Source organism: Shewanella sp. BF02_Schw (assembly GCF_014596695.2).
In the GTDB taxonomy this organism is placed as follows: Bacteria; Pseudomonadota; Gammaproteobacteria; order Enterobacterales; family Shewanellaceae; genus Shewanella.
In genome coordinates this window covers 173015-403700 of sequence record NZ_JABKAW020000002.1, presented here as the reverse complement: position 1 = coordinate 403700, position 230686 = coordinate 173015, and the positions used below count along the sequence as shown (strand labels likewise).

Annotated in this window: 189 protein-coding genes, 5 pseudogenes and 2 riboswitches (2 of these 196 cut by a window edge); of the genes and pseudogenes, 114 read left to right on the top strand and 80 right to left on the bottom strand. The window is 42.1% G+C overall.

Features of this window, described 5'->3' with window-relative positions; translation table 11 throughout:
- Positions 1–385, top strand: partial view of a DsbA family oxidoreductase gene (locus HNW13_RS10175; protein WP_123777318.1) — the 3' portion only. Its footprint begins 263 nt before the window's first position; 385 of the gene's 648 nt are visible here — the last part of the coding sequence; its start codon lies beyond the left edge, outside the window; the stop codon is at positions 383–385.
- 49 nt (positions 386–434) lie between these two features.
- Here HNW13_RS10175 and HNW13_RS10170 read toward each other — a convergent pair whose 3' ends face one another.
- Both HNW13_RS10170 and fdhD read right to left on the bottom strand, forming a co-directional pair.
- A complete protein-coding gene (locus HNW13_RS10170) occupies positions 435–2780 on the bottom strand; it encodes an FdhF/YdeP family oxidoreductase (RefSeq protein WP_192115581.1) in 2346 nt (781 codons plus the stop codon).
- Complete coding sequence (gene fdhD, locus HNW13_RS10165; RefSeq protein ID WP_192115582.1) at positions 2773–3588, bottom strand: formate dehydrogenase accessory sulfurtransferase FdhD; 816 nt, start codon at positions 3586–3588, stop codon at positions 2773–2775. The genes HNW13_RS10170 and fdhD overlap by 8 nt, the downstream gene beginning before the upstream one ends.
- Before the next feature lie 133 nt (positions 3589–3721).
- Between fdhD and HNW13_RS10160 the strand changes: the two genes are divergently transcribed.
- The 7 genes from HNW13_RS10160 to HNW13_RS10130 all read left to right on the top strand — a co-directional run bounded on the left by HNW13_RS10160 (position 3722) and on the right by HNW13_RS10130 (position 9854).
- On the top strand, positions 3722–4621 hold the full coding sequence (locus HNW13_RS10160; RefSeq protein ID WP_192115583.1) for a LysR family transcriptional regulator: 900 nt from the start codon (positions 3722–3724) through the stop codon (positions 4619–4621).
- 339 nt (positions 4622–4960) lie between these two features.
- Entirely contained in the window at positions 4961–5245 is a 285-nt protein-coding gene (locus HNW13_RS10155; RefSeq protein WP_059745623.1) for a J domain-containing protein, read from the top strand.
- 7 nt (positions 5246–5252) lie between these two features.
- Positions 5253–5780 (top strand): hypothetical protein, encoded by a 528-nt coding sequence (locus HNW13_RS10150; protein ID WP_011636233.1) that lies wholly within the window; start codon positions 5253–5255, stop codon positions 5778–5780.
- Complete coding sequence (locus HNW13_RS10145) at positions 5777–6532, top strand: hypothetical protein (RefSeq protein ID WP_101085994.1); 756 nt, start codon at positions 5777–5779, stop codon at positions 6530–6532. Before HNW13_RS10150 ends, HNW13_RS10145 begins: the two co-directional genes overlap by 4 nt.
- An 11-nt stretch (positions 6533–6543) precedes the next feature.
- Entirely contained in the window at positions 6544–7437 is an 894-nt protein-coding gene (locus tag HNW13_RS10140; protein ID WP_192115586.1) for a hypothetical protein, read from the top strand.
- Positions 7438–7941: 504 nt separating this feature from the next.
- Entirely contained in the window at positions 7942–8334 is a 393-nt protein-coding gene (locus HNW13_RS10135) for a VOC family protein (RefSeq protein WP_192115587.1), read from the top strand.
- A gap of 290 nt (positions 8335–8624) precedes the next feature.
- Positions 8625–9854: a dicarboxylate/amino acid:cation symporter gene (locus HNW13_RS10130; protein ID WP_192115589.1), complete on the top strand. Its 1230-nt coding sequence runs from the start codon at positions 8625–8627 to the stop codon at positions 9852–9854.
- Positions 9855–9887: 33 nt separating this feature from the next.
- Here HNW13_RS10130 and HNW13_RS10125 read toward each other — a convergent pair whose 3' ends face one another.
- Positions 9888–11081 carry a GGDEF domain-containing protein gene (locus HNW13_RS10125; RefSeq protein WP_243756237.1) on the bottom strand — a complete coding sequence of 398 codons (1194 nt, stop codon included), beginning with the start codon at positions 11079–11081 and terminating at the stop codon, positions 9888–9890.
- Positions 11082–11764: 683 nt separating this feature from the next.
- Between HNW13_RS10125 and HNW13_RS10120 the strand changes: the two genes are divergently transcribed.
- The gene (locus tag HNW13_RS10120) at positions 11765–12298 is read left to right on the top strand and encodes an NUDIX hydrolase (RefSeq protein ID WP_101085983.1); all 534 of its coding nucleotides are present in this window, start codon (positions 11765–11767) and stop codon (positions 12296–12298) included.
- Positions 12299–12389: 91 nt separating this feature from the next.
- Here the strand turns inward: HNW13_RS10120 and proC are convergent, their stop codons facing one another.
- The 4 genes from proC to putP all read right to left on the bottom strand — a co-directional run bounded on the left by proC (position 12390) and on the right by putP (position 17166).
- Positions 12390–13229: a pyrroline-5-carboxylate reductase gene (gene proC, locus HNW13_RS10115; protein WP_101085982.1), complete on the bottom strand. Its 840-nt coding sequence runs from the start codon at positions 13227–13229 to the stop codon at positions 12390–12392.
- A 75-nt stretch (positions 13230–13304) separates the two neighbouring features.
- Complete coding sequence (locus HNW13_RS10110) at positions 13305–14552, bottom strand: glutamate-5-semialdehyde dehydrogenase (RefSeq protein WP_192115594.1); 1248 nt, start codon at positions 14550–14552, stop codon at positions 13305–13307.
- The gene (gene proB / locus HNW13_RS10105) at positions 14549–15655 is read right to left on the bottom strand and encodes a glutamate 5-kinase (protein ID WP_101085980.1); all 1107 of its coding nucleotides are present in this window, start codon (positions 15653–15655) and stop codon (positions 14549–14551) included. The genes HNW13_RS10110 and proB overlap by 4 nt, the downstream gene beginning before the upstream one ends.
- A 14-nt stretch (positions 15656–15669) precedes the next feature.
- The gene (gene putP / locus HNW13_RS10100) at positions 15670–17166 is read right to left on the bottom strand and encodes a sodium/proline symporter PutP (protein WP_192115596.1); all 1497 of its coding nucleotides are present in this window, start codon (positions 17164–17166) and stop codon (positions 15670–15672) included.
- A gap of 1039 nt (positions 17167–18205) precedes the next feature.
- On the opposite strand from putP, the gene HNW13_RS10095 reads away from it, so the two are divergent.
- Together HNW13_RS10095 and HNW13_RS10090 are read left to right on the top strand one after the other, a co-directional pair.
- On the top strand, positions 18206–18850 hold the full coding sequence (locus HNW13_RS10095; RefSeq protein ID WP_243756236.1) for a TetR/AcrR family transcriptional regulator: 645 nt from the start codon (positions 18206–18208) through the stop codon (positions 18848–18850).
- 47 nt (positions 18851–18897) lie between these two features.
- A complete protein-coding gene (locus tag HNW13_RS10090; RefSeq protein WP_192115601.1) occupies positions 18898–19881 on the top strand; it encodes an MDR family oxidoreductase in 984 nt (327 codons plus the stop codon).
- A gap of 223 nt (positions 19882–20104) precedes the next feature.
- Here the strand turns inward: HNW13_RS10090 and HNW13_RS10085 are convergent, their stop codons facing one another.
- The 3 genes from HNW13_RS10085 to HNW13_RS10075 are packed head-to-tail and all read right to left on the bottom strand — an operon-like array spanning position 20105 to position 24757.
- Positions 20105–22150, bottom strand: coding sequence for an EAL domain-containing protein (locus tag HNW13_RS10085; RefSeq protein ID WP_192115603.1), 2046 nt, complete (start codon positions 22148–22150; stop codon positions 20105–20107).
- Positions 22151–22154: 4 nt separating this feature from the next.
- Positions 22155–22640: a YfiR family protein gene (locus HNW13_RS10080; RefSeq protein ID WP_243756235.1), complete on the bottom strand. Its 486-nt coding sequence runs from the start codon at positions 22638–22640 to the stop codon at positions 22155–22157.
- Positions 22641–22693: 53 nt separating this feature from the next.
- Positions 22694–24757, bottom strand: coding sequence for a TonB-dependent receptor (locus HNW13_RS10075; RefSeq protein WP_192115605.1), 2064 nt, complete (start codon positions 24755–24757; stop codon positions 22694–22696).
- 319 nt (positions 24758–25076) lie between these two features.
- Between HNW13_RS10075 and HNW13_RS10070 the strand changes: the two genes are divergently transcribed.
- The 3 genes from HNW13_RS10070 to HNW13_RS10060 all read left to right on the top strand — a co-directional run bounded on the left by HNW13_RS10070 (position 25077) and on the right by HNW13_RS10060 (position 30959).
- On the top strand, positions 25077–25592 hold the full coding sequence (locus tag HNW13_RS10070) for a VF530 family DNA-binding protein (protein WP_011636249.1): 516 nt from the start codon (positions 25077–25079) through the stop codon (positions 25590–25592).
- Positions 25593–26248: 656 nt separating this feature from the next.
- Positions 26249–28831: an acylase gene (locus HNW13_RS10065; protein ID WP_192115607.1), complete on the top strand. Its 2583-nt coding sequence runs from the start codon at positions 26249–26251 to the stop codon at positions 28829–28831.
- 658 nt (positions 28832–29489) lie between these two features.
- The gene (locus tag HNW13_RS10060) at positions 29490–30959 is read left to right on the top strand and encodes a carbon starvation protein A (protein ID WP_162022395.1); all 1470 of its coding nucleotides are present in this window, start codon (positions 29490–29492) and stop codon (positions 30957–30959) included.
- A gap of 79 nt (positions 30960–31038) precedes the next feature.
- Here HNW13_RS10060 and HNW13_RS10055 read toward each other — a convergent pair whose 3' ends face one another.
- On the bottom strand, positions 31039–32253 hold the full coding sequence (locus HNW13_RS10055; RefSeq protein WP_101085971.1) for a 4Fe-4S binding protein: 1215 nt from the start codon (positions 32251–32253) through the stop codon (positions 31039–31041).
- A gap of 245 nt (positions 32254–32498) precedes the next feature.
- Here HNW13_RS10055 and HNW13_RS10050 point away from each other — a divergent pair, with 245 nt between their 5' ends.
- Both HNW13_RS10050 and HNW13_RS10045 read left to right on the top strand, forming a co-directional pair.
- Positions 32499–33518 (top strand): DUF2817 domain-containing protein, encoded by a 1020-nt coding sequence (locus tag HNW13_RS10050; protein ID WP_192115609.1) that lies wholly within the window; start codon positions 32499–32501, stop codon positions 33516–33518.
- A 13-nt stretch (positions 33519–33531) separates the two neighbouring features.
- Positions 33532–34326, top strand: a complete 795-nt coding sequence (locus tag HNW13_RS10045; RefSeq protein ID WP_192115611.1) for an alpha/beta hydrolase — start codon at positions 33532–33534, stop codon at positions 34324–34326.
- Positions 34327–34501: 175 nt separating this feature from the next.
- On the opposite strand, the gene HNW13_RS10040 is transcribed toward HNW13_RS10045, so the two are convergent.
- From HNW13_RS10040 to HNW13_RS10025, 4 genes are read right to left on the bottom strand one after another with little or no spacing between them, the layout of a single operon-like run.
- On the bottom strand, positions 34502–35401 hold the full coding sequence (locus HNW13_RS10040) for a LysR family transcriptional regulator (protein WP_192115614.1): 900 nt from the start codon (positions 35399–35401) through the stop codon (positions 34502–34504).
- Positions 35402–35429: 28 nt separating this feature from the next.
- Positions 35430–37016: a cryptochrome/photolyase family protein gene (locus HNW13_RS10035; RefSeq protein ID WP_192115616.1), complete on the bottom strand. Its 1587-nt coding sequence runs from the start codon at positions 37014–37016 to the stop codon at positions 35430–35432.
- A gap of 11 nt (positions 37017–37027) precedes the next feature.
- Positions 37028–37168, bottom strand: coding sequence for a DUF2256 domain-containing protein (locus HNW13_RS10030; protein WP_192115618.1), 141 nt, complete (start codon positions 37166–37168; stop codon positions 37028–37030).
- Positions 37158–38672, bottom strand: a complete 1515-nt coding sequence (locus tag HNW13_RS10025) for a deoxyribodipyrimidine photo-lyase (RefSeq protein ID WP_192115620.1) — start codon at positions 38670–38672, stop codon at positions 37158–37160. The genes HNW13_RS10030 and HNW13_RS10025 overlap by 11 nt, the downstream gene beginning before the upstream one ends.
- 203 nt (positions 38673–38875) lie before the next feature.
- Here HNW13_RS10025 and HNW13_RS10020 point away from each other — a divergent pair, with 203 nt between their 5' ends.
- Both HNW13_RS10020 and HNW13_RS10015 read left to right on the top strand, forming a co-directional pair.
- Complete coding sequence (locus HNW13_RS10020; protein ID WP_192115622.1) at positions 38876–39514, top strand: NAD(P)-dependent oxidoreductase; 639 nt, start codon at positions 38876–38878, stop codon at positions 39512–39514.
- Between the two features lie 764 nt (positions 39515–40278).
- Positions 40279–41040 carry a DUF4238 domain-containing protein gene (locus HNW13_RS10015; RefSeq protein WP_192115625.1) on the top strand — a complete coding sequence of 254 codons (762 nt, stop codon included), beginning with the start codon at positions 40279–40281 and terminating at the stop codon, positions 41038–41040.
- A 597-nt stretch (positions 41041–41637) separates the two neighbouring features.
- Here HNW13_RS10015 and HNW13_RS10010 read toward each other — a convergent pair.
- Positions 41638–42540, bottom strand: a complete 903-nt coding sequence (locus tag HNW13_RS10010) for a LysR substrate-binding domain-containing protein (protein ID WP_192115627.1) — start codon at positions 42538–42540, stop codon at positions 41638–41640.
- Positions 42541–42750: 210 nt separating this feature from the next.
- On the opposite strand from HNW13_RS10010, the gene HNW13_RS10005 reads away from it, so the two are divergent.
- Together HNW13_RS10005 and ybaK are read left to right on the top strand one after the other, a co-directional pair.
- A complete protein-coding gene (locus tag HNW13_RS10005; RefSeq protein ID WP_192115629.1) occupies positions 42751–43719 on the top strand; it encodes a TDT family transporter in 969 nt (322 codons plus the stop codon).
- A 10-nt stretch (positions 43720–43729) separates the two neighbouring features.
- Complete coding sequence (ybaK, locus tag HNW13_RS10000; RefSeq protein ID WP_192115632.1) at positions 43730–44203, top strand: Cys-tRNA(Pro) deacylase; 474 nt, start codon at positions 43730–43732, stop codon at positions 44201–44203.
- A 381-nt stretch (positions 44204–44584) separates the two neighbouring features.
- Here ybaK and HNW13_RS09995 read toward each other — a convergent pair whose 3' ends face one another.
- Together HNW13_RS09995 and HNW13_RS09990 are read right to left on the bottom strand one after the other, a co-directional pair.
- Positions 44585–45316: a DUF2057 domain-containing protein gene (locus tag HNW13_RS09995; RefSeq protein ID WP_192115634.1), complete on the bottom strand. Its 732-nt coding sequence runs from the start codon at positions 45314–45316 to the stop codon at positions 44585–44587.
- 79 nt (positions 45317–45395) lie between these two features.
- Positions 45396–46241, bottom strand: coding sequence for an RluA family pseudouridine synthase (locus HNW13_RS09990; RefSeq protein ID WP_192115636.1), 846 nt, complete (start codon positions 46239–46241; stop codon positions 45396–45398).
- Positions 46242–46422: 181 nt separating this feature from the next.
- Between HNW13_RS09990 and lgt the strand changes: the two genes are divergently transcribed.
- Positions 46423–47199, top strand: a complete 777-nt coding sequence (lgt, locus tag HNW13_RS09985) for a prolipoprotein diacylglyceryl transferase (protein ID WP_101085954.1) — start codon at positions 46423–46425, stop codon at positions 47197–47199.
- Positions 47200–47308: 109 nt separating this feature from the next.
- On the opposite strand, the gene HNW13_RS09980 is transcribed toward lgt, so the two are convergent.
- The gene (locus tag HNW13_RS09980) at positions 47309–48151 is read right to left on the bottom strand and encodes a sulfotransferase domain-containing protein (RefSeq protein WP_192115638.1); all 843 of its coding nucleotides are present in this window, start codon (positions 48149–48151) and stop codon (positions 47309–47311) included.
- Positions 48152–48476: 325 nt separating this feature from the next.
- Between HNW13_RS09980 and HNW13_RS09975 the strand changes: the two genes are divergently transcribed.
- The 3 genes from HNW13_RS09975 to HNW13_RS09965 all read left to right on the top strand — a co-directional run bounded on the left by HNW13_RS09975 (position 48477) and on the right by HNW13_RS09965 (position 51757).
- A complete protein-coding gene (locus HNW13_RS09975) occupies positions 48477–48698 on the top strand; it encodes a hypothetical protein (RefSeq protein WP_192115640.1) in 222 nt (73 codons plus the stop codon).
- A gap of 681 nt (positions 48699–49379) precedes the next feature.
- The gene (locus HNW13_RS09970) at positions 49380–50870 is read left to right on the top strand and encodes a SulP family inorganic anion transporter (protein WP_101085950.1); all 1491 of its coding nucleotides are present in this window, start codon (positions 49380–49382) and stop codon (positions 50868–50870) included.
- 32 nt (positions 50871–50902) lie between these two features.
- Positions 50903–51757 carry a universal stress protein gene (locus HNW13_RS09965; RefSeq protein WP_192115801.1) on the top strand — a complete coding sequence of 285 codons (855 nt, stop codon included), beginning with the start codon at positions 50903–50905 and terminating at the stop codon, positions 51755–51757.
- Positions 51758–52074: 317 nt separating this feature from the next.
- On the opposite strand, the pseudogene fdhF reads toward HNW13_RS09965, so the two are convergent.
- From fdhF to HNW13_RS09950, 3 genes and pseudogenes are all read right to left on the bottom strand, one after another.
- Positions 52075–56318 (bottom strand): annotated as a pseudogene (gene fdhF, locus HNW13_RS09960) (formate dehydrogenase subunit alpha).
- Between the two features lie 486 nt (positions 56319–56804).
- Positions 56805–57521, bottom strand: coding sequence for an oxidative stress defense protein (locus HNW13_RS09955; protein ID WP_192115643.1), 717 nt, complete (start codon positions 57519–57521; stop codon positions 56805–56807).
- Between the two features lie 164 nt (positions 57522–57685).
- The gene (locus tag HNW13_RS09950) at positions 57686–58591 is read right to left on the bottom strand and encodes a LysR family transcriptional regulator (protein ID WP_192115645.1); all 906 of its coding nucleotides are present in this window, start codon (positions 58589–58591) and stop codon (positions 57686–57688) included.
- A gap of 91 nt (positions 58592–58682) precedes the next feature.
- On the opposite strand from HNW13_RS09950, the gene HNW13_RS09945 reads away from it, so the two are divergent.
- Positions 58683–59498, top strand: a complete 816-nt coding sequence (locus HNW13_RS09945) for a class II aldolase/adducin family protein (RefSeq protein ID WP_192115647.1) — start codon at positions 58683–58685, stop codon at positions 59496–59498.
- Between the two features lie 136 nt (positions 59499–59634).
- Positions 59635–60516 carry a bile acid:sodium symporter family protein gene (locus tag HNW13_RS09940; RefSeq protein ID WP_192115649.1) on the top strand — a complete coding sequence of 294 codons (882 nt, stop codon included), beginning with the start codon at positions 59635–59637 and terminating at the stop codon, positions 60514–60516.
- Positions 60517–60641: 125 nt separating this feature from the next.
- On the opposite strand, the gene HNW13_RS09935 is transcribed toward HNW13_RS09940, so the two are convergent.
- Positions 60642–61646 (bottom strand): AraC family transcriptional regulator, encoded by a 1005-nt coding sequence (locus HNW13_RS09935; protein WP_192115651.1) that lies wholly within the window; start codon positions 61644–61646, stop codon positions 60642–60644.
- A 141-nt stretch (positions 61647–61787) separates the two neighbouring features.
- On the opposite strand from HNW13_RS09935, the gene HNW13_RS09930 reads away from it, so the two are divergent.
- A complete protein-coding gene (locus tag HNW13_RS09930) occupies positions 61788–62117 on the top strand; it encodes a 2Fe-2S iron-sulfur cluster-binding protein (protein ID WP_192115653.1) in 330 nt (109 codons plus the stop codon).
- Between the two features lie 10 nt (positions 62118–62127).
- The gene (locus HNW13_RS09925; protein ID WP_192115655.1) at positions 62128–63285 is read left to right on the top strand and encodes an alkane 1-monooxygenase; all 1158 of its coding nucleotides are present in this window, start codon (positions 62128–62130) and stop codon (positions 63283–63285) included.
- A 37-nt stretch (positions 63286–63322) separates the two neighbouring features.
- Here HNW13_RS09925 and HNW13_RS09920 read toward each other — a convergent pair whose 3' ends face one another.
- From HNW13_RS09920 to HNW13_RS09905, 4 genes are all read right to left on the bottom strand, one after another.
- Positions 63323–64456 carry a sensor domain-containing diguanylate cyclase gene (locus tag HNW13_RS09920; RefSeq protein ID WP_192115657.1) on the bottom strand — a complete coding sequence of 378 codons (1134 nt, stop codon included), beginning with the start codon at positions 64454–64456 and terminating at the stop codon, positions 63323–63325.
- A 500-nt stretch (positions 64457–64956) separates the two neighbouring features.
- Positions 64957–65337 carry a DP-EP family protein gene (locus tag HNW13_RS09915; RefSeq protein ID WP_182741341.1) on the bottom strand — a complete coding sequence of 127 codons (381 nt, stop codon included), beginning with the start codon at positions 65335–65337 and terminating at the stop codon, positions 64957–64959.
- Between the two features lie 33 nt (positions 65338–65370).
- The gene (locus HNW13_RS09910; RefSeq protein ID WP_192115659.1) at positions 65371–68664 is read right to left on the bottom strand and encodes a winged helix-turn-helix domain-containing protein; all 3294 of its coding nucleotides are present in this window, start codon (positions 68662–68664) and stop codon (positions 65371–65373) included.
- A 204-nt stretch (positions 68665–68868) separates the two neighbouring features.
- Positions 68869–69834 (bottom strand): 2-dehydropantoate 2-reductase, encoded by a 966-nt coding sequence (locus tag HNW13_RS09905; RefSeq protein WP_192115662.1) that lies wholly within the window; start codon positions 69832–69834, stop codon positions 68869–68871.
- Between the two features lie 131 nt (positions 69835–69965).
- Here HNW13_RS09905 and HNW13_RS09900 point away from each other — a divergent pair, with 131 nt between their 5' ends.
- The gene (locus tag HNW13_RS09900) at positions 69966–71279 is read left to right on the top strand and encodes an amidohydrolase family protein (protein ID WP_101085937.1); all 1314 of its coding nucleotides are present in this window, start codon (positions 69966–69968) and stop codon (positions 71277–71279) included.
- Positions 71280–71664: 385 nt separating this feature from the next.
- On the top strand, positions 71665–72630 hold the full coding sequence (locus HNW13_RS09895; RefSeq protein WP_182744683.1) for a GGDEF domain-containing protein: 966 nt from the start codon (positions 71665–71667) through the stop codon (positions 72628–72630).
- 203 nt (positions 72631–72833) lie between these two features.
- Here HNW13_RS09895 and HNW13_RS09890 read toward each other — a convergent pair whose 3' ends face one another.
- On the bottom strand, positions 72834–73280 hold the full coding sequence (locus HNW13_RS09890; RefSeq protein WP_162022423.1) for a MarR family transcriptional regulator: 447 nt from the start codon (positions 73278–73280) through the stop codon (positions 72834–72836).
- A gap of 205 nt (positions 73281–73485) precedes the next feature.
- On the opposite strand from HNW13_RS09890, the gene HNW13_RS09885 reads away from it, so the two are divergent.
- From HNW13_RS09885 to HNW13_RS09870, 4 genes are all read left to right on the top strand, one after another.
- Positions 73486–74514 (top strand): NADP-dependent oxidoreductase, encoded by a 1029-nt coding sequence (locus HNW13_RS09885; protein WP_162022424.1) that lies wholly within the window; start codon positions 73486–73488, stop codon positions 74512–74514.
- Positions 74515–74557: 43 nt separating this feature from the next.
- A complete protein-coding gene (locus HNW13_RS09880; protein ID WP_194956143.1) occupies positions 74558–75235 on the top strand; it encodes a type 1 glutamine amidotransferase domain-containing protein in 678 nt (225 codons plus the stop codon).
- A 130-nt stretch (positions 75236–75365) separates the two neighbouring features.
- Positions 75366–75986, top strand: coding sequence for a glutathione S-transferase family protein (locus HNW13_RS09875; protein ID WP_182744684.1), 621 nt, complete (start codon positions 75366–75368; stop codon positions 75984–75986).
- Positions 75987–76209: 223 nt separating this feature from the next.
- Positions 76210–76809, top strand: a complete 600-nt coding sequence (locus tag HNW13_RS09870; protein ID WP_101085931.1) for a hypothetical protein — start codon at positions 76210–76212, stop codon at positions 76807–76809.
- On the opposite strand, the pseudogene HNW13_RS09865 reads toward HNW13_RS09870, so the two are convergent.
- Both HNW13_RS09865 and HNW13_RS09860 read right to left on the bottom strand, forming a co-directional pair.
- Positions 76799–77631: pseudogene (locus HNW13_RS09865) on the bottom strand (TIGR03899 family protein). The gene HNW13_RS09870 and the pseudogene HNW13_RS09865 sit on opposite strands and share 11 nt — an antisense overlap.
- A 66-nt stretch (positions 77632–77697) precedes the next feature.
- Entirely contained in the window at positions 77698–78921 is a 1224-nt protein-coding gene (locus HNW13_RS09860; RefSeq protein WP_192115664.1) for an MFS transporter, read from the bottom strand.
- A gap of 196 nt (positions 78922–79117) precedes the next feature.
- Here HNW13_RS09860 and HNW13_RS09855 point away from each other — a divergent pair, with 196 nt between their 5' ends.
- The 5 genes from HNW13_RS09855 to HNW13_RS09835 all read left to right on the top strand — a co-directional run bounded on the left by HNW13_RS09855 (position 79118) and on the right by HNW13_RS09835 (position 85019).
- A complete protein-coding gene (locus HNW13_RS09855; protein WP_192115667.1) occupies positions 79118–80521 on the top strand; it encodes a hypothetical protein in 1404 nt (467 codons plus the stop codon).
- 55 nt (positions 80522–80576) lie between these two features.
- Positions 80577–81740 carry an imelysin family protein gene (locus tag HNW13_RS09850; protein ID WP_192115669.1) on the top strand — a complete coding sequence of 388 codons (1164 nt, stop codon included), beginning with the start codon at positions 80577–80579 and terminating at the stop codon, positions 81738–81740.
- 142 nt (positions 81741–81882) lie between these two features.
- On the top strand, positions 81883–83511 hold the full coding sequence (locus HNW13_RS09845; RefSeq protein ID WP_162022429.1) for a di-heme oxidoredictase family protein: 1629 nt from the start codon (positions 81883–81885) through the stop codon (positions 83509–83511).
- 467 nt (positions 83512–83978) lie between these two features.
- Positions 83979–84500, top strand: coding sequence for a menaquinone-dependent protoporphyrinogen IX dehydrogenase (gene hemG / locus HNW13_RS09840; protein WP_192115671.1), 522 nt, complete (start codon positions 83979–83981; stop codon positions 84498–84500).
- A gap of 3 nt (positions 84501–84503) precedes the next feature.
- Positions 84504–85019 (top strand): cytochrome b/b6 domain-containing protein, encoded by a 516-nt coding sequence (locus HNW13_RS09835; protein WP_192115673.1) that lies wholly within the window; start codon positions 84504–84506, stop codon positions 85017–85019.
- 77 nt (positions 85020–85096) lie between these two features.
- Here the strand turns inward: HNW13_RS09835 and HNW13_RS09830 are convergent, their stop codons facing one another.
- Positions 85097–85984, bottom strand: a complete 888-nt coding sequence (locus HNW13_RS09830) for a LysR family transcriptional regulator (protein ID WP_192115675.1) — start codon at positions 85982–85984, stop codon at positions 85097–85099.
- A gap of 144 nt (positions 85985–86128) precedes the next feature.
- Here HNW13_RS09830 and HNW13_RS09825 point away from each other — a divergent pair, with 144 nt between their 5' ends.
- Complete coding sequence (locus HNW13_RS09825) at positions 86129–87100, top strand: aldo/keto reductase (protein WP_192115677.1); 972 nt, start codon at positions 86129–86131, stop codon at positions 87098–87100.
- 73 nt (positions 87101–87173) lie between these two features.
- Positions 87174–88973 (top strand): alpha-amylase family glycosyl hydrolase, encoded by a 1800-nt coding sequence (locus tag HNW13_RS09820; protein WP_192115679.1) that lies wholly within the window; start codon positions 87174–87176, stop codon positions 88971–88973.
- A 57-nt stretch (positions 88974–89030) separates the two neighbouring features.
- Here HNW13_RS09820 and HNW13_RS09815 read toward each other — a convergent pair whose 3' ends face one another.
- Both HNW13_RS09815 and HNW13_RS09810 read right to left on the bottom strand, forming a co-directional pair.
- Positions 89031–89687 (bottom strand): thiol:disulfide interchange protein DsbA/DsbL, encoded by a 657-nt coding sequence (locus HNW13_RS09815; protein WP_192115681.1) that lies wholly within the window; start codon positions 89685–89687, stop codon positions 89031–89033.
- A 596-nt stretch (positions 89688–90283) separates the two neighbouring features.
- The gene (locus HNW13_RS09810; protein ID WP_243756233.1) at positions 90284–90943 is read right to left on the bottom strand and encodes a DNA-J related domain-containing protein; all 660 of its coding nucleotides are present in this window, start codon (positions 90941–90943) and stop codon (positions 90284–90286) included.
- Between the two features lie 358 nt (positions 90944–91301).
- Here HNW13_RS09810 and HNW13_RS09805 point away from each other — a divergent pair, with 358 nt between their 5' ends.
- From HNW13_RS09805 to HNW13_RS09780, 6 genes are all read left to right on the top strand, one after another.
- The gene (locus tag HNW13_RS09805; protein WP_101085918.1) at positions 91302–91868 is read left to right on the top strand and encodes a phosphoribosyltransferase family protein; all 567 of its coding nucleotides are present in this window, start codon (positions 91302–91304) and stop codon (positions 91866–91868) included.
- Between the two features lie 175 nt (positions 91869–92043).
- On the top strand, positions 92044–93957 hold the full coding sequence (locus HNW13_RS09800; protein ID WP_192115803.1) for a U32 family peptidase: 1914 nt from the start codon (positions 92044–92046) through the stop codon (positions 93955–93957).
- A gap of 194 nt (positions 93958–94151) precedes the next feature.
- On the top strand, positions 94152–94469 hold the full coding sequence (locus HNW13_RS09795) for a DUF3622 domain-containing protein (RefSeq protein ID WP_192115684.1): 318 nt from the start codon (positions 94152–94154) through the stop codon (positions 94467–94469).
- A gap of 126 nt (positions 94470–94595) precedes the next feature.
- Positions 94596–95261, top strand: coding sequence for a hypothetical protein (locus HNW13_RS09790; RefSeq protein ID WP_101085916.1), 666 nt, complete (start codon positions 94596–94598; stop codon positions 95259–95261).
- Between the two features lie 312 nt (positions 95262–95573).
- Positions 95574–95788, top strand: a riboswitch (cobalamin riboswitch).
- A gap of 140 nt (positions 95789–95928) precedes the next feature.
- A complete protein-coding gene (locus HNW13_RS09785; RefSeq protein WP_182744695.1) occupies positions 95929–97908 on the top strand; it encodes a TonB-dependent receptor in 1980 nt (659 codons plus the stop codon).
- A gap of 120 nt (positions 97909–98028) precedes the next feature.
- A complete protein-coding gene (locus HNW13_RS09780) occupies positions 98029–98769 on the top strand; it encodes an HDOD domain-containing protein (protein ID WP_101086305.1) in 741 nt (246 codons plus the stop codon).
- Here HNW13_RS09780 and HNW13_RS09775 read toward each other — a convergent pair.
- Positions 98752–99654: a LysR family transcriptional regulator gene (locus tag HNW13_RS09775; protein WP_101085914.1), complete on the bottom strand. Its 903-nt coding sequence runs from the start codon at positions 99652–99654 to the stop codon at positions 98752–98754. The genes HNW13_RS09780 and HNW13_RS09775 overlap by 18 nt on opposite strands.
- Before the next feature lie 154 nt (positions 99655–99808).
- On the opposite strand from HNW13_RS09775, the gene metE reads away from it, so the two are divergent.
- Together metE and HNW13_RS09765 are read left to right on the top strand one after the other, a co-directional pair.
- Positions 99809–102100: a 5-methyltetrahydropteroyltriglutamate--homocysteine S-methyltransferase gene (gene metE, locus HNW13_RS09770; protein ID WP_192115686.1), complete on the top strand. Its 2292-nt coding sequence runs from the start codon at positions 99809–99811 to the stop codon at positions 102098–102100.
- A gap of 350 nt (positions 102101–102450) precedes the next feature.
- Positions 102451–102663 carry a dodecin gene (locus HNW13_RS09765; protein WP_192115804.1) on the top strand — a complete coding sequence of 71 codons (213 nt, stop codon included), beginning with the start codon at positions 102451–102453 and terminating at the stop codon, positions 102661–102663.
- A gap of 12 nt (positions 102664–102675) precedes the next feature.
- Here HNW13_RS09765 and queG read toward each other — a convergent pair whose 3' ends face one another.
- Together queG and HNW13_RS09755 are read right to left on the bottom strand one after the other, a co-directional pair.
- Positions 102676–103905: a tRNA epoxyqueuosine(34) reductase QueG gene (queG, locus tag HNW13_RS09760; RefSeq protein ID WP_192115688.1), complete on the bottom strand. Its 1230-nt coding sequence runs from the start codon at positions 103903–103905 to the stop codon at positions 102676–102678.
- A 40-nt stretch (positions 103906–103945) separates the two neighbouring features.
- Entirely contained in the window at positions 103946–105829 is a 1884-nt protein-coding gene (locus HNW13_RS09755; protein WP_192115691.1) for a GGDEF domain-containing protein, read from the bottom strand.
- 423 nt (positions 105830–106252) lie between these two features.
- On the opposite strand from HNW13_RS09755, the gene HNW13_RS09750 reads away from it, so the two are divergent.
- A complete protein-coding gene (locus HNW13_RS09750; protein WP_182744700.1) occupies positions 106253–106687 on the top strand; it encodes a DUF3069 domain-containing protein in 435 nt (144 codons plus the stop codon).
- Between the two features lie 156 nt (positions 106688–106843).
- Here the strand turns inward: HNW13_RS09750 and HNW13_RS09745 are convergent, their stop codons facing one another.
- The 4 genes from HNW13_RS09745 to HNW13_RS09730 form a co-directional block, all read right to left on the bottom strand.
- Positions 106844–108532: an NAD-dependent malic enzyme gene (locus tag HNW13_RS09745; RefSeq protein ID WP_101085910.1), complete on the bottom strand. Its 1689-nt coding sequence runs from the start codon at positions 108530–108532 to the stop codon at positions 106844–106846.
- Positions 108533–108816: 284 nt separating this feature from the next.
- Entirely contained in the window at positions 108817–109281 is a 465-nt protein-coding gene (locus HNW13_RS09740; protein WP_192115693.1) for a DUF1456 family protein, read from the bottom strand.
- A gap of 386 nt (positions 109282–109667) precedes the next feature.
- Entirely contained in the window at positions 109668–110933 is a 1266-nt protein-coding gene (locus HNW13_RS09735; protein ID WP_192115695.1) for a divalent metal cation transporter, read from the bottom strand.
- Between the two features lie 12 nt (positions 110934–110945).
- Positions 110946–111485, bottom strand: coding sequence for a PH domain-containing protein (locus HNW13_RS09730; RefSeq protein ID WP_192115698.1), 540 nt, complete (start codon positions 111483–111485; stop codon positions 110946–110948).
- Positions 111486–111708: 223 nt separating this feature from the next.
- Here HNW13_RS09730 and HNW13_RS09725 point away from each other — a divergent pair, with 223 nt between their 5' ends.
- Together HNW13_RS09725 and HNW13_RS09720 are read left to right on the top strand one after the other, a co-directional pair.
- Entirely contained in the window at positions 111709–114276 is a 2568-nt protein-coding gene (locus tag HNW13_RS09725) for a TonB-dependent receptor (protein WP_192115701.1), read from the top strand.
- Positions 114277–114371: 95 nt separating this feature from the next.
- Positions 114372–115004 carry a glutathione S-transferase family protein gene (locus tag HNW13_RS09720; RefSeq protein WP_192115703.1) on the top strand — a complete coding sequence of 211 codons (633 nt, stop codon included), beginning with the start codon at positions 114372–114374 and terminating at the stop codon, positions 115002–115004.
- A gap of 62 nt (positions 115005–115066) precedes the next feature.
- On the opposite strand, the gene HNW13_RS09715 is transcribed toward HNW13_RS09720, so the two are convergent.
- The 4 genes from HNW13_RS09715 to HNW13_RS09700 form a co-directional block, all read right to left on the bottom strand.
- On the bottom strand, positions 115067–115567 hold the full coding sequence (locus HNW13_RS09715) for a DUF4447 family protein (protein WP_192115705.1): 501 nt from the start codon (positions 115565–115567) through the stop codon (positions 115067–115069).
- Between the two features lie 91 nt (positions 115568–115658).
- On the bottom strand, positions 115659–116060 hold the full coding sequence (locus HNW13_RS09710) for an SMI1/KNR4 family protein (protein ID WP_011636316.1): 402 nt from the start codon (positions 116058–116060) through the stop codon (positions 115659–115661).
- Between the two features lie 175 nt (positions 116061–116235).
- Positions 116236–117015 (bottom strand): GTP pyrophosphokinase, encoded by a 780-nt coding sequence (locus tag HNW13_RS09705; RefSeq protein ID WP_192115707.1) that lies wholly within the window; start codon positions 117013–117015, stop codon positions 116236–116238.
- Positions 117016–117229: 214 nt separating this feature from the next.
- Positions 117230–119317: a M13-type metalloendopeptidase gene (locus HNW13_RS09700; protein ID WP_101085903.1), complete on the bottom strand. Its 2088-nt coding sequence runs from the start codon at positions 119315–119317 to the stop codon at positions 117230–117232.
- A 293-nt stretch (positions 119318–119610) separates the two neighbouring features.
- Between HNW13_RS09700 and rsuA the strand changes: the two genes are divergently transcribed.
- Entirely contained in the window at positions 119611–120300 is a 690-nt protein-coding gene (gene rsuA, locus HNW13_RS09695; RefSeq protein WP_347813083.1) for a 16S rRNA pseudouridine(516) synthase RsuA, read from the top strand.
- A gap of 183 nt (positions 120301–120483) precedes the next feature.
- On the opposite strand, the gene HNW13_RS09690 is transcribed toward rsuA, so the two are convergent.
- The 3 genes from HNW13_RS09690 to HNW13_RS09680 are packed head-to-tail and all read right to left on the bottom strand — an operon-like array spanning position 120484 to position 122554.
- On the bottom strand, positions 120484–121422 hold the full coding sequence (locus HNW13_RS09690; protein ID WP_192115709.1) for a DUF4097 family beta strand repeat-containing protein: 939 nt from the start codon (positions 121420–121422) through the stop codon (positions 120484–120486).
- Complete coding sequence (locus tag HNW13_RS09685; protein ID WP_192115711.1) at positions 121419–122060, bottom strand: hypothetical protein; 642 nt, start codon at positions 122058–122060, stop codon at positions 121419–121421. Before HNW13_RS09685 ends, HNW13_RS09690 begins: the two co-directional genes overlap by 4 nt.
- Entirely contained in the window at positions 122057–122554 is a 498-nt protein-coding gene (locus tag HNW13_RS09680) for an RNA polymerase sigma factor (RefSeq protein WP_101085899.1), read from the bottom strand. Before HNW13_RS09680 ends, HNW13_RS09685 begins: the two co-directional genes overlap by 4 nt.
- A gap of 317 nt (positions 122555–122871) precedes the next feature.
- Here HNW13_RS09680 and HNW13_RS09675 point away from each other — a divergent pair, with 317 nt between their 5' ends.
- From HNW13_RS09675 to HNW13_RS09665, 3 genes and pseudogenes are all read left to right on the top strand, one after another.
- The gene (locus tag HNW13_RS09675) at positions 122872–123177 is read left to right on the top strand and encodes a hypothetical protein (RefSeq protein WP_192115714.1); all 306 of its coding nucleotides are present in this window, start codon (positions 122872–122874) and stop codon (positions 123175–123177) included.
- 47 nt (positions 123178–123224) lie between these two features.
- A pseudogene (locus HNW13_RS09670) lies at positions 123225–124258 on the top strand (IS630 family transposase).
- 6 nt (positions 124259–124264) lie between these two features.
- Positions 124265–125839, top strand: a complete 1575-nt coding sequence (locus HNW13_RS09665; protein WP_243756232.1) for a methyl-accepting chemotaxis protein — start codon at positions 124265–124267, stop codon at positions 125837–125839.
- Between the two features lie 119 nt (positions 125840–125958).
- On the opposite strand, the gene rpiA is transcribed toward HNW13_RS09665, so the two are convergent.
- From rpiA to HNW13_RS09650, 3 genes are all read right to left on the bottom strand, one after another.
- Entirely contained in the window at positions 125959–126618 is a 660-nt protein-coding gene (gene rpiA / locus HNW13_RS09660) for a ribose-5-phosphate isomerase RpiA (RefSeq protein WP_011636324.1), read from the bottom strand.
- A 64-nt stretch (positions 126619–126682) separates the two neighbouring features.
- Positions 126683–127495 (bottom strand): mechanosensitive ion channel domain-containing protein, encoded by an 813-nt coding sequence (locus HNW13_RS09655; protein WP_101085897.1) that lies wholly within the window; start codon positions 127493–127495, stop codon positions 126683–126685.
- Between the two features lie 11 nt (positions 127496–127506).
- Entirely contained in the window at positions 127507–128859 is a 1353-nt protein-coding gene (locus tag HNW13_RS09650) for an ATP-binding protein (RefSeq protein WP_192115716.1), read from the bottom strand.
- A 345-nt stretch (positions 128860–129204) separates the two neighbouring features.
- On the opposite strand from HNW13_RS09650, the gene pbpG reads away from it, so the two are divergent.
- From pbpG to HNW13_RS09605, 9 genes are all read left to right on the top strand, one after another.
- Positions 129205–130113 carry a D-alanyl-D-alanine endopeptidase gene (gene pbpG / locus HNW13_RS09645; RefSeq protein WP_192115718.1) on the top strand — a complete coding sequence of 303 codons (909 nt, stop codon included), beginning with the start codon at positions 129205–129207 and terminating at the stop codon, positions 130111–130113.
- A gap of 171 nt (positions 130114–130284) precedes the next feature.
- Positions 130285–130929, top strand: coding sequence for a cupin domain-containing protein (locus HNW13_RS09640; RefSeq protein ID WP_192115720.1), 645 nt, complete (start codon positions 130285–130287; stop codon positions 130927–130929).
- A gap of 84 nt (positions 130930–131013) precedes the next feature.
- Positions 131014–131307, top strand: coding sequence for an FMN-binding negative transcriptional regulator (locus tag HNW13_RS09635; RefSeq protein WP_243756231.1), 294 nt, complete (start codon positions 131014–131016; stop codon positions 131305–131307).
- A 179-nt stretch (positions 131308–131486) separates the two neighbouring features.
- Positions 131487–131888 carry an FMN-binding negative transcriptional regulator gene (locus HNW13_RS09630; protein ID WP_243756259.1) on the top strand — a complete coding sequence of 134 codons (402 nt, stop codon included), beginning with the start codon at positions 131487–131489 and terminating at the stop codon, positions 131886–131888.
- A 30-nt stretch (positions 131889–131918) separates the two neighbouring features.
- The gene (locus HNW13_RS09625) at positions 131919–132950 is read left to right on the top strand and encodes an IS630 family transposase (protein WP_124013279.1); all 1032 of its coding nucleotides are present in this window, start codon (positions 131919–131921) and stop codon (positions 132948–132950) included.
- A 149-nt stretch (positions 132951–133099) separates the two neighbouring features.
- Positions 133100–134398: an MFS transporter gene (locus HNW13_RS09620; protein WP_192115722.1), complete on the top strand. Its 1299-nt coding sequence runs from the start codon at positions 133100–133102 to the stop codon at positions 134396–134398.
- Positions 134399–134639: 241 nt separating this feature from the next.
- The gene (locus HNW13_RS09615; protein ID WP_192115724.1) at positions 134640–134990 is read left to right on the top strand and encodes a HopJ type III effector protein; all 351 of its coding nucleotides are present in this window, start codon (positions 134640–134642) and stop codon (positions 134988–134990) included.
- Positions 134991–135340: 350 nt separating this feature from the next.
- Positions 135341–135889 carry a prepilin-type N-terminal cleavage/methylation domain-containing protein gene (locus tag HNW13_RS09610; RefSeq protein WP_192115726.1) on the top strand — a complete coding sequence of 183 codons (549 nt, stop codon included), beginning with the start codon at positions 135341–135343 and terminating at the stop codon, positions 135887–135889.
- Positions 135890–136270: 381 nt separating this feature from the next.
- Positions 136271–136759, top strand: a complete 489-nt coding sequence (locus HNW13_RS09605) for a hypothetical protein (RefSeq protein ID WP_162022454.1) — start codon at positions 136271–136273, stop codon at positions 136757–136759.
- 117 nt (positions 136760–136876) lie between these two features.
- Here HNW13_RS09605 and HNW13_RS09600 read toward each other — a convergent pair whose 3' ends face one another.
- Genes HNW13_RS09600 through HNW13_RS09590 form a run of 3 tightly spaced genes read right to left on the bottom strand, consistent with a single transcriptional unit; the run spans position 136877 to position 141569 of the window.
- Positions 136877–138166, bottom strand: coding sequence for a cytochrome c (locus HNW13_RS09600; protein WP_192115727.1), 1290 nt, complete (start codon positions 138164–138166; stop codon positions 136877–136879).
- The gene (locus tag HNW13_RS09595; protein WP_101085887.1) at positions 138163–138699 is read right to left on the bottom strand and encodes a 2Fe-2S iron-sulfur cluster-binding protein; all 537 of its coding nucleotides are present in this window, start codon (positions 138697–138699) and stop codon (positions 138163–138165) included. Before HNW13_RS09595 ends, HNW13_RS09600 begins: the two co-directional genes overlap by 4 nt.
- Positions 138696–141569, bottom strand: a complete 2874-nt coding sequence (locus tag HNW13_RS09590; protein ID WP_192115728.1) for a molybdopterin cofactor-binding domain-containing protein — start codon at positions 141567–141569, stop codon at positions 138696–138698. The genes HNW13_RS09595 and HNW13_RS09590 overlap by 4 nt, the downstream gene beginning before the upstream one ends.
- A 908-nt stretch (positions 141570–142477) precedes the next feature.
- Between HNW13_RS09590 and HNW13_RS09585 the strand changes: the two genes are divergently transcribed.
- From HNW13_RS09585 to HNW13_RS09570, 4 genes are all read left to right on the top strand, one after another.
- On the top strand, positions 142478–144106 hold the full coding sequence (locus tag HNW13_RS09585; RefSeq protein WP_192115729.1) for a methyl-accepting chemotaxis protein: 1629 nt from the start codon (positions 142478–142480) through the stop codon (positions 144104–144106).
- A gap of 360 nt (positions 144107–144466) precedes the next feature.
- Entirely contained in the window at positions 144467–145753 is a 1287-nt protein-coding gene (locus HNW13_RS09580; protein WP_192115730.1) for an acetyl-CoA hydrolase/transferase family protein, read from the top strand.
- 875 nt (positions 145754–146628) lie between these two features.
- Positions 146629–147741, top strand: coding sequence for an agmatine deiminase (aguA, locus tag HNW13_RS09575; protein ID WP_192115731.1), 1113 nt, complete (start codon positions 146629–146631; stop codon positions 147739–147741).
- Positions 147742–147836: 95 nt separating this feature from the next.
- Entirely contained in the window at positions 147837–149540 is a 1704-nt protein-coding gene (locus tag HNW13_RS09570) for an amidase (protein ID WP_192115733.1), read from the top strand.
- A 794-nt stretch (positions 149541–150334) separates the two neighbouring features.
- On the opposite strand, the gene HNW13_RS09565 is transcribed toward HNW13_RS09570, so the two are convergent.
- Positions 150335–151258, bottom strand: a complete 924-nt coding sequence (locus HNW13_RS09565; RefSeq protein ID WP_192115734.1) for a LysR family transcriptional regulator — start codon at positions 151256–151258, stop codon at positions 150335–150337.
- Between the two features lie 112 nt (positions 151259–151370).
- Here HNW13_RS09565 and HNW13_RS09560 point away from each other — a divergent pair, with 112 nt between their 5' ends.
- From HNW13_RS09560 to HNW13_RS09545, 4 genes are all read left to right on the top strand, one after another.
- Entirely contained in the window at positions 151371–152012 is a 642-nt protein-coding gene (locus HNW13_RS09560; RefSeq protein WP_192115735.1) for a LysE family transporter, read from the top strand.
- A gap of 595 nt (positions 152013–152607) precedes the next feature.
- The gene (gene trxC / locus HNW13_RS09555; RefSeq protein ID WP_192115736.1) at positions 152608–153030 is read left to right on the top strand and encodes a thioredoxin TrxC; all 423 of its coding nucleotides are present in this window, start codon (positions 152608–152610) and stop codon (positions 153028–153030) included.
- A gap of 328 nt (positions 153031–153358) precedes the next feature.
- The gene (locus HNW13_RS09550) at positions 153359–153607 is read left to right on the top strand and encodes a DUF6795 domain-containing protein (RefSeq protein ID WP_192115737.1); all 249 of its coding nucleotides are present in this window, start codon (positions 153359–153361) and stop codon (positions 153605–153607) included.
- Between the two features lie 635 nt (positions 153608–154242).
- Positions 154243–154782 carry a DUF6795 domain-containing protein gene (locus tag HNW13_RS09545; RefSeq protein ID WP_192115738.1) on the top strand — a complete coding sequence of 180 codons (540 nt, stop codon included), beginning with the start codon at positions 154243–154245 and terminating at the stop codon, positions 154780–154782.
- 302 nt (positions 154783–155084) lie between these two features.
- Here the strand turns inward: HNW13_RS09545 and HNW13_RS09540 are convergent, their stop codons facing one another.
- From HNW13_RS09540 to metH, 3 genes are all read right to left on the bottom strand, one after another.
- Positions 155085–156245: a lipase family protein gene (locus HNW13_RS09540; protein WP_123883820.1), complete on the bottom strand. Its 1161-nt coding sequence runs from the start codon at positions 156243–156245 to the stop codon at positions 155085–155087.
- A gap of 24 nt (positions 156246–156269) precedes the next feature.
- Positions 156270–156791 (bottom strand): DUF6795 domain-containing protein, encoded by a 522-nt coding sequence (locus tag HNW13_RS09535; RefSeq protein ID WP_192115739.1) that lies wholly within the window; start codon positions 156789–156791, stop codon positions 156270–156272.
- Between the two features lie 537 nt (positions 156792–157328).
- The gene (gene metH, locus HNW13_RS09530) at positions 157329–161045 is read right to left on the bottom strand and encodes a methionine synthase (RefSeq protein WP_192115740.1); all 3717 of its coding nucleotides are present in this window, start codon (positions 161043–161045) and stop codon (positions 157329–157331) included.
- Positions 161046–161328: 283 nt separating this feature from the next.
- Here metH and HNW13_RS09525 point away from each other — a divergent pair, with 283 nt between their 5' ends.
- The 12 genes and pseudogenes from HNW13_RS09525 to HNW13_RS09470 all read left to right on the top strand — a co-directional run bounded on the left by HNW13_RS09525 (position 161329) and on the right by HNW13_RS09470 (position 171843).
- Positions 161329–162072, top strand: coding sequence for a histidine phosphatase family protein (locus tag HNW13_RS09525; protein ID WP_192115741.1), 744 nt, complete (start codon positions 161329–161331; stop codon positions 162070–162072).
- A gap of 206 nt (positions 162073–162278) precedes the next feature.
- A riboswitch (cobalamin riboswitch) is annotated at positions 162279–162412 on the top strand.
- Between the two features lie 78 nt (positions 162413–162490).
- Positions 162491–163300, top strand: a complete 810-nt coding sequence (locus HNW13_RS09520) for an ABC transporter ATP-binding protein (protein WP_101085873.1) — start codon at positions 162491–162493, stop codon at positions 163298–163300.
- Positions 163293–164399, top strand: a complete 1107-nt coding sequence (locus HNW13_RS09515) for an iron ABC transporter permease (RefSeq protein ID WP_162022469.1) — start codon at positions 163293–163295, stop codon at positions 164397–164399. Before HNW13_RS09520 ends, HNW13_RS09515 begins: the two co-directional genes overlap by 8 nt.
- Positions 164400–164540: 141 nt before the next feature.
- Complete coding sequence (cobT, locus tag HNW13_RS09510) at positions 164541–165596, top strand: nicotinate-nucleotide--dimethylbenzimidazole phosphoribosyltransferase (RefSeq protein WP_192115743.1); 1056 nt, start codon at positions 164541–164543, stop codon at positions 165594–165596.
- Positions 165597–165605: 9 nt separating this feature from the next.
- Positions 165606–166391 carry an adenosylcobinamide-GDP ribazoletransferase gene (locus HNW13_RS09505; RefSeq protein ID WP_101085870.1) on the top strand — a complete coding sequence of 262 codons (786 nt, stop codon included), beginning with the start codon at positions 165606–165608 and terminating at the stop codon, positions 166389–166391.
- Entirely contained in the window at positions 166391–166921 is a 531-nt protein-coding gene (gene cobU / locus HNW13_RS09500) for a bifunctional adenosylcobinamide kinase/adenosylcobinamide-phosphate guanylyltransferase (RefSeq protein WP_101085869.1), read from the top strand. Before HNW13_RS09505 ends, cobU begins: the two co-directional genes overlap by 1 nt.
- A pseudogene (locus HNW13_RS09495) lies at positions 166921–167670 on the top strand (cobyric acid synthase); the annotation flags it as partial. The gene cobU and the pseudogene HNW13_RS09495, both read left to right, overlap by 1 nt.
- A 56-nt stretch (positions 167671–167726) precedes the next feature.
- Positions 167727–168758 carry an IS630 family transposase gene (locus tag HNW13_RS09490; protein WP_124013279.1) on the top strand — a complete coding sequence of 344 codons (1032 nt, stop codon included), beginning with the start codon at positions 167727–167729 and terminating at the stop codon, positions 168756–168758.
- A pseudogene (locus HNW13_RS09485) lies at positions 168759–169595 on the top strand (cobyric acid synthase CobQ); the annotation flags it as partial.
- Positions 169592–170230: a cob(I)yrinic acid a,c-diamide adenosyltransferase gene (gene cobO / locus HNW13_RS09480; protein WP_101085867.1), complete on the top strand. Its 639-nt coding sequence runs from the start codon at positions 169592–169594 to the stop codon at positions 170228–170230. The pseudogene HNW13_RS09485 and the gene cobO, both read left to right, overlap by 4 nt.
- A 662-nt stretch (positions 170231–170892) precedes the next feature.
- Positions 170893–171351: a hypothetical protein gene (locus tag HNW13_RS09475; RefSeq protein ID WP_182745239.1), complete on the top strand. Its 459-nt coding sequence runs from the start codon at positions 170893–170895 to the stop codon at positions 171349–171351.
- A gap of 174 nt (positions 171352–171525) precedes the next feature.
- On the top strand, positions 171526–171843 hold the full coding sequence (locus tag HNW13_RS09470; RefSeq protein WP_192115745.1) for a hypothetical protein: 318 nt from the start codon (positions 171526–171528) through the stop codon (positions 171841–171843).
- Positions 171844–171892: 49 nt separating this feature from the next.
- Here the strand turns inward: HNW13_RS09470 and HNW13_RS09465 are convergent, their stop codons facing one another.
- Positions 171893–172702: a transporter substrate-binding domain-containing protein gene (locus HNW13_RS09465; RefSeq protein ID WP_192115747.1), complete on the bottom strand. Its 810-nt coding sequence runs from the start codon at positions 172700–172702 to the stop codon at positions 171893–171895.
- 149 nt (positions 172703–172851) lie between these two features.
- Entirely contained in the window at positions 172852–173208 is a 357-nt protein-coding gene (locus HNW13_RS09460) for a helix-turn-helix domain-containing protein (protein WP_101085863.1), read from the bottom strand.
- A 110-nt stretch (positions 173209–173318) separates the two neighbouring features.
- On the opposite strand from HNW13_RS09460, the gene HNW13_RS09455 reads away from it, so the two are divergent.
- The 3 genes from HNW13_RS09455 (at position 173319) to HNW13_RS09445 (ending at position 176781) form a co-directional block, all read left to right on the top strand.
- Positions 173319–174686 (top strand): aldehyde dehydrogenase family protein, encoded by a 1368-nt coding sequence (locus HNW13_RS09455; protein WP_192115749.1) that lies wholly within the window; start codon positions 173319–173321, stop codon positions 174684–174686.
- A 137-nt stretch (positions 174687–174823) separates the two neighbouring features.
- Positions 174824–175618: a 2OG-Fe(II) oxygenase gene (locus HNW13_RS09450; protein WP_192115750.1), complete on the top strand. Its 795-nt coding sequence runs from the start codon at positions 174824–174826 to the stop codon at positions 175616–175618.
- 581 nt (positions 175619–176199) lie between these two features.
- A complete protein-coding gene (locus HNW13_RS09445; RefSeq protein ID WP_192115751.1) occupies positions 176200–176781 on the top strand; it encodes a hypothetical protein in 582 nt (193 codons plus the stop codon).
- A gap of 101 nt (positions 176782–176882) precedes the next feature.
- On the opposite strand, the gene HNW13_RS09440 is transcribed toward HNW13_RS09445, so the two are convergent.
- The 4 genes from HNW13_RS09440 to HNW13_RS09425 all read right to left on the bottom strand — a co-directional run bounded on the left by HNW13_RS09440 (position 176883) and on the right by HNW13_RS09425 (position 181550).
- Positions 176883–178607: a pseudouridine synthase gene (locus HNW13_RS09440; RefSeq protein WP_192115752.1), complete on the bottom strand. Its 1725-nt coding sequence runs from the start codon at positions 178605–178607 to the stop codon at positions 176883–176885.
- Positions 178608–178697: 90 nt separating this feature from the next.
- Positions 178698–179483, bottom strand: a complete 786-nt coding sequence (bla, locus tag HNW13_RS09435) for a subclass B1 metallo-beta-lactamase (RefSeq protein WP_192115753.1) — start codon at positions 179481–179483, stop codon at positions 178698–178700.
- Positions 179484–179778: 295 nt separating this feature from the next.
- Complete coding sequence (locus tag HNW13_RS09430; RefSeq protein ID WP_101085857.1) at positions 179779–180162, bottom strand: VOC family protein; 384 nt, start codon at positions 180160–180162, stop codon at positions 179779–179781.
- 65 nt (positions 180163–180227) lie between these two features.
- The gene (locus tag HNW13_RS09425) at positions 180228–181550 is read right to left on the bottom strand and encodes an AarF/ABC1/UbiB kinase family protein (protein ID WP_192115754.1); all 1323 of its coding nucleotides are present in this window, start codon (positions 181548–181550) and stop codon (positions 180228–180230) included.
- 180 nt (positions 181551–181730) lie between these two features.
- On the opposite strand from HNW13_RS09425, the gene HNW13_RS09420 reads away from it, so the two are divergent.
- Positions 181731–183305 carry a tetratricopeptide repeat-containing sulfotransferase family protein gene (locus HNW13_RS09420; protein ID WP_243756230.1) on the top strand — a complete coding sequence of 525 codons (1575 nt, stop codon included), beginning with the start codon at positions 181731–181733 and terminating at the stop codon, positions 183303–183305.
- A gap of 127 nt (positions 183306–183432) precedes the next feature.
- Here HNW13_RS09420 and HNW13_RS09415 read toward each other — a convergent pair whose 3' ends face one another.
- The 3 genes from HNW13_RS09415 to HNW13_RS09405 form a co-directional block, all read right to left on the bottom strand.
- A complete protein-coding gene (locus tag HNW13_RS09415; RefSeq protein WP_192115756.1) occupies positions 183433–184632 on the bottom strand; it encodes an aspartyl/asparaginyl beta-hydroxylase domain-containing protein in 1200 nt (399 codons plus the stop codon).
- A 98-nt stretch (positions 184633–184730) separates the two neighbouring features.
- Positions 184731–185759 (bottom strand): sulfotransferase, encoded by a 1029-nt coding sequence (locus tag HNW13_RS09410; protein ID WP_192115758.1) that lies wholly within the window; start codon positions 185757–185759, stop codon positions 184731–184733.
- Between the two features lie 58 nt (positions 185760–185817).
- Positions 185818–186360, bottom strand: a complete 543-nt coding sequence (locus HNW13_RS09405; protein ID WP_059746537.1) for a hydrolase — start codon at positions 186358–186360, stop codon at positions 185818–185820.
- 131 nt (positions 186361–186491) lie between these two features.
- Here HNW13_RS09405 and HNW13_RS09400 point away from each other — a divergent pair, with 131 nt between their 5' ends.
- The 16 genes from HNW13_RS09400 (at position 186492) to HNW13_RS09325 (ending at position 203476) form a co-directional block, all read left to right on the top strand.
- Positions 186492–187529, top strand: coding sequence for a DUF2235 domain-containing protein (locus HNW13_RS09400; RefSeq protein WP_192115760.1), 1038 nt, complete (start codon positions 186492–186494; stop codon positions 187527–187529).
- 259 nt (positions 187530–187788) lie between these two features.
- Positions 187789–188535: a cobalamin-binding protein gene (locus HNW13_RS09395; RefSeq protein ID WP_347813086.1), complete on the top strand. Its 747-nt coding sequence runs from the start codon at positions 187789–187791 to the stop codon at positions 188533–188535.
- 803 nt (positions 188536–189338) lie between these two features.
- A complete protein-coding gene (locus HNW13_RS09390) occupies positions 189339–190427 on the top strand; it encodes a hypothetical protein (protein ID WP_011636370.1) in 1089 nt (362 codons plus the stop codon).
- An 801-nt stretch (positions 190428–191228) separates the two neighbouring features.
- Positions 191229–192488 (top strand): HlyD family efflux transporter periplasmic adaptor subunit, encoded by a 1260-nt coding sequence (locus HNW13_RS09385; protein WP_192115762.1) that lies wholly within the window; start codon positions 191229–191231, stop codon positions 192486–192488.
- A 77-nt stretch (positions 192489–192565) separates the two neighbouring features.
- Positions 192566–192787, top strand: coding sequence for a hypothetical protein (locus HNW13_RS09380; protein WP_041412804.1), 222 nt, complete (start codon positions 192566–192568; stop codon positions 192785–192787).
- A gap of 140 nt (positions 192788–192927) precedes the next feature.
- The gene (locus HNW13_RS09375) at positions 192928–193626 is read left to right on the top strand and encodes an ABC transporter ATP-binding protein (RefSeq protein WP_192115763.1); all 699 of its coding nucleotides are present in this window, start codon (positions 192928–192930) and stop codon (positions 193624–193626) included.
- A gap of 10 nt (positions 193627–193636) precedes the next feature.
- A complete protein-coding gene (locus HNW13_RS09370; protein ID WP_192115764.1) occupies positions 193637–194950 on the top strand; it encodes an ABC transporter permease in 1314 nt (437 codons plus the stop codon).
- A gap of 30 nt (positions 194951–194980) precedes the next feature.
- Complete coding sequence (locus tag HNW13_RS09365; RefSeq protein WP_192115765.1) at positions 194981–196189, top strand: FtsX-like permease family protein; 1209 nt, start codon at positions 194981–194983, stop codon at positions 196187–196189.
- Between the two features lie 196 nt (positions 196190–196385).
- A complete protein-coding gene (locus HNW13_RS09360; protein WP_192115766.1) occupies positions 196386–197789 on the top strand; it encodes a sigma-54 dependent transcriptional regulator in 1404 nt (467 codons plus the stop codon).
- A gap of 2 nt (positions 197790–197791) precedes the next feature.
- Entirely contained in the window at positions 197792–199147 is a 1356-nt protein-coding gene (locus HNW13_RS09355; protein WP_192115806.1) for an ATP-binding protein, read from the top strand.
- A gap of 1242 nt (positions 199148–200389) precedes the next feature.
- Positions 200390–200764 (top strand): hypothetical protein, encoded by a 375-nt coding sequence (locus HNW13_RS09350; protein ID WP_102037532.1) that lies wholly within the window; start codon positions 200390–200392, stop codon positions 200762–200764.
- A gap of 80 nt (positions 200765–200844) precedes the next feature.
- Positions 200845–201195: a hypothetical protein gene (locus HNW13_RS09345; RefSeq protein ID WP_208062846.1), complete on the top strand. Its 351-nt coding sequence runs from the start codon at positions 200845–200847 to the stop codon at positions 201193–201195.
- Positions 201196–201313: 118 nt separating this feature from the next.
- On the top strand, positions 201314–201781 hold the full coding sequence (locus HNW13_RS09340; RefSeq protein WP_192115768.1) for a hypothetical protein: 468 nt from the start codon (positions 201314–201316) through the stop codon (positions 201779–201781).
- A 90-nt stretch (positions 201782–201871) separates the two neighbouring features.
- Positions 201872–202159, top strand: coding sequence for a hypothetical protein (locus HNW13_RS09335; protein ID WP_192115771.1), 288 nt, complete (start codon positions 201872–201874; stop codon positions 202157–202159).
- A gap of 155 nt (positions 202160–202314) precedes the next feature.
- Complete coding sequence (locus HNW13_RS09330; protein WP_243756229.1) at positions 202315–202686, top strand: DUF4844 domain-containing protein; 372 nt, start codon at positions 202315–202317, stop codon at positions 202684–202686.
- A 118-nt stretch (positions 202687–202804) separates the two neighbouring features.
- Entirely contained in the window at positions 202805–203476 is a 672-nt protein-coding gene (locus HNW13_RS09325; RefSeq protein ID WP_192115772.1) for a hypothetical protein, read from the top strand.
- 447 nt (positions 203477–203923) lie between these two features.
- On the opposite strand, the gene HNW13_RS09320 is transcribed toward HNW13_RS09325, so the two are convergent.
- The gene (locus tag HNW13_RS09320) at positions 203924–204967 is read right to left on the bottom strand and encodes an IS110-like element ISShfr7 family transposase (RefSeq protein WP_123884363.1); all 1044 of its coding nucleotides are present in this window, start codon (positions 204965–204967) and stop codon (positions 203924–203926) included.
- Between the two features lie 183 nt (positions 204968–205150).
- Here HNW13_RS09320 and HNW13_RS09315 point away from each other — a divergent pair, with 183 nt between their 5' ends.
- Positions 205151–205780, top strand: a complete 630-nt coding sequence (locus tag HNW13_RS09315) for a DUF5677 domain-containing protein (protein ID WP_102036073.1) — start codon at positions 205151–205153, stop codon at positions 205778–205780.
- A gap of 485 nt (positions 205781–206265) precedes the next feature.
- On the opposite strand, the gene HNW13_RS09310 is transcribed toward HNW13_RS09315, so the two are convergent.
- From HNW13_RS09310 to HNW13_RS09295, 4 genes are all read right to left on the bottom strand, one after another.
- Entirely contained in the window at positions 206266–207309 is a 1044-nt protein-coding gene (locus HNW13_RS09310) for an IS110-like element ISShfr7 family transposase (RefSeq protein WP_123884363.1), read from the bottom strand.
- A gap of 717 nt (positions 207310–208026) precedes the next feature.
- Positions 208027–208836, bottom strand: coding sequence for a DNA-binding domain-containing protein (locus HNW13_RS09305; protein ID WP_192115774.1), 810 nt, complete (start codon positions 208834–208836; stop codon positions 208027–208029).
- Between the two features lie 2 nt (positions 208837–208838).
- A complete protein-coding gene (locus HNW13_RS09300; RefSeq protein ID WP_101085838.1) occupies positions 208839–209777 on the bottom strand; it encodes a DUF692 domain-containing protein in 939 nt (312 codons plus the stop codon).
- Positions 209778–209901: 124 nt separating this feature from the next.
- Complete coding sequence (locus HNW13_RS09295) at positions 209902–210360, bottom strand: hypothetical protein (RefSeq protein ID WP_101085837.1); 459 nt, start codon at positions 210358–210360, stop codon at positions 209902–209904.
- 430 nt (positions 210361–210790) lie between these two features.
- On the opposite strand from HNW13_RS09295, the gene HNW13_RS09290 reads away from it, so the two are divergent.
- The gene (locus HNW13_RS09290; RefSeq protein WP_192115775.1) at positions 210791–211174 is read left to right on the top strand and encodes an MAPEG family protein; all 384 of its coding nucleotides are present in this window, start codon (positions 210791–210793) and stop codon (positions 211172–211174) included.
- A 113-nt stretch (positions 211175–211287) separates the two neighbouring features.
- Here HNW13_RS09290 and HNW13_RS09285 read toward each other — a convergent pair whose 3' ends face one another.
- Positions 211288–211542 carry a hypothetical protein gene (locus tag HNW13_RS09285; protein ID WP_182745074.1) on the bottom strand — a complete coding sequence of 85 codons (255 nt, stop codon included), beginning with the start codon at positions 211540–211542 and terminating at the stop codon, positions 211288–211290.
- 120 nt (positions 211543–211662) lie between these two features.
- Between HNW13_RS09285 and HNW13_RS09280 the strand changes: the two genes are divergently transcribed.
- Positions 211663–212250 carry a uracil-DNA glycosylase family protein gene (locus tag HNW13_RS09280; protein ID WP_242445096.1) on the top strand — a complete coding sequence of 196 codons (588 nt, stop codon included), beginning with the start codon at positions 211663–211665 and terminating at the stop codon, positions 212248–212250.
- Positions 212251–212315: 65 nt separating this feature from the next.
- Here HNW13_RS09280 and HNW13_RS09275 read toward each other — a convergent pair whose 3' ends face one another.
- The gene (locus HNW13_RS09275; RefSeq protein ID WP_192115776.1) at positions 212316–212819 is read right to left on the bottom strand and encodes a YcxB family protein; all 504 of its coding nucleotides are present in this window, start codon (positions 212817–212819) and stop codon (positions 212316–212318) included.
- Between the two features lie 147 nt (positions 212820–212966).
- Positions 212967–215615 (bottom strand): [protein-PII] uridylyltransferase, encoded by a 2649-nt coding sequence (glnD, locus tag HNW13_RS09270; protein WP_192115777.1) that lies wholly within the window; start codon positions 215613–215615, stop codon positions 212967–212969.
- An 81-nt stretch (positions 215616–215696) separates the two neighbouring features.
- Between glnD and HNW13_RS09265 the strand changes: the two genes are divergently transcribed.
- From HNW13_RS09265 to HNW13_RS09240, 6 genes are all read left to right on the top strand, one after another.
- Entirely contained in the window at positions 215697–216410 is a 714-nt protein-coding gene (locus HNW13_RS09265) for a 16S rRNA pseudouridine(516) synthase (RefSeq protein ID WP_192115778.1), read from the top strand.
- Positions 216411–216474: 64 nt separating this feature from the next.
- On the top strand, positions 216475–217431 hold the full coding sequence (locus tag HNW13_RS09260; protein ID WP_101085831.1) for a LysR family transcriptional regulator: 957 nt from the start codon (positions 216475–216477) through the stop codon (positions 217429–217431).
- Positions 217432–217766: 335 nt separating this feature from the next.
- A complete protein-coding gene (locus HNW13_RS09255) occupies positions 217767–220163 on the top strand; it encodes an OmcA/MtrC family decaheme c-type cytochrome (RefSeq protein WP_101085830.1) in 2397 nt (798 codons plus the stop codon).
- Between the two features lie 183 nt (positions 220164–220346).
- Positions 220347–220676, top strand: a complete 330-nt coding sequence (locus HNW13_RS09250; protein ID WP_208062787.1) for an IS66 family insertion sequence element accessory protein TnpB — start codon at positions 220347–220349, stop codon at positions 220674–220676.
- Positions 220670–221017 carry an IS66 family insertion sequence element accessory protein TnpB gene (gene tnpB, locus HNW13_RS09245; protein WP_208062789.1) on the top strand — a complete coding sequence of 116 codons (348 nt, stop codon included), beginning with the start codon at positions 220670–220672 and terminating at the stop codon, positions 221015–221017. Before HNW13_RS09250 ends, tnpB begins: the two co-directional genes overlap by 7 nt.
- A gap of 83 nt (positions 221018–221100) precedes the next feature.
- Positions 221101–222675 carry an IS66 family transposase gene (locus tag HNW13_RS09240; RefSeq protein WP_208062843.1) on the top strand — a complete coding sequence of 525 codons (1575 nt, stop codon included), beginning with the start codon at positions 221101–221103 and terminating at the stop codon, positions 222673–222675.
- Positions 222676–223332: 657 nt separating this feature from the next.
- Here HNW13_RS09240 and HNW13_RS09235 read toward each other — a convergent pair.
- The 6 genes from HNW13_RS09235 to HNW13_RS09210 form a co-directional block, all read right to left on the bottom strand.
- Positions 223333–224868 (bottom strand): MFS transporter, encoded by a 1536-nt coding sequence (locus HNW13_RS09235; RefSeq protein WP_162022493.1) that lies wholly within the window; start codon positions 224866–224868, stop codon positions 223333–223335.
- A 282-nt stretch (positions 224869–225150) separates the two neighbouring features.
- The gene (locus HNW13_RS09230) at positions 225151–225489 is read right to left on the bottom strand and encodes a PBPRA1643 family SWIM/SEC-C metal-binding motif protein (RefSeq protein WP_011636389.1); all 339 of its coding nucleotides are present in this window, start codon (positions 225487–225489) and stop codon (positions 225151–225153) included.
- A 219-nt stretch (positions 225490–225708) separates the two neighbouring features.
- Entirely contained in the window at positions 225709–228615 is a 2907-nt protein-coding gene (locus tag HNW13_RS09225; RefSeq protein ID WP_192115807.1) for a valine--tRNA ligase, read from the bottom strand.
- A gap of 33 nt (positions 228616–228648) precedes the next feature.
- Positions 228649–229098: a DNA polymerase III subunit chi gene (locus HNW13_RS09220; protein ID WP_011636391.1), complete on the bottom strand. Its 450-nt coding sequence runs from the start codon at positions 229096–229098 to the stop codon at positions 228649–228651.
- 466 nt (positions 229099–229564) lie between these two features.
- Positions 229565–230257, bottom strand: coding sequence for a hypothetical protein (locus tag HNW13_RS09215; RefSeq protein WP_182744838.1), 693 nt, complete (start codon positions 230255–230257; stop codon positions 229565–229567).
- Between the two features lie 234 nt (positions 230258–230491).
- Positions 230492–230686 carry the 3' end of a transporter substrate-binding domain-containing protein gene (locus HNW13_RS09210; RefSeq protein ID WP_192115808.1) on the bottom strand. 588 nt of this gene lie beyond the right edge of the window, so 195 of the gene's 783 nt are visible here — the last part of the coding sequence; its start codon lies beyond the right edge, outside the window; it ends in the stop codon at positions 230492–230494.

The following is a 230686-nucleotide window of genomic DNA, read 5'->3' as shown; positions in this document are numbered from 1 at the left end:
CTTTATTTTTGACTATTTTGAACAGATGAAAATGGTTAACACTTTAGACGCTCATGTGTTGTTGGAATACGCGAAAGAGGTCGGTAAGCAAACGGAGCTTAAATTGCGTTTATTCAGCGCCTTTTTTAGCGAACATAAAGATATTTCAAACCGTGAGGTGTTGACCGCTGAGCTCACCGCAGTGGGTATTAATGCCGCAGAAGCCATGAGTTTACTTGATAACGCTGCAGTGGCTGAACAGGTTCGCGCCAAAGAGGCTCATTGGCAGCAACTTGGTATTTCGGGTGTACCCACGGTCATTTTTAACCAATCGAGTGCATTAACTGGCGCGCATCCAGTTGAAGCATATAAACAAGTTTTGGCCGATTTAGTTGCCCAGCGCTAATGCGCTAGGGCTACATTGTTTGAGTATTGTTATCCCGAGTTTAGGTTACTTACACCTGAGCCACGCTAATCACCTGTTTGGTTGATGGAGTAATAACCACCGGGATTGATTTTGAGGTTGGGGTGTAAGAGCCAATTCCGACGCTGTTGATTGACACCAGTGGATTCGTCTCAGGATAATAAGCCGCAATGTTACCGCGTGGAATGTCGTAATAAACCACGCTAAAGCCACAGACTTTGCGGACGATATTGTCGTTGGCAATAGACTGTATATCAATAAGTTGGTCTTCAAGCAGATTAAGCTGAACAGCATCTTGTTGGTTCATAAACAATACATTCCGCTTACCTTTAATACCGCGATATCGGTCGTCCATTCCATAAATAGTGGTGTTGTATTGGTCGTGAGATCGCAAACTTTGCAGTAAAAAAATAGGGTGTTGTTCGGCGGATGACGCAGTTGTTTGTGCGTTGCTTGAACAATCTGCAATAACTGAATTTGGCAACTGACTAGGATTAAATTGAGCTAACTGGTTAGTGGTATTCCAAATAAGCTCAGCAGCGCTATTCCCCAGATAAAACCCGGCTGGTTGTTCGATACGTTGATTAAAGTCACTAAAGCCGTCGATGGTATTTTCGATAAGCTGACGGATTAGTGCATAGTCATCACGTAATGCCAGCCAATCTAGTTTATTTGTGGCATGGTTTGTTGAGTTGAGCTGAGTCGAGCCGGAATGGTTAAATGTTGCATGAGCCATTTGAGCGACAATATCAATTTCAGATAAACATTGTTCTGAGGCGGGTTCGGTCATGCCTGTTGAAGCATGAACCATGCTAAAGGTATCTTCAACGGTGATTTTTTGAATGCCGCTTTGCTGCTTGTCTAATTCAGTGCGGCCTAAACAAGGTAAAATTAAGGCGTCGTGTGTTACTTGTAAGTGGCTGCGATTAAGCTTAGTGCTGATTTGAACATTGAGTTCAGCATTGCGCATTGCTTGGTATGTAAAATCAGTATCGGGCGCCGCAGCCGCAAGGTTTCCACCTAAACAAATTAGCACCTTACTCTGTTTACTGTGCAGGGCTTTAAGGGCTTCGACCACATTGTGGCCCGCTTGCCGCGGTAAGCTGGTAGATAAATGCTGTTCTAAGCGGGTAATAAAAGCGGCAGACGGCTTTTCATTAATGCCCATAGTGCGGTTGCCTTGCACATTACTGTGGCCGCGAACTGGGCATAATCCGGCACCTTTTTTACCTAGTTGACCACATAGCAGATGCAGATTAACGACTTCACGAATAATGTCGACCGAATGCTTATGTTGAGTTAAGCCCATTGCCCAGCAACTGATCACGGTTTTGCTGTCACTGAACACGGTCGCAGCTTGAATAATCTCTGCTTTTGTCAGTCCAGATTGTTGTTCTATTTTATCCCAGCTAGTGTGTGTAACACTGTGTTGATAATCTTCAAAAAATGCACTGTGCTGCTGTATAAACTCATGGTCTATTTTATCTGGACGTTGTTCAATAATAAATTTAGCCATGCCTCGCGCAGCGGCCATATCGCCGCCTAATTTAGGGGTTAAATACAAATGGCTGATGGTAGTGGCTGCAGGAGTGAGCAATTCTATAGGACTTTGTGGACTGGCGAACTTTTCTAAGGCAACTTCTTTAAGATTATTGAAAGTGACAATTTTACCTCCTTGCTTGGCGGCCTTGCGCAGAGTATTCATCATTCTTGGGTGGTTGGTGCCAGGGTTTTGGCCAAACACAAAAATGGCTTCGGCGGCATCAAAATCTTCTAATACTACCGTGCCTTTGCCTATTCCAATGGCGTTAATTAATGCGACACCGCTAGCTTCGTGGCACATGTTAGAGCAATCGGGAAAGTTATTGGTGCCATAAAGCCGGCCAAACAGTTGGTAGAGATAGGAGGCTTCGTTACTGGCGCGTCCAGAAGTGTAAAATTCAACTTGGTCAGGGCTACTTAAACTGTTGAGCTTGGTGGCGATAATCGAAAATGCCTCAGACCAGGTTACTGGTTCATAGTGATCGGTTATCGCATTAAAGCGCATTGGTTCGGTTAAACGCCCCTGATATTCTAACCAGTAGTCGGTCTGTTTTGTTAGTTGGCGTACCGAATGTTGAGCAAAAAAATCGCGACCAACGCCTTTGCCTGTCGATTCCCATGCCACAGCTTTGGCGCCATTTTCGCAAAACTGAAATGCACCTTGCTTGTTATCACCCCATGCACAACCTGGGCAATCGAAGCCATCAGTTTGATTAACACGGAGTAAGTTTTTAAGGTTTTGCTTGGTGTGTTGGCTGCGAAGTACATGAGTAAATGTGGCTTGCAGTGAAGGAAATCCGCCGGCTTTAGTTGGTTTTTGGTGATGACTAGACATGAATTTCTCCGATAGGCCTCAGCGATAGACGGTTAACATTAAAATGACAATCGTAACTGGAATAATAAATAGGCGCTGAAAACTTGGGTATGTGAATAATATTGAGGTTGTATTTTAATGCTAGCTTTACTGCGAGTTGGCTTGGCGAAGCTAGACTAATAAGATTGTTAGCGCCAAAAAGAACCGCTTTATGGATCAATTCACTGCTACAACGACTGGTGATTAATAAGGTATTACATGATGTTTTTTGCGTCGCGGTTGTTTGCCTTATTAACATGCCGATAAGTTTATCGAGTGCATTATGACGGCCGATGTCTTCACGACAGGCGATAATGTCGCCTTGTGCTGTTAACGCTAAAGCCGCATGTATCGCACCACTTTGTTGAGCTTTTATTTGGCTGTCGGCAATACGTTGTTTTAAGGTTTCAAGGTTATTAATGTCAATGGGGCGTGTGACCGGAAGAATAGCTAATTGAGGCAGTGCATGTTCTATTGCTTCAACACCGCAGATACCGCAACCTGTTGCACCCACGAGCCGACGTTTTTTACTGTTTAAGGCCGACAGACAACGATTGGCGATAGTCACTTCAACCATAAAGCCGCTATCTGATGGCGTTATTTGAATGTCATGTATGTCATGATCGTGTTGGATAATGGCTTCGGCAAATAAAAAACCAATCGCAAAATCTTCAATATCATCAGGGGTGACCATCATCACAGCATAGTTAATCCCGTTAATATTAATGGCGGCAGCCGCTTCCTCTACCAGATGTTCAATGGGGGGCAACCATTTATATGAAGCATTCATGTGTATAGACTCAAAACCGGACGTGGATCACAGTTTAGGGGGCGCTAATACACAAAGCCAATCAAACAAATTTATGCGGTGATAGTTTTTATCTATTAATATAACGTAATTGATAGGCAGACTTTGAGGGTGTATGAACCTGAGGCAGTTACATTATTTTTATGAATTAGCGCAGTTTAAGCATTTTGCTAAAGCAGCCAAAGCTTGCCATATTACCCAGCCGACTTTGTCAGCCAGTATTACTGCGTTGGAAAAAAGCTTTGGTACCGAGCTAGTGGTGCGCGGCAGTCAGTTTGTTGCGTTAACCGATGCTGGACAGATTGTATTGCGCTATGCAGAAAAAATGCTGTTAGATCAAGCGGCGCTAAAACAAGAATTGAGTGTGTTTAGTGGGCCATTAATCGGCGCTTTGCGGATTGGCATTGTGCCGCAGTCGAGTGTCGATATTATGCCGATAATTAAAGCATTTAACGAGCTGCATCCTAATATTGCCGTAACGCTCTTGGTGACCACCAATGAAAAGCTGATTGAGCAACTGACTTTGCATCAAATTGATATCGGTTTAGGGTTTGATGAAAACCTTACTGAGGCGAATCGTCGCACGTTTCATTTTTATCCGCAGATTGATAATGATATGGCGGTATTATCAACCCAAGCACTTGTTAATCAACTCGACACTACTGCGCTAAGTGATAACCGATTAACCCTTAATAATTTGCAACGTTTACCATTGGTGTTGTTGAGCCAAAATATGCAGTTTAGGCAATACATTGATAATGCGATGGCAGAAACGGATTTACGCTTTAATGTGGTGTTAGAAACCGATTCGTTATTTCATCTAGTCAGCGCGGTAAAACACAATATTGGCTACGCGATTGTCAGCAGCGGTATTGCAAAATCAGCTCAGCAGTTATTCAATCTGCATTACCGACAACTGCAAGGTATCGAATCGGGTAATACGGTGTTTATTACCCGTAAATACAGTGTCTCACCAGCGATGCGCGAATTTGTGAGTCTGATTGAAATGGGGTAATTTTTGCAGGTGTTTTGCCGTTAAAGCATCATGCTAGCAAACTCAGATAGGCGTGGATATTGTTAATATCGCATCATTCAACTTGGCTGGTGGCATCTTAACGGCAGCAAAGATAACACCTGTTAATGACAACGCTGCTTTTTGGGTGTCATAGCTGTCCTAAAATTACTGTCCTAAAAATAGCTGTCCTAAAATTGATGTCTTAAATGATTGCAACTTAACTTGGGTTTATGTTTGCTGCAAGCCTGTGATTGTTGATATAATAGCGGGCTAAAAAATTTATCTATTTACAGACTTTTTTATCTCGCAATCACTGCCACATCGCCTGCAGGAATAACTATGATTAACCACTTTAGCGTACTGGGCGTCAGAGCCAATGCCAAAGAAGATGACATAAAAAAAGCCTATAAACGTTTATCGAATAAGTACCATCCTGACAAATTACTTGGGGCGTCTGATGATGAAAAGCAACAAGCATCTGTCCAGCTCCAACGAGTCAAAAAAGCTTACGAAGTGTTGTCAGATAAAAAGCAGAGAAATGCTTTTATCAATGATTTTAACAACGTAATTGTTACCGATCCCACAGCCGCTATGCGCGAGTTGTGGGACGAATATTATTCCTGAGTATCCCATGGCTAAACATCTTAATATCTCACGCATTAATGAGCTAAAAAATAATGCCAATGACAATATAGAATCTTACAACGACCCTGATACGCCAAATGCATTGGCAAAGTTTACCAGCCAAATCAGAGAGATATTGTTGGCCGATCCTGGGATGCTAGATTCAGTCCCTGAATATTTACCTGTTGCACTTTATGAAAGAGTTAAGTTCTCGCCTGAGTCAAAGCGCCAATGGGCACATTGGATTAGCTTGAATATTCACCCAAGCTGGGATGAATTTAAAACGACGATTGCGTTTAACAACGCCGATCTACCTCTGGCGCTTGCGGTACGTAAATATAACGAAGATTTGCTCATTGAAAGTTGTGCCGTGGTGTATTTGTTAGAGACTCAGGGAGATACAGCGCCCAAGCCTGAGGAAGATGATTCAGATGGTCTTCACGAGCATGAACGTGATGAAAACGATGATGACGACACGGACTATGATAGCGATGAAGAAGGTTATTATGACCAATATGACGAGGATATCGAATGAACAGTCTCATTGAAATAACCGCAGCTGAAATACAAGAGCTGGCTAATGTTGAGCCTAAACAGGCCAGCAAGAGATTTGAATTGATTGCATCGTCGATGTCAGATGATCAGTTGGTTGAAGTTATCGAGAAAATGGATATCGTTACGTTGACACAAATTAACAGTCAGCATGATATTTCGTGTCCATCGATTATGTCTGAGTTAATGACCCCAGAACAGATCCGCGACATTGTCTGCCAGCAGCCACTTTATTGGGAAGAAAAAATCAAGAGTAATGCAGAAGAGTTAATGCAGCATACTTTTGATTTTATGACTTATCTGATTCGAATCCAAGACAATGAAGAGAAACAAACTGCTATTTTAGAGTGTTTGGCTGAAGATCCTGCTGCGCTGTTTTATCTATCGATTCCGTTTATCGAGCTTATTTTAGGCGGTACCAGCAGTGATGACGATGAGATCAACGACACTTTTGATGATGAAGCGGATGAAGAAACCGTGGGTTACTCCGATTGGCAAGCCGATGAAGAGGCACATAGTCTTAGCATCGATGACCCGCGCAGTTTATTAGCATTGATCCGCGATCGAGCGCCTAATGTTGAAAAGGCGATTAAGAACATGCTGCGTAACACCGGCTCTGATTGGCAGTTAATTATTAGCCAGTTTGCCAGTGAGTTAGTGATACAGGCGAAAGAAAAGAACCAAGTCACCGACGAGTATGCTGAAGTTGATGACATGTTTAGCTTTCTTGATTAAGGGTTCTGCAAATGCAATTGGTATTACGTGACGAAAATCAGGGTCCCTATCTGAGTCGGGTGTTGGCTTATGGCCGAACCGAAGAATTGCTCAATAATGAGCAATTGGGACAGATCAAAGCGAAAGCCATTTTGATGAGCCTTAAGTTCGCTGATAAGTTTTATAACAAGTATAAAATGCATTTGCTTGAAGAAGCTGCGCAAGATGTTATCGGCATTGTTAGCATTGGCTTAATGGCATTATCGGACCAAAGTCAGGCTAATGCTATACGGTTGCTACTGACTGATGACGGCGTAGTTAAGTCGTTCCAGAAGGGCTGGGGAATGCTAACTAAAGTTAGCCAACACAGGCTTCATGGTAAATCTGTTTATGGTGACGTAGATAAAGTGTTGCTTGATCAAGTGTCGAGTCCACCTGATTGTGACGAATGGCAAGGCTGGGCTTACTACCAAGAAGCATTCGCTGAGCATAATCGCCAGCAATCTATTAATGCCTTATTGGCTCAGTTCTACATTGTCGGCACTTTTGATCCAATGGATTATATCAATCTAGAAAGTACTCTGGCAGAAGCCGTGTTATATCGGATATTTTTTGACGGTAAAAAAGTCCGTCAAGATCTTAAACGCCGCATGGCTCGTATAGAACTTAAAGATGAATGGTTTAACCTCGAATTTATCGAGCTACAAACTAAGGTGGCTTTGGCCGAGTTACCTAACGAGCTTGCTGATGCAATTCGTTTAGATTTAGGTAAGCATTTTAACGCAGCATTGTTGCGGACCCTGCATTTCTCTCGAAGTTATCAAGAGTTGGCCATTCAAAATGCCTCTCCTGAACGATTGGAGCGCCTGGAATACAAAGAAGGCTTAATTGGTCTACTTGGTTGGCCAATCTATATCGACATGTAGTTTAGCTTTAGGAAGCTTGCGAGTGAGCAAGCTTCCTAAACTCGCGAGTTATTACTGCCATTATTTACTTCCCTATTGCGCAGCAGCATAAAATCTCTCGTTACCGTGATGTTGTACATTATATTTATACTCTGCTTTGAGTTAACAACGTTTTAATCCTATCTAATACCTATTTAAAATTACTTTTTTCAACTCAATCATTTCATATTGCATTTGTTACAAATACTGTTGCTTCCCTATTCAACACTGACTTAATGATTAACTTATTCATATAGAACAATATATGTAGGTTGCATCTTCTGCTATCCAATCGATACAAAGGTGTGGATAGTGTGGTGTCAATGGTATTAATGTTTACTGAAGAATTGTCTCGCTAATTGATTACCAAATAATTTTTGATAATGTTTAGCTTTTGTGGTGGTTCATTGGTAGTCATAATCCCAGTAATATAAGGCTTTGCTGATAAAGATCGTTAAAGTCGGCTATATTCTAAAAGGGCGTGGTATGAATATTCGCTTTGATCATTTGTCACTAAGTGCTAGAAATCCGCAAAAAATGAGCGATTTTCTGGTGGCGTTATTAAATTTAACCGTTGGTAATCGGCCTAATCTTGAGTTTTCTGGTTATTTTTTATTTGCCGGTGATAAAGATGTGATACATATTTTTGCTAACCAGCAGCCAGAGGTAAGCAATCAACTGTCGCAAAATGAGCAGCCGCAAAATATTGTTCATCATGTGAGTTTTTTCAGTGATGACTATCAAGATGTCATGGCAAGAATTGCCAAACTGGGCCTGCGCTATTCTATGAGTGAAGTGCCGGGAACGTCGGTTAAACAAATTTTTGTTCGCGGCCCTGAAGGGCTCATTATTGAAATCCAAGCGTTGCCGAACGGCTAGTGCGGTTTGTAGTTGTGTATAGTATTGGTTTTGTGTCATATTTATCATTAAGTTATGTTGTTAGTACGTCATTGTAGAGAGTGATGATCTACAGTGAAAATTGATATTGATTGTTGATAATGATTGTCGATAGTGATTATTGATAATCATTGTCGATAGTGAAAATTGCTAGCATCTTGATAGGGTTTATTTTACATCTGCATTTTCTGTTAGTTGTTAACGCGTTAACTGTTCTTTGGGCCGAGTCTGCTGCCTATTCCATCTTTGTTTAATTGTTCTTAGGATCCAATATGCTGAGTAGCTTACGTGCTTATCGTTCGTCCATTATTTTACTGAGTGCCTTACTGCTGGGCGGATTGTTTGGTGGGTTATTTCCTGAATGGGCTATCAAGCTTAAGCCTATTGGACAAATATTTCTCAATCTACTGTTTATGATCATCGTACCTTTGGTTGCTGTGAGTGTGATGTCATCTATTGCTCACATGACCGATTTAAAGAAATTAGGCGCGATACTGGTGTCTATTATGGCTGTGTCGATTGTCATGGCGATTATTCCGTCAGTGGGCGTGGTGTTGTTGGCATTAGCATATGACCCCGCACAAGGGGTGACATTAGACTTAGCCAATACCGTTGATTCTGCCTCGGGTAGCATGGACTTTGTCAGCTTACTCACAACTAACGATTTTGTCGGACTACTCTCTAAATCAAACATATTAGCATTGATTATTATGTCGGTGATTGGCGGTGTGGCCATTGGTCAATCCGGTGAAGATGGCGAGAGAGTGGGGCGCATGCTCGACAGTTTAAATACCGTGATCATGAAAGTGATTTCGATATTAATGTATGTGGCTCCAATTGGGCTAGGTGCTTATTTTGCCGCGACTATGGCTAGTCAAGATACTGAATTAATGGGGACATTTGCTCGAGCGGTGGGGTTGTTTTTTGTGGCGATGGCTATTTACCTAACGTTAGGTTCGACGTTATATGCGTGGATTGGCGGTGGTGCACAAGGTGTGAAACGTTTTTGGCAACATATGCTTGAACCTGCTGTGACGGCATTAGGCACTAGCTCGTCGTTAGCAACGTTACCTGTGACTATTCGCAGTGCGGCTAAAATGGGCCTAAATGAGCAAATTGCCGAGATTAGCTTACCGTTACTAGTGAATCTCAATAAAGGTGGTGCAGCGGCTATTACCGCACTAAAAATCGTGTTTATTTATTCGTTATTAGGTCTCGATTTTACGACCGATGTATTTATGCTGACGATTTTGATTTCGGTATTATCGGCATTTATCATTGGCGGAGTACCGGGCGGGGCATTTTTAGGTGAAATCTTTATTGTGACCACCTTAGGTTTACCGATGGAAGTGATCCCTATTTTAGTGGTCATAGGGGCCATTACCGATGCGGCTTCAACGGTGGTTAATGTAGTACATGATTTAACCGCAACGCAAATTATTGAGCGCATTAATGGTAAGCATTATATTGTGGCTGCGCCAGCGAGTCGCTTACAAGAGTAAGATTCAATATTCTGTTAATTGTTCTTTATCCTACTAAGCCGCTGCTACACAGTTTCGGCCGCCAGATTTTGCTGAATATAAGGCTTTGTCTGCGCGGTCAAGCAAGCTGTGAGCCGTGTCTTCTACTCTATACTGGGCGACACCTAAGCTAATTGTCAGTTCCATTGCTTGAATATTTTGCATGGCAATATACAGCCTTAACCTTTCGGTTAACTCAACAGCATCTGCTAATGTCGTGTTGGGTAAAACTACCACAAATTCTTCGCCGCCCCAGCGTGCTAATAAATCGTCGCTACGCATTTGGTTTTGTAATAATTGCGCGAGTTGGCATAGCACTTTGTCTCCGAATAAATGGCCGTGATTATCATTAATTTGTTTAAAATGATCGATGTCGATAATTGCTACCGAAATAGGGTATTGAGTGGCAGCTTGTTTACTGAGTAAATCTTGAGTTGTTTGATGGTTTTTCAGCGGATGCTCATCCGCATAAGGTTGGTAAATAATCGGTGCTTCGTCTGTTCGTTTTGTCGCGTTAGCGCTTTCTGTTGCCATGGGCGCATTAGCTGCTGGTGTGGTCAGTAGAGTATCAAGCGCAAAATCGAGTTTTTCACGGTTATACAGTCCGGTGAGTTTATCTGTTTCAGCCATTTTTTGGATTTCTAAATTACGCAGTGCCAGTTTTTGATAAGCTGAAAAACGGGTTTTCTCATAAAATCTAAACAGTAAAATTTGTGCAATACACACTTCAATAACGTTGAATAATGAGCCGGTGCTAAAGGCCACTGGCTGAGGGTCTTGCGTTTGCAGGTAAACAATAAAAGCACACACACTAAAGCAGATGCATGAAATAAATGTGCCCCATGTTCGACCGATAAGAAAAAATGAAAAAGGCGGAATAAGCGTCGCCCAAAACAGTGAATGAGAATACCCTTTGGCTGATATCACAAATAGCATAATCAAACTGGCTACCATGAGAGTGACAGCCCATGCGGTTATCTTTACATGACCCGTGCGACGAAAACGACAGTAAATACCCAATGAGATAACTAAGCCTGAACCGTCGAGCAAGGCATATTGATAACCTTCAAAATAGAATAGGTTGATCAGGGTAAGAATGAGAAAGTAACTCGTGGTAATGAGTAATGAATGTTCGATTAAGCGAATACGCCAATAATCAGGGTGATCAGGCGGATACTGAGGGAATTGTTTGTACCAAAATTTAATCATAAGCAACTTCCGAGGTGACATTCAGTGAACGTTAATCTTTGTATCTTGATAACCGTATCATTCAATCCTTGATAAGTGATAATTAAGCATAGGTAAAATTTAAAAAATAACCGTCTATTTAGGCGGTTATTTTAAGATATTGGTATGAAAGGACGATTAAAATTTATGGTTTTGTTTCAATTAGCTCAAGAATGTCAAAACAGGCGCCCATGGTGTGAAAATCGGTTTTGCCGAGCGGACTTTTTAGGTTATCTATCTTTTGGTTGTCTTGAGTTCACATGCTAAACCCAGCACCGTATCGATGAGCGACCATGTGTTGCCACGTGCCGTGCCCAATTTGGTCAAATGGGTATTTAACTGTGGCTTTTAAAATGTGGTTTTCTAACGTTGGTTATTTAACTGAAAGTACCTAGCAAAGAGTATTTGACTGGAAGCATTGAGCTAGCAGTATTGAATGAGACGTTTTGCGCTATAAGTATTGCGCTATAAGTATTGAGGTAAGAGTACCAAAGTCGCTTGTTGTGAATAATCAGCTTCATAATTGATTGTTATTATTTGCACTCAAGTTGTCATTACAAGCACTGATATGCTGCCCTGCAAGTAGTTTTAACTTATACGCCAAACTTGAAGCATATAGTTTGGCAACGTATCATGCGCTTTTTATTGCGATGAGCCCTTCTATAATGCGCCACTTAACCACTCGTTATCATTCCGACACTCCAGCAGATTTTATTGCTGCGAATCACCAAACAATGCTAACGCGGCTTGCTGCTCGCGCAATTGTCATGCGTAATAATCAAATATTAATGCTTTACACCCAACGTTATCATGACTATTCATTGCCTGGTGGTGGCGTTGATGCTGGCGAGGAGATAGAGCAAGGGCTTATCCGTGAGTTACAAGAAGAAACTGGCGCCCAACAAATTCGCAATATTAATCCATTTGGCTTATATGAAGAATATCGTCCTTGGCAACGAGATGGTTATACGTCGGTTAATATGCTGTCTTATTGTTTCACTTGTGATATTGACAGTCAGCTGGGGGAAACCCAATTTGAAGCTCACGAAATTAATAACGGCATGATACCAGTATGGATTGATATCGATGAGGCTATTAGGCATAACCTTGACACTATCGCCAACAGCAGCAAAAAAGGCTTATCGATTGAACGAGAAACCTTTCTACTGAAATTGATTAAACAAGAGTTACTGCGCTAAGCTTAAGCCATTGTGGCTTAAGCTTAGCGCTATATGGCTATCACATAGCCAAGCGGATGGTATTAACCGTCAGCTCAGGTTCATAGCCCCGTTAGCCTATAGACAGTTCTTTTGCTCTTGTCGCTGCACACGCCATTGCGCTGGCAACTAGCTCGTCAAGATCACCATCCTGAAACGCCAATATTGCCTGTTCCGTTGTGCCTTTAGGTGAGGTCACCTGGTGACGTAGACTCGCCAAGTTATGCTGACTATTCATCGCCATTGATATGGCTCCCATAGCACTCTGCAACACAGCTTTAGTGGCTGTTTCTTGCGGCAGCCCTTGTTCAATGGCAGCTTTCTCCATGGCTTCTAAAAATAAGAATAAATACGCCGGCGAGCTGCCTGCTGCAGCCACGATGGTCGACATTTGGCTTTCTTCTTTTAGCCATACTGTTTCACCCACAGCACGCATGAGTCTTTCTGCTAGCGCAATGTCATTAGCGTGAGTGTCTGGTCCCGCATATAAACCCGTTAACCCTTCACCAATGGCGGTAGGCAAGTTTGGCATGGCGCAAATGACTTTGGGTGAGAAATGTAGTTTTTGGCGGAGTGTGGCATGTTTGACTCCCGCGGCAATCGAGATAACGAGTTTTCGGTTATCGTACTGCATAACTTCACTCAACTGCTCACACACTACAGGTACTACAAAAGGCTTAACGGCAACAATGATGACATCAGCAAACGCAACGGCGGCGGTATTGTCTTGATGTACTTTAACATTGAACTTGTCGATTAAGTCGTGTCGAGTAGTTTGGCTGGGGGTGCACACTAGAATATTGGCACTGTTATGACCTTGTTTAAGTAGGCCGCTGATTATGGCTCTTGCCATGTTGCCACCACCAATAAAGGCGATACAGGTATTGGGGTCTAATGATTCATGTTGAGAGATGACAACCTCCGAAAATGTCGCTAAAAAGAAAAGGCCACGCTTTCGCTTGGCCTTTGAATTGTGGAGCCTATTTGATTATGCGCGAACTTGACCTACACCGCTGACTAAGTATTTCTCAGTGGTAAGTGACTCAAGGCCCATAGGTCCGTAGGCATGCAATTTACTGGTGGCAATACCAATTTCAGCACCTAGACCGAGCTCGCTACCATCAGAAAAACGTGACGACGCATTAACCATCACTACCGAGGCATCCACGGTGCGTTGAAAACGCGTAGCCGTTAATTCATTTTGGGTACAAATCACTTCAGTATGATGGCTACCAAAGCGGCGAATATGATTAATAGCATGATCAAAATCAGTGACTTGGCGAATGGCAATTTCTAAATCCAAATATTCTTGGCCGAAATCATCATCGCTAATAACGTTGGCATGCTCAAAGTATTGTTGGGCATTTTTGCTGACATTTATACGTACTTTATGTGCAGCAAGTTGGGCTGCCACTTTAGGTAAAAAGGCTGCCGCTACGTCTTGATGTACCAGTAATCCCTCTAGAGCATTACATACTCCAGTGCGTTGGGTTTTACCATTGAGCAATAAAGACATCGCAATATCAAGATCGGCATCTTTATCAACATACAAATGACAAACACCTTTAAAGTGTTGAATAACAGGTATTTTACTGTTATCTGTAACAAAATTGATTAAGCCTTCGCCACCGCGTGGAATAATGACATCAATAAAGTCACGTTGCTGCATAAGCTCTAGTAATAAAGCGCGATCTGGATCGGGTATTACGGTGATCAGTGCTGGTGGTAATTGATATGCTTGCAATACATTTTGTAAAATAGAAGCAATGATTTTGCTTGAATGTATTGCTTCTTTACCGCCACGCAATATCACTGCATTACCTGATTTAAAGCACAATGCACCTGCATCAGCGGTAACATTAGGGCGTGCTTCATAAATCATACAAACAACGCCTAAAGGTACGCGCATTTTTTGAATGTTTAGACCATTTGGTCGCTCACATATTTCACGTACCATGCCGACAGGATCGGGTAATGATGCAACGGTTTCAATGCCCGCAGCCATAGATTCAATACGTTCAGGTGTCAGTGTCAATCGATCTATCATTGCCGCGCCTAAATCTGCTTTTTCGGCATGGTCAAGATCCAATAAATTCGCTTTAATAATATCGTCGCTGTGTGCTCTAAGTGCACGGGCCATATCAAGTAAAATAGTGTTTTTAACTTTCTCATCTAATAGGGCTAGAGTTTGTGCCGCTGTGGCTGCTGCTTGCGATAAATCTTTAATTAAACTCATAGTTGCTCCAAAATGGCGATGTTTTTGTCAGAGATCAGTGGGCCCGTTTTTTGCTGGGCATTGTTGGCAAATTCACGATCTTCTTGGTCTGCAATAAAATGTAATAAACAACTACTGTAGTTTGATTTGGCTTTTGCCAATTTAGTGCCATCGCCTTTGCGCACTAAAACAGTATCGCCGACGGAAAAGTTGCCTCTTACGGCCACTACATCGTCAGTGGTTAGTTGGGTATCATGCTCTTCAAGGTCAGCGCTAAAGTCATTTTCGACAATTAACTCACCCTGAACTTGTGAGGTATGCATCATCCAATGCAAGTGTTCTTGCATCGGTACATCATACGGGGTGAATAAAGTGCCTGGATTTTGGCCCTTTAAAAGTTGATTGAATGTGTCCGCGTCAAAACCATCGACAATCATGGTTTCAATTCCGTGTGAAATTGCTTTCTCAGCGGCTTCAATCTTGGTTAACATGCCGCCAGTACCTACGCTGCTCGTAGCACCGCCAGCCATAGCATAAATCTCAGCATTGATTTCACTGACTTGCTTAATTAGCGTGGCATCTTCATGTAAATTAGGGTTTTTAGTATAAAGCCCTTTTACGTCAGAGCAGATAATTAACGCATCTGCATCCGCTGCTGCGGCAACCATAGCTGATAAATTGTCATTATCCCCAACACGTAACTTGGCTGCGGTAACAGCATCGTTTTCGTTGATAATGGGGAGTAAGCCATTGTCTAACAGGGTAAAAATAGTATTTTTAATACTGATATAACGGTCACGGTCGCGTAAATCACCATGGGTAAGTAATAGCTGCGCCGATGGGAAATCGAACAATTTATCCCAAGTGGCCATCATATCGGCCTGGCCTGCAGCTGCCATGGCTTTTTTAAGCGAAATACTTGGCTCTGCCGTATCTGGGAATCTATGTTTACCCGCGGCGACTGACCCTGAAGATACCAATACAACTTGGCATCCTTGAGCGCGACAGGTAGCGATAAACTGTGCAATACCTAATAAATAATGGCTGCTACAACCTTGTTGATGGGGCGCAATTAATGCGCTTCCCACTTTAACGACAATCCGTTTCCAATGTGAAGTTGACATAGTTTTGTTCTCCATTACTGTTGCTCGGTTAAAACACGATTCGCTTCATGGAAGGTATCAACTGTTTTATTACAAGGATCCGAGTCAAGAGCGCTGGTAATCCAAATCACTACACTACTAACAATAAAGCCGGGGATCATTTCGTACATTACGGTGGTTAACGCTTTTCCATCTGCCAGAACTGGCGCGTAAATCCAAAATAATACGGTCACTGCACCCGAAATAATACCCGCAACAGCGGCTTTATGGGTCAGGTTCTTTTTATATAGGCAACACAGCACCAGTGGACCAAAGGCCGCACCAAATCCAGCCCATGCATTGCTGACTATCGATAAGATGCTATTTGAGCGATCGAGCGCCAGTAAGCTGGCGACAATACCGACACCGGCTACACCATAACGTCCCATTCTGACCATTTCTTTCTCAGTTGACTCTTTTTTCGAAATGACTCGATAAATGTCTTCGGTCAATGAACTTGACGACACTAATAACTGTGAAGAAATCGTGCTCATAATAGCGGCTAAAATGGCTGCTAAGAGGAAACCACTGATCAGTGGATGGAACAACAATTCAGAAAATACAATAAAGATGGTTTCAGGATCGCTTATTGTCATATCGAATTTATTGGCGTAGGCAATACCCACTAGACCTGTTGCCAGCGCACCAGTAATGGTGACCGTCATCCAACTCATGCCAATTCTTCGTGCCGCTTTGATATCAGAAACCGAGCGGATAGCCATAAAGCGCACAATAATATGTGGCTGACCAAAATAACCTAATCCCCAAGAAAGACTGGAAATTAACCCGAGTATAGTGACATTTTGCATCGCATCAGAAAAATGTGGGATCGACTCATAAGCAAAGCCCATCATTTTATCAGCACTGCTAAACTCTTGATATGCCACAACGGGTACCAGAATCAAGGCAACAAACATGATACAGCCTTGTACAAAGTCAGTCATACTGACGGCTAAAAAGCCACCGAGTAGGGTATAAGACACTACTACACCTAGGGTGATCACGAGCCCGAGTTCATAATTTAAATCAAATGCAGAGACAAATAATTTCCCGCCAGCGACTAATCCTGCCGAAGTATATAAGGTAAAGAAGATCACAATGATCACTGCCGCGATAATCCGCACATTACTGTTAGGTGCGTGGAAGCGTTTAGCAAAAAACTCAGGGATCGTTAGGGAGTCACCCGCGACTTCAGTATAAACCCGTAATTTAGGTGCCACGATCAGATAATTAATCAATGCCCCAGCTAATAGGCCGATCGCAATGTAGATGGTTTCGAAGCCTACTAAGAACATGGCGCCAGGTAAGCCCATTAGCATCCAGCCACTCATATCGGAGGCTCCAGCTGACAGTGCGGTAACTTGCGGGCTGACTTTACGGCCACCCAAAATGTAACCAGATACATCGCTTGTTGATTGTTTATACGCGAACAATCCAATGCCTAGCATTACCAGGAAATATATTGCTAATGAGACATAGGTTAAGTAATGCATGAATTATTTTCCTCCTAACGCTTTGTGATTTTGAATCCCGCTAGGTTTCAACATAACAAAGAGATAGGTACTTAAAAGGGCACATAAACAAAATAATTGTGAAGCCTCTTTCAGCTTTAATTTAGCGGTGTTCAACATAGTGGTAGTGAGATTTTCTTCGTTTGACGTGTCCGTTGACATAATGTCCTCCTGGGTGCGGGCTAATCGGATTATTGTTAATTCATTTTTCATTCAACAATAAAAAACCACCAAACTAGTTAGTGGTCTAACTATATTAACATCATTTTAGGTAAAATTTCCAATCCAATCTCAGTTACGGCAGTAATAAATGTTTTTTAACAACTATTTAACTTTATATCGATACGCTGTCAGCGGCATGAAATATAACGATGTCACACTGGCTGATTAAGTTGTGAGTACTTTTTAGCTATGTGCTGTTCATCTTTTTAATTTTCGACGGCGGTTAGCTTAAGTTGCTGTATTTAAAGTTTTATATATTTCAAGTTGAGTGTGAACGTCATCGGTTTTACTGGGTATTTGCCTAATGTTGATGCTATAGATTGTTTATTATGCAGTATAAACGTTACAGATATGATGCTATTCGCAAGTGGATTTGGTGCACTTTTTAGCTATTAATAAGGTGTTTTTAAATAAGTGGTTACAGCTCGAATGATTTGAATTCAAATGGTTTTGACTCGAGTCGCTATGTCAAAAGATTTGGTTTTATCGCGTGATATGTGTTGAATGGCCACTGCGTTTTCTGCCATTCCTAAGTTAACTATTTCAAATTACTTATACATAAATCCATGGATGTAGTGGGTTATCTATTGCCAGTTTCAGTAATAGCAGTGGATTAAGTCGGCATGTTATTCGGTGGCAACATTGCTGTGAGATAGAGCTTTACTAGCTCATGTTAATGTTGTCGCGACCTTGATATTACTGGGTAACTAGGCTTCAAGTAGGATTTGATATAATGTTATTGCATTTAATTAGACGCTCGGTCTAATATAGGGGTATGAATAATTTAAGTGTAGATATAATGACAAGTCCGCATACTAAGCCAAGCCCTAAACCTCGTAGAGGCAGACCTCCCAAAGTATCGCGAGATAATCCAGATACTCGGGCAGAGCTTATTCGTAGTGGTCTTGAGCAACTGACAGAGCAAGGTTTTGCCTCATCGGGTATTGAACCCATTTTGAAAAAGGTGGGCGTTCCGAAAGGCTCTTTTTATCATTATTTTGCGAGTAAAGAAGTCTTTGGCCAAGCGGTATTGCAGAACTACGCTGAATACTTCTTACATAAACTTGAAATTCATTTGCTTGATGAAGCTTATTTACCATTAACGCGGATTAGACACTTCGTTGATGATGCTAAGGCCGGAATGATTCGATACCAATTTAAACGCGGTTGTTTAGTGGGTAATTTGGGTCAAGAAATTGGCGTTTTGCCAGACAGCTTTAGACCGCAAATTATTGCGATTTTTCTGAGTTGGCAAGCTTGTTTAGCTCGTTGCCTCAAAGCTGCGCAATCACTCGGACAAATAGCTGCAACGGCAGATTGTGATGCTCTAGCTGAAAATTTTTGGGTTGGCTGGGAAGGAGCGGTAAGCCGTGCAAAGTTAGTTCAAGATGAACGCCCACTTGATAACTACTATGATCATTTTATGGCAGCGTTAGCAAAATAAAATTTTTTAACCATTAATAGACGATCAGTCTAAATTAGGAGAGCAAAATGTTTAATGGCATGTTGATCGAAAAAGACGACCAAGGTTACCGCACCACAGTAAAAAGTATCGATGAAAACGTGTTACCTGAAGGTGATGTAACGGTAAAAGTGCTCTATAGCACGCTTAATTACAAAGATGCGCTCGCGATTACCGGTAAAGCACCTGTAGTGAGAACTTTCCCTATGGTGCCAGGCATTGACTTAGTAGGCATTGTGGAACATAGCGATAATGATAAATTTGCCACAGGTGATACAGTATTATTGAATGGTTTTGGGGTGGGTGAAACCCATTGTGGTGGCTTGGCTGCAAAAGCGCGTTTAAAAAGTGAATGGCTTATTCCATTACCAAAAGCATTTTCACCGCAACAAGCTATGGCGATTGGCACTGCAGGTTATACCGCAATGTTATGTGTGATGGCTCTTGAGAAAAATGGCGTAACGCCAGACAAAGGTGAGGTGCTAGTTACTGGTGCTAATGGCGGAGTCGGCAGTTTTGCTATCGCTATTTTAGCCAAGTTAGGCTATCACGTCGTCGCCTCGACTGGCCGAATGGATGAAAGTGACTACCTAAGAAAGTTAGGTGCCAAAGACATTATCGATCGCGCAACATTGTCAGAAGCTGGTCGTCCATTGGCTAAAGAGCGTTGGGCTGGTGCTGTTGATTCTGTCGGCAGCCATACCTTAGCCAATGTGTGTGCTAGTACCAAGTATGGCGGAACGGTTGCTGCTTGTGGTTTGGCACAGGGAATGGATTTTCCTGCCAGCGTAGCGCCATTTATTTTACGTTGCGTGACCCTAGCGGGCGTCGACAGTGTAATGCGACCTTTAGCTGACCGTATTGAGGCATGGCAACGTCTAGGCGAAATCTTGGATGTTGGTGTGTTCGATGACATTGTTCATGAAATCAGCTTGACTGAAGCGATTGATGTGGCAAGTGATTTGTTAGCTGGTAAGGTTCGTGGCCGTGTGGTTGTTGATGTAAATCGTTAATGAATTAATTTGGATAGTTTTTAGTTGGATAATGTTGTCGGCCTGTGTAGCAGGTCGATGAATTTGTTAGCTTTTTTACCGCTCCCTCTTACTTTCATGACAGCAAACTGTTATGAAAATATTCTACCGCTACAAGTGTTTGTGAATGCCTTAATTCGAAGGTTTAACGCCAATATCAAAGACTCAACATACTATTTTTACATGACGATGTATGAGTTTTTTATTACTCTGCGGCAAGTGGGAACGGTAAGATATAACGGTCAATAAAATGTTGTGTTGGCATAGGTCTGGCAAATAAATAACCTTGTAAGTAATCGCATGACAGTTGTTGAAGTAACTGGTGTTGTCCTTCAGTTTCAACACCCTCGGCTACGACTTTAACTTTCAAATGATGTGCCATGGTGATAATAGCTCGTACCAACGCAATGCTACTTTCATTGGTTTCCATGTGCTGAATAAACGATCGGTCAATTTTTAGAATATCAATATCGAGTCGTTGCAAATAGGCTAATGATGAATACCCGACTCCAAAATCATCAATGGCGATATCAATACCATAATTATTGAGTCGTAGCATTTGCTGTTGAATGGGAGAGTCTGGGTCCATCAAGGTGTTTTCTGTCACTTCGATAATCATGGTATCGCGAGGTAAATTGAATTTATTACACGCTAATATCCATTCATCGACCCACAAACCCTCCTGATCAATTTGCAACGGTGAGGTGTTGACGCTCACTTGCATTTTGTTGCCCGACAATTGATAAAAATGAGCAGCATCTTCAATCGCTTGGTCTCTTACCCAGTTACCAATGTCTTCTATTAAACCATTTTGTTCAGCCACCGGAATAAATTCATTTGGACCAATAAGGCCGCGCTGTGGATGATTCCAACGGATGAGCGCTTCTGCCTTGGTAGCATTAACGCCAGATTGGTCAAAAATGGGTTGGTAAAACAATACAAATTGACCGAGTTTAAGTGCTATGCGAATTTCTTCGATAAGACGACGTTTCTCAATTGCTTGTTCTTCGATAGCATGAGAGAAAAATTCATATCGATTACGCCCTTTGCTTTTAGACAAGTACATGGCTTGATCAGCATGTTTGACTAACGCTTCAACATTTTGACCATCGGCAGGGTAGAAAGTAAGCCCGATGCTACCTGTCACGTTGACTTGCACTTCTTTAATGCTAATACATTGCATCAGGCTATTTTTCACTTTTTCAGCAATTGTTGCAGCGTGTTCTAAGTCACTCACATCTTCAAGAATTAAGGTGAACTCGTCTCCGCCTAGACGCGCAACCGTATCATGATCTCGAACACATCCACGTAAACGTTTAGCCACTTGATGCAGTAACAGATCACCATATTCATGGCCTAAGGAATCGTTGATCTCTTTAAAGCCATCGAGATCGATAAAAATTAACGCAAAAAACATGTCATCTGTATCAATAAGCGACTGCAGTTTTTCATAGAAAAAACGTCGATTGGGTAGCAGGGTTAAGCCATCTTGATAAGCATATTCGTGCAATTGAATATTGGCATTCTCTAGTTCTCTAGTACGCAGTTGTACTTCACTTTCAAGCGAGCTTTCACGCTGTTCAATATTATCTAACATACTATTAAAACAGGTGGTTAACTGACCGATTTCATCTTCAGACTGTACTTGAGCACGCAAGCTGTAATCTTGTGACACGGTGATTTTTTGCGAAATTTTAGCGAGATATAACATTGGACTTAAAAATTTACGACGTAAGAATAATGAGAGAAAAAAACTGGCACAAAGAGATGATAATAGTAATAGCACAATAAATTGGCCGTAAAATGTAATTCTATCAGTGATAATGCTGTCATCTACTGATATGTGTAAATCACCATATTGTTGGTTGTCGAGTGTCAATGGTGTCATCACTTGAGTGATGTCATTAAGGTCGTCATCAATCTGGGTCATAGAAGGGCGCTTTGATAATGCCTGAGCTAACACAACACCTTCAACATTAGTGACGCTGACAGATAATACATCTGATCTTAACAAGATAGGATTAATCAGTTCTTGAATGGCGTCTTGATCATCAAATAATAAGGCCGCAGTGATATTGGGCGACAACATTTGCGACAAGCTGTGTAGGCTTTCAACTTGTTCTCTTTTAGCGGAAGACAGCTCGAAGGCGCTGAATATTGATGTCACAGTGAGTGTCGAAATGAGGGCAACGCTCATTAAAATGAATTGCAATTTTTTACTGATAGTATTTAGCACGAAAAATTGTTTCATAGCATTAATTATTCACTACTCGACCTAGGCGTAATACTTTTGAACTCATTGTTATCCCCGATAATTTTAATTTTTCGGGTGAGACTTCAAAACGAATTTTACCACCGGATAAAAAGAAACGAATATGCCCACCTTGCTCTATAAAGTTGTCTGTTTCACCAACGATCATGACATCAGCAAGATGTTTATTATCCAATTGTTGCCAAGATTCAAGGGTGTCGGTTGTGATAAACAAGATATTACATTGTTCTAAGTTTTTTTCTGTGAGACTCACTTCGACATTTTCTATTGGTAAATTATTGACTTTACGACCATTGAGGATTGAGCGCGAGACACTAATAAAGCTAGTATCAGGGCTGCACAGTGTAAAAGAGCTGGCTGTATTTGTGTGATGACTCCATTCGCCGTAACGGGCAAAGTTAAATAAAAAACCAGCTTTAAGTGCATACTCTTTTTCGTCAGCAATCGCGCCTTGGCTTATAGTAAGCAAAAGCGTTATAAATGATCCAAACAGAATACGTTTAATAGTTAACATTAAGTCAGTTAGAATTTCGCCGTAATTTTAAAAGTGACACTTTCGTCTATATAATTTGATCGTGTATACGTTTCACTATCATTGCCATACTCAAGATGTGAACCTGCAAACAGGTTTTTACCCATAATGGCGAATGCCCAGTTAGGGTGAAAAGCCCAATTCCAAGTTAAATCGAGTGCGGTATAATTTTCTGTTTGGTAGGCATCACTATTTTCAACTCTGAGTGAGGCAAAAATATTATGCTGTTCAAAAAAATGTATATCAGCTTTAGTAAACAGTTGACGACTGGTTGAGTCAAAGCCAATCGCTGGGAACGTGTTGTCTGCTAAGTCGTAATTAAAGGTGTTATAGCTGTAACCTACCTCGGCAGTAAAGTTGTCAGACGGTTGCCATGACAACACCACATCACCACCTTCAGTGGTCAGCCCTGCATTAGAGACTAAGTCAAAATTAATCGATGTTGTCGTCAATGCTTGTACTGCGGCATCAATCTGTCCAGCCTGTAACAATGCAAACACGGGGAGGAACTGATCGATATTCGGATCGATTTGGATCACAGCTACATCATCGGTATCAGTATGATAAACCGATAGGTCAAGTGCCCATGTGGTATCAGATAAACGATAGCCCATTTCATAAGATACAGATTTTTCTGACTTTACGTTGTCATTACCATTGAGGTAAGTGCGGATATAATAACGATCAATCTCGGGTATTCCGGTGGTGATAGGCGATACTTCTTCGACTCTTTGTCCATCGATAAGAAAGTTGTCGTTAAATTCAAGTAAAGAGGGAACCCGAACACTTTTTGATACAGAGGCCCACAAGACTTGATTATTTAGTGGTTTCCATACCAGCCTTGCTAGTGGTTGGTTTTCCCAACCAGTCAAATCGTTATGATCAACTTTGACACCCACAATTAAGTCTAATGTGTCCGCAATCACGTTATATTGAGCCTGCGCTAATCCACCATATTGATGTAGGCTTTCAAAACCTCCATCGCTTTGCACAAAGGTACTGTCTGCAAAAGAAATAGAATTGTAACGGTAGTTTAGCCCCCAATCGAACTGTAAGTCTTGGTGCAGGAAATTCATCTGATAATCAACATCAAAAGATTCAAAATTTTCTTGTAAATGGGTTTGGCTACCACTTTGTTTTAACCAAGATGTTTGCAGCATTTGGTTAGCTTTGGGTGAAATACGATTTTCCAACCTCGCCATGACTCGAACATCGGTACGATCTAAGCTGTCAGTAAATGAGATATTACGGTTGCTTTCATCCACGACGCCGCGAAAATTTTGGCCTAATGTAGATTGAGTCATGTCACCTTGAATAAGTCCTGACCATTGATCGTTTGGGGTAAAGTCAAACCGGGTGCCTACAGATTGTTGCTCTGAAAAGTCAGCCGGCTCCATTTCAATCCCTTTGTCAGACTTCTGGCCATCTTTAACGTGGCTATATATTCTGAAACTGCCATTATTACCAATATCGCCACCATAACGAAGGTTGGTATCGACATTAAGCTGGCTACCACTGCTGACATCAGCATATAGGCCCCGAGTATCAATGCTGTTTTTAGTAATGATATTAATGACGCCATTAGTGGCATTGCTGCCCCACAGTAACCCACCTTGACCGCGGATAATTTCGATACGTTCTATATCGTATAACGGTACGTTTAGGGTTTCCCAATACACGGCGGCAAATTTAGGGGTATACAAACTTTGACCGTCTACCATAACGAGTAATTTGCTTGAAAATCGCGATGCAACACCACGAGAAGAAATTGCCCATTGATTATTATCAAGTTGTCTAACGGCTAATCCAGGTACCATTTTCAGGGCTTCTGGAACAGAAGTCACGCCTGAACGAGTGATTTGTTCTTTGGTTAATACGTATATAGATGAAGCGGTTTCAAAGGCTGATTGGGTTCTTTTCATCGCCGAAGTCACTTGTACATCCATCGCCATCAGCGAGTCTAAATCTAAATCGAGATTGTTTAAGATTTCTTCTGCTATGACATGAGGCGAAATTAAAATAAATAAGTACAAGCATTTTGGTGATAACTTCAAACCAATGTCCTCGATAATCTTTGATGATGGTCAACTATAATGGAACTATTTTAACACACGCTATTAACTAAATATCAGTGCATCCCTTTCAATATACGGATTAATTTACCTTCTGTTAACGACTAAGTCGTTATTTTTTGGTTCACATCTGTGAGTATCGTCATAAATAAATCAGAAAACGATGTTAACCGCCATACTAGAGGTAATGAGTTTTAGTTAACTCATTACCTCTCGTGTGAAATATGCATAAAGACGATGGGGCATTTTAACGGTAAACTATACACATTATAGAGACAGCTTTTTGAGGTCATGAGATAGCATGGTAGAACTGCAGCAAAATAATCCACTTCACGGTTTAAAATCAGAAACGATGATATCTGAGTTAGTGGCATTTTATGATTGGAAAATTCTCTACGCAGCTTTGCGTTTAGAGTGCTTCAATACCAACCCTAATATGGACGCTTGTGTTAAGTTCCTAAAAAAGACGGAATGGGCGAGAGAGCGTGTTGAAAATTTTTATTTGTACCGTTTCAAGCGTATGCCAAAAGGTAACTCTGCACAATTTGAATTAAAACCTCGTGAACGTGGTTTTGCTGACGGTATTTTACCGCGTAAGCCGCAGCCTTTAACGGTTGAGTTAGTTGCCGAAATGAAAGCCAAAGCAACGGCTGATTATGAACAAATGAAACATAATCAAAGTCGTTCATATGCTTCTTCGTCATCACCTTCATATTCCTCATCGAGTCGTTCAAATGACAGCGATGCAGCGACACAGCGTAGTAATCAAAATAAGCCGCAGCCTACATTTGATCCAAACAATCCGTGGAATAAATAACCACTAGACTGATCTCATGTCAAAGGACGCTATAAAAGGGAAAAGCCTAGATGCTAGGACGCTGCGCTGCTAGATGCTATACAGGCCAAAAGCCTAGATGCTAGGACGCTACGCTGCTAGATGCTATACAATCTTAGCAGCGAAGCGATACTCGCAGGACGCAGTCCGCCCTAGCAGCGAAGCGATACTCGCAGGACGCAGTCCGCCCTAGCAGCGAAGCGATACTCGCAGGACGCAGTCCGCCTTAGCAGCGAAGCGATACTCGTAGGACGCAGTCCGCCTTAGCAGCGAAGCGATACTCGCAGGACGCAGTTCGCCCTAGCAGCGAAGCGATACTCGAAGGACGCAGTCCGCCCTAACAAATATCTAAAGACGTCGCTATTTTATAATCGTTTATTATTCAGGACTGAGGTTAGCTGAATAAGGTTAATTGTTTTTGTTAAGCACGTTTTGGCTATTTTTATCAAGATGTAGACACACGAGAGAATGATTGCTTAAATAGTAATGCATGTCTTTGTTGTATTTAACAACAGCGCATTCGTTTCAAGGTAACTGGGATTACTTTGGCGGTGCTGTTAGCTTAAATTGAGGCATAAAGGATTAAGTACCTCATCCATTTTGCTGCTTAGCATTGGGATACAACAAGGATAATAATAATGAAACTGAATAAAATTTTGCTCGCTATCGGCATGGCTTCTAGCGTTGCGATAGTAGGTTGCGGTGATGACACCCAATACGGTAAAACCCCTCAACCAGATCCAGAACCCGAAGTCGTTACTCCTCTATTACAAGCCTTTGCCCCTAATGGCAGCTTAAAAGTCCAAATTCGCCGAACTCAATATGGTGTACCACACATTACCGCCGACAATTTAGAGAGTCTTGGTTTCGGTAATGGTTATGCCCAAGCACAAGATAATTTATGTGTAATTGCAGATGGCTTTATTAAAGCCAATTCTGAACGGTCGATGTATTTTGGTCCCCATGCTTCGATTGACTTTACTACCGGCCTTCCAACCAGTGAAGATAACGGGAACTTAATTTCTGACTTTGCCTACAAAGCATTGAAAATCAGGCAGCTTGCTGAAAACCAATACCCACAGTTTAGTTATAATTCGCGTGCATTAATGGAGGGTTTCAGTGCGGGTTATAATCAATATCTTGCCGATGTAGAAGCTGGAACTCAAACAGGCGAGCCATTTTGTGCTGGTCAACCGTGGGTTAAACCTATTAGCGGTGTCGATGTAGCAAGCTATCTATTTTCCATCGCGCTATTACCTGGGGCGGCAAACTTTTTAGATTTAATTTTTTACGCCAACCCTGGCGATGCTCAAGAGTATTTACCGCGAATTATTGGGCCTGCACCATCCACTGCACAAACCGCGTTTGTGCAGGATATGAACAACAAATTAATAGCACGGTCTGCAACCATTACCACACCGGAAACTAATCCGCGAAATTTGGGTTCTAATGGTTGGGGTTTAGGTAAGGATAAAACTGAAAATGGTAAAGGTATGGTATTGGGTAATCCACATTTTCCGCATACCGGTAATTTACGCTTTTGGCAGTCGCATTTGACCATACCAGGACAAATGGATGTGATGGGCGGCTCGTTGGTTGGTATGCCTGGATTGGTTAACATTGGTTTTAACAAAGATGTTGCTTGGACGCATACCTTTTCAACCGCAGAACATTTTGTAATGTATAACCTTGAGTTAGTTGCCGGTGATAGATTGCAATATATGTACGATAATTCGCCGATGCCAATCACCAAAGAAACGGTTTCGGTATTAGTTAATGCAGGCCCCGCTGGCATGTTGGTGGCGGAGAAGGATATTTACACTACAGCCAAAGGTCCGATGGTTGAAGCACCACCGGCATTAGCACCATTTGGATGGGACGATGGCCAGGCTTTCTTTATTCAAGATGCCAACATGGCCAATAAAGATCCGCTCGATCATTGGTTAGCCATGAATCTTGCATCCAATAAAGATGAGTTTCAACAAGCGTTTAAAAATTATGATGGGGTTATTTTTAATAACACCATGTATGCGGATAAAGAAGGTAATGCGTTTTATATTGACGACTCAACCGTACCGGGATTTTCTGACTTAGTGGTCGATATTATTAAGACGACCCCAGCGATACAAGCGGCGAGAGCTCAAGCTGGATTTACTATTTTACCCGGTAATACCTCGGTATTTAGTTATGACTCGCCAATGCCTTACGACCGTGCACCTAAGCTTGAACGTACTGACTTTGTGCAAAACTCCAACAACTCCTTTTGGTCAACTAACTTAGCGGCACCGCTCGAAAACTACTCTCCTTTATACGGTCCAGAGCGAGGCCAATTATCGTTACGTACTCGTATGGGCTTAACCTTAATGGATGACGCCGCGGGTGATGACGGTAAATTTACTATTGAGGAGCTAGAGGCGGCTTTATTATCCAATCGGGCTTATCTTGCTGAATTGGTGTTACCCGACTTAATCAGCCAGTGCGAGCAACAAGGGTCTACGCCGGTGATGGTTAGCGCAACATTGTCTAAAGATGTCTCGGCATCATGTGCCGCGCTAAAATCGTGGAACGGTAAACAAGATAACGACAGTAAAGGTGGGGCGTTACTTCGTGAGTTTGCCCATCAGTTCAATCAAAACACCATGCTAACCGAAGCATTTGATTATATGAGTGCAGCAACTACGCCCAATAAGCTCAATACTGACGGCAGTGCATTAGTGGCTTTAGCTCATGCAGCTTTGAATCTTGAAGCGGCAGGTTTTGCGGTTGATGTTGCGTTGGGGGATGTGCAGTTTGTTGAAAAGTCACTTGATGATGGCTCTGCATCTGGGGTGAAGTTACCTTGGCCTGGTAGTCATAATGCGGAAGGTGGCTTTAACGTATTCTCGACCAGTTTATCGGGCGATGACACCTTAATACCTCAACATAAATATAGCCCTGTTATGGATGTTGTTTCTGGTAATGCTACAGCATCAGGATTAACTTCTGAAGGTTACCAAGTGCGTTATGGTTCAAGTTGGATGATGACCGTGAGCTTTACTGATGACGGTCCTAAGGCAAAGGGTATTTTGACTTATTCAGAATCTAGCAATGTGTTGAGTCCAAGTTTTTCCGATCAAAGTGAATTGTATTCCTCGGCAAAACAATTACGTCCATTGCTATTTACTGAGGCAGAAATCCAAGCATCAGTTGAATCTAGCATCGAGCTAACGCTGCAAAAATAGACTAACGGTTTATTCTGTATGAGTGAATAAAACTAAAACCTCACTGATATTTATCGGTGAGGTTTTATCATTTTATAGACGAATAGACGAATAGACGAATAGACGAATAGACGAATAGACGAATAGACGAATAGACGAATAGACGAATAGACGAATAGACGAATAGACGAATAGACGAATAGACGAATAGACGAATAGACGAATAAACAGATGAACCAGTAAGCGGATGTTTGGGTTGTTCACATGATGATTCAATCGTGTTTGTTACCTCAATTTCAGGCTACTTAACTTCCCACCTATAAAGATGTGTTTGAGGTGATATATTGGTGATGGTGTAATTATCTTAGGTGTTACAAAGGGTAATTAACCATTTTTAGTATATAGGGATGTGTAAGTTTACAAGCCACAGGTGAGTTAAAAGTGATTATGTTTGAATTTTTTTGATGTGTGGATATGGGTAATTAAATAGCTAATTATAAGGAAGTTGGGGTAAGCCATTAACAGGGTTATAGTTTATCGCTAAAGTGAGTATATGTGCACGGAAAGTAACTGGTAGCAATCCCTACTTTGGTATAACACCCGGTTGCTTGACCTAGAAAGCTAACTGAAACAAACTCGACATTGAATATATTCCTATAAATAATTGGATGACAATAATATGCTGATTTTCCTCATTTGTATCGGGCTACTATTGCTCGGGTACAAGTTTTACAGCCCGTTCGTTGAGCGACAAGCAGGTATTGACCCTAAAGTTAAAACCCCTCAAGAACGATTTAATGATGGCGTTGACTATGTACCCGTTCATCCGGTTAAAGCGTTCTTAATTCAATTTCTTAATATCGCCGGTGTCGGACCGATATTTGGGCCAATTTTAGGTGCATTATATGGCCCGATAGCACTGGTTTGGATTGTGATTGGTAATGTACTCGGTGGCGCAGTTCACGATTACTTCTCTGGTGTAATGAGTATAAAAGAAGACGGTAAAAGTTTACCTGAAATTGCTGGCCATTATTTCAATGTGTACTTTAAAGGTGCCATGTTGATATTTACTGCCATGCTACTCTTCTTCGTTGGTGTAGTATTTATCATGAGCCCAGCAGGGTTGTTAAGTAACTTAGATTATTTTAAAGACACTTTTTTGAGTAATAATACCTTTTGGGTATTACTGATTTTGGGTTATTACTTTCTCGCGACGTTGTTACCAATCGATAAAATCATTACCAAACTGTATCCAGCATTTGGTTTATTAATGATTGTGATGACAACCTCTATTGCTGTTGCATTGCTAATCCATGCGCCGCAACTACCGACTATTGACAGTATCTTTGCTTATTTTGATCATAGCCATTATAACAATGACTTATTAGAGCCGAACCCAAGTGGGCTACCTGTATGGCCATTATTGTTTGTCACTATTACCTGTGGCGCAATCAGTGGATTCCATTCAACTCAAGCACCGATTATGGCGCGTTGTTTAACTAACGAAAAATACATTCGTCCAGTTTACTATGGTGCCATGGTAGCAGAAGGTGTAGTGGCATGTGTGTGGGCTACTGCAGGTATCGCAGCTTTCCCTGGTGGTTATATCGAACTTAAGAGTGTTCTCGATATAGGCGGTCCTGGTATGGTTGTTAACCAAGTGGCGACCACTTACCTAGGTGTAGCAGGTGGTGTTATGGCGATTATCGCGGTTGCGGTTTTCCCTATTACCTCTGGTGACACTGCGTTTAGAGCATTACGTTTAACTATTATCGATGCGTTTAAAATTCCGCAAAGTGTCAGAAACCGTTTACTGGTTGCCATTCCGATTCTGATTATTGCTTATTTTATGACTAAGATTGACTTCACCCTAATCTGGCGTTATTTCGCATTCTCAAATATGTTACTGTCAACTAGCGTATTGTGGCTTGCGACTAAGTATTTGTTTGATCGTGGTACCTTCCATTGGATTGTCAGCATTCCAGCGATTATTGGTACTTGTGTGACTGTGTCGTACATCATGACCGCAGGTATTGGTTTTGGTTTGCCGCAACAGCTGAGCCAGCCAGTGGGTATTGTTGTAGGTGTAATATGTCTTATTGCGCTGATTATTGCGCACAATAAACGCAAAGTGATTACTACTCAGTAAGTTAATGATTGTGGTAATTGTTAATTAATAGAAGGGCTGCATTGTGCAGCCCTTTTTGTTGCCCATTTGAAAATGTAAATTAATGACCAATGCGGTCCAGTTTCTGAATCAGTTCTATTTTTATATCGTTAGGTGTTTGACTGTGCCAGTAGCCACTTACGTAAGCAAACAGCGGTAACATAAACATTATAGTCAGTAACACAATGAGTAACCCTCTGGCAGAAAGCGGAATGCCATTACGAGTGCTAAATTGCAACGCCTGTTTTTTAGGGCAAGCAGATACACAACGCATGCAAGCTTGGCATTCGTCTGAGTGGATATTTTTTTGAGTATGCACCGATATATTGGCAGGACAAGCACGGGTGCACTTATCACAACTCATGCCTTTAGTTTCAATTAAACAATGCTGAGTATTACGGCGAATTTTAAACGGACTTAGAAAACTTACAATACCTAGCAATGCGCCATAAGGGCAAATGTAACGGCAAAAACCTTGGCGACGCCATGCTGCTAAGGCAAAGATCATTCCAAAACCGATTAAGGCAACCATTGACGGCATCATAAAAAATACTGCCATTTTTAAGTCAGCCACTTTGTGGTAATTACCTGATAGGTAGTGTGGAATGCTTGCCGATGGCATAGAAATAACCAAATAAAGCAGTGCCGCTAATAATAGGTATTTAACCATTCTGAGTGGCCAGTCTACCCACGCAGGCGGTAATAACTCTGCGTGAATAACACGTTTTCTCAGTTTATAAAGATACTCACCGGCTAATCCTAACGGACAAGCCCAACCACAAAATGCTCGTTTACACACTACACCAGTGATCAATACGACACATAACATCACTACCGCAGCAGGGTGGTTTTGATCCCACAGTCCGAGAGTTAAAATAGCTTTGAGCTCTATGCCGCCCGCAATAGGCAAAAATGCATCACCGACATCCGGTCTCATTAACCAGGGGGTTTCTCCGGCATACAATAATCCTGCATTGATGGCATATTGCACGCCAACCAATAACATCGAAAGGGCAAAGAAATGTTGGCAAATCTCACGTACAGCATTGGGTCTGCCTTCTGCATTGGCAAACGCAGGTTGATATTGCCCTATTGCGGTAACAACTAATACCGCGCCCAACAATATAAGTAAAAGTGGCCAGAAAAAGCTAGCAAGAGTCGCGCCGAGCAATAATGCCCCGCTGACCAATGCGCCCCATTTTTTGCCACCCCAATACAGTAAGCTGGTGCTATATACCAAGGCTAGCATTAAAGTGATTGATTCAATTGTACTCATAGAGGATGCCTACAGTGTTTTATTTTCTATCAATAATGATAAAAGTTCTGCTTAAGGGCTAATGTGAGAGGAGTCACCAAAGCCAATAATTGATTTCTAAATATATGATCTACATTGATTTGTTTACTTTATGTAAACATTGTTAATCAGTGTGTGAACTAAGTGTTTTCACTCTGTTGTCATGAACTTGTCTTAATTACTGGTTACCTTATTAAGATCATTTTTGTGACCGTAAAAAGTGGCTAATGGCTAAGTTTTCTTTTGAGCATTCTTTCGAGATCGACACCTTAAAGCGCTTAATTGCCCAGCATCAGCATCAATTTAGGCATAAGTCCCTGGCGAATTTATATTATCGTGGTGAAAAATTATCGGTAACCGCCATTGAGCTTGGGCAACAACAGCAACCTTGCCCTACGGTGTTATTTGTAGGTGGGGTGCATGGTGTGGAGCGTATTGGTGCACAAGTGGTGTTGGCCTTTTTAGACAGCTTACTCAATCGACTACCTTGGGATACTCATTTACAGCAATTACTCAAACACGTGCGTCTAGCTTTTGTACCTGTGGTGAATCCTGTAGGCTTTTTGCGTGGCAGCCGAGGCAATGGCAACAATGTTGATTTAATGCGTAATGCACCGATTGATTCAGACGAAGACGTGACCTTTCTTGTTGGTGGTCAGCGACTCTCGCCGCGCTTGCCTTGGTACCGTGGTCAAAATGGTATGGAGCTAGAAACCCAAGCATTAGTAAACTATGTGCAACAATTACAGCAACAAAGTAGCAGTGTTATTGCCTTAGATGCTCATTCTGGTTTTGGTTTGCTAGACCATCTGTGGTTTCCTCATGCGCATACTCGGCAACCGTTTGCAGGCATAGGTTATATTTATCATTTAATGCAATTATTCGAAAAAGGTTACCCTCACCACGGCCATTATCGGTTAGCGCCACAAAGTCATTTTTATCGGACTCATGGCGATATTTGGGATTACTTAGTGGCTAGTAATATCAGCGAAAAACCGTTTATTCCATTAACGTTAGAAATGGGCTCGTGGGCCTGGGTGCGTAAAAATCCACGTCAACTATTTAATTTCCCCGGCTATTTTAATCCGCAGAAAACACATCGACATCAACGTATTTTAAGGCGTCACGTGGTATTAATGCAGTTCATTATCGATGCAGCTTATGCACAAATTATTGAACAAATAAAGCCTAAACAGCTGACGCAGTTGACTCAACAAGCGAATCGCTTCTGGACTAAAAAAAGCTAAGTGAGGATAAACGATGACCACCTTGGTTTTGCTTAGAGGATTAATGCGCGATAGCCGCCATTGGTATGGTTTTGATCAGCGTTTAGCTCAACAAGCGGTGAATGTTATTAGCGTCGATTTACCGGGTAACGGCCTGTTAGTTAATCAGTCTAGCCCTGGTGAAATGCAGGATTATTGTGATGCGGTGTGGCAACAAATCGATGACGCCTTGCTAAAACAGGGCATGCTACCAAGCCAAGTTAAGTTAGTATTGGTTGGGTTGTCTATGGGAGGAATGTTGGCCTTAACGATGGCGGCGCAGTGTCGCTCGCGAGTTCAGCATGTGGTGTTAATTAACAGCAGTGCGGCCAACTTGTCACCTTGGTATAAACGATTCCAATGCTTGGAGTTAATGAGGTCATTGGGGGCTGTGTTCACTCGGGCTTTACGCGCCAGCTTGTCGAACAGTATTGATACAGACAAAAGTCATTGGCTAGAGGCAACGGTATTAGATTTTACCAGCAGGCATTTTGGCCAGAGTATTGACGTGATTAATGCTTGGAGCATACTGAGATTGCAATGCCATACATCATTTATTAATGGGCTACGCCAATTGTACGCCTCAGCCCGTTTTCACTGTCCAGTATTGAATGACATACCGGTTAGCGTGATTGTCGCTAATCAAGACAAACTTGCCCATCCAAAATGTAGCGAACAGTTAGCGGTATTTTATCAAACACAATTACACAAAATAGACGACTGTGGTCACGATGCCAGCCTTGATCAACCACAACAATTACAACAATTATTACTGGATATTATTCGTTAGGGCCTATTCATTAGGGCCTATTCGTTAGAGCTTATTCAGTAGGACTTATCCATTAGGGCTTATAGAGTAGTGCTTCTTAAATAGAAAGTACTGAATCGAGAGTATTAAACAGAGAGTACTAAATTGAAAGTGCTAAATAGTGGCGATTAGTCATTCAATCACATAATCATTCACTTTAGCTTGCTTGCCATTTTTTAATGTCTTGCTGCCAAGCATTGGCGGTAAAGTCGATAAAGGCTCTGACGACGGTTTGCTGGTAGCTGCGCGACAAATAAACCGCCCACAACGTCTTACCCGGCGCAGTGGTGTTGGGCAGCACTTCAAGCAATTCACCTTGTTCAAGATAGTGATTAGCTAAATCGGTCGGCAAGCACACAATACCATTGCCGCGTAATGCCGCATTGATTAATACACCCATGTCATTGGCCTGTAAATTACCGCTCACATCAAGTAAACAGGTTCGAGACTCATCGATTATCTCCCAACTTGGTTGGCTCGAGTGGCGTAAACAGTTGTGTTGTAATAAGTCATTAGCTGACAATATGGTCGAATGTTTGGCGAGATAGTCAGGGGATGCGCAAACCACATTGTCGATATGCATTAAGCGTCTGGCGATTAAGCTTTCATCAGGCTGGTGGGTATAACGCAGCGCAATATCGACTCTGTCATTCACCAATTGCGAGACATTATCCGACAGTAACAGCTGAATATTAACCTGAGGATGTTGCTGGCAAAAAGCCTCAACTACGTCATACAGTTTGTGTTGCCCAAGTCCAATGGGCGAGGCGATACGAATACTGCCAACCAGTTCATTATTGTGGCTGTTGGCGCGACTTTCCATCGCCGTCACTTCACTTAAAATCCGTTGGCAGTAATTAAGCGCTTCTTCGCCCTGTAGGGTGAGGCTAACTCGGCGAGTCGTGCGATGTAATAATCGCAACGCTAACCATTGTTCAACTTCTTTGATATGGCGCGACACTTGTAAACGGCTTAAGCCAAGTTGCTCGGCCGCTTGGGTAAAGCTGCCACAACTGGCCACTTCAACAAAGCTGCGTATAGCAGATATTTTGTCCATAAAATCATCCTGTCGCGACAGCTAAAGGTTATAAGTTTTCTATATTTTCCAATAGGCTATCGGCTTTGTTAATAATGGCCTGTTGCGTGTGCACATCCATTTTTTGCCAGTTTTTATATACCATTGCCATGCGAGGGTTACGTTTAAATTGGTCTTGATGCCGCTGAATAAAATGCCAATATAAACTGTTGAATGGGCAGGCGTTATGTTCTGTCTTGAGTTTGACATTGTAATGGCAGCTTTTGCAATAGTCGCTCATTTTGTTCAAATAGTTACCGCTGGCGGCATAAGGTTTTGTGGCCACAATTCCGCCGTCAGCAAATTGAGTCATCCCGCGCGTATTGGGCATTTCGACCCATTCGATGGCATCAATGTAAATGCCTAAATACCAGTGGTCGACTTCATCTGGATTGATACCCGCGAGTAAACTAAAGCAGCCAGTCACCATCAATCTTTGAATATGGTGGGCATAGGCATAATCGAGCGACTGTTTTATGGCGTGGTGCATGCAATTCATCTTGGTGTTGGCGGTCCAAAAATACCCTGGCAGCGGCCGCTGTGCTTGTAAGGCATTTTTAGTGGCGTAGTTGGGCATATTGCACCAATAAATACCGCGGACATATTCACGCCAGCCAAGTATTTGCCTAACAAAACCTTCAACTTGAGCCAGTGAAATATCATGTTGATGCGCTTGCCAATGCGCGATGACTTTATTAATCACTTCACTGGGGGAAATAATTTTAGCGTTAAGCGCAAACGATAGCCTTGAATGATATAAGCTCCAATCCGCACGGCTATTTTCGGTCATCGCATCTTGGAAATGACCAAAGCGGATCAATAAGTGCTGGCAAAAATAGTCGAGTAACTCACGCGATTGGCGTCGATTCACTGGCCATAACAATTGGCTTTCTGCCTTGCCTATGGTGTTGATGTTATGGCGCTTAAGGCGGGCTAAAATATCACTGACATCGTTAGCAAATACCAAGGGCGCAGGAACATCAGCAAGGTCATTCTTTTTAAAGCTCGCACGGTTTTGCTGGTCAAAATTCCACTGGTCACCTAATGGTTCACCCTCTTGCATTAATACATTAAAGCGTTTGCGCATGCGTCGATAAAAAAACTCCATTTTCACATGTTTATTCGGTGTGAATTCGCGCTGAATATCGTCAAATGGCAGTAAGAAATGTTCTGTGTCATAGCTGTTTTTAGTCACCTTTGGCAGTGCGAGTTCACTCAATTGTTGCGCTAAGCGATATTCATCAGGCTGTTGATATTCAAATATCGTCAGTTGCTGGGTTGTGGTGATATTTTCAAGTAATGCAGGGAGATCTGCATAGTGCTGGGTGTCATCTAATGTTAGGTACATCACTTGATGACCACTCTTGGCTAAGGCCTGTGCAAATTGCGCCATAGAGGCAAAAAAGGCGCAGACCTTTTGCACATGATGAGTGACGTAGCTTGCTTCTTGTCCCAACTCGGCAATCAAATACACCACATTAGGATCGACTTGTTTAAACCAGGAGTGTGACGCATTAAGTTGATCGCCCAAGATGAGTCTCAATGTGCTGGTTTGCGGCAATAATGTTGGTGAAACATGGGTGTAAAGCGTCGTCATGGTGATTACCTTTATTCAGATTTATGTCGGCGACAGTGTTCAGAACAATATTTAACGTTGTCCCAATCTTTGGCCCATTTTTTACGCCATGCAAAAGGGCGTTGGCATACCAAACAGATTTTATGGGTTAAATGCGGTTTTTTATGTGTCATGGCGAGCCTTCTTCTGTTTGGGCTTTGGGCGTACATGACGGATTAATACCGCAGAAATATGCTGTTTAACTTGAGGTTGTTCGCGATACGACCATAAACGATCGCGGGCAGTTTGTGATGCTTGAGTTAAATCAATCATTGGCTCTGGATAGTCTCGACCTAAGATAATGTCGTTAAAAATCGCTTCCATAGGCGGTTGTTGCCAAGGTTGATGAATATACTCATTGGGTAAATTGGTGAGCTCTGGGCACCACAATCGAATAAACTCACCGCGTGGGTCTTGGTCCTGTGACTGCTTTACGGGGTTATATAACCTTATGGTGTTAATACCTGTGACCGAGGCTTGCATTTGCAGTTGCGGATAATGGATCCCGGGTTCGAAATCGAGAAAATAATTGGCTAGCGGTAAGCTGGCATGCTGCCAGGCAATATTGAGATGGTGAGTCACAAAGCTGACTAGCATGGCGCGCATTCTAAAGTTGATATAGCCGGTTTTTTTTAAACAACGCATACAGGCATCGATAATAGGGATCCCCGTTTGGCCGTCAGCCCAGCGTTGAATATCTTGCTGCACTTTGTCGTCGGTACGGTAGGGATAATCAACATACCCAGGGTTAACCGGGGTAAATTCCATGCTGCATTGGCTTTCAAATTTTTGCATAAAATGGCAATGCCAATGTAAACGAGACATCATCGCCAATAACGGTTTTCTCCACGCTTTATTGCTGGTTTGCACCTGGTTATAACGTGTTAATGTCGCTTGATATACCTGCTTTAGACTGATGTTTCCCCATGCTAAATAAGGCGATAAGCGTGAACAATGAGTCCGACTTAAGCTCGGGCTTGAAATGCTGCGTTGATAGTCTTTACCCCGAAGGGTTAAAAAACTGCTCAGTATTGTTCTGGCTGCTTTGGGGCCACCTATTTGAAACTGACCATGGTGTGTAATGATGGCATGATCAAGAGTCGGCTCTTGATAGTTATCGAGTTTTTGTAACTGACATTGTTGCCAGTTGGGGATGGCAATAGGGCTGTTCATTACTTGTTGCCAGTGCTGATCCCATGCCTGACGATTTTTTCGGCCGCGAACTACAGCTCCAGTAGGCGACTGCTGCCAATTAACTTGCTGTTGATTACACCAGCGAGCAACCGTTTTATCGCGTTCAAAGCTGTTGTGTAAACCTATCTCTTGATGACTATAAATATTCTTAATTTCAAATGTTTGGGATATCTCATCTAGTAAGTCAATCATCGGCATACTGAACATATACACCTGTCCGTTAAATCGGAGCAGTTGTTGATTCATATCTTGCAGCGACTGCCACACAAAGCGCCAATGGCGTTCATTATAATGCGAGTCAGCCAGCATAAATGGCTCAAAGGTGTAAATGAGCAAGCAGGGTAAATTGTGGTTAAACGCATCGACGAGCGGTTGATGATCAGACAAGCGCAAGTCGCGTTTAAACCAGACAATATTAATAGCTTGTTTGATTGTGTCGGGCATGGCGCCAAAATCTCATGATGAATGAGCCATTAGATACGCACTAGCCTGCGGTTTAGATTGCTTTTAAGGACACAATTACGTAATGATTTTACATCTTACTTTGTATCTTTAAATGAAACAATTAAGCGCAATTATCGATATTTATCTCTAAAAGATTACCCACTAAACTAGCTCCATTGATAATTAATAGAGCGAGACACAAAATGAAATTAGCAGTATTAGGCGCAACAGGTTGGATTGGTGGCACTATCATGCAACAAGCGATAAGCCGAGGCCATGAAGTGATTGCCGTAGTGCGCGACGCCAGCAAAGTCACTCAAGATGTGGCCGTACGTACGCTTGATTTAACCACGATGACAAGCGATGCCATCGCTAGCGCATTTGCCGATGTTGATGTTGTTATAGCGTCAATCGGTGGCCGCACCGCACAAAACCATCAAGTAGTTTCTCAAACCGCTAAGCAATTATTGCAACACTTGCCTAAAGCTGGCACGCCGCGTTTGTTATGGGTTGGCGGTGCAGGTAGCTTAGAAGTCGCACCAGGCGTGACGTTAGTGTCAACACCAGAGTTCCCTGAAGATTATAAAGCTGAAGCCATCGCCCAAGGTGAGGCACTAGCCGTGTTCCGTGATACAGATTCTGCTATCGAGTGGACTTATGTTAGCCCCGCAGCGATTATTTTCCCTGGTGAGTCAGAAGGCCCATACCGTATAGGCGGCAACGAATTTTTTACCGATGCACTAGGCCAAAGCCGAGTATCAGTAGTGGATTATGCCAAAGCCATGCTCGATGAAGCCGAAAATGCTCAGCATATTAATCAACGTATTAGCGTTGCTTACTAAGTGATATTGGGTGGGTGATTAATCGAAACAGGCCAAAATGGCCTGTTTTTTTTATGCTTTATCCGGTGCATAGTTGGTTATATCGATTAGGCAAACAATGGTTGAATTTGTATTAGGTCATAGCCGTTACTCGGTAAGATTTGAGTCTGTTTTAAAACGTTTTTGGCTAAAAGTGTATTTAAGATATGGCCTGCGGCCACTAACGTCGTGGCGCTTCGCCCACACCAGAGCAAATGGGTAAAGCGCTTGTACCCCTTTGCAAACCCTCAGCGTTCCGGCAACATGTTCTGAACAGCGAAAAGGTCGCGACGGAAATTAATCTAGCTTTTGGCCTCGTTTGAATCCTTCTTCGGTCCATCTTATAATAAGGAGTGAAAATGCTAACGTTTCCGATGGTACATCCTGTACCGCGAAAGCTAAGCTCACATCTGATAGGCAGGATGCCTGAATGCCTTGTAGCACATGGATGTGCGAGAAAGGCCATGTGAGCTTCACGCTATTTTCTTCAACGTCCTCAAGTTCAGAGTTGAATTTGTACATTTTTAAGTCAAAAATCAACTCGTTTTTTCACCAAAGTGTATCAGCTAGAGTTTAAGCCTGTTTTTGAACTCGCTAATTTGACTTACTTTTCCTCATACATATAACATCTAACGATGTGGGCAAATACGCTAATCCTCTACTCTGCCACTACAGAGCAACATCGAGTTGAAAAATACCGATGTAGCGATGATCTATAACAAAGCTTTATATGAATGAGGTAAGTTGTGAGTTCAATCAATCATCATTATGTCCCACAGTTGTATTTGCGAGGCTTTGCTACAGAATTAGGACGCATCCAAGTGTTTGATAAAAAACTAAATTCGTTCAAAAAAGATAAACAAACACCTCGCACAGTATTATTTGAAAAGCATAGAAATACGATCAACCTAAACGGTGTGCGTACTGATGCTTTGGAAAAAGCATATGGCACAATAGAAGCTCCACTCGGACAATTTTTTAACTTAGTCCGCAGAGGAATATCGGCTGATGAGTTGATCTCAGAAGAGGGAATATATTTACTTAAGGTCTTCATTGCATTTCAATTCTGGAGAATGCCTGTTTTAGATCCTATAGCTGAAAGCTATATCAAGAATTTGGACCTAACTAAATTTGAAAATCGAATTACATTCAATGGGGTTAATCTTGGCGAAGTTGAAGAAATAAAGTCAGCAATTCAAACAGATTCAGGTTTCAGACATTACTTTCGTAGTTTTATGCTACCACTCCTGACGTTTGATCTCAGAGTTCACGATAGCGATTATGAGTCATGGAAAGTTCATCATGTTTCGCCAGAGGATGGGGGATGGAATAACTTTTTAACGGGAGATAACCCGTTAATCTTTGAAGAAACGAGTGAAATGTTTGCTTTTAAATCTAAGTTTATTATGCCTTTGTCAAATAATCAGTTAATAACCTTTTCACCAACTATTAATCAGACAATGGATCTTGAACCACTCTTTACAACTTACTTGGCAATGGCTACATAAAAGCAGTGCCATCGGTATTTAGTAGGTACTAACAAAGATTATATCGAGCAAATAATATCGTTTATGGGCTCTAGTGTAGAGTCTACTGATTTGAGAGCGAAGCTATTTGAATACATATAACATAGGTTTGATGTTCCAAGATACTTTTTCTAATTTAGCACAAGTCGTTTAGAGCAATACCACTAAACGATCTCTGTCCACAAACGAGTTAGTAACGCTTGCAAAAGTCTAAATTTAACTCTGAACTTGAGGACGTTGAAGAAAATAGCGTGAGCCTGACAGGACGTCAGGCTAGCTTTCGCGGTACAGGATGTACCATCGGAAGCGTTAGCATTTTCGAATAAGGCTGAAGAACACTAAGACGAAGTTAAAAGCTGGATCAATTTCCGTCGCAATTTTTTCGCTGCTGTTGTTTGGTTAAAAAGCGAAAATGTTGCCGGAACGGCAGGGGTGATCCAAGAGGGGATTGCTGTTGATCCCCTTTTGGCCCGTGCAGGGTGGAACCTTGCGGTCTTAATTCAAACGAAGTTTGAAAAATAGGTATGGCGAAGCGTCACGACGTTAGTGGCCGAAGGCCATATTCAACCAAGAATCGCTTTATGAATTATCCCATTGATGACAAAACTCAATAAAGCTTTTCAACAGCGGGCTGTGATATTTATCTTTGTGGACCACCAACCAAAACGGTCGCTGCATATTGATATGATTCCCCTTAATTGGAGAATCAAGCTGAGTCACACGTCCATCGTTAATCGCATATTGTGCCGCCAAAGCAGATAAACACCCTAAGCCAAGTCCGGCGGCGACACTGTTAATTAATGCTTCAGTGGTATTCAGTTCAAACACTTCATGCCACGACTCTATTTGCGGCGCGATAGTGCGCAAAAAAAACTCTCTCGAGCCAGAACCTGCCTCACGTAATATCCATTCACTTTGTTCTAAATCATTAAACGTCCATTGTGCCTGCAGACTTATGGGTAAATGAGGCGCAGCGATAATACACATTTCATCATGGCTAAACTGACTGGCGATGAGTTCTGGGTGATGACTTTTACCCTCAATCAAGCCAATGTCTAACTCGTAATCCAGTAGTTTTTGGCAGATTAGACGTGAATTGGAAATCACCACGCTTTGTGAAAAATGTTGATGTTGCTGACGAAAATGGCTCAATAACCCGGGTACAACATGATTACCTAAGGTGTCACTGGCACCTATTTTCAATTGACCCGTAAAAGCGTGGTCTGCATCAAACAATTGACTGATATTATTTGCTCTACTAAGCAGCTCGTCGGCCAGTGGTAATAGCTTGTGTCCTTCTTGATTAAGCACCAAGCGATTATTGACCCGATCAAATAGCGGGTGACCCAGTTGTTTTTCGAGTTCAGCCAGTGCCATGCTCACCGCGGCTTTAGACAAATACAGCGCCTCGGCTGCAGCTGTTAAGGTTTTATGTTGGGTAACACTGGTAAACACGTTGAGCTGCTTTAATGAAATGTGCATAGCGCCGCTTAGTTTGATATAGAGTGAGTTTGAAATAGCATTAGTTTGATGGTTATAAAGTTAATGTGAACGGTTTTATCTTCATCGTTATTGTTATGATCGATATTTCGTTCATATTTTCTGAACGTATGTTTCATATAATTGGATATATATAAACAAAGTGCAAGCGTAATATAAGCTTATTCTCTGATGGGTTGTTTTGAGGTTGTAATGATTCGAGCAGTAAAACAAACACTAACGACTGTTCCAACCCCTATGGCTGGATTAGCGTTGGGTATTGCAAGTTTAGGTTGGAGTTGGGAACTCCTAGTTGATTTCCATCATTATAGTCAGTGGGCAGGGGCTGTAATCGCAAGTGTATTATTACTGATTTTAAGTGCTAAATTTTTATTACATTCACATTTATTACGTCAAGATCTCGCTCATCCAGTCGTTGGTAGCGTGGTACCTACTTTTGCAATGGCGTTAATGGTGGTGTCGAATTCGCTGGGTTATGCCTCGGCACTCGCAGGTGATTTATTATGGTCATTTGCCGTTTTGCTACACATCGGTTTTTTGGTCGGGTTTATTTATCATCGCAGTAAGCAATTTTCTCTGCATCATATGGTGCCGAGTTGGTTTATTCCTCCTATTGGTATTGTGGTGGCAGATGTGTCGTTTTCAGGCAATATTCATCTCGCGTGGGTTGCTCATGCCGCGCTGATTTTTGGCATGTTAAGTTATGCCATAATGTTACCGATGATGATTTATCGTCTTATATTTACAGAACAAATCCCTGATGCAGCCAAACCAACCTTAGCGATTTTAGCGGCGCCAGCCAGTTTATCTTTGGCGGGTTATTTAACCGTAATTGAACAACCATCGCCGGTCATTGTTGGATTATTATTTGGTATTGGAGTGTTAATGACTGCAATTATCTATTTGTGTTTTTTCAAACTGATGCGTTTACCTTTTAGTCCTGGTTATGCCGCGTTTACGTTTCCGATGGTGATTGGGGCAACGGCATTATTTAAGATGTCTGTTTGGATGGAAAGTGTTGGCATGGCTGCGGAATATGTACAGCAAATTAATGCATTAGCTGAGTTTGAATTGCTTGTCGCTACCGTGGTTGTCAGTTATGTTTGTCTGCGATATCTGCATTTTTATCAACCGAGTAGAGTCTTGGTGGCTAATCCATAAATGAGCGTATATGACCCCAGCAATTGAGATAGCAAAAAAGCATAAAATAGATTTTGAAGTACATGAATACCACCATGATACTAATAGTGAATCTTATGGTTTAGAAGCAGCGCAAAAACTGGGCGTGCCAACGGAACAAGTGTTTAAAACCTTGGTGGTGAGTTTAGATAATCAAGCACTGGTGGTTGGGGTTGTGCCAGTGTCGTCGATGTTGAGTATGAAGTTAATCGCGAAAGCCGCAGGCGCAAAAAAAGCCCGCATGGCAGAGGCATTAGTCGTTGAGCGTTCTAGCGGTTATGTACTGGGTGGAGTGAGCCCATTAGGGCAAAAAAAACCTTTGCCGACAGTCATCGATATTTCTGCACAGCAGCATCAACGTATCTACATTAGCGCCGGCAAAAGAGGCGTAGATATCTCGCTAAGCCCTACTGATTTACAACGGTTATTGAAAGCCACCTTTGCTGATATTTGTGCCCAACGCTAACGTCTATTTGCCATTAACTGGCCGATGAGATTGTTAGCTTAATGACCATTGTCAGCAAGCAATACGCAGCAAGCATTTCGCAGCAAACATTTCGCAGCCAACATTTCGAAATAAGCATTTCACAGCCAATAATTTTCTACAAAGAGTTTGCTATAAAAGGTTAGCTATAAAGAGATCGCCGTAAACATTTGCCGCAAACAATTCACCTCAAACAATTCACCTCAAACAATTCATCTCAAACATTTAATCGTAAAATATCTGCTCTTGAACGAGTTCGTCTCAAAAGAGTGAGTCTCAAATCATTAGTTTCAAAAGAATGAGTATCGAACTATTCAAGTTCAAACTCTAGGTTTTACCTTCGTTCAATAACACCCTTCATTATCAATTTATTTTGGCTTTAAACTCTGCTTGGGTATTGGGATTAGCTTTTTGATACCAATAATCGAGCATTCTACTGATTTCTGCTTGGGTGATATTTTCAGTTTTATTAACCTGAGTGTCGGCGGTATTGTTACTTGCGGTAACCTCTGCCGTTTTTGCGACTGGTACTATGGCTACTGGCGCTACTGGCGCTACTGGCGCTACTGGTACTACTGGTGCAATTGGCGCTGCAGTAGCTGTTTTTTTGTTGATAGGTTTAGCTGATGCAATTGCAGCTATGGCGCCAGATTCATTATATTGTGCGATCTCTTGAGCAAAATCACGGCCAATTTGTAAGCCTGATTTCATCAGTTTATCTTGAGTAAATACAATGCTTTTACCCGTATTGTCGGTTAACGTTATAGTGGGTTGATCATTAAATTGATTGGCGCGTGAGGCAGAGTTAATGGTCGGCAATGTGAGTTGGTAGTTTTGCTCGCTGGCCTGAAAACGTAAGATAACAACATCAGAAACAAAATTATTTTGGCTGCCATTATCGCGATAACGGGCTTGATAGCGAAAAGCGATTTGTTGCATGTTATCGGGCATGCTTAAGTCCAGTTTTACACTAGATTGCTGTTGTGATGCTTTACCGTTAACTAATACCGTTTCGACTCTGTCTGGCAGTTGTAAACTGGCGGCGATGCCCATAGGGCTAAGAGTAAGACAAAGTAACGCGATGATATGACGCATAGTGTGTGGTTCCATTGATGTTGATGAACAATATTGTGTGTTATGTGTAAGCACAATAATTGCTTATTTACTTCATTGCTTAAGTGGTAATAAATGCTGGTCGGTAATGCTCTGGCAGTTCAAAGGTTTTTAGTGTGTTGCTTAATGGGCAAACAAAACGGAAAAAACACGATGTCAGTGCAAGGTCGGGCGAGTGCTCGTCGCCATTGCCATGCAAACGGTCGCCTACAACCGGGTGGCCTAAGCTAGCCATATGAATCCTAATTTGATGTTTACGGCCGGTGTCTATTTTCACCTGTACTTTGGATTGATTCAACTCTGAGTTGTAGGTCAGTAAGGTGGCGTGGGATAGTGCTGGCTTATTATCGACTGGAGTATTAATGGTAACGGGATTGCTCGGAAACTCACCTTCAACAATCACTTGATAGTACTTTTCTAATTCGCGAGTTTCAAACAGCTTAGCAATAGCGGCAGCGGCTTTTTTACTGTGTCCCAATACTAATAAACCGGTAGCAGCACGATCTAGACGATGAATAATAAAGGCATTGCGCTGCGGCTGCATATTTAATTCAGCGTAGCGATTAATGGTGGTGTGATCGCTCCACTTTGAGCCCTGGCAACGCATACCATAGGGCTTGTACCAAATGCTGTAGTCGCCTTCATCAAACAATAACTCTGCCGGTGTGACTTGTTCGTCTAAAATGTATTGATTGTAATAGAGATGCAGTTTGTCACCAGGTTGCAAAGGCTTTTTTGCACGGCGAATACGATTAGTTTGTTTACCATGGCTGTGCCAGATAGCACCTTTTTGCATAGCATCTTTCAATACTTGCTTGCTCAGGCTACTGGCTTGCGCCAAAAGCTCAATAGCGTCAGTACTGTGCTCGGTAATATCAATATGGTATTCGGTTTTATCGGCCATCATTTGGTTAACTCTAACAATGCAGTTTATCAGCAGTAAATAACGCTAAATGTTACCTTATTTAGCGCTTCAATGTTGATTAGTTAATGAAACTTTCTCTTCGCTTAAGTATCTATGTATCATCTGTCGTAAAGTTGTTTTAGCATAACGCGACAAAACACCATATCAATCTGGAGTAGGTAACTTGGAACACATCGTTTGGGATTTTGATCCTATATTAGTCTCGTTTATGGGATTAACCGTACATTGGTACGGCGCGCTTTTTGCGTTGGCTATAGCCACTGGTTTTCAGGTGATGAAGCACTTTTACAAAAAAGAAGGCTTAGATGTTGAGTCTCTTGATAACCTATTAGTGTATTGCGTTATTGGCATTATTGTTGGGGCTCGTTTAGCTCATTGTATTTTTTATGACCCTGGGTATTACTTTGCTCATCCGCTGAAGATATTTGCGATTTGGGAAGGCGGCCTTGCTAGCCATGGCGGCGGGTTAGGAGCGATATTGGGTCTGTATTTTTACCAACGTAAAGTGAAGTTACCGTTTTTGTTTTTACTCGATCGTTTAGCTATTGCGACAGCCATATTTGGCTTTTTTGTGCGTATGGCGAACTTTGCTAATTCAGAAATTTTGGGCGAACCCACTAATCAGCCATGGGGCATTATTTTTAAACGTATTGATATGTTGCCGCGCCATCCTGCGCAGTTGTATGAATCGTTTGCCTATTTATTAATATTTATCGGTTTATTCGCCATTTATAAATACACCAATATGAAGCAAAAACACGGCGCTATCTTTGGTTTGTTTTTGGTATTGGTCTTTACTGCGCGTATCGCGATTGAAAGCGTGAAAGTCAGCCAAGCGGCATATCATGAGTCAATGCTCAGTGCCGGCCAGTGGTTAAGTTTACCGTTTCTATTCGCGGGTATTGTATTGCTGGTTATGGCTTACCGTAAACGCAGCTAATATGCTTACAAACTGAAAGTGATATCCAATAAAAACGTCCTATGGCTAATGCGATAGGACGTTTTTTTATGAGTAATCTGAGTCAGGATTTAATGCCTTTTACTTGGCATTACATACCTGCAGGTAAATACTTAAATCGCTTCATTTGTTCATAATGGGTATCAACAATTTTTTGTACTTGTTCTGGTGTCAGTTTGGTTTTCCACTGATGCTTGCCACCATTTCTAAAGAAGGCATTAGCATTTTCATGTTTTTCAACAAAGCCGAGTTTGGTTTCTTGGGCTTTTAGTTGAGCAAAAGAGGAGTGCTTAATGGCATTTTTCAGGCGGACAGGATCTTTTTTCAAACCTAAAAAGGATTCTACTTTACGGAAGACCTTTTTAGGATCATCTAGCATATCCTCATAGCGTAAAATCAGCTTTGAGGCATCATCGGCAGTCCAGCTAGACACATGCATAGACCAAGAGGTAATAATTTGTGGCACATGCGGTGCTTCATTTGGCGTGCCAGTCATTTCTTCTGCCATATAAGCTATGGCTTCATCGATGCTGTAACCAAAGTAATTGGCCATTGAGATTGCCACATCTAGCGGGTTACGAACCACATAAATTGCCCCAGATGTGACTGAGGAATTATGCAGTGGATGACCGTTGTATTCGCCTAGGTAGTTGTGGGTTTTTACAAATGTGGTGCCATTAGCTTGATGCGCAATATCAGCCTGAACCTTTGGCCGCAATACACTCACCTCTTCTAACGTCAGCTCGGTGGTGGCAGCTTTGTCTTTTGGTAAATAATGCAGGTAACGATGCGCGGCCGACTCTGCCGTCGAAATGGTGTGCATGGTATTAATATCAATCGGTTGATCTTGATTTTGAATATAGTTTTCTAAAAATGCGCGTACCCAAGTGTTACCCGATTTAGGGTAAGAGGCCACCCAAAGTATGTTTCCCATCCGTAATCCTTTGTTATTATTTTTACGTCGTTCAATGCAGTAAAACTACCGATAATTGTGCAAAATGGCAAGTTTACTGGGGTGTTTGTATAGGGATTAAACTGTGATTATAACGACGATAATGTCGCTAAATGTAAACGCTGTAATGAATTTCAAGCTTCATATCGCATGGTTTATTGTTAAGAGCTGACATTAATTGCTTTGCATCAAATTGCTTTGCATCAAATCGCTAGCAAATGTAGCATGCTTGTTAATAAATGCCTTGCGACCGTTTGGTAGAGGTATTTTAGGCTGTATTATGTATAAAACAACAAGGAGAGTTTTGATGAATATTAATGCAACGCTGGTTGGCCAGTTAATTGTTATTTTCGCATTGCTAGTGGGTGTTATCAGTTATTTTCTTGGTCGTCGTAAAACACAATCACCGATTATGGCGGGCGTGCTTGGCGCTGTATTATCAATTGTACCGCTATTTGGTTTGATCTATTTAGTGGTGTTGATGCTCAAAAATGATGTTAATTTAGGCGCTGAAACCGCAAGCAATTAAAGGTTGTTCCTAGGTCTCCTTTTAATGTTAAGGCTGCTGTTTTGATGCAGTTACCATTTTTTCTGCTTGTGATAATAAGTTTCGGGTCAACTTATGCAACATTAATTCCTCGCTCTGCTTATGAAGCATTCCGGTTATTGGGCTCTATTTCAGAGTGTGTTTCAGTATTAATGGCTTACGGCTTAATCGTTGCGTACAACAAATTTACCTCAGAAAAAATTGCGGTTATCTCTTCATCATAACGTTGGGCTTTATTCAGTTGAGCATTAAAAGGGGATAGCTGAGTGTTGTATCCACTTTAACTGCTCTGACAAGGCTCTAAACCAGTAAACGTGTCCGCGGTGTTACTGTTTAAACGCTTTGATTTTACTTATGCAACCCTTTATACTTGCCGCTGCATTTTTATGCACTGCGCGTTTAATAAATTTTAAGCCTAATTTACACATATTGCCGAGGTCGTTTTTCCATAATGAATATTAAGCCGCATTAGTTTTCCCTCCCTATTTGGATCGTTAAGATCCGTCCGTAATTGCTGCCATGTTGGTAGTTTTTGTTGTATATCACTATCCAATATCATTTTGTCGCATTAATGAGTTAATTTCACCGCTGACGCACGCTGATATCTCAGGCGTTAACATATGTTATTGGCATATTGGCTAACATTAAAACAGAGTAAAATACATGATACAAAACATGAAAAAAGAATGGTTTTCCAACATCCGTGGAGATCTGTTAGCAGGTATAGTCGTCGCGCTAGCGTTAATTCCTGAGGCGATTGCCTTTTCTATTATTGCTGGGGTTGATCCAAAAGTGGGTTTGTACGCTTCATTCTGTATCGCTGTGGTTATCGCGTTTACGGGTGGACGTCCTGGAATGATCTCTGCGGCTACTGGTGCTATGGCGCTATTGATGGTGACCTTAGTTAAAGAACATGGTCTTGAGTATTTATTAGCAGCAACGTTATTGACCGGCATATTTCAAATTGCAGCAGGTTACTTAAAGCTTGGTAGTTTGATGCGTTTTGTCTCGCGTTCGGTGGTGACCGGCTTTGTGAACGCACTCGCCATTCTGATCTTTATGGCGCAGTTGCCAGAGCTCACTGATGTGACGTGGCATGTATACGCTATGACCGCCGCTGGACTGGGTATTATTTACTTATTCCCACTCATCCCAGTTATTGGTAAATCGTTGCCGTCACCTTTGATCTGTATTGTCGGCTTAACCATTTTTGCGGTTTACATGGGATTAGATATCCGTACCGTAGGCGATATGGGACAACTTCCTGATACGTTACCAATCTTCCTTTGGCCAGAAGTGCCATTAACCCTTGAAACGTTAATGATTATCTTCCCTTACTCTGCTGGTCTTGCTGTTGTGGGTTTATTGGAATCGATGATGACAGCGACCATTGTTGATGATTTAACCGATACGCCAAGCGATAAAAACCGCGAATGCAAGGGCCAAGGTATTGCGAATATCGGTGCTGGTTTATTGGGCGGCATGGCAGGTTGTGCCATGATTGGTCAATCAATTATCAACGTTAAATCAGGCGGGCGTGGGCGTTTGTCGACATTTTCTGCCGGTTTGTTTTTGCTAATCTTGATCGTGTTTTTAGGTGATTGGTTAAAAATGATCCCTATGGCTGCACTCGTTGCCGTGATGATCATGGTGTCTATTGGAACCTTCTCTTGGGATTCTATTCGTAATCTTAAACATCATCCTTTATCGACCAATCTTGTGATGGTTGCCACAGTTGTTGTGGTTGTCGCTACCCATAATTTAGCGATTGGGGTATTTGTAGGTGTGTTACTTGCCTCGTTATTTTTTGCCAATAAAGTGGGCCGTTTTATGGTGGTTAAAAACACCGACACTTCAGCAGACACTGGCCGTCATTATCAAATTATTGGCCAAGTCTTTTTTGCCTCAGCAGATAAGTTCAGCAACTCATTTGATTTCAGAGAAGTGGTTGATAAGGTGACTATTGATTTATCTTTGGCACATTTTTGGGATATTACTGCGGTATCGGCGCTCGATAAAGTGGTGATTAAATTCCGCCGTGAGGGCACTGAAGTTGAGTTAATTGGTCTTAACGAAGCCAGCGCTACCATTGTGGATAAATTTGGTGTGCATGATAAACCCGAAGACGTTGAAAAAATGATGTCAGGTCACTAAGCCCATAGCAACACTATAAAAGGATAATAATGATGACAAATGTGATTGCCTGTATCGATGGTTCAAAAGCAACACGCGCGGTATCTGATGCTAGTGGCTGGGCGGCTATGCAGTTGAATGCCCCAGTGACTTTACTACATGTATTGGATAAGTCTGCCTATCCTACAGAGTTAAATCTGTCGGGAAATATTGGCCTTGGTAGCCGAGAGCATCTGCTTGCTGAAATGGTTGAACTTGAAGGGCGCATGAGCAAACTCGCGCTCGAACAAGGTAAATATATGCTACAAGATGCGCAAACGAGCATTGTGGCGGCGCAACCTTCTGTGGCGGTGCAAACACTGCAACGCCACGGCGATTTAGTGGAAACGCTGCTTGAGCAAGAAGCTGATGCCAGACTAGTGGTTATTGGTCGTCAAGGTGAGCAACATCAAGATCAAGCGCAAGCGATTGGCAGTCATTTAGAAAGTGTTATTCGCACGCTTAAGCAGCCGATTTTAGTGGTGATGGCTGATTTTACAATGCCAAGCCGTTTTATGATCGCTTATGATGGCAGTGCCACTTCGAAAACCGTGCTTGAACGAGTGATTAGCAGCCCACTACTTAAAGGGCTCGGATGTCATTTAGTGATGGTGTCTGACAATCAGTCTCAAGCGCTGACCGAATTGACTTCAGTTGCAGACTCTCTTACCGAGGCTGGTTTTGAGGTAACAACTGCGGTTTGTCAGGGCGAGGTGCAAACGGCTCTAGAGGCTTACCAGCTAGCACACCAAATTGATTTAATGGTAATGGGTGCTTACGGTCATTCACGAATTCGTGAATTTTTTGTTGGTAGTAACACGACACGGATGATCAGTAAAAGCCACATCCCATTGTTATTGTTGCGTTAAGCAAAAAAGACTAGCGTCGCTTCGCTGCTAGGGCGGACTACGTCCTGCTAGGATCGCTTCGCTGCTAGGGCGGACTATGTCCTGCTAGGATCGCTTCGCTGCTAGGGCGGACTATGTCCTGCTAGGATCGCTTCGCTGCTAGAGCGGACTATGTCCTGCTAGGGTCGCTTCGCAACTAGAGCGGACTATGTCCTGCTAGGGTCGCTTCGCGACTAGGGCGGACTTGCGTCCTGCTAGGGTCGCTTCGCGACTAGGGCGGACTTGCGTCCTGCTAGGGGCTAGGTTCTTGATTTTATAGGATCTAGCCGCGCAGCGACCTAGCGACCTAGCAGCGTAGCGCCCCTTGGCTGCAGTGACTTTTCTGCTTTAACGGCACACACCTTATATTCTGGAATTTTTGCAATGGGATCCAATGCATTAATGGTCAGTTTATTGGCTGCGGCTTCGGCAAAGTGGAATGGTAAAAATAATACTCCTACCTGAGCCCGCTTAGTCACAAAGGCGGCTATGTCTATTTCTCCGCGGCGAGTACTCAGTTTCAACATATCACCGTTATTGACTCCCAATTGCTCGGCATCAAAAACTGAAATCATTACTCTGGGCGCGCCTTTAATATCCAGTTCTGGGGTTTTGCGGGTCATAGTGCCAGTATGGAATTGTTCCAGTAAACGGCCTGTTGAAAGGGTTAATGGATATTCGCTATCGGGCATTTCGGCAGGTAGTCGATAACTCACTGGCATCATTCTGCCTTTACCGCGTAAAAATGTTTCGGTATGCAAAATCGGCGTGCCAGGATGGTTTTCATCAAAGCATGGCCACTGTAAACCATCTACTTTGTGTTCAAGCCGTTGCCAAGTCAGACCTTGATATTGCGGGGTGACGTGATTAATTTCATCCCAAATGTCTTTGGTACTGTGGTAATGCCAATTAGCATCAAGGCTGTTGGCAATCATTTGGATAATTTTCCAGTCTACAATCGCATCCCCTGGAGGGGTTAACGCGACACGTAATTGTTGTACCCGACGTTCTGTATTGGTGAAATGGCCATCTTTTTCAGCAAAGGCGGTCGCGGGGAGTACCACATGAGCCATCTGCGCGGTTTCGGTTAAAAAGATATCTTGCACCAGCATAAATTTAATTTTGGATAGTGCAGCGATTACGTGAGCTTGGTCCGGATCGCTTAGCACTGGGTTTTCTCCCAAAACATACAGAGCATCGAGTTTACCTTTCACAATCGCCTGCATGATTTCAGTTGCTGCTAATCCTATCTCTAAATTTAGCGATGTATTGCCCCAAGCTTTGGCAAATTTAACGTTATTGAGTGGGTTATCGACTTGCTGATAACCGGGATAATAATTAGGTAACGCGCCCATATCACAAGCACCTTGAACATTACTTTGGCCGCGTAGTGGGTTGAGTCCGCCGCCCGTTACGCCAATGTTGCCACACAACAATTGTAAGTTGGAGGTGGACACAACGTTGTCATAACCCGAAGTATGTTGAGTAATCCCCATGGCGTAATACAAGGCGGTTTTATTCGCCGTACCAATCATTTTGCCATAGCGGCAATGTCTTCTGCACTCACGCCAGTAATCAACGCTGCATTGGCTAAGTTGTAATCTGGCTTCATCACTTCTTGCTTGAGCAATTCATAGTCTTCAATACGGCTATTGATGTAGTGCATGTCTTGCCAGTTATTGATGATAATTTGCTGCATGATGGCATTGAGTAACATCACATCTGTGCCCGGTTTATGTGACACATATAAATGGGCACTGTCTGCAATAGCCGTTCTCTTTGGGTCCGCCACAATTAAGCGCGCACCGTGTTGGCTGACCGCTCTTTTAATGTGAGAGGCGATAATAGGATGGGCGCTGGTGGTATCGGAGCCAATGATAAAAATTACATCTGAGTCTTTAATGCTGGGAATATCATTGGTCATGGCCCCGCCGCCAATGGTATCGGATAACCCTGCAACAGATGATGAATGACATAGTCGTGCGCAGTGATCGATGTTGTTGGTGCCCATAATGCTACGGGTGAATTTTTGCATTAAATAGTTTTCTTCATTGGTGCATTTAGCTGAAGACAATGCCGCAAACTTGCTTGGCCCAGCAGCATCTTTAATCGGTTGAAGTTGCTGTGCTATATAACTAATAGCCTCGCTCCAAGTGGCCGGTTGTAGCTGACCATTTTTGCGAATTAATGGTGTGGTAAGGCGTTTAGGGCTGTTTAAAAAGTCAAAACCAGAGCGCCCTTTAACACATAGCATGCCTTCATTGACCACTGATTGAATGTCACCAGATACTCGCATTACATGATTTTTGGCCGGGTCGACATGCAGTTCAACCCGGCAACCGACACCACAATATGTGCACACGGTTGAGGTTTTGGTTAACGCTCTGTCGCTGCCTTGGGTTTTATCGCGGGCATCAACCAAAGCGCCAGTAGGGCAAACTTGAACACAGTTACCGCATTGCACACAATCACTGTCATTCATCGACGCAGTAAAGCCAACACGAGGGGCGTTGCGGCTAATGCCTCTTGTTGTAGCATCGGGTAGTGCTTGATAACTATTGGCTTCAAAGCTGATAACGTTATGACCACTTTGCTGATGGCAAGCGTCAATACAAGCGGCGCAACTGATGCAGCGATTAGCATCAAAAGTAATAAAAGGCGCACTGTTATCGACTTTAAATTTACGTGCCTGGGTTTGATCCAGTGTTTTTCCGTCGAGTTTATATTCGGTGGCGTAATCGCGTAACTTACAATCGGTATTGGCTTGGCAAGCACACTCTAAACAACGCATAGCTTCTTGCATTGCTTCATCGGGAATGAATCCTAGCTCTACTTCGGCAAAGTTAAGCGCTCGATTGAGCTGGTTTAGCTCTGGCATTTTTAAGCGGCGACGCTTGGCTGTCTCTGGGTATAAGTTAGGGTAAGCGTTGGGATGTAGCGCTGCAGATAACGAGGCTGTTTTGTTGGCTTTTCGTGAGTTAAATAGTCCAGGCTCTAAATGACATGTTAAGCCTTCAGTTAATAATCCTTCAATGGCTTCAGCGGCTTTGCGGCCATCTGCCACCGCACCAACTGCAGTACCTGGGCCGGTGCGGGAATCACCGATAACAAATAGCTTTTCCACTCCAGCAGACATGGTTTGCTCGCAGCCAAGAAAAGTATGCCAGCGGGTCAGGGCGATATGGCCAGTGTCTATTTGATTTTCTGGTTGGTCTAAAAAGGCTAAATCCACTTGTTGAGATACCGCAGGAATTACGGTGTCGAACGCTTCTTCAAAGGTTTCGCCGGTCGCTTTAGGGGAGCGGCGACCAGATTCATCGGGCTCACCGAGCGCCATTTTAGCAAAGGTGACGGATTTGACCCGGCCCTGGTTATCGCTGTGGTTTTCCAGAGGATTAGTGAGAAAATGAAACTTAACCCCTTCCTCTTCTGCTTCATGTATTTCATAGGGCTCAGCTGGCATTTCATCACGGCTACGACGATAGACTAAGGTCACATCAGCACCATCACGGACAGCGGTACGGGCGCAATCAATGGCAGTATTACCGCCACCAATGACGGCCACTTTTTTGCCTGTAATGAATTTTTTGTCGGTGCAATAATCGCGTAAATAGTCCACCCCTAAATAACAGCCGATTAAATCACTGCCAGGATAATTCATTGGCACGGCTTTTTGTGCCCCAATCGCGAGGCAAACCGCATCATAATTGGCCACTAACTCGGTTAAATTGGTATCACGACCCAGTGCACATCCGGTCTTGATCTTAAGTCCATTGCGGGTGAGCAGTTCAATCTCTTTATCGAGAATATCTTTAGGTAAGCGGTACTCTGGGATGCCGTAACGTAACCAGCCACCTGCTTTAGGGGCCGACTCCATAATGGTGACATCGTGACCATTATTAGACAAATAATAACCCGCGGTTAGTCCTGCTGGGCCACTGCCGATAATCGCAATGCGCTTGTTGGTAGTGGGTGCTTTTGGCGGGACATAAGACTCTGCATCTTGTAAATCTAAGTCTGCTGCATGACGTTTTAATTGGCGAATTGCCACAGGTTCATCTACCAGTCCGCGGCGACACTGGGCTTCACAAAAAGCCGGGCAAACACGGCCAATAGACAAGGGTAAAGGTAAGGTTTGTTTGATGACTTTGACGGCTTCTTTATGATCACCTCTGCCGATATGATACAGGTACGACTGCACGTCAACGCCGGCAGGACAGGCGGTTTGGCAAGGTGCTTCACAATCAGCAAAGTGATCACTCAGAATATCTTTGAGTGCTTGTTGACGAAGATGGCTTAAGTGGCTCGACTGAGTAATGACCTCTAAACCCGTTTCTAGCGGTGTTTCACAGGCGCGAACACATCGTAAACTGCCATCTTGGTTTTTGATTTGTACTTGGCACAAATTGCAGTGTTGTCTCTCTTGGCGATGAGAATAATCACATAAGCTAGGGATGTTAATACCGGCGTTTTTTGCTGCCTGTAACAAGCTGTCAGCTTTAGGAAGCGAAAGTGTTGTTCCGTCGATAGTGATATCAATCATTGCAAAGCCTTTTCATTTTTTGAGTCACGGGCAAAGTCTAATGCCTTTGAGGATGGGACGAGTAGGGCGTCAATAGGGATAAACAACTAAACCTAAAGTGGGATTAATGTCAGCAATGGCAGATTAAGCTGATAACCTTGCGCTCGCATCTACAGTCTATGTATCAAGTTTAATTTGATGAGTGATTTCCAGATGTGACTTAGATCATTTTTATTGCGATTAAATATGTATTTTATATTAATGTTATAATAAACAATTAACTACTTGTGGTTTTATCTCGTAATTATTGCTAGGAGAGTGATGATTTGTTGTCATTGTTCACAATTGTGGACAGTTGGTTGTGATGAGAGGATTCATCGCTGTTGCAACCATTGCTGTTACAACAATGGCTGTTACAACAATGGCTGTTACAACAATGGCTGTTACAACAATGGCTGTTACAACAAAGCAGGCTGAATAAATGATATTCAACCTGCTTGTTTATTGCTACTTCAATCTAAAAACCACTTCAACTCTGTCGCTAATGTTAACTTGGCCTTGTTGATAGGTTTGCGCCACATCGGCATTCATTTTCATGCTGGCGCGGTACATTTCTGGCTGATTGGCTTGTTGCGGAAAGTATCTTACTTGCCATACCCCAGCAATTTGTTCACCAAAGCCTTTGGCTAAAGATTGAGCTTTTTGCTTGGCGTCATCAATCGCGGCTTGGCGAGCTTGCGCAATAATTTTGGCTTCTTGGCTCGACTTTAGCTCGATATTATTAACGTTATTAATCCCTTCAACCAAAGCGCTGTCGAGTAATTCATTTAAGCTGTTAAGGTCAATTACGGTAATGGTCATTTGACGACTAGCGTTATAACCCGTGAGTTTACGCGGTTCATTTTGCACATACATATATTGCGGATTAAGTTGTAAGTTAGCACTTTGGATGTGTTTTTTGTCGACTCCAGCCTTGAGTAATCGTTGCATAAATTGGCTGACGGCTTCGTCGGCTTTGTCTTTAGCTGCTTTAGCGCTATTGGCTTCTATAGATACTTGAACATTGATAATAGCCATGTCTGCTACAGCTTCAATGGTGCTTGTTCCCACTGTTTCAATATGAGCAAAACTGAGCTCGGCCGCTTGCACTGTCGATAAACTGCTGGTGGCGGTTAAGGTAAATAATGAAGCTGAAATGATGCTTGTGAGTAATATTTTGTTCATTGATAACTCCGCTAATGGTTAGCTAAATACTGTTTTCACACAGGTAAAGTGGGTCTGTTATGAGTGTAAACGGTGCAAATATAAAAAAGGGTTTTTATTTTTGACTATTTTCTGCGATTTATTTCTTACGGTTTATTTATGACTTACTAACTACTTAACAGAAACTAAAACAACTGGGCCGAGATATTAAGCAATTTATTTCTGATCCATTGATTTACCGGATCGTCTTGGGCTTGTTGATGCCAATACATGTGTACCGCCAGTTCTGGTACTTCAAAGGGCAATGGCGACACTACAATTGGCATGGTTTGTTGTAACAACATGGCGTAGGTGTTTGGCATGGTCATGATTAAATCTGATTGGCAGATCACGCTGATGGCGGCAAAGTAATGCTCGCAACGTAATGCAATATTGCGGCTAACGCCTTGATGGGCGAGCGCCATGTCGACGGTGTCGATGCTGAAGTCTTTTAAGCTCACTAATGCATGAGATGCGGCGGCATAATTGGCGAGGGTGAGCTGCTGTAATATCGGATGGTTTTGGCGGCACACTAGTGAAAATCGTTCGCTGCATATTAGAGTGTTGCAAATATCTTTATGGGTTGGCATCAGTACATCGATAACAATATCTAAACTTTGCTGCGTCAGTGACGGCTCAAGTTCAGTGCGTTTAATTTGACGACTGTTTAGGGTGATATTGGGGGTGTTATTGAGTAAATCGGGCATAAGAATAGGAAAGAACATTGACTCTAATATGTCTCTTAAGCCTAGTTTTATCTCGCGTTTGTGCTGTTGTATGTCAAATATCGCGGGTTGGCTAACGGTATTATTGAGTAACAGCAGCGCTTGTTGCACGTCGGGAATGATTTTTTGGCATAAGGCTGTTGGCACCATTTTACGGCCATGGCGGACAAATAATGGGTCGTTAAATTTGTCGCGTAGCCGAGCAATAGCATGGCTTACAGCGGGTTGTGTTAGGTGCAGTTTACTGGCCGCAGCAGTAATACTGCCGTGCTGATATACCGTGCTCATAATGAGGAATAAGTTTAAATCAATCTTACTATGCAGCATATTAATAGTTATCTATGATTTAGTATCATTTGAATTTATTTTAGGCTTGGTTAAATTAAAGTCAAACTAAACCAATAAAAGTAGACTCAACATGACCGCAATAAATGACACTCAAGCACAGCAAATTCAAAAAATGACCATTGGCACAGATAAATATCCAATGCCGTTACCGCCAAAGTTTGATAATAAACAACAGCAACAACAATATGAAAAACAGCGTCTAGCGGCGGCATTTAGAGTATTTGCCCATTATCGATTCGATGAGGGTTTAGCGGGGCATATCACCTTGCGTGATTGTATTGACCCTGAGTCATTTTGGGTTAATCCGTTAGCGGTGCATTTTTCTAAAATTAGGGCTTCTGATTTAGTGCGAGTTGATCATAAAGGCAATATTTTGGAGGGTAAGCATCCAATCAATAATGCCGCATTTGCGATTCATTCGCGTATTCACCATGCTCGCCCCGATGTCAACGCAGTGGCTCACGCCCATACTACTTATGGGCGTGCATTTTCATCACTAGGTGAGTTACTTAAACCTATTTCTCAAGACGCATGCATGTTTTATGAAAACCACAGTGTGTTTGAGACTTTTACCGGCGTGGTCGCCGATTTATCTGAAGGCGATATGATTGCTGAGGCGCTACAAGGCCATGCTGCGGTTATCTTACAAAACCATGGCTTACTCACTGTCGGTAAGTCTGTTGATGCGGCAACGGCTAATTTTGTCATGTTAGACAGTTGCTGCCATAGCCAGTTATTGGCACAGGCGGCGGGTGAACTTAAATTGATTGGCCATGAAATTGCGACTAAAACTCGCCAAATTAATGGCTCAGATTTAGTGACATGGGGTAATTTTCAACCTTTGTATCAGGTCATGTTGGCGCAAGATAACAGCTTTTTAGATTAAGCCTGTTAACGATGCCAAAGGGCGGTTTGATTTTGATAAAACCGTATGCATGCAGCTATATTTCGCAAGAACGTATTCTGTACTGATGCTTATGATACTCGCTAAGTCTGCTTAGCGAGCAAGGATGCAATTCCCTATGACAGGTTCGATTATTACCGAAATACTGCTGCCATTGTCGCTCGCCTTCATTATGTTTGGCATGGGCTTAAGTTTAACTCAATTTGATTTTTTACGTTTATGGCAAACTCCAATGCCGATTATTGGCGGCTTTATTGGCCAAATTATCGTGTTGCCTTTGTTGGCTTTTACGCTTTGTTTGTTGATGGACTTATCGCCAGCGATGTCGATAGGGTTAATGATTTTGGCTGCCTGCCCCGGTGGGACTACCTCAAATGTTGTAAGTCATCTTGCTAAGGCTAATTTGGCTTTGTCGGTGAGTTTGACTGCACTGAGTAGCATTGTATGTGTTTTTACCGCGCCGTTTATCATCCAATTTGCGGTTAGCTATTTTAGTGATAGCCATGATATTGAAGTGTCATTAAGTAGTATTTCATTAGGTTTATTGTTGATTACCTTGCTACCGATTATGTTTGGCATGATTGTGCGGCGTTATTATCGCGATTGGGCTGTGAAGGTTGAGGTGTATTTTAGGCGCTTTGCGTTAGTGTTTTTATTGTTGATGATTACTGGGGTGGTGATTCAAGAAAGTGACATTATCAGCGATGCTTTTAACGAGGTGTTTATTGCGTGCATGTTGTTAAATTTGCTTGCCATGATGGTGGGCGTAATTACTGCCAAACTATTCAAATTAAGCCATAAAGATAGTCTAACGTTGGCCATTGAAATAGGTTTACAAAACTCCACTATGGCAATGCTTATTTGCATCAGTTTACTGCATATGCCCAGTTATGCTGTGGTAGCTGGAGTGTATAGTTTAACGATGTATTTAGGGGCTGGCTTGTTAATCGCGTATGCCCGTTATGCTAGAAACCAAAAACATACAGTTCAATCTAGCTAATTACATTAGTGCTATTAATTAACGGATTTTGTCGGTTAGTTAATAGCTTAGTTACTTACTTAGGGCTTAGTTAATCACTTAGTTAGTTACTTAGTGCTTACGCACTCGCGTTCCTAAATCGAATGTTATTTTACTCTTTTTTGCTGGCGGTATTCACTGGGTGTGGTGCCTTGCCAGCGTTTAAATGCCCGTCGAAAGTTAGCCACATCAACATAACCTAATTGATATGCCAATTGCTTAATACTGCCATTAGATTGTGATAAGTATTGCTTCGCAATATGGTGATTCACCGACGCGACAATGTTTCTATAGCTTGTTTGTTGTTGGGTTAAATGGCGATGAAGAGTCCGTGGGGTCATATTAAAATGCGTGGCTGTATCGCTTAAGCTTGGTAGTGGCATCGGACTTTGTAGTAAATACTGATACAACTTATCGCTAAGGCTTTGCTGTAAATTAAGTTTTTTAAGTTCGTTAATACACCATTGTTTGGCTTGAACAAACGAGCTGGGATCGGCCATATCCAAGCGTTGAGTTAATGATGCTTGAGTTAATATTAGCTGGGTGCTGGCTTGATTAAAATGCACTGGTACTTTGAGTAATGCGGAGTATTGCTGCCAATAGGCTGGTGCTGCGAACCCCAAATTAACCTGGCTTATTGCAGGTGACAACGGGGTGGTTTGTTGTAACAAATTGGCAATGGTGACGAGCAAAGCATCCATAAACGGTTGTTGAATCACGCCCAATGGTTGTATCGCTTGCAGTGTGATAACCATACTGCTGGCGGTTTCATGGGTATTAACATTAACCAATGGTGTGCGTGTATTGATAAATTGCTTCAATGTATCAACAGCTTGTTTAAGGGTGCTGCTATTAAGGATGGCAAATCCCATCATGCCATGGGTGTTAATGCCTATTCGGCTGCCGACATGTAAGCCCAAGTCTGGCCGTGCCGATAGATGAATTGCAGACGTTATCAGTCGTTGATAATCATCAAAAGTCACTTGAAAGTTAGGGTCTTGTAGTTGTTCAAGCATAAGGCCGTTATGGGCTAGCCATATATCGACATTGCATTCCCACAGGCGCAGCTGTTGATACACTTGGTTTAAGTAAAATACAGGAAGCAGCTGCATAGCAATCTTATTAATGGCTTTGAGTTAGTTGTAACGGATTTTGCTGTGCTTGTCTATTAATGACCCCTTAATATCCATTCTTCCCTCTTTGTTATATTTCTGGTTGGCGTACAGTAAACCTTTAATCACCAAGGAATGCGTATGTTGTCTATGTTTACTGCCAAAACGGTTAGCCTAACCATTAATGATGAAATAGTGATAGCGCAAACTAGCGTTAAACACTCTATTTTAACCGCCGCGTTGGCCGCCAACATTGCCTTTCCGCATCATTGCCGAGTAGGCAGTTGCGGTGCTTGTCGATGCAAGTTGGTTGCGGGCGAAGTGAAACAATTAACCGACAGCGCATATGTTTTATCAGCTGAAGCCATCGCTCAAGGAATGATTTTGGCCTGTCAGAGTCTGCCTAAAACTTATGTGAACATTCACGTTAATTTACGCCAGCGTCCTTTAGCTGACGAACCGCAAGCATAAGGACGTGGCCATGTTTAAATACCTTAAATTTATGTCGTTTCATCTTATGGCGGTGATCGCTATTATCAGCATCACTTTGGGTGGAACCTATATCAGCATTGGCTTTGCTATTTGGGTTGCGGTGTATTTGGGTGGTGACATCGTGTTTGGTGATGATACCGCGACGCCACAATATCGCTATCCGGCTTTGCTTACGTGGCAATTGTGGTTGGCACTGCCATTGACTGTGATATTAGTGTTTGTGTGTTGCTGGCAATTTGCCAGCCAAGATATTGGCCAATATGGCGCATGGGTCACTCGTTTTACGGGGTATGACGCCCTGTTAGCAAGGCAAAACACCAGCATGATTCAATATGGGGTGATGGTGATTTATTTGGGCTTAGTGGTTGGCGTAATGGCGACGATTACAGGCCATGAGCTAACCCATCGTACTTGGCAGCCGGTGTCATTATTGATTGGACGCTGGTTATTGGCATTTAGCTTTGATGCTAACTTTGCCATTGAACATGTATATGGCCACCATAAATACGTTAGTACCTTGAACGATCCTGCTACCGCTCCGCGTGGTCGTGGTGTTTATGCACATATTATTATTTCGACCATTAAGGGCAATATTAGTGCGTGGCATATTGAGCAACAAAGGCTGGTGCGTAAACAGTTAGCTGTGTGGAGTTGGCAGAATAAAGCGTTACGAGGTTACGCTATGAGTGTCGCTATTATGGTGTGGGTATTTTGGCTTGCTGGTTGGCAGGGGTTAAGCTTTTTTGTATTAATGGCGTTATGGGCTAAAGCGACTTTAGAGATAGTCAATTACATGGAGCATTATGGTTTGGTTCGCGAACTTAACTCGCCAGTAAAACCTCATCATTCTTGGAATACCAATAAGCGGGTAAGCTCGTGGGCAATGTTTAACTTAACCCGACATTCACATCATCACGCTCAAGGGCAGTTACCTTACCATCAGTTATCGCCTTATCCCGATGCACCGCAAATGATTGGCGGTTACCTTAGTACCTTTGTATTGACCCTCATTCCGCCTTTATGGCATCGACTTATGCTGCCCAAATTACAACATTGGGATGCACATTTTGCCACGCCAGCTGAATATAATATGGCCCAGCAGGCAAATCAACAAAGTGGCATTGCAACTTATCAAGCGTGTTGTTAACCCTTTGATTGTTTGATTGTTTAGACGCTAATAGATATTAGCTACTCATATTAATGCGGTTACGGCCTGTTGATTTGGCGCGGTAAAGTGCTGTGTCTGCGGCGCAAACCAGTGCGGTTGGCGTGCGGTATTGACCACTGCGTTCACAGGCAATGCCCTGGCTGACACTGATTTTGGTTTGTGCAGGTAACCCTATATCGGTAAAGCTTAACTGGTTAATACGACGTTGAATATTTTTGGCAATGTATTCTGCAGTTAACGGATTACTGTTGGGCAAAATGACCACAAACTCTTCACCACCATAACGGGCAGCCATCGCATTGTTAGACGGGAGCACCTCTGCCAGTACTTGGGCAATTTTTTGCAAACATTTATCACCGTTAACATGACCATACTGGTCATTAAACATTTTAAAATAATCGACATCGATGATGATTAAACACAGCGGTTGGTCGTGATTAATGCTGTCGTTCCAGTTGGTTTGCAGGGCATCATCAAAAGCATGTCGATTGGCAAGACCGGTTAATTTGTCAGTATGCGCTAAGTGGCGCAGTTTATTGTATTCGGCTTTATGCGAAGTCAGGTTATGCATAATGCCAATAAATAATGGCTCCGAGCCTATTTGTATTGACGGTAAACATGACAATGATAAATCGGCTTCGAGCAACGTGCTGTCGGCGCGGTTAATGATAATTTCTTTAGGCCCATGATTAAACTGAGTTACTTTGTTGCTTTGATCGCTGGCGTTGTTCCACAGGTCAAATAAAGATTGATACTCATCTTTAAAAGGACTTTGTAGATAATCGGTCCAGGTTTGACCAATTAACATTTCGGCTGGGGCACCGAATAATTTAGCGCCTAACGGATTAATCATCTCAATAACGCCAGCGGAGTTAATCACAAATATCGCTTCTGAAATCGCGTTAATCACATTGAGTAAGGTGCGAATTTGTAAGTTATCTACTACAGCCATTTTGCCATTCTGGTTTGCTGAAGTGGCATCAAAAGTGGCATCAAACATCACCGCTGTCGATGACGAGTCGGCTAGGGTTTCAGCTTCAACACGCAGTGGTATTTTTACCGCGTTAGGATATTTAGACAATGAGTCTGTTAATTTAGTCACACGAGAAATCGTGTCATTGAGTTCAGTTAATTTATCATTGGTAAACATGGTGCATTTCCTCAAGCGTTTGGTGTTGGTAACCCCTTGTTGATGACAAACACTCTATTAGGAATGGGAGTTTTTAACCTTTCGGTAATCTTCTGGTTTTAACTTATTGATTTTTATTTAATTAAATTATGATTTTTGGTATAAAAAAGATTGATTTTAGTTGCAGCTTAAAATGTCTGCATCAATCTGGCTGCGACTTATAGGGTAAGTCATGGCAATTGTCATAGCCATTCATCGGCAAGTTTTAGAGTTTTTCGCGAATTGGTTAGCGAATGTTTTAGTGAAAATATTAGTAAACAACACAGTGTTATTGGCGATGATTAACAGAGGTTTTTGTCTGGATTTTAGCAGAGGATTGAGGACTAAAAATCTAACCTTGCAATGGGTTAGTGGGTAACACAAGTTGTTTTAGTCTTGGTTAAGCGATTAACTGCTTTGTAGTGTGGTTATCTTGTTCAAGATAAAAAGCTCAGGGTAGCCCTGAGCTTTTTATCTATTTTTTATTTATTATCGCGATTAATAACTTGAGGATCTGGGCTAAGTACTAGCAGGGTATTGGCACTGTTTGACAGCACAAATTGAAAGCTGGTGCTGCCTGGCACTTCATTTAAATCGGTTAATTGTATCAAGTTGCCATCGCTGCTGATGGTGGTGGCATCGATAATACCGTCAAACGTGGTAGTGAAAGCTGCGCCAACAAATTTAAGGCCCTTACCAGTCTTGTCAATCAACTGGTAAGAAATGACTCCGTATTGAGTTACGACCATATTGCCGGATACTGCAGAACCATCAATATTAGTATAGCTAAAGACGGGTTCATTGTTCGCGTTTAGGATTACTGTGACGTTAAACATGGTTGCTTGGCCTTGGACATTAGGCATTTTATTCTCCATACTTTGTTTAGGGTTTAGGGTTTAGGGTTTAGGGTTAAACTTATAATCTGTGATGGCCGATTGTTGTAGCTGTTGCACTAAGTCATCGTGTTGATCTAGCTCTCCTAGACAATCGAGGGCCTTCGCGTAGGGCATAGTAAATCTCGGTTCTTTATTTTTATCAATAATATCGGCCAATTGATTTTTAGTTTGCTGACATAGGGAGTTAACTTGCTTAGGTTGACCTAGGGATGTCAATAATGAAGCCGTTAACATATTGCTTTGGGCTAAACTCGCGACATAAAGTGAACTTTGGTTAAATTCAGTGATTAATTGCTTAAATGAGGTAATGGCTCGCTGTGCATATACTAAGCTTTCTGACAATAGTCCCTTAGAGGCCAAATAGTTGGCGGCAGCCAATTGATATGTTGCCCAAACCTCTATTTTTTGGGCTGATTTGTTTAAGGTAATATCTTTCTCGAGCATGGTTGCTAATGAGTCAAGACTCTGCCCCATAGTCTGTTCAATCGGCTCAGTACTATAAGCCAACATCTTTAGGTAGGCGTAATATTGCTGGATTTTCCAAACATCATTTTCAGGGTCTTGTTTAAGGGCATTGGTGATGGTCACTAAACTGAGTTGTGCTTTCTCAAAAGCTTGTTGCTGATGGTTTTGGTAGCTTAATAATCTAGCCAGTAACGCATAACTGCTTGATAATCGTTCCAGTAAGTAGGGCTGCTTTTCTAAGGAGTTATTGTTAAATTGTTGCTGAATTTGCTGATGGATTTTAATTGCCGTGCTGATATCACCTTGGTCACTGGCGGCACTGGCAAGCCATGAGCGAGTGTCTGCAATATCGGCTATTAGCTGGTTGTTGGTTTGGTCTTTATCCCACAGTTGTAGTTTAAGTTGTAATGATTGCTCAAATGCCTCACGGGCATCGGTAAAGTTTTGCTGCTTCATGTATATGGAGCCAAGAGAATTTTGCGCATAGGACAACTCCATTAGCGCATCGTTATCGTCTGGCGCGTATTGATACATGGTTTGGCTGTATGTTAAATACTGTTCGAACCAAGGCTGTGCCGCTGTCCAATCATTTTGATCGTATTCAAGCTGGCCGAGCCAAAAAGCATTGGCACCTAAGGTTTTGAGTAAACTGAGGTGTTGCGGTTGCATTTCGAGTAACGGCAGCATGCGCTCACGGGCGGCGATTAAGGCGCTGTGGGCCTCGTCGATATTGCCGCGAGAATAGGCCACTTCGCCCATGGCCTCTAAGGTTTGGCTGTGTTGAAAGCGCGCTTCAAAGCTTAAATAGCTGGCATCGTCGGCAGAAAAGTCGCTGAAATATTCCAATGCCTTGTTACTGATCCCATCGAGCAAGTCCATGCGGCCAATGCCGCGCATTTTGTCGGCGAACTCACCGACCATAAAACCAAGTAAGTTTTCTGCCGCAAGGCGTTTTTGTTGTGCCTGGGTTTCGGCCTCAATGCTGCGAATACTCATGGCGACCGAAATGAGTGTCAGTGCCACAAGGGCTAGCATGACTGCACGGCGGCGCCAGCGGCCGATGTTGGCTTGTTTGGTTGAGGCTTGAATGAGTGCCAGTTCTTGAGGCTCTAAACTAAACAATTGGTTATCGAGCAATGTGCTTGCTTCTACTAATGGTTTGCCTTCTGCCAGTAAATAAGCATTACTCTTTGACTCGGCCAGCCAGCGGTTAGATTGATGCTGTAAACGGCTTTTAATGGCTAAACTGTCCTTGTGCTCGGTTATCCATTGGGTGGCGCGGGGCCAGCGCCTTAATAGCGCTTCGTGAGCAATACTAAAGCAGGGTTGATCTTGTTGCAGATGCGAAACAAACAAACGGTTATCAACCATGGCTTTGACGAGGTTTATTTCGGCATCACTACTGAGATCGCTCCAGCGGGCGGTGCTGCTGGTGATTGATTTTTCATCTTCGGTTAGGGTGACTAACATCGACAGTATTTTAGGCAGTGCGGCGCGTTCGCTGTTGTTTAATTGGTTGAGCACTTCTTCGGCATTTTTACCGATGGCGCCTTCAATCCCCCCAAGCGAATGGTATACCGACACCAATAATTGGTTGTTGTCATCTTTGTGCAAATACAGTGATTGCAAGGTGTATTGCAACATGGGCAGAGCATCGGGGTTTGAGGCGGCTTCACTGCAAAGTATTTCGTCCAACGGCATTGCCGTATCGGGATCGAGTGTCCATGTGAGGTTAGCTGCATTGGCCGGCAAGCGGATCATTTGCATCAGCTCTGATCGGGTTGGCGCCGATAAATCGAAATGTGAGCCATTAGCTTTGCCTGCCATTAGGCTTGGGTGGCTAACAACCTGAGGGTAAAAGTCATTGCGGCAAGCACTAATTATTAATACTGCCCCTGAAACCGCAAGGGTTTCGAGGATATCTAATACATTGTTGCGTTCGGATTCGGTAAATAATGGCGACGCTAATAAGATTTCTAAACGGTCGATAAACAATGAAAAATGGGGCCGACTGTATTTTGGGGCATTGTCATCATTGATTGATGAGTATTTGGCTAAAGCTAGCTGACAATATTCAATAACGGCGTTGATGTCGTTTTGCAGTTTGTTTGCCAGCATATCGGCACTACAGTCGGTAAACACCGCTTGGTCTTTGATTTCCCAGTCGAGCATCGCACTGGCGATATCGATAATTAAGCGTCCTTTAGTGACATCGGCTAAATCTAGGTTAGCATTATCGATTACGCCAACCCCGTTAAAGCCATTTTTGGACATTAAATTAGGCATGATGCCGGCATTAATTAACGATGATTTACCTGTACCGCTGGGGCCGAGGATTAAGCAAAAGGCACGGCCAAATTCAACTTGTTTTGTGATGCGATTTAATAAAGTGTCAACTTGCTCACTTCGGCCAAAAAATACATTGGAGTCGTTGGTGTCAAATGCGCGTAAACCTGGAAACGGCGAGGCGCCTTGCCATTGTTGGGTAGTGACTTTGGCATGATGACCAATAGGGAATTCAACACTGGCGATGGTGCGATAACCGCGTTTGCGGATGGTTTCTATGTACTGCGGATTAGATGCTTGATCGCCTAATGCTTTACGCAGCTGGGTAATGACTTTATGCAGCGGATTATCGCCAATGGCGATGCTGTTCCAGCAGTGGTTAATAATATCGTCTGCTGCTAGCACTTCCCCTTGGTGTTGGCACAGTAAACGCAACACATCCATGGCTTTGGGTTCAAGACTGCGAATAACATCGCCAGACTGAATGCTATTGCTGTGTGGATTAATTTGCCAATCGCCAAAAAAGAAAGTGCTGTCGTTCATCTGTAATTAATTTCCGATTGGTTAATCGCGTTAAGTTATAAGCAATAAAGATTACGTCACGATGACTCTTATTGAGAGTCATCTTTAGGCGTACTACTTCTGCTTGTTTGATTGTATCGTGCGACTACGTCAATTGTATTTTTTTGCAATATTTTACAATAGATTTACTTTTTTCTCGACAACGATATCGCGTACGGCATTTGGTTAATGTCGTTGTTCTAGCTGCTTTATTTGTTCTACTATCGCTTGATTCTCCGGTGTTTTTATACCGTATTTTTTCCCAATGCTGACCACCGCGCCATTGATGTAATCGACTTCTGTTTTTCGTTTCGCTTGAATGTCTTCCCACATTGATGATCGTGCTTTGGGATCGATGTCGAGCATCTGTTTAGCGACCAGATTAAACAACCCATTTGGCAACGATAAAATGGTGGGTAACCAGGAGGGTTTAACCTTGGTGTATTGATGCAATGTAATGTTTGCCGCTTCGCATACTGCTAGCCATTCTTTCATTGCTTTGGCTAAAACTCGGCGATTTTTGTAGTCACTTAATTGCTGTTTAATCGGTAAATCGGTGACCGCATTTAATGCATTATTGAGATTTAATAATAATTTACCGTAAATCATTGGGGTAAAGTCTGCTTCAATGTCGCAACCAAATCCGTGGTTAACCAGTGCGGATTGAATTGCGATGGTATGAGGGTTTTCTTGTAAGGTAAACACACCCTCTGTGCCTTTATGAAATACGCCATTGGGCAGTTGCAGCACATTAAATGGCGTGATCCCTTGGAGTAAGCGGTAATGATCGAGCGAGTCTTTAATGCTGTCAAAACTGCCTAAGCCATTTTGCATAAATATAATGCTGCTGTTGTCGTGAGTAATCGCCATTAATTGATTGGCAATACTGCTAACTTGATGACATTTTAAGGTGACAAATACTACATCAAATTTGCCATTGATTGATGATTCTTGGTCGATATCGGTGATCAACGCTTGCGGCATAATCGTTTGTTTTAAGCCGTTATAATCGGTCAAGGTAATGCCGTTATTGGCAATGATTTTTTGCTTAATTGCTGGGCGACAAATTAAGCTGACTTGTAACCCCGAAATACATAACTGACCCGCTAAATAACAGCCTGTTGAACCCGCGCCAAAAATTGCAATATTCATTTTTTATTCATTCACTGTTTGTTAATGACGAAACGATTTTTCTAATACAATATTTTACTCTCTTGTAACATAACAGCATTTTTGGCAGTGTAGAAACTTAACCTCTTTCTCGTTATCAACAGTGAGCGTCTATGAATAATAATACTATTACCACCATCGCCTTAGCGGTGTTCGGATTAACGATGGCATCGACGGTGGTTGAGGCTGCCGATATTAACGTTATTTATGCTGGCACATTATTAACTACGCCAGGCGAGTCACCTTTAACTCAGCAAACTGTGGTGATAAAAGATGGGGTAATCACTTCTATCACTTCAGGTTATCAGTCTGCACCGGTGGTGGACGAGCATGACAATGTTGAGATGATTGATTTAAAAAATAGCTTTGTTATGCCTGGCATGATGGATATGCATGTTCATTTACAAGGCGAGTTAGGGCCGAATAATGATAGCGAAGCTTTGCGAATGTCGGATGCTGACGTGGCAATGCGCAGTGCTTATTTTGCTAAAAAGACCTTATTAGCAGGCTTTACTACGGTGCGAGACTTAGGCGCGAAACCGGAACAGATTTATGCCTTACGCGACGGCATTAATAAAGGCTGGATTGATGGCCCGAGAATTATTGCATCTGGTGGCGTGTCGGTTACCGGAGGCCATGGTGATGTTGACGGTATGAGTCCTGATTTACTTGATAAGTTTACCTCTAAAACCATTTGTGACGGACCTTATGATTGCCGCCGCGCGACTCGTCGGGCGATAAAGTTTGGCGCTGATGTGATTAAAATCACCTCTACCGGAGGAGTGTTATCGGACACTAATACGGGTACTGGCCAGCAAATGGATGATGATGAGCTTAAAGAGGTGATTGATACTGCGCATGCCTTAGGTCGTAAAGTGGCCAGCCATGCCCATGCTGCTCAAGGTATTAATGCAGCGTTGCGCGCCGGTGTCGACAGTATTGAACATGGCAGTTACGCCGATAAAGAAAGTATTAAATTAATGAAAAAAAGTGGCGCGTTTTTAGTGCCAACATTGTTGGCGGGCGACACGGTAGTGAAAATGGCCAATACCGCAGGGGCTGACTTTATGTCTCCTGCCATAAAAGCCAAGGCAATACGTGTTGGTGGCGACATGATGCAAAACTTTAGTGCGGCTTATAAAGCTGGGGTTAATATTGCTTATGGCACCGACAGTGGGGTGTCACATCATGGTGATAATGCTAAAGAAGCTGTATTGATGAGCAAAGCGGGTATGAGTAATGAGGATATTATAATCAGTGCGACGATTAATTCGGCAAAACTGATTGATATGTCAGATAAACTTGGCACTTTGGAGGTTGGCAAATATGCCGACATCATCGCAACGCATAAAAGTCCTCTTGAGCAAATTGAAGCGTTATTAGATGTGTCATTTGTGATGAAGAGCGGAGTTATTTATAAGCGTTAATGTTATTTATTATTGTAGGTCAATAGTATCGACAATAACTAACCTTAACGCTTGTTTTGTTTTGAGTTGAGGTTAGTTAGCAAAACAGTAGACAGTTTAATCACCGTTTATTAGCGGAAGCTAAGGTTAACTTGACTTGAGCCCCAATATTGTCGATTTCAACACGATAATCAGAATCTATATTGCGATATTTCAATAATATGCAACGCATTTCGGCGTTGAATCCAGGCATTCATTATTTGATTGTCACAATAGATCTTTTTATACTTGACCCTGTTTACTATACGGTATGGTTAACCGTAAGTAATAAGAGTATATTGTTGGATCTGCGTCATTAACATCATCAATGACGTATATGGATATAGATGGTAGCTAAGGAATGCTCATGTCGCTTGAAATCGTTGGATTATTGATTTTCATCTTATTGTTAATCATTGCTTTTTTGCTGTTTTTTAACCTAAACCGATACCGTCAGCAGCAAGCAAAAAAGATGATATTAGATACCTATGAGCTTATCCTTGATCAAGTTGATGCTTATATTTATTTAAAAGACACTCAATGCAAATATGTTTATGCGAATCAACTAACGCTTGACTACTTTGGTGTGACGCTTGAAAAGCTAAAGGGCACTTCCGATAGCGATTACTTTCCCGCGAATGTTGTAGATATTTTGCACGTGAATGACACTAAAGTGCTTAACTCGCAAAGTAAACTCTCTGACGATATTATTGTTGATACCCCAGCCTCGCTCATTGTATATCACGAAGTTAAACAACCCTTATATAACCATAAAGGCACATTAATTGGCCTCATCGGTATTTCTACCGATATTACCGCTGCTTATCATTTACGTTCAAAACTAGAGCGACTTGCTAATACCGATCCGTTAACGGGTTTGTTTAATCGTCGTTCATTTACGTCTTTTTGCGAACATGAGTTTTTTCGTGCTACTCGCTATTTTCAACCATTCTCGTTAATGATCATTGATATTGATTTATTCAAAAATGTGAATGATACCTATGGCCATTTAGTGGGTGATGAAGTGATTAAGCGCGTTGCCAATATATGCAATGAACATATTAGGGAGGCCGATGTATTGGCTCGAATTGGCGGTGAAGAGTTTGCTATTTTATTACCCGATACTGATATTGACTCTGCTTATATCTTGGCTGAACGGTTAAGAGAAGCTCAACAACAGTACGACGAACAAAAAGCTCCTTCGATAACCATTAGTATTGGCGTTGCAACCTTACGTTCTCAGGATAAAGCATTTTTAGAGATATTTAAGCGGGCAGATAAAGCGTTGTACTCATCAAAAAATATCGGTCGCAATAGTGTCAATGTCGCGTAATGGCAAGTGCTTGATAACCATTTCAGTCAGATGGCAAAGTGGGATTTCATCGCGTTTTATTCTCTTCAAACAATGCGGCGGCATCACGTAATCGTTTATAGACCTTAAAAATTGTTAATTTAAGTTGCGCGCAATTAGTTATCGTGATTATCATATAGCTAAGCAAAACAAATTAAACTCAAAATTTTGAGTCATTTTGTGCGTTAGAACTCAATATGACTAGGCAGTTTTAGCCTAAATTGATCCAGCTGTCGTTTTAGATCGGTGATTTCAGACATTTCGATACCGCATTGTTCAAGAATACATAGGTGGATTTGTTCTGCTTGGGGCTGCAGTTGATGACCTTTTTCAGTTAATTGCATGCACAAGGTCCGTTCATCTAAGGGCTCGCGAATGCGCTTTAGCAGGCCATCAGTTTCGAGACGTTTTATGACCGGTGTTAATGCACCCGATTGCTGCCCGAGTTTGCTGGCCAAGGTTTTTAAACTTAGACCATCTTGCTCCCAGAGGACTAACATCACCAAATATTGAGTGTAAGTTAGCCCAATAGAGTCTAGTAACGGTTTGTACAGTTGGGTAATAGCCAATGACGTTGAATAAACAGCAAAACACAACTGATTTTCGAGTAATAGATGTTTGTTTTTATTCATATCAATCGCTTAGCTCGCAAAGTTGTTGACCATATTTGAATTGATCAACTTAAGTAAAAAGATCGTATTATTTGGCCTCGGTTGTTTATTGTACCAGTGTTTAGTTGATATCAGTATTACAGCGGTAATCAACTTTTAGCAACCGAGGTCATATTGTCTTCTCAAGTACCACTTTATGGTGCTTATGTTATTTAAAGGACACAAGATGAACACTCAAAATCGTCGTATAGTACTTGCCAGCCGTCCACAAGGTGAGCCAGTGGCTAATAATTTCCGTTTAGAAACCGTCAACAAACCTGTACCAGCAGAAGGTGAGGTGTTATTGCGCGCGGTGTATTTATCGCTTGATCCTTACATGCGTGGCCGTATGAATGACGCCAAATCATATGCAGATCCAGTAGCAATTGACGATGTGATGGTGGGCGCTGCGGTATCACAAGTGGAAGAGTCTAATCATCCTGATTATAAAGTGGGTGAGTGGGTGTTAGCGTTTGGTGGTTGGCAAGATTATTTAGTCTCTAATGGTGAAGGACTGATGAAATTGGGCGATAACCCAAGCCATCCTTCTTATGCGTTGGGTATTATGGGCATGCCAGGCTTTACTGCGTATATGGGGCTATTAGACATTGGCGCGCCTAAAGCGGGCGAAACCGTTGTGGTTGCCGCAGCTACTGGGCCTGTTGGCGCAACGGTTGGCCAAATTGCTAAGTTGAAAGGCTGTCGAGTTGTTGGTATCGCCGGTGGCGCAGAAAAATGTCGCTACGCAAAAGAAGTATTAGGCTTTGATGAATGTATTGACCATAAAGCGGCTGATTTTGCGCAGCAACTGACAGCCCATTGTGATAACGGCATTGATGTGTATTTTGAAAACGTTGGCGGCAAGGTGTTTGATGCGGTAATGCCATTACTCAACACTGGTGCTCGAGTGCCAGTGTGTGGCTTAATTTCTCAGTACAACGCAACTTCATTACCCGAGGGACCTGATCGTTTGTCATTACTGATGGGCACATTGCTGGTTAAGCGCATTAAGATGCAAGGCTTTATTATTTTTGACGATTATGGCGACCGCTATCCAGAGTTTGCCAAAGATATGGGCCAATGGCTTGGTGAAGGTAAGATTCAATATCGTGAACAAATTGTCGATGGTCTTGAAAATATGACTACAGCCTTTATCGGGCTATTAAAAGGCGAAAACTTCGGCAAGGTTGTCATTAAAGTAAACAATCCTCTGTAATCTAAGTGATTACAACTAAACATACAGTATTTAAGGAATCACTATGAAAGTATTAATGGTATTAACTTCGCACGATAAATTAGGCGACACTGGCGAGAAAACCGGTTTTTGGTTAGAAGAATTAGCGGCTCCATACTACGCATTTACCGATAAAGGTGTTGAGGTAGTGCTAACATCTCCTAAAGGTGGTTTACCGCCATTGGATCCTACAAGTGATAAAGTTGATTTTCAAACTGACTCTACGCGTCGTTTTACAGCCGATACTAAAGCGCAAGCATTACTAGCCAATACACTCACATTGGCATCAATTGACGTAGCAGATTATGACGCGGTATTTTATCCAGGCGGTCATGGTCCATTATGGGATTTAACCAATGACAAAGACTCTATTGCATTAATTGAACAGTGCTACAAAACAGATAAACTTTTAGGTTTAGTATGTCATGCACCGGCTGCACTTAAGTACCCTAAAAAGCCAGACGGAACGCCACTCGTTGCCGGTAAAAATGTCACTGGTTTTACTAATGGTGAAGAAGAAGCTGTACAGTTAACTAACGTTGTACCGTTTTTAGTTGAAGATATGTTGCAGCAAAATGGCGCGACTTATTCTAAGGGTGACGACTGGCATCCATATGCAGTAGTTGACGGTAAACTAGTTACCGGTCAGAACCCTGCATCGTCTGAATTAGTGGCAGAGAAAATGTTAGCTTTACTAAGCTAATCTGCTGTTTAGTTTAGTGGTTACAGTTAACTGTAACTCGAAATAACAGAATACGTAGATTGATAGAAGCAAACCCAGTGAGTTGTTCATTGGGTTTATTTTTTATCACTAACAATACAAGGATGGCTTAATGATTAAACTACATCATTTAAATAAATCACGTTCAAAACGCATTATTTGGTTATTAGAAGAATTGGGAGTGGACTATGAGCTGGTTGCTTATCAGCGTGATACAACCACATTTTTAGCGCCAGAGTCGTTAAAAGCGGTTCATCCATTAGGTAAATCACCAGTATTAGAAGCGAGCGGTTATACCATTGCTGAGTCGGGCGCGATTACCGAGTATTTAATTCATACCTATGGCGCTGATAAACTGATGCCAGCACTCGGCACAGCAGATTATATCGATTACTTACAATGGATGCATTTTGCTGAAAGCTCAGCTGCTTTGCCACTATTGCTGAAAATTTTTGTTAAAATGGATGGCGCAGAAACCCGTTTTATCGGTGGATATGCCGATGCAGAAACGGCAAAAGTCATCAGCTATGTTAACGACCGCTTAGAAGATAAGTCATACCTAGTCGGTAACCGTCTTAGCGGTGCAGATATTATGATGTCGTTTATTGCAGAGCTTGTTGGCCAAAACGGTGAGTTTGACAAGTATCCTAATATTGCTAAGTACTATCAACAACTAATGAGCCATGCATCGTTTAAAAAAGCCATGCAAATAGAAGCTGAACACGATCGATAATGATTAGATTGTATCGGCACTAAAAAGACGAACTGAGTTCGTCTTTTTTCATTTAAGTGTGAGTACTGTTCATTCACATCAGCTTATCCTTTGTGATGTATTTTACGCTGTTCGGCAACTCTTGTGCATTATAAGTGGTGGTGTATTTTGGTTAAAGTTTGTTCGCTATCATACTAAGGTGTTAGTATAGGGGTCGTGTTAGTGTGTAAAAAAAGGCTAGATTATGTCGACTTTATCTGATGAAGAGCTCGCTTATTTTAGCGGTGTATTTTCGCCGGAAGATGACAGTACCGATAATGCTTTATCGAGACATTCATTAAGTGTTGCGACTGAAATACCGCAAGTGCTTGCTCATATTTTGGGGAATGCCAAATTAACCTTATTGGCAGAAATTAGTTATTACCGTTTATGGTTTCCATTAACCTTAAAGCAAGATGAGCTTGGGCAATTTTTGCCTGAGTTGGGTATTCCTGAAGTGATTGATATGCGCGGCGGTGAACGTAGCTGGCGGCTCAATAATGTCAAAAATATAAAAGTCATTGATAACGATACGGCTAAATTTGTTGAGGTACTCTCTTTATCGAGTTCAGGCATGACCATTAAAGTGCCGCAAGAACTTAACGATAAAGTGCCACGCTTAACACAGCTAATTTTACCTAATGGTGTGCACCTCGATATGGTGTTTGAACCGGTACGAACTGAAAATGGGGTAATGGCAGCAAAAATTAGTGCTGAAGGTGAATCCCGTGAAATACTGCGTCAATTTTTGTTTAGCGAACATAAGGCTAAGTATTCGCACCTTTACAAAAATATTAACCGCTAACCATAAAATCTTTGGCTAACATGGTTTTAACGGCATTGATAAATTCATCATCACTTTTTGCCTGAATTAATTGGCACAACTCATCACCTACAGTGGTAAATCGATAATACGTAAATAATAAGTGCTGATGCTTAGGTTTGAGCGACAAAGTGGCATTACACATAGTTAACTGAATATGTTCACTACTGCTTAATAGTCCGGTTTCAAACTCGCTTTTATGTAAAATTCCCGCATCGACTAAGGTAAGAATACTCGAATAAGGTAAGCCGAATTGGGACAGGCCGAAGTTAGTGTGAGTATGCTTACGAAAATATTGTTTCATCCCACCATTAATACGATAACTACTGAGTAATTTAAATCGGGGCTCGGTATTAATTTTAACTGACATGCCTAAGGCTTTTTCAAATATCAGTGCTTCTCGAAACGTCAGTTGCAGTAATACCGCTAAAGTTCTAAGGCTAAAGTTACCTGGATTAACGACTTCACTGGCTAAAATTCTGGCCCACAAATCCTGCATTTTACGGTTATGAATTTGTTCAGCCATTTGAAAAAATTGATAGCGCCAATCTGGATCTAATTCGACTCCTGTTACATCGGATGGGGTGTAATTGAGTGCTAAGGCAAAAATGCTTTCAAGGTTGGTCTGATGCTGGCTGAGTTGCTTGCGTTGACGGTGCTCAGCACGCTCGGCAACGGAGGCTGTTGAAGGGCGATAATCTTCCTCGCTGGCTAAGCCGATAATGCGCCCGAGTAATAAGGTTTTTTGCGTGCGGACACTTGAGTATTGTCATCTTGTGTTGCCGTCACATCAATATCAGTCATCATTAACTCCCTTTATGCATTACACTTTCGCCATGTTTGTATGGTATGACATCTGTGCTAAATCTTTTAGCGTTTTGTCATTAACGGTGACCATAAGGCTTCTTTACCAGGCTCCGGATGACGCGGCACATTGAATGCTAGTGCGAGTGAGCATACGGCAAACCCAGTGCCTATGAAGAATACTGCTTTAGGCGAACTGAGCCATAAAATGCCTAATAAAACAGGGATAATTACCGCGGCAATATGGTTAATGGTAAAGCTGACCGACATGGTTGAAGCAATATCTTGTTTATCGGCAATTTTTTGAAAATAGGTTTTCATCGCAATCGCCATAGCAAAAAGCAGGTGATCAATCACATACAATCCAGCCGCAATATTGGCATCGCTGACATAAGCGTAACTACTGAAAATAATCACTAAGCCAACGTATTCGATAATTAACGCGTTACGTTCACCCATTTTTCCAATAAAGCGACCAATGGTGGGGGCAAAGAGTAAGTTAACGACATAGTTAATTAAGAATAAAGCGGTGATTTCAGACACAGAATAGCCAAATTTTTCAACCATCATGAAGCCAGCAAACACCATAAAAATTTGCCTGCGCGCTCCAGAGAAAAAGGTTAGTAAGTAATAAAGCCAGTAGCGTTTTCTCAGTATTAAGTGTTTGTGTTGAATGGAGCCTATGGCAAAACGAGGAAAATACACTGCCATAATGAACACCATAACTAATCCACATCCGCCAATAATGCTATACATCCAGATGTAATCTAGACTCAGCCAGTTCATTATTAACCAAATTGACCCATAGCCGACAAGTGCTGCAGCGGAGCGCCACGCTAACGCTTTGCCCATAAAGCCAGGTGCATCGGCTTTATCTACCCACTGTAACGTAAGCGATTGATTTATTGTCTCAAAATAATGAAATCCAATCGACATGAGTATCGTTGTTAAATACAACCCGATGACATCAGGAAACCAGCCGGTAATTCCCACTCCAATGCACAATAGTGCCAAGGATGATAAGGCAAAAGTTTGCTCTTTGATCAGCAGCAATACAAACACCGCGGTAAAAGCTAAAAATCCAGGTACCTCTCTTAAACTCTGCAGTAATCCAATCTCAGCGCCAGTGAATGCGGCGCGTTCAATAACAAAGTTATTTAACAAAGCCTGCCAAACTGCAAACACCATGGACATTACAAAGGTCATCCATAGCAGCAAATGTTGTGGATTAGTGCGCTCAATACGGGCCGATTTACCACTAAAGAGGGCAGTATTACTGATGTTTGACATTGAAAGTACTCGGTTTATAGGAGGTTTTTTGATTGTTGTTTTCCATAGTGACATAAAACAGTTTGTTAAGTGAAATGTAATTTAGTGTAAATAAAATTGCTAATCTTAATGTAAATTATAATGCGAATGGTTATCGTTTGATGTATGGTTGTTGCGTTTTTTGAGGGAGTATTAACGTGACGTGTCGGAGAAACAGATGAATAAAAAGTTAACCTTGTTGGCAGTATCTGTGGCAAGTGTATTGGGTTTGAGTGGGATGCCTAATGCTCAAGCTGCAACGAATACCGAAACATTAGCCAAAGCCATTGCCAAGCAAGAAGCTGAAATTACGATATTGAAACAGCAGCTTGCTACATTAGCAGCCGAACAAAAACAACAACAGCAGCAAAACAAACAAGTGGCGACTCAAGTTGACACTGTGGTGCAACAGGCCACTAAAGCGCAAGACCGATTGAGCCGTTTTAGCTTTAACTCATATGGCAGCGCTGTTTACACCAGTGATGAATATTTCGATAACGTACAAGATACATCCGCAGAGCGACGTAGTCGTACTGATTTAGAGCGGATTGTGACCGAGTTTGGTTATCAGTTCACTGATGATTGGAGTATGGAAGTTGAAATTGAATATGAGCATGGTGGCACTGGCACCTCACTAGAATATGACGGCTTTGATGAATTTGGTGAGTTTGAATCCGAAGTTGAAGCGGGTGGCGAAGTGGTGGTTGAAAAAGCGGAAATTCGTTACCGTCCATCAAAAGCCTTTGGGGTGAAATTCGGTAACATTCACTTGCCTATTGGCTTATCGAGCATGTTACACAAACCTAATCAATATCTTACAGTGCAACGTCACAAGAGTGAAGCTGCGATGATGCCAACCGTTTGGAACGAAAATGGTATTGGTGTTTACGGAGAGGTTGCCGATTTTCATTATCAGGCACAAGTTGTCAGTGGGTTAAACTCTGAGTATTTTCGCACTTATGATTGGGTGGCATCAGGCCATCAAAAACGCTTTGAAGAGGTGAATGCTGACGACTTGGCATTTGCTGGCCGTATTGATTATGGCAATTTCAAAACCGGCAGTGCAGTCGGCGTGGCTTATTACTACGGTAATACCAGTGGTAATCGCCATAAGAGTAACAAACTCGATGTTGATGGTGCTCTTAGCATTGTGTCTGTTGCCGGAGCCTTTGTTGAAGGTCCATGGATCCTCCGCGGTCAATATTTATATGGCTCGTTAGACAATGCTGACGCTATTACCCAGGCTAATAAAACCACCCCAGGTTTACGTCCAGGTAATTTTGCCCAACTGGGTTCAGAGTCGCAGTCGTTCTTTGTTGAGGCGGGCGTCAAACTTGATGAATGGTTTGATATTCCGATGACCGTGTTTGCCAATATCGATTATTCCAATCCACTTATGGCCGTTGAAACGGGCACCGCAACCAAGCGTTATGAAAATACTTGGAGCAGTGTGGGTATTAACTATTTCCCGATACCTGAAATTGTGATTAAAGCCGAAGGTGGTCTTCATCAAGTGGCTGTTGCCAGTATTCCTGACACCAATTTCTTTGCTTTAGGTGTGGGATATCAGTTCTCGCTATAAGCGAATTTAATTTTTTGACCTGTTTTTTGACTTATTTTTTACATGGAGTTTTATTATGCGTTTTAACTACACTGCAATCTCACTAGCACTAGTGGCAACATTATCCGCGTGTGGCGGTTCAGGCTCGGATGACACTAGCACCCCGACAACCCCAACTACACCACCAACCGGTTTTAGTTTTGTCGCGACAGAAATGATCACTAACTTAACCGATGATGTGATTGTGGCTGGTTATGCTGATTTAGCGGCTAAAGGTGATGCCTTATTATTGGCAACCCAAACCTTACTTACTTCAACGGTACAAGCCGATTTAGTGGCAGCACAAAATGCGTGGAAGTCGGCTCGTCAACCTTGGGAACAAGGGGAGTCGCATATCTTTGGCCCAGTCGACTCATTGAGTATCGATCCGCATTTAGACAGCTGGCCGTTAAACACAACTGACTTACAAACCCAGTTAGCCAACAGTAATGGTTTTGATGCCGACACCATTAAAGGTTGGAATGATGACGTTCAAGGTTTCCATACCATGGAATATCTGTTGTTTGGCGATGGTGTTAACAGCAACACAAAGTTGATTGCAGATCTTAGCACCAAAGAACGTGAGTATTTAATCGCCTTAGCGGAAGTGTTCCGCGATTACACCGCGCAATTAGACGATGCTTGGCAAGTGAGCCATAACCCACAAGATACTAACGCCAAACCTTATGCCGAGTTGCTTAAAACTCCTGGCGATGCCACTAACACTATTTACTCTTCTCAGTTGGCGGTTATTGAAGAATTGATCAACGGCATGATTGGTATTGTCGATGAAGTGGGTAACGGTAAAATTGCCGATCCATTCGGAGAGTCATTAACCACGGCAGACACCTCTAAGGTGGAGTCGCAGTATTCGTGGAACTCACTAACCGACTTTTCAAATAACATCATTGGTGTACGTAACGTTTATCAAGGTGAGTTTACGGGTGGTGCGGATAAGCAAGGTTTAATTGATTTTGTAACAGCAGCTGATGCGACTTTAGCTACGCGTGTCGCCAGCGAAATTGATGATGCTATTTTAAAAATTCAAGCCATTTCGGGTAGCACTAGCATGCCGTTCCGCCAAGCGATTCTCGATGCTGATGGCCGAGCTAGAACCCAAGTCGCCGTGGATGCATTAACAAAGTTACAAACGACGCTGCAGTCCGATGTGCTGCCTTTATTATCTGATTGGAACTCATAATTTAGCTGTTACCGTCTCAATAAGGCCATGGAACGACCTTATTGAGAGGGTAAGTGTGACCAAAAAAATAGAGACTCAACTCATAACAAGGTCGCATTACTGCTACATAAACTCAATTTTAGTGTGAATGTGTGAGACAAAGATGAACAAATTATTACGACAACCTTATTGGTTTGTAGCATTACTGGGGCTTAGCCTAAGTGCTTGTGGTGGCAGCGGCGATGATGAAATCTCGCCAGACCCCATTGATCCGGTAGTGACTTATCCTAGCTATACCTCAATTGTTGCTTTAGGCGGTGACACCACAACATTCGATGCCAGTAACTCTGGCCATGGTTTTTCAACGCCATCGTTAAATTTAACGGCAGATGAACTCGCATTACATTTACAAGGTGATACCAACTTTGAAGTTTCGTTTACTACAGCGCCGAATGATCAACACCCTGAGCTTGATGGTTTAGGCCCTGTATTTAATAATGCTGACTGTAATTCTTGCCATCAACGCGACGGTCGAAATTCCACTCCCTTTTTGGCCGCAGATGAAACTCGGGTAAAACTGGGTTCGGCAGCGGGTATTTTCTTACGTATCAGTAAAGCTCCCGCTGAGCCTTGTAGTGTAGGAACTGCAGATAATAATTACTGTGCGCCGATTAAAGTGCCAGATTTTGGTGACCAGCTATTTCATCGCGGAGTGTTAAAAGCGCGCCCAGATTGGCAAGACAATGCATTTGTTGGTCAAGCAGATGTGTATTTGTCTTATGAGCGGCATGATGAAGTGTATGCCGATGGACGTACCATTAGTTTGAAGAAGCCTATTTTCGCGGTCGAAAATCCATATGATGCACCTGGCGAAACCAAACAAAGTGCCAATGTAACTTCAAATCTATTACAAGATGATGTGTTAATGGGTTGGCGTAACGGCATGCCTGTGTTTGGTTTAGGGTTGCTAGAAGCAATACCTGAGGCAAGCATTCTCGCCAATGTTGATGCTGATGACAGCAATAAAGATGATATTTCTGGACGGGCTAATTGGGTATTTGATGCCATAAAAGCACAAAATGGTGACAGTACACCCGTGTCTTTAGGTCGCTTTGGTTGGAAAGCCAACACTCCAAGTGTGCGAGTACAATCGTTAGGTGCATTACGTGGTGATATTGGTATTACTAATCCGTTATTTCCTGATGAAAGCATTGTTGGCACTAGTTTACATGATTCATATTTAACACGAACGGGATTTGTTGATACTGGTGAAGATGTTAACGGTGCGCCTGAGGCCAGTGCAGAGTTCAGTGATTCAGTGGTGTTTTATGCCGAAACTTTAGCGGTGCCAGCAAGACGTAACGTTGATAAAACGGCAGTGCGCGAAGGCGCTAGGTTATTTGAGCAACTTAATTGCAGCAGTTGTCATACGCCGTCGTTTGTGACCAAAACCTCAGGTGATATTGGCGGATTACCGATGAGCGACAGCTTAAAAGGCCAAACTATTTATCCCTTTAGTGACCTGTTGTTGCACGATATGGGTGAAGGACTGGCAGATGGTCGTCCAGACTTTTTAGCCGACGGTAATGAATGGCGTACTCGACCATTGTGGGGCATAGGCTTAACTCAAACGGTTAATCCCCAAGCCGGATTTTTACATGACGGCCGTGCAGCAACCTTGGAAGAAGCCATTTTGTGGCATGACGGAGAATCTAAAACGTCTAAACAAGACTTTATGGCCTTAACGCAAGCAGAGCGTGATCAAGTTATCGCCTTTTTACAGTCGTTATAAATTGCTGTAGAGCTCAAATACCTTAGGGTCTGTAGATCTTTCAAGGTTTTTTTGCAGCGAATTGTTGGTCATTACTTAAACATGAGCTACAAGGCAGAGGCTTTGTAGTGTAGTTATTCTACATTAAGAGCTGATAACGCAGTAGAAATGACCAACAAACGCTGCCCGAAGGGTTCGGCTAAAAACGTTTTACTCTTTGTTGAGCGAATTTTGCTTAGATTGCTAGGCAGCAATCCACTCGCCTCGATTAAAATGTTTTTATCTCGAACAAAATTTAACCAACAAAGTTCAGCAGACCCTAGACATTTATGCCTAGGGTATTTTTTTGCGCGGCAGTTCACATTGCATTACGGTAGTTCATATTGAGGTAATTGTGGATGATGATGACGTGATCTGTTTCATGTAAATTTTCGCGCCAGTGGTCTAAGATACTGTATTACTTTTAAATGATTTCATTCGAGGTCAGCATGAGCCAAATTTTACTGATCCATTCAAGTGTCCATGGTTACACTCAAAAAATATGTGAATATTTACAGCGACAACTGGTTGAGCAAGGCGAGCTGGTCACGGTCGCATCCTTAGCGGAAGCTCCCGATTTAGCCCTATTTGATAAAGTGTACATTGGCGCCAGTATTCGTCATGGCAAACATCGCCCAGCCCTGTATCAATTTATTGAAGATCATCGTGCGGAATTGGACAGCAAACCCAGTGGTTTTTTCTCGGTGAGTTTAGTGGCGCGCAAACCCAATAAAAACACGCCGAAAACTAACAGCTATATGCAACAGTTTTTAAGTCAAAGCCCTTGGCAGCCAAGGTTATTACAGGTGTTTGGCGGTAATTTAGATTACCAAGGTTATGGTGCCATGGACCGGAATATTATTCGGTTTATTATGTGGCTAACCAAAGGGCCGACAGACCCTAATACCAAAGTTGAGTTTACCGATTGGCAAAAAGTTGATGAGTTTGCTCAGCAAATAATAGAGGCATAATTAATGGTACTAAAGCCGTTATGGCAGCGTATTGAAGCAGTATTGCATCCATTGATGATATTGATGTCGTTGTTATTAATTTGCACCAGCCCATGGATATTAATTGGACGTCAATTAAGTCCTCGCGCCAGTGTTTGGGATGTATTTCATGTTTATGGTGGCTTGTTTACCACATTGTTAGCATTGATGTTTACTTATAAAGTGTGTGCGGCCGGGCAGTGGCGGCAGTTTTTTCCTTGGCTTACCTTTGAGTTAACGCCATTGCTTGCAGATGTGCGAGGGTTAGTGCACGGTCAATTGCCACATTCTGGTGGTAAAGGTTTAATCAGTGTCATTGAAGGCATTGGGGTTATTTTGTTACTGCTGGTGGTGTGTAGCGGAGCCGGTTGGTACATAGCAGATCCTAGTAATGCTTTAGCATGGCGCGGTTATCATATTGTGTTTGCTAAGGGTTTTATTGGCTTTATTGTGGTTCATTGTTTATTGGCTCTTTTACATCTTCGCGATTTTTTTAATTAACTGTGCCTGAGTCGCTGGCAAACCGGCATTGTCATCAGCATTGTCACCAGAAGAATGGCTTAGTTCAAATCGACTCATTATTGGGTATTCAATTGCTGAAACCAATTTAACGTAAACTGAATAAAATTGCTTAGCCTTGCGGATTGTTGTACCAACTGTGGGTGAATTAAATAAGTGGTCGATGCGTTCATGGTTTCTGTGGTTAAGATGGGTTGTAATGTGCCTGCTTGTATTTCTTTATCGACTAAATACTCTGGCCCGACAATAATTCCTCGACCCAATAATGCCAGCTGTTTAAGCATATGATTATCGTTAACACTCAAGCAGCTATTGATTAAAATCGGCTGAGCATTGAAGGTCCAGTGAGTTTGTTCTGTTGCTGTTAGGCATAGGTGATGTTGCAAATCCTCAATCGAATCAGGTGTCCCATGTTGTTGAAGATACGCTGGGGCCGCACAACAGATTTGCTGATAATCAAATAGCTTTTTAGCGACCATGTTTTGCGGTGGTGTTGCGGTAGCCCTAAATGCGAGATCAAAATCGTTACGGGTTAAGTCGTGCAGGGTATAGCTGCAATCAATACTAAAATGTACCTGCGGATGCAATTGCGTAAACTCATGGCAAATATTAAGCAAATGGCGTTGAGTGAGTTGGCTGGGCGCTGTAATGCGGATCCGCCCTGAGATATCGTCGTTGTCGTGACGAATTCTTTTGTCTAGCATGAGTAAGTCGGCTTTCACTTGTCCCATGCTCGATAAAATCATCTCACCTTGAGGGGTTAGCCTTACACTGCGTGTTGTACGTATGAGTAATGGTCGGCCTACTTCTTTTTCGAGCTGCCTAATCTGTTCAGATAAATATCCTCTCGATATCCCTAACGAGGCCGCCGCTTCGGTAAAGCTAAGTTGTTTGGCGACTTCGCTGAATAAGAATAATCGCTCAAATTTTTTGTGTTCACGGCTCATGATTATCACCATCAATAATATTTTATAGAGAACTGTAATCTGTTATTGGTAGATATACCAAATAATGATTTTGGTTTTTACGGTTCATTTTTATGCAGGATCCAATACACTCATATTCATTACCATTATAAAAAGAGCATCAATATGACGGGTTTACCCTTAACTGAATTTTTACCCAACGTTAGCCCTATTGTTTATGGCTGTATGGGACTGGGTGGCGGTTGGAATAATAATGCGATTACTCAAGCGGATATTCAGCAAGCCCATAAGGTCATTGATACTGCGCTGGATAACCAAATAAACTATTTTGATCACGCAGACATTTATACTTTTGGCAAAGCAGAGTCCGTTTTTGGCAAGATATTAGCTCAGCGCCCTGAGTTGCGTGAAAAAATATACCTGCAAACCAAGTGCGGTATTCGATTTGAAGACAGCAAGGGCCCTAAGCGTTACGACTTATCAGCAGAGTGGATTAAGTATTCTGTTGATAACAGCCTCAAGCAACTCAATGCCGAATACCTTGATGTATTAGTGCTTCATCGCCCAGACCCGTTAATGCGACCAGCAGAAATTGCCGAAACGTTTCAACAGCTAAAGTCTGCTGGTAAGGTACGTTTTCTGGGTGTTTCGAATATGCAGCAACATCAAATTAGCGCGCTGCAGCGTATGCTTGGTGAGCCATTAGTGGTAAACCAAATTGAAATGAGTTTGCAAAAACACGCATGGGTAGACGAAACCATTTATGCGGGTAATCAAGACGGCAAAGACATCAACTTTACCCCTGGTACGTTAGAGTACTGCAATCAACATAATATACAACTTCAGGCGTGGGGCAGCTTATGTCAAGGGATTTACAGTGGCATAGCAACAGCGGAGCAGTCGACAGCCGTGCAGCAAACCAGCCAGCTTGTTGCTACGTTAGCCGCTGAATACCACACCAGCCCAGAAGCCGTGTTATTAAGTTGGTTAATGCAGCATCCTAGCCAAATTCAACCTGTTATTGGCACCACCAACCTTGAGCGTATTAAGGCTTGTGCAAAAGCCACTAACGTCTCGTTAAGTCGCGAGCACTGGTATGCATTGTATGTCAGCGCTAAAGGACATGAGTTACCTTAATCATCACTACAGCATGTTTGAGCAATACCCGAGCATTTCTCGATGCCATTAAATTAAAGGATTCTAAGACAATATGAGCAAGACAACATGGGCACTATTGAGTGCAGCATTGGTGTTAAGTGGATGTCAGCAAGCAGAAACAGAAGTGGTCGCGTCGGCGGTTCAGCCTTTGCCACAACCAAGCGTACAAGCTGATATATACCAAGATTACTTACATCGTGATGTTCGGGACGATATTTTCTATTTTGTATTACCAGACCGTTTTTATAACGGCGATAGCAGTAATGATAACGGCTCAATCTCTAAACCAATTTCAGCGGGTGGTTTTGATACTAGCAGCAGTCGCGGTTTTCATGGCGGTGATATTTTAGGCATTGAACAAAAGTTAGATTATCTCCAAAACCTTGGTATTACCGCGATTTGGATGACGCCATTATTGCGAAATAAGGCCATTCAATCAGATGGCATTGCGCATCATGGTTATTGGATTGTCGACTTTACCGAAATAGACCCGCATTTTGGATCTAACGCAGACTTAAAACAGCTAATAGACTCGGCACATCAACGCGGTATAAAAGTCTTTTTTGATATTATTACTAACCACACGGCCGATGTCATCAAGTACCAAGAGTGTCATCAAGCGTCGGGAGAGTTTATTGCGCCGCAAACCCATTGCGAATACAAGTCGTTAGCTCAAGTTGAAAAGGGCGACAGTTACACGCCGTTTGTGCCGCAAGATCAAGCGAGTGTAAAAGTGCCTGATTGGTTAAATGACCCGCGTTTTTATCACAACCAAGGTGATAGCACATTCAAAGGTGAGAGCTCATTAAATGGCGACTTTAGTGGCTTAGATGATCTTAATACCGCAGATCCTCAAGTGGTATCTGGCATGGTTGATATTTACCAAAATCTGATTAAAGAATTTAAGCCAGATGGATTTAGGATCGACACGGTTAAACATGTGGACTTGTCATTTTGGCAAACGTTTAGCCCTGAAATCGTTAACTTTGCCAAGGCGCAAGGCATTCCTCAGTTTCATGTGTTTGGTGAAGTGTACGATACCAACCCTAACAACCTCAGCGTTTTTACTACCCAAGGCAAGTTACCTTCGGTATTGGACTTTGCGTTTCAACAAACTGCGGCAGATATTTTTTATCGCGGCAAGAGTCCTGTATTAGCCCAGCAATTATTTGCCCAAGATTCGTTATATCAAGATGACGACAGCCAGGCTGATTTATTGATGACTTTTTTAGGTAATCATGACATGGGCCGCACTGGCTATTTCGTCAATCAAGCCAATCCTGATGTAAGCTCAGCCGATAAACTGCAACGCAGTATTTTGTCGCATGCGTTTATGTTTTTATCTCGCGGTATTCCAGTGATTTATTATGGTGATGAGCAAGGGTTTACGGGCGATGGCAATGACATTGACGCACGAGAGGATATGTTTGCATCTCACGTTGCTAGCTACAATGACAATATTTTACTGGGCACGAACGCGACGACCGCAGATGATAACTTTGACCCTAAACACCCTTTGTATCAAGCAATAGCGCAACTGAGTGAACTGCGTAAGCAATATCCTATTTTGCGTCGTGGTCAATATCAAGACCGCTTTTATCAAGCAGACAAAGACATGTTTGCATTTGCTCGGGTAGACCCTGAAACAGGGGCAGAGTTTTTGATGGTGTTTAATAGCGGTGAGCAAGCGCAGACGATTAATGTCACCCAAGAGGGCAAGCGTTATCGCTTAATGACCACATGGCCAGATGTTGTAGTGCCACCAATTGAAGATGCCGCACAGGCCGTATCAGCAGAGTTAACGGTGACCTTACCGCGATTAAGTTATGCAATTTATACCACAGCGAGTTAAGCAATAGAGATAAAAAAATGGCTATCCATTGGATAGCCATTTTTGTATTGGTTAGCACTACTGCTTTAATGCTAAGTAGTTAATGACCTCAATGATATCGTCCAAACTGCGCATTTCATTTAAATTGATAGCGTATTTATCGTTAACAATAAATGCCGGTACACTTTGTACTGCATACGACACTTGCTGTTGACGCCACATGGTTAACTTTTTATTGGTGTCTGCACTGTTTGCTACCGTGTCATATTGCTCTGCATCGACACCAAACTGAGCAAAAACATTTTTAATATCATCACGGTTATTAATTTGTGATTGGTGTTCATGTCCAGCTGCAGCGTGGTCGTGACCGCCGGTATTATCTTTGCCTTGGATCGCGCCAAACATGGCTATTTTTAACGCTTCTTTATTATCTAGTTCATGAATAACCGCTAATGCGCGCATGACTTCAGTGCCCAAATCGCTATTCATAAAGTCGACATGTTTACTGTCGAAAGCGATTTTTTTGTCTAAACCGGCCTTGATTTCAGGCAAGTACTGGCTTTCCATATTGAAACAGTTATGGCAATAGAACGAGAAGAATTCAGTGACTTTAGGTTCACTTGGAACCATGTTGTTAGAAATCTGGGTATAGTGCTTACCCTCAACAAATGGCGTAGCAAATGTGCTAAACGAGGCTGTGATGAGCGTTAGTACTATGGCAAAATATTTAATCATGTAAACCTCAAATCTATGTTAATAGCTAATCACTGTTAGTAGTAAATCAGTGTTAATAACGAATTAATGGTAGTAGTAAATCAATATTAGTAGCAAATAGTCACTAGGGTTCGATTAATCTACTTTAGCTAAATAGGGTAAGTTTGTTAGCTGAATTATGGCTTAAATCATCAATCAAAAAGACGCTAATTTCGTGATCGATGCGTGCTTTATGAGGATAATCCTTTAATAAAGTTCAGATATTGCTGTGAGGTTAATGATCTGTGCCAATGTCACTATTGCGTGGTCATGAGCGGTTCATTGTTGTTGGGTTATATGGCAAGGCCGATATGGCATGCTGAATTAGCAGGGATAATATAGAAGGATGAATGTAGAACAGTAATCTAAATGCTGACAACGATAATGGCTGTGGATGAAGAGTGGTCATAAGCGGTTCATTGTTGTTGGGTTATGTGGCAAGGCCGATATGGCATGCTGAATTAGCAGGGCTGATGTGGAAGGATGAATGTAGAACAGTCACACTGAATATTTTAGTGCTGACAACGATAAGGGCTGTGGATGAAGAGTGTTCAACCACGGTAGTTTACCGACCAACGCTAATCTCTGAGTGTTTGCCATGCTTCGCACACTTCTCGAAAGCGTTCAGCATTACCTTGTTCACGATCGGGATGCCATTTTAGCGCTAACTTACGCCACTGTTTACGAATGTCCCTGTCGGTTGCAGTTTCATCAAGTTCAAACACTTTCAACGCATGACCTTTGTGCATCAACTGTGTGTTAACGCCAATATACTCTTGAAAGCTAGACCAGAATGACTCAAGCATTTCCCGTACAACGTTTACGCTGGAATCATAATTGTTCCAATCGAGGTAATAATCGCGTAAAGCACCATCGCGAATATGTTGTATATCAGCACTGGCTGGAATGATCCGAAATATTTGGATTTCCATCGCCTTCACTTGCAACCACTGCTTGGGCATCAGTATGTCTTGTAATTCATACAAGGCGTTCATCAGGAGAAAATTGCGTTTGAATAGGTCTTTTTCGGGTAATGGGTCAAGGTTATGCATTAAACCTTTAGTTTGTAATTCACTGGCTAAATGATGCACTTTCCAACTTTGATTTGATGATTGCAATAAACTCAGCACAGGCCATATGAGCGGGTTGTCACCTTTGGGCACATTGAGTTCGTTGCTGTCCGTGGTGTTTGCCAGTCCAGTACCGTAAGTATTGTGTAAGGTTTTATTGAGCAGCATAGTGGCGTATTCATCCTGAATTGGCGATTAATCTACTTGTCATTAAAACCCACTATGCCATAGTCGTTTTTAATGACAAGTAGATTTATCTGCACCGATAAGCTTGTTCGACCAATCAGCAAGTGCATCGACTTGGCCGGTTGTTGATAGCATGCCTATCAAAGGTGAAATGATTCCGCGTGACATGATAGCCGATACGAGCATGCTTCAAATAGGTAACAATCAATATTGAGTCATATTATGATTTGATTAACATTTTTATTTTTATGGGTTTGATCAATTAATTCCTATTCTTACAGGCAAGAAAGCTTTATTTGGTATAAAATTCTCCGCAATAAAATAATCGGGGGCTTAACCAATGACAGATAAACACTTTATTAGTGCGCAACAACTACTGGAAGATTCATTTAGACTCGCTGCACAAGTATATGATAGTGGCTTTCGACCTCAGTTTATCGTGGGTATTTGGCGCGGTGGCGCTCCAATTGGTATTGCAGTCCAAGAGTATTTTGATTTCAAGAAAGTTGAAACTGACCATATAGCCGTTAGAACGTCTTCTTATTATGGTATTGGCACTGACAAACAAGATAAGAATATCAAAGTACACGGTTTGCATTACATTATTGAAAATGCCAATGCTAGCGATGGTTTGTTGATCGTTGATGACGTATTTGACTCTGGCCGCAGTATTGATGCACTTATTGGTAAATTAAGAAAGTTCATGCGTTTGAACATGCCAACCGATATCCGTATCGCATGCCCTTATTACAAGCCAAAAAACACTAAAGTAGACTTGAAACCTGAATATTTTATTCATTCATCTGAAGATTGGTTAGTGTTTCCCCATGAAGTGTCTGGGCTTAATCCGCAAGAAATTGCTGAAGGCAAAGCTGACTTTAAAAACATCCAAGAGTTGTTTTTATAAGCTATATTCAGCAGTTGTTTAAGCGGTAATTAGCAACGAATTTACTTAGAACTTTGTTCAAAGTTTGCTAAAGTATAAAGCTATGTGAGTGCGTCAACATACTTATGTCAATGCGACAATATTAGTATGCTGGCGCACTTTTTTATCCGAATCAATGCGAAATTTAATTAACATTATGGTTTCTGTAGAATTGTTCACCCCTGAGGCGCCTGTAAAGCGCCAACTTGAACTGTTAGCACCGGCTAAAAATGCTGATTATGGCATTGAAGCTATTCGTCATGGTGCTGATGCGGTTTATATTGGCGGCCCTGCATTTGGCGCGCGTCATAATGCTGGCAACAGCGTTAAAGACATCGCTCGCTTAGCTGAATTTGCTCATCGTTACCATGCCCAAGTGTTTGTGGCGCTCAATACCATTTTAATGGATGACGAGATTGATAAAGCGCAAAAGCTTATTTGGCAACTTTATGAAGCCGGTGTCGATGCCTTGATTGTTCAAGACATGGGGGTTTTACAATTAGATCTTCCACCTATCGCGTTACATGCGAGTACCCAAACTGATAACCGTAGCCCAGAAAAAACGGTTTTTTTCGAACAAGTCGGTTTTTCACAAGTCGTGTTAGCTCGTGAGTTGAATATTCCACAAATTCGCGACATTGCTGCTAGCACAAAGATGAAGTTAGAGTTCTTTATTCATGGTGCGTTATGTGTCAGTTATAGCGGTTTATGTAATTTAAGCCATGCGTATTCTAATCGCAGTGCTAATCGCGGTGAATGTTCACAGATGTGTCGATTGCCGTGTAATTTAACTACGCGTGAAGGTGAAGTATTAGCTGAAAATAAGCATTTATTATCACTAAAAGATAATAACCAAACGGATAATTTAGAAGCCTTAATTGATGCGGGCATTAGCTCATTTAAAATTGAAGGCCGCTTAAAAGACATTACTTACCTTAAGAATGTTACCGCACATTACCGTCAACAACTGGATGCCATTATTGCTAAACGCAATGATTTGGAATCTATTTCTCATGGTCGTTGCGAGTTTAATTTTACGCCCGATCCTGATAAAAGTTTTAACCGCGGTAAAACAGATTATTTTGTCAATGAACGCACTGAGGCCATTGAGCATTTTAGTTCGCCTAAGTTTATCGGTGAAAAAGTGGGCCGTATCACCCAAGTAGGTAAAGACTTTATTAAAATCGATACCAGTGAAAGTGGCAAAGACATTCATTTTAACAATGGTGATGGCTTATGTTTCTTTGTTGAACATTATGAAACCCAGCGGTTGTCTGACGATAAGCTCTCCGGTGTGCGCATTAACCGCGCCGACGGTAATACCTTGTATTTAACTGAGGTGCCTAAAGATCTTAAAATTGGCGTGATGATGTTCCGTAACTTCGATCATAAGTTTGAAGCTATCTTAAATAAAGATTCTGCCACCCGTAAAATAGCTGTTGATATGCAATTTTTTGATACCGATGACGGCGTCGGATTAACCATCACCGATGTACACGGTATAAGTGCAACCGTTACCTTAGCCTGTGATAAAGCCCCTGCGAATGATCAAGCTAAAACGGCAGAAAATCTGAAAAAGCAACTTAGCAAACTTGGCAGCAGTGATTTTGTATTGAATAAGGTTAATTTACTGACGGAGCAAATGTGGTTTTTACCTGCCTCGGTGGTAAACGAGCTACGCCGCGATGCTGTGAGTGCATTAATGGCCACAAGGGTGACGAGTTACCAACGACCAGAGCGTTGGGTGCACGATAAAACGGCGCGTTTTCCACAAAAAGCATTGAGCTTTTTATCTAACGTGGCTAACGAAAAAGCTAAATCGTTTTATCATCAGCATGGGGTGATTCAAATTGAAGATACCTATGAGAAAAATAACGTGTTGCATGATGCGCCGTTAATGGTGACCAAACATTGTTTGCGTTACAGCTTTAACTTATGCCCGAAAGAAGTTGAAGGGATTAAAGCCGACCCAATGTTTTTAGACGTCGGTAAAGATAAATTGAAGTTGGTGTTTGACTGCCATAAATGTGAAATGATGATTGTTGGTTCTAACCAATTAGTGAAACAATAACCGCATCGCAGCGAGATTTTATTCATCATATTTTCTCCAGTGGCAGCATTACGCTTGCCACTGAGTTAATTTTTCAAATAAGCTGCAAAAATAACCATTAAATAGCTGCCCAAACTCGTGCGTTTCGAGTACACTGCGCGGCTGAAATTTCATGGGTTTTAGCCTGTGATACCTTAAGTAGGAAAGAATAGATTATGAGCGATAGCAAAAAGTATGCTTTACGTGTTATTCAAATTGAAAACACGTGGAAAACCGAAATCACTCGTCGTATGACATCGACTAAAACCATAGTATCAAAAAGCCAAGATGGTTTTGCTTCAGAAGCAGAAGCTACTGCATGGGGCGAGCAATCACTGCAAGGTTTTTTATCTAAGCAAGTTGATCGTAACAAGCGTAAAACTGAAAAGCACCTTAAAGCTAAAAGTTTAGCAGCGGCTATAGCTGCAGAATCTGCCGTCGATGAAGAAGAGTTATTCGATGCTGAAGACGAAGATGACGAAGAACTAAACTAACATCTTACCAACGATGTAAATGTTATCGATAAGTGTCAATTTTTGTATGTTCAGGATAGGATATACCTAATTAGAATGATTTTTAGTCAACTTATCTCTTTCTTGACCAAATAAGGATTCATTTGGATGAACAAGATTGCTGCAATTATCGGCTGCTCGGGCTGTCTAGGAATTATGTTCCTGTTCCCGAGTAGTGCATCTGCGACACTTCCAGCACTGATGGCATTTGGCGAAGATGACAACTCATCAGGTGCTATGGTGATGTCTGAGGATGTTCAAAAACTCACGGCCCTATCTGAAAAATTTGGCTTTTTACCGCCATTAGATTGGAAGCTTGCATTCAGCGATAAACGTGGCGATATGACAATGGCTGAGTTTATTCCATCCAATGAATCATTAAATGATTGGTCTCGTTTAGTCTGTATGCAGGGGTTTAAAGGCTTAGCAAATGACGTTGAACCCGACCAGTTTTTAGATTCGATGGCGGCGACATATCAAGAACATTGTGAAGGCAAAATTGTTTATCAACAGCTAGGCAGTTCTAAAGTCGATGGGCTCGAGGCTGTACATGGTTTATTAGGCTGCACCAGTATGCCTAATATTCATCATTCTTCCACAGTGGTTGAAGCGTCTTATGTTTCCAGCCCGCAAGGTGAGATGGGCTATTTTACGGTGATAAGTGATGACGAAAATGTCTACTTAATCCATAAATCCATTCGTACAGCCATTTTTACCACAGAGACAGCTCCTATCACTATCGATAATTATCGTAACTTCATGAGCCAACCTTAACGTCGACATTTATCGCTAACATTGACGACATATTCATATATTAGCGCCGTGTTGATATAATTAGTGCAGTGTTGATAGCGTTGTTGGCCATTTCTAGTGTCACTCTCGTAACATGTTGAATGCCCGACAAGTTGAATAATCTGTGAGTTAAGCTTTTGTTAGTATCAACTTCACCTTAGGATCCGTTATAATCGCCGCGCTAATATTTTGGGATGTCACTCATTAGTCAGACAGTACTATGGTACTCAATGCTAACGCCGACATAACAACAGATATTTTTCAATCATGAGTTGAATATCAACTTATGATAATTTAATAGTCAATCTTTACGGTGCTTGCTTTGAAACGATAGACCAAAGCAGGATAATCGGGAAACCAGTGTAAATCTGGTACTGCCCCCGCAACGGTGATTGGTGAGAGTCAGGTGCGCAATAACCTTGCGTTAATCATCTCGACTCGCGTGCGTTTACCTTTAGTGTAACGCCATAACCTTAGTCCGGAGACCGGCCTTAAAGGTGATTTCGATGATTTCGGTGGGCAGATCTCGAAATGTAATGTGATACCGCTTGTGGGCTTATTTATAGAACCTTTCTGTAGAATAAGGCCCAAGAGGAGTTTTATATTGCGGCGTTATTGCCCCATTTTTCCTTTCAGGAGTTAAAGGTAAATGGGTACTAAACCAACAAAAATTGCACTGTTATTAAGTGCTGTCTTCAGTGTCGCAAGTGTTAATGCTGTTGCGATTGAATCAGTTGTTACATCCCCCTCGTCTTCGGCTATCAGCATGGATGAAACCATTGTGGTTATTGGCCGTAATGCTGCCAAGCCATTAAATATTGCTGCCAATGTTAATGTCATTGATGCTGCTGATATTCAAATGAGCGGCGCCACCAATTTAACCGATTTATTACGTGGACAATCTGGTATTCAGGTGTCGGATAATAACTCGGGCAGTGTATTTTCTATGCGTGGGTTTTCTGCATCACAAGCCGCTAATAACACGCTGATCTTAGTCGATGGACGCAGACTGAATAATATTGATATTGCGGCACCGAGCATTGAGTCGATCCCGATTAACTTAGTTGAGCGTATTGAGATTTTATCAGGCAGTGCAGGGGTACTATATGGTGACCAAGCTGTTGGCGGCGTGATCAATATCATTACCAAAGCACCGACAGAAACGGGTGGTGGTTTACAGGTTAGTGGTGGCAGTTTTGATACCTATGAAGCTAAGGGCGATATTTCAGGGGCTATCAATGATGCATGGCGTTACTTTTTAGCGGCCAGTTATAACGAAAGCGATAATTACCGCGATAATAATGACAATGAAACTAGTTCTATTCTAGGTCGCTTACAATATCAAACAGATACCGAAGACTTCTATGTTGAAGTTAATCATTTTGATAACGATCGCCAAGCACCAGGCGCGCTAACGCTGGCGCAGTACGAAGCAGATCCTCGCCAAGTAGCATCATTTTCTGAAGGTGAATTCTCTCATGAAATAACCACAGCATTGCGCAGCGGTTATCAATACCAGCTGAATAATATTTGGGCCTTAGGTGCTGATTTAACCTACTCGGATACATCAACCACGAGTCTGTTATTTGGTGGAGCAGGGCGTATTGAGCGCGACTTATTAAGTTTCTCACCTAAAGCTACTGCTAACTATCATTTAGAACATGGTGATTTAAATTTTGTTGCCGGTATTGATGTGAGTAAAGGTGAAGCTGATTTCGATACACTGTATACGCAACGAAATAATGAACAAACACAAAAGAGCGCTTATGTGCAAGCATCGGTACCGATAACGCCGACGTTATCTTATGTTGTTGGTGGTCGTTATTCTGAAGTGACTGACGATTTATATGACCAATTACTTTATCCGAACCGTATTGAAATCGATAATGACGCCCATGCGTTGGAGTTAGGGTTAAATTATCGCCCAAGCAGTGAACATCGTTTTTATGTCCGTGCAAATGATAACTTCCGTTTTGCCAAAGTCGATGAACAAGCTTACACCCCGCTTGATGTACAAGGTTTAAATCCACAAACAGGCCGTTCTTACGAAGCAGGTTGGGACTTTACCACTACAACTCAAACATTAAAAATCAATGCTTATCAACTTGAGTTAGAAGATGAGATTGTTTACGAAGGCGGTCGTACAGATGGGCCTTATGGGGGGGGGGCTAACGTAAACGCCGATGAATCTCGCCGCTTTGGTGTGAGCACTGCTTATGATGTGCAGTTATCAAATGACTGGCTGCTAGGTGCTTCGTACGACTATATTGATGCAGAGTTCACTCAAGGTGAGAACGACGGTAAAGCGTTATCCTGGGTGGCAAAACATTCAGGTAAAGCCTTCGTAAGCTATGATTTTGCTGATAATTGGCAAGCGTTTGTTGAAGGCGTTTACACTGGTGAGCGATACATGGAAGGCGACAACAGCAATACCGGTGATAAGTTAGACAGTTACGTGCTAACAAACCTTGCGCTTAACTATACCTATTCAGGTTGGAATGGTAGCTTACGTGTAGATAACTTGCTTGATGAAGATTATGTTGGCACTGGTTATTACTCGGCTTATGGCAGTGGTTATTATTCTGGTACTGGTCGCTCAATTAGACTGACTGCGGGTTATCGTTTCTAGATTATCTTTTTTTAGCGGATAACCTTTCGAAAGCCAGTAAACTATTACTGGCTTTCGTTTTAATATATCGTTAAATTAATGAATAAAGTGATTTATTCTAAGAAAAGGTAATTGATGAATATGACTAATCTTGAGCAACAAGTCCTTACTCAAGTTCAAGCTATTATTGGCAATGAAGAGCAAGTCATTGGTCGTCGTGGCATATTAATTCCATTAAAAAAATCTCTGATTAACGAAGCAGATATTCGAGTCGTTATCGATATCATTTCAGCGGATCCTGCTTTGGCAGCACATTTATTGTTACGCAGTAATACCGCGCAAACAGCAGGTGTCATATCAACAAAAAGCCGTAGTGTAAAAGATGCCTTAATCCGTTTGGGCCAAGTGAACATTTATCGCTACGCGTTTTCGTTTTACCTTAAAGAAAGGCTTGATGAACTTTCTGAGCCTTACAAAAAACTGGTTCAAGGCTATTGGGCATTAAATGAAACCATTGCGGTGGATTGCATACAACTGTTACGTGAAGACAACGATATTGGTGTAGGCACTAAAATCGATGCGGATGAAATGCAAACATTAGCGTTGTTTAGTGTGTTTGGGCAGGTGATTGCGTTAACCGCTTTTGCTTATTTAAATGCTGAGTTATCTCGACCAGTATCGTTAAAAGTATTGAAGTCGCTTATTGATAAACAACAACAGCAGTTATCGCTCGAAGCATTTGCGTCATTAGGGCTAGATGATGATTTACGCGAAGAATTTTTGATTGCACATAACTTACGCCAAACACAAAACCCTGATTCTCCAGGACTTGTGCTTCGACGCGTACTGTCTAAACGAGGTTTATTAATCAACCCGTTGTAGATTTATGCCTTCACTTGCTACCAGTTCGAGCCACTTTTGGATTAAATTTGCATTAGTGGCATCGCGACGATAGGCCCCAAACAAAGGACGTTTTAGTCCTTCTGCTCCTAATTTTACCGCAGTAAGGCTTAGCCCCTGACTCTCTCGGATAGACCAAGTTGGTAGGGTTGCTACGCCATCATTACAGGCTACTCTTTGTAACAGCATAGAGGTTAAATCGCATTGCTTTTGCTCGCCAGGTTCAATACCCGCGGGCTCTAAAAAGTGTTTGTATATGTCTAAACGCGCTAAAGGCACGGGGTAACTAATTAAGGTTTGCTTTGCCAATTGCGCTGGCGTGACAAACGCTTGTGCCGCTAATGCGTGATCACTAGCAACGACTAACTTTACTTCAAAATCAAATAGATGCTGATATGCGACGCTATGTCCTGGCACAGGATCAGATGTTAGCACTATATCTAAACTCCCTGTCTCCAACGCATTGAGTGAATCAAATAAATGACGGCTCGAAATGTCAATTTGAGCTGCTGGCGCATGCTGTTTAAATTGCTCAATAACGGGCATTAACCAACGAAAACAACTGTGGCATTCAATGCCGAGCTTAAGCTGTTGGCTTTCACCTTCTAAACCGCGTTTAAGATCTGACTCGGTTGCAATCACTTTCGGTAAGATTTCTTCCGCTAAATTCAGCAGACGTGAACCTTCGTGAGTAAACGTTAACGGTTTACTTTTACGAACAAAAATAGTTGAGTTAATTCGTGTCTCTAACTCTTTTATTTGATGAGAAAGCGCCGACTGGGTTACAAACCGTTTTTTAGCTGCACCCGCTAAACTGCCACTTTCCTTTAACGCCATCAAGGTGCGAAGGTGTCTAAGCTCTATCATTTTCTCTCCACATGAATCTTGCTCAACTAGCTGATGAAATCAATTCGATTGCTTGACAGCAGAGTAACACAATAAACTTCTAGACGTCCAGACGCCTATGTAGCTTTTCTACATAAATGGCTATAAATTTTTGCTCAACGAAAAGGAAAGCAGTATGAAAATTTCAAGTTTAGGATTTCCCCGCATAGGACGTCAGCGTGAATTGAAGTTTGTTTTAGAACGTTATTGGCGCGGTGAAGCAACATTAACGGAGCTGAAAAACGTTGCCAGTGAATTAAAACGCACTCATTGGCAGTGGCAAGCAGATGCGGGTGTTGAATTACTGCCAGTAGGGGATTTTGCTTATTATGACCAGGTGCTAACCCTGAGCGCGACCTTAAATGTGATCCCCGATCGTCATCGGGCCACTCAAGCTGATGGCAGCCCAGCTGCTGTCGATATTGATACCTTATTTCGCGTGGCTCGTGGCCGTTCGCAAAGCGGCCAACATGCGTGTGCGGCAGAAATGACCAAGTTTTTTAATACTAACTACCATTACCAAGTGCCAGAACTAAGCGCTGATCAAACATTTGAGATTGCCTTCGAACAATTGTTTGATGAAGTCACAGAAGCACAGCAATTAGGTCATCAAGCAAAACCTGTGCTGCTCGGTCCGGTGACGTATTTATACTTATCTAAAAGCCTTTCTGAGTTTAATAAGTTGACGTTGTTACCGCAGTTATTAGTTGCCTATCAACAAATTTTGTCTCGTTTTGCTGCCCAAGGTGTGAGTTGGGTACAGCTTGATGAACCGGTATTAGCGGCAGACTTAACCGATGAGTGGCAGCAAGCCATTAGCCACAGTTATCAAACGTTAGCGCAACAAAAGCCAACATCATTAAAGGTTTTACTCGCCAGTTATTACGGTTCTATTGCCCATCATCAAGCATTGGTGAGTGCATTACCGGTTGAGGGGCTACATCTTGATTTAGTCACTGCGCCAGAACAGCTTGATGTGTTTGTTAATGCTTTAGGCGTTCAGCAGGTACTTTCTGTTGGGGTGGTTAATGGCCGTAATGTGTGGGCTGCTGATGTTGATGTGATTGCACAGAAGGTAACCGAGTTAGCGACCACGTTAGGCGATTGTTTATGGATTGCACCTTCATGTTCATTGTTGCATTGTCCTGTGGATGTCGAGGTTGAAAGCCAATTAATTACGCCATTACTTGGCCAATTAGCTTTTGCGAAACAAAAATTATTTGAACTTAACGAAATTCATCAATTAATCGTTGAGCAAGGTTCAGCAACTAGCCGAGCGATTATTGATCGTTGCCAGCAACGCCGCTTGGCAAAAGCTGCCGCAGCTAATCAACAGGTTGTAGAACGTGTGTCGCAGCTAACCGCTGATGATTTTGAACGTAACAGTCCATTTGCCCGCCGTATCATTGCCCAACAACAAAAGTTAGCGCTGCCATTATTACCCACAACCACCATAGGTTCATTTCCGCAAACGCCAGCTATTCGGGGGTTACGCAGTCGCTGGCGTAAAGGCGAAATCAATGACAATGATTACCGTTCACAGCTTGAGCAAGTCACTCAAGACACCATTTCTCGTCAACTTAAATTGGGTATCGACGTGCTAGTTCACGGCGAAGCTGAGCGTAATGACATGGTGGAGTATTTTGGTGAACAATTAGAGGGCGTTGGGTTTACTCAATTTGGTTGGGTGCAAAGTTATGGTTCTCGTTGCGTTAAGCCGCCGTTAATTTATGGCGATGTGTCTCGCCCCAAACCAATGACGGTCGACTGGGCTATCTATGCGCAAAGCTTAACCGACAAGCCCGTTAAGGGCATGCTAACGGGTCCGGTGACCATTTTACATTGGTCGTTCGCTCGTGAAGATATTCCACGTAAAGATATTGCTAACCAACTTGCATTAGCAGTACGTGACGAAGTGGTCGATTTAGAAAGTGCAGGTATTGGCATTATTCAAATTGATGAACCTGCATTTCGTGAAGGTTTACCGATTAAACAAAGCCAATGGGCAGATTATTTAACCTGGGCGGTGGATGCGTTTAAGTTATCGGCAGCAGGTGTTGAAGATGCAACTCAAATACATACGCACATGTGTTACAGCGAGTTCAATGACACCATTAATGCCATAGCGGCGATGGATGCTGATGTTATCACCATTGAGACGTCACGTTCACGTATGGAGCTACTGAGCGCCTTTGAAGACTTTCATTATCCTAATGAAATTGGTCCCGGTGTGTATGACATTCATTCGCCAAATATTCCAACCGTTGATGAAATGGTCGACTTAATAACTAAAGCGTCGCAAAAAGTGCCGGTGAAACAGTTATGGGTTAATCCTGATTGTGGTTTAAAAACCCGTACCTGGGATGAAGTTGAGCCCGCGCTGCGGAATATGATTGAAGCGACTAAAGTGCTTCGACGTCGGTTCTAATTGGGATGAACTCGTTATAGATAACATTGATTCAAATGAAAATAATTTATCAATATTAGCTGGCAGACATGGCGAAGCCAAATGTAGACTTGGCAATTGTATGTAGTTGTATGTAGTTGTATGAAGTTGTATGAAGTTGTATGAAGTTGTATGAAGTTGTATGAAGTTGAATTTGGTTGTTCTCTGTTGAGATTAGTTGAAAAAATCTTATCTTAGGGAAAAACGGTGTGAGCACCCCCCGGATTCAACGGCTTACCATTATCTGTTTATTATTCAACGATACTGCGGTGAATAGCGCTATTGTTTACTACACTGAAACTAAAGATGTGCAGTTAACAATAGGAGCAATTATGAGTCACACTTATAAAGTCATTGAACTCGTGGGATCATCACCAATAAGTTCAGATGAGGCGGTCAAAAATGCGATTGCAGAAGCCAATAAAAGTTTACTACATTTGCGTTGGTTTCAAGTTATCGAAACTCGTGGTCACTTAGAAGAAGGCCTAATTGCTCATTGGCAAGTGACTATTAAAGTGGGTTTTACCTTAGACTCTAATGGCTAATGCTTATTTTGTTTATGCGTCTCTTGGTAAACCCTTTTGTATTGATCTGATCACTCGTTGAGTTTTACGTGAAAGCGCCGACTGTGGCGCTTTTTGTATTTGTTGAACTAATGCCCATTCAATATGCTCAAGTACCATATCATCCACTTCTTCACTGTGTTTACGTTGCTCTAACGCATTAATAATGGCCGGATTAGCAGGGGCATTACCTAATGCAATCGCGATATTACGTAACCAACGTTTATGACCAATTCGTCGAATCGCACTGCCTTCTGTTTGGCTGAGAAAATAAGGTTCAGACCAAGCAAATAGAGTCAGTAAATCGGGTTGAATAAGCGCACTGCGAGTATGAAAATCAGTTTCTTTTGTCAGTGGTGCTTTAGCATTGACTGGGCACACTAGCTGGCAGTCATCACAGCCATAAATACGATTGCCTATAAGCGGGCGAAACTCTTCTGGGATAGCGCCCTGTAATTCAATGGTCAAGTAAGAAATACAGCGTCTTGCATCGACAACATAGGGCTCGACAATCGCATCAGTTGGGCATGACTTTATGCAGGCTACGCAAGTGTTGCAGCCTTCTTCAATCGGGATATCTAACGGTAACGGTAAGTTAATGAGTAACTCGCCAAGAAAAAACCAGCTGCCTGCATCTGGGTGTAAAATTAACGAGTGTTTGCCTGTCCAGCCTAGTCCGGCTTTATCGGCTAATGGACGTTCTAAAATAGGTGCAGAATCCACAAAAGGTCTAAAATCAGTCGTATCAAAGTCGAGCTGTTGGCAATACTGGTTAATTTTATCGCCGAGCTTTTTAAGCCGTTGTCGGATGAGTTTATGGTAATCACGTCCACCTGCATAACGAGAGATATAACCAAGATTTGGGTCGGTTAAATTACTGGCAAAGCCAGCGTCAGGCGGTAAATAGTCCATCCGAGCACAAATCACTCTAATGGTTCCGGGATGTAACTCAGCGGGTCTAGCACGCATCATTCCGTGATTAGCCATGTAAGCCATCTCACCGTGATAACCTTTATCTAACCAGTCTTGTAATGCTGCCTCATGCTGAGTTAAGTCGACATCAGCAACACCAATATGAGCAAAGCCAAGTTCTTTACCCCAAAGCTTGATTTGCCTATTGAGCACATCAAGTTGAACCGCGGTCAATGGACAGGGCTCAGTTGTTAGATCGGTTCCTAGATCAGGAGTAGGATTTGGAGTTAATGCTGCGGTCGTTGTTGTCATAACACTATCATTGAGTAAACACGCTAAAATTATACGCGTTTTACTCAGCTTTGACACAATTTCGACCAGCAGCTTTGGCAGAATAGAGCGCTTTGTCCGCTTTTAGTAACAATGGTGACAAGTCTTCTTCATTACTATAGCTGGCAACCCCGGCACTGACGGTTTGATGTAAGTTCGGCGCAATCTGAGTCCAGTCATAATCAGCAATGGTCTCAATTAACCGATTAGCGATTTCAATGGCTTTAGTTTTGTCGATATTAGGCAGTAAAATCAAAAATTCTTCACCGCCAACACGTCCAACAACATCGGTATCACGCATCATGCTTGTGCTAATTGACGCTAGTTTTACCAGTACTTTATCTCCCATGTCGTGGCCTAATGTATCATTTACTATTTTAAAATGATCAGCATCAAAAGAGATAATGGAAAACGGCTTGCCTGATAGTTTGGATGATTTTAAGAAGTAATGCCCCTGAGAATAGGTGTCACGTCTATTGGCCAATTTAGTCAGCTCATCGGTTAGGGCTAAACGCCTAAAGAGTTGTTTTCGAATGACTTGTTTATAAGCAAACATTGATACGATAATTAAAATAATCGCAACTAAGATAATAATGATGATTTGCATGCTTTCGTTACGCTGTAAAATTTGTAACTGTTGCTCTTTATCTTTGTCGCGTTGTATTAACCATTCGTTTTCGGTTTGAATTTTGTTGGTATTAAAGCGCGCTTGCATTTCTGAGTTGCGATCAGACATATTCTGCTTATCAAGAGCCATATGCATTTTGATAAATTTTTGCAAAGTTTTTAATGCATTTGCAATATCACCTTTAGCTTGGTAGATATCGCTTTTGAGATAGATGTTTTCACTTTCACCGCGTTGATTGCCACCACGGTTAAAATCAATAGATGCAAGCTGACTATATTCAAGTGCCTTATCTAATTCATTTGTCGCTAAATATGCTTGTGCTAGGTATAACATTAATGAACTATGCGGCCCATCATGACTGACTGGGATTTCTTTTTCTGCTTCCTTTAACAGCACTAATGCTTCATCTATTTTATCTAGTTTAATCAGATTTCCTGCAACATTAGTTTTGGCATCTGCAATCGCAACGTTATCTTTTTGGGTTTTCCAGAAGGTGAGCGACTGCTTAAATCGAGCTGTAGACTCATCGATACGTCCAAGCTCTAAAAGTGAAAATGCGATCTGATTATTGATGTTATCAGCTTCTATTTGTTGATTGGCCTTAAGGTAAACTTGTTCTAGTTTTATTTGGTATTTAAGAGCGGTTTCAGCATCACCAAAACGCCGATAACTTGCAGCAAGTTCACTCAAGTTATCATTTGCCCAATAAGTTAAATTAAGATTTTCATACAATTGTTGCGATGTAATTAAATCTTCTAATGCAGATGAATAGTTGCCTTGATAGGACAGCATTGCCCCTCGAATGCTGCGACCGTCAGCGATAAGTCGAGGATCTTCAAGTTCGTATGCATTATTTATTGCATTAGAAAGATCGTCCAGAGCTTCGTCTAATTGCCCTGAAAACTGTTTGTAATAGCCCAAACATAATAATAAATCGGTATGAATTGCGGATGGATAGGGTTCTGAATATATCAGCAGTTGCTGCTCTGCATATTTAATGGCGTTGGTAAGTTCACTCTCTGTAGTAGAAGGCTGGTTCCAGCAGTTTAAACGGACATAGAGTTTTTGACGGATTTCATCGTCAGAGGCAATGATCCGCTTATATTCGTTGAGTAGCTTTTCGCCAGCGATCTGATCAATATAATCAGCTAAATCTATTTTTTTATAGATAGCATCAGCTTTGTCGTTGTCGTAATAAGCGGCAAAAACTGGAGTAGGTAAAAAATATATTGCGATAAAAATGGCAATAAAAAAGTGAAAATTTAGTGATTTATTCAAAATAATAAGCTGCTTTTTTATTTATAGTTTTTTGTTGGCAACAATAATCATTGTGTAGGCGTAGTTATAGCACTTTTATATACATCTTTACTATCGATGAGCAATTATTGTGCACAATAGGTGTTTTATCAAGGATAAATTGATGTGACCTGCAGATTAAAGTCCATATTTAGAGACTGATCTGCTCATTAAGTTAATATATCGACGGAGTATTACTTTAAAAACTGATAATACAAACAGTAAAAAATCATGTCATAATTGGATTAGCTTGTTTTCATTTACATGAGTAAAAGACATATCACTGCATAGATATGGCATTAAGAGTGCGTTTGTTCTGGCCTAATTTCAATAAATAATTTGATTATTATGCCATCAAACATTCTGATGCCAATCCATGTGTAGAATGTTAATTGAGAGATAACCATGACCAAAGTTGACCCGCAGTATCAAGAAGTAGCAAAACAAATTTCGTATAACGTAGCAAACAAAGTACTGCCGATGGACAAGTTACCTGAAACATTACTTGAGGCCTATGAAGGCTTGTTTAGCGAACTTATTGAAGATAAAGCCAATACATTTACTCATGCTTGGGATGCATTACCTGCGAGTGCGCAAAAGTTAATGACCAAAGCAGAGTTTCATGGCTTTTATATTGCCAATGCGTGGATGCAGTTAAGCCGTGTTGCGCAAGAAATTGCTGATAGTGCTGACTCTGAAGAAGAGATGAATAATAACGAATATGATGGTGTCTTCGGACGCTTAGCTGAGCAGTCGTTGAAAGAGTGTTTACGTAAGCTTAAAAAAGCGCGCACCGACCGCCCATTGTTGAATAGTTTTAAGCTAGTGATGTCGGCATAAATTTACTGTTATTACAGACATAAAAAATCCCAACTTAGGTTGGGATTTTTTTATGGTTAAAAAGCGCATAACCTTTTCAATCAATGAGTTTCACTATCACACTAATGACAATCAGCGCTTTACAATTCTAAAGCGCTGAGTCGTACTTAATCATTGTTAGAATGAGGTACGTTTGTAACGACGATATTCAGGTTCCCAGAAGTTAGCCTCAATCGATTGTTGCAGTAACTCATCGGTACAAGGTAATGCTAAACCTTGATCAATGGCAGCTTTAGCAACAGCAAAAGCAATATATTTACTGACAGCTTGAATATCTTCTAGACGAGGTAATAGCGAGCCAACACCCTCTTTGCCTAATGGCGAACACTCCGCTAAAGCACGACTTGAAGCCATTAACATTTCATCCGATACACGCCTTGCACCACAAGATAATACGCCTAAGCCAATACCTGGGAAGATAAAGCTATTATTACATTGTGCTATCTCAAAGGTTTCGCCATTGACGACCACAGGTTCAAATGGGCTACCCGTTGCCACGAGTGCTTGGCCAGATGTCCAATTAAGAATGTCCTTCGGGGTCGCTTCTACACGGCTCGTTGGATTCGATAATGGAAATACAATAGGGCGTTTACAATGGCTGTGCATTGCTCTAATGATTTCTTCAGTAAATAACCCTGGAGAGCCTGATACTCCAATAAGTACTGTTGGTTTGGCATTGTTAACCACATCAAGTAACGAAATATTGTCACTGTAATTGTCCCATGCTTCTATCGTGGCACAGGGTTGCGCTAGCTTCTGTTGGAATGGAAGTAGATTAGGCATGTTATCGAGTAATAAGCCCCAACGATCGACCATAAACACTTGTGAGCGAGCTTGTTGATCGCTAATGCCCTCAGACACCATTGTCGCCACAATCGCTTCGGCAATACCACAACCAGCGCTACCCGCACCCAAGAAGGTAATACGTTGTTCGCTAAGTTTACTGTTAGCGGCTTTACAAGCTGCCAGTAGTGAGCCTACCGTAACGGCTGCAGTGCCTTGAATATCATCATTGAAACTGCAATATTGATCTTTATATCGTTCAAGTAATGGCATGGCATTTTTTTGTGCAAAATCTTCGAACTGAATTAAGGCATCTGGCCAGCGACGGCTGACTGCTTGCATAAACTCTTCAACAAATTCAGCATATTCATCACCGCCAATACGCTGATGACGCCAGCCCATATACATAGGGTCTTCAAGAAGTTGTGGGTTATCAGTACCAACATCTAAGGTCACCGCAAGACAATACGCCGGGCTTATGCCGCCACAACTGGTGTATAGCGATAATTTACCAATTGGGATCCCCATACCGCCTATGCCTTGGTCGCCTAAACCGAGAATACGTTCTCCGTCCGTCACCACGATGACTTTGACTTTATGGCGGGTTGAGTTATTTAAAATATCATCAATGCGATCTTTGTTAGGATACGAAATAAATAAACCGCGGTTACGACGATAGTTTTTTGAGAAACGTTCACAGGCTAAACCAACCGTAGGCGTGTAGATAATTGGCATCATTTCACTGATGTTATTACGCACTAAACGATAAAATAAGGTTTCGTTAGTATCTTGAATGTTGCGCAAATAAATGTGCTTATCGAGATCATTGGTGAAGTTTTTAAACTGTGCGTAAGCACGAGCGGCTTGCTCATCAATGGTTTCAATGACCCAAGGAATGAGGCCTTCGAGGTTGAAATAAATTCGTTCTTCTTCACTAAATGCACTGCCTTTATTAAGCAGGGGTGATTCAAGAATCGCTGGGCCGGCAAAAGGAAGATAGAGGGGGCGTTTGTTATCGTCCATGGGGAACCTTAATGTGTGAGATCCAGTTAGATCGTTATTAGAATTGGGCTGGTTTTTTGTGCTTGTAGATTATCACGTCTGATCTTTTTTGTGGTCTGTTAAGTGAGTAAAATCACATAATTGTTAGGTACTTTTACTCACCTCTCACTATTGTGTCATTGCTATGTGAACAATCGCATGGTGTAAATGCAAAATGATTATTGTTTAAATGTAAATCTCACAAACAAAAATGCGCAGCCTAAGCTACGCATTTATAAAGCATTATCTCAACAACTTGGTAGGTTTTACTTACCGCGATGTTTGATTGATAAACCTTTAACGAAGTTTCTTAATACTTGGTCGCCACAAGGCTTATAGTTTTTATGATCAGGGTTACGGAATAGCGCGCCTAGCTCAGATTTAGTCATTGAAAAATCTGCTAAGGCTAATGTGGCAATAATATCTTCTTCACGCATTTCAAGCGCTACGCGTAATTTTTTGAACATAAGGTTGTTAGTCAATTGCTTTAAGGGCGCAGGTACTTCAGCTCCTGGCTTTAATCCACGATTTTGAATGATCAAACCATCTAAGAATTGACACATTAATGTGTCATTACACGCTTGATAACCTTCTTCTTCCTCTTTTTTCAACAGCGCAATAATTTGCTCTGAAGACATGTCTACTTTGGCTTGGCTGAAAATGTTAATCATTTTGGCATTTGAATAGTCAAACACAAAGCGAATACGGCGAAGAATATCATTGTTAATCATAAGGTTCTCTGGCGCGGCTGCGCATAAATGGTTTAGGTCAATTGACGAAACACTAGTATAACGGGTAATCATTGATTAGTCAGATTAATCCTGCTTGAGCTGCAATCGATTTCTAACACTGCTAGTGCCGCTTCGCTGCTAGGGCGACCTTCGGTCTGCTAGTATCGCTTCGCTGCTAGGGCGGCCTTCGGTCTGCTAGTGCCGCTTCGCTGCTAGGGCGACCTTCGGTCTGCTGGTATCGCTTCGCTGCTAGGGCGACCTTTGGTCTGCTAGTATCGCTTCGCTGCTAGGGCGAGCTTCGGCCTGCTAGTGTCGCTTCGCTGTTAGGCTGTTGATTTTATAGGATCTAGCCGCGTAGCGTCCTAGCCTCTAGGCTTTTAGTGAGATTATTTTGTGAGATACCAATAAATAAACAAAATAGCGAAGCTAACTAAATACAATAAACCAATCCAAGACAATCCAACCATCACCCGGCCATAACGATGTTTTTTAGCCAAGGTGTCACTGGTCATTAAACGGAAGTTAAGCCAAGCAAAAATAACGGTAGTCATAAAGGCAAGGATCATCACAAATTCAAGCAGCGGTAATAAGGCACCTTTAAAGAATAAAATGAGTAATAAACCCAGCGCGCTGATCCCGAGCATCACCTGGGTTAAATAACTGCGTGTGGACGTGTTGTTAGACAGTAATCGCCAGCCCATATCAAGTGTGCGGCTATAACCATCAATTACCGTCACTGTGGTGCTAAAAATACATAAAAACGCGACTATCCCAATGAGATAGCGGCTTTCATTGCCCATAACTTGGCTATAGAGGGTGATCAATTGCGACGCAAATACCGCGCCAGAGTCAGAAAAACGCTCGCCACTGCCGTGCATCACTAATGCGCCTAACGCTAAAAATACAATCGCCAGTAATGCCGTGGTGACATAGCCTAGATTAAAATCAAAAATAGCCTGCTTGGCGGTTACCGTTTGAGTTTTACGTTTTTCTATTAACCATAATGAGTTCCATGTACTGACCTCTATCGGAGCAGGCATCCAACCCATCATCGCCACTAAAAAACCGACATACGCCCATTGCCAAGGAGATTCGCCAACCACTGGAGTGCCAAATCCGCTATGACGATTAAAAGCCAATGCCACGGCGACTAAGGTGGTTAACGTAAGAGCCAACATGATAATTTTGGTCATTTTATCAAGTAGTTTGTAGTGGCCGAAAATTAATAATGCTAATGAGCTGACCAATACAATTAGCGCTAATACATCAATCGATAGCGGAATAAATTGGGTTAGCATGGCCGCCGTTAACATACATACCCCCGCCGTATTGGCAATGGCGGCAATAACATTAAGCCCCGTAAACAGCATCAAATACCCGCGGCCTTGCTTTTGATAACCGTGCAATAAACTCTCATCAGTTGCTGCTGTGTAGCGAGCGCCAGCGGCGAAGAAAGGATACTTAACGATATTGACTAATAAAATGAGCCACGCCAGTTGCCAACCAAATTCGGCACCCGCTCGAGTTGAGGCGACTAAGTGAGAAGCGCCGATCGCGGCGGCGGCCATTAAGATCCCAGGTCCTGTGGCTTTAAAAAGTGTGTTAACACGAGATACCCACGGTAAGGCTGATGCAGTTTGTTGATTAAGCATGTTAAAAAAGACCTAGTTTGATTGTTTAGCGGTTAATGATTGTTCAATACGCAAAAGAGTAGCGTTCATTTGTTGTAGATTGTCGAGGATTAATGCATCGGTATTGGAGCGGGCCGATGTGTGGTCTTTCCGTTCAGTGAGTTGTGTTTTTTGTGCCAGTACTTGTGCTCTAAAATCGACTACATTTATGACGCCCGTTAAGTTAATTAACGCCCCAGCACCAGATTGCCCGGCGGTTTCTACGGTAAGTTTATGTATGCCAAACATGCGCATGATGGGGCCTTGGATAAGCGCCATATCGGTGATTTTATCCAATGGAACGGTATTTTCTGTTCGAGTAAACAACCCTTTGCGGACGATGAGTTTTTGCTCGGTTAATTCAGCACTCATGTTATTGATGTAACGCTTTGTCGCCAGTAATCCTAGGGGAAACCATAATAATAACAATGGAATACCAACAACACTTAGGCAAAAGACTAAGCCGCCAGACAATAACCAGTACAGACCTAGGTTTACATGAAAGTGGGCACTAACTAGCGTTTTGTCACTCATCTGACCTCCATATCAAAATCATTTAAATTCACTTTTTTTAAGTATTTATTCTTGTTTAAGTAGCTGGTTACATTTACATTACGGGCTTGTGTTGACTTTGTTAAGAAATGACTTAACTTAGTTGCGTAAGTATAAATCCGCACGAGTTGCGCGTCGTTATAGCTTTAACGGCAGTGTGCAACAGTCAAGGATGTAAAACAATAAATTAACGTTAAGGATGATCATGAAAAAAACTAACCTACTGCGTAGTGCTTGCGCTATCGCTATATCGCTGTCCCTTGCCCCTATCGCATTCGTTTCTCAAGCAGCCGAAGCCGGTGCTGAATCAAAAGTTGAACGAATTGAAGTGACCGGTTCTCGTATCAAACGAACTGATATTGAAGGACCTTCGCCAGTACAATCGTTAAATAAAGACGATATCGCCAATATGGGTTTCGATAACCTACAACAATTGCTTGAGCGTATGCCTGCAAACGGTTCTGGTGCATTTTCTACTCGTGGAAACAGCCAAGACTCTACCGCTAACGGTGGTGCATCAATCAGTTTACGTGGCTTAGGGCCAGATGCCACTTTGGTACTTATCAATGGTCGCCGAGTGGGATCGAGTGCCTTTGCTGAAGGGATTTCGAATTCATTTGTTGATATCAACAATATCCCAGTATCAGCGATTGAGCGCATTGATATTCTTAAAGACGGTGCTTCAGCCATTTATGGTTCTGATGCTATCGCTGGTGTGGTTAACATCATATTAAGAAAAGATATCGAAGGGCTTGAAATTAACCTAGGTTATGGTGATGACAGCGGTACGGGTTATGACGAAACCACAGCCAGCTTAGTGTGGGGCGTAAAAGCCGACAAAGGCAGTGCGTCAATTATTCTTGATTACTTTACCAATGGCACGTTGTCAGCAAGCGATATGGGTCGTTTTGGCACCGCTAACCAATCACCTTACGGCGGTGAAGATTACCGTTCATCACGAGGCTTTCCAGGGTATTTTTATGTTAATGGTGTGAAAACTATCGATCCTGATTGCCCCGCTGAGAATGCCACAGCAAGTGGCAGCTGTTTATTTGACTACGGTCCATATAACTTAACCATTCCTACCTCTGAGCGTGTTGGTGCTATTGGCCAATTTGATTACATGCTAGGTGAAGATTTAACCGCATTTTTAGAGTTATCTGTACAACATAACACTTCTGAAGCGGGTGGTGCACCAACGCCATTAGATGAAGATGCTGGTTTAACCGTGCCTGGTTCTCATCCTAACAACCCATTTGGACAAGACATTGATATCGGCCGTTACCGTACGGTTGATGCTGGCGCTCGTCGTTGGGATATCGAATCAGATACTATGCGTATTGTTGCCGGTCTTCGCGGTGTAATAAACGATTGGGACTGGGAAGTATCAGCGCAACGTGGTCGCAGTGAATCAACTCAAACAGGCGACCGTTCACAAGGTTGGGTAAGAACTGATTACTTACAAGCCGAAATTGATGCGGGTAATTACAATCCTTTTGGCGGCACGATTAACTCAGCAGATGTAATTGATCGCATCACTACTAGCCTAGTAAGACAAGGTAAGTCGAGCATCACAGCTTATGATGCGAGTATTTCGGGCCATGCGTTTACTATCGCCGACCGCGATATCATGATGGCTGCAGGTGCAGAGTATCGCGAAGAAAGCGTCAGTGACGTGCCAGATGAGCAGTTCCAGCGCGGTCTGATTTTTGGTACTGAAGCGGTGTCTGCATTTGGTTCACGTGATCAACATGCTGCCTATGTAGAATTATCAATTCCTATTGCAGATAACTTTGAACTGCAGTTAGCGGGTCGTTATGACAGCTACAGTGACTTTGGTTCAACCACTAACCCTAAAATTGCCTTCCAATGGGGCATTAGTGACGAGATAACTGCACGTGGTTCTTGGTCAACTGGTTTCCGTGCACCATCGTTAGCGCAAATAGGCTTAGGCCCATCTGAAAAAAGTGACTTTTTAATTGATAGCTATCGTTGTGAAGCTGATAACGTAGATTGTGAGTTATTGGATTACAACTTTATATTTGCCGGTAACCCTAACCTTAAAGCAGAAGAGTCAGAAACCTGGAATGTGGGCATGATTTGGGCTCCAAGTCAGCAGTTTGATATTGGTGTCGATATGTACAATATCCTCCAAGATCACAAGATTGATTCACTGCAAAACCAGGTTCTTTATGATGAAAATTGTAATGATCAAAACAGTACGGTCTGTTTGCGAAATGCACCGCAAGCAGGTCAGACATTTGGTCCGCTTGATGTGATTAAATCTGGATTCGTCAATATTGGTTCACAAGAAGTTCAAGGTGTGGATTTATCAACTCATTATGGTCTTGAATTAAACCGCTATGGTGACGTTAAGTTTGGTCTAGAGTACAGTTACTTAATCAGCTTTGAAAAAGAAATTGATGGCGAGATCATTGATTACACTGGTGAGTATGAGTATCCACAACACCGCTGGTTAGCTACAACTAACTGGAACATGGATGACTTTGCCGCTAACGTTAACTTAAGTTACATCGGCGAGTTTGAAGATTTCAACGAAACCCGTACCGTTGATGCACAGTTGTTAGTTGATATGTCTGGTTCATATCGTTTCAATGACACGGTTAAGCTATCTGTAGGTGTTAATAACGTGTTTGATGAAGAGCCATCATTTGCGATTGGTGATGGTGATGCAGACCTATATGGTTACGCAATGGGTGTACATAACCCATTAGGCCGTTATATTTATACTAAAGTCACAATGAAGTTCTAATGACAACGTCATAAGATAACAACAGCCACATTCACTTAAGGTGCAATGTGGCTTTTTTTATTCTCATCAACCTCATCATACAAAATGGAGCCAAAATGATTACGTTATACGGAACCCAAAAAAGTCGTGCGCTACGCGTATCTTGGCTTTTAGAAGAGTTAGGTATTGCATGGCAGTTTTATGCTATCGATTTTGCTAATGGTGAACATAAAGGTGACGCATTTTTAGCCCTTAACCCTAGTGGCAAAATGCCAGTACTCACAGAGGGTGATTTTGTGTTAAGCGAATCTGCGGCCATTATGCGTTATTTAGCGGAAAAGTACGGCCAAGGTAAATGGTTGCCAAAACCGGGTACTCAAGAGTCTGCTATCCATGAACGCTGGATGAGCTTTGTCATTAGTGAGCTTGAACAACCGATTTGGAGTATTGCAAAGCATCGTTTTGCGTTGCCAAAAGAACTGCGTGTAGACACTATGTTTACTGTAGCTAAATGGGAGTTTGATCAGGCGACAGCTATTGCTGAAACTTGGATACCGGAGTCTGGGTTTGTATGTGGCTGCGAGCCAATGGTCGCCGATATACTATTAAGCCAAACATTAGGATGGGCTTTGGGATTCAAGCAAGACATTCCGCCAAAGTTGTCAGCGTATCGTGATAGGCTAAAGCAACGTCCTGCTTTGGCTGCTGCGCTCGCCAAAACAGTAGCACTTGCCGATGTCGCTAAATAACCGTTATTAAAAAGGAAGCCCGAAGCTTCCTTTTAGTGATTGACTGTCAAAATGGAGGTTTTTTATAACTGAGTAGCAGCCCATTTTGCACGGCTTTCTCGGCTTTCGCTCATGCCGTTATCAGCACGATAAGCTTTATAGGCTTCGGCATCGAGCGCGACTAAGCTTACATCCACTTCAAGTACGAGTTTACATTCTTTTTTAATACGCCAAGCTGCGGCATTGTACAATTCAGTTAATGGTAAAGTGCTTAAAAATTCTGGATTGTATTGGGTATATAGCGCTTGAGTCGGATACACCACAAAGGCTAACCGACGCTTAGGCTCTTTTTTAAATAGCTCTTCAATACCGTCAGAGGTGTTGAGCACTTGCATTTCGATAATCTCATCGATTTCTAGTAACTTTTTTTGAGCCGGAATCGGTGCTTCTTTCTCGCCAGATTCCCATGCCATCACGTCTTCATTACTGGCTTTAGTGATGCTAGCAACCTGTTCAGTTGTTAGGCCTAAAGACTGACGTAAACATTGAATTTCAATTGCATTTAAACCGGTATTTTTCGACATGATCGTTCTCATTGTTAGTGATAATTTGTTTGATAACCGTTTATTATCTCGCGTTGGGTTAGTTAACTCCAACCGAGGCTAATAAATAAGATTATCGATTAAGCCATACGTCTTCGGCCCAATGCCAAAATGATTCCCATACTTTGTCGCTAAATCGGCCTTTTTTCCAAAACAACACTTGGCTTTCTTCATCAATACAATAAAAGCTATCACCGATTTGGCAAATGGCAATTTGTTCGCGAGGTAATCCAATAGACCAAGCATAACAAGCCACTTCAGGTAAGTAGGTATGTGAAGATGGATCGGCAGCGGTAACAGGTTCAAGCGTGCCATAAATAACATCGCTGCCATACAGTAAGAATTCTTTTAGATCGTTGGGTAAACCAATTAAGATCTGTTCTTCAACTTCTACAAGTTGCTCAAAAGTTGGCAATTCTAACGGCACCGGTACGGTTTCGCTTAATTCTTGTAGTTGTTCAATAATGTCATTCATCGCATTGTCCAGCAGATCGTTTTGTAATGGGCGCGAGTATAGCAGAAGTGATTGTTGCGGATCTTGTTTGGCAAAAAAAAAGCGCTCATATGAGCGCTAAAAGGGTGGAAACTTACTGTGATTAGAAAAACGTTAGGGGTTGTGAGTTATTCATAATAAGGATAGTTATCAGTATTTATGCTACTTGTTGTTGTGAACTATATAAACTTTGACGTTTATAGCTTAACCACGCTTTATGATACTGCTTGTGCGAGTCTTGACGAAGCTTGGCTATCATGGCTTGCTCAATGTCATTTAAGTGTCTAGATGTGGCTTTCGCCTGAGACTCTATCTGTTGGATTTGCTCATAAACATGATGTTCAGGGCCACTTTTTATGTCGGCAATATCATTTAAATGAAATTGTACTTCAACCACCATTTGGCTAACGGGTAATTTCACTAATACATTTAAATCACGATAACCTGACATTTTAGGATGAGAAAAACGATTTTTTAATTGCACAATTTCGGTGTATTGGCTCAACTGTTGGTAACTTGATAGCAAGCTTTTTACGTCATAGGCCACCACACTTGCCCGTGCTATGTCGGTTAGTTGGCTGGCATCGCCATTAAATTTAGTTTGCACTTTTTGAGCTGCACGCTGATAACTTTTGGTAGCAGGAAGAATGGTTTTGGTATTACTTGATTGATCAATGAAGTGGAGTAGGTCAATCAGTTCTTGCTGCGCCGCCGGTGCCCGTGACATCAGAGCATGCAAGTTATCACTATCTTGTGTCACCAAGTCGCTGTTGTGATCATAAAGCGCCATTAGCTGCTCAATATCATTAGATGATTTTTGGCTGAAGTCAGATGGCTGAGCTAGCTTGGTGTATTTAAGCTCGTTAGGCTGGGCAATAGCACCACGTGTAGACAGTAAAATTAAGAATATAAAGAAGGTACGAAACAACTTATTCATTGAATAGCTCCAGCAAAAATGTCTGTTAATCCAATGTACCGCTTTTTGGCTGAATAGGGGCTGAATGAACAAGGTTTAATGATATATATTAACGTGGCTTTGTGTTGTATTTGTTTTTATTATCAATTGGTTAGTTTTTTTATAAAAAAAGGGCATCTTTCGATGCCCTTTTTTGTGTGTAAATGTGACCTAAGTCAGTCATTCGTCTTGGTGATTACCAAATTTTTACGCGACTAGCAGGCTCAATGTACATTTTGTCGCCTTCTTTCACGTCATAAGTGCTGTAGAACTCAGGCATGTTAGATAACGCACCTAATGCACGGAAATGACCAGGTGAATGCGGATCAGTTGCTACGCGGTTACGCATGGCTTCTTCTTTCATCTTCACACGCCAAATTTGAGTGAAGCCCATGAAGAAACGTTGATCGCCTGTTAAGCCGTCAATAACTGGTGCTTCTTTACCGTCAAGTGACATTTTGTAAGCTTTATAGGCGATAGTCACACCTGATAAGTCACCAATGTTCTCGCCTAATGTTAAGCTGCCATTCACGTGTAGGTCGTCAAACACTTGATAACCATTGTACTGAGCGATTAATGCATTGCCTTTTGACTCGAATGCTTTTAAGTCAGCTTCGGTCCACCAGTCACGCATGTTACCTTCGCCATCAAATTTAGCACCTTGGTCATCAAAGCCATGGCCCATTTCGTGGCCAATAACAGCACCAATACCACCATAGTTAACCGCATCATCAGCTTCTAAGTTGAAGAAAGGCGGTTGTAAAATCGCAGCAGGGAACACGATTTCGTTCATGGTTGGGTTGTAGTAAGCGTTTACGGTTTGTGGCGTCATGTGCCACTCGTCTTTGTCAATTGGTTGGCCTAACTTAGCAAGACTTTTGTTATGCTCAACAATCGCTGCACGCTTGGCGTTACCGACTAAATCATCTGCTTTAATGGTTAGTTTGCTGTAGTCATCCCATTTGTTCGGGTAACCAATTTTAGGATTAAACTTAGCCAATTTATCTTTTGCAGCAACTTTAGTATCAGCACTCATCCAATCTAATGAATCAATGCTTGAACTATAAGCGCCACGTAGGTTTTCAACTAACTGTTCCATGCGGGTTTTAGCTTCTGGTGCAAAGTGACGTTTCACATACACTTTACCCACTACTTCGCCTAGCGTGTCACTCACAGTGCTCACGCCACGCTTCCAACGAGGTTCTTGTTCTTCTTGACCATTAAGCGTCTTAGAGAAAAACTCAAAGTTTTCGTTATCTAATGCTTCAGATAAATTGCTGGCATTATGAGTTAATGCCATCCAAGTCATGTAGTTTTTCCAAGTATCAAGGTCGTTATTTTTAAGCACCTCGTTTAAGCCTTGGATATAACTTGGTTGGTTGATAATGATATCTGTTTGCTTGTCGCCGCCAAGCGCCGCTAAATAACCATCCCAGTTAATTTCTGAAGCCAATTCTGGCAAATTCTTAACTTGGTATAGGTTGTATGTTTTAGTACTGTCGCGCGTTTCAACAACGTCCCAATGCTTTTCTGCAATTTGAGTTTCAAGTGCAAGAATGGCTTCAGCGTTGGCTTTTGCATTTGGTAAGCCAGCAAGGTTGTACATTTTCTCAATGTGTTCAACGTAGGCTTTACGGATGTTGACGAAGCGTTCTTCTTGATTAAAGTAGTAATCTTTCTCTGGCAGGCTTAAACCATATTGCCAAATGTGTGTGGCATAACGGCTTGAATCTTTAGCATCAATTTCAACATAGAATGCTAGCGGTGTACCGCCACCGTTTGCTTGGTTTTCACCAAAAAATGCGGTTAATTCTTTTTTATCTTTCAGGGCTGCAATTTTATCCAAATCAGCTTGGATTGGTGCAATACCTAATTTATCAAGCGTTTCAACATCCATGAATGAGCGATATAAATCAGCCACTTTCTGTTCATCTGTGCCATCGGCTAGATTTGGCGTCGCGCTTAAATCTTCAATAATGGCTTTAACGTCATCACGTGCATTTTCACGTAAGTCGTAAAATGCGCCAATGTTGGTACGGTCGCTAGGGATTTCTGCATTTTTCATCCATGCGCCGTTAACATACATATAAAAATCGTCTTGTGGGCGCACTGACTTGTCGATGTTGTCAAACGTGATGCCAGACGTAAGTGCTTTTTCTACTGCAGCAGCAGTAGCTGTTTTTGCGACATCTGCAGCAGGCGTAACGACTGCCTTGTCATCACTACAAGCACTCAAGCCTGCAATTAATGAGGCGCATAGACCGCCAATAACCAATTTTCTCATGTTGTTTCCTTTGCTTGATGTAAAAAGCCCTTCAATGGGGCATTGCGATCAGTGTCGCTTAATTCAGTAATAACCCCTTTATCCAAAGGGAAAAGCTATTACTTTTTATTGTGAATTGTATGTTAAGGCCTTATCCGCCTATAAAACAAGCCGCAAGGAGGCCTTTTTAGCGTGTTTTTTGTGAGGATGTGTAACCAAAAATTACCTTAGCGGTGAAAAATGTCGGTGATTGATTTCTATTTAAGCGTGTAAGCAGCATAATAGCGTCAATATTTTTAGATTGAGTAATCATTGTGCGTTTAGACAAATTTATCTGTGAAAGTACCGAACTGACTCGGTCATTGGCCAAGAGAGCCTTGCATCGTGGTGACGTTACCTGTGATGGTGTTGTGGTCAAAAACTCAGGTTTTAAAGTACTACCACAAATGGCGGTGCATTTAGACGGCATATTAATTAGCGTGATTGGCGAGCGTTACATCATGTTAAACAAACCGGTAGACACCATTTGTTCAACCATCGATGAAGAATATCCATCCGTATTGAGTTTGATTGATATTGAGAAAATGGACACTTTGCACATTGCTGGTCGATTAGATGTCGACACCACAGGCTTAGTGTTAATTACCAGCGATGGTCAGTGGTCGCATAAAATCACTTCGCCAAAGAAAGATTGTGGCAAACGCTATTTGGTTGAATTAGCCGAGCCTATTGATGACAGTTTAATCCAGGTATTTGCCGATGGTGTTGAGCTGCGTAATGAAGATGAGCTGACCAAGCCTGCTTTGCTCGATATTATTGATCCAACCCATGTGCGATTGACGATTAGCGAAGGTAAGTACCATCAAGTTAAGCGTATGTTTGCCGCGGTGGGTAATAGAGTTGTTAATTTACACCGTGAAGCGGTAGGTGATATCGAGTTAAACACGGACTTAGCCGCAGGTGAATGGCGCTTTTTAACCGATGCTGAAATGAAATCTGTGTAGTCATTATTTGAATATATAAAAGTGCCCGGTTGTCACCATATAATGATTACCGGGCATTTTTTTATCTGCTCATTGCAAATCAATTTCTACTCAATACAAAATCACTTTTTCAATACAGAATCAATTGCGAGCAAAGCGCTCTTTTATAAGCATCGCTTACCCCGAGCTAATGTTATTTTACACTTATTGAGTCAGGCTAATTTTGCCACTAATGGTATTGATGTTGACTTGACCTGTGCCAGCTTGAGTTTTGAACTGCAACGTTTTGGCTGGTGAGTACTTTTGTTTTAGCGGTTTATCATCGGTTAATTGATTGTCGATTTTTCCACCAGGGCCGCCATCAATCATAAAACTGATGTTAGGCATAGCAGCAAACGTTAGTGCCATATCTCCACTTATGGTTTCGAGTTGAGCTTTGTTTAAATCGGCCCCTAAGGTTAATTGTGCATCGCCACTGATGGTAACAATATTCAACTCAGTGACTTGGTTAACGATTGCGGTTATGTCACCAGACACTTGGTCGACAGACAAATGTGTAAAAGCGCTTTGGCTTTTTAGTTCGCCACTGACTAAGCGCAGCTCAGCCTCGCCTTGGCTATTGCTATCAGTGATATCGCCCGATACTGTTTCGAGGTTAATTTTTCCTGCTAGCTCAGAGGTATTAATATTGCCTGACACCGTGGTGAGTTTAGTATTGCCACTAAGTTGTTGGGCGTTAATGTTGCCGCTGACTAACGCTAACGATATTTGGCCATTTAGCTGTGATAATTGATAACTGGCTGATACTCCCTCGGCATCTAAACCTAGCTGTTTAGGCAGGTAAATGGTCAGTTGTGACCCTTGTTTATTACTGCCCTGATAACTGCGGGGTAATTTATCTTCTACAATAACGCTATTGCCTTTAACCTCAAATATTAAGCCTTGGCTTAACTCATCAAGTTCACCTTTAATCTGAATGCTATTTTTATCCCAACTGACTAGCTCAACGTTACCCCGTTGTATTTTCATGCTGACCGAAGGGTTATCTGTGACCGTTAATTGTTGGTCAACGGCTTCTTTGCCCATTGAGATAAAACTGATACCGATTAACGGCACGATTAACACGTATTTAAGAATGCTCATATTGTATTTCCTTGTGGTGTCTGTTTAGACGTAAATGGGAGCTTTTGGCCTTGCTGCAATAGGGTTATTTGACGTTGCATGATCCAGCGCCATAATTGCCACATTTTTTGATTAGTCGGTTGTTGTTTCAATGCTGCTTGTACTTGTTTTGAGGCGGTATCCAGCTCGGCTAATGCTTGGCTAATATCGCTCTGTATCTGTTGTGGAGCATCAGTTGATGATAATTGCCAACTCACGGTGTATTGGTTTTGATTAAAAACATCCAGTTGGGTCTGATGAGTCATGGCTATTTGATCGACTAGCTCAGCTAATGTTGTCTCAGCTAATGTTGCCTGGGTGTGGGTTGGTGATGTTACTAGGCTTACCTCAGTATTCAATGTCGACCCTGGGGCGGTTGAGGTTATTGTGGCAGTTTGCGGCAGCAATGAATTACCCTCTGGGCGTTGCCAAAGCAGGATGGTCAGCATACAAAAAACTGCAACGCTAGCGGCGATAAGCCAAGGGCGAACCAGATGTTTTTTTTGCTGAGATTGAGGTGGTAACTTAGCTGCAATCGCTGGCCACAAATCGGTTGTAGGTTGCATCTCTAGCGGCAATGACTTGATTAGGCTATCGAGGTCTTGCGGTGACGGGTTCATGCAAGCATCTCCTGTAAAAATTGTTTAGCATTATGGTACTGCGCTTTACTCGTGCCCTCGGCAATGTTGAGTAGGGCAGCAATTTCTTTATGTTGATAACCTTCAATCGCACACAGTACAAATACCATACGAGTCCGTTGAGGTAATTTGGCAATACACTTATCTAATTGGTGATATTCATCAAAGGCAACCGTGGGTATGTCCTGCGGCTCAAGTTGCTCTGTCGGTATAAAGCGTCGCCACCACGATTGTTGTACCTTTAGTTCGTTAATCGCTTGGCGGACGCACAAGCGATGCAACCAGGTGGTAAATTGGCTGTCGCCTCTGAATTGGTCCAATTTATGCCATAAGCGTATAAAACAAACTTGGGTCATATCATCAGCAAGTTGAGCTTGGCCACTCAATCTAAAGCAAATGGCGTAAACCCGCTTATGATGGCGCCGATAGAGTTGCTGGAATGCCTGTTTGCAACCAGTAACCGCTATTGCGACCAACTGGCTGTCGTCAAGTGCCGCTAAGTGGCTTAATTGCTCGTTTTTTGACTGATTAATAGTGGCATCCTTAATGTCACAACATATCCAATATGATGGTGTAGTTATTTGACAGCCTCAAGTCGGCAAAAGGTTTATATGAGTGATTATAAATAATCACTTATTTTTAAAAGAGTTTAGCTTTACTTATGTTTGCCGATAACTAGATGTTATACTTTCGTTGCAGGAATGATCTAAAAATAACTACAAAACAACTATAAAATAACAATAACAATAACAATAACAATAACGTTAAATCTTACTTTGGGGTGGTAGAAAATATGCTTATTCGTTCGAAACTTATTTTAAGTTCGCTCATTTCAATCTCCTCAGTACTCGCGATGTTCGGGTTACAAAATTATTCTGAATCAGTCCTGTTGGAATTATCAACCGCATCGAGCAGTATTGTTGAAATTGAAAAAAAAGTGCTTGAATTACGTACTGAAGAAAAGGATTTCCTCCATCGTAACGACACTGTTTATATTGAAAAATTCAAACATAGCATGAATGATATTTTGGCTTATATGGCTGAAGTACGTGTCGCGCTAGAGCATCAAGATATGAATGTTGATGCTCTATACCCGTGATCATTGAAAATGCTTGATTTTGTCCCAAATGGGATCATCATAGCCCCATGAAACAAATTACACTCTCGCCAGAACAAAAAGTAGCATTGGAAACTCGACATAAAAGCTCGAGTGATAGGCGTGAGTGTGATCGCATTAAAGCCATTTTACTACGCGATGAAAATTGGCCAACGCCAATGATTGCCCAAGCGTTACGTATTCACGAAACGACCGTAGTTCGATACATTGATGCCTATGCTCACGACCAAAAACTCACGTGTAATAGTGGCGGCTCCTTAAGTTATCTGAGTCAAGAGCAAACTGAACTATTGATTGCACACCTGTGTGAGGTGACCTACTTGCATAGCCATCAAATAGTCGCTTATATCTCAGAACAATTTCAGATTAAGTACACAGTGTCAGGCCTCAATAAATGGCTGCATAAACATCAGTTCAGCTATAAAAACCCTAAAGGGGTTCCTCACAAATTTGATGAAGACAAACAAACGGCTTTCATTGAATATTATGAGCAACTAAAATCCTCGTTAACCCCTGATGAACCGTTATTATTTATGGATGCGGTTCATCCGACCCAAGCCACAAAAATCACCGCAGGCTGGATAAAAAAAGGCGTTGATAAACCGATAGAAACGACGGGAAGCCGAACCCGTATTAACGTGGTTGGTGCAATCCGACTTGGTCACTTAACAGAAGCGGTCATTGAGCAATATAGCAAAACGGTTAACGGTGCATCCATCATCGATTTTTTAAACCAAATTAGAGCGCGTTACTCAACAAGTGGTGTTATCCATTTGGTGCTTGATGGCGCTGGATACCATCGAAATGCCTTAGTAGTTAAAGAGGCTAAAAATCTGAATATAACATTGCATTACCTGCCGCCTTATAGTCCAAATTTAAACCCAATAGAACGATTGTGGAAGGTAATGAATAAGCATGCGAGGAATGGGGGCAATACTTCGCAACGACAAAAGAATTCCGACGAAAAATCACTGACTTTTTTAGCATCACCCTCCCCGATATTGCCGATACACTCGGTGATACAATTAATGATAACTTTCAGAAATTAAAACCTGCAGTTTGAATTCACTTGAGTATAGATGATTTTGAAAACAACCTCAATGATTATAAAACGATATTCCATGAGCTCATCGCGCTAAAAGTTGAGATAGGGCTAACTCCCGAGTCAGGTTTATATGGCGATTTGCGTTTGGCAGTTAAAAAAGTCGAAACTGTGCTGAGTGGCAATGCCGATGATGCCCTGCTGGTGGCTATGCTTCAGCTGCGTCGCAGTGAGAAAGACTTTATGCTCCGTCGTGATCCTAAATATGTACAAGCTTTTGATGATGGAATTGGCCGTTTTTTAGCTCAAGTACAACAGTCTACTTTGTCCTTCTCTGACAAAGAGCAATTGAGCGCAGATATTAAAGATTATCGAGTGAATTTTAACAATTTAGTCAATAAAGAAGTGCTATTTGGTCTGTCGGACGAAGACGGTAAAATGGCCGAGTTGCGGGATAAAATTCATCAAACCGATAATGATACCGTTACCCTGCGAGAGGAAACCTTGGCCGAAATTGAACATGGTAAAAATCAGGCTTTTATTATTGGCTTAAGCATATTTTTGTTAATCGCTGCAGTACTGTGTATTTTCACCTATTTAATTATTCGTAGTATTATTAAGCCGGTGCAAGATATTACCTATGTAATTTCTTCAATTGAAAAAAGTAAAGACTTATCAATGCGTTGTGATGATTCTGGTAATGATGAATTATCGAAAATCGCCTATCACTTCAACCAAATGGTCATGACTTTTCAAGAATTGATCCAACAAGTGAACGAGTCGGTTACCGTAATGAATGAGTCGTGCCAAGAGCTGTCTCGAAATGCTATGACAGCTTCAGAAGGCGTGTTACGTCAGCTTAATGAAACCGACATGGTCGCTACAGCCGTTACCGAAATGGGGGCTACCATTGACGAAATTGCCAAGAATACTGAATTGGCGGCCAGTAAAGCCAGCCAAACTCATGAGAATGCTCAATCTGGTCAACAGGGCGTAGAACTCACCGTTCAAAAAATCACCTTGCTAGCGAAGCAATTAGCCGATTCAGCCGCTGTAGTTACCGAACTTGAGCGAGACAGTGTCACTATTGGCAGTGTGCTTGATGTGATTAGAGGCATTGCTGATCAAACAAACTTATTGGCATTAAACGCGGCGATTGAAGCAGCAAGAGCAGGTGAACAAGGTCGTGGTTTTGCGGTTGTTGCCGATGAGGTGCGCACGCTAGCCTTGCGAACACAAACGTCGACTCAAGAAATCTCCAGCATCATTTCAACCTTACAAGCGCGAACTCATTCTATTGTTAACCTTATGCACGAAAGCCAACAACAAGGGCGGGAGAGTGCTGAACAAGCCGCCATCGCGGGTGATGTTTTACGAACCATTACCAATGACGTGACCAATATTATGGACATGAGTACTCAAATTGCAGCGGCAATTGAAGAGCAAAGCATGGTTGCCGCAGAAGTGGGTAAAAACGTGGTGGTTATCCGTGATATTGCTGATGAATCATCGCAAGCAGCGGAAGAGAATGCCGCGGCTTCTGAAGATGTGAGAGTACGAGCCAAAGCACTGCATGAAGCGGTAAGCCAGTTCACAGTGTAATTCGTTGTCATTGCAGAACAGGTACTAAAACAGATAAAAAAATGGCCTAGCAGTAATGCTAGGCCATTTTTTTGTGCTGTTGCTAAACATTCAAGTTAATCAAGCGAATGGTTTAGTTTTTACAGTGTGATGGTGTTAACGCCATCAGGGGTGCCTACTAGTAGTACATCGGCACCGCGGTTAGCAAATAAACCGTTAGTCACTACACCGACAATGGCGTTGATTTTAGTTTCCATCACTTTAGGGTCTAAAATTTTCATATTGTAGACATCTAAAATAACGTTGCCGTTATCGGTTATTACGCCTTGACGGTAAACGGGGTCGCCACCTAATTTTACCAACTCACGCGCCACATAAGATCGTGCCATCGGGATGACTTCAACAGGCAACGGAAACTCACCTAAAATGGGCACTTGTTTGGTATTATCTACAATACAAATAAACCGTTTAGCTACCGCCGCGACAATCTTCTCGCGCGTTAATGCAGCTCCGCCACCTTTAATCATATCCATGCGGTCGTTAATCTCATCCGCGCCATCAACATAGACATCAATCAAATCAACACTGTTTAAATCAAATACTTCAATTCCGAGTTCGATGAGTTTTTTCGTTGATGCTTCAGAGCTTGATACCGCACCTTCGATGTCATCTTTCATGGTGGCAAGTGCATCAATGAAGTGATTGACTGTAGAGCCTGTACCTACACCGACGATGGTGTCTTTTTTGACATACTGCAGCGCTGCCCAACCTGCCGCTTTCTTCATTTCATCTTGAGTCATAGCAAATTCTCCATTTTAACAATCAAAAAGTGTTATCTAACAATTGAGTCGATTATAGCGTAAATTACTGAAATACCGTTTGTTGTACATCATAAAATTGGGCATTTTTAAATGCGCTTAATACCCTGATATTGATGTCACTGATAAACTTTTTCTCTAATCTTACGTCCATCACATACGCTTTGACTGTGATGGTTTGTAAAAACTGGCCAAAGTCGTGCTCGTTACCTAAGTTGACAATAATGGGCTTATTTAAAAAGGTATATGGTGAGCATTGCGTTGCTTCTCTGGCCAGCGCGATGGCTTTGTTGTGATCGGCATTCATTGGAATGGTAAAACTCACTACCACCATTTCATCTAAAGCGCCGCTATTTGCATTGGATACTGCAGTTTTTAACGCCTCAGCATTAGGCACCATCACGGTATTATCATCAAAGGTACGCAGCCAAGTTACGCTCCATTCCAGTTTAATGACTTCACCATAATGTCCGGATAACGTTACCATATCACCAACGCGATAAGGCGGGTTGATCATAATAATAAACCCAGCAATCATGTTTTTGGCTGGTTCTTGGGTCGCTAAACCCACCACAATACTGATTGAACCTACCACTGCGAGGATTAAGTTCTCATGTGGATCGATAATGCCAACGATCGAATAAACAATCACACTCAGCCACACAAATAAACGCACAAAAGGGTATGACCGATTCCAAATTAAGCGGTATTTAGGCAAGGCTTTATTCAGTTGATTTAAGCAAAATTGGATCAGTACCAATAACAGCCACGCCATTAGACACAGCAGTAAAATACTGATTATTCGGTCAAACGAAATGATCTCTAAAAATGCTTGTAATGCTTTACGGGAATCTTCCATAGTCGCCTCGTTTAATTAAACAACTTATTGTGATTCACCAAATGGCTGGCGACAATTTTACTTAATGTTGGCGTAATAAAGTAGAAATGCTCGGCAAAATCTTGTTGTGAATATTGCGCAATAATGAGTCCTTGGCGAGCTAAATATTCTAACTGCAAGCTGCTTTGTTCAATCGTAATGACAAAAATATGTGCATGCTGACTCACTCGTAAGCCACCATGAACATAAATCTCTGCTAATGAAAATAGGTCATTGTCTTGGCATTGTTGCAATACAGATGAGTTAATGCGGCAAATATCAATGCCATTATTTGAACGACTATTTGAGCTATTATCCGAACCGATATCGACTTGGTGCGCGAGAGAATACTGTAGCAACAATGATGCTAATTTGGGGTGCCCTTGGCTGATAGTGTACAGCTGTTTTAGCTGGTCTTTATAAGGATTTACAATATCCGCTTGATTATTATTGGTTTGATCAGCTTGCTGTGCAGTGCTTTTTTTGGTGTTTTTATCGGCTGCAGTAGCGGTTTCTTTGGTCATCACGTCGTTACTGATTAACCCTAAATCAAGCAGATGCTTTGTTTGTATTGTGGCTAATTCGGTTTCACTGAAATAATCGAGCTGAAAAACATGCTTAATAAAGTGATGAATTTGGTACTGTGCACTTAATCGTTGCCATGCAAATATTTCACAGCTTATGATCCAACAATGATGTTTACGCGTTTCCATCACGATAGTTGCAAAGGTTACCAAGGCTTGATTATTTCCCATCACTCTCAACATCAGCTTGTGCATATCATCTATCATAATTAACTGTGGTGGTTGCTGGTTGATGGCGGCAATCGTTTCGGTGATGGTGTTTGGTGGCGTAATACCAAAACAATAACAAACAGTGGCTATCGCGTCATTTGCGCCTAATGGCGCTTGATAAAAACTCATCAATAGCCACTTGGACGGCAACGGTTTTACGTCAGGCATCGGTGCTTTTTTAGTGTCTTCGGCGATAATGGTTTGCAGTAAAGGCGGCAGTTGGCCTAAAAAAGATGATCCTCCAGCTCCAGCAGGCGAGACAATGGCACTGATTTCGCCGTGATGATGACGCCATTGGTTTATCACATCGGTAATTTGCTTGAGTTGTTTTTCTCGGCCAACGAAATCATCACTGGCATAAAGTGACTGATATAGCATCACCTGAGTAATTGGACCCCGACGAGCTTGAAGCGGATATTGGTTGGCGATAGTCTTGAGCGACATCTGCCCTTGTTGCGCTTCATCAGCCTCTGTTTTTAGGGTAGCTTTAGAGGTCAATAAGCTATTGAGCCATGGGTTTAATCGACTAAAAAAACGCAAGTTAATGTCCATCTATACTCTCTTTTTAAACGACTTATTCAATCTTAACATGAAGACAACAAAAAGCGTTATCTGTGCTGAAGCTCATCTTCTTGTGCCCTTTATTCAATAACAAAGACCTCACTAATCGATTGCCAACACTATGACTAAAATAGCTCGCTTGGCGAATGCAGGGTTATCGTTTAGCTGTTTATCACTTAGCTTGAGCCGGATTGAGATGAGTCATTGCGAATGCTTTTGACTCAACTGCGCCAAATTCACTAAAAACTTACTAATAGTGATTATTTATCTATTGTCGGTCTAATCCTTTATCGTATACTCAGTGGACTTATTAGGTTTATTTTTCAAGTGATGTTAATGAAACTTCGTTTCTTTTTTGCCTGCGCTTTATTATGTTCAACTTCGTTGAGCAGCCCAATGTCATTTGCAGCACAAGTTGTGCAAATCAAACCTCAACAAGAGTTAGCCTCCGGTAGTGCTATGTTGGTCGACTTAGCCACCAATGAAGTTTTATATTCAAGTAATCCAAATCAACCTGTGCCTATTGCGTCAGTTACCAAGTTAATGGCTGCCATGGTGACATTGGATGCCAAGCTTCCATTAGATGAAAAAATCTCAGTAAAAATTACTGACTCACCTGTGATGCGCAATATTTATTCACGAGTGCGTTTAGGCAGCGTGGTGACTCGTGAAACCATGTTGTTATTAACATTAATGTCGTCAGAAAATCGTGCCGCGACCTCACTTGCACATAATTATCCAGGTGGATTTAAGGCTTTTGTGCGTGCAATGAACGACAAAGCGACCGCACTGGGCATGAGCCAAACCCGTTATGTTGAACCAACAGGCTTGTCACCTGACAATGTATCTAGCGCTAACGATCTCATATTATTGCTTAAAGCCAGTCAAACGTATCCGTTATTAGGTAAGCTGAGCTCGACCACTAAAAAGCACGTTAACTTTGAATCACCACGTTATGCCTTAGATTTTCAAAACACCAATAAACTGGTATTTAAAAACAATTGGAATATTGCATTAACCAAAACGGGCTTTACCAATAAAGCGGGCCATTGTTTAGTGATGTTAACTGAAATGAACAAGCGTAAAGTGGCATTTGTGGTACTGGACTCATTTGGTAAATACACCCACATGGCAGATGCCAACCGATTAAAGAACTGGCTAGAAACCGGACGTACAACACCGATCCCTGCATCGGCTAAAGCCTATAAAAAACAACGTCAAGCGATTCTGAATAACAGTATTTAATCGCTGAATGACCACAATTAACGCCCATTCACTTTGTTGAATGGGCTTTTTTTTATCAATTTACTTTTGATGTTGGCTTATTCACATCCATAGGTACCATAAAGTACCTGCTGTTTTATCGATTGTTAAAGCCTTACACTAGTGGCAATTAAACGGTTGTAAGGTAGCAATATGTTAAACATGGATCTTAGCCAACGAGTGGTGATAAACACAGCCGATCTTGAATGGCAAAATAGCCCCGCAGCGGGCGTATTACGTAAACGCCTAGCGCGCGAAGAGGCTGAGCGTGGCCATGCGACCAGCATTGTAAACTATCAAGCTGGTGCTAAATTTAACTCACACCCTCATCCGTTAGGCGAAGAGATTTTAGTGCTCGACGGGGTGTTTTCTGATGAAACCGCTGACTATCCTGCAGGCACGTATTTGCGTAATCCTGAAGGTTTTGTCCATGCGCCATTTAGCGTAGAAGGTTGTACGTTGTTGGTTAAGCTGCACCAGTTTCAACCTACAGACTCACAACAAGTGGCCATTAATACCAATGAGACAGAATGGTTGCCGGGTCATGGTCAGTTGCAGGTTATGCCGCTACACCAACATGGTACTGAGTCGACTGCATTAGTTAAGTGGCCTGCGGGGACACATTTTCAACCACACCGTCATTTTGGCGGCGAAGAAATCTATGTCATTAGCGGAGAGTTTATCGATGAACTGGGTCGCTATCCTGCAGGTACGTGGATCCGTAGTCCGCATTTAAGTCAGCATAATCCGTATGTGGAGCAAGACACGGTGATTTTGGTCAAAGTAGGCCATTTGTAATAATCGCTACAAACCCATAAAACGATGGCATTTATTCGTCAGATTCACTATAAAGACTTTATAGACTATTTTAGTAAAGAGTGAATGATGCAAGTGCCTGATAAGTGGGATATGGGATCTAGAGAGTTAATACATCTGTTTATCAACCAATATGGTTTTGCGACTGTTGTGTCTATTGATTTAGAGGGCTCGCACTTACCGTTATTACTCATTGCCTCAGAGGGCGAAAATGGTACCCTGTATGGCCATTTTGCTCGTAGTAATCCGCATTGGAAAAGTGTTGCGGGTACTAGAGTCCTTTGTATTTTCAATGGTCCTCACGCTGATACCAACTCCAACAATTATTTGGCCATTCAGCGGGAATTCAGCACTCTATAGGCAAGTAATAAGATTGCAGGCATAGTTGTTCTACGTCAAAATTTTATTAAGTAGCATAGAGAGTGCTGAAACCCGCCCTGCGGGAGGCTCTCAGGCTTTCCACTTTTTTGTTGCATTGTTTTATAAGGGAACGACCATTCTTTCAACAATGCGCCGCAAACTGAAAAACCTGAGCGACTCTGAAATGTCACATAATTGTTGGAATTGGTATTATCTCACCCACTTGGTATGACTCCTATCCAGCTGTTCCGACTTGGAATTACAGCGTAGTACATGCAAAAGGCATTATTGAATTAACTGATGATGCGACCACCGCACAAGTACTCAAATCTACCATTCAACAATATGAACCTTCATTACTACAAAGTGGTGGCTTTATTGCCGATGATTACCAACAAAAACTAGCCAAGGGCATTGTTGGTTTTAAGATTGTCATCGATGAGTTACAAGGTAAGCAAAAATTAGGGCAGCACCGTAACCAAAGTGATCAACAAGGTGTGGTTCAAGGATTATCGCTGTCAAATAGAGCCGATGAAAAACAGCTATTAGCTTATATACCCGTGATCATTGAAAATGCTTGATTTTGTCCCAAATGGGATCATCATAGCCCCATGAAACAAATTACACTCTCGCCAGAACAAAAAGTAGCATTGGAAACTCGACATAAAAGCTCGAGTGATAGGCGTGAGTGTGATCGCATTAAAGCCATTTTACTACGCGATGAAAATTGGCCAACGCCAATGATTGCCCAAGCGTTACGTATTCACGAAACGACCGTAGTTCGATACATTGATGCCTATGCTCACGACCAAAAACTCACGTGTAATAGTGGCGGCTCCTTAAGTTATCTGAGTCAAGAGCAAACTGAACTATTGATTGCACACCTGTGTGAGGTGACCTACTTGCATAGCCATCAAATAGTCGCTTATATCTCAGAACAATTTCAGATTAAGTACACAGTGTCAGGCCTCAATAAATGGCTGCATAAACATCAGTTCAGCTATAAAAACCCTAAAGGGGTTCCTCACAAATTTGATGAAGACAAACAAACGGCTTTCATTGAATATTATGAGCAACTAAAATCCTCGTTAACCCCTGATGAACCGTTATTATTTATGGATGCGGTTCATCCGACCCAAGCCACAAAAATCACCGCAGGCTGGATAAAAAAAGGCGTTGATAAACCGATAGAAACGACGGGAAGCCGAACCCGTATTAACGTGGTTGGTGCAATCCGACTTGGTCACTTAACAGAAGCGGTCATTGAGCAATATAGCAAAACGGTTAACGGTGCATCCATCATCGATTTTTTAAACCAAATTAGAGCGCGTTACTCAACAAGTGGTGTTATCCATTTGGTGCTTGATGGCGCTGGATACCATCGAAATGCCTTAGTAGTTAAAGAGGCTAAAAATCTGAATATAACATTGCATTACCTGCCGCCTTATAGTCCAAATTTAAACCCAATAGAACGATTGTGGAAGGTAATGAATAAACATGCGAGGAATGGGCAATACTTCGCAACGACAAAAGAATTCCGACGAAAAATCACTGACTTTTTTAGCATCACCCTCCCCGATATTGCCGATACACTCGGTGATACAATTAATGATAACTTTCAGAAATTAAAACCTGCAGTTTGAATTCACTTGAGTATATGATCAGTAATAACATAGGATTAGGCAATAAATAGTGGTTCATCCGCGCAAATGCCGTTAGGATTAGCTCTATAACAACCCCATCAATTTAGTCTGTCATAATCTATTTCAGCATCACTCTTTAAGGATAAAAAGTGCATAGCGATATTTCTGTAGCGCGGTTTAAGCAATTTCCACGATTAATGTGGATACTGTTATTTGGCTCGTTTATTACTCGCGGTAGTTATTACATGGTGTGGCCATTTTTGGCTGTCATTTTGTATGAAAAATTTGCTTTAAGCGCCACAGAAGTGGGTTTAGTACTGTCGAGTGCGGCGATTATATCGGTATTTACCAGCTTTATTGGTAGTGCACTGTCAGACCGAATCGGCCGCCACAAGCTAATGTACTTTACCGGTGTGCTTTATATCATCTCGTTTTCATTACTGGCGCAAGTCGATTCCGTCAAAGGCTATGTTGTCGTCATGACACTGTGTTCTATTGCGACTGCAATATGGCGGCCACTAACGTCTGCCACCATTGGCGACATTATTGACGATCCTAAAACCCGTGAGTTGGCGATGCAATCACTGTATTTTATCGTTAACGTAGGTTGCGCCGTAGGGCCTATGTTAGGAATATGGTTGGGCTTAACCGGAAAACAATCGAGTTTTTACATTACCGCAGCGGCTTTTGCTGCTTTATTGGGGTTATTATTTTGGGGTTTTAGGCATCAAGCTCGCCAGACTCATTCATCGGCTCCAGAGTTGGTTGCAGATGGACTCATTCCGGTTATGGGCGATGCCACAGCTGCTGTTAAGCGCAAACCTGCTATGATGAATCGAAAGCAAATAATAGCGATTTTATGGCAAGATAAATTACTGCAAGGTCTTATTTTTGCAAACATTTTGTGTATGTTTATTTACGCGCAAATGGACAGTTCGTTGATCCAATATCTTACTCGTTCAAATGCCCCCGATTTATTAACACTGATTTCGGCAATGATTTTTACCAATGCCTTAGTCATTATCTCGACCCAATTTTTATTGTTAAGATTAATGGCTGGTTACAGTTTGGTGCATCGGATTCAGTTTGGATTGATGCTGTTGGTTTGTTCACAAGTTTGGTTAGCGTATAACCCCATTGATTTGTTTTGGGGCTGGATTGGCGCTGTTGTTGTTATGAGCTTAGCAGAAACCATTTTATTCCCAACGATGAACGTGCACATTGACAGGCTAGCCCCTAAACATTTACGTGGAGCGTACTTTGGCGCAGCTTCATTTTATGATTTGGGGTTTGCATTTGCGCCGCTGGGCGGCGGGATTATACTGGATCATCTTGGTGGATATTGGTTGTTTATCATCGGCGCATTATTGTCGTTGGTGGTGATGTATTTATACAGTAAGTTGGAAAGGTTACCACGGCCAGATTTTACTGCACTAAAGTTGGATTAAGTGTCGATGGTCTATGCTTGCAAACTTTATTGAATTTAACATTGTAGTAGGCAGTTACAGAGGGTATGGGCCTCGCTTTGCTTTTGAGCTTTTTAATCGTTTGCTTGAGTCTTTTTCACTATAGTAAATGTGATCATTTTGATAAGGTCTCGAACTATAGTGTCGGGAGTTTTACTGTTTATTTTTCTTTTAATTCAATTTTATTTTAACTTTAACTTTAACTTAAGGCAGGGCCAATTTTATGCCATCAACGGCTATTAACCCGTTTATTTCATCGCTAACATCGCAAGCAGATACTATCCGTTTTGAAGAGACTATGGCTGTCATTGATGGCCAGTATGACTTCACGATAAGTGCATTTAAAAATGGTGATCAGCTTAATGACGCTGGAGAAAATTCCGGTTCTTGTAAGGTGTTTGCGTTTGGGCAAATTCATCAGTTAACGGTGCAACAAACCTTGGCTATGTTTGGCCAACATTACCGAGATGTTGTGGCGACGCCGCAAGGGACGGATCATCAAAATATTCGTCAGTTTATGCAACATGGCTGGGATGGTATTTTATTTTCGCAACAGGCATTAAAGGCTAAATAACCTAGGTGCTAAACAAGGCTTAATACAACAAGGCTCAATACAACAAGGCTTAATACAACAAGGCTTAATACAACAAGGCTCGATACAACAAGGCTCGATACAACAAGGCATAATACAACAAGGCTCAATACAACAAGGCTTAATACAACAAGGCTCGATACAACAAGGCTTAATACAACAAGGCTCAATACAACAAGGCTCAATACAACAAGGCTCAATACGCAAAACTATGATGAAAGCCTCTATAACTTAAGCTCGTGTTTAGGTTAAAATAACGTCTCATGTAATTGTTTTAAGTAAACTCTTTCTAGCTGAGCAGTTTGTTTACTGTATCAGGAGGCATTCATCATATGATCAAACTTAACCGCAGTATCGTTTCCTCTCGTCAATCCGGTTTCACCCTTATAGAGCTTGTCGTTGTCATTATTATTCTTGGCGTATTGGCTGTTTTCGCAGCGCCTAAGTTTATTAATTTAAAAACAGATGCACATATTGCAGCAATCAAAGGTGCCACAGGCTCAATTAAAACAGCAGTGATGTTATTTAAAACAAAAACATTAACCTCAGGCAATGCGCTTACAGATACGGTTGAATTCTCGGGTGTTAAAGGCAGTAATTACCAACCTTGGGCCGCAGCGGCCAATACTAGTGGTAGCGGTTTTAATGCCGGTTATACAACGTCGTCAGAAATCTTTAAAGCGGCTGGGTTAGAAATGAATGATTGGTCATATCGCATTTTTACATCTAATAGCAGCTATGCTGTTGTTGCAGCCCCCAAAAGTGCACTTGCCCTTGCAGAGCCGACTGCAGCCGAAGTTATTGCAACCAGTTGTTACTTTCAGTATCACTGGCAGAGTACTGGAGAGCCTGTCATTACAACGGTAATCGTTGGGTGTTAACGGTATTATTAAAATCTAAAGGGGCAAACGCACTCTTGTTTATCAATTTTTTTGTATATTCTCTGCTTTTCTGTGTCCCTTTATCAACGATAAAAAAGTCTTAACGAGTAACGTCATAAGGATTAAAACATCAAATATTGCTGGGGTTATGCGGAACGAATAAGGTGTTGTTTTCACAATTGGTATTGAAACAAAAGTAACGATTCTACGCGAACATTAATTAACAATAATATAGATTAGTGTCGACAATAGAGCGCAATACAACTACCTTTGCACCCATATCAACCGTAATATTAATAGTATTGGTTTTTTTAACGGTCAGGCATATTGCTGGTTAACTATTATGACAAGCGCCTATTTAATCGCAAAGGAATCCATTTTATGAATCGACATATACTACCTCTCATCATTATCAGCACCTTAATGGTGTGTGCTTCCGGTTACAGCGTTGCTAAAGACAACGACTCGCATGGTAATAGCGGTAAACACAAATCTGAAAAACATGAAAAAAAGCATGACAAGAAGCATGATCACGAACAGGAAGAAACTTATCAGACCTATTTTAGTAACGATCGCCAAGTCATCGTTAATAATTACTATTATACCAACCGTGATGCTAAGCATTGTCCACCAGGATTAGCCAAAAAACACAATCGTTGCCAACCACCGGGCAGTGCTAAGCAATGGCGAAAAGGCTACTCGTTACCTGCTGATGTTGTTTACTACGATGTACCATCAGCGCTTACTGTTCAGCTAGGTCGTACGCCAGAAGGACAAAAGATTGTCCGTGTTGGTACTGATTTGCTGTTGATTAGCATTGGTACAGGTATGGTAATTGATGCAATACAAGACCTTAACGATGTGTTGTAACCTCGTTGGATAAACCTTATTATGGCGTTAGTTTTGCCATTAATCGTTAGTGAAACGAAAAAGCCGACCAAATGTCGGCTTTTGCATAAACGGATATTCTACAACGGACTACAATGGTTAATCGCGTTCGAATATCACTTCTTTTAAATCATTAATTGTATTCAAATCTACATCACCTGGCTGATTACTCCATGTGACGCGCAGATAATTACTTAAGTCTTTAAGCTGTTCATCACTTAACTCATCGGCATAACCAGGCATGGCATAAAAGCTGGTGGTGGTATTGTAATGTTGGCTCTTTATACCTTTAAGCATTACCGCAACGATATTGTGCGGGCTGGCTTTATCTAATGTGGCGTTACCGGCCATTGCCGGAGCAACATTAGGTCGACCTTCACCATTTTGACCATGACATCCAGCGCAATATCCCATGTATAGGTTATATCCTGGTAATTCACGCTGGTGGCCGTTAAAGGTCAGTGGTTTGGCTTCTACAGTCTCGTCAGTATCAAGTAAGTAACTGCTTACTGCATGCATGTCGGCATCGGTTAAGTGACTAAAGCTGTGGTATACCACAGGATACATGCCACCAAATACTGTACCTTTACGAGAATAACCTTCAGTAAACAGAGACTTTAAATCGTCATGAGTCCAGTTTTGTCGGTTAAGTTCAGCAGGGGTAATATCTGATGCTTCTAAGCCCTCGATAACGGCGCCTTGAAAATGCTTATCCTGCTCCATGGCAAATAAGCTGTCTCGAGGAGTATGGCATTCACCACAATGGCCTAGCGCATTGACTAAGTAATTACCTCGGTTCCAGGGCTCACTTTTGTCTTTCTTGGGGGCAAATTTTTCAGCATCATGAGCGATTAAGTTCCACGCCTTGAGACCAAATCGAACGTTAAAAGGGAAGGAGACATCATTGTCGAGATTAGCTTGCTTGATGGGTTTGGTGCTCATCAAGTAGGCATAAATCGCTTTTGTATCTTCATCGGTCAATAGGCTATAAGACGTGTAGGGCATAGCGGGGTACAAATTACCGTTAATACCGACACCGTGATGCATGGCATCAAAAAATTCGTCATAACTGTATTTGCCAATTCCGGTATCTTTATCTGAGGTGATATTGGTTGAGAATACCGCCCCAAACGGGGTTTCGAACGGCAGTCCACCGGTTAACTCTCGTCCGCCTACCGCGGTATGACAAGCCACACAGTCGCCTATCTTCATCAGATAAGCCCCACGTTCGATATCGCTACTGTTATTGCTCGCCTTATCAGCCGCGCTGCTGGAACAGGCGAACAAACCCAAGCCTAAAATTAGGCCTAAGCTGAGTAAAAGATTTTGGCGGAGATGTTTTTGCGCCTTTATTAAACGGCTTAAGTTACATTGATATAATGGCTTCATGACAGGGTTAGCCCCTCTGTCTTGAGGATCAAATCTTTGATCGCCGCATAGTATTTTACATAACCCGTACAACGACAGACGTGTTCGCCCAAGGCATCTTCAATGACTTGCTCAACTTGATCTTTGGCTATAGGTTTACGCTCTAGTCGTTCAATCAGTGCAGTCGATTCATTGACAAAGCCTGAAGTACACCAACCGCATTGAAACGAGAAATGTTCTAAAAATGTTTGCTGTACAGGGCTAAGTGCAGTGATTTCACCTTGGGCATTTTGCTTAGCATGACCTTCAATAGTGCGAATCGATTTGCCATTGAAACGCTCGACGCCATTGATGCAAGTACGAACCGATTCGCTCATACCTTGTTCGTCATCGACGATTACCGTGCAGGCATGACATACACCCGCGCCGCAACCAAATTTAGTCCCGGTGAGATTTAAATACTCATGCAAAAACTCAATCATCATGATGCCATCGCCAACGTCAATCGGGCCCACAGCTTGGTTATTTATGGTTAACTTAATTGACTGGCTCATGCCATGGCCTCCTTGATTTTTTTCGCTGTCATTGGTAATTCGTAAAAACGCACTGCGGTAGCTTGGTAAACGGCTTCAACCAGCGCGGAAACAACAGGTATCATCACCACTTCGGCGATGCCGCAGCTAGGATCGGTTTCGGACAACTGCGGTAAAATAGTATGTCGCTGGCTCCAAACACCAACATGTCGCGCTAACGGCACCTTATAACGATTGATATTCCAGGTGCCATTACCAGCGCCGGCTTCAAATGGGGGTAATTCTTCATGCAATGCATGGCCAATTCCCATAGCAAGACCGCCTTGAATTTGGCCTTCAACTAACTCATTCACAATCACTTTACCGGCTTCTAACCAGGTATGAGAGCTCAATAAACTGACCTCGCCATTACCTTCATTAACGGCTACTTCTACTAAAGTGGCGCATGGAGCGTAGTAAGTCACCATGGCGTTATTCAGCTCGGCTTTAGGATAGCTCATCTCTTGACGATCGATTAAGTGATAGCCGTTTGAACTCATGCGGGCTTTGCGATCCGCGCTGCCATGATACTTGTCACCCTCGCCGTATTGCAGTGCCAATGCATCCAGTGCAATGCGTTCTTTGGTACCGAAAATCTCAAAATCAGCTTCGGCCCAAGCCCAACGGTTAAAGGCATGACCCATTACGCCAACCACTAAGCCCAAATCGTGGGCTCGTTTAGCGAGAATGTCGATTGAAAGCGGCGGGAATCCCATAGCGGTAAGCTTGCCATCAGTCCAGCGGCCGTCACGAGAGTGATTGAGATTAGTTTTGCCCATTGGGGTGTTGAAATACAGCTCGTTCCAAATCGACACCGCAGCAGGCCAGAGTCCGTGACGATAAATAATATCGGCGGCAATACGAGTGACATGGCTTTGATAATATGCCGACATAGATGCCGACGATGCCATGGCTTTAACCGGTGTCCAACGTGGATTTGCCGTCATTTCATCTTGGCGCTGCTGCGAAATAATGTATGGATTGTCGGTTTGCACTAATTGCATTGCATCCCAAATATCTATCTCAGCAAGTTTCACTTCATGAGCAAAACTACCTAATGACTCGCTGACTACCACGGCTTGTGACGTTTGAGTACCAGTACCCATTTCGATAAAACCAATTTCTAAGGTTATTTTACCGTCTTTAGATAATCTAACCGCCGCACTTGGTGCTGCAGCACCGGTACCATAATCTTTCGTCGCAATACCAAAACCAACGCCGTAAAGCATGCCTGGGTTTTTAGCCTCATAACGCGCTTTATTATCTGCACGGTTTTGCCACACAGGGTCTAGTTCGGCCATGTCGAGCATTTCACGGTATCTAAGCGTGCCATTAGGGATAGCACCTTGAGTATTACGCTGTCCTGACTCCATCACGTTAGCCGCGCGTAACTTAAAGGGATCAACCTTTAACTCAGCGGCCATCTCGTGGATCATGCCTTCCATTGCGGTCATCGATTGCAATGTACCGTAACCGCGCATCGAGCCTGCATCAGGGTTACGTGACGCATAAGATGTGGCGATAATATCGTTACGTGGGGTGTAGTAAATGCTTTGCATTGCCGTCGCCCCAACAGAGGTGACCGATGGGCTGAAATTAACTCGACCACCGCCATCAACTGTCATCTGTGAGGTTAACGCTTGAATTTTCAAGGTTGCTTTATCAACGGCTAAACGACTTTTCATGATGAAAGGATGACGCTTAAGACCGGATTGAAATTGCTCGAAGCGGTCGTTAGCTAACCGAACCGGACCGTTGGCGTAAATGGTTGCCAACACGCCATAATACGGGAATATTGAGTGATCTTTAGCGCCAAAACCGCCACCAATATAAGGAGAATGCACTACTAGATTTTTGACTTTGTCAGCCAATGGCCCAGATGACAGCATGTGTACGGCCATCTCTTGAAAGTCTTGCGGCGACTGAGAGGTAATAACGGTATGAAAGGTTTGGCTGCTGGCATCAAACCAGCCATTAAAGGCCTCAGGCTCCATCATCATAGGATCGATGATTTGAGTGCGATATTCGCGCTCTAGTACTTGCCACTGTTGATCTGCTTTGGCACTCGCAATCTGTTTTTCTATCTCGCCAGCATAATACAGCCCGCGCTCAGAAACCGAGCCTTGAGCATTAGCATCACCTGACCATACCGGTTTGTGGTGCTTAACGCTGGGGAAAAATAGTCCATCGTGTAGTGGGCTATAAGTATCTTCACGGGCACCATTTTCGCCTTCAACCCGAATAAGACGCCAGCTGGCATAAGGGTCTTTAGTGTCTGACACAAAGGGCGTTTTTTCACCAAAGCGCAATAAGGTATTGTCGAACTGCAACAATGACTTAGCTTGTTTAAATGCAGGAAAACTATCAAATAATAATATGGCTACCGCATGACCAAGATAATCTGCGGTTTGTCCCTCGGGCAATAACATATTGTCACCGTAAAACTCAGGCAATTTAACTTTGTCGCGGGCAAGGTCTGCTGCAGTAATGACTTTATAAGGCTTAGCTGAAGCTGGGAGGTGGTCGAGGGAGAACCCTTGATAGACATGGGATGCATCTGCAGCGCGTAAGATAAACGCGTAGCCTTGTTGTTTTGGCCAGCCTGCCATGTCCATTGCCCGGTAGTCACGACCATAAACCTTTTGACCGGTGACTTTAGCAATACCGTCGTTACGAAATTTGGGTTTAGATTGGCCGCTAACCTGAGTTTGCCATTGTGCAGCCAGTTCAGGCGAAATGATGGACGCATTGGCCCGACTCATTTCCCACAGTAAAGGCGCGGAATATACCGCGACCCCGCCAATAACACATTGTTTTATAAAGGTCCGTCTCGACGCGTTAGATACATCCATATCTCACCTCAGTTATTCTAAAGGGGAAAATCAGACGGCCTATTCATTGTCGCCCGATTTAGGCTTATTCACTTGATTGTCATTGCATAATTTTTGATTGCGCTGAATCTAAATTAGCAGTATGTACGGTAACATACTGATTTAGGAATGCATATTTACGATTGTGATAGGGTTTCTCGGTTGCTTGCCGTGAAGTTGAATAATTCATCTTTTTGATGATTTAATCTGCGAATAAAATGATTGAGTAATTGAACGTCTCATAAAAACCGTTTCGTTTATACTTAAATTATTAAAAAGTCATCACGAGTAATATTTTATTCATTTAGATGTGCTGATATATTTTTACTATTTAATCAATTATATAGTAAACGATCGGTGATCTCGTTAACTGTATATCTTGGACTCGATCCAAAGTAATTATTTAATTTTAGTCAGTTAAAGTAAATTCTCGATAACGATAATTATATTTTTTTATTTATTTTAGCTAATATATTGAATTGTAAGCTTAAAGTTATCGAGTTGTTTGTGTTTATCGTTGCTTTTGGTTGCTAGTTAACTTTAACGTAAACTGCTTGTTGCTGATTTAGCTGCACATATCTGCAAAGTGTTTTTTATAAGACCAAGATTCTAAGTTCTCCAACTTATTTTTGTCGTGTTGAATCGTTTTCTCATTATTTAAAAAATTTAGTTTACAGATTTTTAATACCCTGAAAAAAATCATATATATCGATAAGTATAGGCATAAAAATGTGATTTATATATTTGATTGGAGTTATATTTTATATTATATTAAAACCCTCAATAACATAATTGTAACATTTGCATTGATTATTGTTTTTCATCGTAAAGTTCCTCCAAGGATTGATCGAGCTTTTGTAGTTAGTTCATTTTTACTTGGTGGTAGATTTATGCTGAATTTTAAAATTAAACAAAAAATGCTCATTAGTTCGTTAATTCCATTAGCCATTCTCATCATAATTTGTGGAATTGCTGTCAATATGATGGGGAAAATCGAAGATGGAGTGATGAGAATTTATTCTGATCGGGTGGTGCCATTAGAAGATTTAAAAATCATTGGTGATGACTATGCTGTCTTAGTCATTGATGCAATAAACAAAGCCAATGCTGGCGGCTCAACCGCTCAAGATGCTGCTGAGACATTAATGAGTGCAAAAAGTAATATTGATACCCTGTGGAAAAAATATTTAGCCACTACGTTAACACCCAAAGAGAGCCAACTTAGTATTGAAGCCAATGATATGTTTGGTCCTGCGGATGAGAGAATTGATTTTCTTATCAATAAACTGCAAAACATGTCGGGGAATATTTCAGGTCAATTGACCGATGATATTATGCCTTTATACGGCGTAATTGATCCCATTAGCGGTAAAATAGCCGAATTAGTGTCATTGCAAATAAAAGTAGCAGGCGATGAATGGCGATTAACTCAAGATATATACCAATCATCAGTTAAGTTGTTTATTTTCTTTACGTTTTGTGCCGTCATTATCAGTGTCGTGTTAACCATTTGGGTGCTGCGCAGTGTGATGAGGCCTGTGACTGATATTTTGATGAAACTAAAGCTCATCAAGCAAAACTCAGATTTAACCCAAGTGTTTACTCCTTATAATGATGATGAATTAGGCATGATTTCAACGAGCCTTACAGGCGTTATCACCCATCTAAGAAGCATTATCGAATCAATTTCAGATGCCGCTAATACCATCAATATTTCATCAGAAGAGTTGCAGCGTTTCACAGAAGACACTAACCATAGAATGATACAGCAGCAAGATGAGTCAGAACAAACCGCAACGGCTATGAATGAAATGACCGCAACAGTGGCTGAAGTCGTTCAAAGTACCAATTTTGCTGCTGAACAGGCGAAACAAGCTAATGATCATGCTGAAAATGGTAATATTATTGTTCGAAATTCAATCGACAGTATATCGCAGTTATCTAATCAAATTGGCACCACGGCGGAGGTGATATCTCATCTCGCTAAAGAAAGTCAAAACATTGGTCAAGTGTTAAGTGTCATTAAAGGTATTGCCGAGCAGACTAACCTTTTAGCCCTAAACGCCGCCATTGAAGCCGCAAGAGCCGGTGAACAAGGTCGAGGATTTGCTGTTGTTGCTGATGAAGTTCGTACTCTAGCTAAGCGTACTCAAGACTCAACACTGCAAATTGAAACCATGATTGGTGGGTTACAAAAAAGTGTCGTGCTTGCGGTTTCTTCAATGGATGAGGGCTTGGTTCTAGTTAATAATGCCAACGATAAAACGAGTAGTGCAGGTGTTGTGCTAAGTGAAATTGTCACTTCGGTCGACAGTATCAATGAGCTTAATACCCAAATAGCTACCGCTGCAGAAGAACAATCCTATGTGGCTGAGAGCATCAATAAAAGTATCATCGCAATAAATGATATTACTAAAGCCTCATCAGCGGCGACTGAAAAACTCACCCATTCTGTCAACGACTTACAATCACTGGCTCGTTCAATGCAACGTCAAGTGGCGACATTTAAAATAGCCTAACGTTTTCATTAATGAGGGCTGAGTTAAACTTCAGCCCTTCCTCGCAATCTCTCAGTTAATTTATCCGCACAACCTGTATGGCTAAAAAGCTAGCGAGGACAGTGTTATATAATTCCCTTTAATTATGTTGGTTTTTTATCCTGTTGAGCATAACGGCGGCGATATTGTGATTGGCGTTAAAGAGTCGTTTTGATTAACTGAAGCAGCCGTAAGTTAGACATCACTTATTATCAATTAACGTCCTATATGTCTCAATTTCTCCACTATTTTGTGCTAGTTCAACGTTACCATCGTCCACACTATTAAAGCGTTAATGAACCGCTTACACTACAAATAGCTTAATTACCTTGAGTAATATTAATGAAACCAATTATTTGTAGCAGTGCTTTAGAGGCCGTATCCTTAATCGAAAGTGGTGAAACCTTGTGGACTCATTCCATGGGGGCAACCCCAAAACTACTGCTCGATGCGTTAGCTCAACATGCGTTAACAAAGCATGGTTTAACATTATTGCAGTTGCATACCGAGGGGGCTGAATCGCTAAGTGATCCACGTTTAAGGGAGCATCTTCGTCATCGTTGCTTTTTTACCGGTTCACCCACACGCTCATTGCTACAACAAGGTGATGCCGATTATGTGCCAATTTTTCTCTCTGAGGTGCCTAAGTTGTTTCGTTCAGGCGAGCAACACATCGACACCGCCATCGTTCAAGTTTCCCCGCCAGATAAACATGGTATCTGTTCTTTAGGCATATCGGTAGAGGCAACCTTAGCAGCCTGCCAAATGGCGGGAAAAATCATTGCTCACATTAACCCCATGATGCCTCGCACCCATGGTGACGGTTTTATTCATTACAATAAGTTCGCTGCAGTGTATGAGCAGAGCATGCCGCTACCACAACACCTATTCGCCCCAAGTGATGCGATAAGCTTGGCCATCGGCCAGAATGTGGCCAAATTGGTACTTGATGGCGCTTGCTTACAAATGGGCATTGGCGCTATTCCAGATGCCGTGCTGGCGTGCTTAACCGAACATAAAGATTTGGGCGTTCACACTGAGTTATTTTCTGATGGCGTGCTTAATTTGGTCGAGCTTGGCGTGATCAATAATAGCCGTAAGAAAGTCCATCCCGGCAAGACAGTGACAGGCTTTGCATTAGGTAGCCAACGACTTTATGATTTTGTTGATGACAACCCATCGGTAATATTCATGGATATTGAGCAGGTTAATGACACGGCTATTATCCGTAAAAACCCTAATGTGATGTCGATAAACTCAGCACTGCAGGTCGATATTTCAGGGCAAGTTTGTGCTGATTCATTGGGTACTCAAATATACTCAGGTGTTGGCGGTCAGATGGACTTTATACGCGGCGCGGGGCTTTCTGAAGGTGGTCGTTCTGTTATCGCATTACCCAGTACTGCGGCTAATGGCACCGTGTCGCGGATTGCCACCGTTTTATCGCCAGGCGCAGGCGTGGTAACCACCCGTGCGCATGTACACTATATTGTTACTGAGTATGGAACCGCTTATTTACGCGGTAAATCGTTACGAGAACGAGCCCGTGCGCTTATCGACATTGCCCACCCTAAGTTTAGAGAACAGCTTTGCCAAGAAGCTTTTGATATGTGGCGACTTAAGGTTTAATCATTATTGATTTATGAATCTTGTCATTCCGGTAATGCTTATCAGCCGGAATCCAGTTTTTCTTTTATTGTTTAGATTTATGGCCTGCGACCACATCAATTTTAGAAACAAGAGTCGATCGCAAGGTTTAACTCTGCACGAGCCAAGAGGGGATCAACAGTATCTCCTCTTTACTGTTTATAAAATAATTGGCCCTTGCCGATCCAGCAACATATTCGCTATTTACTAAAACAACAGCAGCGAAAAGGTCGCGACGGAAATGGATCCAGTTTGTAACCTTATTTGAATCCTACCTCTGCCAATTTTGTCGCAAAGAGTCAAAAACACTAACGCTTCCGATGGTACGTTCTGTACTGCGAAAGCTAGCCTGACTCTGATAGGCAGTATTACTTGACGTACATGGTCAATGATGTGGCCGATATGATTCTGGCATTTCCAATATCCATATAGTTCAGATGTGCATGAAAGGTCTGTCAGGCTTACCCATTCTTTTATAAAAGTCTTCAACATCGTCAAGTTCAGAGTTGAATCTGTTCATTTTAAAATCAAGAGAACTCACTGGTTTTGACCTATTTCGTGATTGCACTTATATCTAGTGAGCAATAAACTTACACCTTATTATCCTACAAATTCTTATCTATCCTATGCATACAACTATTTAGCGCAAGCAGTCTTAAATGATATGATATACAGTCATATTTCAACGAAGCTAAAACTCACCTAGTAGGACGTGGCAATTTCGGCCTAGCTATCCGCGTGATGAATACGCTATTTCGATTTGTTTATTTGATTAATGTTAGGTGTATTTCTATTCTGTCGTCCTATGTTAGGGCGCTCACCCTTATCGTTTTTAAGCATTACTGGAGATAAAATTCATGACAAACGTGAATGTGGATGCCACGCAGTTAACCACTAAACCATCTCAAGATGGTTTTAGCATGCCCGCCGAATGGGCGGCGCAGCAAGCTGTGTGGATGATTTGGCCATATCGTCCTGACAACTGGCGCTCTGCAGGGACTTATGCTCAGGCAACCTTTGCTAAAGTGGCCGATGCCATTGGTGCTGTTACCCCTGTTTATATGGGGGTACCTAAGGCGTTTTTGGCACAGGCCAAAACGGTTATGCCTTCTCACGTTACGTTGGTCGAAATAGATAGCAACGATTGCTGGGCTCGCGATACCGGTCCTACTGTAGTGGTCAATGCCAAGGGCGAATGCCGTGGTGTTGACTGGGGCTTTAATGCCTGGGGCGGCGATAACGGTGGTTTGTATTCACCATGGGATAAGGACGAGCAAGTCGCGCAAAAGATGCTTACGCAGCATGGTTTTGAGCGTTATCAGGCTCCGCTTATTCTTGAAGGTGGTTCAATTCATGTCGATGGTGAAGGCACCTGCATGACCACGGCTGAATGTTTACTTAACAGCAACCGCAACCCAGATTTGACTCGTGAACAGATAGAAGCATTACTGGCTGAATATTTAAATGTTAAGCAGTTTATCTGGTTGCCAGACGGCGTATTCATGGATGAAACCGACGGACACATTGATAATATATGCTGTTTTGCTCGTCCAGGCGAAGTGGTTTTACACTGGACTGATGATCAAAGTGATCCGCAATATCCTCGTTCAAAAGCCGCTTTGGATATTTTGCAAAATACCGTTGATGCACAAGGGCGTAAGTTAACAGTTCATCTAATACCGCAGCCTGGTCCTTTGTATTGCACAGAAGAAGAAGCGCAAGGAGTAGCAGAAGGAACTGGTGTTCCACGCACCGCGGGTGAACGCTTAGCGGGTTCTTATGCGAACTTTTTGATTACCAACAATCGTATTGTGTTCCCATTACTCGACCCAGCAACTGACGATATTGCAGCTCAAAAATTGCAAGAAATTTTCCCTGAGTATGAGATTGTCGGTGTGCCTGCCCGTGAGATTTTATTAGGTGGTGGTAACATCCATTGCATCACCCAACAGATCCCCTCTGGTCTGTAAGTAAAAACCAACGAGAACACAATGACCATTAATGTCACTATTGTTTTAATAAAATTGACTGTCAATACTTTTGGCTTTTAAGAAGAGGTCGTAACATGTTCGAAGTCACTGAGGTTTCTATTGCCGAGCTGCGTGCAGCCCTCGAATCCGGTCGCACCACAGCGGTTGAGCTGGTCAAGTCTTATTTAGCTCGGGTTGAGGTTTACGACGGCCCAGCGACACAGACCAAGCTAAATGCGCTGGTGGTTCACAATCAAGATGCGATTAAGGAAGCTGAAGCTTCTGATGCGCGCCGAGCGCGTGGTGAAACGCTGAGTCCACTCGATGGTATTCCTTACACTACGAAGGACAGCTACTTAGTTAAAGGGCTCACTGCGGCTTCTGGTAGTCCAGCGTTTAAGGACTTAATTGCTCAATACGATGCATTTGCCGTTGAACGTCTGCGCGAAGCGGGTGCTATTTGCTTGGGCAAAACCAACATGCCACCTATGGCTAATGGTGGTATGCAGCGCGGTCACTATGGCCGTGCCGAAAGCCCATACAATGCTAATTATCTTACAGCTCCCTTTGCCTCAGGTTCTTCCAATGGCGCGGGTACTGGTACCGCCGCAAGTTATTCTGCTTTCGGCCTAGCTGAGGAGACATGGTCGAGCGGTCGTGGTCCTGCATCGAATAATGGCCTGTGTGCATATACTCCATCACGCGGTGTAATCTCTGTGCGCGGTAACTGGCCGTTAACACCGACGATGGATGTTGTGGTGCCTTATACTCGTACTATGGCGGATATGCTTGAAGTACTTGACGTTATTGTGGCAGACGACCCTATCACTCGCGGAGATTTATGGCGTCTACAATCTTGGGTTGATATCCCAAAAGCATCAACCGTGCGTCCAAAATCTTATCTGGATCTTGCTGCTCAAGCCGACACGCTTAAAGGCAAGCGTTTTGGGGTACCGCGCATGTACATTAATAAAGATGAATTGGCTGGCACCAGCGAAAACCCAGGCATCGGCGGCCCAACTGGTCAGCGCATCAATACTCGTGCGTCGGTTATCGACCTTTGGCAAGCAGCACGCAAAGCGCTGGAATCTGCCGGAGCCGAGGTCATTGAAGTGGACTTCCCGCTGGTTTCCAACTGCGAAGGTGACCGACCTGGTGCGCCGACCGTGTTCAATCGCGGCATCGTCACGCCTGAGTTTCTCGAGGATGAGCTATGGGCTCTATCGGGGTGGGCTTTGGATGAATTCTTACGTGCTAACAATGACCCTAAACTGAACAAATTAGCTGACGTTAATGGGCATTTGATTTTCCCGCATGACTTAGGCACCTTGCCGAACCGTGAGGGTGACCTCGCAGCTGGCATGGATGAGTACGTCAATATGGCCAAAAGAGGTCTCAAGTCGTATAACCAAATCGATAGCATACCGGATGGTCTGCGCGGCTTAGAGAAGACGCGCAAGCTGGATCTGGAAGACTGGATGGACGAGCTCAAACTTGATGCAGTGCTGTTCCCAACCATGGCAGATGTAGGTCCAGCAGATGCGCACCTTAATCCTGCTTCAGCTGACATTGCGTGGAGCAACGGTGTTTGGGTTGCTAATGGCAATCTTGCTATTCGCCACTTAGGTGTACCAACAGTTACTGTGCCGATGGGGACAATGGCCGATATTGGCATGCCAGTAGGGTTAACTTTCGCAGGCCGTGCTTATGACGACAACAACCTACTCAAGTTTGCGGGTGCATTTGAAGCGACAGGCAGCAAGCGCCTGATCCCTACACGCACACCAGCGCTTAGCTGATAAGCACCAAGAAGTGAAAAACGGGATTGGTTACTGCGCGCCAATCCCGTTTTTTTAACTCAAATGTAGATACATCTTTAACTTATTTTCTATATACAGTGGGCAGATCATACACACCAGATCAAAGTCGCAAGTTTCACTCTGCACGGACCAAATCCACTATCGTTCCGATAATGCTTGTGAGCCGGAATCCAGCTCTTTTTTTATTCTTTAGATTTTATGGCCTGCGGCCACTAACGTCGTGGCGCTTCACCCACACCAGACCAAAAGGAAACCAACGGCTGTTCCCTCTTTATTCTTTATAAAAGAATTGGCCCAGCCGCCCCGCAACATTTTCAAACAGCGAAAAGGTCGCCATGGGGTAGATCCAGCTTTTAACTTTATTTTTAGTCAGCCTCGGCCTTATTCGAAAATACTAACGCTTCCGATAGGCCATCCATGGCCACCGAAAGCTAGCCTGACGTCCTGTCAGGCTCACGCTATTTTCTTCAACGTCCTCAATTCAGAGTTGAATCACGCCAACTGCAAGCAAAGTATGCAAATCATTTTTGCCCCAAAGTCATTTAGAGTTGCAGCTCAATAACAATATGCTCATCTCGGTTTGCCATATATTTTCTCAAGTGATGGAAGGGCATACAACAACTGTTAACGCTATTGGACGTGTACCCCAAGTTATAAAAGCATTTCAATTAGAATCAACGTGAAAGGGATATACACAAAGATAGTGCAAGATTACCTTGGTGCGACGTAGGATATTTTAGAGATTTTTTGTAAAAATATTTGAATTAACACACTTAATCAGACTTAGTCACGAGTAAATTCTGTTTCATAAAATCAATAAATATGCGGTTTTTATTCGGCATGTATTTACTTTGCACATACTGTAAACAAATATCACCGTGATAATTACCCTGTAACTGCCAATCTTCTAATAGCGGAATGAGTGTCCCCGCTTCAATACCCTGCTGTGCGATATAATCCGGCAAACCACCAACACCAAAACCCTGTTCAATGGCATCACAACGCATTTCACTGTGATTAATCAAGTATGGCCCAGTTACTTGGACTGTTGCTTGTTGATTTTTATTGCTAAATCGCCAACGGTTGTCGACCGTGTTTTCACCTAAACAAAGGCATGCTAGATATTTTAAGTCTTCGGGGTGTGTTGGCAAATCATGATTGGCGAGGAAATCAGGGCTGGCACATAATACCTGTTCAACGCGGCCAATTTTAACATTAACCAATGCCTCAATGGGATTGTCATTAATATGAATCAAAAAATCAACACCATCATGAATGGGATCTAAAACACGATCGGTCACTTTTAAATGCAACTGAATATCTGGATAGCATTTTAAAAATTCAACAAAGAGCGGTCGTAATACCCTACTTGCTAACGATTTTGGCGCTGCCACTCTCAATAATCCACTCACCGTCGATGTTGTAGAAGTGCTAGCATTAACAGCTTGTTCTGCAGACTCAAGCATCTGTTTACAATAATCAAACGTGATTTTACCTGATTCCGTTAACGCCAGTTGTCGCGTCGTACGCTGTAATAGTTTAATGCCTAATGCATCTTCTAATCGGCTAATTTGGCGGCTCACCGCAGAGGGGGTTACCCCCAGCTTTCTGGCTGCTTGACTAAAATTCCCCTGCTCAACCACAGTGACCAAAATAGCCATATCGGGTAATAAAGGAATTAATTTATTTGTGTCCATGAAGCACAAGTCCTTTTACAAATATGTGTATTGTTTTATATCTGTCACAAATTAACATAGCAGCATAATAAATACATCGTTGTAAGCATATTTTAAATAATGAGAGGTAAATATGGAGCTGTTAATAAATACTTATATGGCAGAAATTATTACGGTGAGCACCATTGCTATTTTTATGGCGATGTTACCCGGGGCTGATTTTGTGATGGTGACCCGTACGAGTATTTACAATGGCCGTTTGGCAGGTTTATATACTAGTTTAGGTATGGCTTTATCTGTTTGTATACACGCCAGTTATTCAATTGCAGGATTAGCCGTCGTGATTGCAAATTCGGCATGGTTATTCAATTCAATAAAATATTTAGGAGCTGCTTATCTTATTTATATTGCTTGGCAGTTATTAACAACACGCGCGCTTTTAAATGCAGAACAAAACAATCAAACGGTTAACATTTCACCCTTTGCATCGGTACGTTTAGGTTTTACCTGCAATATATTGAACCCTAAAACATCGATCTTTTTCTTAAGTATTTTTACTCAAGTGGTGTCACTAGATACTCCACTGATAATGCAGGTAGGTTATGGCTTGATCATTATGTTGGCACATTTTATCTGGTACATCGGGGTTGTTTTACTGTTATCACACCCAAATATTCTGCCTCGATTCAATCAGCATAAACAAAAAATTGATAAAGCGGCAGGATCTATATTGATGCTTATTGCGATAAAACTCATCTTAGTGAATTCTATTTAAGTATTTATTGGAACAGTGAATTTAGCCACCTAAATAGAAGCATTGCGATACACGAAGTAATCCGGAAATGCTAATTTAGCAGAGTGACTGACATGTTTCTGTCCAAAAATCAGTTAGGCTTGCTTAGAAATTTACAAATTCAACTCTAAACAGAGGCCGTTGTAGAAAATAGCGTGAGCCTGACAGGACGTCAGGCTAGCTTTCGCGGTACAGGATGTACCATCGGAAGCGTTAGCATTTTCAAATAAGGCCGAAGCAGGCTGCAAATGAAGTCCAAAGCTAGAGCTATTTCCGTCGCAATTTTTTCGCTGCTGTTGTTTGGTTAAATAGCGAAAATGTTGCCGGACCGGCAGGGGCAAATTGTTTTATAAACAGTAAAGAGGGGATTGCTGTTGATCCCCTTTTGGCCCGTGCAGGGTGGAACCTTGCGATCTTAGTTCAAACGAAGTTTGAAAATTCTGGTGTGGGTGAAGCGCCACGACGTTGGTGGCCGCAGGCCATAATATGATAAAAAAATTAAAACGATTATTCGTTTAACACACCAACAAGGTTTATGATTAAAGAGTCTCGATAATGAAGTTGATGAGGTCTAATCATGATAATAGCTTGCCCCCATTGCGATACCTTAAATCGCGTACCGGAAGAACGTCTTGAACAACAACCAACTTGCGGAAAGTGTAAACAAAGCCTATTCGTTGGTGAACCGATAGAGCTAACAGCCGTCAATTTTAGCCACCATGCTAATCAATCAGAATTACTGCTGGTCGTCGACTTTTGGGCTAGCTGGTGCGGTCCGTGTAAAAACTTTGCTCCAGTATTTACTCAAGCAGCTAAAAAGTGGGAGCCCAAATTCCGTTTTGGCAAGCTCAACACCGAAGAGCAGCAAGCCCTGGCTGCCCAATTTAATATTCGATCAATTCCAACCCTGATGGTATTTAAGCAAGGCAAGGTTATCGCTCAGCAATCAGGTGCCTTGCCTGCATCATCATTCAACCAATGGCTTGAATCGATTAAGTAAATTTTTATTAGTGCATACTTTTTATATTGTTAATTCATATGTAAAAATAGAATGATGGATTAGTAGGTTTGATGTTTTTAGTGCGTTTGTTACACCAAATAGGGCTATAGATAACGAAAGATTTTTTGACTAAAATTAGGTTCTCAATAAGTAGTAAAGACCAGTTTTATCTCTACTTTACTAATGGATATGTATCGCTGAGCAAGAGGTTGGGAGGATGTTAAAAAATATTATTGATAAATATCGTTATCTTCTATTGCTTACTGTTTCATTATTTTTATTTGTGGTCGTTTTTATTTCATATGCTTACCCCGAAGGAGATTAAGCTGTGTTTGGATTTTTGAAGCGATATGAGGTTGAGTTATCGGCTCCTGTGAAAGGGCGTATTATCAAGAATGGCATTCCAATTTCGGGTATGGAGATTGTTAGAGAGCTTTCCTATGGTGGCTATGATAAAGGCGAACCGGTTATAGACTATACATTAACCGATACAAATGGTGAGTTTTCATTTAAAGAGATTAAAGTTAAGTCAAATGCCCCAGGTAATATTTTTGGACAAGATGCTCGTCTTAGGTAAGAAATTTACATTAAGAAAGATCTTGACGAGATAAAAGATGGGGAAGATAAGTATTACTGGCTTTGGTTTATAAGTAAAAATTGGACTTCAGTACCTTATTTAAACAAATTTTTGCTGCAGTTAAATGCCGATCTTAACAATAAAGAAGTTCAGCATGAGGTAGATTTAACTCAATTTGGTTTTAGACGTGATCATCCTTTACTTTCAATATGTTACTGGGAAGATGAATTAATTACGACTTATTACGGTGAATCTATGGATGTAGTGATAAATTTTAATGATTTAAAAAATTAATTAAATAGAGAATATTTAAATTTTTATTTTAAGGATAAAATAATCAGGTTGAGAACACGAACGTTTACGTACAGGGTTAGCATTTTTTAAAACTTAATTTGTTCACTATATGGGGCTATATATAACGAAAAGGTTTTTGGCTAAAATTAGGCTAATTAAAGTAGTAAAGACCAGTTTTATCTCTACTTTACTAATGGATATGTATTTGTATCGCTGAGCAAGGGGTTGAGAGGATGTTAAAAAATATTATTAATAAATATCGTTACCTTCTATTACTTACTGTTTCATTATTTTATTTGTAATCGTTTTTTTCATATTTTTATCCTGAAGGAGATGAAACAGTGTTCGGATTTTTGAAACGATATGAAGTTGAGTTATCGGCTCCTGTCAAAGGCCGTATTACCCATAATGGCATTCCGGTTTCGGGTATGGAGGTTGTTAGAGAGCTCTCCTATGGTGGATATGATAAAGGTGAACCGATTATTGACTATGCATTAACTGATACAAATGGTGAGTTTTCATTTAACGAAGTTAAAGTTAAGTCTAATGCCCCAGGTAATATTTTTGGGCAAAATGCACGTTTGAAACAACATATATTTATTAAGAAAGACCGTGATGAGATAAAAGATGATGGAGATGATTCGTATTGGCTTTGGAGGATAAGTAAGAACTGGGTTTCAGTACCGTATTTACATCAGTATTTAATGCAATTAAATGCAGACTTACAAAATAAAGAATTGCAATATGAAGTTGATTTAAAACTGTTTGGTTTAATTAGTGATCAACCTATTGTTTCTATATGCTACTGGCAAGATGAATTGTTCTCAACTTATTATGGTGAAGATTTAGAAGAAATTAAGAGTTTTGATGATTTAAAATAGTCAATTTATTGATTTTATTTCCTCTACTTACTTTAAGGGGAGTGTAAACTTTGTCTTAACATCATACATTTCTTAATCCAGTCAGTAAAGATTATCAATATGAAGCAAAGCTTAATGCTTGGGTATGTAGTGGCATAGTTATTTTGGCCACCTAAATAGAGTTCGGGAGTTTAGTGCTTATACATGATGATTCTGTTGATGGGATAAGGGATTACTCATGTATTTGGAGATATAAATAAAAGGTCCCGGTCACTGATTATATATTGCAGCGACAAGGACCTTTAAAATGTCATTATTTTTTATTACTTGTGTACTGATTTAATCGCGTCTTTCACGCTGCTATATAAGCGTGCAAGCATTTTATTGAAAATGGCTCGAATAGTGGCATAAGTTAAGTCAACTACGGTTGTGACTACAGCTCCTGCAAAAGACAACATATGGCCAAGTAGTCCTCTGACATCGTCGGCGAAAGAATCTGCCGCGGCAGCAATTTTTTCAAGGGTTTTAGCGACAAGATCATAGAATGTCAAACCGTAAGATGCCGTCGCTTGCGCTACAATTGCGCCATAATAGCCTGCCGCTTTTAAGACCGTAATTAATGCTGCGCTGAGTTTGTCACTCCACTGGTCTGAATAGCTTGCTTGATTGCGGTTTTCATAACGTAATTTTACCGGCTTTAAATATTCGCTAGCTTTAACATGTAAATGGCCCCAATGCTCAGTGTTTGCAGAGACTAAATAACCTGGTTCGGCTCCAGCTTTAGGATCCATACCATGAGCACTAATCCTCAAACCTTGACTGTTATCTAAGCGATATTCCACTCCTTGATAAGGCGCATGAATAAAAGGCCATAAAGGCACTTTAGGGACTACATCGGCGCCGTGTGTGCAGCGAAAAATTTGATTTAGTCTATGGGTGTTAGCTGTGGCAAAACCTTGTTGTCCAACTCTTGGGGCACCAAAAGTGTATAAATTAATATTTGAAGCGTAATTATTAACAGATGCCCAGTCGGCAGCAAGTGAGGCGATTGCTCCTCCTAAGCTATGTCCGACAAAATGTATCGCCTTACCAGGATTTGAGGTACGCCACTTATCTAAAAAAGTCGCAAACTGCGGTCTTAATGAAGTAAAAGCATTATTAAATCCAGCGTGCACTATTTGGCTACCATCACCGACACTTAAACCAACTTGCGCATTCGTAGACCAGTCTGCTGCAGAACTAAATTCTGTGCCGCGGATCGCTATGATAGCATCTCCTTGGTATTGTCCTTTGCCTAACCCCATCGCCGCAAAACCTGACTGGCGATTAAAAATAAACCCGCCAGTTTTTCCTATGCCAACATTATGGAAGTTAAAGTGATTGTTAATGTATTGATTGCCAAAATGTCTTGTATCATCAGGACTAATTAAATCGTAAACACTAAATGCCAATTCAGAAGTTAGTTTGGGTGATAACTGATTCATAAACGTTCCTTGTTAATTAAAAATTTATTTATCGTATTTTTTATGTTTCTCGAATTCTAGTTCGTCCAATACTGGCCAGCGACAAATACTAAATACCTTATAGTGCACTACCCCACTAGGGAACGCTTCATCAATGATTTCATTCCTGATGGCTTCATTCGATAAGTCGCAATCTAATTTGGCTAGCCTCTCAGAGAGATAAGATATATGTTTCTCGCCCCTAGATATCGATGCCCAAAGTATTACTTCAGAATACTCATCTTTAGCAGCTTCAATGATGTCTGACTCTTCATTTTCATCCACTTTAATAGTTTGAGATACACGTGTTTCTGCAAAAGGCTTATTTGGATGTGCTGTGCTGTAAATGATTTCAGGAAAGCTAAATTTTCCATCAGCGTCTGTAGTGGTGTAGTCCCATTCTTTTTCTTCCATGACACCAGAGTATTGATAACCTCTTTTTAGCTTAATACCGGCTAGAGGTTTTCCCTCATGGGTTAAGCTACCTATCACTTCAGGAAATACTTCGACATCGACTTTTTTAAACATGCTAAACATTGACTCCTCCGAGTAGCAACTAACGGCGACAATCAGACACAGGAATGCAAAAATCCCAATATATGCTCTATAGGCCATAGATGAAGCAACTCCCTGCTTTTTAATTCATATGATTATTTTTTAAACGAAGTTATTGTAGAGTGATTCTTTAAGGGTATCTATTATTATAAATGACTATTTTTTATAGTGTAATGATGAAAAGGGTATGTCCAGTTGAGATATTTTTACTTTATCCAGCAGTAAATTAAATTGAGAAGATCAAAGACGTTTTAAGTTATTTATTGTAAGAACGACGAAGCTGGATCCCGGCTAAAAAGCATTGCCGGAATAACGCTTGATTTGACCCGTGCAGTATGGAGCCTTTTGACCAAAATCCAAACGAAGTTTGGACATAAAAAAGAGTAACCGTGATGACTCAAGGTTACTCTTTGTTCAGGTTCACTTTTTATTCAGAAGCACTATCTACTCTGGGTCTTTCTCTATTCAGGATATCTTTCTACTCTTGATCTCATTCTATTCGAAATAAATCTATTCGGGATCATAGTCCAATATCGGTGACAACCACTTCTCTGCTTCTGCCAACGTCATGCCTTTGCGCTGGGCATAATCCTCAACTTGATCTTTACCAATATTGGTCACGCCAAAATAGCGCGATTTCGGATGGGCAAAGTACCAGCCAGATACCGCTGCCGTTGGGTACATGGCAAAGCTTTCGGTGATATTCAAATCAATCGTTTCATCGGGTTTGAGTAAATCCCATAACAAACCTTTTTCTGTGTGGTCTGGGCATGCTGGGTAACCTGGCGCTGGGCGAATACCTTTATAACGTTCGCGAATTAACGCTTCATTGTCGAGCACTTCATCTGCGGCATAACCCCAAAACTCTTTACGAACACGTTCGTGCATGCGCTCGGCAAAAGCTTCGGCTAAACGGTCTGCTAAACATTTGAGCATAATCGCGTTGTAGTCATCATGATTGGCTTCAAAACGGGCAACATGTTCATCAATACCGTGTCCCGTCGTTACCGCAAAACCGCCCATGTAATCGGCAACGCCTGAATCTTTTGGTGCAACAAAGTCTGATAAACAGAAGTTGTCGTTACCGACGCGTTCAAGCTGCATACGTAAATGATGGGTGGTCATTTCCAATGTGGTGCGGCTTTCATCGGTATACAGTTCAATGTCGTCATGGTTGACGGTATTGGCTGGGAATAAACCGATCACGGCTTTGGCGGTAAGCCATTTTTCAGCAATAATTTGTTTCAGCATGGCTTGGCCGTCGGCAAACAATTTAACCGCTTCTTCACCAACGACTTTGTCTTTTAAAATTTCAGGGTAATGACCGTGCAGTTCCCAGCTTCTAAAGAACGGTGTCCAATCGATACGTTCGACTAGGTCTTCTAATGGATAGTCATCAAACACCTGGCGACCTAATACATTAGGCGTAAATGGGGTGTAGTTTTCCCAGTCGTGTTTACAGCGATTATCACGCGCGGCTTCAATCGACACGATGGTTTTACGCTTGGTTTGCGACAAACGTTTTTCACGCATCATGTCGTATTCTGCGTAGGCTTCGTCGATGGTTGCTTGGCGAGTGGCGTTATTAATCAGCTTAGACACCATAGGTACAGCGCGAGATGCATCGGCAATGTAAATTGCGCCGTGTGGGTAATGCGGTGCTATTTTTACTGCAGTATGAATTTTAGAGCAGGTTGCACCACCGATAATCGCAGGGATGGTTAAGCCTTCACGGTGGAAGGTTTTCACGTTGTGAACCATTTCATCCAAGCTTGGCGTGATTAAACCTGACATGCCGATGATGTCGATATTATGCTCTTTTACTGCATCGAGAATTTTATCGACAGATACCATGACCCCAAGATCGACCACTTCGTAGCCGTTACAGGCAAGTACTACTCCAACAATATTTTTACCGATGTCATGCACATCACCTTTTACGGTGACCATTAAAATTCGCCCGTTTGACTGGCCAGCAACCTTTTCAAGCTCAATATATGGGTTTAGGTAAGCGACGGCTTTTTTCATTACTCGTGCCGATTTGACCACTTGCGGTAAGAACATTTTGCCCGCGCCAAATAAGTCGCCGACCACGTTCATGCCGTCCATTAACGAGCCTTCGATAACATCGAGCGGACGCACGGCTTCTTGGCGAGCAGCTTCGGTGTCTTCATCAATAAATTCGGTAATGCCTTTAACCAATGCGTGCGACAAGCGTTTGGACACCGGCCAATTGCGCCAAGCTAAATCTTCTTTTTTGGCCACTTGCGAGCCATCGCCTCTAAAGCTTTCAGCGATGTCGAGCAGTTGTTCGGTGTTACTTGAGTCGGCTACCGGACATGGTAAGTTTTGAACTACGTTTTCAACCCGTTTTTTCAGCTCTGGTTCAATATCATCGTATATGGCTAACTGACCAGCGTTAACAATACCCATGTCCATGCCGGCTTGAATGGCATGGTATAAAAACACCGCGTGAATGGCTTCGCGTACTGGGTTGTTACCGCGGAACGAGAATGACACGTTAGACACGCCGCCTGAGATCATTGCGTGTGGCAAGGTGGCTTTGATGTCTTTTATCGATTCGATAAAGTCGACGGCATAGTTGTCGTGTTCATCAATACCGGTGGCAATGGCGAAAATGTTAGGGTCAAAAATAATGTCTTCTGGTGGAAAGCCAACAACATCAACCAAAATGCGATAAGCACGGGTACAGATTTGGGTTTTACGCTCACGTGTATCGGCTTGGCCGTCTTCGTCAAAGGCCATTATAATGGCTGCCGCACCATAGCGTTTTACTAAGGTGGCTTGTTCAATAAATTTGGCTTCGCCTTCTTTCATCGAAATAGAGTTAACAATCGACTTGCCTTGAACGCATTTAAGCCCAGCTTCAATCACTTCCCACTTTGATGAGTCAATCATGATGGGCACGCGGGAGATGTCGGGCTCAGAGGCGATTAAGTTTAAAAACTTCGCCATTGACGCCACGCCATCAAGCATACCTTCGTCCATGTTGACGTCGATAATTTGCGCGCCATTTTCAACCTGCTCGCGCACGACATCTAAGGCTTCTTCAAACTTTTCTTCTTTAATTAAGCGTAAAAACTTAGCCGAACCGGTCACGTTAGCGCGCTCACCGACGTTAACAAATAACGAGTTTTTGTCGATGGTGAGTGGCTCTAGGCCCGATAAACGACACGCAACAGGTATATCTGGTATCTGTCTTGGTTCGTGTCTGAGTACCGCTTCACGAATAGCACTAATGTGTGCGGGTGTACTACCACAACAACCGCCGACAATATTGAGCATGCCTTCTTGCGCCCATTGATTAATGACTTCGGCCATTTCTTCTGGGGTTTCATCGTAGCCACCAAATTCGTTGGGTAAGCCAGCATTTGGGTGGGCAGAGACATAACATTCGGCAATACGTGATAATTCTTCAACGTACGGGCGCAGCTCTTTTGGTCCGAGGGCGCAGTTAAGGCCAATCGATAACGGCTTGATATGGCGCAAAGAGTTATAAAACGCTTCGGTGGTTTGGCCGGTTAATGTACGACCAGAGGCGTCGGTAATAGTGCCAGAGATCATAACAGGTAGGCGATCGCCAAGTTGATCGAATACTTTTTCAATCGCAAATAGGGCGGCTTTGGCGTTTAAAGTATCAAAAATGGTTTCAACCATAATGATATCGGCGCCACCTTCAATTAAGGCGCTGGTGGATTCGACATAAGCGTCGACTAATTGGTCGAAACTGACATTACGAAACGCTGGGTCGTTAACGTCTGGACTGATAGAGCAAGTACGGTTGGTTGGGCCTAATACACCAGCAACATAACGTGGTGAACCTGTTTGCGCGGCCACTTCGTCGGCCGCTTGGCGGGCGACTCGGGCGCCAGCAAGGTTAATTTCAGCGGCTAGCGACTGCATATCGTAGTCGGCCATGGCAATGGTGGTGGCATTAAAGGTGTTGGTTTCAATAATGTCGGCACCGTTTAGCAGGTACTGAGTATGAATATCTTTAATGATTTGCGGTTGGCTGAGTACTAATAAGTCGTTGTTGCCTTTAACATCGCAATGCCAATCTTTAAAACGCTCGCCACGATAATCTTCTTCTTCCAACTTATAGTCTTGGATCATGGTGCCCATGGCGCCATCTAAAATCACAATACGCTGCGCTAACAATGCATTAAGTTGTTTAAGTGTTTGACTGTAAGAAGTCGATTTCGCCATAACAGTTACCTTTTTATCACTATGTTGCTTGATACCTTGATTGAGATAAGCATACCCTTATTTTTACAATAGTAGGGCGATAACATCATTGTTATGTACAAAGGATATGTACAACGGTTACCTACAGCAGTTGCGTTAACCGTTACAGACAACTGCCGTGGACAATTGTTGCGTACAATGATTATCTTCTAAATGATTATCTTTTAAGATAGTATTTTAGACATATAAACGTATAGACGTCCATAGTACGCGAATTTTTATCACTAGAGCAAGGCTGAATTAAATGAAACAAGCCAAGATAATATTAATGCGCCATGGAGAATGCGAAGGTGGGTCTATATTTCGCGGCCAAACCGATGTAAAGCTCACCGACACTGGGATGGCCCAAATGCAGCAAGCGTTTGCTGAACTGCAATTCCCCATTAGCCATGTGTTTAGTTCGCCATTGCAACGGTGTCAGCAATTTAGCCAGCCTTTAACGCAGCGATTAACATTACCGTTAACGACGATACCAGCACTGCAAGAAATTGATTTTGGTGTCTGGGATGGGCAATCGTTTGATGCAATTTATAAGCAAAACCCAGGTAAATTTGATGCTTACTGGCATAACCCATGGTTGGCTGATAGCACGCCTGATAAAGCCGAGTCGGTAAGCGATTTTGCTGCGCGAGTAGAAGCCGGGCTCATGAGCGTGGTTGATGAACTGTGGCGCTCACGTCATCAGCAGCACTCTTGTTTACTGTCTATCGACGAACAACAAGGGCAAAGCTTGCCGCAAACTGCTCAAGCTGTCGATTGTCCCCATGCGTTAGTGGTTACTCACGGTGGGGTGATGCGCTGTTTAATGGGCTACGTGCTTAAGGTTGGCCAATCTAGCGGAATATTCGCTAACCTAGCGATCCCCTATGCTGCTATTATGGTGCTCGATGTCTATTGGCCTGATGATGTTGATAAGGTTGACGCTTTTCAAGCAACAGCAATGAATAACAATACCGCTAAAGTGAGCTTTACCTTACATTGGCCGTAACACTTCATTAGCTGAGCGTTACAACCATAATGTCATTATTTTTGCGCCATAATTTGCGTAATAATTTGCGTAATAATTTGCATAATAATCTGCGCCATAACGTGCGTAGTCATTAGTGTCACAATTTGCATAGTTATTGGCATAGTTATTGGCATAGTTATCAGCGCCGTTATTTGAATAGTTATTTGCGTCATAATTGTCGTAATAATCTGCGTCGAAACCATAGTGCCTTTCAAGGTATTGGGAATTGGGATAAGCCCAAACTGTACCCGCAACTGTAGATGTACCCATCGAGTATTGGTGCATAAGTCAGATACCAGCTTTGAATCGCCTCAATATCCATGCCTAAGCGGGTGACTTAGGGGAGTTATTAATTAAATGTTTGTGTTAAATAATTGGACATGGCGGGCTAACTTTCATGTCTGAATCTGTATTAGATGTAAATCATCTTTTTTGGCAAGTCGATAATAAAACGATTCTGGCGGACATTCATTTCAGTTTGCCTAAAGGCCAGATGCTAGGACTAATTGGCCCCAATGGTGCAGGAAAGTCGAGCCTGCTACGCTGCTTGTATCGTTATATTGTGCCAACCAGTGGCGATATTGAGATATTTTCTAAACCCATCAGTGAGTATTCCTCTAAGTTGTTAGCGCAGAATATTGCTGTGGTGCAACAAGATACCCCGCATTATTTTGACATGACCACCGAGCAATTAGTGTCGATGGGGCTTACTCCGCATAAAGGCTTGTTTGACTCTAACACAGCCCAAGACCGTGAACGTGTGGTGAGTGCCTTAACCAAAGTTGGATTACAGCAAAAAGCTCAGCAACAATATGAACTGTTATCTGGCGGTGAAAAACAACGTGCCCTAATTGCCCGCGCCATTGTGCAACAGCCGCATATTCTTATTTTAGATGAACCGACCAATCACTTAGATATTCGTTATCAAATTCAAATTCTTGAACTCGTTGCATCTTTAGGCATCAGTGTTATTGCTTCTATACACGATCTGAATTTAGCCAGTGCAATGTGCGATAAATTACTGCTACTCGACCAAGGACGATTAATTGCTAAAGGTACCCCAACAGAAGTGCTAACCGAGCGGCAAATTAGTGACGTGTTTGGTGTGTGCTGCGACATTAATCTTCACCCGCAACACGGTAAGCCGCTGATCAGTTATTTTTATGGTTACCAACCGAGTCAGAAAGGATGCCCCGATCATGATTGATGCATCGCAACGTCGCTACTATGTTTGTTTCAGTCTGTTGGTATTGGCTACCCTGCTTACCCCGATATTTGCCGCCAGTTTTGGGGCGGCTAACATTCATCTTAATGACGTATTAATGATATTTAATACCTTATTAGGCGGCAACATGCCGAGTGCGATTGAAGGCAGTGAACATGCGGTGACGATAACCCAACGTATTGTGCTTGAATTACGCTTACCGCGAATTTTGTTGGCCTTTGTGGCTGGCGCAGGGTTGTCTATAGCAGGCAGTGTATTACAAACCGTGACCCGCAATCCGTTGGCCGACCCGTATTTGTTTGGCATTAGCTCCGGGGCGTCATTTGGTGCAGTGCTGGTGGTGTCGTTATTCAGTCAAACCGGTTTGTTTGCCGAAATGTTTTCTGGTGTATTGACTATAGCGCCAAGCTTTACCGCGCAACCTTGGTGGTCTTGGTCGACATTAAGCATACCGATAGGAGCATTCATCGGCGCCAGTTTATCGGTGTTGGTGGTGTTTATTTTGTCGGGACCTGGTCGAAGTAGCCAAGTTGAACGTATGTTGCTGTCTGGTGTAGCAACGTCGTTTCTGTTTGGGGCATTGACTAGCTTGCTGTTGTATTTTTCAACCCCTCAAGCTGCGGCGTCAGTACTGTTTTGGAGTTTAGGCAGTTTTGCTAAAGCCAGTTGGTCTAATCTACTATTACCCAGTGTGACGGTAGGGGTTAGTTTATTGATTATGTTGGCATTTAGACGGCAAATTATGGCGCTGCAAGCGGGTGATGAAACGGCTCATACGTTAGGAATAAATGTCGCTAAATTGCGCTTAAGTATGCTGTTACTGTGTTCGCTTATTACGGCAATGTTGGTGGCAACTTGTGGTGGCATTGGATTTGTTGGTTTGATGATCCCGCATACGGTTAGGCTATTATTTTCCGGACGTCAGCCGATGATCTTAACCGCGATGTTAGGTGGCTTATTTATGGTGTGGATTGACGTGATAGCACGATGCATTTTATTTAACCAAGAATTGCCAGTCGGCATTATTACTGCTGCATTGGGCAGCGTATTTTTCTTGTTTATTTTGCGTCAACGCCGTTAAACACTGAGCTCTTTTTATAGGCACATAGCTAAGCACATAGCTAAGAATTAGATAAGCACATAGATAAGCTCTTTGATAAGCACTGGATGAGTGCTGCAATACATCATATTGAATTTATCTGCCCAAATTGCTGGAGTTTTCATGTTTGTTATAGAAGCTGTTAAGTCAGATGTTGATGCCAATATTCAACATAAGATTAATCAAAAAACCAAACCATTAGGGGCATTAGGGCAGCTAGAAACCTTGGCGCTACAGATTGCTCGGGTGCAGTACCGCGGCGATAAACAGTCGTTAAGCACACCGCTGCAAATCACTAAACCAACGATGTTAGTTTTTGCTGCCGACCATGGCATTGCCGCTTACGGCGTGTCGATTGCGCCAAGCGAAGTGACCACTCAAATGGTGCATAATTTTGTCCAAGGCGGCGCGGCAATTAATGTGTTTTGTCGCCAAGTCGGGTTTGAGCTTGAAATTATCGATTGCGGAATATTACAACCGCTTACAGGCCAAGCCAATGTTATCGACCAACGCTTAGGCGCAGGCACTAAGGCTATGCATTTAGCTGCGGCTATGCCACTTGAAAAAGTCGCCCAAGGGTTTGAATTTGCTCGACAGTTGGTTGCTCGCCATGTTGATGCCGGTTGTAATTTAATTGCTTTAGGTGAAATGGGTATCGGCAATACTTCTGCTGCGACTGCGGTAATGTCAGCTATGCTCAATATTGATGTTGAGCAATGTGTTGGTAGAGGCACGGGAATTGATGATGCTACCTTGGTTATTAAAACAAAACTCATTAACCAAGCACTTGATTTGCATCAACATGAGTTAGTTTCTCCTGAAGCTATTTTGGCTCACGTTGGCGGTTTTGAAATAGTGCAAATGACCGGGGCGATACTGGCGGCTGCGGAACAAAAAATATTAGTGGTGATTGATGGTTTTATCGCTACTGCTGCAGCATTAGTTGCGGTAAAATTATCTCCACAATCAAGAGGCTATTTAGTTTTTGCTCATGAGTCGCAAGAGCAAGGACATAAGCTTCTGTTACAACAGCTACAAGCAACACCATTGTTGTCGCTGGGATTAAGACTTGGAGAAGGCACTGGCGCTGCGTTAGCGTTACCGTTAATTCAAGCTGCGGTGAATTTTTACAATCAAATGGCCAGTTTCGATGATGCTGGCGTTAATAATGTGGTTTAAGGGAACAACATGTCTGGCGAGATAAAATGGTTGCGGCAGTTAAATTTATTTTTTGTGGCGATGAGTTTTTTTACTCGGATCCCTGTTCCATCGTGGGTGGTGATTGATAGTGATAAACTCAATAAAGCTAGCCGTTATTTTGGTTTAGTGGGTTTACTCATTGGCTTAATTTGTGCGTTAGTATTTTGGCTCGCACAGCTGATTTTACCGGCAAGCATTGCCATTTTATTAGCCATGGTCGCGGGTGTATTAGTGACCGGCGCCTTCCATGAAGACGGCTTAGCCGATACCGCAGATGGTTTTGGTGGTGGTTGGACGGTAGAAGACAAGCTGCGCATCATGAAAGATTCGCGTTTGGGCAGTTATGGTGCCTTGTCGCTGGGATTAGTGTTATTGCTAAAATGGCAATTGCTAGTCGAGCTGGCTTTATATAGCCCAATGGCGGCGGTCAGTGCGCTTGTAGCAGGCCATACACTCAGCCGCGTTGTGGCATCAAGCTTGATTTTTAGTGAGCAATACGTCCGTGATGACGACACCAGCAAATCAAAGCCGATTGCCCAAGACCAGCAATTAAATGATTTATTTATTTTAATCGCCAGCGGTATTTTTGTGTTGTTATGGCTTAACGGTTTGGCGGCGTTTGTGCTATTTATTACCTTGTGGCTAGTACGCATTTTGTTAGGCGGCTTTTTCCGTAAACAAATTGGTGGCTACACCGGTGACACACTAGGCGCTGCGCAGCAAATCAGCGAAGTGTGTTGTTACTTAGTTATTTTAGCGGTTGGATTAAGCTAATGATTCATTTGGTGTTGGGCGGTGCGCGTAGCGGTAAAAGTCGATATGCAGAGCAATGTGTGGCGGAATACGCTGCTATTGGTTATTCCTGTGTTTACTTAGCCACAGCCACAGCGTTAGACCATGAAATGTCTGCGCGCATTAATCAACACCAACAAGACCGTATGTCCAGCGTCCATAGCTGGACATTGCACGAGCAAGCTTATGACGTTGGCCAAACATTGGTGGCGATAGATAAACCACAACAAGTCATATTGCTCGATTGCTTGACGTTATTATTAACCAATCACTTATTGTTAAATGACGGCGCCTCGTGGGCCACGCAAAAGTCATTACTCATCGACAGTTTGTCTGCTTTGCAAAGCGATGTGGTGTTAGTCAGTAATGAAGTGGGCTCGGGCATAGTTCCCATGGGTGAGTTAAATCGTCGTTTTGTTGATGAAGCGGGCTGGCTCAACCAAGAAATAGCAGCAATATCTGATCAAGTCACTTTGGTGGTCGCAGGCCTACCGTTGGCCTTAAAAGCATAATGTCATTGGTTGACGATCAATCTCCAAAAGCTCCAACATTACGTGGCGCATTAATGGTGCAAGGTACCACCTCTGATGCAGGTAAAAGTACGCTTGTAGCCGGTTTATGTCGTTTATTTTCCCGTCAAAACATTAATGTCGCGCCTTTTAAACCACAAAATATGGCGCTAAACAGTGCCGTGACTATTGATGGTGGTGAAATTGGCCGAGCCCAAGCATTGCAAGCTATTGCTTGTGGTTTAGCGCCCCATACAGATTTTAATCCGGTGTTGTTAAAGCCAAGTTCAGACACTGGCGCCCAAGTCATTATTCACGGTAAAGCGTTAACTACATTAGAAGCCAAGGCCTTTTTCGGACCCGAGAGTTATGGTTATAAAACCTTAGCGTTAGCGGCAGTGATGCAATCTTACAGGCGCTTGCAGCAACAATACTCGTTAGTGGTGATTGAAGGGGCGGGCAGTCCGGCAGAAATCAATTTACGTGAAGGTGATATTGCCAATATGGGCTTTGCCGAAGAGGCAGATTGCCCAGTGATCATTATTGCTGATATTGATAAAGGCGGTGTGTTCGCCCATTTAGTTGGTACGTTGGCATTATTAAGCCCGTCTGAGCAAGCGCGAGTAAAAGGCTTTGTGATAAATCGTTTTCGCGGTGATATCAGCTTGTTGCAGCCAGGAATTGATTGGCTTGAAGCCTATACCAACAAACCTGTATTAGGCGTATTACCATATTTGCACGATCTACATCTATACCCGTGATCATTGAAAATGCTTGATTTTGTCCCAAATGGGATCATCATAGCCCCATGAAACAAATTACACTCTCGCCAGAACAAAAAGTAGCATTGGAAACTCGACATAAAAGCTCGAGTGATAGGCGTGAGTGTGATCGCATTAAAGCCATTTTACTACGCGATGAAAATTGGCCAACGCCAATGATTGCCCAAGCGTTACGTATTCACGAAACGACCGTAGTTCGATACATTGATGCCTATGCTCACGACCAAAAACTCACGTGTAATAGTGGCGGCTCCTTAAGTTATCTGAGTCAAGAGCAAACTGAACTATTGATTGCACACCTGTGTGAGGTGACCTACTTGCATAGCCATCAAATAGTCGCTTATATCTCAGAACAATTTCAGATTAAGTACACAGTGTCAGGCCTCAATAAATGGCTGCATAAACATCAGTTCAGCTATAAAAACCCTAAAGGGGTTCCTCACAAATTTGATGAAGACAAACAAACGGCTTTCATTGAATATTATGAGCAACTAAAATCCTCGTTAACCCCTGATGAACCGTTATTATTTATGGATGCGGTTCATCCGACCCAAGCCACAAAAATCACCGCAGGCTGGATAAAAAAAGGCGTTGATAAACCGATAGAAACGACGGGAAGCCGAACCCGTATTAACGTGGTTGGTGCAATCCGACTTGGTCACTTAACAGAAGCGGTCATTGAGCAATATAGCAAAACGGTTAACGGTGCATCCATCATCGATTTTTTAAACCAAATTAGAGCGCGTTACTCAACAAGTGGTGTTATCCATTTGGTGCTTGATGGCGCTGGATACCATCGAAATGCCTTAGTAGTTAAAGAGGCTAAAAATCTGAATATAACATTGCATTACCTGCCGCCTTATAGTCCAAATTTAAACCCAATAGAACGATTGTGGAAGGTAATGAATAAGCATGCGAGGAATGGGCAATACTTCGCAACGACAAAAGAATTCCGACGAAAAATCACTGACTTTTTTAGCATCACCCTCCCCGATATTGCCGATACACTCGGTGATACAATTAATGATAACTTTCAGAAATTAAAACCTGCAGTTTGAATTCACTTGAGTATAGACGCTGAAGATGCGTTAATTGATACCCCTCAAAGCTCATTACCGACAGCATTATCTGCCAACCAGCGTATGTCTGTATTGGTGTTAGTGTACCCAAGGATCAGTAATCATACCGACTTTGATCCGCTGCGTTTACACCCGCATATTGATTTTCATTATGTGAGTATGCAGAGCATGGCTCAATCATCCCATTGGCCCGCTGCAGATTTAGTCATATTACCTGGCAGTAAGAATGTTCGTGCAGATTTAGCTTTTGTGCGTGAGCAAGGTTGGGACATCGCCTTAACAAAACATTTACGTTATGGCGGTAAAGTCGTCGGGATTTGCGGCGGTTACCAAATGCTCGGTGAGCTTATTGATGATCCTTTCGGTATTGAAGATAATGCTGGTTGCAGTGACGGATTGGGCTTATTACCGATTACGACCGTATTAACTGCCAGCAAAACCTTAACTCAAGTAAGGGGTCACTTACGCTTACAAGACCAGCAGGCAGAGTTTAGTGGTTACGAGATCCATTGTGGTGAGTCTTCACTCACTCAAAGCGACGTTATCCAGCCGCTATCGATTGAACAATTCGCCCAGCAGCCAATGGCGATGGCCAAGCTTGATGGCATGGTGAGTAATGATCAACAAATTTTAGCGACCTATGTGCATGGATTATTTGACCATCCCGCTGCATGCCAACTTATTTTGCAATGGGCTGGCTTAGACAGTCGCCATACTATCGATATTAACCAAATTCGCGAGCAGCAACTAAATCGTCTTGCCGACGTATTAGAAGCGCATTTGGACATGAATACATTGAAAGGAATAATCTCATGACAACTGATAACCACGAAAATGAACAAGCTAACACTATTGATGCAAGCAAAGCTGAACGTCATAAAGCCCGCCAGCAGAAAGTCAAAGTGGGCGTTGATGCCAAAATTGCCGCAGCGCAAGACGAAAAAGGTATTTTGCTGGTACTAACCGGTAACGGAAAAGGCAAATCGACATCTGGTTTTGGTTCGATTACCCGCGCTGTGGGCCATGGTCATAAAGCCGCAGTGGTGCAATTTATTAAAGGCACTTGGGCTTGTGGTGAACGTAATTTACTCGAAGGTGCTGGAGTGCCATTCCATGTAATGGGTACCGGCTTTACCTGGGAAACTCAAGACAAAGAAAAAGACACCCAAGCCGCAATGGAAGCCTGGCTTGAGGCAGAAAAACTGCTTAAAGACGAATCGATAAATATGGTGCTGCTTGATGAGCTGACTTACATGGTCAGTTACCACTATATCGAACTTGAGCGAGTATTAACCGCTTTGAGAAATCGCCCAGCGATGCAGCATGTGATTATTACTGGCCGCGCTTGTCACCGTGATATCATTGAGTTGGCCGATACGGTCAGCGAAGTACAGCCGATTAAACATGCGTTTAACGAAGGTATTAAAGCCCAGTTAGGCTTTGATTATTAACATTTTTTTCTTGAACTTATGGCCTGCGGCCACTAATGTCGTGGCGCTTCGCCCACACCAGATATTTCAAACTTCGTTTGAATTAAGCTCGCAAGGTTCCACCCTGCACGGGCCAAAAGGGGATCAACAGCAATCCCCTCTTGGATCACCCCTGCCGTTCCGGCAACATTTTCAAAGAGCGAAAAGGTCGCGACGGAAATTGATTTAGCTTTAAATCGCGTATTTAATCGTCTTCGACCTTATTCAAAAATGCTAACGCCTCCGATGGGGCGTCCCTTTCCCTCGAAAGCTAGATGGCCATCCTTGGCCAGCTCACGTCATTTTCTTCAACGTCCTCAAGTTCAGAGTTGAATCAAACCCATTACAAGCAAGGCAAGTAACTTATTTATGACCCATTATGTGGCAAAACTCATAAATGGGTAATATAAAAGCTAAAGTATCGAAAAACCTCTCTTAAAAGGCGCAATCAGCACAGGTGATTAGCTACAAGGCTGTACAAAAAACAACTACCTAAAAAATCAAATTCCTATAGCATCTTGCATTTAGTAAAAAGTTACCGATTAATATGGATATGGCATAGGCTAAGTCCAACAAGCGATTTATTCCTTGCAAAACCACACAACGCATAAAAACTATAACGTTATATTTACCAGGAAGGTTCCATGAAAGCATCTGTTCTGCTAACGATATTTCTAATGCTGCCGGCAGTCGCGCAGGCGGAAACTTGCAATCTAAAAAATTCAGAAGTTTACATTAACCTTATATCTGATTTGAAAAACTCCATTAACCCTATAAATAGGTTTAATGTTAAATACATTTACACCCAAATACGTGCAGTTGATATTCCAGAAAATGAAATACCTGACAAAATCGCTAATTATACAGCGTTGCTTTACTACCTCCATGAAAACATTACAATCCATGGAGTTTATGCACCATCAAATAGCGCGTGCAGCAGATATATTTACAAAATATCCGGGGCACCTGATGAATACAAAAAACTTAGCTATGTAGCTGTTGGACTCGTGGATAATAAAATTACAAACATTTCATTTGAGGACGATGATACACCAATTGATGGTAAAGCTTTTGCTACACTTTCATATAGCGAGGTCAAGTAAATATAACTCATATGAGCCTCCTACCAGTCAATAGACGAGCCATTTTATAAAAGCTGTACTTGACTGTTTTTATAGTAAAATTTAAATTAATTATCAAATTCATCTATTTCGTATGTCGATTATATTTCAATCAACTAAATCATTAATCAAAGTATATACATAAAGGAGTTGTTGTTGACTCGTACTGATATGATTCAAAAACTGCAACAATTCGCCCCAATAATTACGTTGGTGACAGTAACTGATGACATGGGCTTTGAGTTTTCAGCGGTTGTACCTGACGGGGTGATCTATTCTGAACCAGGTATGTTATTGGAATATTCAAGTGGTCAGTGGCCGCCTAGTGAATGGGAAGATGATACTGATCAAGAGTTGGCGATGTTACGACAAGAGTTTTTGCTAGATGAAACTTGGCAGGTTATACCTTGGGCAGATTTAGAAGATGAAGAAATTGCCCAGTGGCTTGAAGATGTTCAAACGTCTAATGCGTAAGTTAGGAATAACTGAGATAAATCACAGCAGAGATGTCATGACTAACAATCTATTTTTGTACAGCTTGAGTTAAGGCCTTTATGTCAGCCGTTTCTATGATTGATTGAGCACTTAAATCTTCACCAAACCAGCGATCAGTTATACTTTCAAGTTGGCCATTTTGTTTTAGGGTGTTTAATGCTTGGCGCATGCTTTTGGCTAATGCTTCATCTGTATCTTTATGGGTGGCAATACCAATGGGCATGTTTACCACAGGCAATACAGCGGTAAAATCGCTTAGTTTAAAGCCCATTTTTTTAACGTCTTCGCGAAAACCCACTTCGTTATTGTAAATCAAATCTACGCGGTCAAAATTAAGCATTCTTAACGCCGCTAGTTGGCTTCTTACTAGGTATACATTGGGATGTATTCCATCGAGTTTAAGCCGATCTAGTGAGGCATCGTTTCGCGATAATGCCATAGAGTAACGATTAATATCATCTATGGTTTTAAGCTGAATGTCGGGACGATTACTTTTTCTATAGATCATATCTTGCACAGTATAAAAGTCGCCTATCCATTTGAAATAGGCTAAGCGTTTGTTGGTATTGGCAATTGAAAAAATGAACGTATTCGGGTACTTCTGCGCATTATAATAAGCGCGGCTCCAAGGCATGATTTTAATATTGATATCAAAATCAAGATATTGCTGGGTAGCATGTAAAATATCGATCGAAAAGCCTACCAATTCTCCTTGAGAATTTAGCGACTGAAATGGAGGATAGCTTTCTGTGTAAAAAGTGACTGCAGGTCTAGCATTTGAAACTGGCGAACTGAAAAATGTAATGATGAAAATCACCACAGATAAGTAGCGGAACATAAATAACAACACCTTAATTTAAGGCTTCCATGCACTTCATATCCGTTTTTATAACAAGTCTAACATAGTGTTATTATTTTGTGATCATTAACCCGTTGTGTTGTCAGATAATTAATAATCTGTGATGATAAACAGGCCATCGTACTTTGTTAAACAATATATTCATCAGCCCAATCTTTTAAACGTTCTAAAATGTCCAATGCAGTTCGGCCAAGTTCGGTAATGCTATAAGACACAGCAATAGGACGGTCACTAATCACATGTCGAGTCACCAGTCCTTGGGCTTCTAATTCTTTAAGGCGCTGATCGACCATTTTTTTACTCGCCCCGCCTAACATGCGCGATAAATCATTAAATCGCACTGGACCATCTTGCAAGTGCCATAATATCGATGCTTTCCATTTACCGCCTAATACCCGCATTCCACGCTCGACCGAGCAGGGTTCAGCACAAGCATTAATAACTTTTTTTTGACCGTTAGTCATTGTTTCAATTTTAGTTTTCATAAATTTAACTTAAGTTATTCTAGGTTACTAAAAGTATACTGGTTGCTTTTGTATTCCATTGTAGCAAAATAGACATTAATTAGACTAGTACCATTAAGGAATGTTTCTCCATGGCAGTATTAACCTCTTACGATCCCGCTAGTTATCGCAAAGTCGATGGCGGAGAGCATATTGAAGCCACTGCGGTTGGCAGTGTTGAAACCTTAGCGATATCTCAGTTACCACAAGTTGTCGCCAACGCTCAAGTTGCACAAAAGGCGTGGGCTCGTTTGTCATTAATTGAACGCCAACAATATGTGGTTAAGGCATATCAGCAGCTTGTGGCAGTGCAAGATGAACTGGCAACATTAATTGGCCAAGAAATGGGTAAAGATTATCGCCGTGCCACCTATGAAGTTGGCGGTACAGTGCAAAATGCACCTTATTTTGCCGGTGAAATAAGCGATGCACTAACCACTGAACAAGTTGATAATCGCACCGAATTACAATATCGACCATTAGGTGTAGTGGCAGTGATTTCGCCGTGGAACTATCCGATAGCCATGGCTAACAACTTACTAATGCCTGCCTTAATTGCGGGTAACAGTGTGATATTAAAGCCGTCTGAACAAACTCCGCTGGTGGCCGAGTTATTCATTAATACCCTTAATAAGGTGCTGCCAGAACATGTGTTGCAAGTGGTTCAAGGTGATAAAGCCCTTGGCCAAGCATTAGTGGCAGCAGACATTAATATGGTGGCGTTTACTGGGTCGATGGCCGCAGGTAAACACATTATGGCCAATGCTGCGTCTGGCTTAAAAAGGTTAGTGATGGAGCTTGGCGGTAATGACCCCTTGATTGTGATGGCTAGCGCTAATATCGATTCCGCGGTTAGATTTGCAGTCGCTAGTTCGTTTGAAAATGCCGGACAGATGTGCACTTCAACAGAGCGCGTTTACGTGGATGAGCGTATTGCTGATGAGTTTGAACAAAAGGTGTTGGCTTTAGCCAGTCGTTACCGTGTCGGTAAATGGGACGACGCTAATGTGAATATTGGCCCCATAGTGAATCCAACCCAACACCAAAAAGTGCTTGAACAGTTGCAAGATGCCAAAGCCAAAGGAGCGAGCTTTTTACTCGGTAGTGATGAGTATCCATTACCGTTTATTCAACCTACTGTGGTCTCAGGTATTACCCCTGACATGCTCCTAGAACGTGAAGAAACCTTTGGCCCTGTGGTGGCTATCAGCCGTTTTAGTGATATTGATGAAGCCATTCGTCGTGCTAATAACAGTCACTATGGTTTAGCTGCAGTCGTGTTTGGTGGTCAAGGTGCCAAAGCCGTTGCTGAACAACTTGAAGCTGGCATGGTTGGGGTTAATCAAGGTGCTGGTGCGGGCAATGCTCCATGGGTAGGAGCAAAGCATAGTGGTTTTGGTTTTCATGGTACTGCTGCAGGGCATCGCCAATTTGCCCAAGTGCGAGTGATGAGTTATTAATTTTTGGGTTTAACCCATATTGATGAGTAAGCCGTCATTAGTAAGCTTTTATTTGTAGAACATCATTAGTAAACAGTCATTAGCACATTTTTTAGTAAAGCATTGCTAGCCCATTTTATGGTTAAAGGTATAAACAAATGAACACAACAAGTGTAAATTCAGATTATTTTGTGGTGGCACTAGAACCCGGTGCTGAACATCCGGCTTTGCCAACATGGGCTAATCATCAAGCTAATGTGGCTGAGCTTAATGAAGCAGAGCTGACGGATGCTGAGCGGGCTAACGTGAGTAAAAAAATGTTAGCCGAAGTACCAGGTGCGTTCCAATTAATGAATGTATTGACGCCAGATGAGTGCAAACGGTTAATTTCGGTCAGTGAGTCGATGGGCTTTTTACCCGACGCCGCGGTGTCATTACCACGCAATGTACGCCATAACGACAGCTTAACCTGGGTAGTTGATAACACCACAGAGCAAGTGATTTGGAGTAGAGTTAAGCATCTTATGGATGATAACTTGGGCATTTTTGGTGGTAAAGCTGCTTTAGGATTAAATAATCGTTTTCGTTTTTATCGCTATAACGAAGGCGATTTCTTTAAGCCACATTCAGATGGTTCGTGGCCTGGAAGCCAAGTTGTAGATGGTCAGTTAGTGCGAGATGCCTTTGGTGATCGCTACAGTCTGCTGACATTTTTAATTTTACTGACAGAAGACTTTGAAGGCGGTGCAACGCGCTTTTTAGTCAATGCCGACAACCCAAGCTTACCAGCAAAACACGGTGATAATATGCGCCAAGTTGATGTGCGAACGCCTGCGGGGAGTGTGTTGTGTTTCCCACATGGCATGCATCCGCTGCATTGTATTCACAGCTCAGAGCCTATTTTCTCTGGGGTTAAATACATTATCCGCACTGATGTGTTGTTTGAGTTGTAACATTATTTATCTATATGGGTTAGCTTATTGATAAGCTAACCCATTAGTTAACCACTGTATTATTTTAACTAAATAAAGCACCAGGTTCGCTTTTTTAGAGCCATTGTTGTACTTTTTCTCCTTGCGTAATCCTCGTGAATTAAGTCGATGTTGGTAATCCGCCATGTATTTTCTGCTCCATATAAGCACGCTGCTATCAAACTGACTCGCTTATCTCTTTCAAGAATAAACTGCTATAAAGCTGATCAAATAAGCTTACTCTTCGGGGGCGCTATTGTGATGGCGAATGCTCGTCAAATAAAATTATCAGCGTAAATAGCCAGTGATATGAATAGCATTTTTACCCATTAGCAGTGACAAAAACATACTGATAGCCAGAGGTGATACGGTGCAATAAATCAATTGAGTAAACAGATAAAAAGTCGATGAGTTTTTTACTATTGAGTTTATCAATCGGCGCTGTTGTCCCCCGAGTACACTAGATTCATTAACGCGATTTAATGTGCCGCAGTACTTGCTATTTTACTGACTAAACTATCTAATTGCGCCGCTTTCCTAACCACATATATAGAGACGTTTACATGAAATCAGTACTGTGTAGTTTGTTTGTTGTCAGTGTTATTAGCCTATCTGGATGTGCTGCACCGCAGAATAATTTCGCGTCTAAAGTGAAAGCCGAAGGTGAGCAACACCTCGACTTGTCTCAGCAGTGGGAACAAGGACAAAAAGACCTCAGAAAAGGTAACAGTTTATTAATCGATGGGCGTGAGTTAATCGGTAAAGGTAAAAACCAAATTCGTGAAGGTGAAGCGTTAATAGCACAAGCCAAACAAGCTGCGCAGCAACAACGTCAACTATTTCAGTCGATGGCGAATACATTAAACGGCGCTCAAAATGGTGCCCGTGCAGTAGTGTTAGTCGATAGGTTGGATGATGTAGCCGATGCTTGGGAAGATGCTGATGATAAGTATGCAGATGGTAAAGAGCTGATTGAAGACGGCAATACCAACGTTGCTGAAGGCGAGAGTTCAATTGAACAAGGCCAAAACATGGTGACGAGCGGCCGTAGTAGAATGCAACAAGCGGAATCTACCTACCAACAACGTACTGGTAAAGGTTTAGTCGAGCAAATGCATTTAGAAGAGCAACCTAGTAACTTCTAATCAATAGAACTGAGACTAATCAAATAAACCGATATTGTTAATTCAATATCGGTTTTATCGTTTCTACTTTCAGCAAAAAGCGATTATATTATACGACTGCTCTATTCAAAATCGGCTTTGATTTCAAACACCATATCTTCGGCGGTCACTGGATGATTTAAGCCTAAATATTGGGCGTGTAAATGCAATCTGTTGGTCGCAACACCGTATAAATCATCACCTACTATTGGCATGTGCAATCCGTCATGATGAGCACAATGCATGCGTAACTGATGGGTTCGACCCGTTTTAGGATACAAGTGAACTAAGGTTTGATGTTGTTGACGCTTAAATACCTGCCAATGCGTCTCGGCATGCTTGCCATGTTCATAACACACTAGCTGCTTAGGACGGTCGTCTAAATCTACCCGCAATGGCAAACTAATATCACCCTCATCTTGGCTAGGCACCCCCTCAATTAACGCGATATAACGTTTGGTCACGCTGCGTTGAATAAACTGTTGTTGTAGGGCTTTGTTGGCTTCTTTGGTGAGAGCAATCACCATTAAGCCTGAGGTCGACATGTCTAGGCGATGGACTATCAGCGGCCCCGTCGCATTGGGGAACAGCTGCTGCATACGGCTAAACACCGAGTCGGTGATATTTTTGCCAGGTACCGATAATAGTTCCGCAGGTTTATTAATAATCACCATCGCATCATCTTGATAAATAATATCAATGTGCTGATCTTTACCCGGATTAATCAACAGTGGATCGTTATCAACTTGTATGCCTTTTAGCATGTGTGTCAAAATAGGTCGGCATTTTCCGTGACAAGCGGGGTAGAAGTTTTTGTGCTGTTTTATCTCAGATTTAGGCGATGAACCCCACCAAAACTCTGCCATGGCAATCGGGGTCAATTGATGTGTAAACGCGTATTGTAATAACTTAGGTGCAGCACATTCACCCGCACCTGCAGGTGGCAAATGGTTAGGTGCGTCATTGAATATATCGTTTAAATCTCGCGCTTCACCCAAGACATTCAAAAACTGATATTGAGCAAAAAGTTTGTTTTGTAATCCATTTGAAAGTTGTTTGCGCTGACGTTTAAGCTGTTTGATTTGCTGCGCAAGTGCATCTAAGGCCAGTTTAGTGACTTCAATTTGAGTCTGCCACTGTTGCTTTAATGCGTTCAGCTGATGCTTTTGTTGCACACTTTGACGGCTTAACTCGATAGACAATGTTTTATGGCTACCGTCGTTAATGCTTGCTTGCGCTAATGCATCATCTGCTTGCTCACGTTGCAGCTTACGCATTTTACGACCTTCAACTATTGCGTTACGTTGCTGCTCAAGTTCACTTTCCGCTTGGTGTTGTTGCGCAGTTAACGTCGCGGTTAATGTTGCCAGTACTGGATTGGCTTCTTGCTGACTAATCGACAGATTAATTTGGTTAATCTGTTTATTTTCATGACTGAAAAAACTGTCTTGGGTCAGCATATCAAACACCGGCGGCACAAACGGCGGCAAGATATTTTGGTCGGCTAACTTACCTGAAAATGCGGCTAAAAAACCAAGTTGCCCGTGCGTGTCTTTAACCACCAACACACCAAACATCTTACCAATGACCATGCCAAGGTCATGTTCGCTGTCTAAGCCAAAATTATGTCCCCAGGGATTCGTCTCAAGTAACACCTGCTGCAACTGCTGTGCTGCCAGTATCGTCAATGGATGAGGTTGATAATAAAACGGGAAGGTAAAAGATTCAGGTAACCCTTGTTCGGCAAGCGTGTTATTGAAAGCTATCGCATCATTAAAAGGAATAAAGCACGGGTCGTTAACAGACATCAAAAACACACTCACTACACTAAAGGGCGGCTATTTTACCCTTTCAAACTAGCAGATGCATTATTTACTGAGCTCGGTTGTTTTGGAATGTTAATCTAAACGTAGTTTGGCAAGGAAATCGTTAACCAACCCTTGAGTATGATCAAGCAACTGAGCATTACCAATGGCGCCATGCCCTGGCACAATAACCTCAGCGTCAGGATATGTCGCTTTAACCTTACTAATCGTTACTGGCCAATCGGTTAACGATGCCTCTGCAATGTAGCCCATACTCTTACTGTGAGCGCTTTTTACCAGGCAGCCGCCAAACAGTAATTGCGCCTTAGGGAGCCATACCACAATGTTATCTAGCGTATGGCCAGCGCCTAAATAGCGAGCTTCGAGTAAACCATTAGCTAGGGTAAACGAGTCACCATCAAACGGCTGATTTGCGAGAGTTTGATGTTGTGTGGTCAATATTTTCTGAGTCATTGCAGACACATGAGTGCTAACCCCAATACTGTTTAAATAACCTATCCCAGCCGTGCGGTCGGCATGAGAATGAGTCGAAATACTGGCTTTGAGTACAAACTCTTGCTGCTTTATCCACTCGACTAACGCAATAGTGTCTTTCTCGCTCCATGGAGTATCGATTAAATAAGCCTCTTTGCCTTCAACAACCACTAAGCCATTAGCATCGACCAAACCAAAGTCTTCAGTTTTGAAATATGACTGGTATTCAAATAGTTGGATTTGTGTCGCTTGAGCTTGGTTAGCCGTAACCAAAGCATTGCTACTGAGCGGTGTAATAGTCAGTTGGCCTGATGACTCAGCGCTCATCGCAAGCGGTACACAGCAAATAAAACCAACTAGTAATATCAATATTCGTGAAAACATAATGGTACTCAATTAACGTTCAGTCAAAGTTCAGCCGAAAAGAATAGGCGTTAAAGTGTATCACTGAATTTGTGAGTAATGGATAACATAGAGGGAAGTCATGCCTGATGACATTGGTTGAGTTAAGCGGATAGTGTTGAACGAATCGATGGGCAATAGCCTTAAGCTATTAATTCAAAACTATCAATTCTTAAGCTATCAATTCTTAAGCTATCAATAATAGATGAAACCGTACTGGTTTCATCTATATTTGGACATAGTTATTGATAAGAGACGTTACTATAAATAACGACGATTATGCCTTTGGTCTGTGCAATACACAGACTTTGTTACCAGAAGGGTCGCGTAAGTAAGCTAGATATAATGGACCATTTGGACTGTCGCGAACACCAGGAGCATCTTCGCAAGCTTCGCCACCACTCGCAACACCAGCAGCATGCCAAGCATTGGCTTGCTCTGCGCTATCGGCATGAAAACCTATGGTGCTGCCATTACCATTACAAGCGGGTTCACCATTAAGCGGTTTAGTGAGGGCAAATACACCTGCGCTAGTAACATAAAAACAACGGCCTTTAGGATCAATCATCCCAGGTTTAATGCCTAGTGCGCCAAGTGTGGCGTCGTAAAAGGTTTTTGATTTGTCGATATCATTAGCACCAAGCATGATGTGGCTGAACATTGTGACTCTCCTTGTTGGGGTGAATAAACACCAATTTTATATATCTATTTTACTTATTTGTTAACTTATTCGTTTTTACTATTAACTACCTGATTAAACAGGGCGTGTACATTAATATTGGCGTTAAGTTTAGCGGCTAATAAATACATGCCTGCTAACTTGCGATGTATGAAAATAGCATCGGTCGGTGGTGTGTGCCATTCATTTTGTTGAGTGCTCATGGCTTTACCTGCCTGAGTGATCCTTTTAGCCAAATTACTTGCACCAAAATCATACGTTCCTTGAGTACGTAATGGCTCACAAGCTTGGTAAAAAATATCAATAATCAGTTGTTTTTGTTGTGGGTCGATGGCGTCTTGAAAAAAGCCGATTTGTTGTGCCGCTTGTATCATTTGTTGTTTATCATCGGCAATCGCACCTTGCATCAATTGCATATAACCTTGCGATAATGTGTCGCTAATGGTGCGAGTGGCGCCAAAGTCGAGTAATACAATTTTCTGGCTGTCGGCTTGATACTGGAAATTGGCAAAATTAGGATCGCTTTGCACCAGTTGAAAACAAAACAGCTCTTTAAAACACAGCTCCATCAAGGCACTGGCAACCTTGTCACGCACATCTTGCGGATACTGTTCGACCGATTCAATCGCGACGCCTTCAACAAATTGCATGCATAAAATGCTGTCGTTGCTCAATTTCGGATACACCTTAGGCACGATGAAGTGAGGGCTGTCGCCTAACTGTTGCTGATAAAGTGCGATTTGCTGTGCTTCAAAGTGATAGTCTGCTTCGTTATGTAACTGCGCTTTAGCTTCGGCCAATAAAGTATCGAGTTTTACGTTAGCGGGGATTAACCGCGAGACTTTTAATAGGCTGGCAACGTTATCTATGTCGCTGTCGATGCTGTCGCGGATCCCTGGATATTGAATCTTTATCGCCAGCTTTTCGCCAGTATCCAAATAGGCTAAATGTACTTGGCCGATAGATGCGGCGGCAAACGGGCGCAGTTCAAATTGGGCAAAAGGTGCTAGCCAGTCATGGCCCCAGTGCTGAACTAATAATTGAGTTAATTGTTTGTGCGGCATGGCTTTAGCGTCAGAACGCAGCTTCGCCAATATTTCAGCCAATTCAGGAGGCACTAAGTCACCGGCATCCATTGACAACATTTGCCCCACTTTCATGGCAGCGCCGCGCAGTTGCGACAGCTTATCTGCCACATGACCAATATTTTTAGGGGTCATCATCAGTTGTTGCATTGACGGCGATTTACCCTGGCTAAGCTGCTTTGCCCCTTCTAACAGCACATTACCCGCAAGGCGAGAAGCCAGTCCGCCCATTTTTGATAATCGGGACAATCGACTGGTTGGCACTTTAGCTTCATTATTTTTCATCAGATCTCACTTGTGTCGCATGAACTCGTAGCGAATATAAATAATTGTACGCTGAAGTTGATTATTTCGTTCAATATGAGCCAATAGCGTGGTCAAAATTTACTATTTTCTATGTTACTCTGATTTTCGAGGCATTTAAGCCATTCTTTGGGTGAGCAAAACAATAATAAGGACCCTAGTTTGAGTATTATTGAACAATATTTAAGTCAAGCTGAAGCGCTGTTTCAGTCTAAAAACTATTCATCGGCCAGAATGTACGCACGTAAAGTGGTTAAGCGTGATGATAAACACCTTGGGGCATTGAGCTTATTAGGTCAGATTCATTTACAGCAACAACAATATAACGAGGCCGAAAACTATTTTGTCAGTGCAGCAACTATTGATCCCCATGCGGTTTCAGTGTTGACTGGCTTATTGGCTATTGCTGAAGTGAAACAAGACTTTTTCTTGGCGAAAACGTATTTATTACAATTAATTAATACCCAAAGTAACCTAGGGGAAAATCAATACAAACTCGGATTAGTCGCCACTAAAGTCGGTGATATGGCCTTAGCTGAACAATGTTTTGAATGGTGTGTAGCAAATGATTTTTCTGAACCCGCTGTGCAGCTTAATTTAGGTCATATTTATAAAGCCAAAGGCGACACGTTACGAGCGGCAGATTTTTATCAGCAATATATTCAATTAAGCCCAAAGCAAGTGGGTGTAGGCTATTGGAGTTTGGCAGATTTAAAGCAGTATCGATTCAGCACGGCTGATGTAACCTTATTGCAAGGTTTTGCAACCGATGAGTCGTTAAGCAAACAAAATCAGGCATTGGTGTATTTTGCTTTGTGTAAAGCTTACGAGCAAACACAGCAAATCGATAAAGCCTGTGAGTCGATGTTATTAGCCAATCAAATAATGGCGCAGCACAGACCGTTTAAACAAGCCCAGTTTGCCAATATTGTGTTGTCACTACTTGGGCATACACCATCGCCACATATTGATAGCTTGCCGACCGCGAGTCAAACACCAATTTTTATTGTTGGTATGCCTCGTTCTGGTACCACATTAGTAGAGCAGATTTTGGCTTGTCACAGGAACGTTGGTGCTACCGATGAGTTACCGTTTATGGAACGCTTTGCGCTGCAAATGGACATGTCGGGTGGCTATAATGCAAGACTAAGTCAGCTTTCTGCCAGTCATATCGATCAATTCCGCCAACAGTATTTAGCTGAAGTGAATCATTACTTTAGCGATGCACCAACCTATGTAATCGATAAAAACCCAAATAACTTTTTACACATAGGGCTAATTAAAACCTTATTTCCTCAAGCAAAAATCATCAATGTGGTACGTAATACCGTCGACAATGGCTTAAGTGTATTTAAGCAGTTTTTCAGTTTTGGTCATGACTATTCGTATTCGTTTACGGGTATTTCAAGTTACTGGCAACATTATTTAGACATCATGCAACATTGGGATAGGTTGTACCCTAATGAGATTTTACATGTTTGTTTTGAGCAATTAGTGCGTGAACCAGAGTCACAAATTCAACGCATATTAGATTACTGTGAGTTAACGACTCAAGCGCAATGTTTTACCTTTTATGAGTCTGACCGAGCCGTATTAACGCCTAGCGCTAGTCAAGTTAGGCAGCCTATGAATCCTAAGGCAATTGGTCAGGCAGACAAATATCAAGCTTTTATACCTGAGCAAATAGCCGAGTTGGATGCCATTGCGAAAAAAGCAGCACTGCAATTCTTTAGTTAAGCAGAACTTGGAATAAGAATTTGCTATAAGCCAAAACAACCTAGTTTGGCTGACTTTATAGAAATGGCGCCTCAGGGCGCCATTTTTGTATATATTCTCAGATAAACCTATGCAGGTATTCGTCTTACTAACTCACTTTACCGTGACAGGCTTTATAGCGCTCGCCACTGCCGCAGGGGCAAGGACTATTGCGAGATGGCGGTGCAGCAATAGTGCGAGTGTTATTTTCAGCTGCTATTTTTGGTATTATTGATGTTGATGTTGATGTTGATGTTGATGTTGCTGATGCAGATTTTACGGATGCTAAATTTGCACTTTTTGGTGAGCTTTTTGGTAAAGTAATAGCCTGTTTGCGTGTTGCTAATTGCTCACTAAGTTCAACATTCATACACGCCACGATAACCAATTGTTCGAACGCCTTTACCGCTGAACCAGAATGGGTCAGTTGCAGTGACTTAGCGCACTGTAGTGCTTTTATCATGGTTTGTTCACGTAACGCATGATAATGCGGCCAACCTGCTTTAGTGCACTCATATTGCAGCCATAACATCCGCCAATCGGCCACAAACTCTGCGATGACTACTGAAAATGCATTCACTTCGGCAATCTGATTTACAGGGTTGTGTTTAACCTCAGTTAACAGCTCATTAGTTAAGTATTCAACCTCAGCAACAGGCATGATCACTGGGGCATTAAATTGCTCTGTGATAAAGGTTGTAGATGAGCTTGGGTTAAAACCGACGAATTGACTGTTTAATGTTGTTGATTGATCATCTGCGATTGAACGCGAGTGTTGAAACACCGTGCGCCAAAATTGACTAGAACCTGCTAAATCAACCACTAAATGAACTCGGTATTGGTCGCTGTTATTCTCCACTTTGTGGAGCTTCCACGAGTCGAAAATCCAACATTCTCCTGCGCCCATGTGCACTTGTTTGTCATGACAAAAAAACTGCACTTGCTCAGTGGTGGTAATGGGAATATGCACTCGTACCCGTTTATACCAATGGTAATTAATGTCTGAATGCAGTGGCACTTGTGCACCTGGCGCTAAGCGCATTAATCTTGAGCGGCTGAGCACCTCACCAAACGAGGCGAGTATTTGTTTTATGTAAGGGCTTTTTGCTAACGCCGCAGTGGGCTGCATTGGCCCTTTAAAGTCATTATTAAACTCGCCATTGACCGATATTAACGGAATAGCCGAATTGCCCTGAAAACCTTCATGATGAGTTACCCAATCTGCTTCGGTAAATTGTCCGATCTCTTTGGTTAATTGACCAACATCAAAGCGAAAAGGTAACTGATAAAACTCATGGGGTAACTTCATAATTGGGCTCTCTGTAATACGGCGCTTAACGTTATGATTTTCTACACAGGTATTTTTACCCGTTCTACTGACTATTTACAAATGACTAATGCAATTGGCTAACGCAACTGGCCATGGCATTGCTTAAATCGTTTGCCAGACCCACAAGGGCAGGGACTGTTACGAGATACATTTTGCTCGCTTGGCGTAGCGAGTTTTTCAGTTGGTTCGGGTGTCAGTGCTACAGGCTCTGCAATGTCGTGTTGCTGCCATTGAGTGTCATAGATGGGATGACTACGCTGGTGTAAATGACGATTGATTTTGTTCAGTGTTGCAGCCGTACTCGGCCAAATTTTGGCGATGTCATGATAATTTTCGAGCCACTTATTGGCTTTAGGTGTCGAGATGGTGTAGCGAGAATGCGCTAATGGCTTACTGCATAATTGCGCTAAAGCAGGGTCAAAATCCGTACCGGTAAATTGGCATAGCTGCTTAACGGTTTTCGCAGGATCTGCAATTAATTGATCATAAGACACCATGCACCAGCGATTACTGTCAATCTTTTGCAATGAATCCATAATCGCTTCATTAGCGGATTGCCATTGAAACGCGGCAATAGCCTGTAATGGCTGGCGATTAAGTTGCTGCCATTTTTCTGGTAACAGTAGCGACCAATTACGCTTATCCCATCCCGGTAGATTTGGGTAAGTGACAAACTTATTCGACCGCCACGCTTGCATAATACTGCTGATGTTTTCTTTAGGCTCCCTCACTAAATAGATAAATAAAGCGTCGGGAAACAGCGCATTAAAAAAGTCGACCCGCAAACTGTTTTTTGGGGTTTTTTCTAAAAAGCGGATATTAGTCGTATCAATACTATCGGGTTTATTACCCTGATTATCTTGCAGCGCATCGCTAAAACGTAGCAGTAATTGCTGGTGTAATTCGTCATCGATATCTTGTTCCGTTAACGCATTAGAACTAAATTGACGATAGGCGATATTCAGCTTGGGTATGGTTTCAATCAGCGCATGACTTTCGCCGCCAATGGTCCATATGGACTGGCTTTTTGATAGAACTTCAAACAACAAAGTGCTGCCTGAACGAGGCGCGGATAAAATAATAATGGGCCGATCAAATTGATGCATAGCGGTATGATGTTTTTGTTATATTTTTTAACATCATACCCACACCATTATCATATGGCTACTTTATCAATTTCAGTAGAGCCTTAAAGCGATCACCTTGGGCAACATGTTGTAGCTCAAACAGTAGTGATTCAACATTGGTGAGATTGGCACCATCATTAAGCATCATTTGCACCCCAAGTACTTTATTGTCTGTACCCCTTGATGCAACAGCATCGGCAACAAGATGCACTTGATAGTCGTTGGCCAGTAAATCTTTGCACGTTTGGTAAACGCAAACATGGGTTTCGATACCCGCAAGAATGACATTATTGCGGTTTAATGCTTTAAGTTGTTGTTTTGCTTCTTCACAATGCCAGCCACTAAAGTGCTCTTTAGCGATAGGTTTAGTTGTTTGCGATAATATTTGTGCGAGTTCGTCGCTGGTATGGCCTAATTTATTGGGTAATTGTTCTAACCAAATAATCGGAATATCAAATAGTTGTGCACCTTGAATTAATACTGCAAGTTTTTGGTGTAGTTGAGCTGATTGCTGCATAACCTGGGCTAGCTTGCCTTGTACGTCTACAATCATTAATACACTTTGTTCTGCTGTTATCATGGTCAGTTACTCGAATGATTAAGTGAGCTGTCGAGTATTGGTTATTTTTACCGTGGTGCAAATAAGCATTTAGTCTATTATGGCTATGATAATTTTTATGAATGTTCACTCAAAGAATGTCAGGGATTGATATGAATAAACGTATTGTCATTTGTGCCGATGGAACCTGGAATCGGCCAGAAAAAGATCTTGAAAAAGATCACGCCACTAATGTACTTAAACTCGCAAGAGCCATCAAACCCATTGCTGATGATGGTGTACCGCAACAGGTATTTTACGATTGGGGAATTGGTTCGTACTATGACTCCATGATTGGTGGGGCAACTGGGCGCGGCTTACATAAAAACATTATGGATGCTTACCGCTACATAGTGCAAAACTACTCTCCTGGCGACGAGATATACTTGTTTGGTTTTAGCCGTGGTGCATACACAGTGCGTTGTTTGTGTGGCCTCATCAATAATTGCGGTATTGTCACTCGACCAGATGCCAAGCTTATTCAGCAAGCGTTTGACCACTATAAAATGAAAACTCAACCTTTTTCACCAGATGGTGATCGCTCTGTGGCGTTTCGTCAGCAACATTCGCATCCTTCACGTGAAGTGGCTTTTGTTGGCGTGTGGGACACAGTAGGGGCGATGGGGATCCCGCTGTCTTTTTTAGGTATGTTTGAAGATAAAGATGAGTTTTATGACGCCAAGTTAGGCCGAAATGTCAAAGTGGCTCGCCATGCACTCGCGTTAGATGAGCATCGCAGCGATTTTGAACCAACCATTTGGGCACCTCGTACCAGCATAGACATACAGCAGGTTTGGTTTATTGGCGCCCACAGTAATATTGGTGGTAGCGTTGCCCCCAATGATGACGGTAGCACCTTGTCTGATATAGCGTTGCAGTGGATGATAAGCCAAGCGCGAGCAGTTAACTTAACGGTCGAGTTACATTTAGCCGATGCTTTATTGCCTAATCCTATGGCGGATATTCAAGATTCATATCGCAGCTTTTATCGGGTTAAAAAACGCTTTATACGCGAGCTTGACCCCGAGCAAGTGCCGATATTATTGCATCAGTCGGTTAAAACGCGCTGGCTGAATGACAGTAATTATCGACCGAAAAATTTAGTAAATTACATTGATAACCATGGTTGGCCCGATAAACTGGTGCAATAATCTGTGTTAACACCATCATTAAATAACGAGTGTTAGCAACCACCATTAGTCACCACTATTAGTCACCACTAATAGCAACCACTAATAGTCACCACTATTACTAATCATTATTAAAAACATTTCGATTAAGGACAGTATTTTGCTACGTGTATTTTTAACGCTCATCACAGTGATTGGACTCTCATCTGTATCACTCGTTTTACCCGCGGCTGAATCGACGGCTTCAGATGATTTACAAGATAAGCCGCCAGCTAAACGGATTATTGCTTTATCGCCTCATGGAGTTGAAATGCTGTTTGCTATTGGTGCCGGCGACTCAATTGTTGCCACCACCGATTATGCCGATTTCCCTGCAGCAGCTAAGAATATTCCGAGTATTGGTGGTTATTACGGTATTCAAATCGAGCGAGTGATTGAACTGAATCCCGATTTGGTGCTGGTGTGGCAAAGCGGTAATAAAATGGAAGACATTAATCAGTTACGTGATTTAGGTTTTACCGTTGTGAATAGTGATCCTAAAAGCTTAGCTGATGTTGCGACGGATATTGAACTGCTGGGTAAACTCACCGGACATTCGGTTAAAGCCAAGCAAGTGGCAGATGACTATCGTCAGCAGTTGGCTGATATTACGTTGCAAAACCAAACGAAATCTGCGGTAAAAGTGTTTTATCAATTATGGTCAACGCCACTGATGACAGTGGCTAAAGGCAGTTGGATACAAAACCTTATTGAAGTGTGTCATGGTGAAAATGTGTTTTATGATGCAGCAAGTGAGTACCCACAAATTAGCATCGAAAATGTGTTACTAACCGGCGCTGAAGTGATTTTACAAAGCCAAGATGAAGGCAATATTTTAGGTATTAACTGGTCTGACTGGCCTGAGCTACCCGCGGTAAAAAACCAGCATATATATCAGTTTGACGCCGATTTACTGCATCGGGCAACCCCAAGGGCAATTTTGGGTGTAAATGCAGTTTGTGAGGCGTTGGATAAAGTAAGAAAGTAAGATTTTATTTCGTCGCGGCGGCATATTCGATTTCTTATTTCGTCATCCTGGATCCAGCTTTTTTGTTCAAACTTCGTTTGAATTAACATCGCAAGGTTCCACCCTGCACGAGTACAAAAAACTGTCATTCCGGTAATGCTTTTGAGCCGGAATCCAGCTCTGCTCTTTGGTTTTTTGGTTTTTTGGTTTTTTGGTTTTTTGGTTTTTTGGTTTTTTGGTTTTTTGGTTTTTTGGCTATGGCCTGTGGCCACTAACGTCGTGGCGCTTCACCCACACCAGACCAAGAGGAAACCAACGGCTGTTCCCTCTTGGAACTCCCAGCCGCCCCGCAACATTTTCAAACAGCGAAAAGTCGCCATGGGGATTGATCCAGCTTTTGACTTCGTTTGAAATCTTCTTCGGCCTTATTCGAAAATGCTAACGCTTCCGATGGTACATCCTGTACCGCGAAAGCTAAGCTCACATCCATGTGAGCATCACGCAATTTTCTTCAACGTCCTCAATGTATTGAATACTGGAAGTTTAAGTATGCTTACGCATTCTTTTTATAAAGAGTCTTCAACGCTCACAAGTTCAGAGTTGAATCTGTCCCTTTTAAAGTCAGTATATCTGACACGTTTATGCCCCTTTCTGTGTTTCAGCCTCTTTGTAAAAGATTCCAAAGCGCATTTTCTATTAAATTAGATAAACAGTCGTATTATTATCCCATTAATTTTGCTTCGTAATTATTTTCAGAGTTCTAGACTAATGCTAAATTGATGGTATTTTAATACTTATTAGTCAGTTATTAGGTTAGTTAACGAATGATAAACGTGGTTAGTGACGATAAGATCACAGAATTTAGAGATTTAGTAAATTCTAATTCAAGCTTTGTCTATCAGACTTATAAAGATAAAAATGGAAAAAATCTCTTCAACTTAGTCTGTTCTTGTATGGACTGGATCACAGTATCAATTCGACACTTAGAGAATGTGCCTGATTTTGACAAAAATATTGATACAAGAGTTATGCAAATGTTTACCCTTATCTCTTCAATTGACCTTATTTCAGAGTCAATCACTCAATTGCACCGTGTATTTATCAACCCCCAAACGATCCCCTTTACAGGTGAGAAGAAATGCTTTGCTAATCGACTATTCGCTGATGAAGATGATAATAGCTACTTTAAAACGGTAAGAGCTTGCTTTGGTGCTCACCCTGTTAATCTTAATCAGTCTAATACTAAGCGTTTCGCTAGTTGGCCGTTCGATAGTCATTCCAACACTGCCGAACTTACTGTTCATTTATATAGTTCAAATATAAATGATGAAGATTTACCACTTCATCTAAACAGAAATGAATTATTGGAATTTCTAACGACTCGATATGACTATCTTGATGTAATTGCAGACAAGATAGAAAGTTTGTTCATCGAGTATCAGAAAAATTTATCAAAGCAGCTAATTGAGAGTAAGTTCGATCCCCTAGAACAGCTCTATGTTCTTAAAGCAGAGTCTGTGAAGAGGTTAGACAACGATTATTATAACGGTGAGATTGATGATCTGATTATGATTTTCGAAGCAGAAGTAACGGATCCTGACCTTATGCCAATTGCTGATAGCTACAAAGATTCTCTCATACCCCTAATTGATGAAATTAAGACTAATCTTCAATCTATGAATATCGTTGATTTGGAAAATGACTGTGAGCTAAGAATTAGGTCAGATCTTAGCAGAGAGTTGAGTTATGAACTTGGGAAATTTTATAGTTGGATACACGGTGATAGATACGATCCATTGTTACACTACTACTTAGAACGGTTCAACGCTTTAACTGGCGGAAAGTTTAACTTCACTAATACTGATGAAATTAACCTGACTTTTCTTAAAGCGAAGCTAATGTTAGCTGAGTAATTACCTGGACAATTGAATAAAACTGCACCGCATAATTGAAGATTAATTTTATCTGATTTATTCGCATTAACATGAAAAGTCTAACAAGTTTCTGTCCAAAAATCAGTTAGCCTTGCTTAGAAATTTATAAATTCAACTCTGGACTTGAGGCCGTTGAAGAAAATGACGTGAGCTGGCCATGGACGGCCAGCTAGCTTTCGAGGGGAAGGGACGCCCCATCGGAAGCGTTAGCATTTTCACTCTTTATTGCAAAATGGGCCGAGGCCGGCTACAAATACGGTTTAAAGCTGGCTCAATTTCCGTCGCAATTTTTTCGCTGCTGTTGTTTGGTTAAATAGCGAAAATGTTGCCGGAACGGCAGGGGTGATCCAAGAGGGGATTGCTGTTGATCCCCTTTTGGCCAGTGCAGGGTGGAACCTTGCGATCTTAAGCGTTAGTGGCCGCAGGCCATAAAGTACAAAAGCACAAAAGTGCAAAGCAAAAATAACACCTGGATTCCGGCTCAAAAACATTGCCGGAATGACGCGGTATTTGGCCTGTGTAGGGCAATCTGACTATCTTATTCATTCGTGGCCGTAGGCCATAAGTACAAAGCAAACCATAAGTGTCCGCTCGGACACTTTCTCTATGACCGGACAGTTTTTAACGCTGTCCGCGGACACTTTTAGGGTGTTCGGTTATCTTTATAAACCCTTATCATTCTGAAAATAAACAATAAATAACTATTGGCATGGCTTGTGCTTTATCTTGGCATAAATGTGAAGATGTGGGTGCGGTCAGCGCGTTACCTAAGGACCTGAGATGATTAAAGACACAAGTAGCCAAGATACTGTTATTGCGCCTAAGTTAGGTCGTAAATTGCGCTTACCCTTGATGATAGGTTGCGGTGCCATATTGATGAGCGCGTTGGTGTGGGCGAGTTTAAGTCATGACAGTAATCAACGCTCGGTTGATGGTGCAGATTTACGTTTGGCAACCTTAACCCGTGGCACGTTGGTGCGAGATATTGCCACTACCGGTAAAATTGTCGCGGCCAATGCGCCCATTTTATATAGCACGGAAGAAGGTGTGGTGACGTTATTAAGTCAGCCTGGTGATGAAGTTGAGCTGGGGCAAGTGGTGGCCAAGATTGAAAGTCCGCGTTTACAAAGTGAATTACAACAACAGCAGTCGATGCTTGAAGGTATGCAAGGAAATTTAGAGCGTGCCAAGTTAGATGCCCGCAGAGAGCAATTGCGCGTTAGCCAGGTTTTAGACATGGCAAAAGTAGATTTAGAAGCCGCAGATCGCGAAAGTCGTCGTGGCGATCAACTGATTGAGGCGAGTTTGATCAGCATAATCGATTATGAAAAAAGCAAAGATGATTTACACAAAGCCAAATTACTGCATAAGCATGCCCAGCAAGAAGTGGAGCTTATGCGCGATACCCTCAGTTTTGAAATTAAAAACCGCACCCTTGAAGTACAACGCCAGGCTTTAGTCGTGAGAGAGTTAACTCGTCAAGCCAACGCCTTGAGTATTATCGCGCCGGTTAGCGGCATTATTGGTAACTGGCTGGTGGAACAAAAAGCCCGTATTGCCGCCAGCCAACCAATATTAACTGTGGTCGATTTAACTGCCTTTGAAGCTGAGTTAGCTGTGCCAGAGTCTTATGCCGATGAACTGGGTTTAGGGATGGATGTTGAGTTGAGTTTTGGCAACGTTAATGTGGTTGGCCAATTATCGTCAATTTCACCCGAAGTACGTAATCGTGAAGTGACCGCCCGAGTGCGTTTTGCTGACAGTAACACTTTATCGTTACGTCAAAATCAGCGTTTGTCTGCTCGAGTATTATTGGAAAACAGACCCAATGTGTTGATAGTGAAACGCGGTGATTTTCTCAATATGGGCGGCGAAGTGGCGTATCAAGTGAGTGACGCTGTTGCTCATAAGAAAGTCGTTAAATTGGGCGCACGCAGTATGAGCCAGGTTGAAGTGCTTGAAGGCGGTGAAGAGGGTGATGTATGGGTGATATCCGGTACCGAAACCTTTAAAAATGATCCAACAATTCAAATCCGATAGCTAAGTTGATAATTAAGTCGATAGCTAAATCAATAACGAATCAAATAACCAAACACTCAACTGAGTAAGGACATTCTATGATTTTTATTCAACGTAGACAGCTTATCGCGCTACTGGCGTTATTTATTCTCGCAATAGCGGTGAGTTATCGCATTGATAATCATACAGATTGGTTATCGGTTAGTTTGCAGTTAATTGACATGAGTAGCCAGGTTTCGAATCGATTAAGAGATATTAGTCCTACCGTTAGTTTGCATATTGATATTAGCGACATGGTCAAGATTAAGCTGCTGTTTTAGCCATGACTAATGCTAACGGCGCTGACGCCAATAGCATTAAAAACAAAAGTATTTAACAAAGCCGTATTCAGATTTGCAAGATTGACATTATCAGCCCTAGGCGCTGGGATGCGACAACCGAATTAACCAAGGAAGCCATTATGTTATCCATGAAAAATATCAGTAAAGTATTCAAAACTGACTTAGTTGAAACCCATGCGCTACGGGACTTTAACCTTGAAGTGAAAGAAGGTGAGTTTGTTGCGGTGACAGGCCCGTCTGGTTCAGGTAAAACCACCTTTTTGAATATTGCGGGTTTGCTCGAAGGCTTTACCTCTGGCGAGTTCAGCCTTGATGGCGTTAATGTGTCGAATTTAAGTGACAACAAAAGCGCTAAAGTCCGTAATGAAAAAATTGGCTTTATCTTTCAGGGGTTCAACCTTATTCCCGACCTTAACCTGGCCGAAAACGTCGAAGTGCCATTGCGTTATCGCGGTATGAATGCCAATGAGCGTAAGCGCCGAGTCGAATCAGCATTAGAACAAGTAGGCTTAGGTGCGCGGATGAAACACTTACCGACGCAATTGTCTGGCGGACAACAACAACGTGTCGCTATTGCGCGTGCATTAGCAGGCGAACCACGGTTTTTATTAGCCGATGAACCTACTGGTAATTTAGACAGCTTAATGGCGCGCCAGGTGATGGAATTACTTGAAAATATCAATCAACAAGGCACCACTATTATTATGGTGACCCATGACTCAGAGCTTGCGCGTCGTGCCCAGCGCAATATTCAAATTGTTGATGGTCAAGTATGTGATTTTTCGATGTACCAACCAGCTGCTACTGGCACTCGCTAAGGGGAACACTATGTTTTTTTACTATTGTGATTTAGCGTGGCGAAGTATCCGTAAAACGCCGATGTTATCGATGTTGATGGTATTAGCGATTTCGATTGGTATCGGCATTACTATCACTACGCTCAATGTCTATAAAACTATGTCCTATAATCCGGCGGGCGATCGCAGTGAGGTGATTAATTCAGTGCAGTTGTGGAGCCAAGGCTTGGATACCTGGGATGAGTTTATTCCAAGCATCACCTATATGGATGCGATGAACTTGCGCAATAACAAAGAATTAAGCCTCAAAGCAGCGACTTATCGAACCGGCTTAGCATTACAATCTGACAATCCTAAAATTGAACCCGTGTTGAACAGCGTTCGGTTAACCGACAGAGACTTTTTTAGGATTTTTTCGGTACCCTTTATTTATGGCAGTTACTGGGATACCAGTGCTGATTTACGCCCAGCTTACCAAGTAGTGATTAGTCAAAAATTAAATTTACGCTTTTTTGAAGGTAAAAATAGCGTAGGCAAAACACTCTTTTTAGACCGTAAACCTTATCAAATTGTTGGGGTGATTGATGACTGGAATCCGCAACCTAAATACTATGACCCACTTAATGGTGCCTTTAATGATGCTGAAGAGATATTCATTCCGTTCTCGTTAACAGGCCAAGAGGAATTTGATGTATGGGGTAACACCAGCGGTTGGAAGTTCGAACCCATGATCACATACAGCGACCGCTTAGCGTCAGAAAAAGTATGGATTCAATTTTGGACTGAACTGAACACCGATGAGCAGAAACAAAGCTTTTTAGGCTGGTTAACGCGTTATGTTGAGCAGCAAAGAGCGCTCGGCCGCTTTACTGATACCGCTAAAACCCCTAGCGAGTCAGTGCAAATTAGCGATATCGATAAATGGCTTGAAGATAACGATGTGGTGCCTAAAGATAATAAAATACTAGTCGGCTTAAGCTTGCTGTTTTTAAGCGTGTGCTTGGTGAATATTCTCGGGCTGTTGCTAACCAAGTTTTTAAAGCGTGCGCCAGAGGTGGGTGTTCGTCGTGCTATTGGTGCCAGTCGTGGACAGATTTTTAGTCAGTACATGGTCGAAGTGGGTATGATTGGTTTTATCGGTGGCGTAGTGGGTTTGTTATGGGCCTGGGGTTCGTTAACGGCGCTGCACAGCTATTTTTCAATGGACCAAAGTGTTACTGGACTTGATGCCAGTATGTGGATTATCACGCCATTAATTGCTATTTCTACCGCGGTATTGGCTGGGGTTTACCCTGCTTGGGTGGTGTGCCGCACTAAACCCAGTGTGTATTTAAAAGCCCAATAACTCCAGTTAAGCTTAAGAAAGGACATCACCATGTTACATATCAAACCGATTTTATCCAGTTTAATGCGCAGTAAAAGTGCGCCGGTTTTATTGCTATTGCAGATTATTTTGTCGGTTGCGATAGTCGCCAATGCGAGTTTTATTATTAACGAACGTTTGTCGCTAATGCAGCGAGAATCTGGCTATGCCGAAGATCAGATCCTGACCTTTAACCTGTATAATTTCGATCCTGCTATCGACAACATGAAACAAAACCAAGTTGACCAACAAATTTTGCGTTCGCTGCCTAATGTAATTGATGCCAGTTACAGCAATATGTTGCCGTTAAGCGGCAGCGGATGGATGGATCGCTATGTTGACGGCCCAGATGCCGATACCGCTAAAAGCACCCCTGGGTTTGCCTTTTATTTGGGTAATGAGCACTTACTCAATGTGATGGGAGCGAAGGTAATTGCCGGGCGAAATTTTACCGCCGATGAAATTAATACCAGCTTAGATGACAGCGGCATGATGGCGTTAGTGTCGCAACCGTTAGCCAAAGCCTTTTGGGGCGATGAGTCGCCTTTAGGTAAAACCATGTATCAAGGTGAGCAAGCCGTGACCATTATAGGCGTAGTGGATAAGCTGCAAGGTGCTTGGGTTGACCACGAAAACTTTGAATACAGCGTGATCCAGAATATCGATTTTGGTGGCAGTAGCAGTAATAAATCATACATGGTGCGGGCATTACCTGAACATATTCCAGCGTTAGAAGAAGCCATTAGTAAAGCCTTGTATGCAGAAAACCCAAACCGTGTAGTGGAGAACTTCCAAACCCTCACCACGATTAAAAATTTAACTTACAGTAACCACCGTTTAATGGCGACAGTGTTAAGTATTATGGTGGTGTTATTGCTGTTAATTACAGCGTTGGGATTAACCGGTATGGTGATGTTTAATATTCAACGCCGCACCAAACAAATAGGCACTCGCCGCGCGCTGGGTGCACGTAAGCGTGACATTATTGAATACTTTATGGTGGAAAATTACCTAATTTGTATTGTCGGTGGGGTCATCGGTGGCATGCTATCGTTAGTACTTGGGCAGCAATTAATGTCACTGTATAGCTTACCTATGGTACCGGTGATTTATCCGATTATCTCTGTTATTGGTTTGCTGGTTGTAACTACGCTAGCGGTAATAGTGCCCGCAGCTAAGGCGGCTAATATTTCACCCGCCATGGCAACACGCAGTGTGTAACCCGATAAAATACGGCGCTTGCGCTTAACAATAACGTGACAGTGAGGTCTTCTGTCATGTTATTGTTTATTTACTTTTGTGAGTAAATGTTCATTGGATAAACATACTTTTATGAGTAAATGTTTATTGTATAAACATGCAGTTGCATAACTTGTTTTTGTATAACAGCAACCTAATTGGACTCAAACATACTCTAATGGATAATATTTTAATTGTTGATGACAATCACGCCATTTGCCAAGCGCTTGCGCTAATGATTGAGCTGCATGGCTATCAAGCTATTTTTTGTCATTCACCAGAAGCTGCAGTTGAGATTGTTACCAACAAAGAAATCAGCTTGGTGATCCAAGATATGAACTTCAGCCGCGACACCACCTCGGGTGAAGAAGGCAAGCAACTGTTTTACGCATTGCGTCAGTTACAGCCTAATTTACCGATTATTTTAATGACTGCGTGGACCCAATTAGAAACCGCTGTCGAGTTGGTTAAAGCGGGGGCAGCTGATTACATGGGGAAACCGTGGGATGACGCTAAGCTGCTCAATAGTATTAGTAACCTATTATCAATTTATCGACTGTCTCAGCAAAATAGCCAATTAACCCGGATAGACAGTGAACGGATGTCGGCTATTAACGGCGCCGATTTATGTGGCCTAATTTTCGGTAGTGGTGCAATGCAGCGCTGTGTTGATTTGGCTTTGCAAGTTGCGCGATCCGATGTGTCGGTGATGATCACTGGCCCAAATGGTGCGGGCAAAGACAAAATAGCCGATATTTTACAGGCTAATTCGCCACTAAAAGACAAACCGTTTATTAAGGTTAACATTGGTGCTTTACCAATGGATTTATTAGAGGCCGAACTGTTTGGCGCAGAAGCGGGCGCTTTTACGGGCGCCAATAAAACCCGTATGGGCCGTTTTGAAGCTGCCGATGGTGGCACGTTATTTTTAGATGAAATTGGTAATTTGCCATTATCTGGCCAAGTAAAGTTATTACGGGTATTACAAACCGGTGAGTTTGAACGTTTAGGCAGTCATCAAACCCGTAAAGTGAATGTGCGAGTGATTAGCGCCACCAACGCGGATTTAGCCGACGACATTGCTCATGGGCGTTTTCGTGAAGATTTGTTTTACCGTTTAAATGTCATTGAGCTAGCCATATCACCATTGAATCAACGCCAGGACGATATTTTACCCTTAGTAAAACACTTTATAGGTGCTCATTTTAGCCTTGATAAGTCGACCCAACAGGCGTTAATTAATCACAGTTGGTCGGGTAATGTGCGTGAATTAGAAAACGCCTGTAAAAGGGCGGCGCTATTAGCTAAGTCACCACAATTAACGATTGATGACTTTGGCTTGATGGCGATAGCTAATGGCGGCGCGGCTACCCAGCATGCGCTTGTTGTTGAACATCATCTTGGCCAACAAGATCAGGGCATTGATGATACTCAGTCGATTTGCGAACCCGATAAGCAACAGCTAGAAGACGCTTTAGCGCAATATAATGGCGTCATTGCCAGAGTAGCAAAATCCTTTGGCTTAAGTCGACAAGCCCTTTATCGCCGTATGGAGAAATATGGCCTTAGGGTGACTAGATAATGATGTTATCACTGCGCACTAAATTGCTGATCAGTAACATGTTGAGCTGCCTTTTGGGAGCGATGTCAGGCGCTTTAGTGTGGCTTACATTGGGTGATGACACCTTATGGTTGGCTATTATTGTGATGCTGGCGGTGTGTTATTTTTGCAGTATGTGGCTAACAAGACGATTAAGTGAAAGTCTGCAAGCATTGGAAATCGGTCTACTTAACTTTAAAGATAATGATTTTAGTGTGTCGCTGCATCCCTACGGCGAACCACAATTAGATGCGCTAGTGAGCTTATATAACCAAGCATCGGCAAAATTGCGTAGTGAGCGACAGTTTATTTATCAGCGCGAGTTAATGCTCGATAAGGTGATTCAGAACTCACCTAATGTCATGCTGTTAATTGATGATTCCCAGCGAGTCATTTACGCCAATGGCGCCGCAAGGCATTTGTTTAATCAGGGTGTCAAAGTAGAAGGCATGTTGTTACCTGATCTTGTGGTGATGTTACCCGACACGCTTAAAGCGGCGTTAAGCAGTGAGCAAGAAGGTCTGTTTTCGATGGGCGGTAGCGGGGCAGATGGTGTTGATAGTCATTCTAATACTGATGCTGACAGTAGCGACGTTGAAACCTGGCATATCTCTCGTGGCCGCTTCACTCAAAACAATCAGCAACACCATTTAATTTTGCTTAAACAGCTCACCAAAGAACTTAACCGCCAAGAAGTGGCTGTGTGGAAAAAGGTGATTCGAATTATTAGCCACGAGCTTAATAACTCGGTCGCGCCCATTGCTTCTATGGTCAACTCCGGTAAGTTTTTAACCCAGCACTTAGACAACAGTAAGCTGCAATTGATTTTTGATACCATCGAAAATCGCACCACACACCTGAGCCAATTTATTTCCCATTATGCTCAGTTTGCGAAGTTACCACTGCCACAAAAAGCCTCAATTGATTGGGCTAAGATGACCCAGCAATTAGCGCAGCAATACCCATTTAATCTGTTATCACCTTTACCGGTTAAGCCGATAAAACTCGATGCAGTGCAATTAGAACAAGTCTTTATCAATCTGCTTAAAAACGCCCACGAGTCTGGCGCGGTGGCAGACACTGTGTCGATAACGTTTGAGGAAGTGACTCATCCAATTAACGGGTTATTAATCAAAGTTGATGACCAAGGTTGCGGGATGTCTAGCGAGGTATTGTCGCAAGCCTTGTTACCGTTTTACTCAACTAAACAATCTGGTACTGGCATTGGCTTACCTTTGTGCCGCGAAATAATTGAAGCGCATGGTGGCCGTATTAGTATGCAAAACCGCGTAGAGGGTGGCTTAAGCGTTAAAGTATGGTTGCCTTCACAGCAGGATTAACACTGACTAATGATGAATAAAGTCTGATTGTTTCGAGTTATATTTTCCAAAAGAGAGTTGAAGCCTTAAAGCGTTTTTCAAATATGGCCAGCGGCCACTAACGTCGTGGCGCTTCGCCCACACCAGACCAAGAGGAACCAACGGCTGTTCCCTCTTGGATCACCCAGCCGCCCTGCAACATTTTCAAACAGCGAAAAGGTCGCAATGGGGTAGATCCAGCTTTTGACTTTATTGGGTAACTGCCTCAGCCTTATTCGAAAATGCTAACGCTTCCGATGGTACATCCTGTACCGCGAAAGCTAAGCTCACATCCATGTGAGCTTCACGCTATTTTCTTCAACGTCCTCAAGTTCAGAGTTGAATTTGTCCCTTTTAAAGTCAGTATATCTGACACGTTTATGCTCCAAAGCTACTTAGAACCAAAGCTCTATTTAACAATGCTTACCTTTGTTTTCCATACAAAAATCTAATTGATATTACTCTTTTACCGATGCCATTCTTACTGCCTAGATTGCATAATCTACTGAACTGGTTTTATATGCAGGTATAATGAGATTTGACTTAATTTAAATCAAACAACTCATTAAGTAAGCCTAAAGTCGTAACGTAGGCTTAATTAGAAAACTATAATTGATTGATAATATTGAAAATAAATTTCATCGCTTATTTTTTTACGACATTAACGCGCAAGCTCGTTTTGTTTTAGGATGTTGAGAGTGTTTTATCGCTTTACATCAAAGACATAGAGAATGTAGGATGATATAAATCAATAACTTGAACAGCCGACTTTATCGGGCGAGCCGTTCAATAAGCTGTTATGTGACGAGGTAAGTTTGGAGCATTTTCTAGACCATATATATCTGTATTGTGCGGTTATATTTTATGTTATTCCTCTAATCTTATATTTTATACATAGATATATAATGTATTTCTACATTAGCATCCCAACTTTAGGGCTCACATATTTGTGGATCGACCATATATACGCTGTGTCTCAGCCTAATTATCATGGTGGAGCTGGAGGAAGCTTGGGAATTGCAATTGCAATGATGTTGACTCTTGGGTTAATTATAGGTGCGGGTCTATGTTTTCTTACGAGTTTTCTAATTCGAAAAAATGGTCGCTTACACACATAACAAGGCGTTTAAAACGGAACTAAAACAGTGGGTTACGTTTCGCTTCGCTACACATTATAACCCACAATTTTAGTCCGCTTAACGCGGCGTTAGTGCTCAATACTATATGAAAAACATAATTGCAGTATTTATATCCACTCTATTCTTTGGCGTGCTCGCATTGGCTCATGTCCTTATTTTGCTGCACTATTGGAGTGAGGAAAAATCAGCCATTGATAGCTATTTGGCAAATATCGTACAGCTGCTTTTAATCGTGATAGCGGGCTACATCTGCGTTAAAATTTCTAACGTAAAAAAATGGTGGTTTGCCGGGTTTTTCGCCATCACCACATATATCCTCCTTACTGTGTATTTGATTTTTCTAGGCCCTGGTATAGATTTTTCCACTTGGGGCCTAGCAGCAATGAAAGTTCCAGCAGCTTTAGCCGTTTTTTCGTTATTAGGCGGAGGTATCTATCAATACTATTCAACAAAGCGCTAACAAGCGCATGTTGCTCGCCGCTATCGCGGCCGGACTCCTTACGCTTCACTTCAGTCGCCGCAAATGCGGGCGTTATGTGTATGAATAAGTCTGAAGCATTATCGAAAATTAGAGCCGCATTAGCAGGGGATTCTCAAGTCATTACTCCTAAAGGTGAAACTTATGAAGACTTCGTTGAAAGGTTGTCTAAAGAGTTATTGGCAAATGTTATAACGCCTATCGTAGCAACTGTTGTATCTACATGCGTAAAGAACGGTGATATTGAGAAATATCAAAGCTCTAAGGTTTGGGCAATCGCAAAACATGAAAATAGCTGGTTGCTAACATTAGAAAACGAAAATGAGTTTGCTTTGGGGTTTGGTGATACTCCAAATAAAATTATGATGCATGGTTTCTCTTCACCAGATGTACTCGGAGAGTGGTGTACATAATACAGATAACAAGCTGCTCAAAACGGACTGCTATCAGTTGGCTGCGCTTCGTTCCTCGCACATTATAGCCAACTATTATCAGCCCCTTAGCAGGGCGTTACGTGTCACGGAAGCACCGATGAAGAATTATAAGTTTGAATTATTCGCTGACTACTTTCAGGTCTATCTTATGGATACTGAGGCAGATGACGATACTTCGGAAGTGTGGACTGATGAGGCGCTTGATCTAAAACTAGGGTTACCGCCAAATACTCTCGCAGTTGGGACATTCCGCAATGTTGATGTGCCAGTTGAGGTAGAGATATACGATAGTGAGCCTGATATCAATCTCGAAGAGTGGGATCATGCTTCGAAAGGGTACCTCACTATCAAGTCTGGTAGTTGCGCAGTGTTCGGTTGCACAGACTATTTACCTGATGCAGCAAAGATAGAAATCAAACCGGGTGCCTATGCAGCACTTTCTTTAGCCAAAGGCCTCGATTCAATAACCGAGGAATGGGAAGACGCGGATGATATTTATAGGGTCATTCTTTGGCCTTCATCAGTTAAAGAGTACAAGGCACTAAAGAGCCATGAAAACACGTAACAAGGGTAGGCAAAATCGCCCGCAAAAGGCGCGGGCTGGACTCGCTAACGCTCGCCTTTGCTACCGGCGTTATGTGTTTAGGAAGGTTGGGTGAATAAACATCGAGATTGCAGCAATAGGCTAACATATGATTTTGATAAGATATCCTCAAAGGATTATCATGGAATCACTAAATCCGTTGTTAAAGAATTCAAATTAATTCCTCATACCGAGCTTATTAATGGTCTTGATGAAACATTCCAAGACTTTATTTTAAACCAATCCATTATTGGTTTGGAGTGGGATATTTGGTCTGGCTACATTGTTAATGCAAAAAATCCTGAGTCTGAATTACTAGTAGAGAAAATAGCTAAGTACATCAGTGTATTAAACACATAACAAGTCGTTAAACTAGGACGAAAAACAGTTGGTTTTTGCTCGTGCCTCGCTTATTTTAACCAACTATTTTTTGCCTCTCAACGAGGCGTTAGTGTGAACAAATGAAGCTTTTGCGAATACTGTTAGTCTTATGTTTAATTCAAGGCTGCAATGAAATGGAAATTAAAATGCTATCAAATGGAAGTGAAGTCAAAGAGGCTCTGCGAGAACTAAAGTCACAGAAAAAATTCCTTGCAAACTTAGCTCTATTTTACCCAGGAGCACCAGACGAATTAATTCGAATCGAAGCTGAAAACGTAATAAATTCAGCTTTGGTAAAACTCATTGAGTCACCATCTGATAGTTTTACTGAAAATGAGTTTTGGTCAACTTTAAAAGTTGCAGCAAAACAATTCGCTAAAATGGACTCTGAAGAAATGGATCGTGGTTTATCTTATATGGAAGAAATCATGGATATCTATAAAATTGAATCTTCAGATGGTAGGTTAAATGAATGGCGCTACGGTTTTGAGCCAAGTTCACACTAACAAGGGTTTTCAAGTCGGACAAATTACAGTTGGCTTTTTGTTCGTGCCTCACTTATTTTAGCCAACAGCAATTTGCCGCTTAAAACGGCGTTAGCAGTTCAATCATACAGGGTCGTATATGGATAAAATTTTTGATTACATATCAAAAGAATGGGCTGTAATATCTCAAGCACCGTTTGCTTTTTTGATACTAGGGGCATTAATGTTTGCCCTTGCTTATTTAGCCGCAAAATTTAAATTCACAGTTCTTGTCGATGAAGTTAAGGCAAAAAATGAAACTTTAAAAGAGAGGCTACTTTTAAAAACAGAGCAAGCCGAATCGTACAAAGATAGAGCATTAAAATATGATGATAATGTTCAACAAGTAGTTGGTTCAGATGAAATCGCGTTGAAAGAGAAAACCCTAGAAGTGGTAAAAAACCTCCGAGACTTTATAGAAAGGCATAAGAAAGAAGATGATCGTGTAAGTGGTATTGAGCGTTCAGTAATGCGAGAAGCACTAACAGAAGAAGAAAGAAATAAGGCGTGGGAAAAGAATACCAGCGAAATCATGCGACTTTCCAATGAACGAAATGCAGAATATGATCGCAGATTTAAAGTTGACGCCATGCTACTCAGAGATGAATTAAGAACTCGTCTAACTGATTATGAGCCATCAGATGGGTACCGCGATAGTGCTTATGAGCATCCTACAAATTACTTCGGTTTCAATGATGTAGCTAGTGATTTAGAGCGGATGGCAAAACTGCTAACACATATGAGCCTTCCACCAGTCAATAGGCGAGCCTAACTTATTTGACTGCTTTTGCAGTCAAATTAAAATCAATCAACAAATTCATCTACTTCGTCTGTCATTTAGCTGTCAAATCATCGTTTACAGCAAACACATATAGAGGCTCTCTTAGTGCGATCTTATCGCTGCCTGACTCTTTTCAATCCGTTGAAATATCAGGGGCACTAGACATTTATCGGTTAACCCTAAGATGGCACTATTCAAGTCAGAGGTGCTTTTTGCACAGTTAGTTTCAGGCTCATTTAGGGTGTAAACGACTTTGTTGATTGTATTTATTAATGCGCGCCAATAAGGTGTCTAATCAAGGCAACGTAGCTTAAATAGCATTTGGCATAGTGATGATGGTGAGAAGTCATTGCTTCATTAGCCACATCATTCACGGTCATGCTCGCTTCTCTTTTTAAGAGTATCTAGTTAGACGTTCAGCTCACCTTATTGCGCGACTTATCCTTTTAAGAATCGTTGTTCATCAAACACCGTTTTGTTCTTCAGCATGAAATAGACGCAGCGACCAAGCTTATGTGCCAGTGCAGACAACGCCTTTGCTTTACTCATTCGTTTTTGTAATCGATTAAGGTAGTTACGTGCTTTGTCATTGCCTCGCAGGTAAAGCACCGCTGCTTCTGAGAATGCCCATTTCAAATGAGCATTACCGATTTTATTGCCATTGGTGCCATAGGTTTTACCCGCTGATTCTGCTTTGCATTTGACCAATCGAGAGTATGAAGCAAACTTTTGTACTGACTCAAATCGACTGATATCACCGATTTCATAGAGGATTGTCAGTGACAAAATCTTGCCAATACCTGGTACTGTTTTCAGTAATTCTAAATAGACGGGATTATGGTTTTTGGCCTGTTTTTCAATGAACCATTCAACCTGTGCGAGTTCCTTTGCATAACAATCAAGTAGTGCCATGTCTAAATCAATGTTGCGTTGTACGATAGGATCTTGATATTGCTCGCGAAGTTTTTGTCTTGCAGAGATGTTTTTAAGATTAAGTTCAGTGGCAGGTAAATTGTATTGGCTGTTGGTGTTAACCACATGACCTTTGAGCATGGCCCCGTGACGGACAATCTTCATTCTTCGGCGCAGTAGATCACGAGCTGCGCGCATTTCACTTGGATAATCATAAGCTATTGGAAAGTTACCACCACGCAGTAGTGTGGCAATTTTAAAGGAATCGACTTTATCATTTTTGGTTTTACCACCGTGAATCGCCTTCATATAAAGCGCATGACCTAAGATAAAATCAATCCCAAGTTCAGCACACCAGTCGGACACCCAATACCAGCAATGCATGCACTCAACCCCGACAATCACATTGCCGATATAGGGTTCTAGAATGAGTAATAAGTCATCTTTACTGGCACCTATCTTTTTATGAGCTACAACTTCCCCTTTAGAATCAATGATACAGACATAAAGTAAACGTGCATGTAAATCGATACCACAGTAGTATGGATGTGAGTTATTATAAAATCTCATTGAGTTTTCTCCTGTTGGTTTAGTCACCTTAAGCATACCGCTGATGCGGCTTGCTAGGGAGGGGGCTCAATGAGTATCAAGCTAATCAACAAGGACAAAAAACAGTTTGCTGTTTTCGTTCCTCAACATTTTAGCAAACAATTTTTTGCCTGTTATTAGGGCGTTAGCAAGCAAGGTGGTAATGTGAGTCCGGCAGAACGAATTATTAATATTAAAGATGAAGTGGATCGGTTAATTCCGATGTATAAACAAAACTTATACAAATATACTTTGTTGGCATATTCTTCCAGTTTGCTAGATCTAGCTGATGCAATAATTACTCTCAATGATGCAGGGAAACTATCAGGCATTCCTGTTCTGTATAGAACATTTTCTGAAACCTTTGTTGATTTTCACAATTTGTCCTCGAATCGTGCTTATAGCTACAGGTTACAATCAAATCGGTTGAAAGAATGGATAAAGGTCTTAGATAATCTAGATCCCAAGCATTTAGAGTGGTTAAAAGAGTCTGCTGAACTTGACGACTTAGTAGAGTTCAAAGCTCAGCTCGTCAAAGAAAAGGCTGACCTTGGTGATCAATTTAATACAATTAGAATTGGTGCAAAGTTTGATCTGGCAGATTTAAAAGACTTTTACGATACAGTTTACAATGAACTTTGTAGTGACTCTCACTCCAATCTTAGGTCAGTTTTTAGTCGTCTGCATTTAGATGGCAATGATCCTAAAGTACAGTTATGTATTAGTACAATACCGCAGGCACTGACTGAATTAGAGATAACACTTGCTAAATGTTTCAGTGATAAAGCTTGCTAACACATATGAGCCTTCCACCAGTCAATAGGCGAGCCTAACTTATTTGACTGCTTTTGCAGTCAAATTAAAATCAATCAACAAATTCATCTACTTCGTCTGTCATTTAGCTGTCAAATCATCGTTTACAGCAAACACATATAGAGGCTCTCTTAGTGCGATCTTATCGCTGCCTGACTCTTTTCAATCCGTTGAAATATCAGGGGCACTAGACATTTATCGGTTAACCCTAAGATGGCACTATTCAAGTCAGAGGTGCTTTTTGCACAGTTAGTTTCAGGCTCATTTAGGGTGTAAACGACTTTGTTGATTGTATTTATTAATGCGCGCCAATAAGGTGTCTAATCAAGGCAACGTAGCTTAAATAGCATTTGGCATAGTGATGATGGTGAGAAGTCATTGCTTCATTAGCCACATCATTCACGGTCATGCTCGCTTCTCTTTTTAAGAGTATCTAGTTAGACGTTCAGCTCACCTTATTGCGCGACTTATCCTTTTAAGAATCGTTGTTCATCAAACACCGTTTTGTTCTTCAGCATGAAATAGACGCAGCGACCAAGCTTATGTGCCAGTGCAGACAACGCCTTTGCTTTACTCATTCGTTTTTGTAATCGATTAAGGTAGTTACGTGCTTTGTCATTGCCTCGCAGGTAAAGCACCGCTGCTTCTGAGAATGCCCATTTCAAATGAGCATTACCGATTTTATTGCCATTGGTGCCATAGGTTTTACCCGCTGATTCTGCTTTGCATTTGACCAATCGAGAGTATGAAGCAAACTTTTGTACTGACTCAAATCGACTGATATCACCGATTTCATAGAGGATTGTCAGTGACAAAATCTTGCCAATACCTGGTACTGTTTTCAGTAATTCTAAATAGACGGGATTATGGTTTTTGGCCTGTTTTTCAATGAACCATTCAACCTGTGCGAGTTCCTTTGCATAACAATCAAGTAGTGCCATGTCTAAATCAATGTTGCGTTGTACGATAGGATCTTGATATTGCTCGCGAAGTTTTTGTCTTGCAGAGATGTTTTTAAGATTAAGTTCAGTGGCAGGTAAATTGTATTGGCTGTTGGTGTTAACCACATGACCTTTGAGCATGGCCCCGTGACGGACAATCTTCATTCTTCGGCGCAGTAGATCACGAGCTGCGCGCATTTCACTTGGATAATCATAAGCTATTGGAAAGTTACCACCACGCAGTAGTGTGGCAATTTTAAAGGAATCGACTTTATCATTTTTGGTTTTACCACCGTGAATCGCCTTCATATAAAGCGCATGACCTAAGATAAAATCAATCCCAAGTTCAGCACACCAGTCGGACACCCAATACCAGCAATGCATGCACTCAACCCCGACAATCACATTGCCGATATAGGGTTCTAGAATGAGTAATAAGTCATCTTTACTGGCACCTATCTTTTTATGAGCTACAACTTCCCCTTTAGAATCAATGATACAGACATAAAGTAAACGTGCATGTAAATCGATACCACAGTAGTATGGATGTGAGTTATTATAAAATCTCATTGAGTTTTCTCCTGTTGGTTTAGTCACCTTAAGCATACCGCTGATGCGGCTTGCTAGGGAGGGGGCTCAATGAGTATCAAGCAAATCAACAGGACAAAAAACAGTTGGTTTTTGCTCCCGCGTCGCTTATTTTAACCAACTATTTTTTGTCCGTTATTTGGGCGTTACCTATAGAAAATTTAACCTGAAACTCACGAATTAGAATTAATGGTATAACTCGGAAATGTCCATAAATGAGTTAGATGCCTCAGCTTGAAATGCCTAAATTCAACTCTGAACTTGAGGCCTTTGAAGACTCTTTATATGAGAATACGTGAGCTGGTCATGCACGGCGAGCTAGCTTTAGAGGGGAAGGGATGCCCCATCTGAAGCGTTAGCATTTTCATTCTTTACTATAAAGAGGTGGCCGAAGAACACACAGACGAAGTTAAAAGCTGGATTCAACCACGTCGCGAAATTATTGTTTCTATTATTTAAATCAAATGGGATAATTTTGATGTGGTGGCTGGGCCAATTCTTTTATAGAAAATAAAGAGGGAACCGCCGTTGCTTCCTCTTGGTCTGGTGTGGGCGAAGCGCCACGACGTTAGTGGCTGCAGGCCATATGTACATAAGTACAAAGCAAGAATATCACCTGGATCCCGTCTCAAAAGTACTGCCGGGACGACGAGAAAGTAGTTATCAAGCTTTGTCCAGAAATGAGTTAACGTAAATTAGCTACTTACTCACTACCGCTCGAATTAAGCCGCGTTGAAACCAGGTTTGCATGGTCTGCAGTACCATCATTGGCGCAGATTGCTCGTCGTGCCATTGCAACATTTGTTCGCACTGGTCGGCAAAGTTGTTGCCCTGAATAAACCCGAGTAACAACGCATGTTGCTCTGTCGTTAATGATACAAATTCTGTTAACCGCGACTCTCCCCGCCATAATAACCATGCCCTAGGTGACTGATAGTCAGGTTCTGGCGGCGCGGTATCCACTTTTAACGCTTGCCAAGCTTCGACGGCATTACTGTTACAAGTGAATATTTGTACGCTGGGATGAAAGCGTAAACAGCAATTGGGCCACAATTCTGGTGATATGGCCTGTAAGTCGCTAAAGCTTGTACGGGCGCAGTCTGCAGCATCAAATGCATTGAGTAACCGGCGCTCGAATCGGGTTAAATCGGCGATAATCGGATACTGTTTAAAAAACGCATCTTGTTGTAAAAAATCCGGTAAACCATCACAAAACTGGCGCAATGACTTATTACTTGATGGATATTGACGAGTATAGTCGGCTGCCATTTTATCGAATAAATCGTCACCCAAATACAAACCTAGCAGCTGGTGGTCGGTTTCAATGGTTTCTTTTAATCGAATTCGGTAAGCGTTGGCATAAATTTGTAGGCGATCATCGGCGCTGATCCCCGCTTGTTCAGACACGTTTGCTTTCATCACCGATTGAATCTGTCCGTGTTGTGTATCCGAACCATCAGACAGTAAATATTGCATAAATTGTTGTTGAATTTCAGCTAAACGACTCATTGTTATGCCCTGACTTTTTGCGATGAAGCATGATTAGCGCTGATGAATTTGCTGACGTCATCAAGTGAACGAGTGCCAAACTGTGAGCGTGCTAGGGCTGGGTCGTCGGGTAAGGTTAACTGAGCAATGTTTTTCGCTTCGAGTAATTCTTGGTATAACGCTGGGAACTCGGGAATATTAGCGTCGCGCTCAATCATGGTGCTAACCGCGCCAAAGCGCTCTAGTGCCGCTTGGTATAAGGTCCACACTGACGGCGGAATATCATGGTCGTGGGTATCAATGACATAATCACCAAAATCGCTGTGGCCAGCTAAGTGAAACTGTTGTACCCGGCGTGGGTCGATTTTTTTAAGGTAATCGAGTGGATTAAAATGATGATTACGGGCGCTGACATAAATATTATTGATGTCGAGTAATATTAAGCAATCTGCGGCTTCTGCTACTTGGCTTAAAAAATCCCATTCATCCATGGTCGAGTCTTGGTATGACAAATAGCTCGATACGTTTTCCAGTAAAATTCGACGACCTAGTACGTCTTGTACTTGTCGAACTCGCTGCGCCACATGATTAACGGTTTCTTCGGTATAAGGCAGTGGCAGTAAGTCATGGCTATTGACGCCGTGAATTGAGGTCCAGCAAATATGATCAGATATCCATTTAGGTTGAATGTCGTTACTGAGCTTTTTAAGGGCTTTTAAGTAATCCATGTCTAAAGGATCTGTACTGCCTATCGACATTGATACGCCATGCATCACTACAGGATATTGTTCGGCAATGGCTTCTAAATAATATCGAGGTTTACCACCAGCGACTAAGTAGTTTTCAGATAGCACTTCAAACCAGTCAATATCTGGCTGGTGTTGCAAAATGTATTCAAAATGGTCGGTTCGTAAGCCCAAGCCAAATCCGAGAAAGTCTTCTGTAATGCGCGTATCTGGCATGGTGAATCCTATTTTAATGCAAATGTTCTAGCTTGATTTAGGCAAAACTTGCGTTAATCATTGAGATAGTAAGCTGATGACCCTGCCACAATAGTAGGTGGCAGCGTCATCAAACGAAGCTTAATTAGCTTGTTTTACCGCCAATATCAGCACAAGATTTTGCTGTAGTGCTAACAAAACCAGTACCTTTACAGCTTGCCATACCGCCACATGCGTTATCGGCACCTTTACAGTCATTATGGCCTTTACAGACGTTAACACCGTAACAATGTACTAAATCGGCTTTAGTGACTTTACCAACCCAATCATCTTTTTGCGTGCCGCCTACATCAGCACAGGCTTTTGAAGGCATGCCAACAAAACCAGTGCCTTTACAGCTTGCTTGACCGCCACAGGCATTGTCGGCTGTTTTACAATCGTTATGGCCTTTGCAGGTGTTAACGCCGTAACAATGGACTAAATCTGTTTCGCCTGCTGCCAAAGGTGCCGTGCTTGTTTCAGCGGCCATAGCCTGACCTGATAAACTTGCCATTGCGAGTGCTAATGCTGCGCCGGTTAAGCTGCTTTGTGCTTTCATATTCATGATGTATTCCTTGCATTTGTGGTTATTATGTTTACTGCTATTCATGTTTACCCATGACAAGATTGACTGGGTACAGCCATTATTCTTGTTAGGAGGTATTAGTAATGACCGTGGTGCTGCGAAAGATCTTTCAAGTTAAAGTGTAGACTAGTCACTAAAATGTTGTTGATGTGTTAACTTGTGATTGATTTATAAGGTGAAACAATAATTTACGATTTTGCAGATGAGTGCTTAAGCATTATATGAATTAGGTTGTTATTAAGGCCGGTAGATTATGTTATTTTGTTCTGATTACATTAGTGGTTAACACAACGCGTTCAATCGTAACGAATACAGCTAATACAACGAATACAGCTAATACAACGAATACAACGAATACAACTAAAACACAGCTACACATAATAAGAATATTAATAACTAAGGATAGATTATGCAGACGATACTGATATGTTTATTGATTGCCATGCTGTTGCCGTATGCGGCAAAAGTTCCATTAGCGATGGCAATGGCTAAATTAGGCCGATATGACAATGACCATCCAAGAGCCCAGCAAGCTCAATTAACCGGTTTTGGGGCGCGAGCATTAGCAGGGCATCAAAATGCATTTGAATCGCTAATCGTATTTGGGATTGCAGTATTAACAGCCTTACTGACCAATAATGTCACCGATGTTGTTGCGCTTTTAGCCATAGTACATGTGGTCGCACGGCTGGTTTACCATGCGCTGTATTTATTGAATTTTGGAACATTACGTTCATTGTCTTGGTTTGTTGCCATCGGTGCATCGATTGGAATATTTTGCCAAGCGTTTTAAGCTTATGTTACTCAAACAACACTGACTCCCATAAAAAAACGCCTTAATGGCGTTTTTTTATGGGAGTCAGTTGATACTCGTCATCATGAGGGTAGTCTAGGCTTAGTATTGGCTTAATCTAGACTCGCAACACGTTCGTAGCCCATTTCGGTTAATTGGTCGTTAACGCAATCAAGCAAAAATGCGCCGACTTCACTTTCTGGCAGTTGGTCTTCAAGTGCAATTTGCTGGCAGGCTTCTTTTAATGAAACTACATCGTTAACGGGTGCTTGGGGAAGTGCAGCAGCACTAAAACTCATCGCTGTACCGCTAATTAACATAGCAGCTAAAGTCGTAAGGGCTAAACGTGAATGACGTGAATGTTGCATGGTTGTTCCTTCTTGGGAGAACTTTGTTATTTTGACAAATACTACTGCAGCTTAGTTCCGTTAGATATAGCGATTAACGCGCTTTTTATGATTTTATATACAAAAAGTAAGGTATTGAATATGGTTTCGTTGCTCACTCAAGTAAAAAGTTGTCAACTTTGCGTATCAAGCCTGGTAGATGGTGTACGCCCAGTAGTGCAAATTGATCCGCAAGCAAAAGTGTTGATCATCGGTCAGGCCCCTGGACGTAAAGTACATTTGTCGGGTATTCCATTTGATGACGCCAGTGGCGACCGATTAAGGCTATGGTTAGGGGTAACGAGAGACGTTTTTTACGATGCCAAACAGATTGCTATTATGCCGATGGGCTTTTGTTATCCGGGCAGTTATGCCGGTTCTGGTAAAGGAAAGTCTGGCGACTTACCTCCTCGGCCAGAATGCGCGCCTAAATGGCATGGTTTATTGCTGCAGCAGTTAGTTAACGTCAAGTTGGTCTTGCTGGTGGGGCAATATGCACAACAGTATTATTTAACCGATAAGCCGAAAACATTAACCGAAACAGTGCAGCAATGGCGCAGGTTTGGGCCTCGTTATATCCCAATCCCACACCCCAGTCCGCGCAATAATATTTGGCTTAGTCGTAATCCATGGTTTGAAGATGAGTTACTTAGCGACATTCGTCCACGCATTGCGAATGCGTTAGCCTAAACGTGGTGTTTTTTGATCTACTATATTTAAATACTGTCTTGAACTAGTACTCAGTTATTTTTAAGTTATTGTTTTTTTTGGTTAATAAAGTCGATAGCGCTTTTATCTAAGCAGCGTTTAGACAAATAAGTCGTGGTTTTTTGCAGTTTAATTAACAAGCCTGCATCGGTTTCAGTAATTCGATAAATATCGGTCCATAAAATCTGTTGATTAACATGCAGTGACTGACTACTGATACCATTATCATCTATTGTAAGATTGACATGCTCACCTGCCGCTTTACTCATCATTTGACGCCATAACCACCAGGTTTTATTAAAACGAATACTCAAAAACTCTACCACGGCTAAGCCAATAAAAAAGTAACCTAAATAGTAGGTTTCTTTGGTGCTCATTGATGTTGGGCTTAGTGTGTCGAGCATTAAAATAGCCAAACCAACCAGTGCAAAAATGGCGGTTTTAATAAAACGTTTTGGTGAGGTGCTGGGATGAATTGATTGCAGATAGCATTCTTCAAAGTACGACTTGTCTAGTACATATTCAGCAGTATAACTAAAGGCTTGTGACATGATGACCTAATTTACGGCAGTTGATGGGCATGATTATCGCATAGTCATCAGTTTGCTCAAAGCCTGCTTAGTGGTGAAATAAAAGCGCCATGGTGATTCATTCACACATGGCTCATTTATATCAACAACACTGACTGATTAAGGTCGTTATTCGTCTGTGGTGATAGCTTGCATTAATGTTGCCGACAATTGCTGCTGTTGTTCAGGGGTTAACTGCTGATCGTCTTTATTGGATAATAAAAATACATTGTCTGCGCGTTCGCCGACCGTACTGATGGTGGCCGAATGAATATTCAAATCCAATTCCCTGAATGCACTGGCAATTTGTTCCATAAACTCACTGGTGTCTAATGCTGACACATTGACTAAGCTACGGGTCGATTTACGTGAATGCAAAAATTCGATATTGGGCTGATTATCGAAACTCTGATGTCGCCTCGACTGGCGTTTTTTCGGTAAATTAATACCTTTATCCAGCACCTGATGTAACTTGTTGATGACTTGTTCACGACGTTGTGCGCTGGTAATTGGCTTTTCATCAAAATCGAGTACTTTAAATGACTCAACCACATAACCGTCTTTAGTTCGGGCTATTTGTGCCTGTTTAACCGAAATACGTAATGTCGCTAATGTATTGAATAATTTTACAAACAATCCGTGTCTGTCTTTGGTGTAAACAAACACGTCACTGCAACCTTTTACCACGACATCGTCGAGTAAAATTAGCGTGTTGTATTGATTGTCTGTTACAGGCGTAAGATCGTGTTTAATCATCGCTTGGGTGTATCTGGCGATATCATCCGCTTCGGCATTACTGAAAAAGGCGATAGGTAAACGACGCCATAATTTTTTGATATCGTCACTGCTATCGTCATCTGTGGCTAATAAATTCAGTGCTTCTTGCTTGTGTTCCCGTACCAAAGTACGCAGTTGCAGAATATTTTCAAAACCATTGCGCAGTGCTTTACGAGTAACAAAATACAAATCTTTTAATAGTGACGCTTTCCAGTCATTCCACAGATCATCATTGGTTGCCTGAATGTCGGCAATGGTCAGGCAGTACAGGGCGTCTAAACGGGTTAAGGTACCTACTTTTTTGGCAAAAGCATTCACGACATCAGGATCATAAATATCCATGCGTTGTGAGGTAATAGACATTAACAAATGATTTTCTACTAGCCAGCAAATCAGTTTCTCTTGTGACACTTTTAAGCCATGAAACTTAGCAAATAAATTGGCATCAACAGCACCGAGTTTACTATGGTCACCGCCACGGCCTTTGGCTAAATCATGAAACAATGCAGCAAATAACAGCGTCGACTTATTAGACATTTTTTGATAAATATCAGCGGCTAATGCCAGATCTTTATCCAACGTTTTGATGTCGTTTCCGTAGATATATATATTTTTAAGCACCTTGTGGGTGTGCTCATCGACTGTATAGGCATGGAATAAGTCAAACTGCATCTGGCCAACAACTTCACGCCATTGCGGTAAATAAGAGGCTAAAATACCGTGTTGATGCATCAAGGTGATGGCGAGTCCCATGCCTTGAGGGTGAACAAATATCGCTTTAAATTGCTCTCGACAACGCTGAAAATCTTGTAAATCACCCATTAAACGACGTCTTACTTGGCGTAAAGATCGTAAGGTTTCTGCGGTAATACCGATTATTTTGTCGTGATGAATCGCGATAAACTCAAATAACGCCATAATTTGGGTGCGATCGATAAATACGGTTTCGTCGCGAACGTGAATGTACTTATCAACAATTTCAAAATTATCGTTAATCGCGATTATTTGTGGATTGAGCTCTGGAATAATTTCTCGTTGGAAATACGCCATTAAAATTTTGTTTAACTCGCTGATGCGCTTCATGGCGCGAAATAATTGACGCATCATTTTTTCAATAGCAATATTGCCGCTTTCACCGATGGGCATACCATCACCAAAACCCATTAATTTAGCCACTTCAGCTTGGTATTGCAGTAATAAACGATTTTCAGAACGTTGGGCTGCTTGATGTAAGGCAAAGCGCACTCTAAATAAAAAGTGTTGGCACTCCATTAATTCAGCATATTCGTCATTAGTTAAAAAACCAAAGCGACGTAGTGATTGCATATTGGCAACGCCGAAATGTTTGCGAGCAACCCAGGTAAGGGTTTGAATATCACGCATACCACCTGGGCTGGTTTTAAGATTGGGTTCAATACTGTATGAGGTGCCTTGTGCTTTGGCATGACGTTCTTGTTGTTCGCTGAGTTTGGCATTAAAAAACGCTTGGCTTTGCCATAAATCCTGGCCGTACAGTGCATTCAACACTTGCTGTTGGTGCTGACTATTACCGAATAAATGACGAATTTCCAGTAAACTGGTTGCAATGGTTACGTCATCCTTACAGGCTTGAAATGTGTCAGTTAAACTGCGTACAGCGTGACCTAAATCGAGATTAAGATCCCAAAGTTGAGTCAGAAATTGGCTTACAGAAGCAGCTTCCGTAGGCGTTAATGGACCATCGTGAATAACGCAGATGTCGATATCAGAGAAAGGATGTAAGGTTTGCCGGCCGTAACCCCCAACTGCATTGAGCGAGATACGCGCGGGATCTAATTCGAAGGGTTGCCAAAGTTGGCATAATAGCGCATCGAAAAAATGTGATCGCTTATTCAAGGTGTCATTAATTGCACTTTGAAAAATGTTATCTTGTAAATATTGATCCAGTGACTTAATCGCCTGTTTTAATTCAGCGCTGGTCATATCTGGGCGCAAATCTGTACTAGCAGGTTGCGAAAGCATGTTACTCCTTAATGTTTTTGCCTTTTAACAGAATAAGGTATTCTTAAACAAATTGGTATCATTCTATATTGGTGAAGTTTTATGGTGTCTAAACGAGGTCGACTGGACCAATTTATTGCTGGTACGTTACAAATCCCCAAAAAAGCGGTTCGGCTATTGTTAGTCACCAATAAAGTGCTTGTCGATGGCCAGTTTGCTAAGTCACCAGACTTACAAATTGATGAGTTTACTCATATTGAATGTAATGGTGTGGTGCTGCGTCAATATCAAAAACAGTACTATATGCTCAATAAACCTGATGGGGTGGTGAGTGCGACCATTGATGATAAACACGCTACGGCATTAGGATTAATAACTGGCGTCAACACTGATATGTTGCATATTGCCGGTAGATTAGATTTACATTCTACCGGGTTATTATTATTAACCAACGACGCTAAATGGTCCGAAGCATTAATGTCGCCGCAGCATAAAGTCGACAAACAGTATCTGGTAACCTTAGCTAATCCGCTAGAGCAAGGGTATGTAGAGGCATTCGCTAAAGGGATGTATTTTGAATTTGAAGACATCACCACATTGCCGGCACAACTCACGGTATTATCGAGTCATCAAGCTCGGGTGGTGTTGCGTGAAGGTAAGTACCATCAAATTAAGCGAATGTTTGGTCGTTTTAGAAATCCGGTGGTGGCGCTGCATCGTGAATCTATTGGTGAAATCGTGCTTGATAGCCAGTTAGCGTTGGGTGAATTTCGTTCATTAACAAAAGCTGAAGTTGATAGCATTTTTCAGCACTAGATCAATTTTTTTTATTTGGATACATGTTAATTTAATCGCCTCATTACAGCAGATTAGGTGATATGTGGATATTCAAGCACTGAAAAAAGTCAGCGAATTAGATGTATTTAGTTTGTTGGTGTTTAAGCTCATTTACGAAACCGGCTTTGCTAATTTTGCAGCCAAAGAGCTTGCTGTATCCGCGCCAAAAATTAGTCGATGTTTAACATCATTAAGGGCTATTTTTAATGACGAATTATTTTTTCGTCGCCAACAAGGGCTAAAACCGACCCCATTAGCTGAACGTTTGTACCAGCCTGTATGCCAATTGTGTGACATGGTGAGCCAAATTGAGCGAGTGGCAGACGACCGCTTAAATCACCATCAAACACCGATTTTACATATTGCAGTATCGCCGAGCATTATTACCAGTGTAGCCATTGCGTTAAGTAAGCTTCCGCGTGATGTTATCGGCAAAGTTAAACTTCACAGTTGGCAAGCTGACACGGAAGAGTTGATTTACAATGGCGAACTCGATTTTGGTATTGGCTTTGAAACTCAAGATGCTCATGGTTTAGAGGCTTATCCTATTGCCAATGTGACGTCTTTATGCGTTGTAGGTAATATTAACCATTCATTTTGGGGTAGTGTTGAGAACATCAAGTTAGAAGATATTATTCAACACCCTGTGGTGTATTTACGCTGTAAAGGCTTTAACAATCGTATTGATCCTTTAGAGTTATATTGTCAAACCCATGGTTTGCTACTAGAAGATATTGAGTGCGCAAGAAAACTCGAAGATTGGTATTGGCACATACTGACCATGGACAGCTTGGCCATTACGATTTGTAATGAAGGTTCGTTTGCGCAACAAATTCCTCAATTACGAGTAGAAAAACTTCCACATGATGAATTTAATAAGCTCAATAGCGTGATGGCTATGCCAAGTTATTGTTTAATTGAGCGAGCAGAACACTACCGCCGTTATTCGTCAAATGTTAAGGAAGTGATAATCAATATCATTAAGTCATTGCTAGTGTGAAGATTGGTAACATTTTTTGATGAGATTCAGAACACTTAAGTTTGTGGTCTGAATCTTTTTTATAGCCATTATTTATGTAAATCGCTGATTTTATGGTTTTTTATTGGTCACCCACTATTTTTTACATTATCAAAATACATTTAATACCTCTTTAGGGTTACTTAATCTGAAACTGACGGTTTCATTTTTGCGTATACCTAAAACTAAAACTATCGATTACTGTTAACGAATTTGTAACCAAACCTCACAGGTTTACCACTGCAGACGGGTGTTTTGTTCTATTTCCTTATATTTTAGATGCGTAAAACCTACAAATTTAAATCGGGGGATTTAAAATGAAGAAATATAATAGAACATTACTTGCTGCAGCGTTTATTGCAGCGTTAGGTGTGACCGGTTGTGGTTCTGACGGCAGTGATGGTGCTGACGGAGCTGCTGGTGCCGCGGGTACAGATGGAACACCTGGCACGCCTGGTACTCCAGCTGGTTCGGTTGTTACAACAGTTGAGAATGCCTATGACTTTACCTTAACACTGGCTCCTACGGATATCGTCGTAGTAGGTGCTGATCCATTTAACGTTAAATTTACTGTAACAGGTAAAGGAAGTGGCGGAGCGGACGTTCCATACACTGGGCTTGATAAAGTTGCGTTATACGTGACCAGTCAATCAGCTAATGCTACTGACACTGGCGCACCAATGTTGTGGACAAACCATGCACTTGCCAATGATTTTGGTAGCAGCATGTATTGTACCTTAACCGGTACTGCCGCAGCTCGAGGCGGCGCTGTAGTCGATGCTTGTACATTAGTTGAAGATGAAGCTAATCCTGGTACTTATACTGGTTCTTGGGCACATGATGGTAATGCGCCTGTGGTATTAGCAAGTGGTGATGCAAACGATTTAGTCCGTGTGTTTATTCGTGCCTATGACGTTACGATGGCTGATGGTACAGCAGTAAGTGATAAGATTTTATCAACTCCAGTAGATTTTATTCCTGCTACTGGCGAACTTGCTGTTTCTGCAAAAGATGCTGTGTCTAGTGCAGCATGTATTAGATGTCATAGCCCAATGGAAGGTTACGCTGATACTGATATGCGTATTGCCAACATTGGTGCTCATCATAATTACCAAAAAGTTGAAAATTGTGTAGCTTGTCATAATCCTGCTTATGCTGGTGGACAAGACGATCCTGAAGTTGGTTTTAACGTTAACTTCAATGCCATGATCCATACCATTCATGCTGGTCATCATATTGCTGACAAGTTGACTGGTGAAGCCAAAGAAATGTTTGGTGGAGTTGGATTTCCTGCTGAGTTAAATGAATGTACTGTTTGTCATGATAATGGCACACAGTGGAACGACAATGTCTATGCTGAAGCCTGTTTATCATGTCACGTTGATGTTGATTTAACGACGGGTGTTAACCATAGAGGTATCGTTCCTGCTAGTGACGCTGTTTGTTCTGGTTGTCATGGCGCAGGTAGTTTAAGCCCAATCGAAGCTCACAGTGTTGATCGCCGTGCCGCCTTTGAAAATGGTTTGGTACTAGAGGTTGCTTCTGCTGAAGTCGCGTCAGACGTATTAACTGTCATCATTGATGTTAAATTAAATGGTGTGGTTGCGGCTGATGGTACTGATTTAACTCAGTACTTAAACAAAGCTAAATCAGGTGATGATATTTTAATCGGTACACTTGATGGCAATGGCGATTATGTGCGTGGTTTAAGTATCAATACAGCTTCTAATCCAGAAATGTTTGTGGTTCAAAGTGGCAAGTTAACCTTAACTAAAGCACTTACACCGAATCAGTTAGACGGCCAAATACTTTCAGTTACTTCTGAAATGAACATGTGTGGTAATACAACGACCGATATGGTTGTTGTTAATACCAAACTAGCTGAAGGTGCAGGAACCGATACTGGTGCTTGTGATGTACCTGTTCCAGCTAACATTGTCACTAAGTACTTTATGTTTGATGCAGTTGCGGCTAAAGGCGTATTAACTGAGGACAATCTACGTTTCGTTAGTCCTGAGTTGACAGCTTATACCTCACCTACACAGGCTGGTAACGACCGTACAACAGCTGACGAAGCTAAATGTAATGCTTGTCATGACAACTTGTCTCACGTTAAATCACCTAACCATGGTGTGACTAACTTTACACAATGTGCTGATTGTCATAACAACAACTATGCAGGTTCTTACCATGCAGATGTTTACAAGCAAGCTGGTGTAGATGCTGATGGCGAACCTACGTTTGAAGTTGTTGAAGGGTTAACTTATAACAACCGTGATCTAGTGACCGTAGCACATCGCTTCCACAGTGGTTTGTTTGCAGGTAGCACAGGTGCTGGCATTTACTTAGGTACAGATGGTGAAACTTGGGTTAACTATCCTGCAACTAAAACAAATTGCCAAGCTTGTCATAAAGATGCGAATGCTGCAGGGGATGCTATGCCATTCTTCTCTGGCACTGGTACGTTAACATCTGGCAGAACTGCAATTGCAATCAGTGGTGGCGAATTTATTTCTCCTGTCGCTGAAGCATGTCGTAGTTGTCACGCTCACTCTGGTGCTGCTGCTCTAGCTCACTTCAAGAGTAATGGTGCGACAGTTGCTGGTGATAGCGTAATGTCTGCTGCCGGTGTACCAATTGAGTCTTGCGCAACTTGTCATGCTGAAGGTAAAACTTACGGTCTTGATAAAGTTCACTCTGGTGCAGCGCACTAAATATCTAGATAACTTCTTAATCATCACTTAAGAAAGTAAGTAAGAGGGAGGCAGCAATGCCTCCCTTTTTTTATTCATTTTATCCATCAGTGTATAAGCACTGTATGCGTCCGGGCAAGTACGTCTTCAACTGCGCTCATCGAGCCTTTATCTTAACGACTGATAATGACATCAGGAGTTAACATGGCTACACGTTCACATCAAGATTGGGTTGCTTTGATACAACAGCAATCCGCTAGCGGCTTAACGATTTCAAATTTTTGTCGTGTGCACAAGCTTAGTCTTAGTGGGTTTTACGCCCGCAAAGCGGACATGGCTAAAATGGGCACCCAACAGATAGCGCCGTTTGTTAAGGCTACCGTGACATCGCCCACTGCGATGACAACCCAAGCTCAACCTTCCGCTTCAGCCCAGGCTATCCATTTTCAGCATCAAACCGGTTTATGGACTTTCCCCAGCACCTTGCCTGCACGATACCTGCTGGAGATTATAAAAGGCCTACAAGCATGTTGATGTTTCGTGAGCTTCCCAGTGTTTATCTGCACCGTGCACCGGTGGATTTTCGTAAATCGATAAATGGCTTAGCTGTTATCGTTGAGCAGCAATTATCCTTACAGGCCAACGACGGCAGTGTGTTTGTCTTTTGTAATAAAGGCCGTGATAAATTAAAAATCCTCTACTGGGATAACACCGGCTTTGCACTGTGGTACAAACGCCTCGAGCAGGATAAGTTTAAGTGGCCGACGAAAAGTATTGATGAGTGCCTGAGTTTATCTGAGCAACAGTTTCATTGGCTGTTATCTGGCTTTGATGTGCTGGGTCATCAGCATGTGAACGGCTTGAATTACAGTTAATTGATCGCCATTGCGAAGGCTGTTTTCGATAATTAGATCACTGCTTTAGCCTTATCTAAGGGTATGTTTGGTATAATAATGCCATGAAACTAAACCCTGATAACTTACCCAATGACGTTGATTTACTTAAGCAATTATTGCTTGAGACGTTGGCGGCTAAAGACGCTGAAATCGCCGAACTTAAACACTCTGTGCAGCGTTTGCTTGAACAATTTCGCTTAGCCCAGCAACAACGTTTCGGCGCCAGCAGTGAAAGCCATGACTATCAAGGTGAGTTGTTTAACGAAGCAGAAGTGACGGTTGATGAGCCTGTTGAATTAACAGCAGATGCTGACGCGCCTGTGTCACCTAAACAGCGCGCCAAGCGTAAATTACTGCCTAAAGACCTGCCACGTGAAGTGATTATCCATGATATCAGTGATGAAGATAAGCAGTGTGAGTGCTGTGGTCATGAGCTGGCGTTAATGGGCCAAGACAGTAGTGAGAAGCTGAAGTTTATTCCGGCGAAAATCAGTGTGATTGAGCACGTTAGATTAAAATACAGCTGCAAGCATTGTGAGACTAAAGGACCCCAGGCCAATATCAAACAAGCGCCCGTGCCAGTCAGTCCTATCCCTAAAAGCGTGGCGACGCCAAGCTTGTTAAGCCAGCTCATTACCAGTAAATATCAGTACGCATTACCCCTTTACCGGCAAGAAACCTTATTCAAGCAACACGGTATCGCCTTAAGCAGGCAAACCATGGCGGATTGGATGATGAAATCTGCAGCGCTGTTCAAGCCCTTACATGATTTACTGCACCAACATCTATTAACACAAGATGTCATCCACGCCGATGAGACCACGCTCAAAGTGATTAACGATGAGCGAGTAAAATCCTATATGTGGGTGTATTGCGCTGGCGCGGATAAACCAAGCACTGAGCCTCGATATCAAGGTTTGCGCAATATAGTACTGTACGACTATCAAGACGGTAGCCGCGCGGGCACCTGCGTGAGCCGTTTTCTGGCTACCGAGCAAACGGTATTTAATGGTTATTTACAAGTCGATGGTTACGCGGCTTATCAGCAGGCAAACAATAAACTGGTCGGTTGTTGGGCTCATGCGCGGCGTAAATTCAAAGAAGCGCTAATAGCACAAGGCAAGCCCAAAGTAGGCAAAATCAGTAAAGCGGATATGGCATTGAGCATGATAGCCAAGCTGTACCGTATTGAAACCCAAATACAAGCACTGAGCCTGGAAGAGCGATTGTATTTTAGGCGCACCCACTCACGTGCTCAACTGGGGTTATTTAAGCAATGGTTGGATAAATCAGTGCAGCAAGTATCAAAGGAGAGTCCGCTAGGCAAAGCCATCCATTACAGCCTCAATCAATGGTCAAAGCTGAGTTGTTACACGCAAGACAGTCGACTCAATATCGACAACAACCGTGCAGAGCGGGCAGTAAAACCGTTTGTGATAGGGCGTAAAAACTGGCTATTCAATCACAACCATCGCGGCGCTGAGGCGAGTGCAATTTTGTACAGCATCATAGAAACGGCTAAAGCGAATGGACTCATCCCGTTCGATTACATCGAACACTGCTTAGAACAATTATCCTACCTTAAATGCGATCTCAACAGCCTTTTACCCTGGCAGGTTAAGCTAGACAAGGCGTAGTTCGCCGGACGCTTACTAAGCACTTAATGGCCAGCCGGTATTAATATTTCTTCTCAAGAAGATATCGTTCAGTATCATTTATTACCCAATCTAATCCGACTTAAACCAAACCAACCTAATCAAATCTGCTCAATCCAACCAATGCCAATAGCTTTAGTTATCGCTATTTAATCGACCATTGAAGAGGTTAATGACATTTCAACGTCAACTGAATCATCTAACCTAGTGGCGCTTTATCTAAACTGATAATGACTTAATGGGCCAGACAGTTCGGCATGTAAATCGTTGAGATTATTGACACATTACGTCTGTTATTTGATGTGCGTCATTTGATGTATATGGGCTACCAATTGGCAGTGGACTGTGTAGATAATAAATAGAGTAGGTAATAAATAGAGTAGGTAATAAATAGGGTAGGTAATAAATAGGGTAGGTAATAAATAGGGTAGGTAATAAACCATAGTCGGTAATAACAACGGAGTTAATGCGTTATAAGTTAATGGGAAGTAAGTTGACGAGAGGGACGTTAACGAGGGACTGTATTATTGCTTCATTAAAACCTATTAACCTATTTGGGATGAAAAACAAAAGGGAAGCATTGCTGCTTCCCTTATATCAAATCGGTACTTTATAGTAATTACTCTACAGTCCGTTCAACTACGCCACTTGTTGGCGCTGCATCCTTAATAGCCATTTCCCGTAGATGAATATACCTACCGCTGAAATAATCCCAATAGCGGCGATAATATACCAAGCCATGCCGATATTGTTGGCTTGATATAAAGCTTGGGTTAATGCCTGTGGGTCTTGACCTGTGGTACTGACTAAGCGACTAAATGCTTCACCTTGAGGGATGTTAGCAATATCGGTTAAGTTCATACCATGTTCAGATAGCGCTTCACGGGCGATGCGTTCTTTTGACGCGTACATGTCATAAAGCTTAGGGCCGAAATAACCTTCTAACGTCCAACCTATGCCTTGAGGAAGCATGACAAAGCCTAAATACATGGCTTTTTTACCTTCAGGTGCGATGTTACCCATAAACTCGTTTTTCTTTGGGCTGATCATCATTTCGCCGACAGAGAACATGGCAATAGCCAATACAATCATCCAAGCCGCATTAAATGCACCGACCAAGGCAATGGCTAAAATACTCAATAAGCAACCGACAAACATGGTGGTGGTAATGCGATATTTAGCCGTAAGCGCAGCAACAATAAAGCAAGTGGTCATGATCATCCCCGCGTTGAGGTTAAGCATGCCCTCTGGCATCACTTTGGTACCGTCATTATTCAACCCTAGCCAGAACTGCAATATGCCGCTGCTGGTGCCTTCTGGGCCAAATAAGGAGGTGACAATGACGCTGGTATCAACCCATTCCGCAATGTGAATAGGCAATACATCAAATAATGAGTTGTATAAAAACCAAAAACCGGCAAACACCAGCATGTAGTAAATCACCACAGGTTTCTTTAGTTCTCTTAAGGCATCCTTCCACAGTGCTTCTTGTGTGATTTCACCATTTTTCACTTGGCGTGCGCGCTCTAAGCGCTCAGCTTTGCCAGGCTCTTTGTAAGCCAATAAGAATAAAAAGTTAAACGAAATAATGGCTGCACAGGCGTAAAACACGTTATCCCAAGATAATTGACGCATATGTACCGCCACCAATGGACCTAAAAATCCACCGATGTTAACCACTTGGTAAAAAATGCCCCAAGCCATTGAAGTATTATTTCGGTTGGTTGACAGTACTAAAGTGCCTTGAATACCAGGTTTGAATACCCCTGTACCCATGGCTAGCAACATGGCGCCAGCGAGAAAACCCCAGAAGCTAGGGAAGAATGCCATGGTTAAATAACCACAGATTTTGATGATGGTAGAAACGAAAATGGTTTCTTTGTAACCGACACGGTCAGAAATTCCGCCAGTTAGCACTGGTACGAAGGTTTGTAGCAACGCCCACACGGATATAATAATACCGTAATCGCTTAAATTAATGCCCAGTCCGCCTTGTGATACTGGCGCTTTAGCGTATAAGCCAGCACTGGCTTTGACACCATAATAGGCAATGCGTTCTATTAGCTCCATACCACCGACAAGCCAAAATATATAGCCTAAACTGGTGATCGCGGCCCACATGCCTAACTGTTTTACTTCACTCAAATCATTGTCTGAGTGCGAATTAGTGCTCATAAGTCACCCTTTTATTTTATGGTCTGTTTCATTTTTATAACAAAGGCTGACACTTTACCTAAGTTCGTGATTAATACCAAACCCTATCCATAAGTGATCCGCCCAGAGTGCCGCTCATTTGTGAATTTGTGATGTGGTTACATAGGTAAGCCTCGACTGTTAAGTGTATACAACGTTAACGCTAACAATCTAAAGGCAATAAAAAAGCGGATCGTAAGATCCGCTTCAATATTTAATCATTGGCCCGTTAGTGACCAACGAGCCTAACGTTGGTATTTTGGTTTAAGCACCGCAACACTTTTTGTACTTTTTACCACTGCCGCAAGGGCAAGCATCATTGCGGTTTGGCTTAGCTTCAGAAGTAACCGCTTTGGGTTTATTCAATAAACCAGTTAAATCAACAATGTTTTCAGGCTTATCTGCATCAATAGTGATATTAGCAAAGAGTTGCTGTTCAGCGACCATAGCAGCCACTTCATGTTGGCGAGCTTCGGTTTGAACTGACAATATTAACGGTAACGCTTCCGTGCCCAGTTTGGCGGCACGTTTGGTGTTATAACCACTTTCACCATAAGCTGGCTTAGGGGTTCTACGACCTTTAAAAAAGTATTTATCAGACATGGTTTTGACCCATTAGATAGAATGATGATATTGGCCGAAGCTTATACACCAAAAATGTAAGTTGAGATATCAAAGTTTCAATTTTGAACCAAATAAACCTAATATTATCGCCATGGGTCACATCAACGAATATAAAAAACCAGCGAGTTATTCGCTGGTTTTTTTGAAGAGTGCTTTGTTAAACAAAGTAAACCTTAAGACAACAACTTATGGTTGCCGTTAAATCTTAGCTAATTCGACTTTTTGTTCGTTTAACTTTTCAATGTCACGAGTTAAATCGGTCATTTTAGCGCGTTCTTTATCAATTACCGCAGCAGGGGCTTTAGCCACAAAACCTTGATTAGATAATTTACCTTCAATACGGGCAATCTCTTGAGCAAGCTTTTCTAACTGTTTATCGATACGGGCCATTTCTGCGCCTACATCGATCAAACCTGCCATTGGGATTAATAGCTCCATATTGCCGACTAACTGAGTGCTCGACATTGGCGCCGTTTCACCTTCAGATAAAATGGTCATCGTTTCGAGTTTAGCCAAACTTGCAAAGAATGTTTGGTTTGCTTCAAGACGAATACGATCTTCGTAGCTCACTCCACGCAGTAACGCATTAAGCGGCTTTGATGGCGCAATATTAAGTTCAGCACGAATATTACGTACAGCCACAATCACTTGCTTAACCCATTCAAGATCGGCCATCGCGGTCGCATCAACTTGATCTGCTTGATAAGTTGGGAATGATGCTAGCATGATGGTATCGCCAGTTACGCCTGCTAACGGTTTGACACGTTGCCAAATCGTTTCAGTAATGTACGGCATAAATGGATGCATTAGACGCTGCATTTTTTCAAGCACATTGACCAAAGTGTGGCGAGTACCGCGCATTTGCGCTTCAGTGCCATTTTGCATAACAGGCTTGGTTAATTCCAAATACCAGTCACAGAATTGATTCCAAGTGAACTCGTATAAGGTGTTAGCGGCTAAGTCGAAACGGAAAGCGGCCATGTGATCTTCAACGGTTTTCACGGTTTGGTTAAACAAACCAATGATCCAACGATCGGCTAACGACAATTCCATCGCACCTGGTTTGCCATCAACTAACAATTGACCGCAATCTAAAGGCTCGCCCGCTTCATCGCTATCAGGATCCGTCTGCACTTCAGTGTTCATTAACACGTAACGTGACGCATTCCATAACTTGTTACAGAAACTGCGGTAACCATCAAGACGTTTCATGTCCCAGTTGATGTCGCGGCCAGTTGATGCCATTGCTGCTAAGGTAAAGCGCAGAGCATCAGTACCATGAGCTTCAATGCCGTCGGCAAATTCTTTACGGGTACTCTTTTCAATCTTCGCGGCAAGTTGCGGCTGCATCATGTTGCCAGTGCGCTTTTCAACTAAGGTTTCAAGCTCGATACCGTCAATCATGTCTAATGGATCAAGTACGTTACCTTTAGACTTTGACATTTTATTGCCGACTTCGTCACGGATAAGACCGGTAACGTAAACGGTTTTAAAAGGCACTTGTGGCTTGCCGTTTTCATCTTTAATGAAATGCATGGTCATCATGATCATGCGGGCAACCCAGAAGAAGATGATGTCAAAACCGGTCACCAACACGTCGGTTGGGTGGAAGGTTTTTAAATCTTCTAAATTGTCTGGCCAACCTAAGGTTGAGAATGTCCATAATGCTGAGCTGAACCAGGTGTCTAATACGTCGTCGTCTTGACGTAATACCACTGAGTCAGCAAATTTATGTTTAGCGCGGACTTCAGCTTCGTTACGACCAACGTAGACTTTACCGTTTTCGTCGTACCAAGCTGGAATACGGTGTCCCCACCATAACTGGCGTGAAATACACCAGTCTTTAATATCGCGCATCCATGAGAAGTACATGTTTTCGTATTGCTGCGGTACAAACTTAATTTCACCGGTTTCTACCGCTTCAATGGCTGTTTTAGCCATTGACTGCACAGCCACGTACCATTGGTCGGTTAGTAATGGTTCAATCACCACACCAGAGCGATCGCCATAAGGTACTTTTAAGCCGTGCGGAGCGACTTTTTCAAGTAGACCTAAGTTGTCAAATTCAGCCACGATAGCATCACGGGCTTTAAATCTGTCTAGGCCAACATAACGCTCTGGCAAGGCAATCTCGACACCTTTGTTTGGGGTGCCATCAGTGTTAATCACTTCAACAAAACTGCGTACGGCGGCATCTAAGGTGAAGATGTTGTACATAGGCAGTTGATGACGTTTACCGACTTCATAGTCGTTAAAGTCATGGGCTGGAGTGATTTTTACACAACCAGTTCCAAATTCCATGTCGACATAATCGTCGGCAACAATCGGCACTAAACGGTTAACGATAGGCAATAGAATGAATTTGCCAATTAATGACTGGTAACGTTCATCATCTGGATGTACGGCTACTGCGCTGTCACCTAACATGGTTTCTGGACGCGTAGTGGCCACTTCTAGATAGTCTTTACCGTCGGCTGTTAATGCACCTTGGGCCAAAGGATAGCGGAAGTGCCACATGTGGCCTTGCTTCTCTTTGTTTTCAACTTCTAAATCTGAAATGGCGGTGTGCAGCTTTGGATCCCAGTTAACTAGGCGCTTACCACGATAAATAAGTTCATCATCGTATAGACGAACAAACACTTCTTGAACCGCTTTTGATAAGCCTTCATCCATAGTGAAACGTTCGCGATCCCAATCAACCGATGCGCCCATACGGCGAAGCTGTTTGGTAATCGTGCCACCAGACTGTTCTTTCCAGTCCCACACTTTATCAATAAAGGCGTCACGGCCTAAATCATGGCGAGTTTTACCTTCTTCGGCTTCAAGCTTCCGCTCAACCAACATTTGAGTCGCAATACCCGCGTGGTCGGTGCCGACTTGCCATAAGGTATTTTTACCTTTCATGCGCTCAAAGCGGGTAAGGGTATCCATGATGGTGTCTTGGAAGGCATGACCCATGTGCAAGCTACCGGTTACATTCGGTGGCGGGATCATGATGCAGTAATTGCCTTTTGATTCATCACCATGCGGCTTGAAGTAACCTTGCTCTTCCCAGTTTTGGTAAAGGGCTTGTTCGATAGACTTTGGGTTGTATGTTTTTTCCATAGGAGCGTTATGTTCTCTATCTAAATTAAGTGTTTATTCAGCTAATGCTTGAGTGCTGGGCGTAATGCCTACATTCTGATATTGACGGTAGCGATTGCGAGCAATGCGCTTGAGTTCGTCATCATTAGCGACAAAATCGATAATATGGGGCAAGTTTACCGCAAAACTGGGCATTTGGTCTGCAAGATTAATCAGAACTTGGCGACTTTTATTTGGCCCTAAGGTATCAAAACCTATTTCCACAGGTGCACCTGTTACTGGGCCTTCACCTTTTAAGTTGTGTGGTACAAAGGCGTTTGGCTCAAATTGCCACAGTAATTCGTCAATGGCATAAGCTTGCTGTTTGTCTTTGCAGTGAATGTAAACGGTTTTTTGTTGACGATATTGTTGTTCAGCTAACCTGCAAGCAGCTAAATAGAGCGCATCTAATGCGCTCATTTGATTATGATTATCAGGCATAAGGTAAAACAAGGCTTGAGTCATGTGTTGATGCTTATAACAGGTTAATAAGTTGTGCTCGAGTTTACACTAAAATCGTCTGCGGGTTAATGGCCTCGTGATGCGATATTCATATGACGTTGGAATAGATTAATATCCCTAGCGTCAGTTTAATACTGCTAATTAATCCTAAATATATCGCGATCATAATGGATTTTCTGCGCCGTTCAGGCAGAAGTTCTATAATTGTAGGATGGCGGTCTGACTGCTGAGTAGGGGTTAAACTGGATCGCCACAATAAAAACCAAATGATGGTTAAGTTGTATGGCGTGTTGTTTATAAGGATTTGTTGCTTTCGCCATGGGCTTAACAGCAGTAGTCGACTATAAACCTGTTGCTGATTTATGGATAAGCTAAAACGGGTGGTGACACGATTGTAATAGACATCTATTTTCTGATTATCAATTAAATGTGTTTTGTGTTGTTTGGGTTCAAATCGCATTGGTTTGCCTTAACGGATTAACTCACATTTTACATGAGTAGGACGAGTCCCTTTGGTGCACTCTTTTAAAGCTCTGCGTTGTGCTTTTAACATTGAGTCATAACCATAACCGTATCCATATCTAACATTACCCATATCGTTAACCGATACAGCCAGTGCTTTATGGTTTTTAAAGCCTTCATACTTGATTAACACATCAATAAGTTTCTGATCATTTGTCACAAACTGACACGCTTTAGGTTGCGGCGTTTGTTCACAGGCTAATGGGTAATGGTCAAATACAGGGTAGGAAATATCGATACTGTCAAACCAAGAGGACCAAGTCGTTTCTTGAGTCTCAATTACGATATCAGCTGGAATATGAATTTGCAGTTGTTGGTCGTCAGAATCTTGTTGTCCTAACCAGACTAAGTTGAGTTTATTATCGTTAGGATGGTCATTGGCAACGAACACGTCGCCAGCACAATTGTCACACAGTTGCTCGTCAGCTTTTATGATTGATATTTGAGTTGAGTAGCCAGAAGCGCCACCGCAACTTCTTTCAAAGATAACAGCCTTGTACATTTTATCTAATGAAAGTGATTCGGTGTAAACGTTATTACCGCACATGGAACTGAGTAGCCAGCCCAATAAAATAGCCATTAACCCAAAAAGCGCCAACGCGCTGACGATTGAAATGAGTATGACTTTCATCGCCTTCATCTGAACATTCCTTTCAGTGAGTTTTATTTCATTAAATTATACATTTAAGCTATTTTAGGTTTTATATTAAATTTGTTACTTACATGTAACAAGTTAATCATTGTTTATTCTTAGTCAGTTTGGTTTAGAGAGGATCTTTTGGGGAGATAGCATTAAGCATATTTAGCGGATAACGAAAATTCGATAGTAAAAATTATTTATTGCAGTTGTTATGTATTGGAAATTAATGATCCGTTATCGCTTAGCAATATCGGTATCAGTTGGAAAATAATCTTGATAAATGGTCTGGTACATACCTGATGATTTTAACTCATCAAATGCTTGCTGCCATAGTGCAATAATCTCATCAGAAGTGTCGTTTGAAAATGCGATATACAAGGTAGAGTCGTATAACTTAATCGGGGTACGTTCTATTGAGTTGATATCGAT

Excerpts from the sequence above, each read along its gene's own strand:
- HNW13_RS09935 (WP_192115651.1), bottom strand. The coding sequence starts at position 61,646 with ATGCAGCTGCTTCCTGTATTTTACTTAAACCAAGTGTATCAACAGCTG.
- HNW13_RS10035 (WP_192115616.1), bottom strand. The coding sequence starts at position 37,016 with ATGACGACGCTTTACACCCATGTTTCACCAACATTATTGCCGCAAACC.
- HNW13_RS09675 (WP_192115714.1), top strand. The coding sequence starts at position 122,872 with ATGCTTATTCGTTCGAAACTTATTTTAAGTTCGCTCATTTCAATCTCC.
- HNW13_RS09570 (WP_192115733.1), top strand. The coding sequence starts at position 147,837 with ATGTTCGAAGTCACTGAGGTTTCTATTGCCGAGCTGCGTGCAGCCCTC.
- HNW13_RS09715 (WP_192115705.1), bottom strand. The coding sequence starts at position 115,567 with ATGTCGAAAAATACCGGTTTAAATGCAATTGAAATTCAATGTTTACGT.
- HNW13_RS09540 (WP_123883820.1), bottom strand. The coding sequence starts at position 156,245 with ATGAATCAGTTATCACCCAAACTAACTTCTGAATTGGCATTTAGTGTT.
- HNW13_RS10085 (WP_192115603.1), bottom strand. The coding sequence starts at position 22,150 with ATGAAACAATTTTTCGTGCTAAATACTATCAGTAAAAAATTGCAATTC.
- HNW13_RS09980 (WP_192115638.1), bottom strand. The coding sequence starts at position 48,151 with ATGGGAAACATACTTTGGGTGGCCTCTTACCCTAAATCGGGTAACACT.
- HNW13_RS09735 (WP_192115695.1), bottom strand. The coding sequence starts at position 110,933 with ATGCTTAATCAACAAACTGCATCAGCCTTACCGTGGGTATCTCGTGTT.
- HNW13_RS09775 (WP_101085914.1), bottom strand. The coding sequence starts at position 99,654 with ATGATAGAGCTTAGACACCTTCGCACCTTGATGGCGTTAAAGGAAAGT.
- HNW13_RS09605 (WP_162022454.1), top strand. The coding sequence starts at position 136,271 with ATGAATCGACATATACTACCTCTCATCATTATCAGCACCTTAATGGTG.
- HNW13_RS10125 (WP_243756237.1), bottom strand. The coding sequence starts at position 11,081 with ATGATTAAATTTTGGTACAAACAATTCCCTCAGTATCCGCCTGATCAC.
- HNW13_RS09860 (WP_192115664.1), bottom strand. The coding sequence starts at position 78,921 with ATGTCAAACATCAGTAATACTGCCCTCTTTAGTGGTAAATCGGCCCGT.
- cobU (WP_101085869.1), top strand. The coding sequence starts at position 166,391 with ATGATTCATTTGGTGTTGGGCGGTGCGCGTAGCGGTAAAAGTCGATAT.
- HNW13_RS09255 (WP_101085830.1), top strand. The coding sequence starts at position 217,767 with ATGAAGAAATATAATAGAACATTACTTGCTGCAGCGTTTATTGCAGCG.
- rpiA (WP_011636324.1), bottom strand. The coding sequence starts at position 126,618 with ATGACTCAAGATGAAATGAAGAAAGCGGCAGGTTGGGCAGCGCTGCAG.
- HNW13_RS09265 (WP_192115778.1), top strand. The coding sequence starts at position 215,697 with ATGGTGTCTAAACGAGGTCGACTGGACCAATTTATTGCTGGTACGTTA.
- HNW13_RS09975 (WP_192115640.1), top strand. The coding sequence starts at position 48,477 with ATGAATATTAATGCAACGCTGGTTGGCCAGTTAATTGTTATTTTCGCA.
- HNW13_RS09820 (WP_192115679.1), top strand. The coding sequence starts at position 87,174 with ATGAGCAAGACAACATGGGCACTATTGAGTGCAGCATTGGTGTTAAGT.
- HNW13_RS09425 (WP_192115754.1), bottom strand. The coding sequence starts at position 181,550 with ATGAAAAATAATGAAGCTAAAGTGCCAACCAGTCGATTGTCCCGATTA.
- HNW13_RS09380 (WP_041412804.1), top strand. The coding sequence starts at position 192,566 with ATGATTTTTATTCAACGTAGACAGCTTATCGCGCTACTGGCGTTATTT.
- HNW13_RS09720 (WP_192115703.1), top strand. The coding sequence starts at position 114,372 with ATGATTACGTTATACGGAACCCAAAAAAGTCGTGCGCTACGCGTATCT.
- HNW13_RS09225 (WP_192115807.1), bottom strand. The coding sequence starts at position 228,615 with ATGGAAAAAACATACAACCCAAAGTCTATCGAACAAGCCCTTTACCAA.
- HNW13_RS09945 (WP_192115647.1), top strand. The coding sequence starts at position 58,683 with ATGACCGCAATAAATGACACTCAAGCACAGCAAATTCAAAAAATGACC.
- HNW13_RS09740 (WP_192115693.1), bottom strand. The coding sequence starts at position 109,281 with ATGATTAACAATGATATTCTTCGCCGTATTCGCTTTGTGTTTGACTAT.
- HNW13_RS09855 (WP_192115667.1), top strand. The coding sequence starts at position 79,118 with ATGAATAAAAAGTTAACCTTGTTGGCAGTATCTGTGGCAAGTGTATTG.
- HNW13_RS09415 (WP_192115756.1), bottom strand. The coding sequence starts at position 184,632 with ATGAAGTTACCCCATGAGTTTTATCAGTTACCTTTTCGCTTTGATGTT.
- HNW13_RS09900 (WP_101085937.1), top strand. The coding sequence starts at position 69,966 with ATGAATAATAATACTATTACCACCATCGCCTTAGCGGTGTTCGGATTA.
- HNW13_RS10135 (WP_192115587.1), top strand. The coding sequence starts at position 7,942 with ATGAATATTCGCTTTGATCATTTGTCACTAAGTGCTAGAAATCCGCAA.
- HNW13_RS10060 (WP_162022395.1), top strand. The coding sequence starts at position 29,490 with ATGCTGATTTTCCTCATTTGTATCGGGCTACTATTGCTCGGGTACAAG.
- HNW13_RS09805 (WP_101085918.1), top strand. The coding sequence starts at position 91,302 with ATGACAGATAAACACTTTATTAGTGCGCAACAACTACTGGAAGATTCA.
- proB (WP_101085980.1), bottom strand. The coding sequence starts at position 15,655 with ATGTCAACTTCACATTGGAAACGGATTGTCGTTAAAGTGGGAAGCGCA.
- HNW13_RS09320 (WP_123884363.1), bottom strand. The coding sequence starts at position 204,967 with ATGAGATTTTATAATAACTCACATCCATACTACTGTGGTATCGATTTA.
- HNW13_RS09430 (WP_101085857.1), bottom strand. The coding sequence starts at position 180,162 with ATGTTCAGCCACATCATGCTTGGTGCTAATGATATCGACAAATCAAAA.
- HNW13_RS09910 (WP_192115659.1), bottom strand. The coding sequence starts at position 68,664 with ATGAACGACAGCACTTTCTTTTTTGGCGATTGGCAAATTAATCCACAC.
- HNW13_RS09520 (WP_101085873.1), top strand. The coding sequence starts at position 162,491 with ATGTCTGAATCTGTATTAGATGTAAATCATCTTTTTTGGCAAGTCGAT.
- HNW13_RS09610 (WP_192115726.1), top strand. The coding sequence starts at position 135,341 with ATGATCAAACTTAACCGCAGTATCGTTTCCTCTCGTCAATCCGGTTTC.
- pbpG (WP_192115718.1), top strand. The coding sequence starts at position 129,205 with ATGAAACTTCGTTTCTTTTTTGCCTGCGCTTTATTATGTTCAACTTCG.
- bla (WP_192115753.1), bottom strand. The coding sequence starts at position 179,483 with ATGTTTTCACGAATATTGATATTACTAGTTGGTTTTATTTGCTGTGTA.
- HNW13_RS09365 (WP_192115765.1), top strand. The coding sequence starts at position 194,981 with ATGTTACATATCAAACCGATTTTATCCAGTTTAATGCGCAGTAAAAGT.
- HNW13_RS09795 (WP_192115684.1), top strand. The coding sequence starts at position 94,152 with ATGAGCGATAGCAAAAAGTATGCTTTACGTGTTATTCAAATTGAAAAC.
- HNW13_RS09535 (WP_192115739.1), bottom strand. The coding sequence starts at position 156,791 with ATGTTTAAAAAAGTCGATGTCGAAGTATTTCCTGAAGTGATAGGTAGC.
- HNW13_RS09305 (WP_192115774.1), bottom strand. The coding sequence starts at position 208,836 with ATGAGTCGTTTAGCTGAAATTCAACAACAATTTATGCAATATTTACTG.
- HNW13_RS09385 (WP_192115762.1), top strand. The coding sequence starts at position 191,229 with ATGATTAAAGACACAAGTAGCCAAGATACTGTTATTGCGCCTAAGTTA.
- HNW13_RS09280 (WP_242445096.1), top strand. The coding sequence starts at position 211,663 with ATGGTTTCGTTGCTCACTCAAGTAAAAAGTTGTCAACTTTGCGTATCA.
- HNW13_RS09460 (WP_101085863.1), bottom strand. The coding sequence starts at position 173,208 with ATGAAAACTAAAATTGAAACAATGACTAACGGTCAAAAAAAAGTTATT.
- cobT (WP_192115743.1), top strand. The coding sequence starts at position 164,541 with ATGTTTGTTATAGAAGCTGTTAAGTCAGATGTTGATGCCAATATTCAA.
- glnD (WP_192115777.1), bottom strand. The coding sequence starts at position 215,615 with ATGCTTTCGCAACCTGCTAGTACAGATTTGCGCCCAGATATGACCAGC.
- HNW13_RS09340 (WP_192115768.1), top strand. The coding sequence starts at position 201,314 with ATGAAGAATTATAAGTTTGAATTATTCGCTGACTACTTTCAGGTCTAT.
- HNW13_RS09890 (WP_162022423.1), bottom strand. The coding sequence starts at position 73,280 with ATGAATAAAAACAAACATCTATTACTCGAAAATCAGTTGTGTTTTGCT.
- HNW13_RS10065 (WP_192115607.1), top strand. The coding sequence starts at position 26,249 with ATGAAACTGAATAAAATTTTGCTCGCTATCGGCATGGCTTCTAGCGTT.
- HNW13_RS09895 (WP_182744683.1), top strand. The coding sequence starts at position 71,665 with ATGTCGCTTGAAATCGTTGGATTATTGATTTTCATCTTATTGTTAATC.
- metE (WP_192115686.1), top strand. The coding sequence starts at position 99,809 with ATGAAAATTTCAAGTTTAGGATTTCCCCGCATAGGACGTCAGCGTGAA.
- HNW13_RS09445 (WP_192115751.1), top strand. The coding sequence starts at position 176,200 with ATGAAATCAGTACTGTGTAGTTTGTTTGTTGTCAGTGTTATTAGCCTA.
- HNW13_RS09375 (WP_192115763.1), top strand. The coding sequence starts at position 192,928 with ATGTTATCCATGAAAAATATCAGTAAAGTATTCAAAACTGACTTAGTT.
- HNW13_RS09790 (WP_101085916.1), top strand. The coding sequence starts at position 94,596 with ATGAACAAGATTGCTGCAATTATCGGCTGCTCGGGCTGTCTAGGAATT.
- HNW13_RS09785 (WP_182744695.1), top strand. The coding sequence starts at position 95,929 with ATGGGTACTAAACCAACAAAAATTGCACTGTTATTAAGTGCTGTCTTC.
- HNW13_RS09465 (WP_192115747.1), bottom strand. The coding sequence starts at position 172,702 with ATGTTCCGCTACTTATCTGTGGTGATTTTCATCATTACATTTTTCAGT.
- HNW13_RS09235 (WP_162022493.1), bottom strand. The coding sequence starts at position 224,868 with ATGAGCACTAATTCGCACTCAGACAATGATTTGAGTGAAGTAAAACAG.
- HNW13_RS09615 (WP_192115724.1), top strand. The coding sequence starts at position 134,640 with ATGCCATCAACGGCTATTAACCCGTTTATTTCATCGCTAACATCGCAA.
- HNW13_RS09410 (WP_192115758.1), bottom strand. The coding sequence starts at position 185,759 with ATGCATCAATTTGATCGGCCCATTATTATTTTATCCGCGCCTCGTTCA.
- metH (WP_192115740.1), bottom strand. The coding sequence starts at position 161,045 with ATGGCGAAATCGACTTCTTACAGTCAAACACTTAAACAACTTAATGCA.
- HNW13_RS09405 (WP_059746537.1), bottom strand. The coding sequence starts at position 186,360 with ATGATAACAGCAGAACAAAGTGTATTAATGATTGTAGACGTACAAGGC.
- putP (WP_192115596.1), bottom strand. The coding sequence starts at position 17,166 with ATGCATTACTTAACCTATGTCTCATTAGCAATATATTTCCTGGTAATG.
- HNW13_RS09925 (WP_192115655.1), top strand. The coding sequence starts at position 62,128 with ATGTTTAAATACCTTAAATTTATGTCGTTTCATCTTATGGCGGTGATC.
- HNW13_RS09940 (WP_192115649.1), top strand. The coding sequence starts at position 59,635 with ATGACAGGTTCGATTATTACCGAAATACTGCTGCCATTGTCGCTCGCC.
- HNW13_RS09800 (WP_192115803.1), top strand. The coding sequence starts at position 92,044 with ATGGTTTCTGTAGAATTGTTCACCCCTGAGGCGCCTGTAAAGCGCCAA.
- HNW13_RS09240 (WP_208062843.1), top strand. The coding sequence starts at position 221,101 with ATGAAACTAAACCCTGATAACTTACCCAATGACGTTGATTTACTTAAG.
- HNW13_RS09920 (WP_192115657.1), bottom strand. The coding sequence starts at position 64,456 with ATGTTTACCAATGATAAATTAACTGAACTCAATGACACGATTTCTCGT.
- HNW13_RS10010 (WP_192115627.1), bottom strand. The coding sequence starts at position 42,540 with ATGCACATTTCATTAAAGCAGCTCAACGTGTTTACCAGTGTTACCCAA.
- HNW13_RS09835 (WP_192115673.1), top strand. The coding sequence starts at position 84,504 with ATGGTACTAAAGCCGTTATGGCAGCGTATTGAAGCAGTATTGCATCCA.
- HNW13_RS09370 (WP_192115764.1), top strand. The coding sequence starts at position 193,637 with ATGTTTTTTTACTATTGTGATTTAGCGTGGCGAAGTATCCGTAAAACG.
- HNW13_RS10055 (WP_101085971.1), bottom strand. The coding sequence starts at position 32,253 with ATGAGTACAATTGAATCAATCACTTTAATGCTAGCCTTGGTATATAGC.
- HNW13_RS09310 (WP_123884363.1), bottom strand. The coding sequence starts at position 207,309 with ATGAGATTTTATAATAACTCACATCCATACTACTGTGGTATCGATTTA.
- aguA (WP_192115731.1), top strand. The coding sequence starts at position 146,629 with ATGACAAACGTGAATGTGGATGCCACGCAGTTAACCACTAAACCATCT.
- HNW13_RS10030 (WP_192115618.1), bottom strand. The coding sequence starts at position 37,168 with ATGACACATAAAAAACCGCATTTAACCCATAAAATCTGTTTGGTATGC.
- HNW13_RS09290 (WP_192115775.1), top strand. The coding sequence starts at position 210,791 with ATGCAGACGATACTGATATGTTTATTGATTGCCATGCTGTTGCCGTAT.
- HNW13_RS09590 (WP_192115728.1), bottom strand. The coding sequence starts at position 141,569 with ATGGATGTATCTAACGCGTCGAGACGGACCTTTATAAAACAATGTGTT.
- HNW13_RS09475 (WP_182745239.1), top strand. The coding sequence starts at position 170,893 with ATGAAAGCATCTGTTCTGCTAACGATATTTCTAATGCTGCCGGCAGTC.
- HNW13_RS09215 (WP_182744838.1), bottom strand. The coding sequence starts at position 230,257 with ATGAAGGCGATGAAAGTCATACTCATTTCAATCGTCAGCGCGTTGGCG.
- HNW13_RS09330 (WP_243756229.1), top strand. The coding sequence starts at position 202,315 with ATGGAAATTAAAATGCTATCAAATGGAAGTGAAGTCAAAGAGGCTCTG.
- HNW13_RS09300 (WP_101085838.1), bottom strand. The coding sequence starts at position 209,777 with ATGCCAGATACGCGCATTACAGAAGACTTTCTCGGATTTGGCTTGGGC.
- HNW13_RS10130 (WP_192115589.1), top strand. The coding sequence starts at position 8,625 with ATGCTGAGTAGCTTACGTGCTTATCGTTCGTCCATTATTTTACTGAGT.
- HNW13_RS09440 (WP_192115752.1), bottom strand. The coding sequence starts at position 178,607 with ATGTCTGTTAACGACCCGTGCTTTATTCCTTTTAATGATGCGATAGCT.
- HNW13_RS10070 (WP_011636249.1), top strand. The coding sequence starts at position 25,077 with ATGGTAGAACTGCAGCAAAATAATCCACTTCACGGTTTAAAATCAGAA.
- HNW13_RS09450 (WP_192115750.1), top strand. The coding sequence starts at position 174,824 with ATGAACACAACAAGTGTAAATTCAGATTATTTTGTGGTGGCACTAGAA.
- HNW13_RS09640 (WP_192115720.1), top strand. The coding sequence starts at position 130,285 with ATGTTAAACATGGATCTTAGCCAACGAGTGGTGATAAACACAGCCGAT.
- HNW13_RS09930 (WP_192115653.1), top strand. The coding sequence starts at position 61,788 with ATGTTGTCTATGTTTACTGCCAAAACGGTTAGCCTAACCATTAATGAT.
- HNW13_RS09915 (WP_182741341.1), bottom strand. The coding sequence starts at position 65,337 with ATGCCTAATGTCCAAGGCCAAGCAACCATGTTTAACGTCACAGTAATC.
- HNW13_RS09490 (WP_124013279.1), top strand. The coding sequence starts at position 167,727 with ATGAAACAAATTACACTCTCGCCAGAACAAAAAGTAGCATTGGAAACT.
- HNW13_RS09625 (WP_124013279.1), top strand. The coding sequence starts at position 131,919 with ATGAAACAAATTACACTCTCGCCAGAACAAAAAGTAGCATTGGAAACT.
- HNW13_RS09905 (WP_192115662.1), bottom strand. The coding sequence starts at position 69,834 with ATGAATATTGCAATTTTTGGCGCGGGTTCAACAGGCTGTTATTTAGCG.
- HNW13_RS09525 (WP_192115741.1), top strand. The coding sequence starts at position 161,329 with ATGAAACAAGCCAAGATAATATTAATGCGCCATGGAGAATGCGAAGGT.
- HNW13_RS10120 (WP_101085983.1), top strand. The coding sequence starts at position 11,765 with ATGCGCCACTTAACCACTCGTTATCATTCCGACACTCCAGCAGATTTT.
- trxC (WP_192115736.1), top strand. The coding sequence starts at position 152,608 with ATGATAATAGCTTGCCCCCATTGCGATACCTTAAATCGCGTACCGGAA.
- HNW13_RS09815 (WP_192115681.1), bottom strand. The coding sequence starts at position 89,687 with ATGATTAAATATTTTGCCATAGTACTAACGCTCATCACAGCCTCGTTT.
- cobO (WP_101085867.1), top strand. The coding sequence starts at position 169,592 with ATGACAACTGATAACCACGAAAATGAACAAGCTAACACTATTGATGCA.
- HNW13_RS10160 (WP_192115583.1), top strand. The coding sequence starts at position 3,722 with ATGAACCTGAGGCAGTTACATTATTTTTATGAATTAGCGCAGTTTAAG.
- HNW13_RS09750 (WP_182744700.1), top strand. The coding sequence starts at position 106,253 with ATGACCAAAGTTGACCCGCAGTATCAAGAAGTAGCAAAACAAATTTCG.
- HNW13_RS09400 (WP_192115760.1), top strand. The coding sequence starts at position 186,492 with ATGAATAAACGTATTGTCATTTGTGCCGATGGAACCTGGAATCGGCCA.
- HNW13_RS09285 (WP_182745074.1), bottom strand. The coding sequence starts at position 211,542 with ATGCAACATTCACGTCATTCACGTTTAGCCCTTACGACTTTAGCTGCT.
- HNW13_RS09455 (WP_192115749.1), top strand. The coding sequence starts at position 173,319 with ATGGCAGTATTAACCTCTTACGATCCCGCTAGTTATCGCAAAGTCGAT.
- HNW13_RS10020 (WP_192115622.1), top strand. The coding sequence starts at position 38,876 with ATGAAATTAGCAGTATTAGGCGCAACAGGTTGGATTGGTGGCACTATC.
- HNW13_RS09325 (WP_192115772.1), top strand. The coding sequence starts at position 202,805 with ATGGATAAAATTTTTGATTACATATCAAAAGAATGGGCTGTAATATCT.
- HNW13_RS09275 (WP_192115776.1), bottom strand. The coding sequence starts at position 212,819 with ATGTCACAAGCCTTTAGTTATACTGCTGAATATGTACTAGACAAGTCG.
- HNW13_RS09700 (WP_101085903.1), bottom strand. The coding sequence starts at position 119,317 with ATGAGAAAATTGGTTATTGGCGGTCTATGCGCCTCATTAATTGCAGGC.
- HNW13_RS10145 (WP_101085994.1), top strand. The coding sequence starts at position 5,777 with ATGAACAGTCTCATTGAAATAACCGCAGCTGAAATACAAGAGCTGGCT.
- HNW13_RS09950 (WP_192115645.1), bottom strand. The coding sequence starts at position 58,591 with ATGCTGCATAGTAAGATTGATTTAAACTTATTCCTCATTATGAGCACG.
- HNW13_RS10110 (WP_192115594.1), bottom strand. The coding sequence starts at position 14,552 with ATGAGTTTAATTAAAGATTTATCGCAAGCAGCAGCCACAGCGGCACAA.
- HNW13_RS09885 (WP_162022424.1), top strand. The coding sequence starts at position 73,486 with ATGAACACTCAAAATCGTCGTATAGTACTTGCCAGCCGTCCACAAGGT.
- HNW13_RS09725 (WP_192115701.1), top strand. The coding sequence starts at position 111,709 with ATGAAAAAAACTAACCTACTGCGTAGTGCTTGCGCTATCGCTATATCG.
- HNW13_RS09565 (WP_192115734.1), bottom strand. The coding sequence starts at position 151,258 with ATGGACACAAATAAATTAATTCCTTTATTACCCGATATGGCTATTTTG.
- HNW13_RS09595 (WP_101085887.1), bottom strand. The coding sequence starts at position 138,699 with ATGAGCCAGTCAATTAAGTTAACCATAAATAACCAAGCTGTGGGCCCG.
- HNW13_RS09600 (WP_192115727.1), bottom strand. The coding sequence starts at position 138,166 with ATGAAGCCATTATATCAATGTAACTTAAGCCGTTTAATAAAGGCGCAA.
- HNW13_RS09650 (WP_192115716.1), bottom strand. The coding sequence starts at position 128,859 with ATGGACATTAACTTGCGTTTTTTTAGTCGATTAAACCCATGGCTCAAT.
- HNW13_RS09635 (WP_243756231.1), top strand. The coding sequence starts at position 131,014 with ATGATGCAAGTGCCTGATAAGTGGGATATGGGATCTAGAGAGTTAATA.
- HNW13_RS09875 (WP_182744684.1), top strand. The coding sequence starts at position 75,366 with ATGATTAAACTACATCATTTAAATAAATCACGTTCAAAACGCATTATT.
- HNW13_RS09730 (WP_192115698.1), bottom strand. The coding sequence starts at position 111,485 with ATGAGTGACAAAACGCTAGTTAGTGCCCACTTTCATGTAAACCTAGGT.
- HNW13_RS09850 (WP_192115669.1), top strand. The coding sequence starts at position 80,577 with ATGCGTTTTAACTACACTGCAATCTCACTAGCACTAGTGGCAACATTA.
- HNW13_RS09830 (WP_192115675.1), bottom strand. The coding sequence starts at position 85,984 with ATGAGCCGTGAACACAAAAAATTTGAGCGATTATTCTTATTCAGCGAA.
- HNW13_RS09745 (WP_101085910.1), bottom strand. The coding sequence starts at position 108,532 with ATGGACGATAACAAACGCCCCCTCTATCTTCCTTTTGCCGGCCCAGCG.
- HNW13_RS09515 (WP_162022469.1), top strand. The coding sequence starts at position 163,293 with ATGATTGATGCATCGCAACGTCGCTACTATGTTTGTTTCAGTCTGTTG.
- queG (WP_192115688.1), bottom strand. The coding sequence starts at position 103,905 with ATGACAACAACGACCGCAGCATTAACTCCAAATCCTACTCCTGATCTA.
- HNW13_RS09845 (WP_162022429.1), top strand. The coding sequence starts at position 81,883 with ATGAACAAATTATTACGACAACCTTATTGGTTTGTAGCATTACTGGGG.
- HNW13_RS10025 (WP_192115620.1), bottom strand. The coding sequence starts at position 38,672 with ATGCCCGACACAATCAAACAAGCTATTAATATTGTCTGGTTTAAACGC.
- HNW13_RS09360 (WP_192115766.1), top strand. The coding sequence starts at position 196,386 with ATGGATAATATTTTAATTGTTGATGACAATCACGCCATTTGCCAAGCG.
- HNW13_RS09705 (WP_192115707.1), bottom strand. The coding sequence starts at position 117,015 with ATGAATAAGTTGTTTCGTACCTTCTTTATATTCTTAATTTTACTGTCT.
- HNW13_RS09685 (WP_192115711.1), bottom strand. The coding sequence starts at position 122,060 with ATGAACCCGTCACCGCAAGACCTCGATAGCCTAATCAAGTCATTGCCG.
- HNW13_RS09880 (WP_194956143.1), top strand. The coding sequence starts at position 74,558 with ATGAAAGTATTAATGGTATTAACTTCGCACGATAAATTAGGCGACACT.
- HNW13_RS09505 (WP_101085870.1), top strand. The coding sequence starts at position 165,606 with ATGTCTGGCGAGATAAAATGGTTGCGGCAGTTAAATTTATTTTTTGTG.
- HNW13_RS09295 (WP_101085837.1), bottom strand. The coding sequence starts at position 210,360 with ATGAATATGAAAGCACAAAGCAGCTTAACCGGCGCAGCATTAGCACTC.
- HNW13_RS09990 (WP_192115636.1), bottom strand. The coding sequence starts at position 46,241 with ATGATGGCCGATAAAACCGAATACCATATTGATATTACCGAGCACAGT.
- HNW13_RS09585 (WP_192115729.1), top strand. The coding sequence starts at position 142,478 with ATGCTGAATTTTAAAATTAAACAAAAAATGCTCATTAGTTCGTTAATT.
- HNW13_RS10140 (WP_192115586.1), top strand. The coding sequence starts at position 6,544 with ATGCAATTGGTATTACGTGACGAAAATCAGGGTCCCTATCTGAGTCGG.
- HNW13_RS10050 (WP_192115609.1), top strand. The coding sequence starts at position 32,499 with ATGGCTAAGTTTTCTTTTGAGCATTCTTTCGAGATCGACACCTTAAAG.
- HNW13_RS09955 (WP_192115643.1), bottom strand. The coding sequence starts at position 57,521 with ATGAACAAAATATTACTCACAAGCATCATTTCAGCTTCATTATTTACC.
- HNW13_RS09355 (WP_192115806.1), top strand. The coding sequence starts at position 197,792 with ATGTTATCACTGCGCACTAAATTGCTGATCAGTAACATGTTGAGCTGC.
- HNW13_RS09710 (WP_011636316.1), bottom strand. The coding sequence starts at position 116,060 with ATGAATGACATTATTGAACAACTACAAGAATTAAGCGAAACCGTACCG.
- HNW13_RS09780 (WP_101086305.1), top strand. The coding sequence starts at position 98,029 with ATGACTAATCTTGAGCAACAAGTCCTTACTCAAGTTCAAGCTATTATT.
- HNW13_RS09825 (WP_192115677.1), top strand. The coding sequence starts at position 86,129 with ATGACGGGTTTACCCTTAACTGAATTTTTACCCAACGTTAGCCCTATT.
- HNW13_RS09870 (WP_101085931.1), top strand. The coding sequence starts at position 76,210 with ATGTCGACTTTATCTGATGAAGAGCTCGCTTATTTTAGCGGTGTATTT.
- HNW13_RS10045 (WP_192115611.1), top strand. The coding sequence starts at position 33,532 with ATGACCACCTTGGTTTTGCTTAGAGGATTAATGCGCGATAGCCGCCAT.
- ybaK (WP_192115632.1), top strand. The coding sequence starts at position 43,730 with ATGACCCCAGCAATTGAGATAGCAAAAAAGCATAAAATAGATTTTGAA.
- HNW13_RS09560 (WP_192115735.1), top strand. The coding sequence starts at position 151,371 with ATGGAGCTGTTAATAAATACTTATATGGCAGAAATTATTACGGTGAGC.
- HNW13_RS09810 (WP_243756233.1), bottom strand. The coding sequence starts at position 90,943 with ATGCTGCTCAATAAAACCTTACACAATACTTACGGTACTGGACTGGCA.
- HNW13_RS10095 (WP_243756236.1), top strand. The coding sequence starts at position 18,206 with ATGACAAGTCCGCATACTAAGCCAAGCCCTAAACCTCGTAGAGGCAGA.
- HNW13_RS10005 (WP_192115629.1), top strand. The coding sequence starts at position 42,751 with ATGATTCGAGCAGTAAAACAAACACTAACGACTGTTCCAACCCCTATG.
- HNW13_RS09220 (WP_011636391.1), bottom strand. The coding sequence starts at position 229,098 with ATGACTCAAGCCTTGTTTTACCTTATGCCTGATAATCATAATCAAATG.
- HNW13_RS09350 (WP_102037532.1), top strand. The coding sequence starts at position 200,390 with ATGAAAAACATAATTGCAGTATTTATATCCACTCTATTCTTTGGCGTG.
- HNW13_RS09970 (WP_101085950.1), top strand. The coding sequence starts at position 49,380 with ATGATACAAAACATGAAAAAAGAATGGTTTTCCAACATCCGTGGAGAT.
- tnpB (WP_208062789.1), top strand. The coding sequence starts at position 220,670 with ATGTTGATGTTTCGTGAGCTTCCCAGTGTTTATCTGCACCGTGCACCG.
- HNW13_RS10155 (WP_059745623.1), top strand. The coding sequence starts at position 4,961 with ATGATTAACCACTTTAGCGTACTGGGCGTCAGAGCCAATGCCAAAGAA.
- HNW13_RS09765 (WP_192115804.1), top strand. The coding sequence starts at position 102,451 with ATGAGTCACACTTATAAAGTCATTGAACTCGTGGGATCATCACCAATA.
- HNW13_RS10150 (WP_011636233.1), top strand. The coding sequence starts at position 5,253 with ATGGCTAAACATCTTAATATCTCACGCATTAATGAGCTAAAAAATAAT.
- HNW13_RS09390 (WP_011636370.1), top strand. The coding sequence starts at position 189,339 with ATGATAAACGTGGTTAGTGACGATAAGATCACAGAATTTAGAGATTTA.
- HNW13_RS09230 (WP_011636389.1), bottom strand. The coding sequence starts at position 225,489 with ATGTCTGATAAATACTTTTTTAAAGGTCGTAGAACCCCTAAGCCAGCT.
- HNW13_RS10170 (WP_192115581.1), bottom strand. The coding sequence starts at position 2,780 with ATGTCTAGTCATCACCAAAAACCAACTAAAGCCGGCGGATTTCCTTCA.
- HNW13_RS09250 (WP_208062787.1), top strand. The coding sequence starts at position 220,347 with ATGGCTACACGTTCACATCAAGATTGGGTTGCTTTGATACAACAGCAA.
- HNW13_RS09965 (WP_192115801.1), top strand. The coding sequence starts at position 50,903 with ATGACAAATGTGATTGCCTGTATCGATGGTTCAAAAGCAACACGCGCG.
- hemG (WP_192115671.1), top strand. The coding sequence starts at position 83,979 with ATGAGCCAAATTTTACTGATCCATTCAAGTGTCCATGGTTACACTCAA.
- HNW13_RS09345 (WP_208062846.1), top strand. The coding sequence starts at position 200,845 with ATGAATAAGTCTGAAGCATTATCGAAAATTAGAGCCGCATTAGCAGGG.
- HNW13_RS10090 (WP_192115601.1), top strand. The coding sequence starts at position 18,898 with ATGTTTAATGGCATGTTGATCGAAAAAGACGACCAAGGTTACCGCACC.
- HNW13_RS09580 (WP_192115730.1), top strand. The coding sequence starts at position 144,467 with ATGAAACCAATTATTTGTAGCAGTGCTTTAGAGGCCGTATCCTTAATC.
- HNW13_RS09655 (WP_101085897.1), bottom strand. The coding sequence starts at position 127,495 with ATGGAAGATTCCCGTAAAGCATTACAAGCATTTTTAGAGATCATTTCG.
- HNW13_RS09995 (WP_192115634.1), bottom strand. The coding sequence starts at position 45,316 with ATGCGTCATATCATCGCGTTACTTTGTCTTACTCTTAGCCCTATGGGC.
- HNW13_RS09690 (WP_192115709.1), bottom strand. The coding sequence starts at position 121,422 with ATGAGCATTCTTAAATACGTGTTAATCGTGCCGTTAATCGGTATCAGT.
- fdhD (WP_192115582.1), bottom strand. The coding sequence starts at position 3,588 with ATGAATGCTTCATATAAATGGTTGCCCCCCATTGAACATCTGGTAGAG.
- HNW13_RS10040 (WP_192115614.1), bottom strand. The coding sequence starts at position 35,401 with ATGGACAAAATATCTGCTATACGCAGCTTTGTTGAAGTGGCCAGTTGT.